The sequence below is a fragment of the Imperialibacter sp. genome (assembly GCF_040222815.1).
Lineage (GTDB): Bacteria > Bacteroidota > Bacteroidia > Cytophagales > Cyclobacteriaceae > Imperialibacter.
The window spans coordinates 171845-388322 of record NZ_JAVKCH010000026.1 but is presented as its reverse complement, the minus strand read 5'-3'; the positions used below and the strand labels follow the sequence as shown (position 1 = coordinate 388322).

Sequence of the window (216478 nt, the reverse complement as noted above, 5' to 3'; positions counted from 1 at the left end):
AACTCTTCTCACAGGATAAACCTCTCTGGAGAATCATTAAGAAAAGGAATGCTGAAGTAATATTTTTTACCCAAATTACAGCGCTCTCAAAGTGGCATAGATAAACCGAAATGGGTGGCATGGTCTGACCGAAATAGCCAAAGGGTAGGAACCCTGGGGAATCTGACGAGTTAAGCAATAGAAAGGCATTGTCTTTCACAGTATCGAGATATGAAGAGGACAAATTCGAAAGGTACCTTAATCTCAAAGGCTTAATAGAATTTAAGCCAACTGAGGAGGATGCTCACAAAGAAGAAATTAGAATTTTGATCACTAGAGAAAAAAGTAATGAATACATAACTATTGGCTCAGTGCGAATAGAAGGCACGAATATCCAAGGGGTAACTCTTGAGCTTGGAAGAGGGACTGACATTGAATCGAATTCTCCCTGTGAACCTGACAATAGAATGAGGTATGAGTGCAAGAGGATTCCTTCAGGGGAGTATGAGTTTGAATTGAACACAAGTCTAGAAAGCGATCAGGGGCAGCATGTCTTTCGTTCTATCCGGTTGAAAGCCAAGGAAGGTGTAAATCGGGATGGCATTCTAATCCATAGAGGAAATTCTTACACATTCAGTTGGGGTTGTATTTTAAGTATGTATAGTTCTCAACTCACAGAGATTCTTGCAAGACCTTCTGAATTTTTAAACCAGACCAGAATGGGTTATAACTCAAAAGCTGGAAATGTAGCTGCTAGCGAAGTATTTGTCATGGCTTTATACGAATATATTAAAGAACAAGATCCTGATGGAGATTTGACTAAAGTCGTTGTCATCCAGGATAATGAAGAAGAGACAGACCTGTTACTCCCTACGGCAGATTTTGACTTAAGAAAAAAGGCTGCTAATTACTACTACGACCTAAATGTTTCAAATGAAGCGGATAATTTGGTGGCGAACACTCCTTATAAGCTTATTAAAGGTGTTCTTAACTCAAATGGGGTGCTTTCCTCCATCGTAGCGAAGCGAGAAGAATTTCGAAGAAGGATATCTTTGGGGGAAAATATGAATGAACAACAAATTAGAGCTGAGCTTAGGGCGCTATGGGATCAACAGATAGCTCAAATATCTGATCAACTGACTACTGAAAACCTTGCAGAAACTTATGATGAGGAAACTCATTTTATATCTCCGTTAAGTGCTTGGATAAGAACGCAAATACCTACCGAACCTCAGTTGAATCTTGTTATCCCTACAATGTTCGAAAAGAGATCCGACCCCAACACCCCAATTCAATACTATTATTTAAAGGAAGTTAATAAAGAGAGTATTGCATTGTCAGGAGTTAAGCTTTTGCTTAACAGCAGTCTCACTGACACTATTGCCCAAATTATGGAAGAAACAATTCAATAAATTATTCTATTAGTCGATGGAACTTAAAAAATTTATATAAGTATTGGGTCGCCTTAATAATGTGCCCAGTTGATTCGTCGCTTGCATCAACTTCTTGAGACATAAATTTATCCATTACTGAATTCTTACCATCTCTACAGGAATGCAGAAATGCGTTTTCAAAAAGCACTTTCTTCTCTATTTCATAAAGAGGTCTTTGATTTATTGTTGAAATCAAGCTAAAGACACTATCTACCTCAACATATGGGTCTTTTAACGTAACAAAAAAATGACTCTTCTGGTTAGATGGTGGCAGGGGTGCAGTCGCAATCTTCAAAAGCCCGTCTTCCATGTCGTAGCTTTTAAAAAGAGACTTTCTAAAAACATCGTCCAAATTCACCTGCGTGTTGTATCCTGCGGCCCCGTTACTATTGAATAAATATATTTCCAGCCCATTTTCTGTAATTGAATAGGAAGGGATCAAAATTAGATCGAAGTCACCCTCGACCACCTCTCCATAGAATCGAAAACTGCTATTAAATGATCTTAATACGATCGAGTCTCTCTTATCGAGAGTCACAAATTTTCTAATCATCGTTCCAGGAATGGAATCCAAATACTCGTAGATGTACGTAGTAAGTTTCGAGCCCCCTCCTGAGTTCAATACCAGAGTGTCTTTTGCAGGCCCTAACCTTCGTATCTTCTGTTCATCTTTGTCAAGATCCACCTCATCTTCACTTGAATAACCGATAGTTTCTCTGGCGCTTTCTTCAGTATTGTCAGGATTTTTTTGTGAGCATCGGGCGAAAATGATTAAAAAAAGTACCGAAAAGAGAATCATTCCGTTGCATTTATTTTTAGTACGCATTAGAGGCTGATTTTGCTATTGTGTTAAATAGACCTGATACGATAGGAAAGATAAAATATCTTCAGCTAAAACTAACTTAGTTGTCTTCAAATTTTCCCGATGGGTAGTTAGTTCTCTTTTCCGCAAGTCTAACGATAGTGTATCCCAGGCTGGCTGGTGGATTCCTTTCTTCAAGCTTGTGGGCTTCTTGGAAATTTGACTCCACGTAACTTCGCCCAAAGCGGCGATACAATCGCCGTCTCAAACGCCCCCCGTTTCCGCTATCGCTCAATCGAGAGCGATCCTTTGATCCGCTACTCGAATTTAACACTTGCCATTATTCTGTATGCCGTACCTACAGCATTCGTTCTAATTTACTCGTCTTTTTTGGTATTACAGCCATATCGTCCCTAACTGGACTACTGATGCACCAACGCTTGGCAACTTTTAAGCCCTGAAGGGGTGTCATATCCATGCGACGGGTGACAGCCCCTCGCACCAAAGCAGCGAGTGTCATCGCAATCCTCCCCAAGCCGTCCTTCATATCCAGCCACGCTCCGGCGTGGTTTCTTATATACCGTACCTACGGCACTTGCTCTACTTTGCTCCTCGTTTTTGGCGTTACCGCCATATCGTCCCTAGCGGGACTTGTGGTGCTGAAGCGGCGGATCAGTATTGGGCCGTGAAAGAGACACTAGATGGTAAATAGCGGATTGAAGATGCTTTATAACAGAAGCATAGCAGCCGAAGCCATAACTTCCAGTCATTCGTTGCCAATCCAACTCCCCAACTTTACTAACTTGCCACATCTAATTGACCACCCGAACTCATGAAGCACTTTTTCGCCTCTTTGTCCTTGTTTTTACTCTCTTTCGCTTTGGCTGCCCAAACGCTGGAGACGGTTATTCAACAGGGGCATGAGCTGGCAGTGCTGAGCGTGGCGCAAAGCCCCGACAGCAGCCTGGTGGCTACGGGCAGCCGTGACAAAACCGCCAAGCTCTGGGAGGTATCCACTGGCAGGGAAGTGCGCAGCTTTCTGGGGCATACGGGCAGTGTCAATTGCATCGATTTTTCTGCTGACGGCAAGTACATGATCACCAGCAGCGGCGACAAAACAGCCCGCATTTGGGAGGTGGCTACAGGCAAAACTATTTTCACCACGCCGGTGGCAACGAAGTTCCTCACGGCGGTCGCCTTTAGTGCTGATGCCAAGTTTTTCTTCACAGGGGGCTATCCCAACGAAGCACACCTGTGGGATTTTGAGACGAAAAAGATAATCCAGTCCTTCAAAGTCAATGCCGACCAGGGCCTCGGCTATGGCATCAATGCAGCTTTTTCAAAAGACGGCAAGTGGCTGGCGATAGGAGAGGATAACCGAACGGCCAATGTTTACAGCACGGCTACCTGGGAGAAGGTATATACGTTCGACCAGGCAGAGGGCTGGTGTGGTGGCTGCGCTACCTGGGTAACTTTTAGTGCCGATAGCAAAACCCTGCTGGTAGCCTCCAACAAGACGGCCGTAAGAAAATACAAGCTTTCTAACGGTGACCTGCTTCAAACCTATAGTGAGGAGGTGGAAGAGCTCTCCGGCGTTGGTTTCAGCAAAAATGGCGACGAGGTGTGGGTGGTGACCAAAGCAAAGACCATCATTTGGGAGAATCAGTCAGGCAAGCTCGTGAAGGAAATAACGCCGGAAACAGAGACGGAAATCAATGAAGCCACACTGGCAGCTAATGGCAGTCTGCTTTTGGCGTGCGATAACAACACAGCCTATCAACTGAATACTGCCACCGAGCAAGTCGAAACTACCCTCACGGGGTTACTCAACGAGCGAGACAAAGGGGGCATCAACTACGACCCCAACTCTTACTGGGACTCTTACATTGCCAAATACATCAGGTTCAAAAATGAGCTGATGCTTTCGAAAGACGGCAAGGAGCTGATCAAAGGCAAGTTTGGCACCAAGGTGAAAAGGTGGAACATCGCCTCAGGCAAAACGGTGATGGAATACAAAGGCCATGAGAAGGCAGCCCTCTGCTACGACCTGACGGACGACGGCCAAACCATGGCTACCGGTGGGGGCGACGGCCGAATCATCCTTTGGAACGTGGCCTCCGGAGATACCCTCCGCAGCATCAAAGCCCACAGGGAGCCCATCTTCGATGTGAAATTCAGCAACGACGAAAAGCACCTCATCTCCGCCAGCTGGGACGCCACCATCAAAATATACGATGTGGCCACTGGCGAGCGGGTGAACTACTACGACTTCCAGTCCCAGTCAGTCTACAACCTGCTGTTTCATCCCACCGACTTGTATGTGTTTGTGGCCAGGCTCGACAATTCGCTGACAATGATTGAACTCGACACGCACCTGCCTGTCCGAACGTTCGTTGGACACACAGACATTGTTTCCTCGCTGACGCTGAGCCCCAACCAGAAAGAGGTGCTTACCACCAGTTGGGATGGCTCCGTCCGCATTTGGGACATTGCCACCGGCCTGATGACGAAGAAGCTGATGGGCCATGTGGGCCCGGTGCACAAAGCCATATTTAGCCCTGACGGAAACCAAATTTACACGGCTGGTGCCGACAGAATCATCAGGGTGTGGGATTACAACACCGCTGCGCAGGTCAAGACTTTTGAAGGCCACACGGCGGAAGTCACTTCGCTGCTGCTGGGACAGAACAACAAAATGCTGATCAGCCATGCCCTGGACGGCACTACTAAATTTTGGGATTTGGCTACCGGTAAAGAGTTTTTCGAGCACATCCATTTTGGCAAAGACGAGTGGATGGTGAAAAACCCCGAAGGCTATTTCAACGGCACCGATGAGGCCAGGAAGTATATCCACTTTGTTGAGAAAACCACCACTTATTCAGTCGATCAATTCTTCGACGAATTCTACCGGCCTGATCTGCTACCGCAAATATTTTCGAACAGGGGAGGGTCGGCCAACTTAAAGGACATCCAGACGAAGCTGCTGAAATCCCCGCCTCCGACGGTGAAGATTGCTACGCTGCCAGCAGACGACGCCACCAAGGCCGAAGTGTACGTCAAAATGATTGACAATGGCGGTGGAGTAAGCGAGCTTAGCCTCTTTCACAATGGCAAACGCATGTCGTTGAACACGCAGGGCCTTAGCTACCCTTCCGGCAAAGGCAAGACCACCACCTACCACCACACGGTAGACCTGATAGGGGGTGCCAACGCATTCGAAGCCAGGGCGATAAATAATGATAATATTGAATCGGCGGTCAGCAACGTGGAGGTAGTGGCGGATCATTCTTCCAAAAGCGCTACCTGCCATATCCTGGCTGTAGGCATCAATAAGTACCAAAACCCCAAGATGACACTGAATTATGCCCGACCCGACGCTGAGTCCTTCAGTAGTATGATTGACGAAAACGGCACATCACTTTTCAAGGAAATTAAGCTGCACACCTTGTACGATGACCAGGCATCAAAGGAGAATATCATCAAAAAGCTGGATGAGCTCAGCGCCGAAGTACACCCCGAGGACGTGTTCATTTTCTATTATGCCGGCCACGGCAGCATGGTCGACAATAGCTTTTACTTTATCCCCACAGAAAGTTTGCGGCTCTACGATGCAGCTGCCTTGAAAAAGAATGCCATCGAGGCCAGTGAGTTGCAGGAACACCTGAAAAGCATTCATGCTCTGAAGCAGCTCATTGTGATGGATGCCTGCCAGTCCGGTGCGTCTATAGAGCTGCTGGCCGCTCGTGGGGCAGCAGAAGAAAAAGCCATTGCGCAGCTTTCCCGCAGTGCGGGTATTCATGTGATGGCATCGGCTGGCAGTGAACAGTTTGCTACGGAGTTTGCCGAGCTGGGGCATGGACTGTTTACCTACCTGCTAATCACCGGCTTGCAGGGAGCAGCCGACGGCGCACCCAAAGATGGCAAAGTGACCATTTATGAATTGAAATCGTTTCTCGACGACCAGGTGCCCGAGCTCACCCAGAAGCTAAAGGGGACACCGCAGTATCCCTATACCTTTTCCCGAGGACAGGATTTTCCGCTGGTGATTCGGAAGGAGTAGATGGTCTTTTGATGCTTAATCACGACCTGAGCCGTCAACTCAAAGCCGAGCCGACGCCGGAACCCGATGCCGGAACCCAACACTGGAACGAAGCCTCCCGATTCCGCAGTGTGGTGCCTTCTAGCTGCTGATTCAGGTGATGAGACCTCTCAGTCGTCCCTCCTTCGAGGTGACGAATTTAAAGTAGGATGGTAGTCAAACCCTCCAGGGGTTTAAAGCCCCTCGGAGAGTTGATAAACCAGTTGCTAAGGCCGCACTGGCGTTCCGTCATGCATCCGAAGCTGTGTCCAGCCGTTGAGCTGTTTCTCAGGAATCGGGTACTTGGCAGCCAGCTTTTCGTTGATGTCCACACCCAAACCCGGTGCTTCGTTCACGTACATATAACCGTCTTTCATGAAGGGGCTACCTGGGAAGATTTCTCGCAGTGTATCGGAGAAGTTGACGCTTTCCTGGATGCCGAAGTTCCATACCGCAAAGTCGATGTGGGCGTTGGCAGCATGGCCTACCGGCGACACATCTCCAGGCCCATGCCAGGCAGTTTTCACATTGAAGGCTTCGCCCAGCCTGGCTACTTTCATGGCTGGAGTGATTCCGCCTATTTGTGAGATGTGTATCCTTATAAAGTCAAACAGCCTTTCGCTCATGGGGCCCACCCATTCGTGAGGATTGTTGTAGAGTTCGCCCATGGCCAGCGGCACGCTGCTTTGCTGCCGAAGCTGCCTGAAATAGCCAATATTCTCAGGAGAGAAGGGGTCTTCGATAAAGAAAGGCCTGAACTCTTCCAGCTTGCGGATCATATTGATGGCGTCGTTGGGTTGCAGACGCTCGTGGATATCGTGCAGCAGCTCCACTCTTTCACCGCACACCTCCCGGGTTTTGGCGAAAATCTCCGGCACGCTTTTCATGTAGAAATAGGGATCCATGTAGTTGTCGTCGGGCATGCCAAAGCCTTTGGCTTTGAAATCGGGCACAGCAGCTACGCCAGCGGCGCCATAGCCTCCCATTTGAATGCGGACGTACTTATAGCCTTCGTCCATGATGCGTTTGGCATCGTCGGCCACGGCTTCCGGTGAGTTGCCCGACGCATGAGAGTAGCAGGGGATGGCAAAGCGACACTTGCCACCCAGCAGCTGGTAAACTGGCATATTGGCCCGCTTGCCTTTGATGTCCCACAGGGCCTGGTCGAGGCCGCTAAGTGCATTGTTGAGCACGGGGCCGTTGCGCCAGTAGGAGCTCACGTAGGCGGTCTGCCACATGTCTTCTATGTTGTCGACGCTTTTGCCTTTGCAGAAGTCGTTGAGGTAGTCGTTGATGGCAGAGATAACAGGCCGGGCCCGCTGGCGGAAGGTGGCACAGCCGAGCCCGTAAAGTCCCGGCTCGCTGGTTTCCACTTTCACAACAATCAGCTCTATGCCGTGCGGGCAGGTGGGAATAGCTTTGACATTGGTGATGGTAAGAGGAGGGAGGGCTTTTGTGGCAGCTTCGTATACGCCAGCCACGGCTGGATTGGCGGCTCCCAGAAAGGTGCCAGTGGCTCCAAGGCCGAGCCCTTTAATGACTTCCCGCCGCCCAATATTGGTTTTATTGTTCTCGTTTTCCATGGTACTTATTGTAGTTAAGGTATGTTTTGAATGAATATAGGAATTTGATGAGAACGATGCTTAGGCTTTTTGATGAGGAGCGATGAGGCTATTGAAGCGGTTTCAACCTTTGAAGGGGAAGAAAGGTGGGGAGTGGTTTGTATTAGCCCAGGTTGTTGTAGGAAGCTTTTTTGGTTGGCACGTGGGTGCGCCATGTGCCGTACCTGACGGCACTGGAAGTACTTGTTTTACGTGTTGATGGAGTTTACCTATGTGTCGTCCCTACGGGACTACTGTGAGGAGTTTGCGTTTACCGAAAGCCGGGCGGTATTTCACCCTGGCGCTGTGTTCCCTGTTTTCTCAGCGGTTGAATCTTTTTCAGAGGCTTACCTCGTCTTGATATTCTCCAAGAACTCCTCTGAGATGAATTTCGAAGACAAAAAAGTGTTGTTGAACTTGGCCATCAGCTCATCGCTGAGCTTGAGGAAGTCGATGGCCGACTTGTTTTCAGGGTTGACCCTGTTCATGGATTTGCCAATATCTATGGCCTCGCTTACCTTGATGGAGTTTGAAACAGTGCTCTCCAGCATCAAGTCTTCAAATTCCGTCATTGCCTCAGCATACTTTTCCCGGTGGTGGATAAGCGACTGCTTGTACATGTTGAAATAGATGCCCAATATGTTCAGCGGCCTTTTTCTTTCAACGGTGTAAAGAAAAGTCAGTAACTTCTTAATGCCATCGATGGAGAACGAATCAGCAAGGGCCGGAATCAGGATACTGTCGACATCGGTAAGCATCGACTTTACAAGTCCGCCAAAGTGGGTAGGCATGTCCATGATCACGATGTCGTAGTCCTTACGCAGCACGTAGCCTAACTTCTGCACGATATTGGGGCCAAACGAAATAAACCTGCTGTTGGATTCCATTTCGGTCATCAGGTAGTCGCCTGGCAGCAGGTGCATATATGGCGTCACTTCTTGCGCTTCAATGTTCTCAGGGAGGTTGTCGTGCAGCAGGTCTTTGATATATCGGTAAATGGACTTGGTAGTATTGTCGGCACCCAGGGAGTTGCTCAGGTTGCACTGGGGGTCGCAATCGATCAAAAGCACTTTAAACTGTCGGGACCAGGCGTAGCCAAGATTGAGGGCGGTTGTGGTTTTACCCACCCCTCCTTTAAAATTGTAAATGGCAACGGTATTTCCCATAGCTAGGCTGATCACTTAAATATATACAAAAAAGCACGGCTCTGGAAATAATTTAATTATTTCAAGAAAAAATTATATAAAAGACGGTGAGTTTTTTATAAGGTCGGCAAAGTCAAAGGTCGACTGCTATAGCTTGGTAGAAAGTTAAACATTTTTTGCAAAGCAAGCCAAGCTGATGTGTCGAGTGGCTATGGACAATAATTTGTGCATACATGATGATGCTAGTGACGACAACTAGACTGAAGCCCAAAGGCGGGTGAAAACCGCCCTGAGGATGTCGGTAGTAAATGGTTTGGTGATAAAATCAACCATTCCGGCCTCTCGGCACTTGCTCTCATCTTCTGTAGTGGCATTGGCCGTAACGGCAACGATGAAAGGAGGGCTTTGCTTTCTCTCCAGAAAAACCCTGCGAATTTCCATCGTTGCTTCAATGCCGTCCATTTTGGGCATTAAAACATCCATCAATATAAAGTCGAAGGCCTGAGAAGAAGCAATGGCTACAGCCTGTTCTCCATCTTCAGCCACTTCTATTTTAGTAATGCCAATGTTCTTTAGTATTTTAAGCATCACAAGCCTGTTGATATGTACGTCCTCAGCAACAAGAACGGATAGTTCGCTGAAATTTATTGGTTGGATGTCTTTCTCAGCCAGCGCATGCTCGCTCCGGGTAGCGAGCGGTAGTGGCAGTTCCACATAAAACGAGCTGCCTTTGCCCTCGGTAGAATAAAACCAAATCTTCCCGTGCATCAAGTCGGTAAGGCTTTTGGCAATGGAAAGCCCTAATCCGGTGCCTGCCACCGCCAAATCAGTTTCGTGCTTAAAGAACCTGGAAAACACTTTTGGATGCTGACTCTTGGGAATGCCGATGCCGGTGTCGTCAACTTTGAAAAGCACTGTGGCAATCTTATCTTCTTTTCTCACAACGGTCGTAGATATGGTCACTTTTCCTGCCGGTGTGAATTTGACCGCATTCGTTGTCAGGTTAATAAGGATTTGCCTGATCCTTTTAAGATCGCCCATCAAGTGAATGTCGGATTTGCTGGCGTGTACCAATTCAATGGAAACCTTACCGGTTTTCAACGACTCAAATCCATGAAATAGCTGGCTGATATCCTTCGTTACATCCTTCAGTTCAAAAACATCTTCTTGTAAAGTCACCCGGTTGTTTTCGATCATGGTGATGTCAAGCACGTCAGTAATCAAGCCTGAAAGTATGTGGCTGCTGGTTGCCAGGTTTTTTACAAGCTCGCTCTGTTCTTTGTCAAGATTGGTTTTCTCGATTAGTTCCGCAAGTCCCACGATGCCATTTAATGGCGTCCGCATTTCGTGACTGATAGTAGCCAGAAACTGACTCTTTGCCTTATCGGCCGATTCGGCCCTTTCTTTGGCAGTACCCAACTCGAGGTTCATTCGTTGCAGATGCTCTCTGTCTTGCAAGTACTCTTTTTTGAAAATATAGAAAGCAAAGCCCATCACCACCAGCATGACCACTCCCGCTATCGAAAGATCTCTCCATTCGCTCACATAATCAGTGTAGGGCACTGCCAGGTCTCTGTGGTAGTACTCAATGGTGACGAAAATGATCACCACGCAAATCGTGGATATGATAAAAATGATATAGCGGCGTATAGGTAAAACCAAAAGCCCTGAGATGTAGATGAGCACACACATGTGCATCACAGCGCCACGGATGCCGCCGGAGGGGAGCCAGCCAAAAGAGATGATAAGCAACGCAGAGATGTAATAAACAGAAGTAGTGAGGCGAAAGGATATGCCCCTTTTAACGGCAAAATAGATCGCTGAATAAAAACATAGCGCAAACAGATAAATTCTAAGGACAACTGGGTTGAACTGCGAGAACATACCGACCAGCGACCACAAGAGTAGCGTGAGAATAGTCAGGCAGAGTGTGATCTCAAAAAGCCTTTCTTCTATAGGCGTGGAGGCATCTCTGGCAGGCAGCAGCTTCCGGAGTGCTTTCGTAAGTAAATTCATTATGCTGGTCGAAAAAATGGAAGCCTGTTGGAGCTTAAAATTGTATGAAAGTAAAAAAATAATCTGGAATCTGCTTATCCAAATGCCACCTGATCGATTGTAACGGTTGCTTTTAGTATGTTTTTGTCATATCAGAGGGGATCACGATGATAAAATCCGCAGCGCCAACATTTCCCGCTGCCAGTTCCCCAATGTTTTCCTGCTCCACACAGTGTATAGTGGCTACACTTGCCTTCCTATTGTATTTGCTGAGGTACCAAATGATGCCCTCACCATTTTTGGAATGGTAGGAGCCATTGAAATGAATGACCTTGCTCTTGCTTTCCTTGCTGATGAACCAGCCCATTGTTGCATCTTTGCTCGCTTGAGAGCTGGCCAGGTTTTCGGCACTTCCCGGTGCTCCGTGGCCACCCATCGACTCTATCATTTCCTGATAGCCGGGCAGGTTCAGGTCAATTTCCAGGGGAAGAGGGGCCATGTACTTTTTCGCTTCGTCGGGCAGGTTGTTAAGCGCATCGGGCCCATTTCGGTATACAAGGTTGGCATATCTTCGGGGGATGTTTGATGCCACCACCTTCAGTTGGTGCTCTTTGGCAAATTCCACGATGGGCTTGTAGTCTGTTTTATAGTTGTCCCACATTTTAGCCTCCTTGATGAAATGCCTCTCTTCAATCAGGCCGCTCATGAATTCGTCCAGCACCAGCTGATCGTCAGCCTCGAACATCTCCATGGCGACTACCAGGTCTTTGCCATGTTCAGCGTATAAGCCTTTAGTTACCTGCAGCTCGAGCCAGTGGTTGATGGAATTGTCGTGCAGCTCGCCGAAGAAGACTACATCAGCCCGGGATACGTCCTTTAGCATTTTCTCGTAAGCAACCTGCTTGCCCTTTGAATTGTAGATTTCAAACGCCTGCGGTGATTGGGCGAAGAGACAGTGGGTGACTATAAACAGCGAGGAAAAGAGAAGGGTTTTCATAGGTTAAATGATCCGGTAATGGCATTAAAGAAAGCCAATTTTCTACCAAGGTACTACTTCAGGGCTCTTAAATGCGGATAGTTAGCTGTTGTTTGCTGAAGAATTGATCTCCTTCCAGTCTTTTACAATTTGCCTGTCGAGCAAAAAAGTGCCACCTGGCAGAAGAGAGGCCAGAAACGCTCTGAACGTCATCAAAACGCCCCATTTTAACACTGGAGCGACTAACAATAGAGCTGGGATATAAAGCAGGAAGAGGACACCGTGAACCATACCAACATACCTCACTGCCAGGGGCTGATCCATCCCGTACTTCAATGGCATGGCGATCAATAACAATATGAGGAATGAAATGCCTTCAACAGTGGCAACAAACCGAAAAAAGGAAACTTTACTGTGCATTGTGGGGAAAGCGGTTGTTCGGATATGTTTCGTCGACCAACTCTGGTTAATAATTCAAATCTATTTTTATTTCTCGCTTAAAGCAAAATGAGTCGAAGGCCATCGGCCTACTTCACTTCTTTTATCATTGTCCTCATTAGCTTATTGGCAAAAATGAAATCTTTGAGCTCAGGCACATCGGCCTGCGCAATGGTATCAGTGCTGCCTTCCCATTTTTTTTGGCCCTGATGCATGAACAGGATATAGTCGCCAATCTCCATTACTGAGTTCATATCGTGGGTAACAACTACCGTGGTAATATCGAATTCATAGGTGATCTCCTGAATCAGGTTGTCTATTGTGATCGACGTTTGTGGATCCAGCCCGGAATTGGGCTCGTCACAAAACAGGTATTTGGAGTTGTTGACAATGGCCCTGGCAATACCCACCCGCTTTTTCATTCCTCCGCTGACTTCCGATGGCATCTTTTTGTTTACACCGGCCAGCCCCACTCTTTCCAGGCAAAAGTTGACCCTATCAAGCTTTTCGGCCTGAGGCATCTTTGTAAGCACATTGAGCGGAAACATAACATTGGCCTCCACATTCATGGAATCGAACAGCGCTCCGCCCTGAAACAACATGCCTATTTCACGCCTGATGTCCGTTCTAAGGCTCTTGTCGCCGTGTGTGAAATCCCGCCCGTCGTAGGTCACCGTTCCCTCATCGGGTTTTACCAGGCCCACAATGCACTTGAGGAGCACACTTTTTCCTGTGCCACTGGCACCAATGATCAGGTTGGTTTTGCCCTTTTCGAATCTGCCGGAAATGCCATGCAACACGGCCTTTCCGTCAAACGATTTCTTGATGTTTTCTATCTCAATCATATAAAATCAGATAAGAAGTTGAGCAAGTACATAGTCGGCGACCAGAATGGCAATACAGCTATTGTTCACTGCGCTTGTACTCGATTTGCCAACTTCCAGTGCTCCACCCACTGTGTAATAGCCTTTGTAAGCAGAGATGGCAGCTACTAAAAAACCGAAGGCTACCGCCTTGATCAGCGCAAAAGAGACATTGAACTGGACAAATTCGTAACGAATACCGTAAATGTATTCTGTGCCGGTAAGTACTCCGGTAGCGATTGAAATCAGGTAGCCACCCAGTATAGTCAGAAAGCCTGAAAAAACCACAAGCATGGGGTAGGTGAGGATAGACGCAATGATTTTGGGCAACACCAGGTAGGAGGTGGCGTTAATCCCCATCACCTCAAGGGCGTCAATTTGTTCCGTGATCCTCATGGTGCCTAGTTCGCCGGCGATATTGGAGCCAACCTTACCCGCAAACACTATGGCCATGATGGTAGGCGCAAGTTCGAGCAGGGTCATGTCACGAACTACCATCGATACAATATAAAGAGGAACCAGCGGACTCACCAGGTTGTAGGCGGTTTGCAGCGTGGTAACGGCGCCCATGAACGTGGCAATGATAGCAAAAAGAGGAAGAGAGTTGTAACCAATCAGAATGGCCTCATCCACAACTCTCGTGGCGTAAGTCTTAAACGACTCCATGCGGGTAAACTGCTGCCCGAAAAAGATCATGAACTTGCCTATGCTTTCCATTTGCTCAAATTTGTTCCAAGAAAAAACATCCCCACCGTTAAAGAAAGTTTCGGACAGGAAAAAAGAAGATTAAACTAACTTTCGGGGATATTGGTTACCCCTGGGGTAGCGCAATTCCACAATTTTAAACAGATTCTGGCACTTAGCTGGTTGAAGATCAGATTAAACGATAGTAAAATGAATAAATTAATTGTTGTCACCGGGGGCACGAAAGGCATAGGCAGGGGTATTGTTGAAGCATTTGTTCAGCATGGGTTTGATGTAGTCACCTGTGCAAGGACAGAAGACCAGCTTGCGTCGTTGAAAACGGCGGTAGGCGAGATGGCGCCCAACGCCAAAGTGCACACCTTTAAAGCTGATCTAAGCAAAAGAGCTGATGTTGATGCTTTTCTGAAGTTTGTTAAAAAAACAGGTAGGCCAGTAGACGTGCTCGTCAACAACACGGGTGTATTTATCCCCGGGCAGGTGCATACTGAAGAGGAGGGCGCATTGGAAACAATGATTGACACCAACCTTTACAGTGCTTATCATCTTTCGAGGGGGGTTATTCCTGGGATGAAGGAGGTCGGCAAAGGCCACATCTTCAATATTTGTTCCATTGCCAGCATTGTTGCCTATGCCAATGGAGGCAGCTATGCCATCAGCAAGTTTGCCATGTACGGCATGAGCAAAGTGCTGAGAGAGGAAATGAAGCCATTTGGTATCAGGGTGAGTTCGGTGCTGCCTGGAGCGACTTTCACGGCTAGCTGGGAGAAGGCCGACATACCCGAAGAGCGTTTTATTCCGCTAGAAGATGTAGCCACTATGGTGTGGGCAGCATATAGTTTGTCACCCAGGTCTGTGGTTGAAGATATTGTGATCCGGCCTCAGCTGGGAGATATTTGATGGTTTTTAAGGATGGTGCTTGTAGGTGTCGGCACGCCAACTAGCCACCAGGAAAGAGCCGTCAGACACCGGTTGTTTTTCGGCGCACCTTTTCCTAATCTCCACACGCACACAGGGCGTCTGACGGCTCCACCGCCCAGGCCTGCTTGCCGTACCGACGCCAGCTTTCGTCTCCCATCTTCGGTCTTCCTGCTCTCCTTCAAGCACTCCCCGGCGTCTGACAGCCCCGACGCTACTGGCCGCTAGCTGTACCGACGCCTCTCCCGACTCCGGTCTTCCGTCTTCAAACCTACCGGGCCACTCTTTCCTCCTCCACTTCCAAACACTTAAACACTTTATTAGTTAACTTTGCGGAATCTATTATACCATTAGTTTATGCACACTGCGGACGCAGCCCTTCTGTCAAAAATCAACTTCTGCAACAGTCTCACCTCTTATTCGAGACGAAAAACCATTGAGGTAACCATTGGAGATACTCCTATGGGCGCTCATCACCCGATCAGGGTGCAGTCAATGACTACTATCGATACCATGGACACGATGGGGTCGGTTGAGCAGTCTATCAAAATGATCGAAGCCGGGTGTGAGTATGTGCGCATCACGGCTCCCAGCGTGAAGGAGGCACAGAACCTGGAGGTCATCAAAAAAGAACTGGTCAAAAGAGGGTATAATACGCCTTTGGTAGCAGATATTCATTTTACTCCCAACGCTGCTGAGCTTGCTGCCAGAATTGTGGAAAAGGTGAGGGTGAATCCAGGCAACTACGCCGACAAAAAGAAATTTGAAGTCATCGACTACACTGACGATGCCTATCAACAAGAGTTGGAACGCATCAGGGAGAAGTTTATTCCGCTGGTAAAGATCTGCAAGGAGTACGGCACGGCCATGCGCATTGGTACTAACCACGGGTCGCTTTCCGACAGGATCATGAGCCGCTATGGCGACACACCACTCGGTATGGTGGAGTCGGCCCTGGAGTTTCTGCGGATTGCTGAAGAGCTGAACTACTACAACATTGTGCTGTCCATGAAGTCGAGCAATACCCAGGTGATGGTGCAGGCCTACCGCCTTTTGGTGAAAATGCTGGACGACGAAGGCTTCAAACCCTACCCGCTGCATTTGGGAGTGACCGAAGCGGGCGAGGCCGAGGACGGCAGAATCAAATCGGCTGTAGGCATAGGCACATTGCTGGAGGACGGTTTGGGAGATACAGTCAGGGTTTCTTTAACCGAAGAGCCTGAGCTGGAGCTGCCAGTAGCGAGCGCATTAGTCGAAAGATACAATAACCGGGCCGGGCATAAGACCATTGTTCCGGTTGACAACCCGCCTTACAGTCCTTTTGAATACACAAAACGCCATTCCCTGGAAGTCTCCAATATCGGCGGCACCAATGTGCCAAGGGTAATTACGGACATCAGCAGGCTACAAAATCCAGAGTATCCTGATTTGAAGGTAACGGGTCATTTTTATCTGCCGGAGCCCGACAAATGGAGAATGAATGACTACGGCACTGATTACGTCTATTCGGGAAGCACCCCTGTGCCCTTTATGCTGCCCAATGGCCTGAGGGAGATCATGGACTACGGAGTTTGGGTTAATCATGCTGATCAGAAAAACACTTATCCGCTGATTGATATCAGCGATTTAAGCATTGCCAAATTGCACCCGGAGCTCAATTTTGTTCAACTCTCTGATGAGGATGCTTTTGAGGCCGACTGGAAAACGCTAGCCAAAAGAAAGAACCTTGTGCTTATTATAAAAACAGACAACGCACATGCCTACCCGGCGCTTCGTCGGACGTTCTTTGTGCTGGAAGACGCCGGAGTGAAACTGCCAGTTGTCATCAGGAGAGATTTTGAGCCGATTTCTGACGATAAGCTGATGTTGTTTGCCTCCACTGATGTGGGGGGATTGCTTATCGATGGCTACGGCGACGGCATTATGTTGGGTTGGTCTAATCAAACGTTGGCCGGGAACGACGCTGTCAAGCCGCAGATCAAGCTTTATAATGACACCTCGTTTGGTATTTTGCAGGCGGCCCGCACCAGAATGTCGAAGACTGAATACATTTCATGCCCTTCTTGTGGCAGAACGCTGTTTGACCTGCAGGAAACCACCGCCATGATTCGCAAGCGCACCGATCACCTGAAAGGGGTGAAGATTGGCATCATGGGTTGCATTGTCAACGGCCCGGGCGAAATGGCCGATGCCGACTATGGCTATGTGGGCTCAGGCAAAGGTAAAATCACCTTGTACAAAGGTAAGGAAGTAGTGAAAAGGTCAGTCGCCTCAGCAAAGGCAGTAGACGAATTAATAGAAATCATCAGAGAGGACGGCAGATGGACGGATCCCGAAAAAGTGGAGGCATAACCAGTATGGCAAATTCAGAGAATCAGGAGAAGAAAGAAAATACCAATTACTTCGACTTTAGCGAAGTGTTGAAATACTACTTCCGTAAAAAGGATCCCAATAACAAGCCCAATTTGAACCTTCGAATGATGCATGGGATCAACAAGATTTCTATCCTTTTGTTTTTAATGGCACTTATTGTCTGGATCGTTCGCCGCTTGATGTAATGAACATAGAAGAATACAGAGACTATTGCGTTCGAAAGCCAGGCGTTACCGAAGGGTTTCCTTTTGATAGTAATACACTGGTGTTTAAAGTGATGGGGAAAATGTTTGCTTTAGCCGATGTAGACCTTTTTCGCAGCATCAACCTCAAATGCGATCCAGACAGGGCCATTCAGCTAAGGGAAAAATACGAAGGGGTGAAGCCTGGCTATCACATGAACAAGCAACACTGGAACACTATCGACACAGATGGATCGGTGGGTGACAAGCTTTTGTATGAATTGATCGATCACTCCTATGGGTTGATTGTAGATAGCTTGCCAAAGAAATTGAAGGAGGAGCTTGCCAACTATGAGTAAAGCGAAATACACTTTTCTAACCATTTTCCTACTTTCGTATATGGCACTTTTGGGGTGCAACGATGGAAATAAACAAAATACAGAAAGTATGGATCAGGCGGGCAGTTTGAAGTTTTTGGCGCTTGGTGATTCCTACACCATAGGTGAAAGCGTTGCTGAGAGCGAGAGGTGGCCTGTTCAGCTAGTAACCGCACTTAAAAAAGGTGGGTTCTCCATTGCTGCACCAGAAATTATCGCCACTACAGGCTGGACTACCGATGAGCTGCAAAAAGGTATTGAAAAGGCCTCCCCGAAGCCACCTTATGATCTTGTGTCGCTGCTGATTGGAGTGAATAACCAATACAGAGGTCGCTCGCTCGAAGAATATAAGAAGCAATTTGAAGCGCTTTTGGTACAAGGCATCCTCTTCGCAGGTGGGAAAGCCGAAAAAGTTTTTGTTGTTAGTATTCCTGATTATGGTGTCACTCCTTTTGCTGCTGACCGAAACCCGGAAAAGATAGGGAAGGAGATAGATGCCTTTAACAGCGCAGCTGAGGCTATTTCCAAAAAACTTGGCGTGGCATTTGTGAACATCACTCCGGGGTCGAAAGAAGCAGCCAACGACCCTGAATTGGTGGCGAACGATGGTTTGCATCCTTCTGGAAAGATGTATACTCAGTGGGTATCCAAAATCCTCCCTGTGGTTGAATCAATGATCAAATAGAAAGAACCTTTTTTCGCCTCCAATAATATTTTTATATTTGACGTTTATTGGTAAACTAAACAAAGCCGGCTAGCTTTTTATAATACAATTTTCTGTCTGACAGATAATCAACCCATCGGCATTTAATGAGATATCGCTCTGGCCTGTATTTTTTAATTGTAGTTATAACAATTGCCGGACTGATCTCCTGTAAAAGCAATCAAATTTGCCCTGCTTTTCAAAGCACCTTTATCCTTGACGACTCACTACGGATGTTGGCTTTCTCTCCATTCGGTCCTGATTCTATGCCTAAATATGGGCCGTGGGTGAAGAAGAACAAGAATGGCATTATCACCCGTGATCCCTATCTCGTTAAGAATTATAACCTGAAGACAGTGAAAATGGAGAACCAGTTCGTTCCTATTTCTGCTGATTCGGTTACGTTTGATGAAGATTTGTACCAGGATGAAATGGCGGCCACAGATTCACTGGCACCTGTGTCAACCGACTCTTCTGGCGTAGACAAGCCTGCTACAGCGCCTCCGACAAAACCCGCACCCAAGAAATACATAAGAAACTACGACCCTAAGGATCAGTTTAACGAAGAGCAGATATTCTATAACAAACTGTTTGGCGAGGTATTCGTAGCACCCAAAGAGGTGCCAGCTGCGGAAGACTCTCTTCAGATTGATGGTGCCGCTACGCCTCAATTGGATTCCCTGGGCAATGAATCTCCGGTAGAAAAGAAGGGCCTTTTCCGCAAAAGGAACAAAAAGCCAAAGGACGAGGCATTGGAGCCTGAGCTTCCGCTCGATGTAGCCGACACTACCGGTACAGGATTTTAATTTTCCCAAACTCTTTTTCATTGCCCCGTGTTGTAAAGTTCTGGTGAAGTACTTTACCTTTATTCTATCAATTAAGTAGATTAATAAACATCAATTATGGCAACACTAAGACTTGGCGACATAGCGCCGGATTTCAAAGCAGAAACGACAGAAGGGCCTATCAGCTTTCACGAATGGCTGGGCAACGGCTGGGGCATATTGTTCTCCCACCCCGCAGATTTTACACCAGTGTGTACTACCGAACTGGGAACAACAGCCAAGCTCAAAGGCGAATTTGAAAAGCGGAATGTGAAAGTGGTGGCGCTCAGCGTTGACCCACTGGATAGCCACAATAGCTGGATCAAGGATATCAACGAGACTCAAAATACGAATGTGAACTTTCCCATTATCGCTGACGGCGACAGGAAAGTGGCTGAGTTGTACGACATGATTCACCCCAATGCGAACGAGAAGCTTACAGTAAGGTCTGTGTTTATTATTGGCCCCGATAAGAAGGTGAAGCTGATGATTACTTATCCGGCCTCTACCGGCAGAAACTTCAACGAGCTATTGAGAGTGATCGACAGCCTGCAGTTAACAGCTAACTATTCGGTAGCCACTCCGGCTAACTGGGAAAATGGCCAGGAAGTGGTGATCGCACCGGCTATCAGCGATGAAGATGCAGACAAGAAGTTCCCCAAAGGATACAAGAAGGTAAAGCCGTACCTGAGGCTTACTCCCCAGCCTAATTTGTAGTTAGAGAGGATATTTCACTTCATTAAAAAGACCACGGCGGTATTCACGCTGTGGTCTTTTTTTTATAACCGACCTGAAAGTTCTGCCACTACTCCGGCTATTTCACCACCCGATTAATTTTCCAAACCTTCCTACCTTTGAGGCGTTTAAGTTGCAAGTTAAACCACCTGTCTATGCGTTTGAAAAAGAGGTTCTTTACCCAACCTATTGTTTTATTCTTTGTTGCCACATTACTCTCCGTTTCTTTACAAGCACAAAAACCAGCACGATACAATGGCGCTGAGCTAAAGCAAATGCTTAAGAAGCTCAATGTGCTTGGGTCAGTGATGTATATCGCAGCACATCCTGATGACGAGAATACGCAGATGATCGCCTATATGGCCAATGAGAGGTTGTATCAAACTGCTTACATGGCTTGCACCCGAGGCGATGGAGGACAGAATCTAATAGGTCCTGAGATCAGGGAGTTGCTTGGGTTGATAAGAACTCAGGAGCTGCTTGCGGCGAGAAGGACAGATGGTGGCCAGCAGTTTTTTTCACGAGCCAATGATTTTGGGTACTCAAAAAACCCGGAGGAGACATTTCAAATTTGGGACAGGGAGAAAGTGCTTTCAGACATGATCTGGAACATCAGGAAATTTCGCCCCGACGTTTTGATCACGAGATTTCCACCCGATGGACAGAGCCATGGCCATCATACTGCGTCAGCTATTCTGGCAGTCGAGGCTTTTAAAGCCGCCGCTGACCCAAAGCGATTTCCTGAACAACTAAAATACGTAACTACCTGGCAGCCAAAACGCATCCTATGGAACACTTCCCGATGGTTTTATACCAATCCCGGAGACTACGATTCGAAGGATTGGATTGGGGTGGATGTTGGGGCCTACAGCACCTTGCTGGGGAAGTCGTACACAGAACTATCTGCTGAAAGCAGGAGCATGCACAAGAGCCAGGGATTTGGTGCCACAGGTTCGAGAGGAACAAACGTTGAATACCTTCAGCACCTTGGAGGAGAAGCTGCCAAAGAGGATGTGATGGAGGGTGTGGAAACCACGTGGAGGCGGGTAAAAGGCGGCGATAAAGTGGCGTTCCATACCGAAAATGCATTTATCAACTTTGACCCTGAAAATCCCACACTTATTCTTCCTGACTTGATGCAGGCTTATCAGGCATTGAATAGCATAAGTGATGTGTATTGGAGAGAGGTGAAGCAGGAAGAAATAAAAACGCTAATCAAAGGCATTACAGGGCTTTTCCTGGAGGCAAAAGCAAACGAATACGCAGTTACTCCAGGCGACTCTGTAAAAGTGAATTTTGAGGTAATCAATCGGTCTCCTGCCACGCTCGTGCTCAGGGCGCTTGTTGTCAATGCCTTGAATGACCGTATATCGCTGGATCAGAAATTGGAAAACAACCAGGGGTTTCAACTTGAGAAGAGCTTCGTTATTCCTGCTGGGACGGCCTATTCGCAGCCTTATTGGTTGCAAAAAGAAGGTACTATAGGAATGTATGCTGTGGATGACCAACTATTGAGAGGACTTCCGGAAAACCCGCCTGCTGTAATGGTCAACTATGTGGTGGCTGTTGACGGGCTGGAGCTGGACCTGGAAATGCCTTTGATCTTTAAAAGAAACGATAGAGTTGATGGGGAGGTTTACAGGCCTTTTGTGGTGACACCCCCTGTATTTGCCGACATCAATGAAAAGGTTTATGTGTTTGCCGACAGTGAGCCAAGAACAGTACAAGTCACCGTGAAGTCTGGTAAGGCAAATGTAGATGGGGCTGTGGCCCTAAGTTTACCAAAAGGATGGGAATCAAAACCAGCCAGCCAGCCATTTAGCCTGGCAGTGAAAGGGGCAAGTCAGGTGTTTGAGTTTTCGGTAACACCCCCGAAAAAGCAGGGAAGCGGCACAGTGACGGCTGTTGCCACAGTTGGAGGTAAAACTTACAGCAAGGGCCTGATTGAAATTAACTATGCACATATACCTGTGCAAACGCTCTTCCCCGAATCATCGGCGCAGGTGGTTAGAATTGACCTTGAAAAGAAGGGCCAGCTTGTAGGCTATTTGATGGGCCCCGGCGATGAGATTCCGGCAAGCTTGAGGCAGATAGGGTACACTGTTGATGAGCTTACGGTAGAAGATGTAGCATCAAAGGATTTGCAAAAGTATGACGCCATCATTTTGGGGGTAAGGGCCTTTAACACAATGGATCAGCTCAAGTATGAAAATGAGAAGCTATTCAAATACACAGAGAATGGTGGAACAGTGATAGTCCAATACCTGACTTCCGGTGGAATGGTGACTGATAAAATTGCCCCCTATCCAATCAAGATTGGCCGGGACAGGGTGACGGTGGAGGAAGCCCCGGTTAGATTTTTGGATGAAAAAAGTGAGGTGCTCAGCTACCCCAACAAGATCACAGAAAAAGACTTTGAGGGCTGGGTGCAGGAACGTGGTCTCTACTTCGCGTCGGAGTGGGACGATCATTTCAAGCCAGTTTTGAGCAGCAACGACCCCGGAGAAGACCCCCTTTCCGGTGGGCTGCTTGTGGCACAATATGGCAAAGGCTACTACGTATACACAGGCTATTCATGGTTTAGGGAGCTCCCGGCAGGAGTTCCGGGTGCCTATCGCCTCTTTACCAACTTGATTTCATTAGGAAAAAAATAATCTACAACTACCGTGACTGAAAAAAGAGAACTTCGGGAGGATGAAATGGATGACGCACCCTTTTTGGGCTCATGGAAAGCTATTTACCTTTTTGTAATGGCATTTTTTGTGGTACTGATAGGGCTGTTTTACTGGTTCACTGTTAGCTATCAATCCTGACCCTAATTCCTACGCATGAGCAACATTGACCTGATTGTATTATTAAGTACCCTTGCGTTCATAGTAGGGTACGGCACGCTGAAATATAAGAGCCACACCAATATTGACGGCTATTTACTTGGAGACAAAAGTTTTAAATGGGGAACCATAGGGCTTTCCGTGATGGCCACGCAAGCCTCAGCCATCACCTTTATTTCAACACCCGGCCAGGCTTACGAAAGTGGTATGGGGTTCGTTCAAAACTACTTTGGACTCCCTCTCGCCCTCATCATCGTTTCGGCAGTATTCATTCCCATCTACTATAAGCTTAAGGTATTCACTGCTTATGAATTTTTAGAAAAGAGGTTTGATCTTAAAACGAGACTCCTCGGAGCCTTTCTTTTTCTATTGCAAAGAGGGCTGGCTGCGGGTATTACCATCTATGCGCCGGCTATTATCATCTCCACAGTGCTCCACTGGGATCTTTCCTATACCATTATGCTGGTTGGAGGACTCGTGGTCATATACACTGTGAGTGGTGGAAGTAAGGCAGTAAGCATCACACAAAAACAGCAAATGGCTGTGATCATGATCGGCATGTTTGTCGCCTTTGGCATACTCATCTATCTCATTACTGAGCATGTTAGCTTCAGTGACGCCTTAAGTCTCGCCGGTAGTTTAGGAAAGCTGGAGGTGGTGAACTTCTCTTTTGACAGTGAGGTTAGATATACGTTCTGGACGGGAATCACGGGAGGCTTGTTTTTGCAGATGTCTTATTTTGGCACTGACCAATCGCAGGTATCCCGCTACTTATCGGGCAAAAATGTGGCAGAAAGCCGGATGGGTCTGATGTTCAATGCTATCCTGAAAATTCCCATGCAGTTCTTTATCCTTTTTGTGGGAGTAATGGTGTTTGTGTTTTACCAGTATAATTTGCCTCCGGTTCATTTTAAGGTGTCGAATGTAGAAATGATCGAAGGGTCGGCAAAGGCTGATGAATATCTGGCGCTGGAGGCCAAACACAGGGAGGTATTTGATCAAAAGCTAGAGGCGATCACTGACCTGCAGACCGCAAGGATTGCAAACAATGAAACCGCAATAAAAAGTAATGAAGCTTTAGTTATTCAATATCAGGCAGAGACGGAGAAGACCAGGCAAGAGGTAAAGGACCTGCTTACGTCGGTAGATGCTTCGACGGAAACAAAAGACTCCGATTATATCTTTCTGTCGTTTATTCTCGAATATCTTCCTGTGGGCGTTATTGGGCTGCTACTCGCTGTTATATTTTCTGCGGCGATGTCGTCGACGGCTTCGGAACTCAATGCGCTTGCTTCCACGACCACCGTTGATTTCTATATGAGGTTGGTAAAAAAGGATGGAGCCGAAAAACATTTCGTCCATGCGTCGAAGTTTTTCACCGCCTTCTGGGGACTGGTGGCCATTGGCTTTGCCCTTTTTGCCAACCTGGTGGAGAACCTCATTGAGGCTGTAAATATCCTGGGTTCAATATTTTATGGCAGCATTCTAGGCATATTCCTGGTCGCCTTTTTTATTAAGGTCATTAAAGGCCCTGCGGTTTTCTGGGCAGCCGTTATTTCTCAGCTTGTCGTTATTGTGCTCTTTAAAACCACCGACATTGCTTACCTATGGTACAATGTCATTGGTTGCTTCGGCGTTATCACTCTCGCTTTTGTTATCAACCTTGTTGTCAACAAGGACTGACGAAAAAAAGAAAAAGCCGCAGAATCGATTCTTCGATTCTGCGGCTTTTTCTTAGTGGTTGACTTATTTACTAATCTTTCTTTTTAGCCTCCGATAGCGAGCCTTTTCTTGTCTTCACGTTGTCGAGCACCCAACTACCCACTTGCCTGCCCTGGGTAATGCCCTCTGTGATGGCTGGCATGTAGTGAATGCCTCCGTATAAACGGCTAATGGCGGCTTCTTCACTAGCGCCAAAGAAGGAATCGAAGCTTCTGGGCTCCAGGCCGTATTCCATTTCGGTGGTATCCTGATAGCTAAAATTTTCACCGTAGAGGTCAGTCAGCACTGACGCTGCTGCGTTTGAAATAACGCTGTGGCCACTGGTGTACTCAGGGAAGGGTGGGGTTTGCAGCAAAGGCACCCAATCTTCATCCACAAATTGATTGATAACGGTTTCCGGTCGGATCAGGATGCTCCGCCATTTTTCGTCCCAGCAGGCAATGAATCCATCGAACAAGCCGATGGTCACCATTGTATACGCCTCGCTCGTTTGCATGAAGTTGGAGTCGGCTTGCTTGGTGGCAATCGCCGTAATGCCGACCCAGTGTCCGCCAGGAGTTATTTTCTTAGTGGCAAACATAGCATGGCCCTTGTGGTGAGAAACGTAGGGGTTACAGTCCCAGAACTTGGCAATATCAGTTTGCTCCTCGGTGAGATTAACACCTGTTTCGTAGACCTCCATTAGTTCCTTATAGAACTGACTGGTCTTTGCCATGTCGTAAGGGGTAGGTGGTTTCGGCACAAATTGATTACATGAGTCGAGCACCAGCGTTCTTATTTTCATCCAGTGTGGCTCTATGCCTTCCATGTAGTCTGGCGGCGTTGGTTTCCAGTAGTCTGGGTTGTCCATCACAGTGTATTTAGGAAAGGATCTGGACTGCTTGTAGTTGTCCAGCGCCACCCAATCCATGATGTGCTTGGCCATTGTTTCGCCATACTCAATGGAGTTATCAAAAACATCAGAGGGAATATCGGTTTCCTGTATTTTGTTGTAAAGCTTGTTTCTGAAAACGTCCATCTTATCCTCAGAGAATATCAGCGCTTTGCCAACGGTAAGAAAAGCATGTATAGAAGCCAGGTGCAGATCCATTTCTTTGGCAGGGTCTGGCTTCGGAGCTTCGCCCAGGCCGTTTAGTTGGCCAGCCAGCGACTGATAGTCAGGATATTGGTTGACAAGCACCTCGTAGGCAGCAATATTTGGATACACATAAATTCGGCTGGCAACCGGCGGGGAAAAAATATCGTGAACGATTATGTCAGTAAGTTTTTTGACCGACGCATGGTAGAGTTGGGGATCTTTCAGTACCTCCTTGTATTCGCCCTTTGATGTATTACAGCCATTTAGGGTTAGACCCACAATAGCCACACAGCATGTTCCTAGTAAAAAACGTTTTAACATCACTTTCTCCTTTGTTCTTCTGGGTGCAAAATTAAAAAATATTCTCGACTGTATTGTTTAACATGTAAATGACGGGCTTATCGTTGTTTCTTGCAATGACGAAAAGCAGTTTTCCCGGAAAATGTAGCGTTTTGATGTCTTTTATCTCGCCGGCGACCTTTAAACCACTTTTTCTGGCGCTGACAGGGTTGAACTTTCCTTTTCCATCCCCTAAAAGCACAAGACCCTGGCTGGCATCGTAAGTTCCGAAATAAGGCGAACTGCTGAAGCTGTTTCCACCAAGCAATATGTCAGTGTGTCCGTCACCATTGAGATCCGCTGTTTCGATAGCCGCCACGGGTGCAAATTGAGCCTGTGTCGGTAGTGGGTGAATTTTGAAACCCTGATTGTTGATGTTTTCAACCCAAACTGTTTCAAAAGTGCTGGCCTGTAGGTGGAGGCTGTTGTTCAGTGCCGTTTCGCCAAAAATTTCCTCTACCGTTTTGCCTGCAAAGTCGACATGTTTTACGAAATTCTTTTTCAAAGACGGAATTTGCTTGATCAACTCGTCTTTGGTATTCACGGTGAAAACCCCTTGTGGTGTAGAGTAGCAAAGAACCTGATCCAGAGAGCCATTCTCATCAAAATCGTTGCTATAGAGATGCATGGGGAACTCTAGCGTCGCTTTGTGACGTGTGTTTGTCCCAAGGTTACCCACTATAAAATCAGTGTCACCATCGTTGTCTACGTCAGTTAGTTTCAAAGCGCTCCACCAGCCATTAGAATGGGCCAGTCCTTCGAAATAGAGCCTGGTCAGCTGGCCCTTGTTGTTACCGTAAATGGCTATGGGCATCCACTCTCCAACGACGACGAGCTCGGGATAAGTATCGCCGTTCAGGTCGATCCACTGTGCATCGGTTACCATGCCCACTTCCCCCAACGCAGGAGCGATATCAGCGGTTGCATCGGTAAATTTGCCGGTGCCATCGTTGAGCAGCACATAGCTGAGCGGCAGCGCACCGTACTGCCCGGGTACCACCCGCCCGCCAATAAATAGATCCTGATCTCCATCCTGGTCAATGTCGGCAGCCGTGGCTACAGAACCGTGCTGATATGCATCGGGCAGTCCGTTGCTCTGATCCGTAAACCCGCCAGCTCCGTTGTTTATTAAGAGCCTATCTTTTAGATTATTACTTCGTGGTGAGAATTCATTTCCACCTGAAACGATGTAGAGATCAGGAAGGCCGTCCCCATTGGCATCAAAAAAGAGGCAATTAGTTTCCTCCATTCTCATGTTGTCGACCTGGCGAGGCAGCAGTAAGGTTGAAAAGGTAGAGTCGCTGGCCGAAACGAAGAAGGAGCTCAATGCGCCTGAAGCATTACCAATATAGAAATCATCTTTGCCGTCGGAATTAAAGTCTACCACTGCTACTTTGGGGCCTTCTTTGGAAACCAAATGAGGGATAAGAAACTCTCTATTGAAATCATTGAAATTGTTTTCTTTGTGAGTGAAGTCAATACCCAGGTCATCAGTTACGTCTATCAACAAGGGGCGTTCTTTCCGTTCAGCGGCACGGTAAAATAACTTGGCTTCAGTTTCCTCAAGCTGAATCGACCTGTTGATTTCGACCTTTGTTAGAAGCTGCGTTTTGCCACCAGGCCAAACCACTCTCAGGGAGTCAAGTGTTTTGATCTCCCCAAGGCCAAAATGTACCCACGGACTCACGGAAGATTGAAACCCCCTGCTGACAAAATTTTCCTGATAAAAAACCTTACCATCTGCGTACGCAAACAGTTTGGCGCCTATCCCAAAGGTGTTTTTCCCCTTACCCAGCGGAATTACCTTTAAGTAAGATTGTTTTGTTTTGCTGGCCGACTCAGCCGTAGTGTTTCTGTACAATGCAGCGACTTCATTGATGTTGTTGACTATGAGGTCAAGGTCGCCGTCATTGTCAAGGTCGGCGTAGGCAGCGCCGTTGGAGAGGGACGGAGCCGTCATTCCCCATTGGCTGCTTACATCAGAAAAAGTCAGGTCTTTGTTGTTTCGGAACAGGTAGTTGTGCACGGCTCCATCAGGCATTTCATCCACCAGCTTGCGGTCACTCAAATTTGGATTATTGACGAGCCCGTCTCTCAAGTCTCTATTTGAAAGAAAATTGATGTAGTCCATATCGTTGGGCCTCCTTTTGATGCCGTTCGATATGAATAGGTCTTTGTAACCATCATTGTCGTAGTCGGCGAGCAGAGGAGACCAGCTCCAGTCGGTGGCGTGAATACCAGCCAGCTGCCCGATCTCAGAAAAGCTGGGCAGTCCATCGCCCTGGACACCGTTGTTGAGCTGGAGGGCGTTTCTGGTAAACTGCCGACCGTATCCAAATTTGAGCTTGAGACTGTAGATTTCGTACGAGTCGTCGCCTGCTGATCGCTTGATAATTTCTTCATCCTCGGGGAGCATGTCCAGCGAAATGATGTCGATAAGACCGTCGTTGTTGTAGTCTGCCAAATCATTTCCCATGGAGAATCGGCTGGTATGCCCAATTGTCTGCGCTATCGACTCAGTAAAGCTGACCAGCCCAAGCGTGTCCATCCCATTATTGATATATAGGTAATCGTTTTCATTGAAGTCGTTGGAAACGTAAATATCGGGCCAGCCATCAGCGTTGACGTCGCTTATGCCTACCCCCAGGCCATAGCCGATATTGCTCGAATAGATGCCGACCTGCTTGGTGACACTGGTAAATTTTCCGTTGTCATTTTTGAAAAGCCTGTCTCCGGCGTTTCCATCGTCGTATTTGCGTAGTGTAGCCCTCCCGTAGCTTCGTTCGGTGTGCACGGAATGATTGAGCAGGTAGGCATCGAGATCGCCATCGAGGTCGTAGTCAAAAAAGGCGGCTTGTGTGCTGAAGCCGCTGAAATCCAAACCATACACTGAAGCCTTTTCGGAAAATGTAAGGTCTCCGTTGTTAATAAACAGTTGATTGGAGCCCTCGATACCTTTGTATTTGCCCAGTCTGCATTGATAAATGTCGAGAAAGCCGTCACCATTAATGTCAACCATTGTCACACCAGTCTTCCATGCGCCTGAGGCAGCCACACCGGCCTTGTCAGTAATGTCCTCAAACGTCCAGTCACCTTTATTGATGTAGAGCTTGTTGTCTTCCTGATTGGCAGAGAAATAGATATCCAGCAGCCCGTCGTTATTTACGTCACCTATGGCAACACCGCCCCCATTGTAGAAGTAGAGGTATTCGATGAGGTTGAATTCTTCGTCTTCTGTGAGGGTGTTGGAAAAGCCAATATTGGTTTGGTCAGACGAAGCCGATTCAAACAAATGAGTGGCCTTAGGCTGCCCATCGTCGCAGCCTGAGAATAGTAGGAGGCAAATGAAAGCCAGGCCTGGTAGCAGGCCATATTTTGGATGACGCAGGTACAGCATCATTTGTTAATTTCGATTGTTTTCTGCGGAATAATGACAGACGTTGGGTTGTAAACAAACATTTGCAGAGCCTCATTGTTGTTGGCTACGAGGAGCATTTGTTGGCTTCCTACCTTCATCAAGGCCATTTCCCTTGCCTGCCCCTTTAATGAGAAGCCCGACTGTTGGGCTGAAATGCTTTTGAAGCCACCCTGTCCGTTGCCTTGAAGCATCACGCCATAACTTGCATCATACCGGCCAACCTCAGGTTTAGTATCATAAAGATTTCCCGCAAGAAGAAGATCCGTCACCCCGTCCTGGTTGAAATCGTTGGCTAGAATAGCGTAGATCGGCGAAAACTGGGCTTCCTGAGGCAGTTTCACGATTTCAAAGCGTCCGTTCGATTTATTAATGAGGGCCACTGACTCCAGTATATTTGCAGTAAGCTTGGAGGCATTCGCTAATTCCTCTGAGGTGAAAATGTCTTCCATTTTCTGTCCTTTGAAGTTTTCGTATTTCAGGTATTTCTTTTTAAGACCGGGTAGCTGCATCACCAGGTCATGCTTAAGCGCTACGGGGTAGGAGAATTCGCCATTGTACTGAGTCAGTATTTGCTCCAACGACCCGTTTTGATCAAAATCACTTAGAAAGAGGTTGATGGGCTTTTGAGCAGACGCTTTGAACCTGGAATTCAGCCCATGGTTGCCAACGATAAAATCAGGTAGCTCATCGCCGTTGAGATCGGCCATTTCAATGGCGTTCCACCAACCTTCAGTATTGGCAAAACCCGCTTCGGTAGAGGTATTTGTAAACTTTCCGCCATCATTTCTGAAAAGGTTCATTGCCATCCATTCCCCAACAACCAACAAATCCTGATCACCATCTCCGTCAATGTCCGACCACACTGCGTCTGTGATCATTCCGATATTTTTAAGGCCAGGCGCTATGGTGCTGGTAACTTCCTCAAAATTTCCGTTACCATCGTTTTGCAGGAGATAACCATTGCCGGGCTCTCCATAGAAATAGGGCTTTGTTCTTATACCAACGAACAAGTCCATGTCACCGTCGCCATCATAATCAGCTACGTTCACAGTTGAGCTACTTTCAAACTTATTGGCTGGAAGTACCTGGGCAGTTCTTTCAAAGCTGCCACTGCCTTTGTTGATATAGAGACGATCAGATAGGGAAGGGGAGCTGTTTGTTACTTCACTACCTCCGCTGGCCACATACAGGTCATTCTTGCCGTCGCCATTGGCATCAAATATTGCACAATCCACATCTTCAGCACTTTTATCTTTTTCAAAAGTAAGCTTACTTTCCGACCCAAAGGTGCCATTGGGTCTCTGGATAAATAGTTCGCTGGCCATTTCCCTTGCTCCGCCAATAAACAAATCCTCTCTTCCGTCGCCATTCACGTCGCCTTTGCACATGCATGGTCCTTCTGTCGACAACATATGAAAGATCAGCCTGTCTCTATCGAAATCGACGAACAGATTCTCTTTGTGCTGATAGTCTATACTTGCCTTTACTTGATCTGCGGCAATGGCCTCAAACATCTTTTCTCTGGAATTTGAGCCAGTTTCCATTGGCTTGTTTTGTGAGGGCACTCCATCTTTCTGGCTAAGAGTCAGTGTCTGTCTGGTGGGTACATCCGTCAGTATGGTGACCGATCCACCAGGCCATTCCACAATCACCGAGTCGGCTTTGGCGGCCTTGCCCAATCCAATATTCGGACGAAAGTCGACGGTAGACTGAAACCCTCTGATGGGCATTTGCTCGATATAGTGCCTGTTTCTTCCGGCGACGACGGTGATTTTGGTACCCGTGGCAAATGTGTTGCTTCCAACACCTTCCAATTTGAATTTCAAAAAACCGTTGTCAGGATTGAAATCTTCGTTTTTGTTTTCATAGAGGAAAATGGGCATGTTCACGTTATTGACCACGAGGTCAAGGTCACCGTCGTTGTCCAGGTCGCCATAAGCCGACCCATTGGAAAAACTGGGCTGGCCCAATCCTAACTCTTTGGCTTTGTTGGTGAAAGAGTAATTCTCATTGTTCACGAAGCCGTAGTTAGGCACAGCCTGAGAAGGTATCAATTCCACCAACTGCTTGTAGTCAACTCCTTCAGACGAAATAATACGCTGTATAGTGCTTTCTTCGGTGACAAACTTAAGGAAGTCCTGATTGGTCAGGTCCTGATAAATGCCGTTGGCAACAAAAATATCCTTGTAGCCATTATTGTCGAAGTCGAAAATAAGCGCTCCCCAACTCCAGTCGGTAGCCGACACATTGGCCAGTCGCCCAATCTCACTAAAAGTATCGTCTCCGTTATTTAACTGGAGCATATTTCTGTTGAATTGGTGCCAGTATCCGTTGTCGAGGTTAAGTTGGTATTTGTCCCAGTTTTCGAAGGTGGTAACGGTTTTGATCCGTTCCTCGGCTTCAGGCAGCATATCGGTAACGAAAATGTCGGAGTAGCCATCGTTGTTAATATCGGCCAGGTCAGCACCCATCGACGCAGCACTAATGCTCCTCATTTCTGACTCAAGCACTTCTCTGAAGGTGCCATTTGCGTTGTTCAGGTACAAGTAGTCTCTTTCAAAGAAGTCGTTGGAGACGTAGATATCCAGCCAACCGTCTTTGTTGATATCGCCAATAGTAACCCCCAGGCCAAATCCAATGACGCTGCCGTAAATGCCCGCCTCAATGCTTACGTCGTTATAGCGGCCGTTATCATTTCTAAATAGCTTGTCACCACCAACGTCATCTCTTACGGGTCGTTCGTTTTTGCGAAGGTTGAAACTGCCAATCGCTTGATAAGAGTTGTTGAGTAGGTAGAGATCAAGGTCGCCGTCGTTGTCGTAGTCGAAAAAGGCAGCATGCGTTGAAAACCCCTGATCCGCTATTCCATACTCTTCAGCACTTTCTTTGAAAACAGGAAGTCCTTCCGCATCAGGCCCCTGGTTGATAAACAGCTCATTTTGCTTGTTGTCGCCCTTTATATCGCCTGAGTTACAGACATAGATATCTATAAGGCCATCGCTATTAACATCGGCAAGACTTACGCCAGTGGACCACGCCTTAGTGCCCGCTACGCCCGCTGTTTCCGTTACATCTTTAAAGATAAAGTTTCCCTGATTGAGGTATAGCTTGTTGGGCAGCATATTGGCTGTCAGGTAGATGTCAATCAACCCATCATTGTTCATGTCCCCCAAGCCTACACCGCCTCCGTTGTAGTAGTTTCTGTAGGTATAAATGTTAAATTCTTTCGTGAAAGTAAGGTTGTTTTCAAAGTCAATACCGCTTTCGCTACTTTTCACTGTTCTGAAGAGGGTAGGTGCGGCATTGTCCAACTCCTGCTGACAGGCGATAGTAAACACCAATGCCGTAATTGGAACCACACGGGTAAGGAATAAACTCTTCGCTGTTTGGTACTTGGTCATTTTACCTTCTTTTTAAGGGACTACTAATTCTCTTCCTGTTTTTCTAATTCAGTGACGACTTTCATATCAGAGAACACCGCCTGCACAAACTGATCATCTCGAATAAACAAATTGATTCTTCGTCTTCCGTCTATTTTTGCATAAATCTTGCCTTGATTCGGGTGGTTAACCACCTGAAAACCGTCGCCGTACCAGACCTTAAACTGTTCATACATTTCCTCCAGCAGCACATCCGACCAATACTGCTTATTCCATGGAGCCCAGGCCTCATAGGTGAAGGTGACGGGCATCTCGTAGATCTTTTCGTCATGAAATGAAGGATAGAACCTCATTATCACAGGCGCTTTGAATTCATCTTTGAGTTCGTATTGCACACTTGTAGCACCTGTGCCATGGGCAAAAAGCTTTTTCTGATTCATTTCAGAACAATACTGAAAGAACTCTTTGCGATCCATGCCAAAATGGAAGCCCAGGAAAAGGCTGTCATAGTTTTCTTTCCTGGTTTTGCTGCCAACTGAAGAGTCGCATGAAAAAAACAACGTTGCACTCAAAAATGCACAGGTTACTATTACTCCAATTGATCTAAATTTCATTTTCATCATCTTAATAACTATAAAACTCCGGGACGTCATTGTTTTTCCCCACTACTATCATTTTTTGTTTTCCCACTTTAATTTTTTGCGCTGACCTGATTTCTCCCCTGGTGTGTATGCCGGACTCGGCACCTTTCAATGAGGTAAGGGTTCCTTTTCCATCACCTTTAAGCATCAAGCCATAGCTGGCGTCATAAATCCCCGTCTCAGGCTTTGCCCTGTATTGATTGCCACCCAAAAATACATCCAAATGGCCGTCATTATCAAAATCCTCAACAAGCAGGCTGTACACCGGTGCGAATTGAGCCTCCAGCGGAAGCGGTTGCGAGCTAAACTGCCCATTGCCTTTGTTGAGAAGTAACTGAGAGGAGAGGTCATTGACTTGCAGAATGATGGAATTTGAAATTTGCTCGGAAGTAAATGCTTCATCCATGCCCTGGCCAACGTAGTTTTTGAATCGCAGGTATTTCTTTTTCAGTACGGGTATTTGCATCACCATGTCTGTTCTCATGACTAATGGCAGCTCCTTACCGCCGTCATAGCGGGTAAGTATTTGCTCCTTAGAACCGTTTTTGTCAAAGTCATTGATATACATCGAAATTGGCTCAAACTGACTTGCTTTGAACCTTGAGTTCAAGCCATGGTTGCCCACTACAAAGTCAACCAGACCGTCTTCATTAAAATCACCTGCAGCAACTGCATGATACCAGCCGCTGGAGCCAGCAAGGCCAGACCTATCAGAGGCCTCAATGAATTTTCCATTTCTATTGAGAAATACCCTTATGGGCATCCAATCTCCAACGACTACTAAATCCACGGCTCCGTCGTTGTCCAAGTCGCTCCACAGCGCATCAGTGATCATGCCAATGCTGGTGAGGTCGGGCGCAAATTCAATCGTGACATTCTGGAATATGCCCTGGCCGTCGTTGTTGAGCAGGTACCCATTTTTTTGTTCTCCATAAAACCCGGGAGTCATTCGCACACCTACAAAAAGGTCGTTGTCGCCGTCATTGTCATAGTCCATCGCTCTAACCACCGATGTGCTTTCCAATTTAGCGCTGGTGGGCAGAATTTGCTGGCTCTTTACGAACTGGCCTTTTCCTTTGTTGATGTATAAGCGATCTACCAAAGCAAGGGAGATGTTGGGTACTTCGTTGCTGCCGCTGGTGACATACAAATCGGGTAAATTGTCTCCATTGGCATCGAAAAATGCACAGCCGGTATCCTCAGCTTCTTTGTCGCCATCAAAAACCAGACTCGATGTTTCCTGGAATTCACCGTCTTTGGCTTGTCTGAATAACCTGCCGCTTTGGCCTTTCGCACCTCCGATGTAGAAGTCGTCCTGCCCGTCGCCATTGATGTCGGCCACACAGGTGCAGGGCCCTTCATTGGAAAGCATATTGAATAGCAGCCGTTCCTTGTCGAAATCGACAAACGAACTTTCGACATGCATGAAATCCACTCCTGGAGGTAAAGCTTCCATAGTGAATACAGTTGTATGCAGGCCGCTAGTCGCCAGGTTTGGTTTTTTAACGGCGTCTGCCTGAAAGAATTCAACCGTTTTGTCGGGGGAGAGGTTTCTCGCAATAGATATTGTTTCATTGGGCCATTCCACCACCAGCGAATCGATCATATCGATTGGGCCGAGTCCGAAATGCAAACGATAGTCGACTGACGACATGAACCCCCGCATAGGCGAAAGCTCCTGATAGAACACCTGACCTTGGCTAAAAAGCGTCACTTTTGAGCCTACCGCAAAGTAGTTCTGTTGTTCGCCACGCAGCGAGACGGTCAGGCTGTGGTTTTCCGGGTGCTGTTCTTTGGTGTTGTTTCTATACACAAAGGCAGGCATGTTCACATTATTGAGTACGAGGTCGAGATCTCCATCGTTGTCGAGGTCACCATAGGCAGAGCCATTGGAAAAGGAGGGGAGGGCTAATCCCCACTGGCTGGCAAAGTTTTCGAAATGCAGGTTGCCTGTGTTTTTGAAAGCATAGTTTGACACCTTGTTGGACGGAATAGAGTCAATTAGTTGCTTAATCACATTGCTTTTCTGTTGAAGGATACTCCTTACTACCTCCGGGTCTCCGATGAAGTTGACATAGTCCTGGTCGAGGAGGTCTTTGCCAATGCCATTAGCAACGAAGATGTCTTTTAGGCCATCATTGTCCATGTCAAAAATCAGGGCGCCCCAGCTCCAGTCGGTGGCATGTGTGCCTGTTAGCCTTGAAACTTCGGAGAAGCTCAACTTTCCATCTGGCCCGATTCCGTTGTTAAGCTGAAGAACATTTCGGCTAAATTGGTGGTAGTAGCCCTGTTCGACACCTACCTGATATTTATCCCACTTTTCGAACTGGGTGGTGGTTTTGAGCCTGGCGTCGTCTTCAGGGAGCATTTCAGTCACAAAAACTTCAGGTAGGCCATCGTTGTTTATATCGGCCATATCGGCACCCATTGAGCCCATACTAAGCTCTCTGATGTAGCTTTCCAGGTCTTCGGTAAAGGTGCCATCCTGGTTATTGATATAGAGATAGTCTTTTTCAAAGAAGTCGTTCGATACGTAAATGTCAGGCCAACTGTCTTTGTTGAGGTCGCCTATCGTTACGCCCAACCCAAAGCCGATGGCACTGGTGTAAATACCTGCTTGTTGGCTTACATTGGTGAATTTCCCGCCATCATTTCTGTAGAGTTTGTTTCCGCCATCAAGGTCAGGAATATTTCGCTGCCCTTTTCTAAGGTCGTACCCACCAACGGTGCGGATGCTGTTATTGAGAAGGTATAGATCGAGGTCACCATCTTTGTCGTAATCAAAAAATGCCGCATGCACCGAGAGTCCGACATCCGCTATCCCATAGGCCGCAGCCTGGTTGGTAAAATGCGGACCGTTTACGGTATCGCCGTCGTTGATCAGCAGCTCATTGCTTCGATTGGGACCTCCCGATGGCCCGGACTTGCAAAGGTAAATATCCAGCCAGCCGTCTCCGTTGATATCGACCAGGCTTACACCAGTAGTCCATACTTCCGAGCTTGCGATACCTGCTTTGTCCGAAATATCTTCAAACGTAAAATTTCCTTTGTTCAGGTAGAGCTTATTATCCACCAGATTGCCTGCGAAAAACACGTCGATGAGCCCGTCATTGTTGACATCGCCCAGGCCTACGCCGCCACCGTTAAAGAAATTTCTAAAGGTATAGGGGTTGAGTTCTTCCGTGTACGTCAGTTCATTGTTAAATTCGATGCCTGTGGAACTGGCATCAAGAAGCGAAAATAGGGGAGTAGCCTGATTTGGCGATTCAGCTACCTGGTTGCAGGCATTTAACAATGCCGCAATCAAAATAAGATAAACAAATGTCGACCGAATTGATTTCACTTCCCCTCTGTCTGAAATAAGCTACAAATTAAGCAATTGGGTATTGCCATACATTGATTGGTGAAAGGAATGCTAAAAAACAGGACTCCTGAGCTACTTGCTCAGGAGTCCATATTTTTGGATGATTTCCAATTATGGAAACCGACCCAGTTGAATTAATTATATCCTGGATTCTGAACCAATTTGTCGTTCGAATCGATTTGTGGCTGAGGAATTGGGAAGATGATTTCATGAGTGTCCGCAGGATCAGCTGCTTTTGCCCACCACGCATCATGCCATTTACCGAAGCGGATCTGATCCTGACGACGAGTCATCTCCACATACATTTCTCTTCCTCTTTCGTCAAACAACATGTCGCTGGTTAAAGTAGCAAAAGGATCTACACCAGCTCTTTCACGGATTTGGTTGACCAAAACCAATGCCTCGCCTGTATTTCCCATCCTGAACTTGGCTTCTGCCAAAGAAAGAATAATGTCTCCTAACCTGAAAATAACGAAGTCATTGCTCATGTTGTTGGTGCCACCACGCTCAATCTCATACTTACCAATTCTGGCACCACCTTGTCTCCATCCGTTAGGGAACAACTCATTTAAAGCAGGGGTGAAAGTAAGGTCTGGGCCATTAGGGTCAGCTGCATCCACACCTGGATCTTGTGTTATTGTGCCGTCAGGATTATACTGTGGGCCAACAATAAAGTTAGACAGACGCTCGTCCTGTGTTCCTTCAGAAGGTTCAAGCGCTAAGCCAGCCCAAACGTCACCTTGTGGGCCAGGGTTTTTCACAGGATCGATATAAGAGTTGTAAAACTCCTCTACGGTCTGGTAACCATTCCATGGCTGTTGAGTCAAGCTGAAAGTAGTTTGGCTGGCAAGGTGAAGGGTCATCATTACCCAGTTAAATCCACCCGCAAACACCTTGTCATAAGGATACACATAGATGTTCTCTCCGGAATTCTGATTACTGATGGCGAAGTTATCTGAATAAACTGGCTCCAGTGAATAAAGACCGCTATTGATGATCTGCTCCGCCGCATCAGCTGCTTTGGCCCATTGGGCTGTTCCAGTGTACACTTCTGCATTCAGGTACATCTTTGTTTTAATAGCAAGGGCAGCCCATTTGGTCATCCTTCCATAAGTTGCAGCTGTTTTCTCAGTCGGGAGCAGGCCAATTACTGCATCAAGTTCTGATTCAATGAAGTTGTATACTTCCTGTCTTGTTGCATTTGCTGGGGGCTCGGTGTCAGTAAAGTCTGTCACCAAAGGAATGTTACCAAAGGCATCCATTCCCCAATAATACCAAAGCGCTCTCACAGCTCTCAATTCCGCAATAAATGCGTCGGCTTGAGGTGTTCCCAGTTGCTCAAATGAGTAGATCAAACGGTTGGTAGTGTTAATACCACCATAAATCATACTCCACGCACTGTTGAACAGTCCGTTGTTGGCAGGGAAGTTGTGCTCATGAAGCTGAATGAGTACACCGCCATCGTACCAGTCACCACCTTTTTGGCTGATTGCAATTTCATCAGATGAAATCTCATTGATTGACCAAAGGTTGAAGTGGTTGCCCAGTCCGCCGAAGGCTGCATAAGCCTGTCCAAGTGCTGCTATGAACTCTTCTTCATTTTTGAAGAAGTTGTCGGCAGTAATATCGCTATATAACTCTTCTTCCAGGTCGGTACAAGACTGACTAAAAACTGTCAATCCCAGCCCAACTAAAAGAATACGTCTTAAGAATGATTTTTTCATTTTTTAATTCTTTAAAGTTTAGAATCCAAGATTGATGCCGAAAGTAAATACACGAGTGGTGAAGTATGTTACCCTTCTTTCAACACCGGGAGCCAAAGGATCATCGTTGTTGTCGTTCGAGTCGTCAAACGAGTCAGCAAACCTTACTTCAGGATCAATGCCTGTATAACCCGTCACAACAAATGGGTTTTGTGCTGATAAGTAAACCCTGAAGTTGCTAAAAGCACTTCCAGGGGCCAGGTTAACCCTGTAACCAACCGTAGCGTTGTCCAGCTTGATAAAATCCGCTTTCTCCACATGGCTGCTGTTCACTTTGGCATCTTTGATTTCTGGATCAAAGTACTTGGTGTTCACCACATTGTAGTTGTCTGTTGTAGTACCCTGAGTGTTCTCATAAAAACCTCTGTAGGAATTGTAAAGCTCATGGCCCACAGCACCTCTGAAGAATAAGTTTATATCAAAGTTTTTGTAGGTGAACGAGTTGTTGAATCCGAAAGTGAAATCTGGCAGGCCATTACCAACAACAGTTCTGTCGTCGTCGCAATCACAAAATGTCCCGTCGCCGTCGATGTCTTTGAATTCTGGTGTTCCATTGTCAAGAATACCCACTTGAACAGGGCCCCAAAGTTGACCTAGCTTCTCACCTTCTTTTACTCGAACAAGGTTAGTAGCATTCTGTCCTGGAGAACCCATATTCGCTCTGTAAAGAACGCCACCACTACCAAAGCTCAAGTCTCCGGAAGTCAAACTAACCACCGTAGTGCTGAAGGTAGAAAAGTTGATGCCAGGTGTCCAGCTAAAATCTGAGGTGTTTACCGCCGCATAGTTGAATGCTGCTTCGAAGCCGATGTTCTCCAATTCACCAATGTTTACAAGCGTGCTACCAAACAAATTCGGCGGAACAGGCACTGTTACCTGCAAGATCAGGTCTTTTGTATTTCTCTTGTAGAAGTCCAATGTACCGGTCAATCTGCTATCAAGGGCAGCAAAATCTAAACCGAAGTCGATTTCATTTTTAGTTTCCCAGGCCAGATCAGGGTTGGCGTTGGAAACTGGGCCGTAAGAAGGTACGTATGCACCGTCGATAAAGAAGTTGCCCTGACGCCCGAATCTCTGAAGCGACGCATAGGATGACCCAGGCTGGTTACCTGTGATACCCCAGCTGGCTCTGAATTTCAAGCTGTTAACACCAGGAAGATCGAACAGGTTCGACAATGTAACACCACCGCTCACGGCTGGGAACAAGCCCCACTTGTTGTTAGCACCGAACCTGGTAGAGCCTTCATAACGAGCACTGGCAGAAAGGAAGTAGGTACCCTGATAGTTCATATTGGCCCTGCCAAAAAACGCCACCAGCTTGTTGGAGTTCTTGTAGCTTGAAATGCTACCAAGTCCATTGGCAAAATCAAGCGCCGCTCCCATATTGTTATAGGTAAAAGCATCAGTCAGGAAGTTGCCACCCTGCATGAAGTTACCTTCGTTCTGGAAGTCCTGATAAGAATAACCACCCAATAGGGCAATGTTGGCATCACCAGCAGTGATATCGTAGTTAACTGTTGTTTCAAAAAGTTCGTTGAACCTATCGTTGCGTGAGATATCAGCCAGACCAGATCTACCAAATCCACCACCAAACTTGGCAGTTTTAGGAGAATAATTACCTCTCCAATCACTTTCCCACTGGCGGGAGTAGAACACGGCCGTTCTAAAGTTGCTTGTGAAATTGTATTCACCACGGATGCTTGTCAACAGGCGAGTGTCTTTGCCATCGTGAATATTCTGCTCAGCAATAGACAATGGGTTGTACCAATCGAAAATGTCTCTTTCAGCATACCCGGCAAAGTTACCACCAGCGGTTGGGCTGGTTGTTGTATTGTCGTAGATAGGCATTGTTGGGTTGGTGATAATACCATAACGGAATGAGTTGGCGTCTCCGTAGGTTGCATCCTTGGAAGTGGAGGAAATGTTCACCGTGAAAACTGCCTTGTCATTCAGTGCCTTTTGAGTAAGGTTCAATCTACCGTTGAGTTGCTGGAAACCGGAGTTGATACCAACACCTTCTGCATCACGCACGTTCAACGACGCACGGTAGGTAGTGCTGCTTGTTCCTCCGCCAAGTGACAAGTTGTGCACTTGAGAATAGGCTGTTCTTGTAAGGATATCGAGCCAATCAGTGTCCGAGCCAAGGTCGATGGCGCCAGGAAGTTTCTTGTATTCAGCAGCATCCATTACTGGGATTGTTCTGGCAACGTTTTCCATGGCAATGGATCCGTTGTACTCAACTGACACTTTGCCAGCCTTACCAGTTTTAGTAGTAATAAGAATCACGCCACTGGAACCCCTTGTTCCGTAGATTGCTGCAGCAGACCCGTCTTTCAATACATCGATAGAGGCAATGTCGTTAGGGTCCACTGTGTTCAGCGAACCGCCAATTACACCGTCGATAACAACAAGTGGTTCCGCATTGGCACCCACTGTGGACACACCTCTAAGACGGATTTTAAAGCCTCCGTTGGGGTCACCACCAGGTCTTACCACGTTCAAACCAGCTACTTTACCCTGTAGAAGCTGAGCGGGGCTGTTTACTGTTCCCTTGTTAAAGTCTTCGGCTTTTACACTGGTAACTGAACTGGTGATCTCTTTTTTGTCCTGAGTACCGTAGCCCACCACTACCACTTCACTAAGTGACTGAACGTCAAGTTCAAGGGCAGCATCAATTACTGCTCTGGAACCCACGGCAATAACCTGGGGGGTGTAGCCAACAAAAGAAAAAGAAATAGAAGCATTTGCACCTACACTAATGGTGTAATTTCCATTAATGTCTGTGACTGTACCATTGGAGGTTCCAGCCTCCAAAATGTTAACACCCGGCAAACCCTCTCCGGATTCCGCATCTGTTACCTTTCCACTGACTTGCCTGTCTTGTGCCAGCGCCTGACCAAAAGTCAGCGCTACAAGACAAACTACAGGGAAAACGTACTTCAGTAGTCGTTGTCTCATAAAAATGTAGTTTAATAGTTGTTTGGTAAAACTTGTTTAAAGTGATCTACTCGTCCGTTTCGGGACTGCCGAAATATAGCCGCACATGTAAAAACATGAAGAGCAAATGTTGCGATAGTCCTTTTTAGACGGGTGAAAATCCTTACAATTTTCTTAAAAAAAATCAATTTAGCTAAAATATAAGGCTAAAAAGATTCAAACAAAAACGTTTTTGTTGTCATTATAATAATGTAATCGTTTGCGAAAACGTTTTCGTAAATACGCTGGCAAATCTTGGAAAAGTATAATTGGCAATAGAACTTGTACTTTGTTGAGTAATTCTCAAAGGTGGTTTTGATTCTTTTGGAAAAGCTCAATTTTTCAGCTTTCCAGGCCCTCAATGGAGAGGAATTCGGACAGTGCCAGCGGCAGATATTTGAAAATGAGGGATCAAGCGGAAAACCTGGGGAGCAAGACGCTTAAATCACGCTGTACCATTTGGCGAACCATAAGCATTAAAGAAGCAAAACTGGTTCAATGCGTCTCGCCCGGCCGGGCTTCTCCAGTCGGATAGGCTTGGACCTTTTGCTTCTTTATGTAATGACAAGATACTCTTGCAAAAAAAAAACAATCCCCAGAAATATTGCTTGATCCAAAATGAGGTACGCCATTGATTTGCGTACGATTGTCTGCATATGACGCTGCCGATGGTTATCACAGGTTATGTGCTGGTGATTGGAAGGGTTGGATCGACCTCCTTCATCTACCTGGCGAATAGTTTAGGCGGATAAAGGAGGTGGAGATGTTGGCTGGCCAGTGTTACCCAGTGTGTTCTATTCAACAATTAATACACCTCTCATGCTGGCAGCATGACCTGGGAAGGTACACACGTAGGTGTATCTGCCAGGGGCAGTTGGTGCTTCGAAGTAAATAACATCCTTTTCCCCCGGACCTATCAGTTTGGTGTGATAAAGAACTTCTTCTGCGTCTGGAACATAGGCTTTGTTTTGTCCCTCCAGACCAAGGTCTATGGCCAGCTGAGCAATTTTGTCGGCGGCACCTGGTTTCACAATAACCACGTTGTGGAGCATGTCGTCCGGGTTATTGAATTCCATTTTGATCTTACTTCCGGCCTTTACGGTTATTTCAGATTGATCAAACTTGAGGCCGGGAACAGGCTCCAACACAACGGTCTGGTCTGGCCCGTTAGTCCAGGAAGCAGGCATCTCAACTACCCGTTTGCTGCTTGTCACGTTGGCGGTGCCAGCCGTTGACGCCGTGTGGGCAGAATGATCGGCCGATTCGTCACTTCCCCTTACCCTGCCAGGCACGTTGTTCATGGTGTAGTAGCCGGTATTGTGAAGCAGGGTTTCGCCTTTACTGTTTTTCACACCTGCGGGCTTCACTTCATATATATACCCGTCTCTTATCTGATCAATCACCAGCTTCACTCTTAGCTGGTCGGAGCTAACTTCCACACTGGTTATGTTTCTTTTTTGAAGATCGGTTACAGGGCTGCCATAGTTGTGATGGTACAGATACGTAAAATCCTGAACTGAGTAATTAGACGGGTTGGAAGCTGTGGCGAGATCCACTTTCTCTGTGAATTCAATGCTGAAACCGTCTTCCAATGCCCGAATTGTCTTCATCTCGAACGGAAGTTTTCCGGTGTACTGTAGTTTTTCCAGCCCGAAGTTGTCCTGCCCGGTGGAAGACCATCCCCTGCTCGTCATACCCACATAAATAATATCTCTTTTGGGCGACCACTGCATGCGAAGAATTCCAGACGAAAACCCTTCTCTAAAAGGAAAGCAAACGCCCTGATATTGGCCATTTACTTTCTCCTGATATACCCTCATGATTTTGCTATGCCCCTGGTCGCCAACAAGAAACTGGTTTTTGAAAGGCCCAAAGTTGTCGTTGTCGATCAGCAAGATGTCCGACGTAGAAATGCCCATAAGCGTGTGAGGAAACCAAACGCTCGGAGCTTTCATCTCTGGAACAACTTGGGCATATTCATGCAGGGTGTAGCCAAGTGTATCTACGATGTCCTCCATTTTCAGGCTGACAGGGGAGCCTTTTTCCCCAGACCATTTGAGGCCTTCGGGGTGCCCAACAAAATCGCCGGACTCTATGTGGGTCATTCTGCCAGAACCCACCCAGTCGCCCTGGTTTTCTGCGTAGAAGATATCTCCTTCGGCGTTGACATTGAAGCCGGCCGGTGAACGCATGCCCACCGCAATGGGGGTCATTTTTCCTTCAGGAGTAATTTTCACCATCCATCCATGCCATTTTGAAAGACTGGCACCACGACCAACCCAACCAAGGTTGAGCGTTACTATCATGTCGCCATTTGGCAAGATCAGCGGGCCATAGGAGTATTCATGGTAATTGGCAGCAAGCGGCCAACTGTAAATAGTTTCGTATCTGTCGGCCTTTCCGTCTTTATTAAGGTCAGACAATCTGGTTAACTCGCCTCTTTGAGCTGTGTAGAAAATACCGTCTCTGAAAGCCAGCCCCAAAGGCTCATGCAATCCCGTGGCATATTTTTTAAATATTGGATTGCTGCCGGACGGGTTTTCAATCAGCCATATGTCACCTCTTCTGGTGCTAACACCTAGCTTCCCGTTGCCATCAAAAGCCAGACCACCGACTTCCAACACGATGTCTGCGGGAATGGGAACCTTTGAGATGCTAAAATGTGCAGCCTCCTTTTTTTGGATATCGGTTTGGGCTTGTACGCTAACAGACAATCCAATAAGCAGTACAAGAAGTATATGCGAAGTTGTGTTTTTAAATTTCATAATGTTGGATACAATTCAATTACCATGCAATAGAATAGGTGAGAGTCGATTTGTCTGAAGTCCCGGGCAGTTGAACCAAGAGCTCCTTGTCGAACCTGTTAACTACATTAATGTCAGCTTTTTCACCTACAATAATGTAATAGCTTCCGTCTACGCAGTACCAGCCATTTGACAATTGGTAGATACTTTCTCCAGAAGCAATCTGGAACCAATTGAGTCCGTTGGAGCCAGGATTTTCAAAGGTGATCTCTCTTGTAATACCTTGCAGGTCGTCAGAGGGCCGTGCTGTATCCTCAATTTTGAGCTCGTTCATTTCGTAGCGAATCACTGGGTAGCCGCCTTCGTTGATGTCGTATCCAAGCACTTTAAAACCTTCCTGGGCTTCTAAGGGCCACTTGTCGCCAGGTGCCACTAGTCGGGCTACCGGCACCTGGTCCGAAAAGTCGATGCTAAAGTTGAGCGGTTTCAAAAGCTGGGGTTCACCACGGCCTCGCCACATTTCGCTGGCGTCTGCATAGGCACCTTTCCAACCTTTGACCAGAGAACCGTTGAGCAGGTCATACGAATAATTGATTTTTTCATTGGTGACTACAGATATTGGATGAGTTTTTCGGGTGTTTTTGTACTCAAGAAAACTTCTCACAAGCCTGGGCTCGGTTTCAGACTCAACAACCATTGGCTCCGGCTTTCGTCCCGAACCGCCATAAGGATTAACTCCGAACGATTGCCGGGAAATTTCCGGGCCCTCGTAGTATATCATTAGCATGGAGCTCCACACATCCTGATAATACGAACTTTGAAAGGTGTGTGTCCCTTTTTCCAGCGTGATTAGCCCTTTGCCGGCACCAAAACCGGGCTCTCCGTCGTTGTGTACAACAACTTTCCCGTCAATGATTAAGTCCCCACCATCATCTATCAAAGTTTCAAAAAGGTAGTCGCCAGAGTTTGGCACCGAGAGATTGCCTTTGAAAATCACGCCATAGTGGTCGTTACCGTCAGCCAGACCGACAATAGATAGCTCATCTACTTTGCCGGTTTTAGCCGGGGTCATTGTGGTAAAGTCGGGGAGCTTGTCCCAAATGCCTTGATAAAGTGAGTATTCAAGGTCACTTAATATAAGCTTTTCAAGACCAAAAGACTTGTACTTAATGTCCTTCAGAGCGACCGAGTTGTTTGCCGCAGTGAAGATAAATGAGCCAGAAGTCGATTCTTCGTTGTCAGGCGAGAATATTGCCTCCTTCACCTCTACGCCGGATTGAATGAGAAATCCGTTTAAATACACTTCGGAGAAAACGGCGTTTTTAGTTTTCTGCCCGTCGCTGCCAAACCGAGGTGCTTTGAAGGATATCCTCACGGTTTGCCACAGACCAGGCATTTTCAAGGCATTGACAGCTGTACGCTGAGTACTGTCAATTCGTACTGGAATGCCTCCGCCAGACTTTTCGGTTTGTTGTCCGTTAGCAAACTCCGCCACGATGAGTGGGTATTGCTCCAGTAAAACTATTTTTAAATCTGCCCCATCTGACAGAACAAAGCTAAATTCCAGTTCCAAATCAGTGTGTTTAATTCCGCTGGAGATTTGGCCCGAGTCGTTGCCGCTTTTTACCAGGTTTCCGCTTCCTGCTTTCGCTTCGAAGCCATTTGGAACGGCCAGCACCTCGCCTGCGATAGCCCAGTCTTTGCCTATGTCAGTGAACCCAGACAAGTCCGATAGAGCAACAAGCTTCATTGGAAGGGCGTCGGGAACCTCAACTGATGCACTTTCTTCAGTTGAATGATCGGAGCAGGAGGTTAAGAAGAAGGCAGTTAGAAAGGCTAGCGTAAAGTATCTCGATATTCTCATAAGTAGTAAGTATTAATCTAACTGAGGGTCGATTCAGTCAAATAGTCTTGCAAGTAAACAGAACTGAGCAAAATTTCCCGGGAATTAATGTTTGAATGGCGTTGGCCGTCAACCTTTGGGCGAAAATTGCAGGCATCTCTATCAAGCCAAATGGAAGCACTAAGTGCCTATTGGACCTAATAAAACAATATTGTAGTCAGACTTAATGGCAACCTCTCCATTTTTTACCTCACCTGTTTGGCCACTATAGTAGTCTTTTAATTGGGTTCCGTCGGGAAAAACTCCACCAACCGGGATTAGTTTTTCACCCTGCTGCGCATCAAGTGCAATTACAACCCGGTCTTCTAATACACCGTCTTTGTAAATGCGTGAAAAAACATAAGGCATTTCACTGATTTGCTCATGCCTACCCACGCCAACCGCCACGTGATCTCTCTTGAAAGTGCCGAGTTTCCGCCAATGGTCTAGAATGCTTTGCACACTCTGGTCGCCAATACTCGCATTGTCAGAGATTTGTTCCCAGTTCATAAAAGACCTAAGCACAGCATCGCCTGAGGCCCCCTCGTACTGTAGAAGGCGCCCCGATTCGTCGCCATAATAAATTTGAGCAGCACCAGGGGTGAGTAAGAGTTTGGTTCCCGCTTCTATGGCTCTTTCCCTGGTGGCATCGAATGGCTGGCCGTCGTCGTGTGAGCTTAAATAGTTCAGCGTACCATTGCCAATGAGGCTCGTGTGGAGCAACGTATCGTACTTTTTGAAGATCGATTCGTAGTCTTTTTGGGCATCGTACTTAAATTCGAAATTGATCAGGCCGTGGAACCCCTGGTCGAAATAGTCGACTTTTCTGTCACCGAAATCGTACCAACGACCACCACTGACGCCGTAGTTGTATACTTCGCCCACCATGTAAAACTCATTGTCGTCGAGCACCTCATCAGGGTGGGAGTGCTTCCAGTCACTAAAAGCGATTAGCACTTCTTTGTACAACTCGCTCCAAACAGATTCTTCTACGTGTTTGGCTGTGTCTACCCTGAAGCCGTCGACGCCAAATTCCCGTACGTAGTCGGTCAACCACTTAATGATGTAATATCGAGGTGCCCTGGGATAGCCAGTTCGTTCGAAGAATTCATTGAGCTCGGCTAATTCTTGTTCGTAACGCCCTTCAGCTTTCCATTTCTCTACCAAATGGCCTGGAAGCTCCACTTTCTCATCGCTTCCGCTTAGTAAATCCGGCAGATTTTTCACTAGCGTGCACGACACGGTTGTTTCATAGTCCTGATAAACACATTGTGGTTCGGTTCTTACCCAGTCCACCCAGGCTGGGTCTGCTTCAGTAACCGGGCCGGTGTGGTTCAGCACCACGTCCAGCACCACCCTGATTCCTTTAGCATGGGCAGCCTTGACCAATGCTGCCAAATCTTCTTTCGTGCCGAAATTGGGATCGAGCGTCGTCCAGTCTTTGGCCCAATAGCCATGGAAGCCGTAGTTGTTGCCAAAGCCTTCGTCAACTGATCCGTGTATTTGCTCGACAACAGGTGTAAACCAAAGTGCAGTTACCCCAAGGTCAGTGAAGTAGTTGTCTGATATTTTTGCATTGATACCTTTGATGTCGCCACCCATGAATCCCCGGAGGGGAGCCGTTTCACCGGTTCTGCCAAAATTGACATCGTTGGTTGTGTCGCCATTGTTGAACCTGTCTGTTAACAGAAAATAGACAGTAGCGTTTTCCCAGAGAAAGGGGGCTTTTACAGCCTCAAGTGCCGACGCTTCCTTCTTTGGGGTTTGGCAAGAGAAGATTCCCGCCAGTAGAAAAATAAAAGTTATTCGTCTGGTCATAGGAGTTAATTTTTGCCAGTTAGCCGATAAATTTTAAAGGAATTCGGAGCTATTTCAAAAGACAATGCGTTGGGCGAATCTTTCGATGTTAGGTCATCGGACGGCACAGTCAATGCTTCACCTTTGTTGAGGTAATTCGTAAAGGTGATCGATTTTTTCTGATGCATATTAAAAGCCGTTAACGCATCAGCAGGTATTTTTAAAAGCACTTGCTCGTTTCCTTCCTTGTTGAAGTTAACAGCTATCAGAAAGGCGCTCTTTTCGTCGTGGCGCAAAAACGTGAATACATTATTGCTGTGCCCTGTAAATTCAGCACTCCGGTTGAAATAGTGCAGGTCGTAGAAGCCGCCTGATGCAATGATTGGTTCTTTTGAAGAAAAGGAGAGGATAAACTGATAGAATTCTCGTAGTTCTTTTTCTTCAGCAGACAGGTTTCCGCCATCAAATTTTCCGCCAGTCATCCATGCCTGGTGATTGGGTACGCCCCAGTAATCGAAAATGGTTGTTCGGCCATCTTCTCCCGAAAATCCTTCACTGCCAGTAGCTGGCTCGCCTACTTCCTGACCGAAGTAAACCATGACTGGCCCCGTGTGCATGGTGGCCGTGAGTACCATGGCCGGTATAGCGTATTTTGCGTTGCCAGCAAAAAAAGGAGAGGCGATTCTTTGCTCGTCGTGGTTTTCAAGAAAGCGCAGCATGTGTTGGGCAATACCCTCCTGTCTTTGCCACACAGTGGTAATGTGGTCTGTGTTGGCCTTGCCTTCAATGATATGCCGCAGCGTATCGTAAAGCTCTACCTTGTCGTACAGATAGTCAAAATGCCCCTTTTCGATGTAGTTTCTATATTCGTTGGGGTTGTAAATTTCCGCAATGAAAATGATGTCAGGATTGATGGCCTGCACTTTCGGAATGACCCATTCCCAAAATTCCACCGGCACCATCTCTGCCATGTCGCACCGGAAGCCATCTACCCCTTGTTCAGTCCAGTAGGTCAGAACCTCCAGCATTTTGTTCCAGGTATCTGGAATAGGATCGAAATGTCTTTCTCTGAAATTGACGTAGTCAACCCCATAGTTAAGTTTTATGGTTTCAAACCAGTCGTTGATGGATGGAGTAGGGGAGAAAACGTCATTCCCCGTGGCTTTTGCGGGCGACTCCATGTAGAATTGGTCTTTGGTAGGGTGCTCATGGCCAGGCAAGGGATCGTACCCCGCCGGAATCTGAAATGGCTGGCCTGGAATGTAGTAGAAATTGTTAGATGCTTTAAATGCTACCGACACATCATCGTCAGTACCAAATCCCTTTACACCTTCAGGAGCGGCGTCGGAGGAATATCCTCTGGCTACATGGTTCGGCACAAAGTCGATGAGCACTTTCAGACCCTCTTTGTGCGTTCTGTCGACAAGCGCAACGAACTCCTTCTTTCTGTTTTTTGGGTTTACGGCAAGGTCTGGACTGATGTCGTAGTAGTCTTTGATGGCGTAAGGCGAGCCTGCTCTGCCCTTAACTACATCCACATCGTCAAGCGCAATGCCTATCGAAGTGTAGTCCGACATGGTGGCATGCTCCAGCACACCAGTATACCAAATATGTGTAGCGCCAAATTTCTTTAGTTCTTTGAGCGCTTTGGCATTGATGTCGGCCATCTTGCCAACTCCGTTTTCCTCAATGGTGCCATACCGCTTGTTGGTATTGGCCTTGTTACCAAAAAGCCGTGTCATTATTTGGTAAACGATTATTTTATCTGATTTACCAGCCATAAAAGAGGAGTCTAGGGTGGAAGAAGATTGGTGACTTTCAGGGGTTGAGCATTGGATAAGAAAACACGAGACAACGACAGTTGCCGTCAGTTTAACTACTTCCAATAACCTGAAAGTCACCAAGGCAACTAAGCGTTACGATTGATGCAATTCAAGTCTTCGAACGATTGCTTCAGGCGAGCCACAAAAGTTTTTTCACCTTCTCTGAGCCAGGCTCTTGGGTCGTAGAACTTTTTGTTCGGCTTGTCGGAGCCTTCAGGATTACCAATCTGCGATTGCAGGTAGCCTTCGTTTTTCTTATAGTAGTCTTTCACACCGTCCCAATACGCCCACTGCATGTCGGTATCGATGTTCATTTTGATGGCTCCGTAAGAAATAGCTTCACGAATTTCAGCTCTGCTAGATCCGGATCCACCGTGGAATACGAAATTGACTGGCAATGGCCCGGTTCCATGCTTTTTGATGATAAACTCCTGCGAGTTTTTAAGAATCACAGGCATCAGCTTTACGTTGCCAGGCTTATATACGCCGTGAACGTTGCCGAAGGCAGCAGCTACTGTGAAGTTGTCGGAAATAGCTTTTAGCTGTGTGTAGGCGAAATCCACTTCCTCGGGCTGCGTGTAAAGCTTTGAGCTGTCAACGTCGGAGTTGTCGACACCATCCTCTTCTCCGCCAGTCACACCCAATTCGATTTCAAGTGTCATGCCCATTGCAGCCATTCTCTTGAAGTACTTGGTGCTTATTTCCATGTTCTCTTCAATCGACTCTTCTGATAGGTCGAGCATATGGCTGCTATACAAAGGCTTTTTGTGCGTTTCGTAAAATTTCTCACCAGCGTCGAGCAGTCCGTCAACCCATGGCAAAAGTTTTTTAGCGCAGTGGTCGGTGTGAAGAATTGTTGTAACGCCATATTTTTCTGCCATCAAATGCACATGCTGGGCACCTGAAATGCCACCGGCAATAGCGGCGAACTGGTTGTCGTTGCTTAGGCTCTTTCCGGCGAAGAAAGAAGAGCCTCCGTTGGAGAACTGTATGATAACGGGTGAATTAACAGCCTTTGCAGTTTCAAGTACTGCATTCACCGTGTTTGTGTTGATCACATTGACCGCAGGAAGGGCGAAGTCGTTTTTGTTTGCATAGTCAAACACTTCCTTTACTTCGTCGCCTGATATTACGCCTGGTCTGAATTTCATAGTATTATATTTTATTGAATTTGTTATTTACAGAGGGAAAAATCAAAATTATCCCTAAAAGACAAATAAGCAAAGAGGGAGCCAAGTTTAGAGTAAGCAAACAGCCTAAATCGGTTTTTAGTTGAAAAATTTATAACTTCTTAGCCAAGTTTGTAGAATTTGATGCCTACTTTTAATTTCGCTCTTCGCCTTGCGGATAAACCTTATTATAAATGAAGAACCCACCGGTAACTATTAAAGACATTGCAAGGGAGCTGAACATTTCTCCCTCTACAGTATCCAGGGCGCTAAAAGACCATCCGGACATAAGCAAGGAGACAAAAAAGGCCGTTAGCGAGTTGGCAGCAAAGCTGAATTACCAGCCAAATTTGATAGCCCTTAGCTTACGAAAGAGTAAGACCAACACTATTGGTGTTATCATCCCTGAGATAGTCCACTTCTTTTTTTCTACCATTATTAGTGGTATCGAGGATGTGGCTTACAAGGCCGGCTACAACGTAATTATTTCACAAACCAATGAGTCGTTCCTCCGTGAGGTTTCCGATACCAATGCGTTGGTTAATAGTAGGGTTGATGGCATTCTTGCTTCAGTGAGCAAGGAAACTGTTTCGTACGATCATTTCAGAAATCTTATTGATCGAGGGATTCCCCTCGTTTTTTTTGACCGGGTTTGTGAAGAGTTGAACACCAGTCGTGTGATTGTTGATGATTACGATGGTGCTTTTCAGGCAACCGAGCATTTGATCAGCATAGGCTGCAAAACGATCGTGCACCTTGAAGGACCAAAAAACCTTGATATCACAAAGAACAGGAGAGACGGATATCTGGCAGCCCTGAAAAAGAACAACCTGCCGATAAATGAAGACCTTATTATTCATTGTGAGCAAACAACCTTCGATGAAGGTAGTCGCCAAATAGCCACTCTTTTCGATAAAAAGTTGACGTTTGATGGCATATTTGCTAACAACGACATGGTGGGGATCGGTGCAATGATAGCGTTGCGTGACAAAGGTGTTTCTGTTCCAAAAGACGTGGCTATCGTTGGCTTCAGTGACTGGGAGATTTCGTCTCTCATGCAACCATCGCTCTCAACAGTATCTCAGCCCGGTTTCGAAATGGGCCAGAAAGCCGCTCAGCTTTTTATTGAGCAAAGTGAAGCAGATGAGGATGAGTTTGTGCCTCGCACCGAAGTGTTGAAAACGAAGCTGATCATCAGAAAATCTTCGATGAGGTAGGATTTAAAACAAGCGCATTACTATCCCGTTTGTTTGCCTCGTGCAGCTTAATTCGAGATCAACAACATTGTGACTGAATCCGACATGTTTGCATTTCGGATTTTTTGATTTTACCTACTTGCTTAAACAACATGGAAAAACCCCGTCTTAGTTTTTGGCAGATTTGGAACATGAGTTTTGGGTTCCTGGGCATCCAATTTGGATTCGCTTTGCAAAATGCCAACGTGTCGAGAATCTTTGAAACACTTGGTGCCGAAATTGACAATATTCCCATTCTCTGGATCGCTGCGCCAGTATCGGGTTTGATCATACAGCCCATTATTGGCCACATGAGCGACAACACCTGGACCAGACTAGGTAGAAGACGACCTTATTTTCTGGCTGGCGCTATTATGGCTTCTCTGGCGCTCATAATCATGCCCAACTCACCCACTCTGTGGATGGCAGCTGGCATGCTCTGGATCATGGATGCATCCATCAATGTTTCCATGGAGCCCTTTCGTGCGTTTGTCGGCGACATGCTTCCCCCTGGCCAACGAACCACTGGTTTCGCCACACAAAGCTTCTTTATAGGTACCGGCGCTGTGGTTGCTTCCGCACTTCCCTATGTGCTTACTAACTGGTTTGGAATACCCAACACAGCACCCGAGGGCATTATCCCACCTTCTGTTAAATACTCCTTCTACATCGGCGGAGCCATATTTTTGATGGCTATCATTTGGACTGTGCTGAAGACAAAGGAGTATTCGCCGGAAGAACTTGCTCAATTTGAAAATGATGCAATAGCCAGTTCGGATCAGTCAAAAGAAAACACAGCCAAAGTATCAACTTACCTCAATGTTGGGCTGGTTTTGTTAGCGATGGGAATTGGTTTGACACTGGCCCTGGCGTATGTAAATGCCGAAAAAGAGGTGTACATACTCGCCATTGGACTGATCGTTTTTGGACTTGTAGAACTCATAGTGGGGTGGATGTCAAAATCAGGACTGAGCAATGGTTTGACCTTCATCATTACTGACCTGAACAACATGCCGGTTACCATGAAACAACTGGCTGTTGTGCAGTTCTTTTCCTGGTTTGCTCTTTTCGCTATGTGGATTTACAGTACTGCGGCGATCACTTCGCATGTTTACGGCACAAAGGATGCTGCCTCTCAGCTATATAATGATGGAGCTGACTGGGTAGGAGTGCTGTTTTCGGTCTACAACGGAGCGGCTGCCTTACTCGCTTTTGGACTTATCTGGCTGGCTAGTAAAACCTCCAGAAAAATCACTCACACCATTTCCCTGGTGATAGGGGGAGTAAGTTTTATTGCAATTTCTTTTATAAAATCTCCTGAGTTACTGGTTATTCCTTTTTTGGGTATTGGCTTGGTTTGGGCTAGTATTTTGGCGATGCCTTATGCTATTCTTGCAGGCGCTATACCCGGCAGGAAAATGGGGGTCTACATGGGGATATTCAACTTCTTCATCGTTATCCCGCAAATATGTGCCGCCTCCCTGTTAGGTTTTTTGGTGAAACGGGTATTTGAAGGAGAGGCGATTTATGCACTTATTATCGGGGGAGTCTCGTTTATTATTGCCGCTGTCATGGTGCTGCTTGTGAAAGACGAGAACTGATTTGTTTTGGCAATAGAAAGGGCTTCCGAGCAAACAACCTTGAAATATCCGTGGCTAGATATTTTACAAAGGAAGGTGATACAATGAGGCTTGTCCATTTATATTTGCGGCTCTTGATCTCCATGTTTTAATTGCGTCGGGATAATTTAGATCTACCTAAAGGAAACATGCCAGCAAGGTGCGTCGATTCGTTTCATTTTACTTCGGGAGGCCGTTCCAGATATTTTGATTAGTATGATTAAAGTAAGGTTCAATATTGATTACAGAACGGTTTGGGGCCAGCGCCTTTTCATTTGTGGCTCAGCGAAGAGTCTCGGCTCCTGGGATGAGGCCAGGGCTGTTCCGTTAAAACCGACCGGCGGAGAGCAGTGGTCTGTCGAAGTTGAACTGGATGAAGCCGAGGGTAAATCCTTTGACTATAAATACTACCTGCTTGACGAGAGGGATGGTAGGATCGAATGGGAATTTGGTGACCAGCGAAGGCAGGGTGTGGACGCAAGTCGGTACAAAACTGTTGAGGTGCGGGACTACTGGAGGCCTTCGACTAGTGATCAGAATTTATTGAACACTTCTCCCTTTTTGCAGGCGTTTTTTAAGCAAACGGGGACACCAAAGAAAGAAGCGGTTGGAACTCAAGGCTTGTCTTACCGTCTGCAACTCAGGTTGCCCAGGGTTGGGGAAGACTACCAGGTGGGAGTGATAGGAAGCCACAAAGTGCTGGGCGAGTGGAAGGAAGGGAAGGTGGTGCTTATGAGTAATGCTCAGTTCCCGGTATGGGAATTGGATGTGCACTTTGCTTTGGAAGAGCTTCCCGTTGAGTATAAATATGTCCTTTACAATACGAAAACCAAACGAGTTGAAGAATGGGAGGGGGGTGAAAACCGCCACTTGCCAGTAAGTTCGTCAGTACAAGAAGGCGGGCTTACCATTCAGGCCGATGAGCACTTTCGGTTCCAGTCGGGTGACTGGCGGGGTGCCGGGGTGGCCATTCCCGTTTTTTCATTGCGGTCAGAGTCTGGCACGGGCGTAGGTGAGTTTGAAGACATCAAAAAGTTGGTCGATTGGTCTGTTAAAACGGGCAACAAGCTTATCCAGGTACTTCCTGTTAACGATACCATCGCTTCTCATACGTGGGTAGACTCTTATCCATACGCCGGCATTTCAGTCTTTGCTCTTCACCCCATTTATGCCAATCTCCAGGCAATGGGAGTGCTCAGTGACGGCAAGCGTCAGAAGGAATTTGATAAAAAGAGAATAGCGCTGAACCGACTCGATCATGTCGATCATGAGCAGGTGATGAATACCAAAGCTGAGTATTTTAAGCTTGCCTATGCTGAACACAAAGAGGTTGTTTTGAAAAGTAAGGAATTCAAAACGTTCTTTGCTCAAAATGGACACTGGTTGCTTCCTTATGCGGTATTCTCATGCCTGCGAGACAGGTTTGGCACGCCTGACTTTAGTCAGTGGCCACAATATTCGGTCTATTCTGAAAAGGAAATAGCCAAATTTGCTGACCCTAAGCAAAAGCACTATGATGATGTAGCCATCCACTACTTTATCCAGTTTCATCTCGACAAGCAACTCAAGGAAGCCACCGCCTATGCCAGGCAGAGAGGCGTGGTGCTCAAAGGTGATATACCTATCGGGATATTCCGATATAGTGTGGATGCATGGGTAGCGCCAGGGCTTTACAATATGGACTGCCAGGCAGGTGCGCCGCCGGATGATTTTTCTGTTACAGGGCAAAACTGGGGCTTTCCAACCTACAACTGGGAGGAGATGGCCAAAGATGACTATGCCTGGTGGAAAGAACGCTTGAAAAAGATGGCCGACTACTTTGATGTGTTTCGTATCGACCATATCCTCGGATTTTTCAGAATTTGGGAAATTCCCATGCACGCTGTGGAAGGGCTTTTCGGGCACTTTAACCCGTGTTTGCCATTCAGCTTACAAGAACTCAATAATTGGGGCTTGCGGTTTGACAAAGAGCGTTACTGCGAGCCATACATAAGGGCGTATATGCTCTCAGAGATTTTCGGTGCACATAGCGACAAAGTAAAGGAGACCTTTCTGGAGGAATTTGAGCAGGGCAAGTTTTGTTTCAGGGAGCAATACAATACTCAACGCAAGCTGAGTGCTCATATTGAGGAAAAAATGGTTGACGCCAATGCCGACAATGAACATTTGATATGGTTGCGAGGTCAGCTATTCAGGCTGCATGCCGAAGTGCTTTTTCTAACGACTGATGATGCAGGTATGTTCAACCCGAGGATTGGGTTTCACAGTACCTATAGTTACAGAGATCTCGACGATCAAGGCAAAGAGGTGATGAACAAGCTGTACGTTCACTATTTCTACAAACGGCACAACGTTTTTTGGAGAGACCGGGCGATGGAAAAGCTCCCTGCACTGAAGGCAGCTACTAATATGCTGATATGTGGCGAGGATTTGGGTATGGTTCCTGAAAGTGTTCCGGGCGTTATGGCTGAACTGCAAATCCTCAGTCTTGCTGTGCAGCGAATGCCCAATAATCCGGACTGGGAGTTTTGGCCTCCATCTCAAACCCCATACTTGTCGGTTACCACCACGTCAAGTCACGATACATCTACTTTGAGAGGCTGGTGGGAAGAGGACAGGCAGGAGGTTCAAAGATTTTTCAATTCTATTTTGAAGCAGGCAGGCGAAGCTCCGGTTCACTGCGAGCCATGGATTGCTTCGGAAATTATCCGGCAGCATATGGAAGCACCCGCTATGTGGGCAATTTTCCCGATTCAGGACTTGCTTGCAACGGATGAAAGGCTCCGGAGACCTTCTCCTGGCGAAGAAAGAATTAATGTGCCTGCCAACTCTCAGCATTATTGGAAATACAGACTTCACCTTACACTCGAACAACTCCTCGAGGAAGATGATTTTAATAGCTATTTAAGAACGCTTGCAGATGAATCTGGAAGAATCCGCTCATACTAGCATTTTAAGGCCAATACTCGTACCTTTTGTTCAAACTCTTTTTCTTAGTTTGTCAGAGTGTTCTTTGGCTTTTTTAGCGTCAATGGTGTCTTTCCGGCATTCAAATTATTTCAAACTACCCAATTTGGCAAAAGGCAATAGTTGGGTTGGAATAACTTAAACGGATTTGTTTCAGCAGAAAACACCAAACAGGGTGGGGCGATAAGGCTCCATTAACTTGTTAAAAAAGGGAAATGCTCTGACTACCCTTTTTTAACAAGTAAACTTTCAGCAATATGTATTATTTGCCGCCTCCGACCCAGCCACCCTGTCCACCATCGTCTGTTTTTATTATTCGCAACGATTGCTTTGGTTTTTTGGTAGACGAGGATGAAGTTGTTGAAGGCGAAGCAAAATAGAGGCCTAGAGAAAGAATCAAGAAGAAAACATACTGTGCCATAATCTCATTGGTTAAGTTAAGTGAATTACACGCCTCGAAGATGGTGGAATACCTACTACCCATTTACGACAGTTTGTAACATTTGCTAACTATAAAAAATTTAGTAGTTTACGGTATAAAGTCGGTGAAATTCCTCCTGAAGCTTAAAATTTGAAGTGTTCACTATGAATGAGATCAAAAAAATAGTCAGAATTGTAACAAACAGGGTCAAAAAAAATGTTTCTCTTATCGATGTTGTAAATAATGAAGACAACCCAGGGAAAGAGCAGCAACTGTTTAATAGCATACAAAGTGGTGTTTACACGACAGATGATGACGCTGCTTTTGGGATGTATGGCACAAATGGCACAGACCAACGCTATAGGATGCTTAAATCCAGATTGCGTACCAAGCTGAATAATCTTTTGTATTTTGCTGATTTTAATGACTCGAGGGGTAACATTAGCTTTCCTTTTGAGCAGGAATGCCACAGTCATATTTTCAGGGCCAAAATACTTTACAAGGAAGGAGAATATGAACTCGCTGAAAAAAGTATAAAAAAGGCACTGACCATCTCCAAGGAATCAGAGTTTACTGACCTGACACTGATCGGTCTGAAGATGTTGAGAATAATATATTCCGAGTCATTTCGCCCGAACCACCTAAGGAAGGCCATTGGACAGATAAAAAAATACGAAGTGATCAATAGACGAGAGGAGGAGTCGCTTGATATTTTTTACCTAAAATGGATGCAATTGGGCAAGTCTGTGCATTCGAGGAAAGTACACCTGGAGTCTACCATTAAGGCGGTGGAAGTTCTTAGGAAATTATGGGAGAAAGGAGGCTCGTACGCACTTTTTGAAAACTATTACAGGCTTCGGTTGTGGACAAATGAGCTTTTGGGTGACTATAGCAGTGTTGTTGCAATTACTGAGGAGGCTTATGATTTGGTGAATAAAGGTGCTGTAAATCCATTGAGGTTTGACATGCGCCACCACGTCTATACTCGTACCTATGCTTGTTTGAGAGCCAAGGACTACGACAAGGGCATTAAATATGCTGAGGAAGGGATGAACCACATATCAAGGTCTTCGAGGAACTGGTTCTCTCACATGGAGAACTACTTACTGCTGGCGCTTCACAATAAGAACTATCTTTTGGCCGATGAAGTGATTAATCAGGTAACCAGAAACCCCTATGTGGACAAAATTAGCGCTCAGTCGAAGGAAAGGTGGGAGCTATACAAGGGATATTTATATTTTATAATGCCCGATAGAAATGTGGAAGACGTTCTGAGCTTTAAGGATATCTATGAACGACTTCCTTTCTACAGTCAAGACAAACAGGGATTCATGGTAGCGATACTCATATTAGAGTTTATGGACTTTCTTAAGAAAGACAGGCTTGATCTGGCATTGACCAAGTTGCCCAACTCTGAAAGATATATTTACAGATATCTAAACCAAAACCCAGAAAGTCAGAGAGAGAAACTATTTCTCAAGCTGATCTCCATTATTGTGCAATGCAGCTTTAACCCCGACATGGCAGCCAAAAAGGGGAAGCGGTATTTGGAACGCCTCGCTAGCACTCCTGAGCCGGGGGACGCTTTTGCAGAAGTTGAAATTGTTCCTTACGAGCAGCTTTGGGATATTTTAATGGGATTCATGAAGAATGCACATATTAAACCAGACTATGCAAAGCCATAATTTATTATTTAGTTTGATAGGGATTTAAACTGTCGTGTGAAAAGAGCCTGGCCGCCACAAGGCTTTTGACAACCAAATTGTGTTAGGAGGATCGGCTACTAACCCTCCTCTTCTTCCGTTACTTCATGCACAGCGAATTTCGACACTTTGCTCCCAAGGTTCTTATAAAGCACCATCAAGGCAGAAAGAATAATCAGATTCTTGAAAATGTATTGTCCCACTATTGACAAGCTGAAAGGATCTTGGTTAAAGGCGTACTTTGGAAGAATTATCAACGGGAGAAAGGTGCAACACATGTGCCAGATGGTTATTAAGATCGTTGCTCTGGCTTTAAAATTGATAATCAGTGCCACTCCAATCATGGTTTCCATAATTGCGAGAACAATACATGCGGCATTCCCTGAGAGGACATCGAATGTGATGATACAGATGGTGTCTTCAGCAAGTTGTTCCGCAGGACTATACTGTGGAAAGAATTTTAGCAGGCCAAAAGTAGTATATATAAGCCCAATGCTGATTCTCAAAAAATCAAAAGCGTACTTATCGAGCAATTCTATCCATTTTGCCTCAATTCTCTCTAACTGCCCTAATGCCCGTCTCATATGTTCTCTAAAGCTTGATTATTGAATTTTTTTCGACTGAAATTAGTAAAATATTCAAAGGGGCCCCTTTTTAAGACTTATGACTTTCGTCAGGCTTGGTGATACTCCAAAATTTGCCGCTCACAACTATCAAAAGGCATAGGTATATTTTTAGTAGCTGTGGTAAAGGTGTTGAGATATTTTGTAACCAAAATCGAATATGGGAAGCAATCTTGAAGCGCTTACTTCTAAAAAACGCCTTGTATCACTTGATGCACTGAGAGGCTTTACCATTGTGGCTATGATCATAGTGAATGTGCCTGGCTCTTGGAGCCATGTTTACTCACCATTGTTGCACAGCCCTTGGCACGGTGCTACACCAACGGACCTCGTTTTTCCTTTCTTTTTGTTTATCGTCGGCGTTTCTATTGCGCTGGCTTTTGAACGACAGCTTGATCAGGGGAAGAGTAAAAAAGAGCTGGTGAAAAAAGTGATTGTGCGGGCTTTGAAAATATTCGCTCTGGGCATTTTTCTGTGGATGTTTCCAAAATTTGACTTATCAAACATTCGGATTCCCGGCGTGCTTCAACGTATCAGTATCGTTTTTCTAGCCTGCTCGCTGCTGTACCTTTACGGCGACTGGAGAGCTCAGGTAAAGTGGGCAGTCGGTCTCCTTGTTGGGTATTGGGCAATAATGACTTTTGTGCCCGTTCCTATCGATGAGGTGATTCAGCAAGCGCTCGGCACAGGAGAGACTTTGCGGAGTGGAGGTATGGTGCCAGTGGAAGGAATAAAGCAGATTGGCGAAGGGTTTATTGCAGGCAACTATGAACCAGGGACGAACATGGAGTCCTGGCTTGACCGCAGGCTGGTGCCTGGCAGGCTGTGGGAAAAAACCTGGGATCCTGAGGGCTTTCTAAGTACGTTTCCTGCGATAGGGACTGGCATTGCTGGCATGTTAGCCGGAAGGTTGCTGTTGAGTAAGCTGGATGCAGACAAAAAAGTAATTTGGTTGTTTTTCGCAGGATTTTCCGCCTTTGTGGCCGGTAATGTATTTGATTGGTTTTTCCCCATCAACAAACACATCTGGACCAGCTCCTATGTCTTATATGCCGCTGGTTTGGCAGCCATGTCGCTAGCTTTTTTCGTCTGGCTGGTAGATGTTCAGGGCAAAGTGAGCTGGACAAAGCTCGGTGTCATATTTGGCTCCAACGCTGTGGTGGCCTACGTCCTTCATGGTGTGATCTTGAAATTGCTGGCATTGGCCAATATCCCATTAAGAAGCGGTTTTTTTGAGGGTCTGGTTGCAGTGGGGACTCCGGAAAAACTCTCTTCTCTCATTTGGGCACTGTTCTATTCGCTCATTATTTGCTTTATACCCGTCTATTTTCTCTACAAAAAGAAGATTTTCATTAAGCTTTAACACGCCAGTTCGCAACTGAACATGGTGACTAGTTGCATGCGTTGTACGACCGGCGGAGCGGTAACTGCCAGTCACCTCTATCTAACACTCACACCGACACCCATTGAGAGTGTGTTGTATTTTTGAACTGTGTAGTCGGCATTAATAGTAATGATTGCCAGGTTTAGTTTGACACCCACTGTCGCTCGTGGGCTGAAATTGCTGAACTTAAAATCAATGGGGTCGACCAGTGGCTGTAGTGAGCTTTCGATTTCATAGCTGCCGTCGAGCCTCACTCTTGTAAATGCTCCGTTCAATCCAACTCCACCATACAGTGTGATAATTTTCACGAAGTCTTTGCTGCCGAGCACTTGTAATGTAGCTCCCTTCACGCTTAATCTGGTCACGTTACCAGGAGTGTTAACGTCGGGTGTAGTTTCGACAGAAATCCTGCTGAAACCAGCAAGAAGAGACAGTTCGAAAGGTGCAAATGCGAAAGCAGGCACGTGTTGCTTCATATCATGCAGAATACCGAAACCAAGCATGCCTAGTTTTACTTCCGTGTCACCGTTCGTGTACGTGTAGGTTGGTATCGTTCTGATTTTCAAATCGGTTTCTTTGATCAAGCCTAATCCGGCTTGTATCATTGGGGCCGGAACCGCATTGAACCCGATAACCTCTTCCATTCCCAGACCTGTGGGGCTTGAAAACGTCACTTCACTTTCTTGCTGACCCTCATTGAAAACGATTTCCGGAATATCATCGGCATCAAGATTGGGGCCAAAAATTGTCGGCAGTTGATCTTTGCTTGGATCGGCAAGCGTCACATTTGAGTAGTCGTTTGGATTAAACGTGAAAAAAGTGGCCTTTTCTGGCACATAAGCAACCGATAGCGACAGTGTAACATCAAACCCCAGGGGTTGGTGGGGTTTGGCGGTATTAGCCCAGTTGTTGGTAAGCCCATAGCCGAAACCCAAAAAAGCGGGCTCAAAGTAATTTTTCAACAACTCTTCTGCATCATCTACACCACCCTCGATGAAGACGTCCAAGCTTTGGGATTGGCTCAAGAATGGAGCATACACAAGAGTAAAAAATAGTATTAGCTTTTTCATAACCAAGTGGGTGATTAATACCTTACTCTTAAGGTAATGTTGTAGTAAAGTGTAAAAGTGAAGTTGAGATCGGAGGTGGGTACCTCAGCGAAATCAAATGTGAGCGTGTTGTCTACTTCCTTATAGGTTGTAAGGATTTGTTTAATCGTGCCGGCCTCAGCGTCATTCACGCCAGCAGGTTTTTCTGAGGTGTTTTGAAGTTTGCCTGTGATTGCTAAAACACTACGCTGTTGAGTGACTTCCGAGGCTACACTCAGACTTATTTCATCCAGTTCCACCTCTTCTTCAGCCGAAACATCGGTGATGGCATAAGTAACGGAATTGACAGTTACTGCGTCTGACTCAGCCAGGTCAGATAAAGCATCCTTGAAGGCGCTGACGTCGGATAGCCTAAAAGTCTTATTGAATGCCGGAGGGTCTATTTCGATGCCGGGATCATTTCCAGGGACAGCTACTTCAAAGATAATGGGAACGTTCCGTGTAATATTGAAGCCAATTCCCGCATCGCCGCAGCTTGCAAACATTAGAAGCAAGAACGGGATTGATGACCAACAAAATCTTTTCATTACATTCTGATTAAAAGGACGGTACCTCAAAGTTAAAAAAAGGAAATAGTTAAACGAATATACTAAAATATTCGATTCTGTAACCTTGGGGTGGTTTTGCCCAGATATATATTTTGCTCACTAGCCATCCAGATTAGCCTGATACCAATCTTCTATCGAGTTAGCCGTTTTTTCTGTAACTACCTTCTGATCAAATTTTGACTGGAGGTTGCTGATTGCCCGTGTGACCATGGCATGAGAAATAGATTCTTCCTCCCTTATCCCAAGGCGTGCGACCAGTGTCTTTAGTTTGTCGCCTCCCATCTTCATGAAAATAGGGCTGTCAAGGTGAGATAGTGTCTGAATGATGGTCTTTGAATGTTGCTGAAGGTTGTGGATAAGGGTTGTGTACGGGCCTGATAAAGGATAAAGCTCGGCTACATACGCTTTATCCGATATCATTGTCTTATCAGCATCTTTCCAGTTTATTAGTTTTATCGACTCAGCCCCTGCCGCATTAAGTAGTGCTTCTAACTCCTTGCCTGTTTCTTCGAAGAAATAGAAAATAGCGGATGGAGATTGCATGGCATCAGCTATCAGCCATTTGTATAACTGCACTTTCGAGGTGAATACCACTATCGCTGGTAGTTCTTTGCTTTTCTCCCTTTTGAAAAAAGAAAACATCCTCTATAGGGTTTAAGGGTTGTAGTATTTGTGAATGATGTCTGCCACAAGTCCTGTCCACCCGGTTTGGTGACTGGCACCGAGACCTCTTCCGTTGTCTCCATGAAAATACTCATAAAAGAGAATATAGTCCTTGAAGTGGGGGTCTTTTTGAAACTTCTGGTTATTTCCAAACACAGGCCTGTTGCCATTTTCATCCCTTTGGAATGGCTTCATTAGCCTTTCCGCCAAAATCCCGGCCAGGTCTTTGATAGTGACATATTCCCCGCTTTCTACCGGGTATTCGACTTTAAAGTCGTCGCCGTAGTAGAAATGAAACTTGTAAAGCGATTCAATGATCAGGTAGTTGACAGGAAACCAGATGGGGCCTCTCCAGTTGGAATTACCTCCAAAGAATGAAGAGTCGGACTCTCCGGGAAGGTACTCAACAATGAATTTTTCACCCTCCATTTCAAGTACGTACGGGTTTTCCTTATGGTATTTCGACAACGCCCTGACACCATAGTCGGACAAGAACTCATCTGGATCCAGCATCCTTTCAAGGATCTTCTTCATCCTGAAGCCACGTAGAAGTGAGAGCAACCTTCTTTCTCCCCGCCCAGGATCTTCCCATCGGGCTACCAGTGAAGCCAGCTTTGGGCGTTGTTTCATGAAAAAGTCCAGTCTCTCTCTGAACTCTGGCAACTTTTCGTAGGTCGATAACCTCAGCGTTTCGACAGCAAAAAGCGGAATCAGCCCAACCATTGAACGAACCTTCATTTGCTGAGGATCCTGACCTTTTACGTGCATCACATCATAGTAAAAATTGTCTTCGTCATCCCAGAGGTTCACCGTATCGTCATCAGAGCTGTTCATAGCGCTGGCGATGTAAAGGAAGTGCTCAAAAAACTTGTTGGCCATGTCCTGATAGGCGGGATAGACTTCAGCCAGTTCCAGTGACATACGAAGCATATTGAGGGCAAACATAGCCATCCAGCTTGTGGAATCAGCTTGTTCCAGTGAAGAGCCTTCTGAAAGTGGTCGGTTGCGGTCGAATACACCAATATTATCGAGCCCAAGGAAGCCTCCCTGAAAGATGTTTTTGCCGTCGGCGTCTTTTCTATTGACCCACCAGGTGAAGTTCAGCAGCAGGCGGTTAAAGGCCTTTTGAAGGAAATCAAAATCACCTTTGCCCTGCATTTTCCTGTCCATTTTAAATACTCTCAAAACGGCCCAGGCATGAACAGGAGGGTTTACATCATTGAAGTTCCACTCATAAGCGGGAATTTGCCCGTTTGGATGCATGTACTCATCTTTGAGCAACAGCAGGAGCTGATTTTTGGCAAAATCAGGATCCAGTCGGGCTATGGGTATACAATGAAAAGCAAGATCCCATGCGGCATACCAGGGGTACTCCCAGGTGTCGGGCATTGAAATCACATCCGCACTGTCCATGTGCTGCCAGTCGTGGTTCCTGCCTTGTCGTCGTTCTTGAGGTGGGGGTATTCGCCCTGGGTCACCGCCAAGCCACTCTCGTATATTATAGTAGTAAAACTGTTTGCTCCACATCATGCCTGCATAGGCCTGCCGCTGGATGTTCCGCAGGTCTTTGTCGGCTACTTTATATTGAAGGGAGCGGTAGAATGAATCGCATTCCGCTTTTCTAAGCGACATTACAGTATCAAAATCGCCAAATGGGTTCTCTAGCTTTTTGCGGCTTAGCCTCACCTGCACCCTCTTTGTGCTGTTGGCATCGATGCTGAAAGTGTAAATACCACTCGCTTTAGAGCCTCTTTTTTCTTTGTTAACGGCTTCTTTTTTTCCATCAACTACGTAGTCGTTGATACCGTCTTTGAGAAACTTAGCCGTATTAGAAATGCCATATAGCTTTGATCTATTGGTTTCGTTATCGGTGAAAGCCTGCTCATCAATATTTTCGTCAAAATAGACGTGAAAATCGTCAAGTAGGTGATGTGACAAAAACATGTGTTGCTTGTCAAATTCTTCCAGTGATGGGATGAATTTATCCTTGCCAGACGACCATGTGTTGCGAAACCAAAAAGTGGGCAGCACGGTGATTGGGGCTTTTTTATTGCTTCGGTTAACTATCTCAACCTCAAAAAGGAAGTCCTCAACATCCGCCTTGGCATAGTGGAGGAAAATATCGAAATACTCGTCTTTGTCGAAAATACCAGTATCTATGATCTCGTACTCCGTTTCGAGTTTGCTCTTTTTCTGATTTTTCTCGAGTAGGCTTTTGTAGGGGAACTCTGTTTGAGGATACTTATAGAGCATTTTCATGTAGGAGTGAGTAGGGGTGCTATCCAGGTAATAGTATAGCTCCTTTACATCTTCGCCATGATTTCCCTCGATACCAGACAGCCCAAACAGTCGCTCTTTGAGAATAGGATCCTTGTGATTCCAAAATGACCACGCAAAACAAATTCGTTGATCGTCGTTACTGAAACCACCAAGGCCGTCTTCGCCCCACCGGTAGGCCTTGCTTCTGGCATGGTCGTGCGGTATGCTTTCCCAGGCTGAACCGTATTTGCTGTAGTCTTCACGAACCGTTCCCCATTGCCTCTCAGAAAGATAAGGGCCCCATGCTTTCCAGGGAATCCCATTTCTGCACTCTTCAAGTCTTCTCTTTTCTACAGTCATACACTACACATTCAATTTCCAGGTGAATCCTAATGAAAGGCGGCACCGAATATACAATTTTGACTTTGAAATTGGCAGTGTAAATAGCGTTACGGATAGTTTTATGGAGCGAAGGCCGTTTTCAATCGTTTGAAACCGAAAAAAAATTATCCAGCAAAATTATGTCAAGTCGGCAATGACAAAATGCTGCCCACGGAATTCATATTTGTCGCCTTTTTTCAGGCCGGCAATCGCATCATAGATAGGAGACTGCGTAGAAATGACAAAGATATCCTGCGAGTCGAAGGTGATTTTACCGATGCTTCCGGCAATTAAGAAAATCTGCTTGTCAGTTACAACCAGTGCACCCTGCCCAATTTGACTAAACACCGCATTTGGATTGATTCTTTTGAGACCAGCCAAAAGCTCGCTGCTTTCCGCCAGCTTGTTGTTGTACATGCTTCGCTCTTGCTGCATCTGCTCTCTGAACGAATCCTGGCTGTCCTCGGAGCTGCCACTTTCGCTCAGCGCACTTTCAATGGCAGCCTCAATGGCTTCTTTCAAACTGGCTATTTGCTGTTCCTGGCGCTGAACGCATTGTTCCAGTACCGCCATTTTGAACTTGGCTAAATCTGCTATTTTCGTCATGCTTATTGAAAAAACAATCGCAAATGTAAATGAAAAAAAGTCAATAGTGCGAGAATAATATTCATGTAACCGGCAACCTTATTCCGTTGAATAACGACTATAGGGGAGTAACTGATGAAAATTACGCAAATAACTATTATGAAAACTGTATTGAGACATTGGAGTCTGATGACTTTTTTAGCTTTTGGCATCGCTGGTCAGGGATGTAGTATTGTAGATGGGCCTTGTGAGAAGGGTAAAGGTGATATCGTGCGAAGAGACGTAGACATAGAAGCGTTCACAGGTATCAACATGACCATGGCTGGTAATGTAACCATAGAAAGAGGGGAGGCGCTGAGCGTAGAGGTTGAGGGCCAGCCAAACATTCTTGACCTCATCAGTACCGATGTGGAAGATGGGCAATGGACGATCTATCCCCGAAGCTGTGTGTCTAACCACAAAGATTTTTCGGTGTTTATCACACTACCGGAGCTTGAAAACATTACCCTGACTGGTTCGGGAAGCATCACAACGCTGGACTCGTTCGACGACGACGTTGATATTTTATTGTCGGGCTCAGGCAAGATAACCTATACAGGGCAAGGAGAGGAGGCAAATGTGGCACTAACGGGCTCTGGTAAAATCACTTTTTCAGGAGATTTTGCGGAGATCACCGTTTCTCACTCCGGGTCAGGCAGTGTTCTGCTAAGTGGAGCTGCCGATTTCTTGAAGGCGACTTGTTCGGGGTCGGGTGGTATTGACGCTTATGAATTAGTGGCAGCCAAAGCCCAGGTCGTTAACTCAGGCAGCGGGTCATCCAAGGTGTATGTGACCAGTGAACTTGAAGCGGTGGTTTCTGGCAGCGGATCTATTTTTTATAGAGGTGATGCCGTTGTTGATGAAACCGACAATGGCTCAGGATCGATAATTAACGACAATTAAAAAGAACGGGCGGCCCAGATTACTAGTGCCGCCCTGGTTTTGTTTTAGCTGTTGGGTACAGGCGCTACATTAAAACTGAACACAAGTTTTTCCCAGTGATAATTTACAGTGCCGTCGGATGAAACTTTGAATTCAAGCCTTTCTTTGAAGTCGTCTACCATGGACGGAGTGATGATAACCCGAAGCGCATCTTCAGACTCTTTGTAGTCATAGGCGCCCCATTGCTCGGCCTCTTTGTTGAAAATAAGGGTCCAGTCAGTCTCTGTGGGGATACTGAACAGGCTGTATTGGCCGGCGGGCAGCGGCCCTCCATTTATCAAAACATCTTTGTCAACTGAGAATACAGTTGCTTCATTGGCTCCCGTTCTGTCAACCTTACCGTACGGAACCAACTCTCCCCAAATGGTTCTGCCTTTTACGGCTGGGGCACTGTAGTCGATTGTTACGTTTACTCCACTCACATTGGCAGTTGTTGATGCCGGGGGGCTGGGTCTTTGCGATTTGTCGTCTTCGGCATCATCTTCTGTTTCCACAACGGTTTCTGAATCAGAAAATTCGCTTTTAGAGGAAGACGAACAACTTGCGAACGTTAGTCCGCAAAGTACAAGTAATCCAATAGCGCTCAACTTAGTCAAAAGGTTAGAATCTGGCGTTTTCATAAGATATTATTATAATTATTTCAAGTTCGTAAATAAACAAAATTCTTACTTCATTCTATCATGGGATGGGTTTAACGACTTTATTATCTGATTCGTTGTAACGAGTGACTTTATTTGGGTTCGAAACGGCAACGCTGTCCTTTCATTGATAGTGCTGCCTCAACTAACTCTTTAAAAATGAACACTTTATTGTCCTGAAATCGTTCATTTTCATTTTGAGGTAATCGACCAATTAATTGATAGTCAGTAATTTAGTATAAAGGTATGTTTTTTGATGTACAACTGACGCAAATGAAACATATTATATGGCAGTTATTGGTATAGAGATTCCCCGCACTTTAGAAGAGCAGGAGATCGAAGTTGAAGTAAGAATCAACGGAATCAAAAAACAGTATCACTACAGGGTCGAGATTTTTTATTGGGAAGAATGCGAATTTCCAACGAATGATCGGGTAGAATGTATCAAGCGGCTCATAAGCGGATACAACCCTGAATGGGATTTGGCCCACATCGGCATACCGACGGATGACTTCATTCCGATCACCTTCAAAAAGAAGAGGAGATAAACTATTGATTTTTATTTCTAAGAGCTTCTTCTTTGCTTTCTTTTTGAGGAGAGCAATATGAAAGACATTTGTCGGAAGTTTTTGGTAGCGGTGGTTTTGTTGGGGTTGGTATCGGAGGGCTATGCGCAGTGCACTGAGTGTGAATCGAAATTGGCTTATGTGGCAGATTTCTGTTTCACGGACAGTAAGTTCACAGGCATTTGCGTTCAATTTTCGGAAACGCAACCAAACTTCCTCATTCAAAACGGAAAGAAGGGGAAGTACATCCCATCAGTCAATAAAGCCACAGAGGAGTACCTCATTTCTCTGGCTGCTGATTCTAAGTTAAAGCTATCTGCTTTGGAAATAATTTTTCTTCAGAAGGCACTATTGGCATGGGAAATAGAAAGAAGAAATTTTGGCTACACCTATAGAGATAGCGGCCTCGGGGTGAAGATGCTTGAAGAAGGCACCGGTGATTTGCCTAATGTCGGCGACAGAGTTACCGTCCACTATACAGGATACCTTGAAGATGGGACAAAGTTCGACAGCTCGGTCGATAGGGGCAAGCCTTTTAGCTTTGTGCTTGGCGCTGGTCAGGTAATCAAAGGATGGGATGAAGGGATAGGGCTGCTAAAGAAGGGTTCAAAGGCTTACATCCGGGTGCCAGCCAACCTTGGTTACGGGAGCATGGCCCGTGGCCAGATACCTGCCAATGCCACTTTGGTTTTCGAGGTCGAACTCATCGAATAAGCCAGTTTCATTTCACCGTTTCCCGGGTCTAGGCGAGACCTTCGATATTTTTTTAATACAAAGTTGTAATCTTTTCGATCTACAAGAGTACTAATACAAAGCGTTCGATACTGTGATCAAAAACTGTACACTATTGGTCACTAAGTAGTAGAATGAAAATGTAACTATCTGTAAAATAGGTTTTTATAAAACTGGCATCAACTTTGTATTATAACTAGTCATGCAACAGGCAAGAAACAAAATGAGCACTACATTAATTACCCTCGGGGTGATAGTGGCTCTGCTTGCTGTTTTGTTAACCCCTGGCTTCCTTGATCTTTCATCTCTGGTGATGTTTCAAAATGAGCTTCCTCAAGATCAGCCTTTGGTAAGCCAATCCACCCTTCAGGAAGTGGGCAGCCAGTCGGTTGAAGCTGTTTCTTCCTTCCTCAAAAAGGTAAGCCTTTCTCAGTAAATCCCATCTGCTTTTTTGGGCTGGATACCATAATCTTGTCAGCTTTAAAGATTGAGCCAGTAAGTCGCTTTGAAAATTAGTGAGCGGTTTCGTGAGTAAAATGTTTCTGGTAGATAATTCTCTGTGTAAACAAGGAAAATGTCGGACACAGGTTTGAAGCGCCACTGAAGCCGTGCGTTGACATTGATGTTATCGATTTGGTTGTTGTATTGGAAGTAAGTGGTCAGAAAGAACGACTTACTTAAAGTGACATCGAATTTTGGGCCGATCAGCAACAGGTTGGCATCGTTGTAAGGATAGGGCAGCCGCAGCCGGTTGATATTAGTGACCAGCGAAATAATGCCGTAGGGTTGTATCCTGTATCCAATTTCTGAATCAAGGTTCACCCGTGTTCCGTTAAAATAGCCGCCAGACCTTGTATTGAGGCTATAGAACAGTTTTTTTCTTGCGTCAGAGTCATAGTTTGCAATAACCGAATAGTAACCGTACTCTGATCCTTCCGGCAGCTCAATACCCCCTGTGTTTGTTGGGTCGAAAGAGAAGTACAAGAACACATAGTCATGCCTGAGCCGCATATTGAACATAGAGGTGTTTTTGAACTGTATCCGGTACATCAGGTTGATGTCCCTGTCAGTGGTGCCATACGTACCATTCCATATATTGTCGGTGTCAAAGCCGGGCCCATGCCTGTTGACAATTGTTGAGTTCGGATAAAAGTTGTACCAGATGCTTTGCGAAAAGCGGTTGTAACCATTCCTACGGGCGAAGCCAGTCTCGGGGTCATAGTTAGCTCCAATGGATTGTAGTCTTCCTGAAATTTCCCAGCGGAGTGTATTGTATTCTATTTCTGAAGACAGGGCAAAGGCATCGTTAAGGCTTTCATTGCTAAAGGATCTGTGAGCGAAAAACTTACCATTCCATTGGTTGTTGGCTGATGCGAGATTATAGTCAATTCCCAACACCCGGTTGTAGGTGCGTATGCTATCGCTGCCGTCAGCCGCTTGCAAAGGCCCCGTTGGGTCTTTGTTCACAAATATCATTCCCACGTTGGAGCGGGTAAACAGCTTGCGTTGAAAGCTGGCTACTGAGTAGTTGGTAGAGGGAAGGCTTAGTCTGTCGTCTTTGGCGGCCAGCATATCCAACAGCCCCACCCGCCAGTTGTTGTTGATCTTGCCGCTCAGGCGGGCGCCGGCGTGAATTTTATTCTGCAGGTTCTGCCCGGTGCTCTCGTCTCTGGTTACCCCAATGCGGCGGGAGAAAAACGGGCGTAGGTTCTCCGTGCCGAAGTCGGCGAAGAGGTCGGCGTTTTCAAGAAAAAACTGCCTCTTTTCTGGATAAAATATCTCAAAACGATCGAGGTTGGTTACCTGATCGTCAACCTCCACCTGGGAAAAGTCGGGGTTAAACGTCAGATCAAGGTTGAGCGATGGGCCAATGCCTATTTTCGCATCTCCGCCGAAGTCAGCTGATTTGGCTGGCGACAAGCCTTCTTCCTGGTCGTGCTCATATGCTGCTGCTACAAAAGGAATAAGCGAGATGTTGGCCCCCGGCTTTTTGAGCGGTTTGTCAAAAACCACTTCCCGGTTAAATGCCAGCGTGATGAGGCTGAAGTTTCGTGGTATGCGGGCCCATGACGATCGTTCGCCATTTTCACTATCGATCCGGTAGAAGTTCATGTTCCACTTTTGTGAGTTCTCCTTGAACCGGATGGTTTTGAATGGAATGGCCAACTCTGCAATCCAGTAGCCCTCGTACTGCACCGCCTTCGTGTACCACTTGTTGTCCCACGATAGGCTGAGATTTTGTCCGCCTCCGGAGCCGCCATTGGCAATAAGACCTTCTCGTTGTACCCCAAATGGGTTTACGCCAAACTGAAACGAATTGGTTTTATCCTGAAATGGATCCAAAATAAGCGTGATCCCATCGTTGGCTTCTCCCCGGTAATCTCTTCTTAACGAAGGGGTCACATACTTTCGGTCTTTCGCCTGATTGTACATTTTGGCACCCATGTACAGAAATTCGTCGTCGTAAGTGATCCTGATTTCAGTTTGCGAATTGGCGAGAGAAGTATCGTAAGGGAAGTACTGCATAAAGTCTCCGGCGACTTCTGCATTTTCCCAATCTGCCTCATTCAGAGCACCATCCAAAATTATTTTTCCCTTTGCCTTCTGTATATGTAACGATGGAAGTGTATTTTGTGCCTTCGTTGGTTGAATAGAAATACCATAAGCAAAAATGGTTAGTGTTGTTAGTAGTAAAATTCCTCTCATGTAGTCCTCCAAAGCCCGAATATAGAAGGATGCTTCAAACACTTCGTTTTCGTAATTGATGAATGGTATCAAAGTTTGATGATAGAAAGGAAAGCACAATAAAAACGTAAAGACTCAAAAGTGGATTTTAAAGAATTAGAGATTTCTCCTGAGCTCAAGGATGCTGTACAGGCGATGGGTTTTGAGAAAATGACTCCGGTACAGGAGCAAGCCATTCCTGTGATTTTATCTGGAAGAGACATCATTGCCTGCGCACAAACGGGAACCGGAAAGACCGGCGCCTATTTGATACCTGTGATTAATGACAACCAGAAGAATGCTGACGGCAAGATCAAGACACTGATCCTGGCGCCGACAAGGGAGCTGGCTATTCAGATCGATCAGCAGATAAATGGACTGAGCTACTTTGCCGGGGTGAGTTCCTTCGCAGTTTACGGTGGCTCTGACAGCTCGAGCTGGGACTCACAAAAAAAGGCCTTGCAGGAAGGTGCCGATATTATTGTGGCCACGCCCGGCAGGATTATCACGCACATGAGTTTTGACTATGCCGACTTTAGCAACCTCCGGCACCTGATCCTTGACGAGGCAGATAGGATGCTGGACATGGGTTTTATTGATGACCTGATAAAGATTGTCAACATGCTCCCGGCTAAACGCCAGAACCTGATGTTCTCCGCTACTATGCCGCCAAAGATCAGGACGCTTACCGCTCAAATGCTGAACAACCCGGTGGAGATAAGCATAGCTATCTCGAAGCCGGCTGAGAAGATTTTTCAGGCTGCTTTCTCGGTCTACAATCCTCAGAAGAATTTGCTGCTTAGCCATATTCTGGACGCCAGGCAGCTACCCCGAATACTGATATTTTGCTCACGCAAAACTACAGTGAAAGAGCTCGACAGACAGCTGCGAAAAGACGGCAGGAAAGTGGAGTCGATTCACTCGGATCTTGAGCAAAACGAAAGGGAGTCCGGCCTATTGAAATTCCGTAACAAGGAGATCAATATTCTGATCGCTACAGACGTGCTGAGCAGAGGTATTGACATCGAGAACATCAACCTTGTGATCAACTACGACGTGCCGCAGGATCCGGAAGATTATGTGCACAGAATTGGCCGGACGGCAAGGGCAGAAACTGATGGCATTGCGTTCACTCTAGTGAATGAGGATGACCAGAGAAAGTTCAGCCGAATAGAGAACTTGATCGGCAAGAGCATACGCATGGTGAAGCTTCCGTCATCGATAGGTGAGGGACCAGTGTATGATGCTAAGCACCCTAAAAGCTCTCCGAGAGAAAGAGGCGGAGGAGGCGGGGGTGGCCGAAGGAAGGTAAGACGATAACCTTAAAACGGAAGATCGTCGTCCTCTGATGAGGCACTCAGCCATTCCGGTTCTTCCGCCGGTGGGGGTGCCTCTCCCGAAGGAGAACTACCTGTTGCAGCCTGGGCACCGACCGGCAAAATCCTCCACGCCTGAAGGGAATTAAAGTACTTCACTTCACCCTTAGGGTCGGTCCATTTTCTACCCTTCAAATTAAAGTGTACTTCAATTTCCTGACCCGGCTCAAAGTCATTGATCAGGTCACACTTGTCTTGAATTAACTCGAACTTAACGTACTCTGGATACTGGGGGTTCTCCGCAAATTCCACAACAAATTCACGCTTTTTGAAAGAGGCCGTTACGTTAGCTGTTTCACTTTTTTCGAGAAGCTTTCCCTTGATATCCATAAGTCAGTTGTGTTTAGCCACCAAAGGTAGCCACTATCTTGAATGAGGCCAATTTGAATTGAAAAAAATGATGTTTGTCATTATGTCATACATTAAAGTATTGACTACAAAGAGTTAGCATATTCATTTATTAGTGAGTGATTTAAGTCTTAGTATCTCAAGTGATATTAAGGTGGTATTTTTTTTGATTTTCACTGGGCAGGGCCTCTTTGAGAAAGTGAACATTTTCTGATTGTTTGACTAAAGTCATCCCTTTGCAGGCCCATTGCTGATCTTCATCAAGTTTAATGAAAGGGCCACCCTGTAACTTCGGTGTCTGAATTACATGAACCATGGCAATGATAGAGGGCGGATCCAGCGAGATGATTTTTGTGTACAATAGCAAGCGTGATCTTGACAAGCAGGCGCTTGCCTACATCAGTGTTTTTTCTGACAAAATTGTCAAGTTGGACGTTCAGTCGTCGGTGCTGGAACACTCATTTCTTGTTGACCTTTCATCCAGGCTTGGGGTGGGGTATCAAGACCTCGTAGACCATGAGTGCGAGCAGTTGAAGAGCCAGGAATACTACCTGCACCTGAGCACGCCGAAGCAGTACATCGACCTGATAGTGAAGCACCCCGATTACCTGAAAACCCCGGTGTTGATTTATGGTGACAAGGCCCACTTTATCTCAAAGGAAACTGACCTTCTTCAGCTCTCATTTCTCTGAACCTTTCTGAATCTTTTTGTCAAGTTGACTAACTTTGAACATTCGATGTTGGAATGAAGTTAATCACAGCAAGAGGTAGACATGAGTAAGTCGAAAAAAATATTTTTGATAATAGCCGCCGTGTTTATGGTCATTATGATCATCATCGGTTGGGACATTTCGAGGAGGACGACCTTCCCTGGAGCTAAGTCTCACCTCAGAAATGAAGTGGCTCCGGGAGGTAATAAATAGCACGAAAATGGAAGCCGGAAAGAAGGTAGATATCGACAAGATCGATATGAAAAAGGAGGCGGAGAAAGTTGCTGCCAACCCGGGAATTCTTGCCTATCCGCATCATGCCGGAAGTGCCCTGGTAAAGCCCGAAGACCGGGGCAAAATAAAGGGCAGATCGGTGGCTGCCATGTACGAGCAAACTGACCGGGAGCTCAGTCAGATTTATGAGCAAATGCAGTTGCTCGCCAGGCAGGCGAAAGACATACAATCCAGGGTTGAAGTATCGGAACGAATTTACAAAGCGCACGTTAGTTTTGAACCCATCATCGGGAAGATTTATTATCTGTATTGCCGGGCCGACGGGGAAGATGTGCTGTCGATGATTGCTCCAAAAGAGTGGGGAAGAAGCCAGCCATTTCAGCAATACATTTCAAAAGTGAAGCTCTTGAGTGACCATACCTGGGAGATATTAGAGTCTCGTATTGCCTAGTTTTTTTCGGTTGTTATAGGTAGCTGTTTTATGTTTGTTGTTGTATTGATGTCCACCTGTTAAAGATGGTTTGCTTTAGCTGAAGAGTTAGTGTGTTGGCTTGCTGTTTGTATAACCAGGGTGGCAAAAGCCAATGAACTATGACCACTGCGTTTCGACCTTCTTGCTCTATCTTCCACATGTTTGTGTGCCTGATGATGGCAGGCTGTAGCGGCAAAGATGAAATGCCCGTCAACTGTTCAGTGTCAGGGCCGGCGATCAGTGTGGCGTCCACAACTGCTCCTACCTGTAGTACCACGGGAACGATTACCGTCGCCGCTTCCGGCGGAACTGAGCCCCTCACCTTTAGCATCAATGGACTCGATTTCCAATCAAGCAGTGAATTTGCCGGTCTCGCTCCAGGAACGTATACCTTGACTGTAATGGACGCCAACGAGTGTACAGCTACTACCTCGGTTGGGTTGACTGTGAAGAACGACTTAACGCTAAGTTTTACAGCAAATGTAGCCGGTTGTGAAGGCTCCGAAGGCTCAATTGAGTTTTCGGCTACAGGCGGTAGCGGCACATACTTATACAGCATCGACGGTGAAAATTTTGTGGAGTCCTCAGTTTTTAGTGGCCTGGCTAGCGGAGAGTATTCAGTCGCTGTGAAGGACGGCTTTTGTGAGTTTCGTACCGAAGCTATTGTGCCGTCCGGTTTAAGCTTCGATACGGCGATTTCCGCAATTATAAAAAACAAATGTGCTGTAGATGGTTGCCATGTCACCGGGAGTCAGTTTCCTGACATGACGAGCTTTAAAGGCATACAGGACAACGCAAAGCAAATTGGGCTGAGAGTAGGAAACAGAGGAATGCCTCCGATGCAGGAGGGGATTGCTCAGCTGGAAGAAGATGAGATCGACAAAATCGTTTGTTGGGTGACTGATGGAGCCCCAAATAATTGACAGGTTTTCAATAAGCAGCTGGTTTCGGGGGCTGCAAAAAATTAAGGTGTTATGTCTAATGTCGTAGTAAGAAGAATAGAGATTTTTTTAGAAAGCGAGAAACTCACGTATGAGGCCGGGCTACAACCGGAAAAGCAGCGGCGTTTGTGGAAGAGTGATTTTCGGCAGCAGATAGAGGACACGTACAACAAGCTGGGTGGTCAAGCTCCTGATGGCCTTGCTGAGATAGAAGTGCCAGCTTATCCCATTGTGTATGAAGGCAAGGCAATTGTGGGAAATGACGAGCTGGTCTACAACCGCTATGCCGCCGTTTGCCTCCGAGCGCCATTTTATTCAAACATCGATGGATTGAACGTGGAGGCGTCTCTTCGGTACTGTCGGCAGTTTGAAGTTGGTTGCAAGAAAGTTGGCCTTATTGCCGGTGTTTGGAGCAACCCCGTCAGCAACATGCATTTTGGGGAGGCATCCGATCCCGGGGATTTTTTTGGAAACGGAAGCTCGGGTTGGAAAATGCTTGCCTTCCAGCACCTGCTAAGAGACATGCTGGCCAGGCTGGATGGGTATGAAGTTTTGCACTTCTCCATTTACGATCAAATCATGTCAGGGGGGAAGCTACTGACAGTTGGTGAATTGATGAAGTCACCTTCAGGTGAACACTATGCCTCTTTTGTAAAGTATTTAAGGAGAAGGCTCGGATTACCGGCTGTCGCCGCTGAAAAGCCCGTGTAGTTCCAGGTCTATTTGATTAACGACATAGGAGAAGTCCTCGACTTTGGATACGAAGTCCAGGTTGTTTACATCAATCACCAACAACTTGCCGAGTTTGTAGCTCCCAATCCAATCTTCATAGTGTTGGTTGAGGGTTTTCAGGTAGTCGATGCGTATGGCGTTTTCAAACGACCTGCCTCTTTTCTCTATTTGTGAAACAAGTTTGCCAATGTCTGCCTTCAGGTAAATTAGCAAGTCTGGTGGCTGCACATAAGTGATCATCAGTTCAAAAAGCTTGAGATAGCTCTCATAGTCTCTTTCTGAAAAATGCCCTGAGCTATACAAGCTCTTAGCGAATATGTAAGCATCCTCGTATATGGTGCGGTCTTGCACAATAGATGCCCTGGAGTCTCTTAATTCGTTAACCTGCTTGAAACGGCTGTTCAAAAAATGGATTTGAACATGAAAGGCCCACCTCTTCATGTCGCTGTAAAAATCCTCGAGGTATGGGTTTTCCTCCACGCTTTCAAGCTGCACTTTCCAGTTGTAGTGCTTACCAAGCTTTTCAGCAAGGGTGGTCTTTCCGGCTCCGATATTTCCGGATACAGCAATGTGCATTGGTGTCATATGCGTGCAAAAGTAAAGGGTTGGCAGGCACTCATAAAAACAAAAAGGCCGAAAATACTTCCGGCCCTTTTCTGTATGTGTAAGGATTCTTGTTTAAGGCGTTTCAAACTCTTTCCATACTAGTGCTGCTGCGCCGAGCACGGCCGCATTTTTATCCATAAGGCCAGAAGGAATGAGCTTCAATTTATTTTTAAAAACGGGAAACATATTTTTTTCCATGTGCTCCAGCGTCGGTTTGAAGATGTAGTCTCCAGCTTTTACTAGTCCTCCGAAAAGGAAAATGGCTTCGGGGCTGGTGTGCACCATGGTGTCAGCCAGCTTGATGCCGAGTATTCTGCCTGTGTACTCAAAAGCAGCGATGGCGATCGGATCTTTGCGCATAGCTGCCTGGGTAATGAACTCGGCGGTTAGGTCGTCGAATGCAATAGCACGCAGTTCGCTTTTGTAAGTGTAATCCGCCAGGAGCTTAAAAACTGTGCGTTTGATCCCTGTAGCTGACACATAGGTTTCGAGACAACCTTTTCTGCCACAGCCGCAATAGCGTCCGTTCGGGTTTACTATCACATGACCAAGCTCCCCTGCAAAACCATCGTGGCCGTATACCAGCTGGCCGTTCACAACGATTCCACTTCCCAAACCTGTGCCCAGTGTAATGACGATGAAGTCCTTCATGCCCTTCGCAGACCCATACACCATTTCACCAATAGCAGCTGCGTTGGCGTCGTTGGTCATGACCATTGGGTATTTGAAGTATTTTTTGAAAATTTCCCCGAACGGGACAATTGTTCCCCAACGTATGTTTGGAGCGTGCTCTATCGTTTGCTTATAATAGTTGGCGTTGGGAGCGCCAATGCCTACACCTTTTATGTCTACATCGGGGAAGTTCTTAAGGGCTCCCTGAATACTTTCCTGAAGGTCTTTAAAGAATTCGTTGACATCGCCTTCGGCTCTAGTTGGGATCGATTTTTGAAATAATGTCTCTCCATCTTTGTCCACTAAACCAAACTTGGTGTTCGTACCGCCAATGTCAATACCGATGGCAATTTCTTTCATGAAAAGGGGTTGTTAGAGTTAAATTGCTATGCAAATAGTTTTGAAAAATATGCAATGGAGGGCTCTTATAAAAACCTCTTCATGTATTTTTAAGCCGCAAACGATTTAGATGAGAATATTAGATGCCACTAATTTCCAAAAGTAGTTATAAGCGGCGGCCACCTTATCTTTTTAACCCCCACCTGGAAACAGTTGTCCCCTCCGCTTTTAGAAAAGTTAGAGGTGTAACCTACGACCGGGAAAGAGTGGAACTGGAGGATGGAGATTTTCTGGATGTGGACTGGTTGACCGGAGGTAGCGACAAATTGGTGGTGCTCACTCACGGTCTTGAAGGGAGCAGCGACAGGCCCTACATTGCCGGGATGGCGAAGTACTTCGCAGCCAACGGCTGGGATGCACTGGCATGGAACTGCCGCACCTGTGGTGGAGAGATGAACAGACTACCGAGGCTGTATCACCATGGAGCGACGGAGGATCTTTCGGCGGTTGTTGAGCATGGGTTGAAATCGGGCCGCTACAGAAAGATTGCTCTGGTTGGGTTCAGTATGGGGGGAAGCATGAGTCTGAAGTATCTTGGTGAAAGAGGGAGCCAGGTCAGGGAGGAGATTATTGGCGCTGCTACCTTCTCGGTGCCTTGTAATTTATGGGACAGTGCTGTGCAACTCACCAGAAGGAGCAACAAATTCTACAAAGATCGCTTTCTCAATAAGCTAAAGGAAAAAATGAAGGTGAAGGCATTGAGGCATCCTGATGTGGTAAATGCTACAGACATAGACCTCATCACGACCTTCGATGAGTTTGATGATAGATACACCGCGCCTCTGCATGGTTTTAGCAGCCGGGATGATTTCTACCTGAAGGCTACATCTGACCAGTTTTACCCTGAACTGAAAAGACCTGCTCTTGTTGCAAATGCCCTGAATGACCCAATGCTGGGTGACAAATGCTACCCTTATGAAATGGCCAGAGAGAGTAGCTACTTGTATTTAGAAACGCCAAAGGTGGGAGGTCACGTTGGGTTTACACAGACTGGGGCCGAGATTTACTGGGCTGAAATGAGGGCATTGGAGTTTTTGGAGGGGATCAGCTAGCGAATCGGAGGGGCGGGAAATAGTTAAGAATGGGAGGTTACCTATATCCAAGCCAACGTGGCTCGGCGGACGCTTGAGCTATCGGAATCCAAGTGAGGCGTTTGAACATTCGGTGTTGTGGAACAAACTTTTTACTTGTATATTATCGTTAATAATGGAAGCCTTTCAACATGACAATAGAAGAGATAAATAAAAAAGTGGAGCGACTTCGAGTTGTAACAGACGCTAAACTGAAGTTTCTTCGTGATCATATGACCCTTCTCGATGAGGCCTTTAAAGAACTCTCTGATACACAAGACCAGGAACTTGATCTTGTGTATGCCAAGATCAAGGAAATTGAAGATAGAATGAACCGGCAAGGGCCTAAGTGAGCCCACGTTTTATCGTGGACTTTCCTTCCAACTTCTAAAGAGCAATGATTTTATCCATCAATTCGCTTATCTGTTGCAGCCGTTTTCTGTCGCCGCCATTCACTTCGGCACTCATCCAACCGCCTTTGTAGTCAATGGCCTCCAGTGCCCGCATGACGGCTGACCAGTTGTTGTCTCCTTCAAGCAGCTCTACATCGAAACCTTTCCAGATGCCCTCATCACTCTGTTTCTTACGGCTATACTCCTTAACATCCAGCTTCATAATGCGGCGATTCAGCACTTTGATCCACTGCTCAGGCCAGCCATAACGTACGACGTTGCCAATGTCGAAGTACCAGCCCACCATCGGGTCGTTCAATTCATCCACAAAGCGAGCAGCTTCCATCGGGCTTAGCAGGAAATTGTTCCACACGTTTTCGATGGCAATCTTCACGCCGGTTTCATGCGCCCACGGAATCATTTTTCTGATCTCATCCTGAGAGCGGCGGTAAGCATCATCATAGCTCGTTTCTGCGTTCACAACACCAGCCACCAGAAGTACCGTTGTGCCGCCGTAGTCTTTACAGTCCTGCAAGGCCGTTTTCATTGAGTCCACACAAGCCTGTCTAACTTTCGGGTCGGCGTGGGAGATGGGGCTCTTCCAGTGCACCGAGTTGACCACGCCAGGAATTACCAAGCCAGTCTTGTCCCTGGCAGCAAGTACTTGTTTCTTGTCAAGGTCATTGGGACTGTCCAGCTCCACGCCATCATAGCCGAGGTCTTTCAGCATTTTGAACTTGTCCATGATAGACAGGTCTTCCTTTACCATGCCCCACTTAAGGCTCTTTTTGATGCTGACTTTGGCCAGTGCTTCTTTTTTCGGTGATGCAGACAACGGACTGATGGCTCCTGATCCCAGAATGGCTGCGGAGGCAATCGCTCCGGTAGATTTCTTAATAAATTCTTTTCTGTTCATGGTTTTTGGATCGGTAGGGTGTTGTGGAAAAAGGGAAACCTCCGACGCTTGCCTTGCCTGAAATAGGCGGTAAACTAACTCCGGAGGTTTTTAAGTATTAGTTATGAAAATTGTGTGATGCCGGGCTGTGCCACCGGCGCATCTTCCCATTTGGTATCTTCGTCCACAGTGTCCGGACCGAGCTTCTCCTGAGAGTTCCAGGCCTGCTCATAGGTGATGGTTTGGCCTGTATAGGCTGCCATTCTACCCATTATGCCGAGCATAGTACTCTCCACCATCCTCTTTCCATCGTTCACAGGTTTACCTGCTCTGATCGCAGCAAATAACTCGTCATGCTCCTGCTGATACATATCGTTGTCCTCCCCGTCATACTTCCAGCTTTCTTTGCCGGTGATGGTATGGCGGTTACGGATACAGTTTACCATTGCCGTACCTTCCGTGCCGATTGATTCCACGGCGTAACTATTGCTACAGTTCTTTTGCTGACGGCTGAAGTGGAAGCCTCTGGCTCCATTGTCATATTCGTAAACAAGCGCAAAGTGGTCGTAAACGTTTCCAAACTCGGGTTCAACACGACTTTGACGTCCACCCGTGCCGGTTACGCTAGCCGGTAGCACATCACCCAGTGCCCACGACTGCATATCCACGCTGTGGATAGCCTGCTCGATGAGGTGGTCTCCTGAAATCCAGGTGTGATACAACCAGTTTCTCATATCCTTGCGCAGCTTGGACCAGCCGGGTTGGGTATCACGCAGCCAAAGCGCACCGGTATTGTAGGTATTGTAAACAGTAGTTACCTCACCAATGGCTCCGTCCAATATTTTCTGGAAGGTGGCTCTCTTAGGCGTGTGGTACCTCCAGCAGAAGCCAGACATGATGTTGAGTTTCTTCTGCTCCGCCAGCCTTACTGCTTCCATTACTCTCCTGGCGCCTGGTGCATCTACCGCCATGGGCTTTTCACAGAAAATATGCTTGCCGGCGTTGACAGCTTTTTCAAAATGTTCTGGACGGAAATAGGGAGGCGTGGTAAGTATCACTACGTCTATGTCTGTGGCATTGATTATTTTATCAGCACCATCAAAACCAAGGTATTGTCTTGATTTGTCCACCTTCATTTTATCGGGGTGGATTTTGGTCAGGTTAGCGTGCGACTCCGTTAGCCGGTCATCAAACAGGTCGGCCATGGCTACCAGCACCACGTTGTCATCAGCTGCCAAAGCCTGGTTAGCAGCGCCGGTGCCACGACCACCGCAGCCGATAAGGCCAACTCTCAGTGTTTTAGTATCCAGAGGGTTGCCAAAGGCAGGCACTCTACTGAAAAAGGGCAGGGCAGAAGCGGCTGCCAGGGTTCCGGTATTCCTAAGGAAATCCCTTCTTGTTCTTTTATTGTCCATCTGTTTAATGGGTGTTTATTGATTATACATTCGTTTTACTAATATAGTCATTACTCTTCTGATGTGGCTATGAATAAGCTGGAAAGTGTAACCTACCACCCAATACCATAGTCCTCTCCATAATTACTCGATCCTCCCCAGAAGCTGCCATGCTTCCAGTCGAAGTAGATGGCATTGATAGGGCCGGAGCTTCGGTCGTCGAACCGTAGCTTGTAGCCCATTCTGATGAGCTCCTTTTGAATCCATGGTGATGTGTCGTCTCGCAACAAAAGTGAACCCGGAATGCTTTCGTGGTTGCCGAACGAGCTGCTCACCTGGTAGCTGTTGATGTTGGCGGCTTCCACCGCTTCCTGAATGGTCATGTCGAACTCCACCACGTTGAGGAACATCTGTAGCAGGTTCTGATCCTGCGTGTCGCCACCCTGCACTGCGAAAGAGAGGAATGGTTTTCCGTCTTTCAATGCCATAGAGGGAGTGAGGGTCACCCTTGGCCTTTTCCCTGGCTCCACCACATTGAAAGGCCCTTCTTCTTTGTTCAGCACAAAGCTTTGCATGCGCTGGCTCAGACCAATACCGGTATTCCCAGCAATGCAGGCGGGAATCCAGCCACCACTTGGAGTAACTGACACTACCCATCCGTCTTTGTCGGCAGTTTGCACTGAAGTGGTGCCAGCCAGGAAGCCTCTCATGAAATCTTCATCAGGTGCAGAGAGCGATGCCTGGCTTTTCTGCTTCAGCAGCTCACTGTACGGGTTCACCTTGCCTTCAAAAGGGTAAGGGTCACCAGGGCCAATCTTAGCGTCGTTCATTTCCCAGTTGATCTGTTTGATGCGCTCTTTGGCATACTCTTTCGACAAGATGCCTTTCATGGGCTCTTCCGGCCCAAAGTACGGATCGCCGTAGTAGAAGTCACGATCAGAAAATGCCATGCTCATTACCTGGTACAAGGTGTGGATGTATTTGGACGAGTTGTAGCCCATGGCTTTCAGGTCAAAGTTCTCCAGCATATTGAGCGACTGGAGCAAGGCAGGGCCCTGCGTCCACTGCGAAAGCTTGTACACATCAATGCCTTTGTAGTTGGCCATCATAGGCTCCTCAATCTTCACCTCCCAGTTGGCCAGGTCTTGTTCGGTAATCAACCCGCCTTGCTCCTGTGTGCCACGGGCTATTTCTTTGGCAATGTCTCCTTTGTAGAAACGATCATAGGCGGCATAAATAGCTTCTTTACGACTTTTCTTCTTTTTTAGCGCTGCCTGTTCAGTTTCTACGAGCTTGGTAAGCATCGCCAACAGGTCTTTCTGCACGAAGATTTCTCCTGCCTCAGGCGCTTCTCTTTCTTCGCCCGGGTGGGTGAGAAACACTTTGGTTGAATAGGGCCATTTTTTGATTTCACTTTTGCCCCGTTCAATAGCATTGGCAGTTTGAGCCTCAATAGGGTAGCCTGCGGCCAGTTCCATGGCGGGGGCCAACACCTCTTTCAGGCTCATGGTGCCGTATTCGGCCAGCATTACCATAATGCCTCCCGGAGTGCCTGGAGTAACTGCAGCCAGAGGGCCGTATTCGGGTATGTAGTCTAAATCTTTGCCCTTGAAAAACTCAGGAGTAGCGCCAGTGGGGGCAACGCCCAGCGCATTGATAGCAATAACCTTTTTGGTGTTTGGATTGTAGATCATGGCTTGCGTTTCTCCACCCCAGCTGAGCACGTCCCACATGGTGCTGGTAGCCGCAATCATGGCACAGGCGGCATCGACGGCGTTGCCCCCTTTCTGGAAAGTCATGGCACCTGCCGTGGCGGCCAATGGCTTGCCGGTGATGGCCATCCAGTTTCTCCCATGGAGAGGTGGTTTTTGTGTGGGTGGTGTATAGGCATTAAACACCTGTGCACTAACACTGAAAGTAAATGTGCACGCCAACAAAGCAAATAGAATGGTTTTCATGGCTTTTTCGGTTTCCTTAAAAGTACGAAAAACTGACCCGAAAGCCTTAGCTTTTTACTCAGATGGAAAAATGAGGTTGCGATCTCGCCAAGTCACTGATAGGCAATGCCTACGCTTGCGTAAACTCCTTCAGGATATCCCAACCCTGTTCTAAACAGGAAGTGCCCTTTCGGCTTACTATAGCGGTACCCGGCTTTCACGTCGGCGACAAATTTTGAAGTGAACCCCTGTTCATACAAGTGAACCACCCCGGCTGCCCATTCAAAGTGCTTATTGCCACAACCGAAGACTTGAACCAGGCCTAAAGAAAGTGTTCTTTGGCCAAAGGTGAAGCTTGCTCTGTGGCCCACGCCTGCTTTCACCGAAATGTAATCCTTTGACCGGCGAATAATTGTTCTCTCAAAGTTTGCATTTATAGAGACCGCTGCGGTGCTCCCAACCGTCATATAAATAAAATTAGTAGTTGATACCACGGTAGAGTCCTGGGCTGATGATTCGTATCCGACCAGATAGAGCAGGAGACAGACAATCTTTTTCATTTTGTGTCAGATAAGTTTAAAAAGTGCAGCACCCAGACGTATTGGCAGAGAACTTAGGAAGGCTCCAATTCGGGTTTGCTTATTATGAAAATCAGATAGAGAAGGCTGCCTCCTGCCGTTAGAAGCGCCACGATAGCTTCCCAGCCTGTCAGTTCGGCCATTTCATTGGCATGGAGAACGACTATACATGTTACAGACATATAAAGAAGCCTGATCATCTCCAGATAAATTGACCATGGCCTGGCTTGCATCAGCCCTCCCCAGCTAATGATCATCATAAAGATGCCTATAGACATTACTACCCGATCCACGGCTGTCAGCGGAAACTTTAGGTTGACTACTATCCAAAGGTAGGCCAATGCCGCTCCCACTTGAAAAATCAAATAAGGTTTAAGGTTGGTAAACTGATTGCTGACATACTTTACTTGCTCGGCCCTGGTGTAGCCAATTCTATCTTTCTTCTCCGATTCCAACCCCCTTGGTCTCCACCCAAGTGGCATAAACCAAAGCCTGAACTTGTCCCACCAGAAAGGAGCAGCCACTGCATCGTCCCACAACTGCTTCCAGTACTGAAAGTTGATAAAAATCGGATCCCAGGTTCGGGGAGGGTGCGTTACTCCATAACATACTTCCTCTTTTTCTTTTTCAAAGGAGCCGAACAATTTATCCCAAATGATGAGGAATTCAGAGAAGTTCTTGTCGATGTATTGAGGGTTTACTCCATGATGTACCCGGTGATGTGAGGGGGTGACAAAATACTTTTCGAACCATCCCATTTTTTTGATCAGCGTTGTGTGATGCCAGTAGGCAAGAAGAAGATGAACAGCAGCCATTGCATAAATGGCTTCTGGCGTATAGCCAACAATCACCAGTACCCAATCAAAGAAAAGAAATTGAAAGATTCGTTGAGTGAAGCTTGCTCTGATCCCAACAGATAAATTAAGCTCTTCAGAGGAGTGATGCGGCATGTGGGCGGCCCAGAAAATATTGATCGTGTGCCCCACACGGTGAAACCAATAAAAGAGAAAATCCTGAAGTAATAGCAGCAAAAGCAGGAAATACCAGGTATTTGGAATCTCCCAGGGAATAAACTGCGCCAACCAGCCGTACCATTTGTAAACAAAGAAAGCCACGGCAAGATTGACGCATTGGTTGGCGATGCCGGTGGCAATATTCGTGATGGTATCCTGAAATGGATACTGACCATTTTTGCTCCATACGCAGTAAATAATTTCTGCAATTAGCAGGAGCAAAACAATAGGGATGATAAAGGCATAAACATTCATAGCTGGTAGGGTTTAATAGAATAAAACAAAATCACTAAAAAATCTGTTCATTGATGCTTTGGACAAGCGGAAGAATGAGCAGTTGCAAGGCTCAGGTATAAAGCTCAACTAAGCCACAGGTTTTGCCGGCTGAATCCTAGCGGTCGTAGATTTCTAAGCCAATTTCTTGCGATGCGATAACCGTTTGGCTTCTCCTGTTGCATTCTTCGCCATTGGCATTGAAAGCCGGTAGAACACCATGGTTTGTTTGTGTTTCCCAAGCAAGCTTTATGTCCGGTGTTATGGTTGTGTGCTGCGGGTTCGCTGTAAAAAACGAAACCAACCCCAGCCAAAAAATCAGGAGCTTTTTCATTGTACGAAAGGATAGTTAAAAAAATGAACTGTTCGATTACGAGGATCAATTTCTATGCCAAATCTCTTTATCGGGACAGCTCTGGCGTCAGGTTAAAAAGCCAATCCAAGCCCCAGGTACAGCCCTTCGGGTGCTCCTGATCCTGCTTTGATGACGAGCAGGCCTCCGGGTTTCTGGTACCTGTAACCCAGGTGCCCAACCAGGAAAAATTCTGAAAAGTCGCCCGTATTGTTAGAAAAATAGCCAATTCCCATGTCCGCATCCAGGTGGTGAGAATTTTTACCATGAAGATATCCAGCAGCAAGCATCAGGTTTTTGCCATAGTGGTCGGGTGCACTGCTTTTCCCAACTGCAGCTTTGGCGTTGATCACACCCGATTTCAAAGTAATTAAACTGCGTTCGTAGCCTCCATTGTAATTGAAAATGCCGCCGTGAACATATACTGCACTCTTTTTCACAAGTGGCTTTTTGGCTTCCTGACCAATTAAGGTATTTGCGACCAACAACTGAAGAGCAGCGACAATTATCGTCTTTTTCATAGCTACATCATTGATACGAAGTAATCTCTCTCCACCGTGTTGCTAGTCGTCTACTTGCTGCTCACTTACCCCATAAATACTCCAGCGAATACGGCGACCCCGGGCTTGCCCACGTTTCTCCGTTGATATACCGAAAATTTAAGTCCAGGCCGGCAATGGTTTTTAAGTCATCAGCAGACAGCTCAACAGAAGTTGACTCCAGGTTGTCTTTCAGGCGCTTTGGATTCACAGATTTGGGAATGGCCGAAGTTCCTCTTGTCACAGCCCAGCTAAGGAGTACTTGGGCTGGCGAGCAGTTTTTTGCGACCGCTATTTTCTTGATCGCTTCACTCTCCAAAATCGCCGGGTCGCTTTCCTTGATCAACCTGGCCGGTCTGTCGGAGGAGCCAAGAGGAGAATAGCCTGTGACAACGATCTCATTCTTTTTGCAGTAGTCCAACAACTCATTTTGTTGCAGATAGGGGTGCAATTCCAACTGATTGGCTTCTGGTATGATGGTAGCGCCCTCGCTGATCAGCTTCAGGTTTTTGACATTGAAATTGGAGACCCCAATATGCCTGGTAAGCCCTTTTTTTACCACTTCCTCCATGCCCGACCAGGTAACGGTCAGCGGAAGTTGATCGATAGGAATAAAGTCGGCTGGCGAGGCGGGGAAACCGATTCCCTCTTGCAGCGCCACTGGCCAATGGATGAGATACAAGTCGAGATAGTTGAGCTGTAGATTTTTCAGGGTTATATTCAGTGCTGGCTCTACCTGGTCTTTCCGGTGACTGTTGTTCCAAAGCTTGGAAGTGATCCAAAGGGCTTCTCTCTTCACTTCGCCACTTTTGAAAGCATCGGCAAAGGCAGTTCCAATTTCATCTTCATTGCCGTAAATATGGGCGCAGTCAAAATGCCTGTACCCTATCTTAATAGCCTCCATTACAGCTTTATAAACATCGCCGGGAGCGGCTTTCCAGGTACCCAGTCCAATGGCTGGCATTTGATCTCCATTCCTAAAATTTAAGTACTTCATTTCTTATCGATAAAGGTTTTGAATTTTTCTTCAATAGCATTTTGTGGCCATTCGGCCTTGTGAATAATCAACTTGTATCGCATGGTAACAGTTTCTCCATTAGCGATTTTAAAGAGTTTACGGCCCGGAAAGGCTGCGTTCTGCATACTTTTTTTGTTTCTTAGGATCCAGCCGTGCCATGATGTCATTTGCGTCGTATCCGCCATTATGGCGAACCCCGACTTTGTTTTTTCAAAGGTAGCAATCATATCGACCCAACCACCTACCTGCATGGCGGGATCGGTGGGGGTCAAATCTCCGTTTACAGAACGGAATTTAATATCATCGGGAAGGATGGTTCTGGCAGAAAAGCCGCTATAGCCTTTGTGGTCTTCAGATCCACCAATCCACACATCGTGGCCATTGGCTGTAAGGCTGATGTCAAAGTCCATTTCCCGATAGTCTGATGTTGTCTTATAAACGGTGATCACTGTGTTTTCCTTAACGAACGTAATGCTATCACCTTTCCATATCGTGTTCCAGTCAACTGCCACCTCCAATCTGGCTGCATTTTTTCCAGCGTTGGTATTGGCACTGGTCACTTTCCACTCAATGCCTTTGCATTCCCATCCGTCGCCGATGCGTTCGCCATCAACGATTAGCTGGTGCCAGGCCCAGAAGATGCCTCTTTGGTGCAGGTGGTCAGCCGGGAAGTCTTCCGTTAGCACTTCATCGTTTAATCCATAAAGAGGATGCAAGTAGTTCGCTCGGGGGTATTTTCCGTCAAGCGATTTAGTTTGCTGTTGGTAAAAGTAGATGGGATGAGTGCCTTCAGTGAGGCTGATGCCCTCCGGGGTTTTGGTGAATTTGAAGGGTTGGGCAAATAAGTTGTTCCAATGAACTAGGGTGGAAAATATCAGAAGTAAAAGTGTCGTTGTTTGTTTCTTTATCATTGCGTCAATCGTCAGTCATTTTTGTTTATGGTTCTTTTCCTCAAGCCGGAAGGGCTCCTACTTTTCCCATAGATGAAAAGTAGGCAAAAATCATAGGAAAATTAAACGTACAAGCCAGGCCGCTCATCTGCCGCCAATTTTCCCCCACCCGCCTGCGGGGCAACCCCCCATTCTGGTTTCAGCTGTAGCAACAAACTGTGTATTTGAACGAGGTCGAAGGTATCAAATCTAGTGATTCCTTAATTCTTCAATTTGCTGCTGGTAGTCGAACTGCAGGTCTTCGTGCAGGGTGCTGAGCACTTTTTCTATTTTTTTAAGCTGGCCGGTGTAAAGGTTGTCAAGAGCGGTGCTTCGCTGAAAGGGCAGACCGGTCGCTTTCATTTGCTGGCAGAAATAGATCCTGATCTCGACCTCTGTTTCCTTGATGCCAGAGTATCGTATGTTTTTGTTGGCGAAACGCAGGGCCTTTCTGATCGTTTTTTTGGCCCAGTAGAGGTTGGTGTCGTTCAAAGAGGAAAGGCTTTCATCGATTCCCTCTTTTACTTCTTCGATGAAAATGGCTTCATCGTGCGCCTTAAAAAGGAGGTAGGAGAGCAGCTCTTTGTTTTCCACTTTGTATTTACCCAGGCGAAGGATCACCTGCTGGAGCTGTTCCGGGTCAAGGACTTGAAGTTCTTTTTTGATGTGAGAGATGGAATAGGCAGACATTAGAAACGCAGTAATGGACTATTTGACGCGAATTTATTGCTAACAAACCAGATTGACCAGTTATCCTTTGCTTCTTTAGGCAAATCATCTCTTACTTTGAAAAGAAGGTAAAAAAGTTTCTATTTAAAGAAGATTTCAACCCTCTAAGGGTTGAGAGCCCTCGGAGGGTTAATTGGCATAGCAAATTTACAACACCAAAGACATGAGCGATAAGTTGAGAGTATTAGTAGCAGGGTGCGGCAATATGGGTGCATCACATGCAAGAGCCTATCACAAGCTGGAAGATTTTGAAATTGTGGGGCTAGTAAGCCGTACGGCAGAAAGCCGAGAGAAACTGAATGACGAGCTTGGTGGGGACTACCCATGTTATGCAGACTTTGACGAAGCGCTGGCGCTTGCCAAACCAGACGTTGTGTCGGTCAACACCTATGCTGAAACCCACGTGGACTATACGCTGAAGAGCCTGAAGGCTGGGGCTCATGTGTTTGTGGAAAAGCCTTTGGCCATTACAGTGGAGGAAGCGCAGAGTGTAGTAGACATGGCTAAGTCGGTGAATAAGAAAGTGGTGGTAGGCTATATCTTAAGAGTGCACCCGGCCTGGGCCAAGTTTGTGGAAATAGCGCAAGGGCTCGGTAAGCCGCTGGTGATGCGAATGAACCTGAACCAGCAAAGCAATGGCAAGCACTGGCAGACACATAAGAACTTGATGAATACCATGTCGCCCATCGTGGATTGCGGCGTGCACTATGTAGACGTAATGTGCATGATGACCCGGGAAAAGCCGATCCGTGTAAGTGCGATTGGAGCCAGGCTGACCGACGAAATCAAGCCGACCATGTATAACTACGGCCAGCTCCAGGTGACTTTTGACGACGGTTCAGTAGGCTGGTACGAAGCTGGCTGGGGGCCAATGATGAGCGAGGTAGCTTACTTTGTAAAGGACGTGATTGGGCCAAAAGGCTGTGTGAATATAGTGGATGCTCCTAAGGGTGATGGCTCTCAAGATATTGACGGGCACAGCAAAACGGGCAGTCTGAAAGTGCATTATTCTGCCACCAACGACAAAGGTGAGTACGTAAAACCCGACCAGATTGTAGACACTTCCAGCGAACCAGACCACGACGGACTTTGCGAACTGGAGCAGTTGTATCTGCTCAAAGCCATCAAAGAAGACCTTGACCTCACCGACCACCTGGCAGATGCTGTTAATAGCCTGCGCATTGTGCTGGCAGCTGATGAGAGCTTTAAGACTGGGAAAACGGTGGAGTTGTGAGAATGGAATGCCGATTCCTTAAGTGTACTCCAAGGTCTGTCCCCCGACCGACCTTTTCTTTTCTTTTATGTTGTGTTAGAATTTATTGCGAATGGCCTGTCAGGGGACAGGCCATGGATGCATTAACCTCCTTTACTCAAACACAAAAGTCCCATACCTTTCATAATCATGAAAGTTGGTGCGGATAGGTTGCCATTCCCAACGAGTGGCCTTGCCGCTGTCGTAGTCGAGGCGGTACATGTTGGCTCTCCATTTGGTGCCGCCGGTGGGAGGGACGTTTTGCAGCGGGTTCAATAGCACATAGGGAATAAAAAACTGGGCCGTCCAGGCTTTGATGTCGGCATTGCTTCGTTTTGGGCCACCTTCCACAGTCGTTACGTGCTTGGTTCTTCTTTCGTTGAAGTAGTGCCAGGGCCTCCAGCCGAGGAATTTACCGCCGTAGTTGGGCACCAGGATGGGCAACTCATAATTAAGCGGAGACAGCTCATATTCGAAGTAAATGGGGCTTTTTTCGTCAGTCCAGAGAAAAACCTCTACCACATCTTCTTTGAACAGGTCGTCGAAATCCTGGGTCATAGTGGCGGTGAGCTTGTTGTCTTCGCAGTGAAACAGGAAGTAGATGCCGGTTTCAGAATACAAGACCTTGGCTTTGGTGGCATAGGTCACGCCGTTATCACTTCTCTGAGGTACTTCTACCCAGCTGGCAGCGTCCCAGGTTTTGTCGGGTGTTTCTTTTACATCGAAGTCGGCCACTTTTTTGATGGTCAGGCTTCCGGGAGTTTGGGCGATGGCAGCAAGGGGCATAAGTAGAAGTAGGGTGTAGAGTAGTTTCATAGGTTAAGCGGGTTGGGAAAGTAATATAGGGAGAGATAGACAGCTGTGCAAGCCAAACCCTCCAAGGGTTGAGAAACCCTTGGAGGGTTATTGGAAGCTATTTGGAAGAGGCCAAACTCACTTTTAAGCCCTCTTTTTCCAGTACGACGATATCGTCTGTGTTGCCGAGTACTTCGTCGATAATGCCGAAGGATTTGGCTTCCAGTACATTGAGGTATTTGTCACGGAGGAAAAAGGTCTCAATTTCCTCCCAGCTATGGCCTGTATGTTTGCCCATCAGGTGAAAAAGTTGCGTTTGTAGCCGTTCCTGCTCACGGGTGGCAATTCGTACATCTTCGGTGTAGCCCTGAGCGCCGCCGCCTGTAGGGTGCATGTGAATGGTGGAGTGGGGCAGGGCATAGCGCTTTCCTTTGGCTCCGGCGCACAATAGAGCTGTTCCCATGCTGGCTGTTACGCCTACGGCGACTGTTGACACCGGTGCCTGTATCATCTGCATGGTGTCGTAAATGGCCAGGCCTGCGTACACCACACCACCGGGACTGTTGATGTACAAATTAATGGGCGACTTCTGGTCGATACTGTTGAGGTAGAGCAGCTGGGCTACGACCAGATTGGCCGATACATCGTCCACTTTGGTGCCCAGAAAAACGATGCGCTCTTTGAGCAACAGACTGAATATATCGTAGGCCCGCTCCCCACGGCTGTTGCTGTCAATCACCATGGGAACCAGATTGGCTTGAATGTTCATGTTATTGATCTTTATTGAAAATTTGATCGATCTCTCTTCGGAAATCTGTTTTGTCGGCAGCCTGGAAAAGCTTGCTGTCTATCATTTGTATCTCTTTTCTGAGCTGCTTTCTGCCATATAGCGTTACGACTTCCGAAATGATCTTTTGCAGCTTTACGCTGGCACTGAGCGATGGCTCCAAAAGCATCCTTGCTTCAAAAAGAAGAGTGGCGGCAATGCCCAGCTTCCCTTGCAGGTAGCTTTCTATTTGTGCTATTTCAGTCAGTGAAGTCCTCATATAGCCATCCTTTCGATTTTACTTCGTTTCTTACCCTTTCCATGCATTTGTACTTCTGCACCGTAGCTGAGCGCTCGCTGCCGAACCCGAACCTAGTGGCAACCTGCTGTATGGAAAGGCGGTCGTAGTAGAAGCTCTTGAGCAGATCCAGACATTTTTGCCCAGCATTCTCCAGCAAGGTGAGCAGCTTCCTGGCCGAAAGGTGCTCATTGTTCATGTCAGGCACGTCCATGGATTGCTCCCAGTCTTCGAAGCTGACCTCTCCACTCTTTGCTTTTGCTTTCCTGACCCACAAATGTTTGCATATTCCCAGCAGGTAGGCTTTGTGCGAAGTTTCAATATGCGCATTCCGGGCTGCCAGTTTCTCATAGAAGACAATCAGGGCATCCTGAAAAACGTCACGGGCGTCATCCACATCGCCGCCCATGCGATGCACAAACCTTGCTGCAGCCGGAAAAGCGTCTTCATACAGTGCTTCAAAAAAGGCAGCCCTGTCATCAAACATAGTATCAGCCGGGCGCTTTCTTTCAAGAGTTGCTGTTGCTTCCATGTGTTGGTTTTATTATAAGTGCAGATATGAGGGAGAATATCACCTCATAGAAAGAAAAAAATTCTCAGGTTACTCTTTCACCACCCGAAAAGTGTGACTGATCCCATTTTTTCCAAGCCTTAGCAAGTAAAGCCCCACTGGCAGTTGGCTCACGTCAATTGATCTGCTGACTGGCTGAAACGACAGGTTGCTGATGAAACGCCCCTGCATGTCGAACGCCAGCACCTCGTCGTAATTTCCAGAGCCACTGACGAACAGCTCAGCGGAGCTTGGGTTGGGGAAAACTGTGATACGTTCGCTCAACTCGTTCTCGGCTGAAGTGACCGAATTGAGAACCTCTTCTACCAAAATATCAGAGATGCTTACATCTACTACCGATTCACCCAGGTCAAATACCAATCTCGCCTGGTCGTCGGTGGGTTCGCTCATTGTGAAGGTAAAAATGAATCTCGTTTCTGTAGCCGGTATGCTCACGCCATTGTATCCACTGTATGCCGTCCACGGATCGCCGTTTTTGCCAGCGTAGAAGGTAGCAGCCCGGGCTTCGTCTGCTTTGGCGCTAAAGCCTATCTGGTAGGTTTTTCCTTTAGTCAAGTCAATGTCATTTTTTGTTAGCTGAATATGCCAGCCTTCGGTGCCACCACCAGATATTGCCACCGTAAGCTTATCACCTGCGTTGTCCAATAGTGAGGAAGCACCACCCTGATTCACGACAACCCAGCCGTCCCGACCAGAACTAAAATCACTTTGGTACACAACTTTGGTATTAACTTTGGCGGGCTCGGGCATTGGATTGTGAAGCAAAGCATCGACCAGTGGATCCAAAAAAGATTTCGTCTCAGGGTCGTAAATGCCGAAACCTGCGCTGAACTCCCAGTACGCCCAGCTCATGCCCTGCGACTCAAACCACCGTGCCAGGTAGGTAGTCCATCGAACCCTTGAGTCGATATCGGCCGTGCTAAAGGCACCAAACTCACCAACATTGAATGGCAGATTGCGTTCCTCAGCGAAAGCCTGTGCTACCTTGAATTCGTTGACGACAGTTAGTCGCTCGGCTTCTGTATCTTTCCACTCAGTACCAAGCCATGCCTGGGTTTCGGGCCCTACCCAATCAGCGCCCTGATGGGTAAAATGGAAAGGGTTATAATAGTGGATGCTGAGAATGAGGTGATCGTCGTCTGGTACTTCCAATTGAGGAACGGCAGTAAGGCCACCGTACTCTGCCACACCCAATATCACGCTTCTTGTGGGATTACTTTTTCGGATTTCGGCCAGCGCTTTGGTAAATAGATTGTTCCATAGTGCCGGGGTTATCTCTCCATGTGGCTCGTTCAGTACTTCAAAGAGCACACTATCCGGGTAGTTCTTGAAGTAGTCAGCTATTTGATTCCATTGTGAAAGAAATCTGGGCTCTTCCCGTGTCACGTTCTCAAAAAGCGAATCGTGGTGATGCATATTCACGATGATATGCAGCTTGTATTTCAGTGCAGTGTCGACAACGGACTGAATTCTCTGCAAGAAGTCTGCATTGATCATATAGGGTGGGTCGACCATGCTCCGTTCCGGTGTTTCCCAGCGGACGGGGAGCCTCACATGCTGAAAGCCAAGGTCAGCTATTATTTTGAAGTACTCCGGCTGCCAGGGGTTGCTCCATGCATCTTCGGTAGGTGCCTCAAAGGAATTGCCCATGTTGATGCCACGACCCAGCCTGTCGTTGACATCAAAGGAAGAGGCTGTTTGGGCGAAAACACCTTGTGTGAAAAGGAGCCAAACGGCTGCCGGAAGAAGAAGCCTTTTCATTTTGGATCTTCTTCACCCGTTGGTTTGTCTCTCCACCAATTTGCCAGGATAGATCCCGTAATGTTCATCAATGAACCAAAGACAGAGGGGCCGAGTCCCATAGTAGCCACTTTTCCCATCCCCTGCGCTATTCCCGAAGCGAGTCCGCCATTTTGCATACCTACCTCAAAGGCAATTGTTCTACAGTCTCTTTCTGGTAATTTGATGGCTTTACAAAGCTTATAACCCAGAAAGTAACCAGCCGTGTTGTGCAGCAGGGCTGCGAAAACGAGGACAACGCCATAAGTGAGGAGCGCATCCCTGCCGGAGGCAGTAATGATGCTGATGATGATAGCTATGCCCGCCATTGACAAAAGGGGCATCGCCCTGTCGACCCAGGGGGCCTTTCCATGAAAGAGTTTGTTAAAGATCAAGCCGCCAATGATCGGGATGATCACAATTTTGACAATGCTCCACATCATCCCCCAAAATTCGATGGGAACATATTGCCCGGCTAGTAACTTCATCCATAAGGGCGTCATTAGCGGCGCTAGCATGGTGGCTACGGCTGTCATTGTTACCGACAGGGCCACATTAGCTTTGGCCAGGTAGGCCATCACGTTGCTGGCCAACCCGCTTGGAGCTGAGCCAATCAGTATAATACCGGCGGCTATTTCGGAAGGAAAGTTAAACAGCTTGGCTATCCCAAATCCGAGCAGCGGCATAATGGTAAACTGGCACAGCAAACCAACGCCAACTCCTTTGGGCATTTTGACTACTCCTTCAAAATCTTTTATGCTCATGGAGGTGCCCATGCCGAACATGATGATTTGTAGTAGAGGAACTATCAACGTGCCCAGCTTGAAGTCACCGATTTGCTGAAACGGGGCGGGGTAGTACATGGCTGCAGCAACCGATGAGAAAATAACTACTGAGTAACTATAGCCTTTTGCTTTTTCACTTCCTCTGAATGCAAATGCCAACAACAGGAGGCCGACGATCAACAACGGCCCGCTGATCGGGGAGTCAAGTCCGATACCGGCAATGGCAGCGGCGACTAGTAATGCTAAAGCAATAAATAGGGTGTAGGTATATGTCTTTTTCATAATGTAGCAATGGAATGAATTGATTCAATCCATTTCTAAGATGCTGCGGATTTATCAAAAAGCCAAAGAATTGCTTACAGCATGGTTAAATCATTTTGTAAACGGGATTGAATTCCTTCTTTCCTGAAAAGAAAAACTTGACGCAGTGACAAAACATGAAGAGAAAAGGCAAGGGGCACAAGTATACCGGGCAGCAAAACGAAAGGGAAATCTGCCACAATTTCATTTGCCGGATCGTTCATAAAAACCCGAAAAGGGGTTGGCATTGAGAGCACAGCAGTGATAACAATATTGAAGAGCAGAATCAATCCGGCGATGTTCCAAAAAATGGCGGCAGTTGTTTTGAATCTGTTTCCTCCAAAGCAGAAAAAACCCGCTGGGATAGCTGTAAGCCCGACCATGATGTCCCAGTTGCGCCCTTCGAAAGTCATTTGAACTGGCAGCAGATTTTGGATAAAGAGCATCCAAAGCAGTATTTCGACAGGTATGCGGAAAGTTTGCAGGTACACGATCCAGGAAGGTGAAACTTGTTTTAACACGTTGTCTAGTTTTCCAAAAAGTGTAATGAAAGTGATTGTAAACATAGGCACCAGCGGCGCCATCAGAAGACGGGGAGGAAGCGTAGAGAAATCAGAAAAGAACCCTGAAAGAGCGAGGCTGCTGATGATAGTGATCCAAATAGAGATAGCAAATAAAAACCTCCAATGTCCTCTTTGATTGAGGTGGGTATTGGATTTGACTGTTTTGGCAATGGCCCAGGTGACGAGCCCTATGCAAATGACCGACAATACCACAAAGTAGACGGCTGTGGAGGCAAAAAATGATATATTCATTAGTTGAATAATTTGATTGTGGAGCAAAGGTAGAGCAGCCACCAGACATATGAGATGACCATTATTGCTAAGTTTCAATGGGCAGGATCAGGCAAACAAACTTCTGCGGTATTGTGTGGGATAGGCCCCGAAACGCTGAAAGAATAGTCTACTGAAGCTGGTAGCGTTCTCAAAGCCTAATTGAATGGCTATTTGGTTGACGGGTATGTCTCGTGACTTGAGAAGTGAAAAGGCTCTTTGTAAACGCAGCTGCTGGAGGTACTGATAGGGGGAGCAACCGAAGCTTACCTTAAATAGCCGCAAAAAATGGTATTTTGAAAGAAAAGCTTCATCAGCCAGCTTTTGGAGGTCAATGGTCTCTCCCTGATGGCTGTGAAGGTAATCAAGCGAATAGGAGAGTCGGCGATGAAGCTCAATCCGGGTAGAAGCTTTGGCGGCCGGTAGTTTCTGAACTTCCCTGAGTATTTGGCGGTGTTGGCAAAGCAGGTACACCATCAACTGATAATTATATTCTTCTAACCTCAGGTTGCTCAGACAGCCATTTTTAAAATCCGTGTAAAGATGCTTTGTTATGGAAGCAAGTGCAGCATCCTTTCTGTACAGCCGGTTGGCAAACCCAACGCTTTCGGTCGTCAGCCCGTATGAGTCGTTGAGAATTTGATCGGCTGGTGAAATCAGCCCTGATAAAACTTGGTGTGAGAGATCTTCTCCCAGATGGATATTGAGGGTTTCTGCCGGTTGGCCTGGCTCAATAGTCAATGTATATTCCTGGTTCTTGTTGGTAACGTAGAAAAAGTCGTCATTAATAGTGGCGGTGGGCCCGCCTGTCGAGCAGTAGCTGTTGCCACTTATATTCATGAAAATGGAAATCGGCCCCTGCACATCCGGCCGATAGACAGACGAAGCAGTGGCGTTAATGATACAATTGGGCCACCTGGGTTTGATCAGTTTTCCTGAGGGATCGGTGACTTTGATCTGTCCCGACACCATCGACTTAAGCCATTTAATATCAGGGAAATCGGATCGAATCATCTTTATTCACAGTGATTCAACAAAATACGAATTTTGCGAAATAATAGTTTTGAGTGTCATTCATAAAAATTCTCCCTATCGATTTGAGAGAGATCTAACATTAATTTCCCCAGCTTCTCGGTGACATCTTTGAAAAAGCGGGCACCTTTTTCCGCTGTTGATTTTTTTGGATTGCCTATGCCCGTATCGGCCGATACTTTTGACCACTCTCTTTCTTTCCAGGCCCAGCCTTCTTTGAACCCCTGAATCCGTGGCTTTTTGTCTTTGCCATCTCCGGCCTGGTCGAGCGGCAGTACCAGCTCGGGTCTCAGGTGCATAATGAGGCAGGTTTCCATTTCGTCAGCATGGTCGCCAGCCTCTTCAAAGTACTGCTTCTTATCCATCGACTGAAACCAGTTACAGGTGCTGAGCAGCATTTTTGGGTACCGGACACCCAGCTCTCGCAGCATGGTTTTGAAGTCGTTGCCGCCATGGCTGTTCACGATTAGCAGCTTGTAAATGCCTTGCCGGTTGAGCACCTCAATGATATCGTTGAGAATAGCCAGCTGAGTGCTTGGGTAAAGGTTAATGTCGAGCTTGATGTCTGTTTGGCCAGTGTTTACTCCAAAAGGGATTGTGGGGAGCACTGTTAGTTTTGCCCCAGCTTCCCAGGCGATACGGCCTGCCTCGGCGGCGATGCTATCGGCTTCGTACACGTCGGTGCCATAAGGCATGTGGTAGTTGTGGGCTTCGGTGGCGCCCCAGGGTAAAATGGCCAAATCGATTTTCCGATCCTTAATATCTTTCCAGTTGCACTCGGCTAGCAGGTATTGTTTCATAGGGTTGAAGCTAAGATTTCTAGGAGGATTATCAAATAGAAAAGTTGACTACCCGTTTCGCTGATTTACTAATTCAGGAAAATTTTTTCATACGAAAAAAACCACTGACAGACAGTTGTCAGTGACTGGCTTTAGCTTGGCTTCATCAAAGAAATTTTAAACCTAAAATCACACATCATGAATCAGCTAAACACTCAGATTGAAGCCGGAGTAATTTCACCAGAGCAGTTGCTCAAACACTGGCAGGGACATAGAAGCCTGACCCGCCGGGTAATAGAAGCTTTTCCTGAAAAGGAGTTTTTTGAGCATTCCATTGGTGGCATGCGACCATTTTCGAAACTCGTCAGTGAGATGCTCGCCATTGCGGTGCCAGGTCTGAAGGAAATTGTTACTGGCAAAACAACGCCCTTTAATGAAGAGATGGAGTTTGAAGGAAAGAAAGAAAATGTACTGAAGGCATGGGATGAGTCTACAGAGCAAATTAACTCCTACTGGAAGCAGCTTCCGGCAGAAAGGTTTCAGGAGCAAATCAAGCTTTTTGGGCAGTATGAGGGAACAGTGGTGTCCAACCTTTTCTATTTCATCGACAACGAGATTCACCACAGGGGGCAGGGCTATGTGTATCTTCGGTCGCTCGGTATTCAGCCGCCGTTCTTTTGGGAGAGGTAAAACAACCATAGTGCGGCTGTCTCAACAAACCAATCAAGGCTTTTGAGACAGCCTTTTTTATTTTTTGACGCCTTCTACTAGCAGTCGGATTTTTTTCACTCTTTCCGCACTTACCACCAGCTTCTGGTACTCTCTCGGGTCGTCTCCCATAGACACGGCGGGGTTTCTGAATGCCATGAGACTGTCCACAAAACTCCTCCCTGAAATATGGATTTCTTTCGCTCCAGTGGTTTTCACCAGATCGGCCACATTTTCTTCGCTGATACCAGCGCCAGGCATGATGATGATTCGGTCGCTCGCCTTTTTGATAAGCTTGGCCAGTAGCTGCCTACCATTGTAAACATTGGCTTGCTGCCCGGAGGTGAGTATTCTGTCAAAGCCAGCTTCAATGCAAGCTTCGAGCGCTTCGTAGGGGTCAATGGTCATGTCGAATGCCCGATGGCAGGTGACTTTCAGTGGCCTTGCAAGCTGCACAAGCGCCTTGTTTCTTTCAGTATCTATTTCCCCATTGGCTTTCAGGATGCCAAAAACCACACCGTCTGCACCTAGTTTTTTAGCCCATTCAATGTCTTTTTTCATGACCTCAAATTCCTCATCAGAATAGAGGAAGTCACCACCTCTTGGCCTGATCATGACGAACACTGGTATTCGTGCCTTTTCTTTTGCAGCCAGGATCATTCCAGCCGAAGGCGTTGTGCCTCCATCGCCGGGACTATCACATAACTCTATGCGACTGGCACCACCTTCGATGGCGTTGAGCACTGAAGTGATGTTGTAGCAGACTACTTCTATGGACATATTAAAAATGGTATTTAGGTTAGCAGTGATTTTAATAGGTCATCAGATACTCTGAAATCAGTTTTTTTAATTTTTTTGATGACTTCAGTCATGTTTGAAATAAGCCCTTTTTTTCCGGCCAGTTTTAGCACGCCAACTGACTCTGTAAATTTGATGCCTATTTCTTTCGATACTTGTCTGCCTTTGAGTTCGTCGATAATTAGCAGAGAAGAGGGGCTTTCCATGACAAGTGCAATGGCTGATGCTTCACCTGCGTCAAGGAATGCTTTAAATATTTTTAGCGAATCTTCTTTTGGGTTGACTACTTGCACCCATTTAGGCAAAGGGTGGCCATATTCATCAGCTATAGCTGGAGTGATGGTGATTGCTCCAAACAACTCGTAGAGAAGGGCTAGTTGTTCAATTTTTGTAAGCGGGATAAGACAACTTGTATCAACTACTGTGACCTTCTGCATTTTTCAGGTCATCTTCAAGTTCTTCTGATGGGTAATTGAAAAATGAGACCCCATACTCTCCAAGTAGTTCCATGAAGGTTTCTTTGGAATAGCCCACAATATCGGCGGCTTGGCCGAGAGTCAACTTTCCTTTTTCATACAGCCGTGCCGCAAGATACATTCTGGCATCCTTGTCATCAACGTCAACGGTATCAGGAAGTTCTATTGTCAGAGTTTTCATTATAAACAAAGTATGCTACTTGGTTACCTTAGGCAAGATAACAAGTATTATGACCAATTCATCCATTTCGTTAAAAGCAAAGCGCACTTAGTACGTAGGCAAGGTCGGGTCAATCTCTTCAGCCCAGGCATGAATGCCTCCGATGAGGTTGTAAAGGTTGTCGAACCCGTACCGTGATTGCAGCGCTTGAATAACCGAGGCACTGCGCCCTCCATGGTGGCAATGAACTACCACCTGGCGGTCTTTGTCAATCAAGTCCAGGTATTCCTGCAGCTCGCTCATGGGCATCAGTTCTCCACCCATGTTCACAGTCTCATATTCGTGGGCCTCTCTAACATCGATCAACTGAAAGCTGACGCCGTTTTTCTTCCACGAGTCGAGCTCCTGAACGGTTATTTCTTTCATATCTTCATGGTAGTTCTTAATACCGCAAAATGCCTCATAATCAATAAGCTTGCTCACTTTTGCTCTGGTACCCTTTGGCTTTATCACCATTCGCTGCCGGGTGTTGTCCCATGCCCCAAGCATTACTAAGGCGCTGTCCAGCACTTCGCCAGACTGGGTAATGATTTTAAGTGCTTCTATGGCCTGCATGGTTCCGATAAGCCCTGGAAGCACGCCAAGTACGCCCTCCTCTTCACAAGTGGGTACCGAGCCAGCCGCCGGAGGAGTAGGGTAGAGGTCTCTGTAGTTAGCACTTTCTTTTGTGAGGTTGAACACGGCCACCTGACCTTCAAATCGATGAATGGCACCGTAGATGTATGGCTTGTCTGCCAAAAGGCATACATCGTTCACGAGATAGCGGGTAGGGAAGTTGTCGGTGCAGTCGATCACAAGATCAAACCCGGCGACAATATCCAGTGCATTGGCGGAGGTGATTTTCTCCTGGTAAGCTACAAGGTCGATGGTGGAGTTGAGCGCCATTAGGTGGCTTTTGGCGGCTTCAGCCTTATTTTTGCCCACGTCGCTTTCTCTGAATACTACCTGGCGTTGCAGGTTGCTGATGGAAACGACGTCGTTGTCAACAATGCCTATGCGGCCTACGCCAGCTGCTGAAAGATATTGCAGCACGGGACAGCCCAATCCACCCGCACCAATCACCAGCACCCTGGCTTCAGCAATCTTTTGCTGGCCTGCAGGGCCTATTTCTTTCAGTGATAAATGGCGAGCGTATCTGGACATGGAAGAAAGTTATCGGTTAATAGTGAAAAGTAAAAGGGTATCCTTCAACCCTCGCACTTCTTACCGCTGTGCTCAAAATCTTTTGAGTACGATATTCGATACTGTTTCTCCTATCGAAAGGCTGGAGGTGGCCGCCGGGCTGGGCGCATTGCAAACATTCACGGCTATGTCGTTTTCCAAAATCAGGAAGTCGTCTAACAGGCCACCGTTTCGATCGCAGGCCTGAGCACGCACACCCGCTCCGCCTGGTTCAAGATCCGACTCTTTCAAATCAGGGAGGAGCTTTTGCAGAGCAGTGGTGAACGCAGTTTTGCTGAACGACCGGTACATTTCGCCAAAGCCTGTTTTCCAGTATTTCCAGGCCACTTTCTGAAATCCTGGCCAGGCCAGTGTTTCCGCCAGCTCAAAAAGGTTGATTTTCGACTTGCTGTAGCCTTCTCTTCTGAAGGCCAGCACCGCATTGGGGCCAGCTTCCACTTCGCCACCCACCATTCTGGTAAAGTGTACACCCAGGAATGGGAAATTGGGATCCGGCACCGGGTAAATCAGGTTCTTGACCAGGTACTTTCTTTCTTCTTTTATTTTGTAGTACTCACCTCGGAATGGCACAATCTTGATATTGACTTCCTGGCCAGTCATCCGGGCGATTTTGTCGGAATAGAGACCGGCGCAGTTTACCACCAGTTTCGTTTGGTAGGTGTCCTTATTAGTGACTACCGTACAACCTCCGGCTTCCTTTCTGATTTCCCTTACAGCTTCGCTTATATGAATCTGACCATCATCCTTTCTTATCACTTCAGCTAGCTTGGCCGATACTTCTTTGTAGCTGATAATGCCGGTGTAAGGCACCCAAATCCCTTCAATGCCATTTACATAAGGCTCCTTTTCTTTTAATTGCTCGGCAGTAAGCCGTTCGTTTTTCACCAGACCATTTTGAATGCCTCTTTCAAAAAGGTTATTCAGGAGCGGTAATTCTTCTTTCGACGTGGCTACGACAATTTTACCACAAAGGTCGTACTCAATTCCTTGTTCGTTGCAAAAGTCAAGCAGCATGTTGTAGCCATTGATGCAATTTGTCGCTTTCAGGCTCCCTGGCTTATAATATAAGCCGGAATGGATAACCCCACTATTGTTGCCGGTTTGGTGAGCTGCCAGCCTGGGCTCTTTTTCAATGAGCAAAACCTTAAGTCCGGGTCGTTTCTTTTTTAGTTGGTAAGCGGTGGCCAGTCCCACAATCCCTCCACCAATGATCGTAATATCGTATTGCATGCTTTTCAGTTGATGTTGCGAATATAAGACTCAAAGGTGAATTATAACTGCATGATAATAATCAGTATACTTTGGGAGTGAAATCATCCTGACGTTTTGTAATGGGTAATACTTTTGTGCCAACATAAATCATCTCAATCATGGAAAGGAAAGTTGTGAGTGCCGAGGAAGCGCTGAAGGTTGTAAAGTCTAATGACCGGGTTTTTATTCATAGTGTGGCTGCGGCACCCAAGATACTGATAGACGCCCTGGTGGCGAAAGCGCCCGAGCTAAGAAATGTGGAAATTATGCATCTGCACACCGAGGGGGCGGCTGACTATGCGAAGCCTGAATATGCCAACAGCTTTCACGTTCATTCACTTTTTGTGGGTGCCAATGTGCGCAAAGCCACGCAGGAGCACAGGGCCGACTACATACCGATATTTTTAAGTGAGATCCCAAGACTTTTCAGAGAGAAAATTCTCCCGATTGATGTGGCGCTCGTTTCCGTTACCCCACCTGACAAACACGGCTATTGTTCGCTCGGCGTGTCTGTTGATGCCACCCTGGCGGCTATCGAAACGGCCAAGGTTGTGATTGCGCAGGTGAATCCACTAATGCCACGCACTTTTGGAGATAGCTGCCTGCCCGTGAGCAAATTTCACTATTTGGTAGAGGGAAAAGTGCCAATACATGAAGTGCCTTCGCCTCCTATTAGTGAGGTCGAGAAAAAGATTGGTCAGCACATCGCAGGCATGGTAGAAGATGGTGCAACGCTTCAAATGGGCATTGGCGCCATTCCCAACGCAGTGCTTTCTCAGCTTACCAACCACAAGCACCTGGGCATTCACACCGAAATGTTTTCCGATGGCGTGGTGCCACTGGTAGAATCGGGTGTGATCGACGGTAGTATGAAGGCCATTAACAGAGGCAAGATTGTGTCGACCTTTGTAATGGGCAGCAAGCTTACCTATGATTTTATCGACAACAACCCCTCGGTCAATCTTTACGATGTCGCTTTTGTTAACGATGTTGCTACAATCCGTCGCAACCCCAAGGTAACATCAATCAACTCGGCCATCGAGATTGATATCACTGGTCAGGTTTGCGCCGACTCCATTGGCACCCTACATTACTCCGGGGTAGGTGGGCAAATGGATTTTATCAGGGGAGCATCCTATTCAAAAGGAGGAAAGCCAATAATAGCGTTGCCATCGGTGACCGGGAGAGGTGAAAGTAAGATTGTGCCATTTCTGAAAGAAGGAGCCGGGGTGGTAACGACCAGAGCCCATGTTCATTATATAGTTACCGAATGGGGAGTGGCCTACCTGTACGGAAAAACACTGCATCAAAGGGCTCGTTTACTGATCGATATAGCCCATCCCGATCACAGGGAGGCATTGGAGCGGAAGGCATTTGAAAGGTTTGGGAAGATATAATGTTAGCTTTTTAGCTGAATCTGATGGGGGCTGGTCTTAGGAACTCGTTCAATAATTCCTCTGGCCTCCATATCAAGCTTAACGGTAACGAAATACCACAACACTTTTCCATCGAATGAGTCTGTTAACTCCTTCACTGCCTGATCTGAAAGACTTTCGAACGTCCTGGGTTTTCCGTCTTTCAACTTCTTTGCTATGAAAGCATAAATCACGTCATATTTATGTTTCATAATATTGACACCCTTTTTACCCTGGGGGTGAAGCGTCAGAATTTTCTCTTGGTCATCCATTATTCGAAAGTTTGACAGTGGGTCGATGCCTTTGAGCCTCGTTCAATTTAGTTATTTGCAGAGGTTATATCAACAGTTGTAGTTACCAATTAGCCGGTAGTTCCGCTGGCAGCTTCCACTCTTCTATGAAATTTGGTAGAACTTCCCGATAATTTAGCCAATCGTCCGAAACCCGGAAAATTATCCGTATTTTGAACAACCTTTGCAAGCTTTTTGCGTCCGATAGACAGTGCGCTACAGCCTGCCGGCGTATTGCTTTCATTAATCCACAGCAGAAAACAAAGCCCACTCTGAGCGGGTTTATTTGAGAATAGAGCCTATTGTAAAGATTGAATCCATTGTTTGGCATTAGAAGGCCTTCACATAAGTAAGTAAAATCATTTTGACCTATAAATTTCTATGTCTTTAAGAAGAAAACTCATTGCGTTTCTGGTTGTCGTGTTAATGGTGACTGGCTCCATTGGCCTTTACAGCTTTCTGGCAGCAAAAAAGGAACTACCCCCTGAAAAAGAAGCCCCCGAGGTTGTCAACTATGTGAAAGTGAGAGAAGTGGCTTTCCAGAACGTTGAAACGGAAGTCGAAGCCTATGGCAGGGTAGGTTCTTCACAGCCCATCGATTTGTTGGCCGAAGTTGGCGGAAGGTTGATAATGGGGGACGTGCCACTGAAAGAAGGGCAGAACTTTAAGAAAGGTCAACTGCTTGTGAGGGTAAATGACGTGGAAACAAGGCTGAATCTCCAGGCGAGAAAAAGTAGCTTCCTTAACCTCATCGCCTCTATTTTGCCTGACCTTAAAGTGGACTACGCCAGCAGCTTTCCGGCATGGCAAACCTACTTTGCGAACATAAAAACAGATAGTCCGCTTCCTGAGCTTCCTGAAATAACAGACGTCAAGGAGAAGACTTTTTTGGCCACCAAGAATATTTTGAGTGAATTCTATTCTATTCGGGGACTTGAAGAGAACTTGAGAAAATACCATATGATTGCTCCTTACAACGGCAGTATTTCCGTAGTTAATATAGAGCCCGGCACTTATGTAAACCCAGGATCCAACATCGGTCGAATCCTCCGCACTGACGCCTTCGAAATTAAAGTGCCCATTGAAGCCAAGGACATTCAGTTTGTAGAGCTTGGCAAGCGGGTGAAGGTGATCAAGGGTGAAGATGAGTCGAACTCACTTACAGGAAGAGTGATCAGAATGACAGACTATATCGATCCTACTACACAGACATTCCATGTGTATGTGTCGGTGGAAAACAACCAGAAACAGGCATTGTATGACGGGCTGTATTTGAAGGTTGTGATTCCGGGGAAAATGGTTGATAACGCCATAGAGGTACCAAGAGGGGTGGTGAGAAACAAAGGAGAAGTCTTTGTGTATAACAATGGACAATTGGGTAGCAGAAGTGTTTCAGTGATCAAAAACAATCAAAATACTTATCTGATTACCGGACTGAAGGAAGGAGATTCGCTAGTGACCGAAGCTCCGCTGAATGCATTTGAGAAAATGAAAGTGGAAATCATTAAATAATCCAGAGGATATGAGAGCAATTTTATCATTCTTTATTAGGTATCCAATTTGGGCTAATGTAATACTGTTTGCAGTATTTCTTCTGGGGTTGGCCAGCTTCCTGACCATGAAGAAGTCTTTTTTCCCTGAGAGAACGCCGAACATGATTACTGTGTCGGTCGCCTATCCTGGTGCGGCTCCTGAGGAAATGGAGGAAGGTATTACGATTAAAATAGAGGAGGCCCTCAAGGGAATCGTTGGTATTGTGGAGGTGAGATCCGTGTCGAGCGAGAACTCGGCGTCCATCACCATTGAAACATCAACCAACTATGAACTTGACGAAGTTCTCACCGAAGTAAAAAACGCAGTTGACAGAATCAATTCCTTTCCGGTAGGTGCTGAAAAGCCCACGGTTTTCAAACAGCAGTCCACCAGCATGGCCTCTTTCCTGGGCCTCAAAGGCGATGTGCCATTAAGGGAACTTAAAATAATTGCGGAAAAAATTGAGGACGACCTTCTTAAGTCGGGGCTGATTACACAGGTAAGAGTCTCTGGTTTTCCTGACCTGGAAATATCAATTGAGGTGCCGGAGGAGAACCTTTCTCGCTATGGCATCACGTTTACGCAAGTAGCCAATGCGGTTCGTGTAAACAACCGTGACGTGTCGGGCGGTACCATCAAAACCTCTGAAGAGGAAATAAGGATACGGGCCAATGCCAAAGACTATGACCCGGAAGTGATTGGGAATATCGTTTTGAAGGCTAATGCCGATGGCACCCGGGTGCTGCTCAAAGACATTGGTACTGTTACGCTAGGTTTTGCTGACATCCCTAACAAGTATTACAGCAATAATGTGAGGGCTGTCAATATCTCGGTAAGTAAGTTGCCTGAAGAGGATCTTCTCGCTATTTCTGAGTATCTGGATAAGTACGTGGCAGATTTCAACGCCCAGAATCAGGGTGTAACTTTGTTCACAAACTTTGATTTCTACTCAATACTTGAGCAACGAATAGACCTATTGACGAGCAACTTTGTTCTTGGCCTCGTTTTGGTGATGATCACGCTAGGGTTATTCCTGTCATTGAGACTTTCGTTTTGGGTGGCTGCAGGCATCCCGATTTCTTTTCTGGCCATGTTTGTAGTTGGCAGCATTGCCGGCATCACTATTAACATGCTGTCACTATTTGGAATGCTTCTGGTAGTTGGGATACTCGTGGACGACGGTATTGTTATCTCCGAAAACATATATACCCATTTTGAAAAAGGAAAGACGCCCGAACAGGCGGCGGTAGATGGCACGTTGGAAATGATGCCTTCAGTGTTTACCTCGGTGGCCACGACTATGTTGGCTTTCGTAACGCTGATTTTCCTGGATAATGGTGGGTTCAGTTACGAAATGGCGGTGGTGGTAATTGCCTGCCTTGGCTTTTCGCTGGTAGAAGCTTTCTTAATCCTGCCTTCTCACCTGGCCTCCAAAGCCATTTTGTCAAAGAGAAAGCCGGACACATTGTATGACCGGTTCAGGACAACAATGGAGAAAGGTATTGACTTTGTTCGTTTCAGGCTGTACGGAAATTCCATTAAGTTTTTGGTTCAATGGCGTTGGATTGCAATGATGGGGCCATTGGTGTTTGTGATGATGGTAGTGGGGATGTCACAAGGCGGTTTGATAAGGTTCGAGTTTTTTCCGAGAACTCCCTTTGACGATCTGCAGGTGGATCTTATGCTCAAACCAGGTACCCGAGAAAACATTACCGAAGACTACCTGAGAAGATTTCAGGATCAGGTATGGGAAGTGCATGAAGAAATGAAGCAGGAGGCGGGCTTAACCGAACCGTTTTTCTCGTCAGTGGACATCATAATTGGCAGCGGCGCAAGCAGAACGAGTAGCGGCAGCCATGTGGGATATGTAGGGGTTAATTTTGAAGACCTGGAAGGTAAAAACATTTCAGCGTTTGAGGTTGCTAACCGAATTAGGACAAAAATTGGCCCTATCCCGGAGGCTGAGAACTTTACAGTAGGAGCTGCCCAGCGATGGGGCAAGCCTGTTTCCATAGCGCTGAAAGGCAAGTATATTGACGAAATAGAGGAGGCAAAAACCGAGCTCAAGGAAAGCCTGAGAAGGATTGATCTGCTAAAGGATATTACCGACAATTCTGCGATAGGTCAGCGGGAAATAAAGCTTGAACTAAAGCCATTGGCTTATTTCATGGGCTTGAATCATCAGGATATTACGCAGCAGATACGTCAGGGCTTCTTTGGCGAAGAAGTGCAACGACTGATTATAGGCACCGACGAGGTGAGAGTATGGGTGCGCTACCCGGAAGAGGATCGGGTAAACGTCAGTCAGCTTGAATCGATGAAGATCAGAGCTGCTAATGGTTCTGAGTATCCGCTGTCACAGCTTGCCACCTATGAAGTGGAGAGAGGGGTGTTGAGTATCAACCGCTTCAACGGAAAGCGGGAGGTGAGGGTAGAGGCCGATTTGGCCAATAACAACACCTCGATGCCACCGCTGATAGAAAAGATTACAGCTGATATTATGCCACCCATCATGGCAAGGCATCCCTCACTGGAATACTCTTTCGAAGGTCAACAGCGTCGTGCATCGAGAGAACTTGATTCGGGAGCGGTAATCTTTGGGTTGTGTTTGATAGCCACTCTCTTGTTGCTTATGCTAACTACCCGATCTTATCTGCAACCGTTCATGATTTTCTCGCTCATACCACTCGGCTTTATTTGTGCCATATTTGGTCACTGGATTGAAGACAAAACGGTTTCTATTCTGAGCGCCTATGGCATGCTGGCATTGTCGGGTGTAATTATCAACGATGCTGTGGTGATGGTGGATCAATTCAACCGTAACCTCAAAGAAGGTATGAATATGCACGATGCAGTGATTGATGCTGGTGTTAGTAGATTCAGACCTATCGTTCTTACATCGGCGACAACCGTAGCGGGGCTTTACCCTATCATTCTTGAGACGAGCTTCCAGGCCCAGTTCCTGATTCCAATGGCCATTTCTATTGCTTATGGTGTAGCACTGGGAACGCTGTTTATCCTTTTCTTCTTCCCGGTGTTTCTCATGGTGATGAACGATATCAGGGTGTACTCCAAGTGGTTGCTATTCGGTGGAGAGAAGCCAAACAAGGAAGAGGTAGAGCCGGCGGTGAAAGAAATGAAAAAGGGCTACGCCCTTAACTAATCATTGATCTAACAATTGTAATGAAGAAAATACTCTTAACGTTCGGGATGGCCTTGGTCATCCTGAACTCATATGCCCAGACAGAAGAACCAAAAATAACCGAGCTATCGCTTTCGGAGGCGATTGCCACCGGCCTGGACAATAACTTCTCAATAAAGATTGAAAAGCAGAACATTGATATTGCCACCCGTAACAACTCCTGGGGACAGGCAGGGTTGTACCCCTCGCTAACTTTCAACCTTTCACAGGGATTTAGCAGAACTGAAATCAATAACCCAACCTCCTTTGTGCAGGGAGCCATTCAATCGAGAAACCTACAGCCTTCATTATCACTTAACTGGACACTTTTCAATGGCTTTAATGTTCAAATCACTAAGGAAAGGCTGGAATTTTTACAGCAGCAAAGTGTGGGGAATGCGACCATTGTGATAGAAAACAGTATTCAGGGAATTGTAGAGGCCTATTATACAGTCCGTCTTCAGGAAGAACAATTGAGTATTTTCGAGCGTAGCCTTCAGCTGTCTAAGGACAAATACAACTATAGCAAACTCAAGGGAGAACTGGGAAGCGCCGTTACATTTGATATTCTTCAGGACAAAAGCGCCTATCTGACCGACTCATCCAATTATATCACCCAACTCTATAATGTGCAGAACGCCTTAAGAAACCTGAATCTGCTGCTGGGTATTGACGTCGAAACGAGTTACGATTTGACTGATTCACTGACGGTGCAAATCCAGCCATTTACGCTGGATGAGCTGTATGCAAGAATGGTGGCGAACAACAGCAACCTAAAGAATCAGTACATCAATCAGGAGATTTTCAAAAGAGACATTGGCATTGCCAGGTCTGCGATGTATCCTAGCGTGACCATGAGTTTGGGCGGGTCTGACAATAACCAGGTTCAGAACCTGACTAAGGCCACTTTCCTAAATGGGAATGTCGGCGAGGCTGGAATTAAATCGGGCAACACCAGCTACAACGCAAACTTTACGCTCAGCTTTACCATATTCAATGGAGGAAGAATTCGCAGGCAAATTGAGAATGCCAGGGTCAATGAGCAAATTGCTGCCATCAGGGTCGACGAACTGAAGCAAAGCTTGAAAAACAGTCTGATCAATACACTGGAGTTTTATCGCTTGCGGGCACGGCTGTACCAGATTGCCATTGAAAACAGACAAACTGCTGAGTTTAATTTGACCCTGGGTGAGGATCGTTATCGGAATGGAACGATCAGCTCTTTCGACTTCCGTGACTTACAACTGAACTATTTGCGGTCAGCGCTGAGTGAACTTCAGACCAAGTATAACCTGGTAGAATCGGAAGTAGAACTAATGCGCCTTACCGGTGGTATTTTGGAAGAATACGAGACTGAATAACCACGAAGATTTTGATTTGAGATTTCTGATTTGAGATTATGGTTCAATACATCTCAAATCAGAAATTCCAAATCTTTTCAATACCTGTCCCTTATAAACTCCAGCACCTCCTGCATCTGTTCCCTGATGGGGTTGGTGAACCCTGGGTAATTGTTGTGCATAAAGCTGAAGATGAGCACTTTTCCTGAGTTGGTTTTTATAAACCCGCTGAGTGAGTGCACGCCGCTTAAGGTGCCTGTTTTGGCAAAAACGTAGGGTTCTGTTTCACCGGCATACCATCGACGTATGGTGCCAGCCTGGCCACCAATAGCCAGCGTCCTGAATAAGTCCTTTTGTTCAACTAGCGTAGAAGTTTCCTCCAGTAAGGCCACCAGGCTCCGTGGTGTAAACATATTATATCTCGATAGCCCCGAGCCATCATGCCAGATAGGTGCATCCGGCAAATTGCTGAGGTATTTGTTCTTTACAAACCACAGCGCATTGTTGCCACTGAGCGTATCTCCAAAACCCGAAGAGCACATCACCAGAATCTGTTCCGCAATAAAGTTGTCGCTTGGCCAAAGCATGGCCTGATACACTTTTTGCGAAGGATAGCCTCTCAGCGTTTTCCATGGCAAACTATCCGGCTTGTAACCAAAGATGACCGGCTTCTTTAACGTGTCTTGCAGCAACTCTCTCCCAAGTGAAAAGGAGTATTTGAAAGGCACGTCTCTTTCCACTGTGTCCAGTTTTTCAGGTGTAAAAAACAGGTAAGAGTTATAGCTAAGGTCTCTTTCTACCAGCGTTCTCTGCTTTTCGAAAGGTCTCGCTTCCACAAACTGTTGGAAGAATGGCGGATTTACCTTTGGCATGGTATCTCCCGGAAGCATGCTGAACCGGATGAAATTGCCATACATTGGCAACCCTGCCCTTTCTGGCTGATAATAATACAGGTAGTCGTCCCACGACCAGCCTGGGCCGAAAACAGGGTCCTTGTAGTTTTCTGGTTGCCATATCAAGGCCTTAGTGGTGTCTGCAAGCAGCTCAAAGGCCGGTTGATACTCGAAGTCGGGGTGCAGGAAGGTAGGATCGCCGGTGCCGGTAAAGAAAAGCGTGTCGTTGGCTTCGGCATACTTCAGGGCTGGAATAGAGTCACCAAGCAACCTCAGGCCTGAGTAGTAAGTGAGTAGCTTCGTATTGGAGGCAGGGGTAAAGTATTTGTCGCTGTTCTGCTCAGCCAGGTAGGTTTTCGTTTCGGGGTCGTAGAGAGCGAAGCCGGTAAAATGATCGGCGAAATCTGGCGACTTCTTAACCATTTGTTTCAGCACCATTTTTTTGCTGATCACAAGTTGTGGCGAGCAGGAAAACTGGCTTATCACAAGCATCGCAATTAATGTAAACCACAGGTAGTCAAGGGGCTTCGACTTGTATATAGGCGACTCTGTACTTTTTCTTTTCATATGGTTTTTATAGCAGCTATCCTTACCATGCCCCGAATAAATAATGCTTCAGTGAAAAATTCTAATTTATGAACGAAGAGTGTGGAATTTTAGTAAAATTTACACCGAAGATTGGAAGCTCCAAATAGCAAAAGACAAATGTCAAATAAGCGCCAATTTCCGAAGCAATCAAACCGTATGCGGTTGACCTACCTCGGATGCGCCATTTGAGTTTTTAAGCTTTGATTTTTGGAATTTCTTTGTGTTTTGGAGTTTATTATTTGTCTTTTCACAATCTATGCAATTAAAATCAATCGTATTGTCCAATGGCAGCTTCGATACGAAGTCTGCCAAAACCGCCCATGGGCTTATTAGGGGATCTGTAAGATATGATATCCTCGCTGTCATCGATCCGGTGTTTTTCGGCCAGGATGCGGGTACCGTGCTGGACGGCAGGGAAAGAGGAATTCCTATTTATAAGACCGTTAAAGACTTTTTAGTCGCAGGCGGAAAGGCAGAAAATTGCGTTGTGGGCGTGGCTCCAAAAGGAGGTCAGCTGCCCAAATCAATGGAAGAAGACGTGGTGACAGCAATGGAAAATGGCATGGATGTCGTAAGTGGCTTGCATTCATTTCTCAACGACAACGAAAGGCTGGCTACGCTTGCAAAGGAAAAAGGTGTAACAATACACGATATCAGGCAGCCAAGGGAACGGAAATACCTGAAGTTCTGGACGGGTGACATATACAAAGTAAAGTCGGCAAAAATTGCAGTGATGGGCACGGACTGCGGGCTTGGAAAGCGCACTACTTCCAAATTCATTGTGGAAGCCATCCGTAAGGAGGGGATGATTTCAGAAATGATTTACACAGGACAAACGGGGTGGATGCAAGGCTGGAAGTACGGCTTTATCCTCGACTCCACTTACAACGACTATGTGTCGGGCGAACTGGAAAATGCACTGGTTACCTGTGACAGAGACCTGAATCCAGACCTGATGGTGATTGAAGGCCAGGCCGCTCTCCGCAATATCAGCGGACCGTGTGGTTCGGAGTTTTTGCTTTCGGGCGATGTGGATGGTGTGATTTTGCAACACGCTCCCGCCAGGGTTCACTACGATGGCTTCGAATATCTTGATGCGAAAATCCCCCCGATCACGGAGGACATTGCGCTGATAAAAATGTATGGCAAAGAGGTTATTGGTGTGACCCTCAACACAAGAGGCCTGACTATTGATCAGGCGCTCCGGTACAAAGAGGAGTATGAGCAGAAGCTAGGCATTCCAGTGGCTTTGCCAGTGGAAAGAGGGGTAGACGATATTTTAGGACCAATCAGAGAGTTGATCAAACGAAAGAATGCGAATAAAGGAAATTAATATCCGCAAGGAAAACCTGGAACTGGCCAAGCCCTATTCCATTTCTTATAAAACCGTGGATTCGGTTGAGAATGTGATTGTGGAGCTGGTGGCAGACAACGGTATGGTAGGTCTGGGCGTGGCCAACCCCAGTAAGTATGTGGTGAATGAGGATGTCGGTGAATGTTATAAAACTTTAACCTCCAGTGATCTCTCCTTTCTGAAAGGTTCCGACGTTTCGTGCTTTTACGAACTGCTCAATGGAATACATACCAGTTTTGATTCCAGTGCGGGATCCAGAGTAGCACTCGATGTGGCCCTGCACGATCTTTTCACGCAATCACTTGGTGTGCCTTTGGTACAGTTTCTTGGCGTTCATCATAAGTCTATGGCTACATCAGTCACCATTGGCATTATGAGCATTGAAGAGACCTACAAGGAAGCGGATGATTTTATAAAAAGCGGATTCAAAATACTCAAAGTCAAGCTGGGCAAGACTATTGAGGAGGACATTGAGCGAACGATTGCCCTTCGCAAGTATATTGGGAATAAGGCCCTTATAAGGATCGACGCCAACCAGGGATGGAATTTTGACGAAACGATCTCTTATGTAAGTGCCACAAAGGACCTTGACATTGAACTGATAGAGCAGCCGCTGAAACAGTCGGCCATTGCTGAGTACCGCAAGTTTCCAGATTATGTAAAGAACCTGGTAGCTGCCGATGAATCACTGGTGGGTCCGGCAGATGCTTTCAGCCTGGCCAACAATCCCAAGGCGGCCGGTATCTACAATATCAAGCTGATGAAATGCGGGGGCATTCAACCAGCGAGAGAGATTGCTACCATAGCCAGGCAGGCTGGTATTGACCTGATGTGGGGTTGCAACGACGAAAGCATTATCAGCATTGCTGCCGGGCTGCATGTGGCCTTTTCGTGTCCTCATACCAAATATATCGACCTCGACGGAAGCCTCGATCTGGCCAAAGATGTCGTGTCGGGCGGCTTCACTATCAAAGACGGTATGATGAGTTTGACCGACAAGCCCGGGCTGGGCGTTAAGAAGCTTTAGTTAATGGGTTTTGCCTGTTGGCTATCTTCTGAGTAGAATTGTATTTTTAGTAAACCTGATCGATGATGTTTAAAACCTACCTGCGAGCTACCTTTTTCTTTTCTCTTGTCCTTTGTCATTTCACTTTGGCTTATGCTCAGACTGCCATTCCCCGGCCCTTTGAGCAACTCAACGAGGTAGAGAAAGCCAGGGCATGGGTAGATTCGGTTTATTCCTCCCTGACACTTGATGAGAAAATAGGGCAGCTACTGATGATAGCAGCATACTCGAACAGAGACGAAGCCCATACGCAGGAGTTGATCCGGCTGATTAAAGAGCGGCACATAGGTGGCCTGGTCGTATTTCAGGGTGGGCCGGTCAGGCAAATCAATCTGATCAATAAATTACAGAACGAAGCCAGGCTTCCCTTAACCATCGCCATGGATGCGGAGTGGGGCGTAGGCATGCGGCTGGACAGCACCATATCGTTCCCCTATCAAATGACGCTCGGCGCTATTGAAGACGTTACATTGATAGAACAAATGGGGCAGGCAATTGCCAGGCAGCTAAAGAGGGTAGGGACGCAGGTCAATTTTGCGCCTGTAGTAGATGTGAATAACAATCCTGACAATCCGGTGATCAATTACCGCTCTTTTGGAGAGAATAGGGAGGAAGTAGCCCAAAGAGGATTGGCTTATGTGAAAGGGCTGGAAAGTGAGGGAGTGCTCGCATCGGCGAAGCATTTTCCGGGGCATGGCGACACGGGCACCGATTCTCACTACGACCTGCCTGTTGTTAAGCATGATATGCAGCGGCTTGATAGCGTGGAGCTCTATCCGTTCAGAAAGCTGATTGAGGCCAATGTGTCGGGCATTATGGTGGCCCACATGTCTACTCCAACCTTGGACAATACACCTAATTTGCCGACTACACTATCGAAACCGGTGGTAACGGACTTGCTGAAAAACAAGCTGGGCTACAAAGGGATCATTTACACAGATGCCCTCAATATGAAAGGCGTCACCAAATACCATGCTTCAGGTGAGCTGGAGAAAAAGGCTTTTCTGGCAGGCAACGATGCACTGGAGTTCGCTGAGGATGTGGATGTTGCTTTTGAGTACCTGAAAGCGGCAGTGACGAAGAAAGAGATCACAGAGCAACGTTTGGCAGAGAGTGTGAAAAAGATTTTAATGGGCAAATATGTGACAGGAATGACTCGCTGGAATCCGTTGAGCACTGAGCACGTTTTCGAAGACCTGCACCAGCCCAACGACGAATTGCTCAACAGAAGGCTTTTTGAGGAGTCTGTTACCCTGTTGGAAAACAAGAACGATCTGTTGCCTCTGAAGCGACTCGATACATTGAAGCTGGCAAGCCTTAGCGTAGGAGTGGAGTCCCTTTCTCCTTTCCAGCAACGACTGAATGACTATACCGAAATGCCTCATCTGATATTGCCCAATGAGGCCACCCCGGCACAAATAGAGGCAGTGAGAGATAGCCTGAGCAGCTACAACATGGTGCTCATTGGCTTGCACTCAGGGCTCAGGGCCAATAACAGGGAAGGGATGTCAGCCGACGTACAGGCGTTTGTGAAAGAACTTGTCGAAGGCAAAGTAACCGTGGTGGGGGCCATGAGAAATCCTTATACACTTTCTAAACTCGACTGGATTGCAGAAGCTGATGCGGTGTTTACGACCTATCAGGAGCACGCAATAGCAGAAGACATGGCCGCACAACTCATTTTTGGGGGCATAGGTGCCAAGGGGCACTTGCCGGTAACTGTGAACGATCAGTGGCCTGCCGGTTACGGATTGACAACGGAGGGAGGCGTTCGATTCAAGTTTACCTTGCCGGAAGAGTTAGGCATTAATAGCCGGACCCTGGAGACCCGCATTGATAGTGCTATGACACTGGCAATTAACAAAAAGGCCTTTCCTGGTGGACAGGTAATGTTGGCAAGGGAGGGCAAAGTGTTTTTCCACAAAACCTACGGCTTCCATACTTATGACAGTTTGCTGGAAGTGAGGAAAACAGATATTTACGACCTGGCTTCGGTGACAAAGATTACCGCTGCTCTGGCGGCGATCATGAAGCTTCATGACGAGGATAAGTTTGACCTGAATGCCAGGCTCAAAGACTACTATCCGTACTTCGGGTGGTCAAACAAGGCCAAACTGGAGTTTATAGACATACTTACGCACCAGGCGAGACTAAAATCTTGGATTCCGTTCTATCAGTCGGCTTACAAAAAGGACAGTAGCTACAAACGCCACACGTTGTCACTCACACCCTCCGCTGATTATCCGATCAAGCTCACAGATAATTTGTATGAGTACAAGGACTACAAAAAAACACTATTGAAGAAGATCAAAAAGTCGAAGCTTAATCCTGAGCCTGGCTATGTGTACTCCGATATGAGCTTCTACCTGTATCCGGATATCGTAAAAACGTTGACTGGCACTGACTTTCAGGAATACCTGAATTCGAATTTTTATGACAGAATAGGAGGGACAACGCTCGGTTACAATGCGGGAAGAAAGTATTCCCTGGATCGCATAATTCCTACCGAGAACGATAACTACTTCCGTATGACGCAGTTGCATGGGGTGGTACACGATGAGGGGGCGGCCATGCTTGATGGTGTTTCTGGTCACGCCGGACTCTTCGCTCGTTCCTACGACCTGGCAACCATGTGGCAGATGTACCTGAATGAGGGTACTTATGGCGGCGAGCGTTACATTTCACCCCAGACCATCGAAAAATTCTCAGTTTGCCAGTTTTGCGAAGAGGGCAACCGCCGGGCCATTGGGTTTGACAAGCCACTGATTGAATACAACAAGAAAAGCAGCAGTGTTGCCCGCCAGGCTTCGCCTTCCAGCTTTGGGCATTCAGGCTACACAGGCACGTTCGTTTGGCTTGACCCTGAGTACGATTTCATGTACGTGTTCCTGTCGAACAGGGTATACCCCACCAGAAACAGCACGGCTATCTACGACCTGGCCGTACGACCAACGATTCATACGATAGTGTATGAGGAGATGGGGGTGAGGTAGGGGGCTGGGGCTGGTTAATAGACTACAAAAGTTTGGCTGAGCGGCTAAGCTTTGTTGTTCTGCCAAATGCCGCCTTGAATCAACCGCAGGAGGTCGTTGCGAAACTTTTGTAGTCTTTGGGCGTTTGCCGCACCAGTTCAAGCGTCTCGATTGGACTCTCCAAGCTTGAACTTTCCAAGCGACAGCGTCTCGCTATTCACGCAATTGGTGCTCTTGTTAGAGCATTAGCGGATTTTACTGAAAGCCTGGCAGGCGGACGCCAGGATGAAGATGGCCACAAGGGAGACCCTTGCGACAGGCGGGTTCTATGTCACTAAATTTTGGTAGAGGCCCAAACGGCTCTCTTGCGCTGCAATACAGACATTTTGGCCAAACCCCAATCCATCTGGTTCATTTCTTCTTCCTACATTAATTTTCAGCACCATCCACGCTTTCGGGTAGTGCAGCGCCGAACTTAATGCTCAGCTCATTCATTTGCTCCCACAAACCTGGCTCTATGGGTATGCCATGCGCAAGACGAAGCTTTTCGTTTGCGTAGTGATCATCGCCCGGAGCCAGTACTGGTTGCCCGGGATCTCTTGGCGTCTGCTCACGGGCTTCCCTGGCCATTTCGGCCGCTGACCTTGGAAAGGTTGTGCCACCGAAAAAGCGCTGTGGATCAATGGCTATCACCAAAGAACCGAGGTGTCTTCTTTCGGTAAGGTCTCGGTACATGTTCGATATATTAGGGCCCCATGCCATGCCATTCAGGGGCCCGCAAAGTAAATCAATCATAAATGAAAGCGCATAGCCTTTGTGCATGCCAACCGGCGCCAGGGAGGCCACTGAATGCGGGTCTTCCGTTGGTGCTCCGTCTTTGTCAAAAGCCACTCCTTCAGGAATTTTGCCGTTTTCCCTTCTGGCATTCAATACGACATTGTAGGGAATGATGGTGGTGGCCATGTCGAGGCACAGCGGCGAACCGTCTGCATTGGGCACGCTGATGCAAATGGGGTTAGTACCTAAAAATTTTTGATATCCCCTATGAGGTGCGGCGAGGGAATCGGTATGTGTGAAAACGATACCAATCAACCCCTCATTGGCGATCATTCTTCCGTAAATCCCAATGGCTCCGCAGTGTGATGATTCTCTGATGCCGGCAATGCCAACACCATTTTTTTTGGCCAGTCTTATTGCCTCTTTGGTGGCTCTGCCAGTAACTACAATGCCCAGTCCGTGGTCTCCGTCAATATTGGCGATGCAAGGGCCAGCGTTTTCTATCTTAATGTTTGGCGCAGGTTTGATAGACGCAGCTTGCAAACGGGCCAAATAATGCGGAAGCCGGGCAATGCCATGAGAATCGATGCCCCATAAGCTGGTCTGAATAAGACTTTCGGATAGAAAATGGGCGTCGTCGTCTGGTACGCCTAGCTTTTCAAGACAGGTCTGCCCCCAGGCTTGTAGGCTGTCGTGCCTGATGTATTTGATGTCTTTCACCTGATCTTTCATTGTTTGAGTTTCGGATGATTGATGATTGCCAGTGTAGCCTCTTTTTGGTGCCCAGACAAAGATAAATAAGAATGGCAAAGAATAATTCAGGGTTATTTTCCGAGAGGATGTCTGGTGAGTGGAGGTAGCTATCCCAGGCTTTTTTGTTAATAACTTTGTCTGGCTGGTTTGGGGCATGATTCTCGGCCTTTGGCGCATAGGTGTCCGGCATAAACCTAACTAAGCCGATGGGGTACAGTTGAGCAACCCACGAGGCTTTTCAAGGTGGTCGAGACTTATTGAGGCTAATAATACCTCACCTTCGGCACCTGCTTAGCGAACAGACTTAGGTCATAGCCCAGGGTAATTTCATGAGTGCTGAAGCTTGACGGAGCCAAACTGTTGGTGGCCAGTTCTCCTGAATAGCCCAGCCTGATGCCACCTTCAGCCATAAAGAAAACATTCAGGCCAACTGTATTAAAGCTCCTTGTGTAGAGACCGGCCCACACTGCATCCAGCATCAGTACGCTGGCTCCAAGATCAAAGGAGAGGGGAGTGTCGGCACTATAGCGCACGAGCGTCCATGCTTTTAGCTTTACCGCTTGTATTTTGTCGATGATCAGTCCGCTGGAGACATATAGCTGCCGACGGTATCGCTGGTTGCCACCGCCGTCAAGGTCTTCGGTTACCTTGAGCAACCTTGGGGCAGAAAGTCCCAGATAAAAATTTTTGGACGAAAGAAAGATGCCGGTACCAAAATTGGGCTTGGAGTAGGACTGGCCACTGAAAACAAAATCCTCGTCAGAAGGATCGTCGAGATTTAGCTTGCCGAAATTGTAGTTGAGCGCATTCACACCACCCTGAAGCCCAAAAGAGACACTATAAGTGCTGTCCAGTTTGATTTTGTAGCCAAGCGCCAGGTTAATGTCGGTCTTTTCGATCACGCCGATATTGTCGTGAAATACTGCTACGCCAAGCCCTACCTGGTTGTCGACCAAGGAGGTATTCCCTGAAAAAAGCAATGTTCTCGGGGCTCCTTTTAAGTTGCCCCACTGGCTCCGGTAGTGCAAATCGAAGCTGGTGATATCGTTCACCCCGGCGTACGAAGGATTGATAAATAGCTGATTGAGCTGATAGGTGCTCATGAGTGCATCCTGCTGGGCAATGCAGCAATGAATAATAAATATGGGGCCGAATAAACAGAGGAGGTTCTTCATTTTATCTTCTTAGGTGTAAAAAGCCTGTCAGTTTTTGCCCTGAAGCTTGAATAAGATAGAAATAGGTGCCTTCAACCAGATTGAGGCTGCTCCCTACATTGGAGCGTCCCTCAAACCGGGCATTTGAGTCCTGGTTATCGTAGTTGGATACCTCAAACACCTTCACGCCCCAGCGGTCGTAGATTTCCACGGAATTACCCGGGTGACTTTCGATGTTGGCTATTTTGAGAAATTCGTTTTTGTTGTTGCCATTTGGTGCTACGGCGTTGTAAACAATGATCTCGTCACCGTTTTGTCCTATCACGGGCTCCAATACCGTTAAAATGGCAGCCTCGCTGACCAGACTGCCGCAGTCATTGGTAATAATACATAAATAGCTTCCCTCGCTCTCGAGACCTACCGCAGGCAAAGCAAGTTCAGCACTTGTTTCTCCTTCCAGGTTTCTCAGGTCTTTTTGCCATTGGTAGGTTATGTTATCGCCGGAGGCCGTGACCGAGAAAGAGGCTGGCTCACCCACTTCCACCGACTGGTCGGCAGGCTGGGAGGTGAATGCTGCTTCTTGTAGCAGGGAAATTGCCACTGGTACCCGGGTGCTCTCACAAGTGCCATCGTTAATGGCAACGTAGTAAGTAGCATCGGAAGATAGCGCAGGAGTGACCAACGTACTATTGATTTGATTGGGGATGCCAGCACCGCCAGTGGCCATCTCATACCATCGGTAGCTTCCATCGGTGCCTCCGGTAGCTGTAAGGGTCGCACTTTCGTCAGGGCATGTGCTTACTTCGACTGCGGTTGGTGGCGTGACGTCAGAGCTAATCTCGACTGCAACACGAGTTCGGCTACTTTCGCAAGTTCCGTTGTTGATAGCGACGTAATAGCTAGTGGTCGTTGATAGGATGGGAGTAGCGAAAGTGCTGTTTATCTCGCCGGAAATAGCAGTTCCCGCTGTTTGCACGTCATACCAACGGTACTCACCTTCCGCACCGCCAGAGGCAGTAAGGGTGGCACTCCCCGGCGCACAAATAGAAACATCTGTCGTTGTCGGGGGCGTCACTTCTGGACTAATGCTAGCAGTTACGGCCGTTCTGGCGCTTTCACACAAACCATCATTGATGGAAACATAGTAGGTTGTAGTGGCAGACAGGGTTGGAGTGGTGTAGGCACCATCCACTTCCCCCACAATGGCGGTTCCACCTGTTTCCGTGTCATACCACCGGTATTGCCCATCTGAACCACCCGAGGCAGTTACAGTAGCTGAACCTGGTTCGCAAAGTACCGCATCGGTTGTGGAAGGTGCGGAAGGAGGTGAGTTTACCGTGACCACAACCGGCGTCCTTGCGCTTTCACAGATTCCATCGTTTATAGCAACATAATAAGTAGAAGTGGCTGAAAGAGCAGGAGTGGTGTAGATGCTGTCGGTTTCTCCACTGATGGCAGTGCCGCCACTTTCAACGTCATACCATCGGTATTGTCCGTCGGTGCCTCCTGTGGCAGTCAGTACGGCAACTTCATCAGCGCATACTGTGACGTCAGATGCTGAAGGTGGATTCAGCGTGGCATTGAGTGTGGCGGTTACCGGAACTCTTTCACTTTCACACAAACCGTTGTTGATCGCCACGTAAAACGTGGTTGTTTCTGAAAGCTCAGGCGTGACAAAGGAGCTGTTTACCTCACCATCAATGGCTGTGCCACCAACCTCAACATCATACCACCGATACTGGCCGGCAGTAGCGCCGGAGGCAGTGAGGATCACGCTTTCGGGCGTGCAGGTGCTTGCGTCGGTTGCTGTTGGGGGCGTCAAAGGGCCAATGGTTAGTGTGGCACTTCCCGAGAAGTCGTCGATGATTGTGCTGCCAGATACTTTGCATCGGTAAGTTCCTGCGCCGAAGTCTCCTGTGGTATTAATGGAAAGGCTGGAAGTAGTAGTTCCTGAATACCCACCGGAGTTGGAAATATCTTCGTAGATCGAAGTTGAGGTATTCAATTTCTGCCACTGGAAATTATAGGGATCTGTTCCAAGTACTGTGGTTGCAAACGTAGCGGTAGAGCCTGTGCAGGCAAATTTGTTAACAGGTTCAGTATCAAAACAAACTGTGGGAACTGCCGGACTTACTTTCCTGATGAAGAAGTCGGTGCCGTTTACATTATTCATTTCGAAGACGCATTCACTTGGGTCAAAATCGATATGACGGGCGAAACCACCCACTGAATACACGTCGCCTGCTGAGTTAACTGCCAAACTATAGCCGTTGGTAGAAGTGAACCCCCCATCTATTTTCCTCATGGCAATCACCCACTTAAAGTTGCCGTCGGTGTCAAGCTTAAGCGTGAAGTTGTTGAGGAATAGTCCAGTACTACTTTCTGATGCGATTAGTGGCCCGGGATCAAAATCAGTGGTGCCCTGAAAGTACCCGGTGGAATACACATCTCCCGCAGCATCGATAAAAATCTGGCCCATGAGTACCGAGTTGAGCCAGGTTGTGAAGGATGCACCCCAAACAAAATTGCCACTTGGATCGAGCTTGACCAGATAAGTGGCAGCCGATCCACTTGAAGTTACTTCGAACGTGCCGGCTCCGGGGTCTATGTCAATGGTGTCGTCAAATCCTCCGGTCACATAAATGTTGCCATCATTGTCTACTGCAATGCTGTTCCCAGCACCCCCATGAATGAGGTGATGGCTTTGGTATTCACCGGCGGTGTTTAGCTTTAAAATATAGGCCGCACCATCGGTAAGAGTTTCAATGGCAGTTCCTGCTCCTGGGTCAAAGTCCACCGTGCCTGGCCCATACACTCGTCCGCTGATATAGAGGTAGGTTCCGTCAAAAGCAATGTCGGAACCCGAATCGCTGAATAAGTTGGATGCAGTGCTTGTATTGGAGCCAATATTCCATGCCCATAGAAAGTTTCCGTCTGTGTCCATACTAGCAGCAAGGATGTCCGTGCTGTTGGTGCCCAGGGCTGTCAGGCTAAAGGAGCCCCCTACATTGGTAGTACCTCTAAAGGCTCCGGTGACATAGAGGTTGCCATCCGCATCGGATTCAATGCCACCAGCGTACTCATCGCTGTTGCCCGCAATGGATCTCACCCAAATGAAATTTCCGTCAGCATCATACTTGGCAATGGCGATATCATTTTTGTTGGCTGGCGAACTTGGGATGGCAGTCAGGCTGGTCACGCCGTCACCGGGGTCAAAATCAGCCGTCAAATTAAAAGCGATCAGGAGGTAGTAATTTCCAGCCGCATCCATAGTAGCGTCGGCTACGCCGATGTTTCCATTTCCGCCCATCGCTTTTGCCCAAAGTAATGTTCCGTCAGGATCCATTTTCAGCATATATACTTTTGATCCTACGGTAGACGTGAGAATCGATTCGCCGGGACCCGTGTCGAAATCAATCGTGCCACTAAAGGAGCCAAATACCAGAAGGTCTTCATCACCGGTGAGCAGGATTTTAGCGGCAGCGCTAGTGCCGCCTCCTGAACCTGCGCCCAGTGCCCATACGAATCCGGGTTCTGGCTCACAGGTGCTGATGGCTGCCTGTATATCACTTCTGGCACTTTCACATGTGCCATCATTGATGGCCACATAGTAGTGGGTGGTAGTGGTTATTTCTGGAGTGGTGTAGGTACTGTTTACTTCTCCCGCAATTGGCGACCCACCGGTTGGTACGTTATACCACCTGTATTGTCCATTGGCTGCTCCAGATGCTGTGAGGGTAAAAGAAGTCGCCCCGCAGTTGACAACGTCGGAAACCGAAGGTTGAGCCGGCCCAATATCAAGATATACCTCATCAGAGAATGCGTTGGATGTGAGGTCTCCGGAAACCACACACCGATAGTAGTTTTCTCCAAAATCACCGGCTGTATTAATGGATAGCACCGAGGTATTGGTTCCTGAAAAGCCATCCACATCGGTCAAATCATACCATCCACCTTCGTAGTCTGACTCCTGCCATTGATAAGTAAGGTTGGTTGTGCCGCTCGCAACAACTTCAAAAGTGACTATGTCACCTACGCAACCCGTGTAGTCAACAGGCTGCGTATCAATGGTGATTAAGTCCGTAACGCATGAGATCAAAGCTTCCCATCCAGCTGCATCTTCATCATTGTCGGCATAAAAATAGAAGGTGAGCTCGCCCCCGGGTTCCGACGCAATAACGTCATTCGGCACTTCGCTGCCGGCGTAGTATCCAATGAAAGGAGAAGAAGTGTCTGGGCCATCATAAATGATCAAATAGTCGCAACAGTTTTTGACATTAAATGAGGAAAATGAGACTTTGACCTTTTCTCCTGGATTTACTGGAACAAAGGTTTGAGTCAGGTCCCAATCATATCCATAGTCGCCATCGCCACCGGGATCTGTGAACTGCACGTCGCAATTTTGAATGACCCCATCGGACATAGTAACAGCCGTCGAAGTTATGGTGAAGTCAGATAAGCTCAACAATTCATCACCGAGGACGGTGACTTTAATAGGGCCTGTTGTAGCTCCAACAGGGACGGTGACAGACATTGACGTGGAAGTTTCAGAGTTTATTGTCGCAACGACTCCATTAAATTCTACAATGTTGTCGCCTGGCGAGGTGCCAAACTCGGTTCCTGTGATCAAAACGGTGGTGCCTGTCGATCCGACCATAGGTGATATGTCAGTGATACCTGGAGCGAAAAAAATCGAACGATTTTCCACCTTCACATATTCTCCCCCGGCCTCGCTAAAAGAATGGTGCAGCCCGGCTGCCCTGGCTCCAATTGCCATTGAATTTACAGAAAGGCAGCAATGGGTGAATACAATAAAGAGACAAGTAAGGGGCGCAAAAAATCTCATAGTCAGTCCTCATTAGAGTTCGATAGAAATTAATAGTTCGAAGCAAACGCCGATCAAACTGGTAACGTACTTGATAGATTAGGTCAGATGAATTTGAAATGGCTCAGAGTAAAAGTTTATGTCTTAACAGGCTCTATCCGAGCATTATTACCAGTTCATTTATTTCAAATTTACCAGAAAGCATGCTCGAATGTAACCGCATGATGATGTGAGGGGGTTGTGAAGGTAGTTTGCAGGAAATTGATCAAACAGTCACCAAAAGGAACGGCTGTTGATAATGGTTCTATACCAGCCCCTCATTAATAGCCTTACTTACCGCCTCGGTTTGAGAGTGCACCTGAAGCTTTTCGTAGATTTTCTTGATGTGAGTGCGTACAGTATCAAGGCTGATGTCGAACTCAGCGGCAATCATCTTGTAGCTGTTGCCCTGGCTGAGAGACGTAAGAATCTCTTTTTCCCGTGAAGTAAGCTTGTAATTGTTTTCAGCTGGCTTTTGCCTCATCGAGTCGATCACCATTCGTGCAATGCTGGGCGACATGGGAGCGCCTCCGGCCAGCACCTCTTCCACTGCCTCGAAAAGACGGGTTGAAATATGTTTCTTCAATAGATAGCCAGAGGCACCAGCAAATATGGCATCTAAAACATGGGTGCTGTCGTCAAATACGGTCAGCATGATGATTGGTAAATCAGGATGGGAGCTCCGTATATTTTTCAAGGCTTCGATGCCTGTCATTTCTGGCATGTCGATATCCATAAAAACCAAATCAGGCTGATGCTGTTCGATTTGCTCGACTGCCTGTAATACGTTCCCATACGCACCTACACAGCGAAAATTCTCATTAAGGCTGATCATGCTTTGCAGGCTGCTGCGAAGGAGCTCATCATCTTCATATAGCAGCACAGAAAGGGACATAACAGGGGTCGATTAGTGGTAAATGATAAAAGTCGGCTATTGCCTGAGTTGAAACAATACCCTAATCATGTGATAGGGAATTCAAGGTTGATATGCGTTCCATTTCCAATAGCACTGGTGCGGCTCAGCGCTCCGAGCAAGCTCTTTGCCCGTGCCTCCATGTTCTTCAGCCCGTTTCCAGGCTTCACTTTTTCAGGATCAAATCCGTTGCCATTGTCGCTAATAGAGAAAATTATGTTCCCATTTTGGCCAGCTACATTGATGATGATTTTTGACGCATTGCTATACTTGGCGGCGTTGTTAATGGCCTCTTTGAAAATGAGGAAAACATTCTTTCTCTTTTCAGAAGCCAGTTCTATGTTTTTTACTTCATCAATCCCCTGAAACGAAAAAGCGATCCCTTTTGGCTCGAGTATTTCGGCAGCGAATTCCTTCATCTTCACCAGCACCTGCTCCAGCGAATCGTTGTTGGGGTTGATAGACCAAACAATGTCCGACATGCTCTCCATGATCTTGGACGAATGCTCTTGGATGCTTTGAAAGTATTGTCCGGCGTGCCCGTTATCCTCTTTGAGCGCAAGTTGGCTCATAATATTGATGCTGGATAGCGTTGAACCAATATCATCGTGTAGGTCTCTGGCAATGGCATTGCGCATTCTTTCCATTTCTATTGTTCTTTTGGCCCTGGCCACCACCCGGTACCTGTTGATTAGCAAAAGGGCAGTGAGTACTACTGAGGCTAATACAATGGCAATGATGATGACGTTGGCTCGCTCCCGATCCAGTGCCAGGGCCTGGAGTTCCTGGTCTTTTTTTAAAAGCTCAATTTCCCGCTCCTTTTTTTCGGTTTGGTATTGCCCTTCCAGCTCCCTCAGCTCTAGTAGCACCTCTGTGCCCTCAATCTCATCTTTCAGCTGCTCGTATTTTTTTAGATACTCAAATGCTTTTTCGTATTGTTTGTTCATTGCGTAGTATTCACTTAGGCGACCATATTCTACCAGCTCTCCATCTCTGTTGCCGGCTTCAATCACGGTTTCCAAAGTGGCCATGAGTGTGTTTTCGTCAATTTTTTTGGTTTGCTGAGCTATGTCTATTCCTACCAGTTCCGATTTGGCTTTGGCACTGATAGTACTGTCGCCCATCTGCCTGGCGAGCACAAGGCTGCTTTTGATGCTTTCACGGGCCTGCTCAAATTTCTCCATTCTTTTGTAAAGCAGTCCTATTTGATAAAGTGATCTCAGCTCTTCACCAGGCAGCTTCATTTCTCTGGAGGCGGTAATCGCCTGCAAATAGTATTTCTCCGAAAGAGGGTATTGATTTGACTCTTTATATACATCGCCGGCTCCCATCCAGGTAGTAATCAGCCCTCGTTTGTCGTTGAGTTGCTCCTTGATTCTCATTGCTTGCAGATAGTATTTTTTGGATAGTTCAAACTGGCTGAGGTGGAAAAAATCGTTTCCCAGGCTGTGCAAACAAAACGACTGCCCTCTTAAACTGTTGACTTTCTCAAAGATGACCAGGCCCTCCAAATGATAGTGCATGGCGTTGCGGTAGTCGGAGAGATTGAAATAGGCATTACCAATATTGAGATAAAGGCCAGCTGTACCTTCGATGTTTGGCTTAGCAAATTTGAGATTTTCCAGAAGATAGGGAAGAGCCTTCTTGAAGTCACTCTGATTTTTGTAGTAGAGTCCTGCCGATTGATTATAGTTAGCCTTTAATTTCCAGTCTGAAGGATTCGCTTCTGCCAGCATTTGCAGCTTACCCAGGTAGTGACCAGCACTGTCCTGGTGACCAGAATTCTGATAGAGGGCTACCAGATAGAGGTAGGAGGCACTTAAGCCGCTGAGGTGATGAAGAGAGTCTGCAACAGGAATGGCTTGAAAGGTATATGATTTGGCTTTGGCGAGATCTATTCTTAAAAACTCACTGACGAGCCCAAGTAACGCATTCACTCCTGTCGTGTCTTTAGGATGCAACTTTACCACTTGTTGGAGACTGTCCACTTTAGCGCCTTGCGCAAAACTGCATAAGGCACTGATGTTTAATAGAAAGCAGATGATGATGGCTCTTTTCAAAGCGGGACTTTCTTGTCAATTTAGTGAATAAAACGGTAGATAGCCTGCGAAGGACATAGGGAATTTATAAGTCACATCCGAAATTGGAGTCATCCACTTAAGGCACCGGTACGAGGGAAGCCATTTATCCCTTTCATGGATGTCTTCTGAACACCATTATAGGTAAATTGAAAGTTTCTGGCGTAATTACAGTTGATACAAATGCTTTGATTGAGCAGGAACCTGAGCCCTTTTTATGACCTGAAAAGTGCCTGTGGTGATATACCCGCATGTTTATTTACTATCAATTAATTAAGAAGACTTAAACCCCTAAATCCAATGTTGAAAAACATACTTTCGTTGCTTTTTGCAATTTGTATTGTGTCTGCTTCACAAGCGCAGCAATTCAAAGTGCTTCTTTTCACCAAAACAGCTGGTTTCCACCACGTGTCTATTCACGAAGGAGTAGATGGCGTTCGTGCGCTGGCGGCTCGTCATAACTTTAGTGTCGACTGGCAGGAAAATGCATCGGTTTTTAACGACAAGCAGCTAGCCAACTACGATGTGGTGATCTTCCTCAGCACTACCAGCGACATCTTGAATGATGAGCAGCAGGCGGCCTTCGAAAAGTACATTAAGTCTGGCAAAGGCTGGGTAGGCGTGCATGCCGCTGCCGATACCGAATACGAGTGGGAATGGTACACCAAAATGGTAGGCATGATGTTTCAGGTTCACCCGCAGCAGCAAACTGCCTATTTGGATGTAGTAGATAGTAATTTCCCTGGCATGGAGCGCTTTCCCAAAAGACTACTGTGGACTGACGAATGGTATGAGTACCAAAAGCCGTTTAAGTCTGACGACTTGAAATTTTTACTCACCGTGGACGAAAAAAGCTACGATGCATCAACCAACTGGGGAGGTACTGCCAGAAAGGGCATGGGCGATTTCCATCCAATTGCGTGGTATCATGACTACGACGGTGGAAGGGCTTTCTATACAGGCCTGGGCCATATTGGGGCTATCTATTCTGATCAAACCTTCCTGGATCACTTGTATGGCGGTATTTATTGGGCGGCAACAGGAAAGGGCATCAAAAAATAGACTTTATCAGGTTGAATAGGCAAAGCAGCTTTTGGTAACGGAGGCTGCTTTTTCATTTTAACCGGACTGATTGAGTAGCCCTGAAATCACGAGACACGTCACCTTTTTACTTGCCACTCGTAAACAGGGAGTAATCGTGTCCATGGATCGTCAGCTTAATATTATACCGAAGAAGAAATGGCCTTTGTCAAAAATTGGCTGGATGGTGCTTTTGGTGTTGTACGCATATGGCATTTACCTGATCGAACCATTCAAAATTCACCGGGAGCGCCTCGCTGCATCTGATATAGGGGGTTCAGCCTACAGCTATGGTTTGGCACCCAAGCCCGACCAGTTTGAAGACGCAGTCGTGCAGGTATATGCTGCTCGTACCTGGGGCGCTAAAAAGGTGCTTGCTGTACACACCTGGATAGCTACGAAAGGCAAGGGTGCCGATCACTACCAGGTCAGCCAGATCATAGGGTGGGCGCTAAACAGAAATGGGACCGCACTTTTCTCAGAGGCAGGCATTCCCGACAAAAGCTGGTATGGCAATGAACCCACGCTTCTCCTTGACCTGCGAGGCCAGGATGCTGAGCTTGTTGTCGATAAAGTTGAAGCAGCAATATCAAAATACCCGTACGCCGACACCTACACCGTTTGGCCGGGCCCCAATAGCAATACGTTTATCGCCTGGCTCGGTCTTGAAGTGCCCGAACTTGGTCTCGACCTTCCATCTACAGCCATTGGAAAGGACTGGCGGCCATGGAATGAGACCTTTGGCTGGTCCCCCAGCGGTAGTGGGGTGCAGGCTTCTGTGTATGGTTTACTGGGTCTCACGGCTGGGTTTCACGAAGGGGTGGAGGTGAATGTACTTGGACTAAGCCTGGAACTTGATTTATTTGATTTCGCCCTTGAGCTACCCGCTGTGGGAAGAGTAGGAACAGCTCCGGTGGATGTTGATTTGGTCTTTTCCTCCTCAGAATCAGAGGCTGCCGGACGGTGACAATAAAGTCAACTTGATTGGGAGCAAAAAGGCACCTGCCTTCTTAAGACAGGTGCCTGGATAGTCGGGTACGACTTGTTTTCTAACTATTTGAAAAAACTGATTTTGTCCAGACTCATCAGGTTTGTCTCTTTATCCGGATGGGAAACAACAAAGTACAGATTGGCAATCTGACCAACCTCGTCGATGCTGATGTCAGCATTTGTCCACTGGCGATCTCTCCATGAGCCTTCGAAGGCAGGTACATCCACAGTGCCTATTACCTTGCCTGTGGGGCTGCCTGAAACCACTTTGATCGTTCCGCCTTTCACAGCCATCATGGTTACAGAAATTTTGCTGATTCCCTTCAGGTCAATGCTTTTGTAGCCAATATATGAGCCATCATTGATATTGCTCAGGAAGGCAAAGTCGCCACCATTGGGGCGCTGCTGTTGCACGTCGTTGAAGAAATTGTAGTTCTCAGCTTCAAGCACAGGTGCTTTGATCATAATCATCTTTGACGACTCAATGGCGGGAATGGTGCCATTTCCTTTGTCGGTATACCGGATACCCACCACATAGGCACCCTGGTTCTCTGCACTTTGTTTGTCGAGCGTTATGCTGCCTTTCAAAGGCAAACTTGTAGTCGGGCTTTCTTTCACCAGCGACAGGATATAATCCACCATCACTCTTGTTTCATCGAGCGTAAGTTGAGGGTGGGCTGCCATCAGGCTGTGGCCCCAGTTGCCATTGCCGCCTTCGATGATTTTGCCAGCCAGCATGTCTCTTGACGAAGGGTCATCAGCGTATCTTTTTGCAATTTCGATGTAGGTAGGCCCAATCGATTTCTGATCGACGGAGTGGCACGACAAACAATCACTGTTGGCGATCATGTTTTTGCCTTTTACATTGATGGCTGGGTTTTTGAAGAAGTCTTCGCCCAGGTTGGCCTGGTCATAGCCGCCTTCCAGATAGCTGAAATTAACGCTTACCGCCTCTCCGGTTATGCCGCCATCCTCTGTGCTGCCATCTTCTTTGTCGGTCACTGTTACTTTGTAGGTATTGGTTTCTTTACCAAAGTAGAAGGATTGGTTTCCGCTATAATCAAAAGCAATATTCGAAGGATCGTTGCCCGCTGTCACCTTTGCAAAGGCTGATGCAGTCTCTCCCTTGGAGTCGGTGACTGTAAGCTCCACTTCTTGTTCACCGGGCTGATCAAAAGTAATGCTCACGTCACGGCCCTCATACTTCTTGCCGTCTTTGGTTGTCCAGCTAAATACCAAAGCATCGTCTTTATCATAGTCAAAAGAACCCTGGGCTGAAAAGTTAACTGTGAGGGGGACAGCGCCTCTCGTTTTGTCCGTCGCTATTGCTGGCACAGGCGCTCTGTTGCCTTCTGCATACTCAATTCTTACCAGCCTTGCGTCCACATTGTTGGCAAAATAGTTGGAGCCATACTCCAGCAGGTACATCACGCCGTTTTTGTCAAACTCCATGTCGATAGGCTTCACAAATGTTTCGTCAGGCAGAAAAGATTCAATTTGCGTCGGGTTCCAGTCCTCGTCAAACGAAACAACCTTGATCCAGCTACGTGCCCACTCATAAATGAAGAGCTTGCCATCATAATACTCAGGAAATCCCGCTTTCGAAGCGTTGGCTGGCTTATAGTACATAGGGCCAGACATCGCACTTCTGGAGCCTGTGCCCAGCATGGGCCAAATGTCCGACTGGCCGTAAGGGTACCAGATCATGGCAGGCCTTGCAGGGGGCAATTCTCTTGAGCCGGTGTTGTTGGGAGATTCGTTGATAGGGTGGGCCGGGTCTTGCTTGGGGCCAATTTCATCCGTAGCGAAGTCAACCATAGGGAAGGCAATGTTGTTCGCTTCGAAGTAAGGCCAGCCGTAAAAGCCAGGTGTTTTTGCCTGGTTCCATTCGTCGTAGCTTTGAGGGCCTTTTTCACTGTCTCTGCCCGAGTCCGGGCCCACATCACCCCAATACACGTAACCGGTTTTCATATCCACGGTGAATCGGAATGGATTTCTGCAACCCATGACATAAATCTCTGGTCGGCCCTGCGAACCATCCTTGGGAAATAAATTACCGTCAGGAATCGTATAGGAGCCGTCCGCTGTAGGTTTGATTCTTAGAATTTTGCCACGAAGATCATGCGTATTGGAAGAGCCCTTCTGAGAATCGAAAGGCCCACGACCAGGGCGCTCGTCAAGAGGAGAGTAGCCACTCGATTCCTTCGAGCTGGTGTTGTCGCCAGTGCTCAGGTAAAGATGACCGTTAGGCCCAAACACAATACCACCACCCGAATGGCAGCAGGTTTCCCGTTGCACGCCTACCTCCAGCATAATTTTTTCACTGCCCACTATCAGGCTGTCGGCCAGCAGCGTGAACCTTGATAGGTTTTGTCGGGAGGCACCGCCCAAAGGAGAGTAGTAAATGTAAATCCAATTGTTTTGATCATAGTTTGGATCTACAGCAAGGCCCAACATGCCGTCTTCATAATTGCCTTCTGTATTTACTTTGAAGGTGTGAAGAATCTTTGTTTCGTTAGATTCGGGGTCAAACATTTTCAGGTTGCCTTCCCTCTCAATAAACAGCAGCTTGCCATCAGGAAGTATATCCAACTCCATTGGCTCGTTGACCTCTGCATCGAGAATGATTTTGGTAAACCGACTGACGTCGGGTGCAGCCAGGCTCTTTGCACTTTCTTTATTAATAGCATTTTCTGCTAAGGAGGAGGAGATTGCCTCACCGGTTAAATCGGTTGGGGTAGCAAAAAATGTTACTCTTCCGCCGTCATAAGTTTGTGTTCCGGCTTCCTCAGCAGCAAACAGCCAGGGCCATTGGTATTGGTTGACTGTGTCCCTGGGAGCAAGTAAAGCCCCACCTGTTTGCACGTAGCGCTCAATGTCGGTTTGCCACTGTGGTGTAAGATGATTTGTATTGGCCAGCAAAAGCACGCCTTTGTTATTCCAAAGGTTGTCGCCACGGCGGTCGCTGGTGAGGGAGACTGTGTCGGTTTTTAGTCCTTGCGCCGTGGCATCACTCATTATTTGATTTATCGAAGCTGCTAGCGCATGGTTCTTTTCGTAAACGATCAAAAGCGAGCTGTCACGTGATTCGCTACAGGAAAATCCAATGAGGCTGATAAGGACAAACGGCAGAAGTTTCCACGATGCCTTTTCAAGTAGGTGTTGTTTCATCAATATAATTCAAATTAATTTGAGCAGGCAAAATAGGGAGATACAAGGCAACACTGGTAGACATACGTCTCAAAGGAGGGTGGTAAATATGTTAATCCTGCGACAGATAGCCTTTGCCCGATTGAATCGATTGCAGTCTTTTTTGAAACTATAACTGTTGCTGACTATTGATTCAAATAGCTATAAATCTTTTCCGACACCCTTGCCAGTACTTCCGTACCCTCTTCAATGGTGTTCAGATTCCTAGACAACAGTACCAGCACATATCTCCGTCCATCGGGTAGATAAACAATGCCAGAATCGTGATGCAATTTGGTAATGGAGCCTGTTTTGTGGGCAACGACTACTGAGTCGGGCAGATAGGCGGGTATTATTTCATTAAACCGCTGTTCTTCCAAAATCCTGATCATCGCAGCACAATCTTCGGGGGTGCCAGCCTTGTTGGTAGCAATCATTTCCATCACAATGGCCAGGTCTTTGGCGGTCGTGGTATTGTTCATGCCGAGCTCGTAGGCCTTTTGGTCTTCCACGCCACGCAGTACCTGTATGTCATTGGCTCCGAATGATTTCAAAGTCGCCATGACGTTGGGAGCACCCACCATTTCTATCAGAATATTGGTGGCCAGGTTGCTGCTCACAGTGATCATTTCGTACGTCAGGTCATAAATGGTGAGCTTTTGGCCAATAAAGCTGTAAAGCCCTTCGCCACTATCTTCGCCGATATCCATGGTATAGGCCGATGAGTCGACAATACTTTTAAACTCATTGACAACCAGAATGGAGTCGGAAAGACTGAATTTACCGGCACGGGCTTGCCTAAACAGCTCAATCATCACCGGCGTTTTCATGGTGCTGGCAGCATGAAAAGTCTCCTTTTCGTTGATGAATAGCTGATTGTCGGGGTTACTGAGATCCTTGAAGGCAATGGCATAGTCGCCGGTGTTGGCTTCAAAATCTGCTGCGATGCTTTGCTTCAGCTCATTCAACGTTTGTTTTTTTGATGAGGGTTGGCAAGCGGCCAACGTAAGTGCCAAAGCAAATATCAGGTAGGTAGGTTTTTTCATTGGGTAAAGGCTTTGTTCAAAGTAAAGCACAAACCTTTTAGCCACCAAACCACTCACACCATCAAATAGTGGATGAAAAAAGTTGCGTTTCGGGCTGTTTTCGCCAAAGCCGTTTATCGAACGCCATGCAAATGTTACGGATAAACGCATGTCCTTTTTCAGTGATATGGACATCGTCGCCGCTTAACTCAATTAGCTCATCCTGCAGGGGCTCGGCAAGTCTTTCCAGTATGGAGCGGTACGGCATTTGTGCCTCAAGTAGCGTTGTGGAGAATCTGCACATAAGATCGAGTATGTGCTGCCTGATGATGAGGTCTTCCTGGTTGAGCATATGACCCCTGAAAACTGGTAAAAAGCCATCATTCACTGCTTCCTGATAGGTTTCTACGTCTTTATGATTTTGAGCAAAACCATACCAGGAGTCGCTGATGGAGGACACGCCGAGTCCAATGAGCAGCCTGGTCGATGATGCGGTGTAGCCCATGAAATTACGATGAAGCTGTCCGTTTAGCGATGAAGTATATAATTCATCCTCCCTGGTGGCAAAGTGATCCATGCCAATTTCGACTAAGCCCAGATCCAACAGCATTTCTTTGCCAATTTCGTACAGTGCCCGTTTCTCGTCATCCCTGGGTAGATCGTCCTCCGAGAACTTACGTTGCCCATTTCCTTTGATCCATGGCACATGGGCATAACTGTAAAAAGCAATGCGGTCTGGTTTCAACTCTTTTACTTTCTCAATTGTACCTACGATGGATTTTGATGTTTGGAAAGGCAAGCCGTAAACCAGGTCGTAGTTGATAGATGTATAGCCCAATTGCCTTGACCATTCTGTCACTTCCTTCACTTTTTCAAAAGTTTGGTGGCGGTGTATGGCCTCTTGCACTACCGGGTCGAAGTCCTGGATACCATAGCTTACTCTGTCAAAGCCGAGCTGCCGCAGGGTCTTCAGGTGCTCGTATGTTGTATTGTTGGGATGTCCTTCAAAGCTGAAAGAAGCGGATGGGTGTTTGATTGCTTTCGATAATACTCCATCTATCAAACGCTTCAAGCTTTCAGGAAAGAAGAACGTTGGCGTGCCTCCACCCAGATGTATTTCTTTGATCGATGGTTTTTTTGGTAGCCTGGCGAGGTACAAATCCCATTCCCTCAAAACCGTGTCAATGTATGGCTCCTCTACCTTGTGATTCTTGGTTATCCGTTTGTTACAACCGCAAAACGTGCACAGGCTTTCGCAGTAGGGAAGGTGAATGTATAAGCTAATGCCTTCTTCATCGGTGGTTTCAGCAAATGCCTGTTGGAAACTTCTGACCCAAAGCTTCTCTGTAAAGTCTTCTGCATCCCAGTAGGGCACGGTGGGGTAACTGGTATAACGGGGGCCTGGTATATTGTATTTGGAAAGAAGGGATGACTGCTGCTGCATGTTTTTACTTGATTTACTTACAAAGAAAAGCCATCTATCTCCATTGGGAAATGATAAAAATCAGCAAATAACTTGAAGAGATTCAGTTAAGACAAGCGCTGGAGTAAGTCGCAAGATGAAATACAGCCCGCTCTTTCTCCATTTTCAGTGCTCAGACTGACGATTAAAATTTAAATCCCATCAATCCGAAAGAATGGTAATCGTAATAATTGCTAATTTTATTGATACTGTTAGCGCCAATGAATATCGGCCTGCAACTCAGAACAACTTTACCTCTTTTCAATGGATCATCAAACTAGGATCAGGTATTTGGCTTTTCATGTTATCAGCATCTTTTATCTATGTGGCAGCCTCTTTATTTCATCATGTTCTGATCCTTCGACCTCCCGAGTTGACAGTGAGGTTCCTCGCTCGTCGGTCGAGAATAATATCCGGAGCTACCTGAACAAAGTATCGGCAGATATTACCGACGATTTCCATTCGGATATTCAAACGCTAGGTGATTGGGAGAAAATAAGGCATCAGCGTTACGTGGAATTTATAGAAATGATGGGCATTGATCACCTGCCTTTGAATGGAGAAAAGCCGGCATTGAACGTAAAGGTGACCGGTACCATCCAGAAAGAGGGCTACCGAATTGAAAAGCTGTATTTTGAGTCACTTCCGGGCTTATACGTAAGGGCTAACCTGTACATTCCTGATAGCATCAAAGAGCCCACACCTGCCATCCTTTATGTATGTGGCCACTCTCCAACCCAGAAGGCACACTACCAGGCACACCCCATAAAATTTGCGCAGCTGGGATTTGTTTGCCTGATCACCGAAACGATTCAGTTTGGTGAGGTGCAGGGGCATCATTGGGGGCCCTATTCAAAAGGGTGGTTCAATTGGTACAGCCGGGGATATAATCCTGCCGGAGTCGAACTTTGGAATGCTATTCGGGCTATTGACCTTCTTTCAGAAAGGCCGGAGGTGGATGCAGATAAAATCGGGGTGACTGGCATTTCAGGCGGTGGCTCTCAGTCGTGGTACATTGCTGCTGCCGATCCTCGCATAAAGGCCGTTGCTCCTGTTTGCGGTGGCGCCACACTGAAGGATCATGTATTCAATAGAACCGTTGACGGACACTGCGACTGCATGATGCCCAATAATCTCTATGGCCGTGATTTTGCCGACATAGGTGCTTTGATTGCCCCACGGCCGTTGCTCATCGCCCAGGCCAACCAGGATGAGATGTATAAGATTGAATCAGTGCGTGAGCTTGAATCACAAGTAGATGAAATGTACAATTGGCATGGTGTGCCTGAAAACCTATCACTTGTTGAAACACCAGGTGGCCACTCTTACCATCAAACATCTCGTCAGGAAATTTTCTCTTTTTTCCTTGATAAACTTATGGGAAAGAAAGTTACTCCAGATCAGGTGGGAGATATTGATGAGAACCCTGAAAGCCAGCTTTCTTTTGAAGAGCTGAAAGTGTACGTCGATGGCCCGCCGGAGGGAGACCGGACACGCACGATACAAGATTCTTTTATCCCAATAGCCAGAGCTCCGGAAATCACTACCGAAGAAGAGCTTTTTTCTCATCGTGATTCAGTAAAAGGATTTTTGCGTGAAAAAACATTTGGCCATTTTCCAGCAAAAGAGGCTGCTTTTGATTCGCAACTCGAAATACAAAGTATGTTTAGTGAAAACGCTGGAAACAGGATATTCAGCTTTGTTTCAGAAGAGGGATGGCGCTTAAAAATTGACGTCCGCTGGAGAGGCGATTCAAACATGGTTAAGCCTTTAATGATTGTGCTGCGCAATTATGATGAGGATCGGTGGGATTCTGAAAGCTTCGCTTCTAAACTGTCAAAAGACTGGAACATCGCTTATTTTGAGCCGAGGGGCGTTGGCGAAACGGGGTGGGATCCCGGACTTCAATGGCACATCAGACGTGCATCGGCCTGGACAGGAAGAACGATTGCCTCCATGCAGGTGTATGATGTTTTGCGGAGTCTTCAATTCTGTCGGACACTTCCTGGCATCGACCCAACAAAAATTGGCATTGCCGCCAGAGAGGAGATGACCGTGGTGGCATTATATGCGGCCTTGCTGGATGGGAAATGCGAAACTGTCATTTTGAAAAACCCACCTTCCACACAGGACGTGGTGAGCGACCCCGAAGGAAAAGGGCCAGCGATAGAAATGCTCAATTGCCTTCAGGTAACCGATGTCAATCAGATACCTGCCTTGATCTGGCCTGCAAAAACACAATTTGTTGGTGATGTTCCAGATCCTTATCAATGGTCGGAAAATATACTCAAGCGCTTGGGAAAGGGCGGATTCGCCAGGAATGACAGCAATTAATGTAAAGGTATGATCACTAATCACTTTTTGGAAGAAATTAGAAATACGGAAGCTAACAGAATATGAACGATCTGGAAAAACGATACCAGCACCTATTAAAGCCTTCAGAGGCGCTTATCTCTGAAATCTCAGCACTGACGGGCGACATTCTTATCTTAGGTGCGGGCGGAAAAATGGGGCCGGCGCTTGCACTGTTAGCAAAGCAGGCTGTGGATCAGGCAGGGTTAAAAAAGCGGATTATTGGTGTCTCTCGTTTTTCTGAGCCAGGTCTTCAGGCCAGGCTGTATCAAAATGGTGTTGAGACAATCACAGCCGATTTGCTTGACGAAGACCAGCTACAGGCGCTTCCTGAGGTGCCTAATGTGCTTTACCTGGCTGGAACAAAGTTTGGTACCACAGGGAATGAATCTTTTACCTGGGCCATGAATACCTACCTCCCTGGAAGAGTAGCAGAGAAGTTCAAAAATTCCCGCATTGTCGTTTTCTCTACAGGAAATGTGTATCCGTTCGTTCCTGTAGTAAGTGGCGGGGCTACCGAATCGCTGCCACCAGAACCCATTGGCGAGTACGGCCAGTCATGTCTCGGCCGTGAACGCATTTTTCAATACTTCGCCGCCAAAAACAATACACCCATTTTAATCTACCGGCTTAACTATGCCAACGATGTCTCCTATGGAGTGTTGCTGGAGATAGCCAAATCCGTGAAAGAGAGCAAACCGATTGACCTGGCCATGGGCACTGTAACCGTGATTTGGCAGGGCGATGCCAACGAAATAGCCTTGCGAGCCCTTCACCATTGTACCACACCGGCCAAAATATTGAATGTAACGGGCCCCGAAATTGTTTCAGTCCGATGGTTGGCTGAAGAATTTGGAAAAATACTAGGCACAACACCTCAGTTTATCAACGAAGAGCAATCAACCTCATTATTATCTAATGCAGCCGAGTCCTTTCGTCTTTTTGGCTACCCTAAAGTGAGCTTGAAACAAATGATGGAGACGATCCTTGAATGGTACAATGAGGGGGGTGAAATTTTAAATAAGCCCACTCACTTTTCAGAAAGAAAAGGAAAATTCTAAGCTCATGCCTAAACATATACAACTCGATTCCTCTATGGCTAAGTTATTAAGCGAGGGGACGGTTATTCCGGCCCATCCACTGGCGCTCACAGCAGCACTTCACCTGGATGAAGCCAGGCAGCGGCAGCTCACCCGTTATTACATGGCCAGCGGAGCAGGAGGGGTGGCAGTAGGTGTTCACACCACTCAGTTCGAAATCCGAAAACCGGAAATCAATTTGCTTGAGCCAGTGCTCAAAATGGCTGCTGATGAAATTGAAAGGGCTGAATTGACACGTCCGTTTATTAAAGTAGCGGGTATTTGCGGGCCCACCGATCAGGCCTTGAGAGAAGCTGAGTTAGCACGGAAGTACGGCTACCACCTTGGTTTGCTCAGCAATGGTGGGTTGAACAATTACACCGAAGCCGAACTCATCAAGCGCACAGAAGCGGTCGCAGAAATAATTCCGGTTTTTGGGTTTTATCTTCAGCCAGCCGTAGGTGGTCGCTATTTGAGTTATGATTTTTGGAGGGACTTCGCTGAAATCCCCAACGTGCAAGCCATCAAAGTGGCAGCCTTCAATCGGTACCAGACGCTGGACGTGGTCAGGGCGGTGTGTCACTCCAGCAGAAGAAAGGAGATTGCACTCTACACAGGCAATGACGACAACATCGTTGCCGACTTGCTCACACCTTACCAATTCATGGTGAATGGAGAGAAGGTTGAAAAAGCATTTGTTGGTGGGTTACTGGGGCATTGGGCCGTTTGGACGAAGCAGGCGGTTGAGCTTTTCAAAGAAATAAAAATATGCATCGCAAGTGATTATGCAGGGGTAGAAAAATTGCTGGCAAAAGGGGTGGAGGTAACTGATATGAATGCCGTTATTTTTGATGCCCAAAATGCTTTTAAGGGATGTATTCCTGGTATTCACGAAGTGCTTCGCAGGCAGGGCCTTTTACAGGGAGGGTTTTGTTTAAATGCAGAGGAAGTGCTTTCGGCTGGGCAGGCGAAAGAGATTGATCGGATTTGCGAAAGTTACAGGCATTTGACTGATGATGAATTTGTGCAGGCATTTCTACGGAATCAAACTGTCAAATAACGCCAGATGATCAAGCCAAACTAGTTTAAAGCTTAGGCTTAAAAGGTGCCCTAGCCGAATTCAGGACCGCAGATGCAATAGTAATGCCCGGCAATGCCTGGAAAATGATTTTCGCCCCTGTACATTCTCACAAAGTGCCTTTGTTTGGTGAATCCCAGCGATTTTAACATGGCAATCAAAGCTTGCTTGTCTTGCAACACATCTACCACCACGGGTTTTTGGATCAGCCCCCAGAGCGATTTTGCAATGAGGGCCTGAGCGACCTCAATAGTTGAGGCAGACACCGGCCCCACATGATGATATTTGTTGCCATCTCTTCCCAGCACAAACCCGGTCACCCGATTGTTATGTCTTACCATCCAGGCCTTATCTGGATATTCCTTTACAAGTGAGCTAACGAGGTGCTCTCTTTTTGTGCCAAAAACAGCAGCATCAAAAGCGACAATATCTTCGATGTTCTCTGGCTTCACAGGCTCGGGTTCTATGCCGCTGTTGTAGAATGACGCAAAATTAGCCAACGATACATTCACCATTCTGTCGATAAGGTACTCGTCTTTGAAATCGAATTGTCTATACACTTGTTGCCCGGCTGGAGTAGCATCCAGTTTGATCGATATGTCGCTTGTATTCTTGAAAACATTATCGAGCAAGGCTTTGCTTACCCCCTGGCCACGGTACGCTTTATCGACCAGCACCATACCAATCCATGCCAGCTGATGTGAATACCTGATCGCCGTGGTGGTGCCAATAACTTTTGAACCATGTGCTGCCAGCACACAAGCGCCTTCACTCTCTTTAATAAGCAAGGCCCAATCGTTTTCTGTTTGGTTCCAGCCTTCAGCAGTTGATAAGTTCATTGCTGCACTGATATAGTTCAATTTCAGCGGCCGCAATATGAAATCATTTTTACTCATATCAGGCTTCTTCCACAAAGCTCATGTCTTTCTTAAAGGTTTCTTCCAGATAGTAAAGTGCTACCATGCCTGCTAAATACGTGAGAACTCCGGTAACCAGGGCACTGTTAATGGTTCCGATATAGCCTTTCATTACCAGGAAAATGGACGTGAGTGGAATGATCGTTCCCCTCACAAAGTTAGGGGCGGTGGTCGCCACGGTTGCACGCAGGTTGGAGCCAAACAGTTCGGCTGCCACGGTGATGAAAAGCGTCCAATAACCACTGAAAAAGCCCAGACAACCACATAACAGGTAGAACAGGGTTGTGCTTGAGAAAGGTGCCAATAGAAGGATAACTGTCAGAAAAAATGAGCCCATCATGAATGAAAAAATCACCTGTCTTCTGTTTTGTAAGTATTGACTGAGAAAACCACTTGCCAGATTGCCCGCCACCTGTGCAGCAAACGCAAAAAGCACTGCCCGTCCCGCATCTATGGGTTGGTCAAGGTGCATCGCTCTGCCAATTTCAGGCGAGAAGGTAATCAGGATGCCGACCACAAACCATATAGGCATGCCTACCACAATGCTGGTCATATATTTCAAGAACCTGGCTTTATTATTGAACAGCATACGTACGTCTCCCCGCCGGACGTTTTGCTGTTTTAATTGCAGGAAGATACCAGATTCAAAAACTTTTAGTCTTAAAACCATTAGCAAGAGCCCAAGTCCACCTCCGATAAAATAGGAAGCTCGCCACTCAAAAAACTGGACAATCAAAAAGGCAAGCAATGCACCAAAAACACCCATAGTAGCTACTAATGTCGTTCCATAGCCCCGAATATTTTTAGGGAGGATTTCTACCACCAAAGTAATGCCTACTCCCAATTCGCCGGCAAGACCGAAGCCTGCAATAAACCTTAGTACAGCATACTGCTCAATAGTGGTCACCAGCCCATTCCCAATATTGGCAACCGAATAAATTAGGATGGATCCGAACAGAACGGATAACCTTCCTTTTTTGTCTCCAAGCACGCCCCAAAACAAACCACCAATGAGCATTCCCACCATCTGTAGGTTCAGCAATAGAATTCCATCGCTTAATACCTGTTCATCTGTAAGACCAAGCGACTTTAAACTTGGCACCCTAACGATGCTGAACAAGAATAAGTCGTACATATCGACCAGGTATCCCAGCGCAGCCACCATCACGGGAATACTTAAGAGCTGCTGAACAGTATTTTTAGTAGGTGAATCCTTCATTAGAATAAGTTTAAATAGCTATAGGCGTTGGTAAAAATATGCAATTAAACCCTAACGACATTTAGCGAATATGCTCAAGCCTCAACTGATGTCAAATAAATTTCGTGCCCTGTAGGCATGACAAGGGCGGACCCCAAGGGCGGGGCGAAAACAGTAGTCATAGAAAAAAGGAAAAAGCAGCCTTTTGAGCTGCTTTCTTACTGTAGCGGGGAGCAGGATTCACTGGCCGTCCGCCAGCTGGCGGATCACTTGTCCGACCACTGGCGGAATGAATCCTGCGCTCTAACTATCTGGCTTTGAGTTAACCAGTTTCCAGATGAACTCTCTGCCTTTTGCCGACTTAAGTTGCTTCTCCCTGATCATCGCTTCTTTTTTGGTTTGATAGCATTCTGTATGAACAACAACCCATGGACGATATTTGAAGGTGTAACCTTTGGTTTGATAAACATTGTGTGCAGCTAACCGATTCTCCATATCGGACGAGTAGCCGATATAAATCTTATTGAACTTGGCGCTATGCAGGGCGTAGACTGTAAACACGACGAAAAAGTAAAAGCAGCCTTTTGAGCTGCTTTCTTACTGTAGCGGGGAGCAGGATCGAACTGCCGACCTCAGGGTTATGAATCCTGCGCTCTAACCATCTGAGCTACCCCGCCAAATCAATTACTTCAAATATCTTTTTCGCAGTATCAAACTGCTGTCCGCTAGCTAGCGGATATGAATCCTGCGCTCTATCCCGGCCGGGTAGGTCATCTGAGCTACCCCGCCATCAATCTTTCAAAAATGGGAGTGCAAATGTATGAAGATTGTTTTCTAATTGCCAACCTTAACCTTCAACTTTTATTGGGGAAGAACATATAGACAGGAGTGAAAGACCCTCCCGTTGCCTCGAATCGCAGTACTTAAGCAGCCCATTTGACTATTAAAAAATAAATTATGTTCACATCAATTTTATTTTTAATACATTAAGGCACTTTTGAAGAAGTTCGATATGGGTAACTACAAGTATATAGCAGAGTTTGAATTCCGGGCATCGAAAAAAATGCTTTTTCCATATGTGAGTTCAGCAAGTGGGTTGGCGCAGTGGTTTGCCGACGATGTAAACATCAACGAGGACAAGGACTACATATTCATTTGGGACGGAGAGAAAAACAAAGCTAAGATGACCTCACACCGGGCCAATAGCCTTGTAAAGTTCGTTTTTGAGGGCACGGAAGAGAATGACGACCCCAATTACGTGGAGATGAAGCTCGAAGAAAACGAAATGACGCAGTCGACCTACCTTAAGATCACAGATTATTCTGATATGGATGACCTTGAGGAATTGGAAGATTTATGGGAGTCAATGATCCATACGCTAAAAGAAATAGTCGGTGGTTAAGGAATACTTTTTGCCTACTTTTGCGGTTAGTTAACAGGTGCTGCTTGCACCTTAATCTGCTAAGCTCTTTTCCGCAGGCATGAAGAAACTTGATAAACTCATATTAAAATCATTTTTCGGCCCTTTTTTCCTCACCTTTTTGGTTGTGGTGTTTATCTTGCTTGTGCAATACATGCTCAAGTACTTCGACGATTTCGTGGGAAAGGATCTTGGATTTAGCGTTTTTGCCGAGCTTATCTTTTACTTCAGCATCAATATGTCACAGGTGGCTTTGCCGTTAGCCATTCTGCTGTCGTCCCTCATGACCTTTGGAAACCTGGGAGAGCACTTCGAGCTAACCGCCATCAAGTCAGCAGGTATTTCCCTCGTTCGAACGCTCAGACCGCTTTTTATCGCTGTCTTATTTTTAGTGGTTTTGGCCTTTATGAACAACAACTTTATTGTGCCTGAAGCCAATATCAATGCCTACAGCCTGCTTTATGACATCAGGCAAAAAAAGCCATCGCTGGACATACGGGAAGGCCAGTTTTACAATGGCATTCCCAACTATAGCATCAAAGTCAATCAGAAATTCCCTGATGGTGTGTCGATGAAAGACGTGATTATTTACGATCACACCAGAGAAATGGGCAACAATAGCGTTACTGTGGCCGACTCATGCAGAATGTACACCATTCTCAATGATCGCTACCTCGTTTTTGAACTCTATGATGGTAATTCTTACCAGGAGTCACGCCAAAATGAGTTTAACCGGACAGCCAGCTTTGGAGGAGTGAACGACCTGGCAAGGAACGAGTTCAGTGAAATGAAGATGGTATTAAGCCTGGCGTCTTTTGACCTCAATCGAACAAAGCAGGAACTTTTTGCCGGCAACAGACTCATGAAAGACATGGGCGAGCTTGCCCATGATATTGACTCTATGCAGGGTGTAGTCACCGACGTTAGAGTTAATCTGCTCAACAATGCTGATGGAATGTACGACTACCACCTGAAGGAAAGAAGACAAAGGAAAATTGACTCTATCAGGGCCGCCACCAGCAAGGAAAGAGAAGCTATGGCGGTGTCGCAGGGGGAGGTAAAGATCACTGTAGAAGACAGTATTTTATCTCCAAACACAGGGAATACCTCGGCTGCCCCCCGCATTGCGAGAGAGTCTGCCATTGAAGCGCTGGCGAAGACGCAGGCCCAAACTAAGGAGCAGGCGAAGATGGATAGTATTAGAGCAGCTAAGGAAGTGGCAATTCAAAGAAAAAAGGCAGCAAGAGATACCATCACGTTCGAAAAATATTTCGCCGACAATAGCAGGAGAACCCGGGCAGTCAATGACGCCTTGGTAAAGGCCAGGTATATCAAGACTAATCTCGCTAATCAGGCTACCAGAATTGAAAACCTCAACTCGGAGATATATCGCCACATTATCGAAAAGCACAAAAAGGTTGCCCTGGCCTTCAGCTGCCTGGTCATGTTTTTTATAGGAGCACCATTAGGCTCCATCATCAAAAAAGGAGGTTTTGGTTTGCCAGTGATTTTGTCCATAGGGTTTTTTATTATATTCTACGTAGTGAGCATCATGAGCGAAAAGTACGCCAGGGAGGGCTTGCTCGACGGCGCTGTTGCCGCCTGGATGCCCAATATGATACTGATGCCCTTCGGCGTTTTTTTCCTACGACAGGCCCGCAACGACTCACGGCTTTTTGATGCGGATGTTTACATTATTTTCATTGATCGACTAAAGAAGAAATGGGCCTCTTTCGTGCAGAGGAAAAGCCCGGTTTCAACAATCGAAAAAGCCTTGTCAGATCAATCAGAAGGAGAATAAACCTGTCAGGATATTTTATACAGAGTTTTGTATTTCAATAAGCTTCTCTCTACCTTTGCACATTAATTTCAATTCATACAATTTATTTTAGCTAAGCATGTATTTATCAACAGACAAGAAGCAAGAGCTCTTCGAGAATCATGGTCGGTTAAAATCTAAGACAGATACCGGTTCACCGGAGTCTCAGATTTCGTTATTCACCTTCCGCATCAATCACCTTACAGAACACCTCAAAATCAACAAGAAGGATCACTCTTCTCGTTTGGGGCTGTTGAAGCTGGTAGGTAAAAGAAGAAGATTATTGGATTACCTGGTTAAGGTAGACATTACGAGGTATAGAGCAATTGTAGCTGAACTGAATCTCAGAAAGTAAAAAGTTCAGGGAGGGGATTCATAAAACGGATTCCCTCTTTTTATTTTCCCCTTATCTGAAACAATCGAAATTAAAATTTGATTTACTTTTTATACGTTAACTAATATTTATGTATCCAAGCGTCATTACAAAAACCATAACCCTTGCTGACGGCAGAGAGATTACAATTGAGACTGGAAAATTAGCTAAGCAAGCGGATGGTTCAGTGGTGGTCAAAATGGGCAACACAATGCTACTGGCCACAGTAGTTTCCAACAAAGACGCAAAAGAAGGAGTGGATTTCCTTCCGATGTCTGTAGACTACCAGGAGAAATTTGCAGCTGCAGGTAAAATACCTGGCGGCTTTCTGAAGAGAGAAGGTAGACTATCAGACTACGAAATACTCATTTCACGACTTGTAGACAGAGCCATCCGTCCACTTTTCCCTGACGATTACCACGCAGAAACGCAGATCGCCATTTCATTGATCTCGGCGGGCGACGATGTGATGCCCGATGCTTTGGCCGCTCTTGCCGCCTCATCGGCGCTGGCTGTTTCCGATATACCCTTTGGTGGACCAATCTCTGAAGTGAGAGTTGCCAAAATTGACGGTCAGTATGTGGTTAGTCCCACTGCGGCGCAAGCTAAGACTGCTACACTCGACCTTGTTGTCGCCGCATCTTACGACAATATTCTGATGGTCGAAGGGGAATCGAAAGAAGTATCTGAGGCAGAAATGCTTGAAGCATTAAAAATTGCTCACGACACAATCAAAATACACTGTCAGGTGCAGAAGGAGCTGGAAGCAGCTGCTGGCAAAACTGTGAAGCGCACCTACAGTCACGAGAACAACGATGAGGCTTTAAAAAAGGACATGCACGACAAACTTTATGACAAATGTTATAAAGTTGCTGCCAAGCAGATGCCCTCTAAGTCTGATCGCAAAGAGCAGTTCGCCGCCATCGTGGATGAGTATGTGGAGGCTTTCACCGACGAGCAAAAAGAATCGATTGACAAGGATCTTATCAAAAGATACTACCACGATATTGAGAAGGAAGCTGTTCGTAACTTCGTTCTCGAATCAAGAAAACGTCTTGATGGTCGTAATCTTGATGAAATAAGATATATCTGGAGTGAGGTAAACTACCTTCCCGGAGCCCATGGTTCAGCTATTTTCACAAGAGGCGAAACGCAGGCTCTTGCGTCCGTCACTCTTGGTACAAAGCTGGATGAGCAGATGATTGATTCTGCTTTGATGAAAGGGTTCAATAAGTTTATCCTTCATTACAACTTCCCGGCATTTTCAACTGGTGAAGTAAAGCCTAACAGAGGTCCTGGACGTAGAGAAGTTGGTCACGGTAACCTGGCCATGAGAGCGCTTAAGCAGGTTTTGCCGCCTGAAGAAGAAAACCCTTACACTATTCGTATTGTGTCTGACGTTCTGGAATCAAACGGTTCTTCGTCAATGGCGACCGTTTGTGCAGGCACACTGGCACTGATGGACGCTGGTATTAAAATCAAAGCGCCCGTTACAGGCATCGCTATGGGGATGATCTCTGATAGCAAAACTGGCAAATACGCCATTCTTTCCGATATCCTTGGTGACGAGGATCACCTGGGAGACATGGACTTCAAAGTGACCGGAACCCGCAAAGGGATCACTGCCTGCCAGATGGATATCAAGGTAGACGGACTTTCTTATCAGGTGCTTGAAGAGGCACTTAATCAGGCAAAGGCTGGTCGTTTGCATATAATGGATGAAATTGAGAAAACTTTGTCGACTCCAAATGCAGATTTGAAACCTCATGCGCCAAGATCCGTGAAGATCAATATCGAACGGGAAATGATAGGTGCGGTGATCGGGCCTGGTGGAAAAATTGTTCAGGAAATCCAGAAAGAAACAGGAGCTACCGTTATCATCGAAGAAATTGCTACTGGAGGCGTTGTGAGCATTTTCGCCAATGATCAGGAGTCGATGGACAAGGCTGTGAAGCGTGTAAATGCTATTGTTGCCGTGCCGGTGGTTGGTGAAGTTTACGACGGAAAAGTGAAGTCAATTATGCCATTTGGTGCGTTTGTAGAGTTTATGCCGGGCAAAGATGGCCTTCTACATATCTCTGAAATCAAGTGGGAGAAAATTGAAAAACTAGACGGTATTCTCGAGGTAGGTGAGGAAATAAAAGTAAAATTGACTGAAGTAGATAAGAAAACCGGTAAATATAGACTGTCAAGAAAGGTTTTGATACCTCGGCCTGAGCGAAACCAGGAAACAAGCAACTAACATTTGTCAAAAAAAAAGCGGGAACATTAGAGAAAGGAACTTTACCTTTTTATATTATTGTTTAGTCTATTAGGCTTTAAAAAGTCAGATATTGAATGAGACAGTTAAAGATAAGTAAGCAGATCACCAATCGGGAGAGTCAGTCGCTTGACAAGTATCTCCAGGAAATAGGTAAAGTAGACCTGCTTACCCCCGATGAAGAAGTAACACTAGCTAAACGGATAAGAGAAGGAGACCAAATGGCTTTGGAGAAACTGACCAAAGCCAACCTTCGATTTGTGGTGTCAGTAGCCAAACAATACCAAAACCAGGGACTTTCGCTGGGTGATTTGATTAACGAAGGAAATCTGGGACTTATCAAGGCTGCCCAAAGATTTGACGAAACGAGAGGTTTTAAGTTTATCTCCTATGCGGTTTGGTGGATTCGGCAGTCGATCCTTCAGGCATTGGCCGAGCAATCAAGAATTGTGCGTCTTCCCTTGAACAGGGTTGGGTCGTTAAATAAGATTTCTAAGACCTTTTCTGAGCTTGAGCAAAAATACGAGCGTGAGCCATCTCCGGATGAACTTGCCGAAGTATTGGAGGTATCTACCAGTGAGGTTGTGGACACCATGAAGATTTCCGGTCGTCACGTATCGATGGATGCGCCGTTTGTTCAGGGCGAAGAGAACAGCTTGCTGGATGTGCTGGAAAACGATATGGAGGAGACTCCTGATTCAGGCCTTATCAACGACTCCCTTCGCAAAGAAGTACAGAGAGCGCTTTCTACGCTTACAACCAGAGAGGCAGATGTTATTTCCCTTTACTTTGGGCTCAATGGTGAGCATGCCATGACGCTGGAGGAAATAGGTGAGAAATTCAATCTGACCAGGGAAAGAGTTCGTCAGATCAAGGAGAAAGCCATTAGAAGACTGAGGCATACATCCCGCAGTAAGGCCCTTAAGCCGTACCTCGGGTAGTAAGCTCAGAAAAATTAGCAAAGGTCTCAAAGGAGACCTTTTTTCGTTAACGCCAAATGATCTTTTGCGTTTAAATTGGTGTTACAGTTGATAGCAAATAATATTTCGAGATGACAAAAGAAGAAGTTAAAGTTTTGATTATTGGTTCAGGCCCAGCAGGATACACTGCAGCTATATACGCTGCCCGTGCTGGTCTGAAGCCGGTTTTGTATACTGGCGGCCAGCCAGGCGGTCAGTTAACGATTACAACTGACGTAGAGAACTACCCGGGATATCCTGATGGGATCATGGGCCCCCAGATGATGACAGACTTTCAAAAGCAGGCTGAGCGATTTGGAACTGAGATTCGCTATGGACTCGCTACGTCTGTAGACTTCTCTTCGTATCCACACAAGGTAATTGTAGATGAAACACATGAGATAACCGCCGAAGCAGTGATTGTATCAACTGGTGCGTCAGCCAAGTGGTTGAACCTCCCGTCAGAGCAGAGACTGAACGGTCATGGCGTGTCTGCCTGTGCGGTCTGTGATGGCTTCTTTTTCCGTGGCCAGGACGTAGCAATTGTGGGGGCCGGAGACACAGCTGCTGAAGAGGCCAGCTACCTGTCGAAGATATGTAGCAAGGTGTACATGATTGTGAGAAGAGACGAAATGCGGGCTTCTGTGATCATGCAGCAGAGGGTTAAAAATGCCAAAAACATAGAAATTCTCTGGAATACGGAAACAGAGGAAGTGCTTGGTGATAAGGAAGTAACTGGCGTGAGAGTGGTAAATACTCAAACAGGAGAGAAGACTGAGCTTAAAGTCGGAGGATTTTTTGTGGCTATTGGACATAAACCCAATACGGACATTTTTAAGGAATGGCTTGATATGGACGAAAATGGTTATATAAAGACAGTTCCAGGCTCATCCAGAACGAACATAGAGGGCGTTTTTGTAACCGGAGATGCTCAGGACCATATCTACAGACAGGCCGTGACGGCAGCCGGTAGTGGATGTATGGGCGCATTGGATGCAGAAAGATTTTTGGCGGAGAAAGAATTGGCCGTATCTTAGCAGCCATGATTAAGAAAAGTTTACTACTAGCGGCCTGGGTAGTAATATTATTAGCTTTTGAATCACGAGCGCAGGAAAGCAAATCGTGGGTCAAAAGCTTTTTCTCTTTTAAGAAAAGAGAAGCCCCGGCTCCAATACCTTCTCCACCACTGATTTTGTTTGCTGACAACATCTTTAAGGTGGATTTTGATTTTCTGGACAGCATGATGATAGCGGAGGCGGAAGCAATGGCGCCACCCGCTGAAGGAGGTCCCGCCACCCCTCCATTGGTACTTTCCTATGGACATGAAGTGGCTGTTTCTGACAAGCTATCACTCGACTCGGTATGGCTTTCTGCTGAGGACTACTACAATATTTGGGACTCACAGAGAGTCAACCCTTACAAATTCAACGGCCTGGATTACAAAGACACTACTGAGCTGACATTGTTTTACCCGGAGGTAGGGTTGGTTTGGGAAAATCCCTTGAAGAAGTCGGTGATTACGTCTGACTTCGGCTTGCGCAGGTATCGCTGGCATTATGGAGTGGATTTGAGACTTACTACAGGCGACTCTGTGAAAGTCGCTTTTGATGGCGTAGTGCGAATGGCCAACTACGATAGGCCTGGTTATGGCAACTATGTACTAGTGAGGCACTACAATGGCGTCGAAACCCTCTACGGGCATTTGTCCAAGCGCCTGGTGAATGTCGGAGACGAAATCAAAGCTGGAGATTTGGTAGGCTGGGGCGGAAGTACCGGAAGAAGCAGCGGCCCACACCTTCACTTTGAGGTGAGGTACCAGGGCAATGCCATCGACCCAAAAGAGTTTTTTGATTTTGACACAAATTGTCTGATAGACCAGAAGTATACACTCACGAAAGCATCTTTCGCCTATCTTGAGGAGGCCAACAAGGTGATCGTACACCGGGTGAGGAGTGGTGACACGCTTAGTGGCATAGGCAGCAGGTATGGCGTCTCAGTCACGAAGCTTTGCAGGCTCAATGGCATTTCCCGGAACTCGGTGATACGGGTAGGTCAGCGACTTCGAATTAACTAAATGAAACTCGACATACTTGTCTTTACGGCGCATCCCGACGACGCCGAACTTGCTTGTGCAGGAACGCTGATTTCTCACGTTGAGATGGGGAAAAAAGTCGGCATTGTTGACCTTACCAGAGGGGAGCTTGGCACAAGGGGCACACCCGAACTAAGAGCCGCTGAAGCCGCTGAAGCAAGTAAAGTGATGGGTATTCATATCAGGGAGAACCTGGGGTTTCGTGATGGGTTTTTTACCGTAGACGAGCTCCATAAGCTTGAGGTGGTGAAGATGATACGGAAATACCAACCGGAAGTCATTTTAGCAAACGCCATTCGTGACCGCCATCCTGATCATGGCAGGGCCTCCAGCCTGGTATCTGAAGCAAGCTTTGTATCGGGTCTTAGAATGGTGGAAACCCGTATTGATGGCAACCCTCAGCAACCGTGGAGGGCAAAAAATATATATCACTATATCCAAAGCAACTTCATTATGCCCGATTTTATTGTCGATGTATCGGCTGCTTGGGAAAAGAAAATGCTTGCGATCAGGTGCTTTAAATCGCAATTTTACGACCCTGCCAGCAAAGAGCCGAGCACATTTATTTCGTCTCCGGACTTTATGAAGATGCTTGAAAGCAGGGGGAAAGAGCTCGGGCACTCAATTGGGGCTGCCTATGGGGAAGGCTTTACAGTTGAGCGCCACTTGGGAGTAAAAGACCTGTTTCATTTACAATAGTAAGTCGCTTTTAGCCTCCATCAGGGGGAAAGGCGCTCGGTTCCCCAGGAGCCGTCTGTACCTTTTTTGAAGACTATCCTGTCGTGCAGCCTGCTCGGGCGTCCCTGCCAAAATTCAATCAACGCCGGCACCAGTCCATAACCACCCCAGTAGTCGGGTTTTGGTATTTCTGCCAGTCCACTAAATTTCATTTTGAAATCTTCTGTCTTCCTTTCCAAAAATGCCCGGTCGGGTATCGATTCGCTCTGTAAGCTTACCCAGGCGCCTATTTGGCTACCTAAAGGCCTTGAGTGATAATACCTGGACGACACTGCCTCGGTTAGCTTCGTTACCCTACCCTCAATACGCACCTGTCTCTCAAGGTCGGCCCAAAAAAAAGTCAGAGATGCTCGGTTGTTTTGCGTAAGCTCTCTGCCCTTGTGGCTTTCGTAGTTAGTGAAGAATTGAAAAGCGCCATCTTCCAGCCCTTTCAGAAGCACGATTCTCCCATGTGGCTGTCCATCAGCAGAAACTGTGGACAAGGTCATGGCGTTCGGTTCTTTCACTTTTACGTCAAGTGCTTCCTGAAACCACTTGTTGAATTGCAGCAGCGGGTCTTTCTCTACTGCCTCTTCGTTCAAAACTTGCCTGGAATATTCTTCTCTCAAATCTGCGATATTCATTGCTTCAGTATTTTTCAAATCCGACTCAAATTTATAAATAGCCCTTACAATTTGGCTATTATTATGTTATATATGCAATGTGGTCAAGCAGCTAAGTAAGGCAACAACGAGGATTAGTTGTTCTCAATTTGAACAGTTCTTGGGTGTACAGGTGGCACTTGTTGTCTTTTAAACAAAGGAGTAGTCAAAAGGACTTTGAATAAACCGAATGGAACATTTCGACGCATTTAAAAGGGTGAATCCCAATAAAGGAGACTTACTTATCTCAGAGCCCTACCTCTCAGATCCAAATTTTGAGAGATCGGTGATCTTACTTTGTGAGCACGATGTAAGTGGTTCAATTGGTTTCGTTCTTAACAGGCTTTCGGAGCTGTCATTGGCAGAGGTGATTGAGGGTGCGCCTGACGATGAAATTCCGCTGTTTATTGGGGGGCCAGTTCAGCAGGATACGCTTCATTTTGTCCATTGTTCGCCGCATTTGATGGAAGAGGGACGAGAAATCGCCAGAGGAATTTATTGGGGAGGTGATTTTGAGAAGTTGATGGAATTGATGAGTGCGGGGTTGGTTACTGCTGATGAGGCAAGGTTTTTCATTGGCTATTCAGGGTGGGGAGCAGGGCAGCTTTCGGAAGAGTTGGACACCAATAGCTGGATTGTAAATAAGAAGACAGCGCCGCAGTATATTTTTGAGTATTCACACGAAGAACTCTGGAGGCAGGTGCTCAAAGACATGGGTGGAAAATTCAGAGCATTTTCTAATTTTCCTGCGGATCCGAGGCTTAATTAGACCTGCCAGAGGATTGCAATATGAAGAGCCAAAATTGGCCGGAGGAATAAAATCTCGTTTAAACCATATCTACAACGTAGTTTTGTCCAAATCCAATCGTCAATGCAATAAAATCAAATATTAGACACATGAATTAATATTATTAAATTGCAGAGACTATAGAACCTGATCAAGGAGCGCACGATGAACAATGAGAAAGAAGTGTCTGAAGGTGATGAGAAGTTGAGCAACGCTGCTCCAAAGGAAGTGAGTTCCGATGATAGCGTTACCAACAACGACTCTCAACCATCGGTAGATGTCCGTGATGAAGACGGAAAGAAAGAACCAGAAGCTGAAACCCCTGCCGCCGAAGTACCCGCAGTACCTGATGAAGCTGAGCAACCTCCAGCAGAAGTTGTTGTTGAGGCTACACCAGCATCGGTTAGCGCTGATGAAGCTGTGGTACCTGAAGCGGAAGAAAGCCAGTTGAAATCCGAAGTTGCCTCTGTAGAAGAAATGAAGTCGGAGGAAACCTCAAAGGATGTGAAGGAAGCCGAGGGGCCGACAGCAAAGAGGGTAGAAACCCAAGGCAAAGAGGCAGCGCCGGAACCTGAATCAGAAATTGTTTCTGCCGAAGAAGTCGATTCCGTCAAAGAAGAGAAGAAGCCTAAGGAGCTAGCCGAGGCGGCTGATGCCTCGGGCAACGACGAAGCAGAAGAGGAGGAAGACAACGAGGAGCATGAAGAAGCAGAGGATTACAGCCATTATTCGCCCGAGCAGCTTGTAGACAAGTTTACCGAGGTACTTCACTGGGACGACGTGCGCAAGGCAGATCGGATAGTCAGAGAGCTAAAGTCAGTTCACGATGAAATGGTCGCCCATGATAAGGAAGAAGCGCTGAAAAAATACCTGGCAGATGGGGGAGAAGAAGATTCGTTTGAGTTTAGGTTAAATGATTTTGCCTATCGTTTCGAAGAGAATTACAAATTGTTCCGTGAGAAAAAGCACAAGCTTTTTCAGAATCTGGAGCAGCAAAAAGAAGAAAACTACAAGAAAAAGATAGATGTTCTGGAGAAGCTTCGCCATTTAGTTGATGGCGAGGAAAATACGACCTCCATTACAGCACTGAAGAAGATACAGGATGAGTGGAAGGTGATTGGCCAGGTGCCTGGCAAGTACGCAAAAACCCTTTGGGCCAACTACAATGCCCTCATTGATCGCTTCTACGATAACAGAAGCATTTATTTTGAGCTAAAGGAACTCGACAGGAAGAAAAACCTCGAATCAAAACTTGAGCTCTGCGACAAGGCGGAAGCTTTGACCAAAGAAGAGAACATCAAACATGCTGTAAAAGAGTTGAATGTTCTTCACGAAGAGTTCAAACATCTTGGACCGGTACCAAAGGAATCTCAGGAAGAGATTTGGCAACGTTTTAAGGCCGCTTCTGACCTCATCTATTCCAAGCGCCGTGAAATGGTGGATGAACTGAAGGTTGAGCTGAAGGCCAATATGGAGGTCAAGACAAAGCTATGTGAGGAGGCTGAGACGTTTGTAGCTTTCAACTCTGATAAGATCAATGAGTGGAACAAGAAGACGAAGGAGGTGCTGGAGCTTCAAAAGAGATGGGAAGCTGTTGGCGGTGTGCCTAAGGAAAGCGCCAAGAAGATAAATAAGAGATTCTGGGGGGCATTCAAAACTTTCTTTAGCAACAAGAGCGGGTTCTTCAAGACGCTGGAAGGAAAGCGACATGAAAACCTGAAGCTAAAGGAAGAGCTGGTAGCAAAGGCGGACGCACTAAAAGATAGCGAGGAATGGGATTCAGCTGCGAATCAGCTCAAGCAATTGCAGCAGCAGTGGAGAGAGGTGGGCCCGGTGCCTGAAAAAGTGAAAGAGGAGGTTTTTCGTAAGTTCAAGGCTGCCTGTGACCATTTTTTTGAAAGGAAGCGTTCGCAGAGCAAGGGTGCTGAGAAGGAATACTATGACAACCTGAAAAAGAAAGAAGACATTTGCGAGCAGTTGCTGAAACTGGCAGGTGAGAAAAGTCTCGATCTGGATGTTATCAGTGGCTTTCAGGAGAAGTTCAGCCAGATTGGTTTCGTGCCGAGAAATGCGATGAAGACCATCCAGAAAAAATATCAGGAGGCCATCGACGCCCTCAACAAGGCGGCGGAGTCACTGCCCGAGGATGAACAGCGTAAGTTCAAGACAGCCATGCAGGTGGGTAAGATCAAGGGTGAACCACATGGTGAGCGCAAAATCTACCAGAAGGAGGGACAGGTCAGGCGCCAGATTGCGACGCTGGAGAACGACATAGCCGTTTGGAGAAACAACCTGGAATTCCTGGCATCGTCCAGAAAAGCTGATAAGCTGAAGGCCGACTTTGATGAAAAAATCGTTAAAGCAGAAGAGGAATTGGACGGTTTGAAAGAGCAACTCAAGGTGATTCACGAAACCTCTTAAAAAAATCACAATAAGTGTTTGCAATAATTAATCAGCCGATTAGTTTTGCAGTCCCAAACGGAATAACCAGAAGGGAAATCCCAAAATACTAGCAATAGTAGGCCTCCTTAGCTCAGCTGGTAGAGCAACTGACTTGTAATCAGTAGGTCGCTGGTTCGATCCCGGCAGGGGGCTCAAAACCGAAGCAGAAACGCTTCGGTTTTTTTGTTTTGACCACTTGACCAACCGACTTGTAATCAGGAGGTAGCGGTTCGATGCCGGGCGGGCGGGCAGTCCAGGGGACTCAAAACCGAAGCAGAAGCGCTTAGATTTTTGTTTTTTTTGAGGTCGCTGAAGTGCCAAAAAGTCAATTTCCTGTAAAAATTTGATTCCCGGGTTAACAGAACAGCTAACATCGCAAAGCACATGACAAAAGAGAAAGTATACTAAAGGCTGACACAGTTAATGTAATACTACCCCTAAGGGTGTGACAGACTTCGTGATTTTGCTGACTACCAATAATAAACTACATTTGTTTCTATCAAGCGGTCTGTTGCCATATCGTCCCTTCTTCTGTTAGCATCGTTCAGCCTGATGATGCTTCATCAGGTATTGCCGCACCAGCACCTGGAGAAGCATGACACGAGCCATTCTATTAGCCATAGTCACGACTCAGACGAAAACCATCACCACCATCAGTCGAAAGAGTCATCATCCGAAGAGGAAAATAACCCGCTAGACTTCTTTCTAAACCACCATGCTCATTCTTTCCATTGGAAGGAGTCGTTGCCTTTGGTGGTGAAGGCCAAAAACCTTGTTGGCTATGAAAAGATCGATCTGCGGTTTATTGCCATGGAAACTATCCAGTTTTACCTGGCAGATGCGGCACCGCCTGAAAATCGAGGTTCGTTCAAGGAAAAACATTATCAACAGGCATTTCTGACCTCTCAGTGTCTGAGAGGCCCTCCTTCTATTTGCTAATAGTCTCCGCCGGTATCCCGGCCCATCAGGAATAGCGGCTCCAATTTAATGGTGCCTGCTTTATTCAAATCAAATATTATTCACATGTTTAAAAAAATGGTATTCGCCATCGGCGCATGCCTGATTTCCTGTCTGGGAGTAGCTCAGAGCCAGGAAATTTTAGGTGTTCTCGAGCAGGTTGAGCGAAACAATAAGGATTTACAGGCTTTCCGGTCTTTGACTCAAAGTCGTGAGCTGGAACTTAAGTCAGGCAATAACTTACCTGATCCACAGTTCGGAGTCTACTATTTGCCCTGGAGCGATCATTCCGGAGGTGACTACACTGAGTTTCAGCTTACACAGTCCATTGAGTTTCCCACCGTCTATGGGGCGAGATCAAGCGTCAACTCGATCCAGTTGGAGCAACTTAAGCTTGATTACACGTCCAGAAGAAATGAGATTCTTTTGAAAGCACTCAGTGGCTGCTACGAGCTATTGTTTCTGAACCAGACGATAGATGTGGAAGAGAAAAGACTTGAGCAATCTGAAGAAGTCTATCGTCACACACAGCTATTGTATGACAAACAACAGGTAGGCCGTCTGGACCTCAACAAAGCAAAGGTTTTCAGGGCACAGCAGCTTTTCAGGATAGACCAGCTGCAAAACAAGAAGAAAAACCAGCTGCTTGAGTTGCGAAACCTGAACGGAGGCGAAGAGCTTACGCTGAACCTCGACTCATGGAACCAACACTTGGACGTGCCGTCGCAGGAAACACTATGGCAGGAAAAACTATTGCTTGACCCTGAGTTGCTCGGGCTCAGCAAGCAGGAAGAAGTCGCAGCCGGCCTGGTTCGGTTGGCGCAAAATAAGGGCCTTCCTCACCTCACGGCTGGGTTCAATCGTCAGGGTGTTTCTGGTTCCTACTATTCGGGAATTTATGGCGGCTTATCTATACCACTTTGGAGTAATCGGAACAAAGTCAGGGCTGCCAGGGCGTCGCTCGACTATCATGAGCTTCACTCAGGCGTAAGGTCACTGATGCTGGCTACAGACTTTGGTAAACAATACAATGACTATCAGCTAAAGCTCAGCCAATATCAGGACTATAAAGCTGCACTGGGGGACGTACAAAGCGACACGCTTCTCTTAAAGGCTTATACGCTCGGTGAGCTGTCATTCATAGAATACTATATGGAACTTCAGTTCTTCAGGGAGGCGGAGGATTACCTCCTTGAAATGGAAAAACAGGTGCACATGTTACGTGCACAACTATTGAAGCATCAATTGTAAACACTAAACAAATAAGTCATGAAAATTTCACACATCATTATTGCATCATTCCTTACCTTCTCTGTTTCAGCTTGTTCGTCTGGAAGTTCTTCCGATCACGGGCATGAGCATGCCGAGGGGGAAGAGCATTCACACGCAGAAGGCGAAGATCACGAACACCCACATGCGGAAGGAGAAGAGCATGAGCACACCGATCAGGAAGAATTCACAGTTAAGGGTGATACGCTCAAAACTAAAGCTGATTCTACCCATACACATGATGATGGGACTTCACACCAGAACCATTGATATGATACGAGCAAGTTATTTGATTTTAGCTTTGGGACTAGTGGTCTTCGCCTGCACACCTGCGGCGGAAGACCATGGTCATTCCCATGATGAAGAAGGCGGGCACAGTCATGAGGCCGGAGCATCAATGGATCTGACGCTATGGACTGATAAAACAGAACTGTTTGTGGAGTTTCCTGCTCTCAGCGTTGGCCATACCAGCAGGTTTGCAGCCCATTTTACCGTTTTGAAGCACCATCAGCCAGTAAGAGAAGGCTCTGTTACGGTGAGTCTTGTCAAAGGAGATAAAGGGATCAGGCATACGGTAGATGCTCCATCTTCACCCGGAATTTTTGGTCCGTCACTACAGCCAAAAGAGGCAGGCGTTTACCAGCTGATTTTCGATTTAACCACACCAGCCTACACCGACCGGATTGTGGTTGATAGTGTGACTGTATACGCTTCGGAGCAGGCGGCTACAGAAGCATTAGCTGGTGAAGCCGAGCCTGGTGGGTTAATCAGCTTTCTGAAGGAGCAGGCCTGGAAGATGGAATTCCAAACAGCCCCCGTCTTGAAAAAAGAGATATTTGAAGCGATTCCGACTTCCGGCGTTTGGAAAGTAGCCCCAGCCGACTACAAAACCCTGGTTGCCACCACAGGTGGTATGGTAAGCTTTGCCGTCAACAACTTGACGGAAGGAAGCGCTGTCAAAAAGGGGCAGGCGCTGATGAGTGTCAGTAGTGCCGGGCTTACTTCAGGCAACCTGGCCACGGAGATTCGAAAGGCAAAAGCGGCCCTGGAGCAGTCGCAATCTGAATTTCAACGAAAGAAGGAGCTTTTCGAAGCCGATGTGGTGGCAAAGGCTGATCTGGAAGTGGCGCAGGAAAAATACGAGGTAGCCAAAGCAACTTATGATGGACTGGTTTCGGGCTATGGATCGGCTGGCAAAACGATAGCCTCGCCAATCAACGGCTTTGTTAAATCAATAGCTGTTCAAAATGGTGAGTTTGTCGAGCAGGGAGCATCTGTTTTGACAGTAACAAGTCATCAGTCGAGCTTGCTGCAGGTGTCTGTGGGAGCTGGCTTTGCCGGAAAGCTTCAAAGCATTGAGGATATACGCTATCAGACAGCACCTGGAGTTTGGTCAAGCCTGGCGAATACAGGAGGTCGGGTCGTTTCGGTAGGCAGAGAAGTTGAAGCAGATCAGCCACTACTGTCGGTATTTGCTGAGGTCAATGATCTGGTCGAAATGCCTGAGGGTAGTTTTACCGAAGCCAGCCTGCTGGTAGGCGAAGGCCATACAGCCACCGTGATTCCGGTAGCAGCCCTGCTCGAAGACTACGGTGCCTATACTGTAATTGTGCAGGTTTCGGGTGAAAGCTTTGAACGGAGGTCGGTAGTGACTGGCAGCAGGAATGGCCACGAAGTGGAGATATTGAGCGGATTGATTCCGGGAGAAGTGATTGTCACCAAAGGAGCTTATCATGTTAAGATGGCTTCTATTTCAGGCCAGGCGCCGGCTCATGGGCATGCGCATTAACCATTGGGTTGTTCATTGTATGCAAAACTTATTGACTTATTCTGTACTCCCAGGTTCTGCCTAATTCTCGCTTGCTGGGGGGGAGAGGGTTTTGCCGTAGTATTAACTTGACTGTAACTTACTGTAGGTTTGGCCATTACAATTAAAATCATTGCCCTTGGGCTGACGGTCAAATTTCTGCTTGTATAACTCTAACTACCAAAAAAATGGAAAGAAGAAAATTCATTCAAAACTCAATGATTATTGGCGGTGCATCTGTTATGCCAGCGTCCAGCGTGCTGGCTCAAAGCGTAGAGCAGGGTGGAATCGATAAACTAATGGATGAGGATGGAAATTTTGTCCAGGCACCACTGCCTTACGCTAACAATTTTCTTGAACCGTGCATGGACGAGGAAACCCTCTATCTGCATCATAAATTTCATCACGGAGGGGCTGTCAACGGAGCCAATAAGGATTTGGAAATGATCAATAAGGCCGTCGAGGCAGGAAATTATGACCTGGCGGAACACTGGACGGCCAAGCTCTCTTACCATTTCTCCAGCCACATCCTTCACTCCATTTTCTGGACCAACCTCACCAACAAAAAGAATGACCCAAAAGGGACTTTGCTGAAGTATATCGAGAAGAGCTTTGGCTCGCTCGATAAGCTTAAAGGCCTGCTTGGCAAAGTGTCCAAGTCGGTGGAGTCCAGCGGTTGGGGCATCCTTGCCTACCAGCCATTTACAGATCGCCTAACTGTTTTAGGATGCGCAGACCATCAGAAGCTGACCCAATGGGGTTGTATTCCTCTGCTGGTCATCGACGTTTGGGAGCATGCCTACTACCTTACTTACCGCAACAGGAGAGGCGAATTTGTGGACTGTGTGATGGACATCATCAATTGGGATAATGTCGCTCAGCGTTTGGATATAGCGCTTAAAATCAAATAGGATGCTGGATAAAATATTATCAATTTCGTTACAAAACCGCCTGCTCGTCCTCCTTGCTGCTGCGGCTCTCAGTGTTGCCGGGCTGTACATTGCCAGGAACATGAATGTGGACGTATTTCCCGACCTTACCGCCCCCACTGTAACGGTGCTGACCGAAGCTCATGGCATGGAATCGGAAGAGGTAGAAAAGTTGGTGACCTACCAGCTCGAAACTGCTCTGAATGGTTCGCCCAATGTAAGGAGGATCAGGTCTTCTTCTTCAGCAGGTATTTCCATTGTTTGGGTCGAATTCGAATGGGGCACCGATATCTACAGGGCCCGCCAGATTGTGAGCGAGCGGATACCCATGGTGCAGGAAAACCTGCCCACCGGCGTGGGTACCCCTACCATGGCGCCTATCTCATCCATCATGGGTGAAATCATGCTCCTGGGCGTTACTTCCGACAGCCTTTCACCCATGGAGCTTCGCACCCTCGCCGATTGGACCATCAGACCAAGGATCAAATCTATTGGGGGGATAGCCAATGTGATTGTGATCGGTGGCGACTTCAAACAATACCAGGTGCTGGTCAACCCCGAAAAGTTGAAGTACTATCAGCTCAGCCTGGGCGAGGTGCTCGAAAAAGTAAGGGAGTCGAACCTTAATGTTCCAGGGGGAGTAATAAACGAGTACGGCAACCAGTACCTGGTAAAGGGGAGCGGCAGGGCTTATGCTGTCGAACACCTGGAGGAAGCTGTTGTCAAATATGTAAACGGGCAGTCGGTGAAGCTGAAAGAGGTGGCTACGGTGCAGATTGGTGCTGCTGATAAAATTGGCGACGGCTCCCTTAACGCCTCCCCGGCAGTGATCCTCACCGTTTCTAAGCAGCCTGAAGTAAATACACTGGAGCTCACCCAGCGGCTCGACTCAGCCATCACCGACCTGAGCCAGACCTTGCCAAAAGGGGTCAATATCCAAAGCCACATCTTCCGGCAGTCCGATTTCATCGAAGCCTCAATTTCCAACCTCAATCAGACTTTGCTGGAAGGAGCATTCTTTGTCGTCATTGTTCTGTTCATCTTCCTCATGAACTGGAGAACCACAATCATTTCCCTGCTGGCCATCCCTATCTCCCTACTGGTGTCGATCATCGTACTGAAGCTCCTGGGTTACACTATCAACACGATGAGCCTTGGTGGTATGGCGATTGCCATCGGAGCACTGGTTGACGATGCCATTATCGATGTGGAAAATGTTTTCAAAAGGCTTCGTGAAAATATCAAAAAGTCCCAGACCGAACGGTCGCCTGTCCTGACAGTCATCAGAGATGCCTCCCTGGAGATCAGAAGCTCCATTATCATTGCTACGCTGATCATCATTGTAGCTTTCGTTCCCTTATTCTTCCTTGGTGGCATGGAGGGCAAACTACTGCAGCCTCTTGGTATTGCGTTTATTACTTCCGTCCTCACTTCCCTGGTGGTGGCTATCACCATCACGCCAGTGTTATGTTCTTACTTGTTAAAAAGTGAAAAAGTGCTGACGGCCCAGGCCGAAGGAACCAGGGTCGAAAAATGGCTTCAACGTTATTATGGAGGTCTGCTGAAAGGAGCCCTCGCTTTTCCCCGAACCATCGTAGCCATTGTGACGGTGGCATTTGTTATCACATTGGGCCTTTTTTCTCAGCTGGGAAGAAGCTTTCTTCCTGAGTTCAATGAAGGCTCGCTGGTGATTAGCGCAGTTGGAGTACCTGGGATGTCGCTGGAAGAAAGTAATAAGAATGGTGTGCTCATTGAAAAGTTGCTTCTCGAAATGCCCGAAGTGCAGGTGGTAACCAGAAGAACCGGTCGGGCAGAACTGGACGAGCATGCCCAGGGTGTAAATGCTGCGGAAATAGACGTACCCTTTGTCCTTGATGGTAAGACCAAGGAGCAGTTTTTTGAGGGAGTGCGTACCAAGCTAAGCGTGGTACCTGGTGTCAATATTACACTTGGCCAACCCATCGCACACAGGATCGATCACATGCTTTCCGGTACTAGGGCGAATATCGCTATCAAAGTTTTTGGATCCGATTTGCAGCGCCTGTTTGAGATAGGCAAAAGCATCGAAACAGGTATCAAGGACATTCCCGGGCTGGCCGACGTTGCTGTCGACCAGCAAATTGAAGTGCCTCAGCTAAGGATCACCCCCAAACGACAAATACTGGCTGCTTATGGGATGACTACTGAAGACTTAATGGAACAGGTGGATATCGCCTTCGCTGGAGAGACTGCAGGCGAGATTTACGAGGGGCAAAAGTATTTTGACCTGGTAGTACGATTCCGCCCCGAATCACGGAGTTCCATGAGTGTCCTCAATGCGTCTCTGATCAGCCTGCCTTCAGGTGCTTTCACCACGCTGAATCAGCTGGCCGATGTAGCATCTGTCAGTAGCCCAAACACCATTGCCCGGGAAGAAGTGCAGCGTAAGATTGTAATAGCAGCCAATGTACAGGGTCGGGACTTGCTTGGAGCAGTCAACGAAATTAAAGCGTTTGTGGGTGCTAACGTACCGATGCCACAAGGTTACCGGATAGAATATGGCGGGCAGTTTGAAAGTGAACAAAAGGCCTCGCAGCTGCTTTTAGCCACAGCAATTTTGGCTGTGCTGGTGATCCTTTTGCTGCTCTATTTCGAGTTCCAAAATGTCAGGCTGGCGCTGATTGTTTTGATCAATCTGCCGCTGGCGCTTATTGGAGGGGTGATGATCATTTATTTTACCTCCGGAATTGTCAGCATTGCTGCTACCATTGGCTTGATCAGCTTGTTTGGCATAGCTACCCGAAATGGCATTTTGCTGGTGTCGAGGTACGAAGACCTTCGAAGGGAGGGAGTAGCTGGCCGTGAGTTAATTATTTCTGGTGCTACCGACCGACTTAACCCGATTCTGATGACGGCGCTAACGACCGGTCTGGCGTTGATTCCTTTAGTGCTGAAAGGAGGGGAGCCAGGCAATGAAATACAAAGCCCTATGGCTGTCGTAATTCTCGGTGGATTGCTGTCGGCCACTATTCTTAATCTTATTGTGATACCTTGTGTATATGCGCTTGTAAGTACCAAAACTGAAAACCAAACCTAAACTGTAAACCTATGAGACAATCTTTTTTTATTATTTTGTTGATCGGATTTGCCGTGTGGTCGTGTACCTCACCTACTGAAAAGAAGGAAGAACATGAACATGAGCACGAACATCCGCATCCGCACCCGGCAGAGGGCCCTGCTGTAGTACAGGATACGTTGCCCAAATTGACTGTCAAAGCAACCGAGTTTTCCCCAGAGTTTGTGCAGCTGGCTACCAATGTCGAGGTGATTCCCAATATTGCTGAAGCTGTCAAATCTGTGGGAGTGCTTACCAATGAAGGCGTATTTGGTCCACTGCTTTTTGCTGAGCAAACAAGAGCTTTCTTTATCGAACTAAAGCCGGGAATGTTTTTGGCAGAACATCCTCACCCGACCGAAAGCATCGTTTACACAGTGGGAGGCCGCTGGGTACTTTGCAGCGAAGGGAAGAGACAGGTAATGGAAGCTGGTTCACTCTTCCACTTTGGTTCCAATATGCCAACCGGGTGGGAGGCTCCGTTTGCCGAAGGTGCCTTTTTGCTTGTGGTCAAAACAAAGGAGGAGGGTGAAACCTACGAGCCTTATGTGAAAGGGCTGAGAGAAATGAAAGGGCTGTTGGAAAAAGAACGTACCGACGGCACCGAGTTTTACTTCAATGAGCTGCCTTCGGATCACCCTGCCATTCAATTTGCTAGAAGTGTCAACCCCGACTTTGACCAGGTGTTAAATAATATTCCTTATTAATCATTGGAAACTGGTGAGGGAGAACCTCACCAGTTTCCATCAATGGGCGCAGCCCCGTCAAACCTCACGACATAGTCGCCATACAACGGATCGTAGTAGTGGCCACCTTCTTTATAGTCTGGGTTCCAGGTTTTGTTTCCGTTTTCGTCTGCTTTGTACAAGTACGGTGAAAGTAACAGTCGCTCCAGATGCCAGCGTCCTGCCTCTCCGGAAGGGATATCTTCTCCGTCGCCATAAAGCATCAACCCACCATCGGCATACACTTCATGACCAGGGTGGGTGCTTTTGTATTCATGACTCACATTCATCACCTTATGTCCCAGCTCGTGTGCCACAGTTCTGCGCAGGCGTTCGGGAGTGGAGAGGTTGGTAATAGTGATGACACCTCGCATGTTTGACGGAAGTGTGTTACAATAGGAGTAACCAGGAAAAGATAATCCACCCGTCCTGACGGATTTCATCGTCCAGTTACGGCCTTCGGATACTTCGAGGAAAGGGAAGAAGACGTCCTGTAGCACAACCAAATAAACCGTCCGCTTATTGTCAGGAGCATCCTCGATAATGCTATTAAAAGCATCGAGCGAATGTTGCGTCAGCTCGGCGGGATGCCTGCGGGAATGGACGTACATATTCACATACTCTGTTTCCGGAATGCCCGGCACCTCGTTGGCCTGTATTGAGAAGTGCTTTGGGTCTACCTCGCCGGTTTTTACCCACAGTAAATTGATTTGCACTCCCGTTGGTTGGTAGATTTCTTTGGCAGCCCTCAGGCTTTCCATCAGCCAGGGTAGGGTCACCTTTTTAAAACGGGAGTCGAAATTGGAGGGGAAATATACGCCTACATCAACAGTTGGTTTACCAGGAATCAGATCAGCGTTGAAGCCGGCGACGTCCAGGGTATCCAGAGAGCGCCATTTAACCTTTGTTATGGATGGACTTATGGCGCCAGGATTTTCTGTAGTGTTGGTAGTCGGGGTTGTATTACATGCGCTTAGCCCAAATAGTAATAAAGCTAGAAAGTGTTTCATACTTCCAAAAATAGTGACTCTCACCATTTAGTTGTAAATATCTCCCCTCACATCCAGGCTTTTCGGACAGATACCGTTCGTATTCCCCAAAATCTTACGTGTTATCAATGAACTTAGGCTAGTTTTTTGTCGCCAAGTCCTCAACATGATCGATAAATATGTACTTCATACATCGACCCTTTTCCTACTATATGATCAATCAGCAAATTGCGTCGCTGAAAAAGCGTATGCAATCGTGCCGTGCTAGCTAGCAGAAAGGGTTATCTTTATTGCTTTCATTGATGTTTTTCCCACCACCGATGTTATCTTCTGTAGGTGGGCGCTCCGTCATATTCGTCTCTATCTTGATGCCTGCTGGTTAGCTGACATCTCGTTTGCGTTGGTTTAACGCATTTAAATCATTGTTTGTTAATTAACGCAGGGTGGTATTGATTTGCCGCCAGTCGTGTTTTCAGACATCTTTACTCAGATATCTCTATGAAAGTCAAACTACTTATACTATGCCTCCTTGTTTCGCAGCTTTCATTTGGCCAGGCAGACGTTTCATTTCCCCAGGTCGAATTCGACATGCCCAAAATGACGGAGCCTGTTATTCCGAACTATCGGGTGAGTCTGATGGATTTTGGTGGTGTGCCTGATGGAGCTACACTCAATACCGACGCCTTTGCAAAAGCAATTGAGGCTATTGTGAGCAAGGGAGGGGGACACCTGGTGGTTCCGAGAGGTATTTGGCTGACAGGGCCGATCACGCTTAAAAGCAACCTCAATTTACACGTGGAGGAAGGAGCCCTTATTCTTTTTTCGGACGACAAAACGCTGTACCCCATAGTGGCCACGAGCTTTGAAGGACTTGATACCTACAGATGCATATCGCCGATCAATGCTCTTGAGGTGGAAAACATCTCTATCACTGGAAAAGGTGTTATCGATGGCAACGGGGATGCCTGGCGGCTAGTGAAAAGAAGCAAAGTCTCGAGCCAGCAGTGGAAGGAGATCGTGACCGGCGATGGACTGGTAAGCGACGACGGGAATACCTGGTATCCGTCAGAAAGCTTTAAGAAAGGGGTGGAGGCGACCAGTAATTTCAATGTCCCTGACAACGCATCAATGGATGAACTGAAGGAGTACAAAGACTTTTTGAGACCGGTGATGATCAGCATTCGGAACTCCAGGAATGTAATGCTCGATGGGCCGACTTTTCAAAATTCACCCGCATGGAACATACATCCGCTCATGTGCGAGAACCTGATCGTAAGAAACCTGACTGTGCGTAACCCGTGGTATTCGCAAAACGGAGATGGTATTGACATCGAATCGTGTAAAAACACCTGGGTGTACAACAATTCGTTTGATGTGGGCGATGACGCCATTTGCATCAAATCAGGAAAAGATGTTGATGGCAGAAAGCGGGGAATCCCTACCGAAAACCTGGTGGTGTTCAATAACATCGTTTATCATGGTCATGGTGGGTTTACCGTTGGTAGTGAAATGTCGGGTGGGGTAAAGAATGTACATGTGTCAAAATGCACTTTCATTGGTACTGACTGTGGCTTACGATTCAAAAGCACCAGGGGACGTGGTGGCGTGGTGGAGAACGTCTACATCTCCGACATTGATATGTACGATATTGCCGCCGAGCCTATTCGCTTCAATCTTTTTTATGGTGGGCAGTCACCCATTTTGGAGGACGATCAGGAGGCGCCAGAGATCGACGACACGCCCGTGCCGGTAACAGAGGAAACTCCTTCGTTCAAAGGCATTTATATGAAGAATATCCGATCGGTCAATTCTGGTGTGGCGGGTTTTTTCCAGGGACTGCCTGAAATGAATCTTAAAAATGTGAACCTCGACAATGTTTATCTATCTGGCAAGAAGGGTGTTTCTATCATTGATGCGGATGGGATGAGTTTCAAGGATGTCACAGTGGTGGTAGCAGAAGGAAACCCTTTCACCATCTACAATTCACATAACCTTACCTTCTCGGGATTCAAAGTGGTGTCTGGCGAGGGAAAGCCAGTTTCCATTCAGGGTGCCAAAACTAATAACCTGACTTTTTTAAAAGCAGACTTTTCCAGCCCGACTAAACAAATGCTGATCGGAGAGGGTGTTGATTCGAAAGCCGTTAAAATGAAATAGTAGCTCGTCATGTGAACCATCCCAACCCTTTTTTCATTTGCCTATTGATACAATTGGTCTGGTGTGAATATGAAGAAAGGAAAAGTGCCTTACTCCATCCTGGAGTTAGCGTCGGTGCCTGAAGGATCATCTACAGGCGAGGTTTTTAAAAACAGTTTGTTGTTGGCACAACATGCTGAAAAGTGGGGATACACCCGCTTTTGGATGGCTGAGCACCACAACATGGTCAGTATAGCCAGTTCAGCAACACCAGTGCTTATAGGTCATATTGCTGGTGGAACAAAAAGTATCAGGGTTGGCTCAGGGGGCATCATGCTGCCAAACCATGCGCCGCTTATCGTGGCGGAACAGTTTGGTACGCTGGGGTCATTGTTTCCTCATAGAATTGACCTTGGTCTCGGCCGAGCGCCTGGTACCGATCAGGAAACAGCATACGCCATTCGCAGGGAGCGAATGCACGCTGCTTACCGGTTTCCTGAGGAAGTTGGAGAGATTCAGCAATATTTTACCGACGACAATGCCGACGAAAAGGTGAGGGCCTACGTAGCTGAAGGGGTGGATGTGCCTTTGTACATTCTTGGTTCCAGCACTGATAGTGCCCACCTTGCGGCCAGAAAAGGGCTTCCTTATGCCTTTGCCAGCCATTTTGCACCTACACACCTTTTTGAGGCACTCAATGTCTACTACAACGAATTTCAGCCCTCGGAAGCGCTTCAGGAGCCCTATACAATTGCCTGCGTCAATGTGATTGCCGCCGACACCGATCAGCAAGCAGAGCTGCTGGCGTCATCGCTGGTGAGGATGGTGTTAGGCATACTCACAAACAAACGTGATCAGTTGAGACCACCTGCGCCATTGGAACCCCAAATGAAAGCATTTATGAGCGAGCCTGCTTTCCAGCGGTTTCTACAGTATGCCTTTGTGGGCAGCAAAGAGACGGTGAAAGAAAAGACCATCGATTTTCTGCAAAAGACTGGAGTAAACGAAATTATGGTTGCCAGCCATATGTACAGCCCTCAAGATCGGCTAAGGTCGTATGAGCTTTTTGCAGAATTGATGAGGGAGATGTAGCAAATGGTAATAGACAACATAGTTCCCATATTAGATTTCTGAAGCCACTGCTCCCCGAACAGCCCTTCATCATCTGCTGTAGGCAGCTAACGTTCTACATTGTTGCCTTACAGTAGGTGAGTTGTCGGTTTTGACCTCTTTTTGGCTTCATTAACCTTGAAGGAAAGGGTAGACGAACTAACCGATACCAGCGTTCCTTTGGCGTATTCTGACTCTATATTGATCGTTCCGCCCAACTTGTCGACCATTTTTTTAACCAAAAAGAGCCCAAGACCCGACCCTTTTGAACTTTCATTTGCCCGGAAGAACATGTCATATACCCGGGGCAAGAATTCCGACACTATTCCCTGTCCGTTATCTTGTACTTTTAAGGTAAATACACCATTTTCAATTGTATGCCAAACACGCACGAAAGGTCTTTCCTTACGACCGTCGTGGTATTTTATAGCGTTGATCAGGAGATTGTGGATGACCATTTTCCAGAGTCCGGGATCAGATTCTATTTCCAGGTCACGGTCGACTTCATTCTTGAATGTGAGCTTGTCGGCATGTTCAATAAACTCAATATCTGCCCAGACCTCATTGACCAGGCTATGAAGCCGAATATTTGTCGCTAGTGGTTCACTTTTGCTGTTTTTTACATAGCTATTAATTTCTAGCAGGGTGTTTTCTAATCTTAAGATTCTGTTCTCCATCAAGTCCAGATACTGAGGAAGTTCATCTTTGGATACCTTCAAGAGGTAAAGAAGGCCTCTGATGGATTTTACCGGTGCTATGAGATCGTGCGACGACCGGTAAAGGAAGGTGTCCAATTCCTCGTTTACTGCCATCAGGTCACGGTTGCTGCGGAGTAGTTGTTGCTCGTGCCTGGTCACCTCTTCTGTTTTTTTTGCTACCAGTGTGGCCAGGTTTTTGCGCATGCGCTTTGCCCTGTATATAATACCCACAATGGTTAGTCCGAGAACTACCATAGCTAAAAATGCATACCCCAATGGCCCTTTTACAAAGGCCAGCAGAGGCACGGCCACAATGATGACGAGTTCAGCTGGCTGCAAATCGCTGCTCGCATCCTTTACCTGAAAGACATATTTTCCGTTTGGCAGGTTGTCAAAAACGGCCATTGGCTCGGTTGTTGGATACCAGGCTGTGTCATAGTTGAGCAGTCGGTATTGGTAGGTCTGAGGCGTGTAGTAATCGGCTCCCGGGTTGCTAAAGTTGATCTTTATTATAGTTGCAGGTTTGAAAAGTTTGGCTGTATCATACTTTTGTGTGGTGTAGGCAATTGAGTCATAATCGTATACGAACGACGAAATTTGCGATGGAAACGGATTAATACGTTCGAATGCTGTGTCGGGGAACGCCTTTGTCATATAGATCATCGAGATGCCATACGCCGTGGCTAGCCACAGATTTCCCTGTGGCCCCTTCTTCATTTCGTAAACTTCATTTGACATGAGTCGATCCTCGATTGTGAACTTGCGAATGACCTGTCCTTTTTCGTCAGTAATAAACACACCGTCTGTCCAGGTGGCAATAGCCAGTAAGTTGTTCGAAAGGCTGATGGCGTTGTACAACCAATGCTTATTAATCAAAGAAGTAAGGGACTCTTCGTAGACCGAAATGCTTCCATTCTCTAAGTTTCTTACCAATGGAGAGGATTGTGGGTAAAGGATTAAGTCGTGCTGCTCGTCTAGTGAGAGTACCTGGAAAGCAGGGGTTTTCGAATATGGATTTTGATCCAACGTTTGCACAAGCACGCCATTCTGAAATATGCTCAATGCTCCGTTTGTTTCGGATAAGTAAACTGTTGACCCTACCCGAAAGAAATAAGATTCGGGGAAGTTTAGATAAGTAACAGAGTCGGAAGTGTAAACAAAGCGCCCCTCCGGCGTCATGAAGTAGATGTCATTGTTGAACCTAAAAACTTGCCAGACGTCTTTAAAGGGGTGTTTTTCTGAGATTTCCATCGACAAATCGACGTATGAAAAGCGGGTGGTTCTGTCTCTCTTCAGGTAGCCGAAATACTTGGTGCCACCAATGTAGATTCGGTCAGTTAGGCTGTCATAAGTGATGCTGTGGGTGTTTCCTTTTCCGCCAAGGTCAATTTCCTGCCACGATTCCCCATCATAAACAACCACACCCCTGGAAGTACCAAAATACATTAAACCCTGATTATCGATTTCAATGGCAGTTACTGCACCCCCGGAACGATCTGCTTCTCTACCAAAATTTACCACGGGGCTGCCTTGCTGCCAGCCGACGGCGTCAATGGTCGTCAATAAAAAAGATATAGCGAAAAAAATCCCAACAGTCCTCGACGGCGACATAAGAAAGAAAAGTATCTGGTAGAGTAAAAGCTAAGAATGAGGGATAAGCTTTTCAACGAGCTGGAGGAGAGGCAAATATAAGGGAATAATTCTGGCAACCGACACAAAGTAATTGATACTTATGCATAAGAGTTCAATCGCACGGCTTGAGAGTTTCGGATATGGCAGCACAGTTTGGAGTCATATCGCTTGGGTATCGCTGATTAAATAGGTTGATCAATCAGGTAGACTTGTTCAAATCACACGTTGTTGTCTTAACATTATTCGTTTACGAGATGTTATGATGCCATGTCACAAGTCACCACCATCACATGTTTTCGATTCAATAGTTTTGCCGATAAGTTTTGGGCTCTATCAATGATGCAATTAGCTCACAGCCACCTTGGCAGAATAAAAGGTAATACCTTCTATAAGCTCATGGGCACTGGCAGGGGGAGTAGTTTTAATGCTTTTCCCGATTTTTCCACCTACATTCTTTTGCAGGTTTGGCGAAGTGAAGATGATGCTAAGGCATTCTTTGCCAGGTCGCAGATCGTTGATCGTTATCGGGAGCGTGCCAGCGAGGTGTGGACGACCTACATGGTGAATACCAGTTCTCATGGTCGTTGGAGTGGGGTTAACCCATTTGAACCAACTCCCAGTTCCGGGCCGTCTGGTTCTGTTATTGCTGTCACCCGTGCAACCATCAAATGGCAAAAGCTTCTTGATTTCTGGCGATATGTACCTGTTTCCCAAAAGGATTTGAAGGCTAACAGTGGGCTTGTTTACACAAAAGGAATGGGAGAGCTGCCGATCGTGCAGATGGCTACCTATAGCGTTTGGGCGGATGAGGCATCGCTGCGAAGATTCGCTTATGAAAGCGAACATCATCGTGTAGCTATTACCAAGACAAAGGCTTTAAAATGGTACAAGGAAGAGTTATTTGCCAGGTTTCAGCCCATTCGCTCGGAAGGCACATGGGAGGGACGTCGCCCGCTTGAACGCCTTTTATAAGGAAAAGTCTTTCTTGAAATTAATGGTGTCGCCTGACCGATTTACCTGTCGGCCAACTCCTTCCTATTAAAAACGCATCCCTCCATGGGTTGCTGCCCTCTCACAATGGCCAGTACATTGTTCACAGTATCGACGCACATTTTGGTGTAGGTGCGGCTGGTAAGGCTGCCCACATGAGCGGTAATAAGCGCATTGGGAAGTGTGAGCAAAGGTTCATCTTTAGCTGGAGGTTCTTCTGTTAACACATCAGCAGCAAAGCCAGCGATAGTTCCGTTCTTCAGCGCCTCGTATAGAGCTTGCTGATCAATGATCGGCCCACGGGCGGTGTTGATCAGCAAGGCACTTTTTTTCATCTTACTAAGTGTTGCCGCATTGATGAGCTCCTTTGTTTCAGGCAAAAGAGGCACATGAAGTGTGATGACATCTGCCTCGGTAATTACCTCTTCAAATGATTTGAAGGTGTAGGGCACGTTCGCCGCTTCTGCCTGATCCCAGTAAATCACCTTCATACCAAAGGCGGTGGCCATGGCAGCTACTTTCTTGCCGATATTACCCAACCCCAGTATGCCCAGCGTTTTGCCGTAAATCTCGTCGCCCTCAAACTGATTGCGCCAGCCCCAGTTGCCAGCTTTTACTTCCGCCACTGACCTGAAAAGGTTTCTTTGCATCATCATCATCAGTGACATGGTGTGCTCGGCGATGGTTTGGGCATTGGAGCCTGGTGCATTCACTATTTTGATACCTTTGGAGGTTGCATAGGCGACGTCCAGATTATCGAGGCCCACACCACAACGTCCTGCTACCTTCAGGGCCGGACAAGCATCCATTAACTTTGGGTTGACCTGGCCCTTGCCTCTGGTAACTATGGCATCGACCAGATGATTTGAAATAGCCGACAAGTCAAAGCCCGGCTCATAAGCAGCCAGAATATTGACATCGGCAGCCTTTTGAAGAATCTCCAGGGCATCATCGGCCACGGTTTCCAGTAGAAGGATATTGTGCATACGGTTATTTGTGGTAAAGCGTGGCGTCTTTTGATTTGTATCCTCTGAAGTCATTTCTGCCGGAAACATAAATGCCTGCCTGGAACAGCTCGTCCTCAAAAATCTTCGGGTCGATAGCAAAGCCCGGAGGCGAAGAAAGCTCTACTAGGTTGCCTGATGGGTCACGAACAAACATCTGAATGGGCCCATCTGGGAGTTGGCGCACTTTGCCCCAGGGGGAAGTATCTATTACCCCCAGCTCTTTCATGCGCCAGAAGATCTTGTTGATATCATCCACTTGCATACAAACATGCCCACGGAATGAATGTTCATCTTCCCATTCAGTGAGGTGAAGCTGCTGCGTGGCGTTGATTTTGAAAAAGGCGGTAGGGTAGTCGAACAAGAAAGCCGGAATGACTTCCAGTCCCAGCTCTTCTTCGTAGAATTTGCTGGTTTCCTCCAGATTTTTTACAACCAGCGCTACGTGGTTAATTCCAATTGCTTTTGCCATGATTATCGAACGGTTTGTTTAAACTCTTTTACAAAATCCCAGTTGGGAGTGAGGCCCAGGCCGGGAGCGGTTGGGGCCGCTATTTGGCCATCAACAGCCTCAATGTTTTCTTCTACCAGATCGTACATCATCGGATTTCCTCCGAGTGAAAACTCAATGATCGTCGCTGCAGGTGCTGCAAAGGCAACGTTCACCCCAGCCATGAATGAAAACGCTGATCCCCAGCAGTGAGGAGCCAGCTCAAGTTGATAGGTGTTGGCCAAATGAGCGGTTCTCATGGCTTCTGTGATGCCGCCAATGATGGCAGAGTCGGGCTGCACTACATCCAGGGCTCTGAGGTCGATCAGGTCACGCACGTCAAACACAGTGTATTCGCTTTCTCCGGCGGCTATGGGAATGGCGGTAGAAGCCCTTACCTCAGCTGTTCCCACTTTGTTGTCGGGACTAATGGGCTCCTCGAACCAGTAGAGGTTGCAGTCTTCCACGCCCCGGCAGAACTGCTTTGCTTCTGGCACACTGAAGGTGCCATGGGCATCTGTCATGAGTTTGATGCTATCGCCGAGTGCTTCTCTGGCAGCCTTTACCCGCTTGATGCTTTCGTGTACGGTATTGTCCATGATGCCGACCCGCATTTTTACTCCTTTGAAGCCTTTTGCCGTGTAGCTCAGCAGCTGCTCGCCTATTTTGTCAGCACCTGCCCAGCCACCACTGGCATAGGCTGGCATGCTGTCACGACAGGCTCCGCCAAGCAACTCGACAACCGGTACACCCAGCATTTTGCCCTTAATGTCCCACAAGGCGGTATCAACCCCGCTCATGGCCGAAACAGTCAGGCCACGACGCCCAAGAATGGGGAACTTACGGCCCCTGTCTAGTGCATAGTGGTCACGGGTGCCGTTGTAGATCATTTCCCACAGCCTGGAGATATTGCGGACGTCCTGGCCTACTAAAATAGGCTTCAACTCATTTTCTACACAACTGACGATGGAGGCACAGGAACCTGATGAGCCTACAGCGGCCTTGGCTTCGCCAAAGCCTTGCAAGCCGCTTTCTGTTGTGACAACCACGAGGGTCATGTCGAATTCAGTGAGCAGACCGTAGTCTGAACGGTGCTGCTTGGCTGGTGGTATCGGGCAACGAAGCCAGAAGGCTTCAACGTTTTTTATTTTCATATCAGTGGTCTGAGCGTTTCGATGGATTTTTGGGTAAGCATGGTGTAGAATTCGTCGGTTACGGCTGAGCTGCCATGGTCTTCGAGAAACTTTTTTTGTTCTGGACTCAATCCTTTGGGCGATTCGTCAATAGAATTGGGATAAGGATTGGCCGGTGTTCTGTCGAGCGGGGAGCAAAACTCAACCGACAACACATCGTCGTAACCAATTTCGCCCAGTGTTTTGACGATGCTCGCCCAATCCAGCTTGCCCATGCCAGGGGCCATCCTGTTGTTGTCAGCCACGTGAAAGCCAATTAATTTGCCTTTGGCACGACGAATAGCTGGGAGGATTTCATCTTCCTCAATGTTCATATGGAAGGTGTCGAGGCAAACGCCGCATTTGGGGCCAACTTCTTTGGCAAGTGCGAGTGCCTGGTCGCCACGGTTGATGAAATAGGTCTCAAAACGGTTGATGGGCTCTATTCCAAGCAGAATGCCAACGCTTTCTGCATACTCATACACCTGCTTCATGCTATCAACGGCGTATTTCCAGTCTTCTTCGGGTTTGCCTTCGGGCAAGATCTTCCCCACCGTAGACGGCACTACAGACACCATGTGGCCATCGAGTTCCGCCACCATTCTCACCACGTCTTTCACATATTGGACAGAATCGGCTCTTTGCTTTTTTTCCTTAGCCAGCAGGTTGCGCTGCTCAAGCATCAGTGTAACAGAGCCCCAGCAACTGATGCCTGCATCATCCAGCAGCCGTTTTACCTTTTTTGTGTCGTACAGTTCGGGGCTTCCCTGAATTTCAAGGCTGTCGTAGCCCAGTTTGGCTATCCGGTTGACGGTTTCCTCAATGGTTTCTGCCCGCATCCAGTTGTGTATCGAAATCTTCATTGTTAGTAAGTATTGTGTTTTGTAGTCGACTGGTCAACCGCCAGTGCTTAATTAATAATTCAACGTAGTGAGTTTACTCATTTCACAAATTGGCTCGTTAGGTCATTTACTTGTCATTTTCGTGTGGATGCTCTTTTAGCAATTCCTCCGGAGTATAGAACCCAGATTTATCTTTAGAAGACTCCCGCACCTGCTTGACTGTTTCTGTAGTAACAGCGTCGGCAAGATTTCCGAACGAGCTTCTTACGTAGGTAAGCACGGCGGCTATTTCCTGATCATTCAGCAGTCCGCCGAACGGTGTCATTGGCACCTGGCCGGGGTAGTCTTTTCCGGCCACCGTTATCGGGCCATACAATCCCTTTAAGGTGATTTTGATGAGTCGCTCTTCGCTGCCCTGCACCCACTCGTTACCTGACAAAGGGGGAAAGCCTGACGCTTCCAGCCCTTTTCCGTCAGGCTGATGGCAGGTGCTGCAATAGCCATCTCTCATGTAAATTTCCTTTCCCGCAAGGAATAACTGTTGTTCTTCCTTCGACAACATTGGTGGCACCAGCTCGTTGCCAGCGATTTCGGGCTTGTAAGGCACCATGTGATCCAAAATGGCCTGGTACGGCTTCTCCATCCAATCATCCAGGGGTTTCTGGGCAGCTACTGCCAGAATCTCCTTCGCCGCATCGTCATCCAGCCACGAAGCAGCCACAATGGCTTCCAGGCGAACCCTGCTATTGTCATCGGCGGCAGCCATTTTCAGCAAGCCAGCCTGCTCAGACACCTGGTGCCCAGTGTAACGAAGCACCCGAACGGCGGCTGTTCTTACTTTATAATCATCAGCCTTTAGCAACGTTCTCAATAGCTTGAGGTCGATGGCATTCATTCCCCACGATGCCCATAACCCCTCAAGCAGGAATCGCTCATAATTTGGGTCTGTTTTATCCAACTCATTTGTCCATTTTTCGATGGCGGCCAGTACCTTATCAGTTTCTCTTTCCCTCAACTCTCTTCTGCTTCTGTAGCGGCTGCGGTATTCAGGCAGCTTCAGGTTATCGAGCAATTCTTCTATACTTGCTCCGTCGACCTTGGCGGGAGTTACTAGTGGCCGGGAAGGGTAGGTGATGCGGTAGATTTTGCCATGCACATGGTCACGCAGGGGATCACGGGCGTTGTGCTGCATGTGGCCCACCAGCACGTTATGCCAGTCGGCGAGATAAAGCGAGCCATCCGGAGCAAATTCCATATCCACAGGACGGAAGTTAGGGTCGTCGCTGACGACAAGATCAAGTCTGTGTTTGGTTTTGAAGCCTGTGCCATCGTCCATTACCTGGTGCATTTTGGTGCCCAGGAAGCCAATGGTATTGTTGATCAACATGTCGCCCTGCACTTCATCAGGAAAGTGCCTGCTATGCACAAACTCCAGTCCGGAAGTGGGGCGCACCCTGTGCTTGTCTTCAATCAGGTTTCTCGATCCTGGGTTAGCCAGTCCATATTTCGACTTGATTGAGCCAGGCATCATCCAGTTCACATCAGGGCCTGAAGTGTGAGCGAAGAAGTTTTGCCCCCATTCGTCAAAGGCGATGCCCCAAGGGTTAGGAATGGAAAGCTGAGCCGTTCTTTCGAGTCGTTTTCTTTGCGGATTGTAGCGATAAAAACCTCCATTAGTAGCTCTCACCGTGCCATAGGGCGTTTCCACATTTGTATGCAAAAAGACTCCTTCGCCCATATAAATAGCGCCGGAGGGATCCGCACTGAAGGCGCTGATCACGTGGTGAGTGTCGTGGTCATCGAAGCCACTTAGGATGATCTCGACTTTGTCGGCTTTGTCGTCGCCATCGGTGTCGGTATACAGCTTCAGGTTAGTGCCCTGTGAAATGTAAACGCCTTCCGGGGCAAATTCGAAGCCAGCCGGGATGTGTAATTTATCCGCAAACACAGTTACCTTATCGGCCTTAAAGTCACCATCGGTGTCCTCAAGAATAATGAGCTTATCGTCGGGCCTTGCGTCGCCAGGCTTATAGTGCGGGTAGGTGGGCATTACAGCCACCCATAGGCGACCTTTGTTATCAAAGGAAATCTGAGAGGGGTTGGCCAGCTCAGGAAAGTCTTCTTCGGAGGCAAACAACTCAATTTTGTAACCCGGTGCCATTTTGAAATGACTCATTAGCTCATCTCCGTACAGATACCTCACATTGTCTGTAAGTGTGTAGTTCGTTTCAATCGGCGTCAGCTTTTGCGTTTTTGCATCTGCAACCGCCAGCTCATACTTTTCACCTTTCAAAACTTTCCAAATAGCAGTATCTCTGATAGCAGTCATTTGGCGTACCTTGATGAGCTCTTCCGGATAATTTTCATTGCCAAACGGACGGTACCTTCTGCCAAACACATGGACGCCGTTGGGGATTTTGTAATCGTTGTGCCAAAACCAGTTTTTTTCCAGAACGGCTTCTTTTACGGATGCTCGCAGGTTCTCGTTTTCAACTTCCTTTTTTCCAAAGGCTTCATCTGCCAATAGCTTCGAAAATTTTTGATAGCCTTCATCATTAAGTTGCAATCCATCTATTGTCAATTGCTGTTCAGCAAACCATTGCTGCGTAGGCCCAAAAGCGTCGACAAATAGCACCTGATATTGCAGGGCTATTTCCTTGATGGCGTTTGCATAGAGACTCAGGTTTCTGTTTTCCTGATCTCCGTTGGGGAGATCATATTTGTCGGAAAGATCCTGAAAGGCGATGGGCGACACAAGCACAAGCTGAGGCGGGATCGAGTCGTTATATTTTTGGGAGAATGTGTGCTCTATGAAAGCAGAAAGCTCGGCCTTGAAATTATCTACGCCTTCGGGGCCTGCGTAAGATTCAGAAAAGCCAAAGCAGGCGATGATAATATCCGTTTTATGTCGGGCAAGCCACTCATCAGGAGTTTCGAAATGTCCTTCGCTGCCGGAGTTTTGCGCCAAATCGGTTTGGAATTTCTCAGCGCCGGGAAATGCCCAGGGCGAAACCCGGCCGGAGTGGGGCCGGAACCCGGGGGTATCTCCTCCGTCGCACATGTTTCTGATGTACAGTTGTGAGTCGGGGTATCTGAGCTGCATTTCCGTTTCAAAGTAACCGTAATTCATCATTCGGGAGCAAAGGTTGTTTCCAATAAGGCTGATATGTGCTCCTTGTGAAATCTTGAGATAAGGCTTTTCAGGCTGGCAGCCAAAACTAAATAGCAGGACAAAAGACAGTGGTGCAATGATAGCTTTCATGAATGCTATTGCAGGCTTGTAGGTCATAGTCTATGAGTATAGTATGCAATTAAATCGTCAAATACCCGACGAGAGTATATCCGGCTAAATTAACCGAATTTACTAAAGCGCATTACTTTTTAGCCAACTTATTGGGGGCAATTTACAGGAGGGGCATTTTGGCGTGAAAAGCTGCTGAAGTCCATAAGCCCTGTGGCAGCAGAAATCAAAAGGGGGCATCAGATGAACCGTGGCTAACCTGACGCCCCCTTTTTTTAGATGGTACTCTTTGCTTAGGATTAATTTGAAACCTCGAAAGTGCGTCTCCTATTTGACGTTTTCATGCTCCAGAGTCACAGAGCTGTTGACAAGCCTGCCTTTACCAAGTTTGGCGTTGACTGAATCCATTAGCTCATTGAATTTTCGTTCAATTTTGTGATTGAGTGTTCCTGCCAAATCTTCGCTTTTGTCAACAATGTTTTTCCTTGTCTTTTCGCCTTTTTCCGGAGCAAAAAGCAACCCTAAAGCGGCACCGGCAGCCATGCCGGCTACCACGCCCAATAATGCTTTTCCTGTTGTCATAGCCTTAGTCATTTAGTTACCCAACCAAGGTACTACACAACTACTTCAATGGCACTGACTTCGGTCAGCACGGCGAGGTGAGCTTTGTCGTGCCTGGGGAGACGATTAACCACAAGAATTTTTGCGCACAAAAATTAATTCCGAAAACCAGGTGACAATAATCATCAGTCTCGTTAAATCGTGTCATATTTGAACCGGGAAGCCTCTGATATCTTGGCTTCCGAACGGAGAGATAAAGGCTTCGAAAATGTCCCTTAAAATAGTTATTCTATGAAAACGATCATTGAAACCCCTAATTTTAATGTCAAAGACTCACTGACTGAATTTGTGAAGTTGCATGTGGAAAAGCTCGAAATTATCAGCGATAAGATTGTTGAAAGCCGGGTGTTTCTTAAACTTGACAAGTTTGATAACAAGGAGAATAAGGTTTGCGAAATAAAGGTTTCTTTACCCGGCAACGATCTTTTTGCTTCTAAGCACGCCGATTCATTCGAGGAGGCGGTGGTACTGACAGTTGAAGCCATTAAGCATCAATTGAAGCGATGGAAAGACGTATGAAAAGCTGTTTGGAGCAGTGACATAGTGATAAAAGCAGGGTCCGGAAAATCCTGCTTTTATTTTTATTTTCGGATGTAGCGTCCCCGATATATTTTTGAATATGCCCGAAATGGGGCTATTTTGAAAAAAAATGCAAGCATGAAGCAAACCTCAATCTTATTGGCCCTTGTTTTCTTTTTAGCGTGTTCCAAAAAAGAGACTGAACCAGTTAGCCTTTTCAACGGAAAAGACTTCACGGGCTGGCATATCGACGTGCCCGCAATGGACGGCAACGACACCGTGCCAAGCCCGTTCATTGTTAGAAACGGCATGCTGGTAAACCTTGCAGCGCCGCAGGGGCATATTATCACCGATAAGGTTTACTCCAACTACAGACTGGAAGTACAGTATCGATTTGCTGGCGAGCCGGGCAACTGTGGCGTAATTTTACATGCTTCAACGCCACGCCTGCTCTGCGATATGTTCCCCAAGTCGATCGAAGCGCAGTTGATGCATGAAAATGCCGGCGACTTCTGGTGCATCAGAGAGGATATTAAGGTAGACGATATGGAAGCAAGGAGAGGAGACCCAGCTAAGTGGGGTACTTCGGAAGGCATGCTGCGCCGCATAGTGAATTTGACCGACGGCTCGGAAAATGCGGTGGGTGAATGGAACAAAATGGTGGTTGAATGCCTTGGTAGAGAAATCAAAGTGTGGGTGAATGATGACCTGGTGAACCATGGTTACGACTGCACGGCAAGTGAAGGCCAGATTGCGTTACAGGCCGAAGGCTCAGAGGTAGAGTTCCGAAAAGTAACACTTGAACCCATTGAAAAGCTAAGCGAGTAATCCAAAGTGCAATGAGCTATCCTGCCTCTCCGGCTATAAAAGACATTCTTTCGGAACTGGTTTTCTCGGCGACCACTGGTGGCGGGCCGGGTGGGCAGCATGTGAACAAAGTCAGCACGAAGGTGACCTTGAGGTGGAGCATTCAGGAGTCGGCAATGATCAGCGACGAACAAAAGGCCATTCTTCTTAGCAAGCTGGCTAACAAACTGACGAAAGAAGGGGAGCTGTTGCTTAGCTCGCATGAAAGTCGCTCCCAACTCAAAAACAAAGAGGAGGTAATAAGGAAACTTTCTTCGCTAATACAGCAGGCGTTTGAGCGAAAGAAAGCCCGTAAGCCTACAAAACCCGGCAAGGCGGCAGTGCAGAGGCGCATCGATGCCAAGAAAAAGCTAAGTGAGAAGAAGAAGTGGAGGAGGGAGTAGGGAGTAAGGAGTAGGTTACTTTTTAAAGGGTTGACGGTCTATTTCACCTTCTTTTCAAGCGCAGAAAGGCGCTTTTCATGATCTGCATACTTTTCAGTGGAAAATGCCATGTATTCAGCAATATCTTCATGAAATTCTTTAAAAGAATCATGAAGCCCCCCTCATGCCTTCATGTAAATAGGAAATTTTAGTTTCCACCGCATTAAGGGTTCTGTTGATTTCGCTTTCAAAATCTTCATTTCTGCCCGTCTTTCAATTTACTTTTTGTTTCCAAAATAATTCTATCTCAAAGATAAAAGTTTCCTCTCAAGATGAGCAGACTTAAGTTGTGGTCTTTAAATCACCCCAACCACATTCTCCAGCGTCCCGATGCCGTCAATGCTAATGCTCACCACGTCTTTCGGCTCCAGCGTAAATTCATTGGGAGGGATGATGCCTGTGCCTGTCATCAGGTAAGCCCCCTGATTAAAATGACAAGCCCTGTATAGGTATTCCACCAACTCGTCAAACTTACGTTTCATTCTGTTGAGCTGAATTTCTTCGTGAAAGACCTCGTTGCCACCTCTTTTGATAGAAATCACAATATTGGTATCCAGCGAAATAGGCTCTTTAGGTACGTAAAGACAAGGGCCCAGTGCGCAGGCTTTTTCGTACGACTTGGCTTGAGGTAAATAAAGTGGATTTTCTCCCTCGATGCTGCGGCTGCTCATGTCATTGCCAACGGTGTAGCCCTGAATTTCGCCTTTGGAGTTGATGAAAAGGGTGAGCTCAGGCTCAGGTACATTCCAGGTCGAATCCTTTCTGATGTATACTTCTCCTCCATGCCCAACTACCCGGTGGGCCAGCGATTTAAAGAAGAGCTCCGGCCTGTCTGCTTCATACACTTTCTGATAGAAATCAGAGCCGCCACCGGTTTTACTTTCTTCCATTCTGGCATCTCTGCTTCGGAGGTAAGTAACTCCTGAGGCCCATACTTCCTGGCTGCCAATCGGTGCGCTCAACCCGTCTTTGAGCCAGTCTTTTTTTATGCCTGAGTCAAGAGGTTTGGCAGATTTAACCAATTTCACCAAATGATCATGCAGCTTGCTGTGGTTTACAGCGTGATCCCAGCTCTCTGAGATTTGGTAAGATTGGCCTTCGTATTCAGCAATGATTCGGTTGGAAGTTTTAAAGAGTTTCATAGGGTTGTTTTCTTACTTTTTATGTCGTTTAGGTCAACGCCCAATAGGCGTTTAGATAATTCATTAAGGCTTTCGAATTCTCCTTCGAAGTGGCAGGTCAGTTGCTTGTGTTCCTGTGTTTCGCCGGGCGCCAGTTCTTTGGCTGGTGACGAAGACTCTATTTCGTAAAAAGGCCCCATTTGCGAGCCATCGGCCATTGGGCCATCATTGTAAGAGTTTACGACGTCGCCCTTGTAAGGTTCATCCTGCATTTCCCATTTTGAGTTTACATAGGTGCCGTTTGGCTCGACCGGAAACTTGATGATGGTCAGAGTATTCTTTGCGAAGTCAAAACTGGCGGCCATTGGCTTGGCAATGACAGGCGACAACCCAAGTTTACTCCGGTAAAGACCGTCGCACTGGAAATAGATCACGCTGTCTATCACCGTTAGCCTTTCCGCAGGTATTTCACCAAAATAGTCGTCTGTGATATATTCTTTCGCACCCTCCACTCGCCTGAACGGAATAATTACCGTCGTTTCAGGGGATGGAGTCATCATGCCCAGCAGCCAGATCGACAGCAGACCCGTGTCCTTTGTCCATTGATTGGCCCCTTTGTTGGTAATGCTGTTTGTCGTTTCATAAGCCACCCACTTGAGGCTTTCTCCCCAGGTGACGCCCAGGCTGGTGGCAAGCGCCTCTTTCGATAACAACCGAACACTTCGCTCGATGGCCAGGTCAAACTCGGCACCACTGTAGTTGACTAGCATTGCCGTTGTGCCAAAAACTACCTCAGTGTCGTTCGCAGATACAATAGGGTACGCTACGGTATCAATCACACCAGGCACTTGCCAGTTGCTAATGTCGAACTCTGCTCCCTCATTGAAATAGATGGAGAACTGACCACCTTCCGGCCCCAGCCAAAAACGTTCCTCCCCACCGACGGGATTGAATTGCTTGTTCCACTCGCCAGACTCAATCAGGTCGTAGTTGAGCCAGCCATAGCTGTTGCCAGAAGCGCCAGTGGCAGTACTGGTCATCACCCGCCCCTGATAGTCAGCAGAAAGCAGCACCCGTGCCTGTCTGTCAGACGATTTTAGTTCGTAAACCGAGGACGTGTTGGCTTTCAGGAAAGCTGAATCATAAGCATAGGTACCCTTAGCTGGCATCGCTTTTTCCTTGTTTTCATTAATTGTTTGGCTGCACCCTGCCAGGGCCCAGAGACCAATGAGGCAGGGAAGGAGCTTTTTCATAGCGCTTTATCGGTAAACTGCCCGTTTACTTTTCTTGTGATGGACAATGGATTTGCATCTTGCAGCGCCTCAGGCAGCAATGCATGGTGATAACCCTGATAGCACACTGCTCTTGTAAAACGATAAATAGCGTTGGTGCCTACCGACGTAGACCTGCTGTCGGTGGTAGCCGGGTAGGGGCCACCATGCACCATGGCATAGGTTACCTCCACACCTGTGGGAGGTGCGTTGAAGATTACTCTGCCGGCTTTGCTTTCAAGTGTTCCTATCAGCTCTGAGTGCCCCTTCATGTCTTTTTCAGTGCCCCAAACGCTTGCTGTAAGCTGCCCATGAAGGATATCAGCCACCTGCTGCATTTGTGCTTCGTTGTCGGCCACTACATGTAAAGAACTTGGGCCAAAAACTTCTTCCTGAAGTGCAGGGTTGTTGATAAAAGCACTTGCTTCTACCTGAAACATGTGTGGGATAGCAGCAACACCTTCTTTTGCGGTTAAGTCGCCGACGAGCTGTGTTACGCCTCGCAGCGAAGCCATTTTGCCCAGGTTGCTACAGTAGCCACTAAATACTTTGTCCGTGAGCATATTGTCGGAAGAGGCGGCCTCAAGGGCTGTTTTGAAGGCTTCAGTAAATTGCTCCTGGGCCTTCGACTTTACGGCCACAATCACACCAGGGTTGGTGCAAAACTGCCCGGCACCCATCAGGTTAGAGCCAGCTAGCTTCTGCCCAAGTTCTGCGGCTTGTTTTCCCAATATCTCCGGCAAAAGAAAGACGGGATTTACGCTTCCCATTTCTGCGTAAACAGGAATTGGTTCGTTTCGTTTGGCGGCTGCGTTGAAAAGTGCCCGGCCTCCGCCCAGCGAGCCGGTAAATCCTACTGCTTTTATCGCCTGATGAGAAACCAGGTGAACGCTCGCTTCATATCCCTCGCCTTGTACCAGGGAGAAAACGCCTTCCGGCATGCCGGTGTCGTTACCTGCTTGTATGATGAGTGATGCCACCAACTCGGAAGTAGCCGGATGACCCGGATGTGCTTTGCACACAACTGGGCAGCCTGCAGCAAGGGCTGAGGCAGTGTCGCCACCCGCTGTGGAGAATGCAAACGGAAAATTGCTGGCGCCAAAAACAGCCACCGGGCCAAGTGGCCTTTGCATTTGGCGCACGTCAGGTTTAGGCAGTGGCTGGCGGTCAGGAATGGCCGGGTCGATCATGGCGTTGACCCACGAGCCTTCTCTAAGAAGAGACGCAAACAGCTTCAACTGGCCTGTAGTACGTCCTGTTTCTCCCATGAGTCTTCCCTCAGGCAGTCGTGACTCCGTCATGGCGAGGGCTACTAATTCGCTCTTGTTTTCGTCGATTAGCTGAGCGATGCGCTCAAGGAAAATCGCTCTTTCTACGCCCGATGTGTTTTTGTAGCTGCCAAAAGCCTTATGGGCAATGTTTACAGCCTGATCGACTTCTCCAACCGTTGCTTCGTGGAATGCGATGCCTGAGTGCCCGCCGTGTCCTTTGAAGCTTTGGGGATTGAGACTTGATAGTTTATTTCCGACTAAATTCTTTCCTGTTAATTGCATGAATAATTGATGGTGTCTTTCGTAAGTAAAATTAATTAAAACTAATTAGGCATTCTACCCAACTCTATTTCACAAGATCCTTGTAGCTAATTAGCTGAATGCCCTTTTTCTTAATGAGTGCCTTGATGTCTTCGTCTATCCACAGGTCGGTCACACCCTGGCGGTCTTCGGCCACGTTCTCATAACCAATGTGAGAAATAGCCCTCAGCTCAGGCGTGTCGATGCCCGGATGTTCTACAAACATGTAGGTTTTGCCCTTTTCCAGCTTGTTGAGCATTTTACTGAAGCTTTCTTTCTTTTCTGCAAGTGTAGCATGATCTCCGTCGTACCTGGCACCCTGCACGCCCAATTGCTGCGTGTCAATATCGATATCATATTCAATAGCCAGCTTTTTGGCAATGGCGGCTGCGTCATCGTTTAGGTTTGTGCAGCCCATATGGCCCGAGATGTGACTAAGCCGGGGAATCATTTTTTTTGCAAGTTCTATCTGTGCTCTCCACTCTTTTTCAATGTCATCGAGGCTGAATTCGTTTTCCAGCACTGCTTGCCCCGGATAGTTTTTGTTCGGCCATATCATTGGGAAGAAGTATCCGTCCTTGTCCCGAAGGCTTGGTGCATCGGTCAGTGGCTGCCATTTCACATTGTCCCACTCGCTGGTGAGCACCAGGTGAATGCCAACGTCAATACCAGGGTTTTCTGCCAGCATTTTAACGGCTTCAGGAAACCATGGCGATGGAACAATCACTTCGATTGATGTTTCTATTCCCTCCTTAAACGTCTTTATCAACGCTTCATTGCCACTATGAGAGAATCCCATGTCGTCTCCACGAACAATAAGGCGCTGCGCTGAAAGGTGGATGCTGCCGGTAAAAAGAAGAAAAAGCAACGCTGGTTGAAATAATCTGATCATGCTCAGTTTTGGTAGGTTTAGAAATAAGTAATGCTAAGATAAAGTATTAATGAGGTGTAAAATAATGGAAGTTTATTAATTTAGAGAATGCGCTGATGCACAAAAGTGTGAGTAGCTCATTGATGAATACCCCAGCCATGATAAATAGCATGAAAAGAAGACAGCTTTTGAAGGGTGCGCTAGGCCTTTCAGCTTTATCGGCGACAAATCTATTGAGCACTCCATTGGCTGCTGCTGCGAATGATTTGTCGGTAAAGGGGTCGCAATTGAAAATCAGTCTCAATGCGTTTTCCTTCAATGCTCCTCTTACAGATGGCAGCATGGATGTGCACGATATGCTGGAGTACTGTTCGGAAGTTGGTTTTGCTGCTGTGGATATCACCGCTTATTATTTCAAAGGCTACCCCAGTGTGCCACCAGATGACTATCTGTTTGAGATCAAAAGACACGCCTTTCGGTTGGGGTTGGACATAAGCGGCACCGGTGTTCGCAATGATTTTACCTTGGCCGATCCTGAAAAAAGAAAGGAGGAAGTAAAGCTGGTTAAGAATTGGATAGAAGCTGCCGCCAAACTTGGTGCCCCTGTGGTCAGGATTTTTGCTGGCGCAAAAGTACCCGACGGCTTTTCATGGAATAACGTTGCCGCCTGGATGGTGAAAGATATCCAGGAATGTATCGATCATGGCAAGAAGTTTGGCGTCACAGTGGCCATTCAAAACCACAACGACTTTATCAAAACGGCCGAGCACGTGACCAGGATTATGGATATGATCGACTCAGAGTGGTTCGGGCTTATTTTGGACACAGGCAGTTACCGGGTAGGAGACCCCTACGAGGAAATTGAGAAGACTATTCCTTATGCTGTCAACTGGCAAATCAAAGAGCTCATTTTTGAAAACGGCGAAGAGGTGGAGACAGACCTGAAAAGGCTGGTGGACATTATTAAAGCATCGAGCTACAAAGGTTATTTACCCATCGAAACACTTGGCACCGGTGACCCAAAGCAGAAAGTAAAAGCGCTATACGATAAGCTAAATAAAGTTTTGTCAACCTAAGTCTGGCAAATTCACTTTTCCCTTTCAAATACCATAATCCGCTAACGCCAGCCATCAAAAGAAAAAGGGGCGGGTAATTACCGCCCTCTTTCGATGTATTTATACTCGTTTATGGTTCTTGTTCGTTTACACCCAACACCGCCTTTTCGTAAACTAAGCCGGAGAGGAAGCCCTTTCATATTTAAATGTGGATATATTCTTTTTAGGTAAAAAAGCTTCACGTGGTTTAGGGCTTTTTACCACTTGGGAAAGTTACAAATAGCTTTGCCCGGGCATTGGTGTCAACTTAGCCTTCGCTGACCTGCTTCCTAGAAAATAAAATGTCCAGTTACATTGTTACATCCGGCATCCACTCGTTGACCGAATTGTCTCCACCTTTACCAGAGCAGAGCAAAGGTGTTCTTGACCGCAGAGGACATTTCTTTAGCCACTCCAGATCTGCCTGGCAATAAATTTTAAGAACAACACCATGAAAATTAAGCTACTACTATTAAGCTTTTTGCTTTCACTTGGCATGACAAACGCCCAAAGTCCCGTCGGAATATTTTCTGACCACGTGGATGTTGGCAACCCAAAGAAGAAAGGCGGAGCTACCTACGACGAACAAACCCAAACCTATTTTATCAAAGGTGCAGGGTACAATATTTGGTTTGAAAGGGACGAGTTTCACTTTGCCCACCAAAAACTAAAAGGAGACTTTATCTTGACAGCCAACTTTGGTTTCAATGGCGACGGAGTTGATCCCCATCGTAAAATTGGTTGGATGGTGAGAGAATCGTTGGATGAGAGTGCGGCCCATGTCAGCGCCACTCTTCATGGCGACGGACTAACGGTGCTACAATGGAGGGAGTTACGAGGAGCGTTTATGCGAGATCCTCAGGATGAGATTTTTCCGCCGAAAAGTAATTATACAATCATCCAACTTGAACGCTCTGGTAAGGAATTGATCATGAGGGCCGCCCATTTCGGGGAGCCACTTCAGTTGATTGGCTCACACATGATGCCGGATATGCCTGATGAGGTGTTTGCCGGCATTTTCGTGGGCTCGCATAACCCCGACGTAGTAGAGGAAGGAATAGCATGGAATGTAAGAATAGACAAGCCGCTGCCAGCCACTTACAATCCTTATAGAGAGGGCTGGCTCGGTGCCCGCCTGGAGACAATGACAATAGCTGATGGTAAAAGAACCGTGATTTACGAAAAGGAAAAGGGCTTCGAGGCACCCAATTGGATGCCCGATGGCAGGGAGCTTCTTTTTAACATGGATGGTTCTATTTATACTATTCCGCTCACTGGCGGAGAGCCTCAGCAGCTAAATACTGGCGATCTAAAGCGCAACAACAATGACCACGGCATTTCCTTTGATGGTAAAATGCTGGCGGTAAGCAGCCACAGAGACGGGTTGCCCGGTGGTGGGTCGACCGTGTATGTGCTGCCGTTGACTGGTGGAGTTCCGGATTTGGTTACCGAAAAAACGCCCTCTTACTTTCATGGATGGGCTCCCAATAACAAAGAGGTGGTATATGTGGCACAACGGGGTGAAGCAAAGGGCTACAATATCTACAAAGCCAATATTAAGACAAAGGTGGAAACTCAGCTAACCAATTTCACTTATGGCCATGTCGACGGATGCGAGTACTCCCCAGATGGTAAATACATTTATTACAACGGGTCGCAGTCGGGTACTATGCAGCTTTGGCGCATGAAGGCCGACGGCACGGGACAGGAACAGCTTACGTTCGACGACAACAACGACTGGTTCCCTCACATTTCCCCTGACGGGAAGTGGATACTTTACATTTCGTTTCCTCCAACGATTCCTGTGAATGACCACCCACCGTATAAAAGAGTTGAGCTGAAAATTATGGCGGCAGCCGGCGGGCAGTCAAAGGTACTTGCCTACATGTACGGAGGGCAGGGTACTATCAATACACCATCGTGGTCGCCCGATAGTAAATCTGTGGCTTTCGTGAGTAACTCAGGAAAAAAGTAAGCATCGCAGTTCGGTGAAATTGGAAATTCATCAGCTACAATGTGCTACTAGTAAGTTTGGTAAACATAAAATGTCGTTAACAAAAGTGCCCGGCTAGTTTCCGGGCATTTTTGTTTCTCTACATTGATACATAATATACTCAATACAAAGTAAACTATTGCATTGCCCAAACTTGCCTACACTTCTTTCAAAAGACCACGGTATTTGTAACCTTCTGAAAAAAGCACTTGAAGTGATGCTATTATTGGGGATATTATAAATGTTTTAAAAAAAGGTGCCTTTATGGGTCTGGATTTTTCCTGATCTTTACAGAGTGGCGAATTTTTCAATAACGATAGCAATATTGAAGAGAATGGGGTGGATAAGGTATTTCGTTTTGATTGCTTTGTGTCAGGTTGCGACCAAATGGGCCAACGCCCAAAACAACTCTGCGCTGACAAGCAATATTAAGTTTGAACAGCTCACTGACGGTCTTTCAGAGAAGTCAGTAACGAGCATCATCCAGGACCAGCATGGCTTTTTGTGGTTTGGCACCCGAAACGGACTGAATCAATATGATGGGATTGAGTTTAAGGTATATGAGTATATCCATGGAGACAGCACCTCGCTGAGCAGCAGCTTTGTAAACTGCATGGCAGAGGACAAGGATGGCAATATTTGGGTGGGGACAATGGACGCTGGACTGAATCTCTACAACAGAAACTCCGACAACTTCACCCGTTTCCAAACTAAACCCAATGACCCCGAAAGTCTCTCCGACAATTGGGTGACAGATCTGTTCATCGATAGCCACGACAATGTTTGGATTGGTACCGAGGGTGGGGGGTTGAATGTGGTGTATGCCGACTCAAAAGCTTTCAAGCATTTTAAGAATGACATAAAAGACCCCCTGAGTTTGGCCAACAACCACGTAAGGTCAATTTGCGAAGATAGCAACGGCAATATTTGGGTGGCGACTTACGGTGGCGGACTGGACAGGTTTGACACTGGCGGACAAAGGTTTATTCATCACCGTCATGAGCCTGGCAATGTAAAGAGCCTTTCCAGTAACTACCTGAACTCATTTTTGAAAGACAGTGACGGGCAAATTTGGATTGGTACACGAGAGGGCCTCAGCCGCCTGGTGCCAAAAGATAATGGTGTAGAGTTTCAAAGACTGATGCCCAATATTGTAGATCCAACTGGCCTGGTGCACAACATTGTGCTTAGCATCAGCGAGGACAACTATAACCGGCTTTGGCTTGGAATGGAGAACGGTGGATTGTCGATCTACGACAAGCAAACCGGGCAGTTTTCCAACTTTTGGCCCAATCCACTCGACCCAACAAGTGTAGGTGCTAACTCGATTTGGGCAGTTTACAAAGACAATATTGGCACCATGTGGCTGGCTGCCCGCAACAGGGGTTTGAATAAATGGGATCAGTATCAGACAAAGTTCATTCATCATATTTTGCCGCCATCGGGGGGGCATACCCTGGCTAATAATGATATCATCTGTTTTGTAGAAGACAAGGAGGGCAACTTATGGATAGGAACCGACGGTGGCGGCCTGAACCATTTTAACAGGAAAACCAACGAGGTAAAAAGCTATGTGCACGACATCAATGACCCCAAAAGTATCGGGAGTAATTCTGTCATTTCTTTGGAGATCGATAGCTACGGAGATCTTTGGGCAGGCACCTGGGAGGGCGGACTCAATAGGTTTGATAAAAAAACAGGCACCTTTCAGCGATTTGAAAGTGATCCAGATGATGCTTCAAGCATAGGATCGAACTATGTGTTTTCGATTTTTGAAGACAGTCAGCGTAGACTGTGGGTGGGTGCATTCTATGAAGGACTGGATCTGTTTGATAGGAAGACGGGCACATTTGTGCATTACGAAGTGAATCCTGATGACCCCGAATCTTTGAGTCACAACAGGGTGTTTACGATGTTTGAAGACAGTCGGGATAACATCTGGATTGGAACTGAAGGAGGAGGTCTTTTACAAATGACGTTTGCTGGCGATGGAGAGCCGGTTTTTAAAACCTACACCAACAACCCCAAGGACTCTACCACCCTCAGCAGCAATGTGGTAAACGCTATTTATGAGGACACCAAAGGCACCCTATGGGTCAGCACCTGGGCAGGTCTTAACAAGTTTGACTACGAAAAAGGAACCTTCGAAACTTTTCGCAAAAATGATGGGCTTGCCGATAATGTAGTCAACGGAATTTTGGAAGATGAGCGGGGCAAGTTTTGGATCAGCACCAATCAGGGAATCAGTGAATTCGATCCTGAAAGTAGGAGCTTCAAAAACTATAACACCGCAGACGGGCTACAGGAGCAGGAGTTTGTGAGGGGCGCCTATTTGAAAAGCCAGTCCGGCGAATTCTTTTTTGGTGGGGTAAATGGTTTTAATTCATTCTATCCGGGAGAGGTAAAGGAGAATCCACACATACCACCCGTGTACATCACCAACTTTTGGATATACAATGAAGAAGTGAGGCCGGGAGCAAAAGGCTCAGTTTTGGCACAAAACATTATCGATACAAAAGAAATAACACTGACCTATCACCAAAACGAATTTAGCTTTGAATTTGCGGCGCTTAACTATTCTCAGGCATTTAAAAACAGCTACTCTTATATGCTGGAAGGATATGATGAGCACTGGCACGAGGCTGGCACTCAGCGCACTGCCAGCTACACCAAGGTGCCTCACGGCGACTACGTTTTTAGGGTAAAGGCTTCCAATAATGATGGTCTTTGGAATGAAGAAGGGGCTTCGTTAAGAATAATAGTAACACCCCCGTGGTGGGCTACCTGGTGGGCCTATGCAGTGTATGTATGCATTGGGATTGGACTGCTTCTGTGGTATCGACAAGTGCTTATCTACAGAGAAAGACTCAAAAGCGATTTGAGGCTCGAGCACATGGAGCTGACGAAAATGCAAGAAATGGATGCTATGAAATCCAACTTTTTTGCCAATATATCACACGAATTCAGAACCCCGCTCACTTTGATGCTAAGCCCATTAAAGTCCATGTACTCAGGGGCATTTCGTGGCGACGTAAGAAAGCAGTACGGCGTCATGATCAGAAGCGGAGAGAGGTTGCTAAGATTGATCAATCAACTGCTTGACTTGTCAAAGCTGGGGAGTGGCAGTATGAAGCTGGAGGCCAGCCGAACCGATGTCGTCGAGTTTTTGAAACCAATCGCAGCGTCTTTTTCGTCTTACGCCACTCAAAAAAAGCTCTCCTACTCTTACAACCATCCGAACGCTCCCCTGGAAGCATATATTGATCATGATAAAATTGAAAAGATAGTAACGAACCTGCTGTCGAATGCCTTCAAGTTTACCATTGAGGGAGAAATCTCGCTCAATGTGAGCCGGATTTCGATGGAAATGACTGATAGCGATGTAGGCGGGGAGTTTGTGCAAATCACAGTCAAAGACTGCGGCGTCGGAATCCCCAGGGAACATTTGCAGTCAGTTTTTGACAGGTTTTACCAGGCGGATGTTGACCATCACGGTGACCAGGAGGGCACTGGCATAGGCCTTTCGCTTACCCGGGAGCTGGTGGAGTTGCACAGGGGAAGGATATCAGTAAAAAGTACGCTTGGTGAGGGTTCGTGCTTCAAAGTGCTCATCCCTATGGGCAAAGCGCATTTGCAGGACAGTGAAATTGTGGAGCCAGAAAAGGTCGGAGCCGTGAGCATCGGTCATGTGGTGGAAGAGTTGGAAGAAAGAGACAAGCAGAACACTGGTGAGGCTGCTATTGTGAAGACCGACCCCAAAGAGGGTAAACCGCTGGTGCTGATAGTGGAGGACAATGCAGACTTGCGTACCTACATGAAAGAAAGTCTGGAGCACAGCTATGAAATTATTGATGCTGCAAATGGGAAAATAGGGCTGGAAAAATGCATCGAGCTGGTACCAGACCTTATCATTTCTGACATCATGATGCCATTGATGGATGGAGTGGAAATGTGCCATTTGGTAAAAACGGATAGTCGGATAAGTCATGTGCCAGTGATACTGCTCACAGCCAAGGCTGATTTGGAGGATAAACTCACGGGCCTGGAAACAGGGGCCGACGACTACATCACCAAGCCTTTCGATTCCAGGTTTTTGGAGGTAAGAGTACGCAACCTGATCAAAACGAGGGAGCTGATGAGGGAGCGCTTTATGGGCAACCGGAAGCTGGTGTTGGAACCTAAAGAGATTACCATTACTCCTCTGGATGAAGTTTTCATGAAAAAGGTGTTGAAAACCATTGAAGACAATATTGGTGATTCGGAGTTCAGGGTGGAGGATCTGGGCAGAGAGGTGGCGATGAGCAGAATGCACTTTTACCGAAAGGTGAAGGCGCTAACCGGCCAAACTGCCGTAGAGTTTATTCGAACGATAAGACTCAAAAGGGCCGCTCAAATGCTGAATCAAAATCAGCTGACTGTTTCTGAAATTACGTATGCCGTGGGCTTCAATGACCTGCAATACTTCAGAAACAGGTTCAAAAAGTACTTTGGTGTCAGCCCTTCGGAGTACGCAAGCCAGTTTGCTGGCGACAAGTCTGAGGTTGAAAGCGAGGCTCGTGATTCTTGACCTACTCAGCGACTGGCGAAGTCTTTCGGGGAGCAGAACATGGAATGGGAACATTCTTAGGAAAGGGCTACTACTTTTCGGTAGGGCGGTTTACCTTTAGCCTAGAGTTTTAAACAAAGAAAAGCGTTGTGGCCTCAGGCCATGTTGAAAATGTAAATACACTAGATACATATGGAAATACATGACAAATCAGGATTAACCACTTACTTACCCAGCGATGCCCGTTACAAGAGCATGAAGTACCGCCGCTCGGGCAGAAGTGGCATTCTCCTTCCTGAAATTTCGTTGGGCCTGTGGCACAACTTTGGACACAAGGACAACCTGCTCAATGCTCAGCTTTTGCTTCGCAAGGCGTTCGACATGGGCATCAATCATTTTGACCTTGCTAATAATTATGGCCCTCCATTCGGTTCAGCCGAGACCAATTTTGGCCGTATGTACAACGACGACTTCAAGCCTTACCGCCACGAGCTGTTCATTTCCAGCAAAGCTGGCTACGACATGTGGCCGGGCCCTTATGGTAACTTTGGCTCACGTAAATATCTGGTCAACAGTCTTGATCAGAGCCTTAAGCGAATGAACCTGGATTATGTTGACCTGTTCTATCACCACAGGCCTGATCCACATACGCCGCTGGAAGAGACCATGGGAGCACTTGATTTCATTGTCCGGTCGGGAAGGGCTTTGTACGTGGGTATTTCCAATTACCCTGCGGCGGAAGCCAAAAAAGCCATTGCCATTTTGAAGGAGCTTGGCACGCCATGTTTGATCCACCAGGCCCGCTACTCGATGCTTGACCGTTGGGTAGAAGATGGCTTGCTGGATGTGCTGACCGAAGGTGGCGTTGGCTGTATTGCCTTTAGCCCACTGGAGCAGGGCATGCTGAGCAATAAGTACCTGAACGGTATTCCAGCTGATTCAAGGGCGGGGCAGGGCATGACCTACCTGGAAAAGGAAACGGTCGAGAAAAACCTGCCCAAGATCAAAGAACTGAACAAAGTAGCGCAGGAGAGGGGACAGTCATTGTCGCAAATGGCCATTGCCTGGCTGCTTCACAACAAAGCCGTGACGTCGGTACTTGTTGGCGTAAGCAAAATTGAACAGCTGGTAGACAATGCAAAGACTTTGGAGAACACTTCGTTTTCTGATGTGGAAGTGAAGAAGGTTAAAGCAATTTTGACTGCCTAAAACCTAAGAAGCCACCTCCTGGCAAGTCCTGGGAGGCGGCTTCTATTGTTAGAATGATGATATAACCGGCTTAAATCAGAGTCCCTGGGCGATTGCCTTCACTTTCGCCAGTCCGGTTTTACACACTTCCAGCGCATCCTGCGCCCAATATTCTTTGTTGAAGACTTCTAACGACAGAATCAGCGGCCTTTTTGGCGATTGAAATGCCTGGAGTATTTTCTTGGTGGGTGCCAGCCCTTCTCCGGGATATATCCTGTCTCCATCTTTCACAACATCCCTTGGAATGTCGGTATAGTCATTCACGTGCAGCACCTGAACTGACAGTGGATTGGCTATTTGCAGCGTGTCGTAGCTGGAACCTCCTTTGTACAAGTGGAAGATATCCAGATTGATACACGCAGATGCGTGGCCCGACTCCGCAGCCACAAACAATGCCTGGCTGAGCTTGTGAAGGTTTTTGGAATGCCCCCAAATCTCCAGTTGAGGAACAACGCCCGACTGATCTCCCATTTCCAGAATGGTTCGATACCGCTCGGCTGCTTTGTACAAATCGAGGCCCGCCTCAGCCGTGGCACCCGACGGTGGCGCTGCAATACGCTTGCATCCTAGCTGTGCCAGCATATCCATTTCTTTCTTTAGCTGTTCCAACCCTTTGTTTCGGGTAGCTTCGTCGTCCACTATCCACTGCGCAAAGCCGATGGTATTTTCAACACTGATGCCAAGGTCTTTGATGATTTTGGCCGCTTCTTTGATCGTTCCGCCACCATCGAGGTACTTTTGCAGGGTAGGAATCCATATTTCTACAGCCCGGAAGCCGCCTTTGGACGCTGTTTCGAGTTCCTTGACAAAACCCAGATTATGCCCCATTATTGTGGCCATGTTGAGGCAGGGAATGAAGTCGCCTGCGGCACTCTTCAGTATGCCGGTGGCGCTGTCTTCAATGAGAGATGTAGTGGGGTGGCTAAACCCAAACGATGGTAATGCCATGAGGCCGGCGGTGCCACCAAGGTATATAAGTGCACTGCGGCGGGAGTAGGTAGGTGTTTTCATTTAGCTAATTTAAAATATTTGACGAGATCAGGGTAAGCCGTTTATCTAATTATTCGGGATTTAGTCATGCGCATCGAACTTTGTCTATAACCAGATATGGCTTTATTGCAAAACAAAAAAAGGAGACCTCCCGGCCTCCTTCATTTTCGAAATGCTGTCTTTTCAGATTAGCAGCATCCTGTAGAGCTACCGCCTCCGCAGCAGCCTCCACCACAACAATCGTCTCCCATAATAATACATGTTTTGGTTTACATAGAAGAGACGAGGGCATGGGGAGAAGGACGCTCCTTGCAGCGGCAATTTTTTTGAGGGATCATGTCGAGGATATTCCCATACTTGTCGGCTGGAATAGTGCAGCATTCTAAAAACAAGTCTTTCAGGTGAAGCCTTGCTCGCTGCACCCTCGATTTGGCAGCCGTATAGCTAATGCCCTCTTGTTCAGCAAACTGTTTTTGTGGCATCCCCTCAATGTCTACTTTTTTAATGGCTTCTTTGTGCAGAGAAGAAAGGTTGTGGATAAAAGGTGACATGCATTGGGCAAACGTGGCATTGAATGGATTCTCCTCTTGCTGCAATACGAGGTCATCAGGCAGCTCGGTGAATTGCTTTTTTGTCCTGAAATGATCCAGCACCGTGTTTCGTGTGATTTGCCACACCCAGCTCACCAGTTTTCCCTCATCTTTCAGTGTATGCCGCCTGGTGTGGATTTTTACAAAGACATCCTGCAACACGTCATCACTGGCCATTTCGTCTTTCAGCGAGTGCCGGATGAACGCATGTAGCTCTTTGTGAAAGGATGTCCAGATGAATTCGGTCGTGTGCATGTCGGTTGTGTTCATTTAATATAGACGATGCAATAGAAAAAAAGACGCTATTCTCTGGTAAATTTTTCAAACAATGTGCACTTAAATAAAGTGTTTTTTCAAAAAGGCTTTTGACACAAAGATCAACAACAACAAGAAATAAGTGGAGCCGATAGTGATAACGCCAACAATCGGCAGACCTGCAGTAACATTGGCTATACTTTGGAAGATCCAGTGCGTAGGGAAGATGCCGAAAGCCGCACTAAAATGTTGGGGGAGAAAAAAAGCTACCACAGGCACCAGAACGCCTATGTTAAAAGCTTTGATGTAAATCAGCCCTTCCATTCTGCTTTTCACAAGCGCATTGATGCCCAAAACATACACTGGCACCACACTAGCTGTTAGTAGTGAGATGGCCAGGTTAGCCGCCCAGTGGATCGGATAGAAGGGCTGCACCGCCAGCAGACCGACATTTAGCAAAACGGTGAACAGAAAGGGGATAAGCATTCTTGAAAAAAGGTATTGGATATGAGTGAGCGGCACTACGCCATAAAGCCTGGCGACTTCAGTTTCCTTCTCATCAATCAGCACCATGCTGCTGATGAAGCAAAATGTCTGCGTGTTTTCTATTACCCCAACGACCAGAAATACTGGTAAATAGGGGGCAAGGAAGTCATATTTTTCGACGAGGCCTGGTACAAACCAAACAATGAGCGCATAAAGTAGAATTGGCAGCACCAGAAAACCACGCAAAGAGGGACTCCTGAAAATGAGCTTAAAGTCTGTGACGGCGAGCTTAATAACTGTCTTCATAACTTAGTGGTGGATCAGTTTTTTGTTGAATAAGCGGAAGGCCAACAGGTAAAACAGAGGAGGCCAGATGATTACGGGGAGGTACGACAACACCGTCGGGCGGGCACCGTCCACCAGCGAGTCGGCAATGAGTGAAAGGCTGGCCTGCACAGGAAAGATATTCACAAAAAGGCCAAGGTCGACGGCGCCAAGATAGTGAAGGACAGGCAAGTTGACGAAGACCATGAATACAGGAATAGACAGCATGGCAAAATTGAGAAACTCATCGGCAAAGGTCAGCATAGCAATACCTAATAAAGCGGATAGCACGCAGATGGAAAAAGCCCCGATAGCGTACGAGAGAATGTCGAAAGACAGCCCTTTTACTGAAAAGGCGAGCCCAAGAGAACAGACCAGGCCTACAATCGACAGAGACAGGACTTTTGAAAGAAGGTAGTGGTGCAAATTGATGGGTGAAACGAAGATAGCCGGGAGAATTTGGTGCTTCTTTTCGGTGTAAATGGCCAGTGCGACAAAAAAATAGCCTATAACTGAAGGGTCGTTGAGCACGAGGAACACGAGAAGCTCATTCAGACTTCCCCACGACCTCAAGAAATAGAGAACTATGCCATAAATGAGTGTCACCCCCAGGCTAATGCCAATGATGTTATTTTTTTGCAGCAAAATGAATTGCCACTTGAGTTGCTGGCCGAGTGTTATCATGCTTTCAAAGATTTTCCAGTTACCTTAATAAAAACCTCTTCCAGGCTGGCTTCCATGGTGTGAATCTTGCTTACCTCTCCAAGCCTGATAAAGGCAGCAAAGGCAGTACTTTCACCAAGTTTAGCCAATGGAAACTCCTGCATTTGGCCATCTGCTAGCTGGACTTCCACCGCCTGTTTACCATACTTTGCTTTCAGCCTTTCGGGTGTGTCGGTGATCCGCAGTTCGCCATCCACAATAAACCCCACCCTGTCACAAAGCTCATCTGCGGTGTGCATGCTATGTGTGGTGATGAAGATGGTTTTTCCAGCCTCTTTCAACCTCATAATATGTTTTCTTATAATCTGCGCATTTACCGGATCGAGGCCGGAGGTGGGCTCGTCAAAGTAGAGGATGTCCGGATCGTGTTGGATCGCTCTGATAAAATTCAGGCGCATTTTCATGCCTTTCGAGTAGGTTTCCACAGCCTTGTCCATGTCCTTCTCAAGGCCTACCATTTCAAACAAATGCAGAAGGTCAGCCGGCTTGTTTTTACGGTAGAAGGAAGCAAACAGAGCCAGGTTCTCTTTTCCTGTAAGCTTCAAATAGTGATTGGGCAGCTCAAAACCCACTCCAATATTCTCGAAGTAGGACTGATCCCAGCTGTTCACGTCTTTGCCGTCTATGATCACCTCACCTTTGTAGCCGTTGAGAGTCTTGTAAAGTATTTTCTGCGCAGTGCTTTTGCCAGCCCCTGACGGGCCGAGAAAACCGAAGATCTCACCTCTCTTTATTTCGAAGCTGAGTTGTTTCAATGTTGGGGTATCGTTACCCGGATACGTGAACTCAAGTTTTTTTACCTCTATCATCGTTTCATCTTTTGTCTAAAGCAGCTTTCAAGATTTCTATGTACTGATCTACAGTTCGGAGCAACACCTCTTCCTTTTTATGAAAAACAGGCAGGCCTTTCTCAATACTTTTTTTCGTGTCAATTTCTCCTAGTGCCAGTAATTGGTCGTTAATAGCAAGACTTGCTTTGTAAAGGAAGAAACCCTGAGTTTTGGCAGGGATATCCCTTCTGAACTTCCCTATTGCTATCTCGCTTTCGACCATTTTTTCAAAGACAGTCACGGTTTGATCTAGCATGTTTTTGTATAGGTGTTGGATAGAAGGAGAGTTGATGTTGTCGACCAGCTTGTGGAGAAAATGGCTTTGCAAAGGATTCTCAAGGTCAAACTTTACACCATGTTCATATAACGCCCGAAAATAGAGCCAAAAGTCGGGGAAGTCGGTTCTTTTCAAATGGCCAATATACCTTGCTTTGACGGCTCCGCATTCTCCCACCAAATAGGTAAACAGGTCCAGCTTATCGGCAAAATACTGGTATACGCTGCCCTTGGCGATTCCAAGCTCTGATACCACCGAAGTCAATGAGGCTTCGTCGTAGCTGTGAAGAGCAAATTCACGGAGGAAGGCGTCTGTGAACTGCTTTCTCTTGTCTGGCTTCAGTTTGTTAAAAGTGGCTTTTGGCATTGTATTGACTAATTATGACCATGCAGTCACAATTATAATCAATTATTATGACTAGTCGGTCATTTTTTTATATATTTTTTTCTGTGGTTAGGGTAAGCCGGATTTTTTTGACCTTGCCAGACGAGATCGGAATAGGGGCAACTGCAGATTTTTTTAACCGGGAAGCGTCTTTTCATAAAGTGCCTCGTCTCCAAATAAAAAAAACTACAATATGAACCACATTTATTTCTGGAGAACAGGCAGTGCCGTCTTTTTGATGTTGACTATTTCCGTTGCGACGTTGGTTGCTCAGCCGCTCACTGGAGCTGGGAGTGAATTGTACAAAGAAAAACAACCAGACCCGGTTCGGGGTCACTACAAAAGCATTTCGAAATTCGATGCGCAGCCGTCAGAGAGCGGGGAGGAGATCGACCGGTTGAAATATCCGCTGACGGACAATGACCTACAGCGGGCAAATAGCCGGAAACCTTATTATCTCACTGAGAATGAAAGTTTTGAAATCAAAGCTTACCCCGCCAACAGCTCTGAACAAACAAGAAAAGAGATAGACTATTTGCTGGCGTTGCAGGAGCAGCGTTTCAAGGAAGACATGGACATCTGTCTTTATATGGCCACTGTTTGGTTCAGTCACTCATATAAACCGGGAGATAAGGAGTATCCCAGAATGCGCCGCAATTTATATTTTATTGGTCGCTCTATAGGTACCTGGTTCAATGCCGATTCTCTTCCCGCTACCACCCAGCTTGTTTCAAATGTATGGGCCGATGCCAGCTTTTATATCTGGAAGTATAAGATTGAATTCGCCAGGATACGACCCTACAAACTTGAGCCAAAGTTGAAAAACATCGAGGAAACCAATTGGCCGGCTTATCCGAGTGGTCATGCTGCCAATTCGTATGTGAATGCCTACCTTTTCTCTGAGCTTGCTCCCGAATTCAAAGATGTGTTTATTAAGGATGCCCTGGACATGGCCCATTCAAGAGAAAGGATTGGGGTGCATTACCCAAGTGACTCGGAGGCCTCCAGACTATTGGCGAGACAGCTCGTGAACAAACTGTTTGAATCGGCGGAGTTCAGGGAAGATTTTGCCAAAGCCAAAGAAGAATGGACGAGGGTGAGGGCAAGGAATTTTTAATGCCGCAGTTTGTCTATGCTGATGGCGATGGCGGCAGAGTAGAAAAGCAAGTGGGGGTCGCAGTTCAGAATAAGCACAAGGCCTGATAAGTACCTTTGTAGCTACCAGTCACTTTTTGTCATCACTCGAATGCAAACTATAGACCAGGCCTTTGCTCAGGATAGGTTAAAATTCCTGAAATTTGAGATATAAGATGACGGCGAGTTGCTTGAAAGAAGCACCGCAGGGTCATTTAGCAAGAAACACATTCGCAAAATGAAATTTGATTTTAAAAAAGCAATTGAAATCCTGGAACGCACACCAGGAGTGCTCAATAGCTTGTTGAGCGGCCTCTCGGCTGACTGGACTTCCAGCAATGAAGGAGGGGAGAGCTGGAGTGCCTATGATGTGGTTGGGCACCTGATCCACGGGGAGAAAACGGACTGGATTCCCAGGGCAGACATTATTCTTTCGCCTGAGGCAGACAAGCATTTTCAACCGTTTGACCGCTTCGCCCAAATGGGAGAAAGCGGGAAGAAGACGCTGCAGCAGCTTTTGCAGGAGTTTAGCACGCTACGCAAGAGCAATATGGAGCGACTTCGTGCGATGGGTATCAGCGACGATGACCTTGCTAAAACAGGCATCCATCCGGCTTTTGGTCAGGTAACGCTGGCACAGCTGCTGGCGACCTGGGTCGCTCACGATTTGAATCATATTGGCCAGATTGTGCGAGTAATGGCCAAACAATACAAAGCCGAAGTGGGGCCTTGGGTGGAATACCTGAGGGTCATGCAATCGTAGCATCCGTTTTCGCTACAAGGCTTTGCGCCGGTAGTTCTTGCCGAGGGAATGGTTTTACAGTTAAATGCTTAAATTGACTTTACTTACCAAATAGAAGACAATGAAAGCTCCTTTGTTAGCCGTTCTATGCGTGTTCCTATTTCAGTTTGCCTCTGGGCAGGCTACTGAAAATGACAAGGCAATCACCAGGCTCATTGATCAATACTCCGAGGCGAGGGAAACCAAAGACACTGTGCTGCTGAAGAACATCCTTACCGAGGATATTGATCAGCTGGTGTCTAACGGCGAATGGCGAATTGGCATTCGGGTGGCTATTGATGGCATGATGCGCAGCTCCAGCAGCAATCCTGGTGACCGTACGCTTACCATTGACAAAATCCGATACCTGGGCTCAGAGGGCGCCATCGCCGACTGTCGTTACGAAATAAAGAATCCCGATGGCTCCGAACGGAAGATGTGGAGCACATTTGTAGTGGTAAAGCAAAAAGGCAAATGGCGGATTTCAGCGATTCGGAATATGCTGCCGGCGGGGTAAGCTTATTGGCTGGCTGGTTCTGCCGAAGCCTCCATATCGGCGTCAAGTTGAGGCGACGGAGGAGCTAGCAGACGTGGAACGACATCCCCAAGACGCTTGCAGTGACCGCTGGCACTTCTTCATTCATTCCGACCCGGCGGCTGACGGTTTCCTCCCCACTTCCCATTGCTACCGTGCCGACGCCTGATCTCCAGGCTTCCGACTACGGTCTTCCGTCTTCCCCGAACTTTTGCTGTTTAACCCGGCGGCTGACGATCTCCCTCGCACTTCCCGTCGCTATCGTACCGACGCCTGAACTTCCGTCTTCCGACCCCGGTCTTCCTTCACCCCAACTTCTTCTTAAAAAACTCCACCGTTCTTCCCCAGGCCAGCACAGCGGCCTCCTTGTCATACCTCGGTGTTGAGTCGTTGTGGAAGCCGTGGTTCACATCAGGGTATATGTATACCTGGTAGTCCACTTTGTTGGCTTTCAAGGCTGTTTCGTAAGCAGGCCAGCCTTCATTCACTCGGGTATCTAAACCTGCATATTGTATAAGCATAGACACTTTGATCTGCGCTGTTTCTTCCGCTGTGGGTTGTCCGCCGTAGAAAGGCACAGAAGCTTTTAGTGTCGGAATCTTCACGGCCATCATGTTAGAAATCCAGCCACCGAAGCAAAAGCCCACCACGCCGATTTTGCCATTGCATTCAGGGTGACCTTTCAGGTAATCATAGGCAGCGATAAAGTCTTCGAGCATTTCATCACGGTCACGCTTGCGTTGCATCTCCCGGCCATCATCATCATTGCCAGGGTAGCCGCCAAGGGGAAACAATGCGTCAGGAGACATAGAGATAAAGCCTTCCAGCGCCGCCCTGCGGCCTACATCCGCAATGTGAGGATTGAGCCCCCTGTTTTCGTGTACTACTACAATGCCAGGAAGTTTGCCTTTAGCCTTTACAGGCCTCGAAAGCTGCCCCTGCATTTTACCGGCTCCTTTGAGGGAATTGTAGCCCACGGTTTCTGTCTTCAACCTTGGGTCATCGACAGGCACCTGTAGGGTTTGCTGGTACTTGGGCATCAAAAAGTTGAGCATGGCAGGCACCGTTAGGCCGCCCACTGCATAGAAGGATATTTTCTCGACAAATTCCCTGCGGTCGATCTTGTTGTGCACATAGTAGTCGTACAAGTCAAATACTTCCTGCTTGATGTCTTCCTTTTTTATTTCGTCCATGATTGTAGTTATCGGTGAATGATAGACAATATATGATTTATTGGGTTTTGATCATAGAAGCAAATTTGTGAAGATACGCTCCAGGGCATTGGAACAGGCTGGCGAGTGTAGTTCGGATCTGCCACCACTGCTAGCAAAGAACCCCCAATGATTAGAAAGCCAAGTCGACGTTGTGAAGGATTTGATGTTACTATATCGATTATAGTCTGTGCCTGTCTTTGAAATCGAACGGGAAAAATCAACCCGATACAGGGCGTAGCCTACTCCACACGCATCAGTTCCAAAAGTCAGTTATCCATCATCAAATCCTTGTAATTTATCCAGTTGTTGGATAAATTGTAAGGATGATACAGCGGAATATATCTGAAAAAGTTAAAGAGTCGCTTAAATCCCAGGCGGCTGTAGCACTAATTGGTCCCCGCCAAGTCGGCAAAACTACCCTGGCTATTGACATTGGCAATGAAGTTGATGCGCTCTATCTTGACCTGGAGGATAGCAATGATCGCAATCGACTTGCGAACCCTGCTTTGTTTTTAGAAAAATTTGAAGACCGATTAGTGATTTTGGATGAAATCCACAGGATGCCAGATTTATTCGAGACCCTGCGTGGCGTAATCGACAAAGGCAGACGTAAACATAAAGGAAAGGGGCGATTCCTGATTCTTGGTTCTGTTTCGATTGATCTGTTACGACAGTCAGGAGAAAGCCTGGCTGGTCGGATTTCCTACATAGACATGTTTCCCATCGTAGTATCTGAGATTGAAGATACCAGATTTGCACGGGAAAAGCTTTGGTTGCGTGGGGGCTTTCCCGATAGTTATTTAGCTGAAGATGACAAACAGAGTTTGAATCTGAGAAGAAATTTCATCCGCACTTACCTGGAACGGGATGTCCCTATGTTTGGCCCTCGTATTCCTTCAACTACAATTGAACGCCTCTGGACAATGATCGCTCACCGGCAAGGCACAATATTAAATGCTTCACAACTCGCAAAATCGCTAGAAATCAGTACCCAATCGGTTACCCGGTATATTGATCTGTTATGTGATTTGCTATTGGTTAGTCGCCTTCAACCGTATCATGCCAATATAGGGAAGAGGCTTGTTAAATCTCCCAAAGTCTTTGTGCGGGATAGTGGAATCTTGCATGGGCTTTTAAATATTGAGACTCATGAGGAATTGGCGGGGCATCCCGTTGTGGGTTCAAGTTGGGAGGGATTTGTTATTGAAAACCTGGTTTCTGCTTTACCATGGCGCTCAATTCCATTTTTCTATCGCACAGCTGCAGGCGCTGAAATTGATCTAATCATTGAACACGCAGATCAATCTCTTTGGGCGATAGAAATTAAACGCAGCCTTTCAGCAAAAGTAGGGAAGGGGTTCTATATAGCCTGTGAAGACCTAAAGCCGGAGCGTGCTTTTGTTGTTCACGCCGGCGATGACAGATTTCCGATAACTGAAAAAATAGAAGCTATAAATATAACAGCGCTGGTCGAAGAACTTTCAAAAAAGAAATAATCATTCGACACAATATCGCTATACCGTTGTGGTTGCATTCCTCCGAAAGAAGATAAGAAAAGCGCCTTAAAATTAAAAATTTGAGATGTTTTCGCTGTGCTAGTTCTGGGTGAATGGTAGACAATATAAGGTTTATTGGGCTTTGATCATAGAAGCTGGTGAGTGGAGACACTCACCTGGGCAGCAGTTTTGGTCGTAGGAACTGGCGAGTGAAGATACCCACCAGAACAACGATTTCGTTTTTGTGCACTCCATCTAGAGCTCATAGTCTTCTGCGATTTAAATATGTGCAAACGCAATGACCGAGAAGGGTCAGCCAACCAACTACCGATTACTACTTACCTGCTACTACTGCATCACCCCTCATCAATCACGTATTTCCTCCTGGCCGACTTCGACTGCCTGATGCGGTAGTTCAGGGTCAGGTTCACCTGCCTTCTCCGGAACTGGCTGCTTCCCTCGGTGAAGAAATTGGGGCCCTCGGTAGTGTAGCGGCTTACCCGGCTGTTGAACACGTCCATGATATTGAGGTTCAGCGTGCCGTTACCTTTCAGCACTTCCTTGGCGAACGACAGGTCGATATACGCCAGGGCTTTGCGAGTGCCTTGTGTTGTTTTTTGTGGTGCTTCAAAGTTGCCTCTTAGCTGTATGTCGAGGTTGCCAGGCAAGGTGAAGCGGGAGGTTTGGCGGGCAAACCAGCTGTAGGTCGTTGGCTTGTAGGTGTCGATGATGTTGGTGCCGTCAATTTCAGCGTGAAAGAAGTTGAAGTTGAGATCCAGCTTCCACCAGTCGTACGGGTTGTAGTCGCTGGTAAACTCAATACCGAATGACTTTTGGCCAATAAGGTTTTGAGGTAACGTGCGGGCATTTCCCTGGTCGTCCACCACCCTGATGCGATCTATCGTCTCTTTGGAGTCTCTATAGTAAAACGAAGACGTTAGGGAACCTTTTTCAAAATACTTCAGGTGCCCTATCTCGTAGGCATCGGTGTATTCAGGATCCAGATCGGGGTTGCCGCTAAAGAAGTTCCTGCCATCGGCCAGGGTCACAAAAGGGCTCAGGTCATTATAAAAAGGTCGCCTGATCCTCCGGCTGTAGCTCAGCTGAAACGAGTTTTGATTGGCAACGGCATAAGTAAGGTGAGCGCTCGGGAAGAAATTCAGGTAGTCTCTTGGGTTTTGTTCATTAGTTTCCACCAGCCTTGTTCTCACATCGGTATACTCTACTCTAAGCCCGGCCTGGTAGGTGAACTTATTGCTTTTGTTACCGAGAATGGCGTAGGCTGCCTGGATATTCTCATCGTACAAAAAGATGTTTTTCAGATCAGGATCTACAGTTTCGACACCAGCCTCGTCCACATTTGTCACCACATAATTGTTTTCCATGTTCCGGAGGCTGCTCCTAAGCCCCGTTTCGAACTTACCTTCCTTGCCAATAGGCTTGGTGTAGTCAAGCTGGAGCAAGTATTGCTTTTCAAACTCATCGTTCAGCGCATGTTGTTTCTGGTTTGAGCCATCTATGGCGACGTTATTCCCGTCGTAAGATCGTTGCGTAAAAATTTGATCCGATCTTTCCCAGTAGTCGATGTATTTTAGGGTTGTGAGTAGTTTATGACCTTTCTCTTCGAAAGACTTTTCCCAGGTAAGCGTGGTTTCTGAATTGGGTTCGGCCTCGTTTTCATTTTGCCGGCGAGCCGTGTAGCCAAGGTAGTTGTTGTCGTCGTTTAGATAATCCCTATAGGTAAGGTCAGTGATCCGGTTGCCATCGCTGCGTGTAAACAGATACGACGCCGTAAGGATGCTTTTTTCACTAAAAAAAAAGTCGAGCCCACCCTGAATATTATTATTGAATCCCTTCAGGTGGCCGTTTCTGTCCTGTCTTGAAATGAAGGTAGTGTCGCCTGAATAGACTTCCTGATAGAGAGAGGCCACATTGGGTTGCTTGCGCCAGGCAATGCCGTAGTTAACAAACCAATTGATTTTTTTGTGGCGGTAGTTCAGATTAGCAGCACCTCCAAAGTTGTAAGGATAGCCAGTGATGCCCTGAAAGGAGCCGTTGAAGCCCTGGTTGCGGTCTTTCTTCAACACGATGTTGATAATACCGGCCATACCTTCTGCCTGGTACCTGGCCGAGGGGTTGGTAATGATCTCCACTTTGTCGACCATGCTGGCCTGCATTTGCTGCAACCCGCTGGCCCCTTTGAGGCTCACAAGACCTGAAGGTTTGCCATCGATCAATATCATTACATTGTCGCTGCCCCGTAGTTTCACATTGCCCTCTGGGTCTACAGCGATAGAAGGAATGTTGGTAAGCAGGTCGGAGGCAGTGCCACCGGCATTGGCCAGGTCTTGCCCCACGTTAAAGATCTTTTTATCGAGCGAAAGCTCCATGGTACTTTTCTCAGCCCTTACTTCCACTTCTTCCAGCGTGCTGGACGAAGCACTGAGCTGCACGGTGCCGATGTCGGTATTAGATGATGCCTGGAAACTCCCGGTGCGATGTGCTTCGTAGCCCATGAACTCCACCAAAGCATAGTAGCTGCCTACGGGCACCTCTACAGTAAAATTGCCTTTGTCGTCAGTAACATTTCCTCCTATGAACTGATCGTCCTGTGCAAAAATCCGGATAGACGCAAAACTCATGGCCTCGCCCGACTGGCTGTCGACGACCTTTCCCTTCACATTTACCTTTTTACCTCCCTGGGCAAAGAGCCCGTGCGTGGTTACAACAAAAAAAAGAACAAGAGTGAAGACTGAGCGAAGATGCAATAACGAAAAGTTGTAATTCATGAGTTGGAAACAGTAGTCGGCGGTGTGTAGTAATGATTGTTAGACGGTAATTTTCTACCAAAAGAACGAGTAAAGTCCAGACCAGAGATCAAAGCTCCGGCCCGGCAACGATGATTATATTTTGAATCTTTCTTTTAGGTAACTAATGGCTTTTTCGTAGGCCTGTTTCGACGATTCTTCGTCGTACTTCGGATTGCTTGGGTTGGCAAAACCATGAACGCCCGGGTATATTTTATACATCAGGGTTTTGTTGGCAGCCTTCATATTGGCGGCAAACTCTTCAACCACTTCTTTAGAAATTCTCTCCTCGGTGGCAAATACGCCGAGCACATCTCCGCTGAGCTGCTTCAGCTTTTCCACATCCCTCACAGGCATACCATAGTACATAACGGTGCCAACGGTTTGCTTGCCTCCCAGCAGTCCTGACCGGAGCGACCAGCCGCCACCAAAGCACCAGCCGACATTGGCAATTTTAGCTTTTGGCCCTGCATAGGCCAGGCCACCTTTGATGATGGCTTCCAGGCGAGCTTCCTGAGCGCCTTGCACCAGCTTGCCTGCTTCGGCGGGCACATCGGTCACCTTGCCGTCATAAAGATCAAGTGCAAGCACGTTGACCTCGCCGTTCAGGTCGTTGTAAAAGGTGTCCGATTGTCTGCGGATATAGTCGTTCAAGCCCCACCATTCCTGATAAACGAACAGCCATTTGTCTGATTTCTTTTTGGCTTTCACCATGTACCCGGTTGCATCGGTGCCATCAGCTGCTTTGAAAGTTACTTTCTCGCCCATGGCATCGTATTGAAGGGGGAGCGGAGCCGGATGTAGAGCAACAAACGCAGGGTCGGTGGCAAAGGACGCCATGCTGTCTTCAGATGGGGCAACGTAGCACAACGTGATTTGTGTTTCTTTCTTTGTTTCAACCGGTGCAAACAGGTAGCTGATAAAGCTAACTATTGCTATGCTGGTACCAAGTAAAAGCTTCACCATGGGGCAATTGTTTAAGTAGATTGGAATTTTGCCATTGTCAAACCGCCTTTAGCGGATGCACTAACCAAGGCAATTAACATAAAGATCGGATTTGAAGTGGTTGTTTACGCTAAGTTTTACACGAGCTGTTGTAAAAAGTTGTCACCACTCAAGCGGGCGTGAAAAGTTATTGTGATGTTTTGACACAAAGAATTACTTTCGTCGATACGAAGTCGACGTTAAAATTCGATAGTTTATCCTGATATTCTACCAGATTTTCTATTCTTCTTAGAATTTCAATTCTCTTTTAATGACCTTACAGCTGCAAAGTTCTGTCGGCTGCTGTCAAATGCATAGGAAAGCAAGCGTTTATACAGCCGGTAGCACAGCTTTTGAACAACAATTATACTTCGTTTAGATGGTACTTACTTTAAAAACTACCGGCAGGTCAGTGTTGATCTATGCCGCATCGATTTGCCTGCTTGTGCAATCTTGCAAGCAATCTGAAACTCCAACTTCCAACGAACCTCCTGAAGACAATCGCTTTACTAAAGTGGTGCTCACAGAAGGCATGGACGAACCGATGGAAATGACTTTTCTCCCCAATAGCCGTGTGCTCTTTGTAGAAAGAAAAGGTGGTGTGAAGATACTTGATGAAAATACTGGTGAAGTGACCCTGGTGGCGACTATCCCCGTGAATACCAAGTACACTAACAAGGAAGGTAGAGTGAGGGAGGCCGAAGAGGGTCTGATGGGCGTAATTGCTCACCCTAAATACAAAGAAAATTCGTGGATTTACATGTATTATGCTGATCCTGACACACCTAAACACGTGCTGGCTCGATGGGAGCTGAGAGGCGACTCACTTTATGCATCAACCAAAAAAGTGGTGCTGGAAGTGCCGACGCAGAGAGAAGAATGCTGCCATACAGGAGGTGGGATGGTGTTCGACAAAGAAGGTAATCTCTTTTTAACTGTTGGAAATAATACCGTGAACCCGAGAACAGGGTCTTCTAACCTTGACGAACGCCCTGGCATGGAAAGTTCTGATGACCAGCGTGCGCCTGGTAATACCAATGACCTGAGAGGCAAAATCCTCCGTATCCATCCAGAGGCCGATGGTAGTTACACAATTCCTGAAGGCAACCTTTTTCCCCAAGGCACAGAGAAAACGAGGCCAGAGATTTACACCATGGGCCACAGAAACCCCTGGAGACCAACTTTGGACAGCAAAACGGGCTATCTGTATTGGGGCGAAGTTGGCCCGGATGCATCTGTTGATTCTGTTTGGGGACCAAAAGGCTATGACGAGTTCAACCAGGCTAAAGGCCCGGGCTTTTTTGGCTGGCCGTATTTTATTGCTAACAATAGGGCTTACAATCGCCATGATTTGGCGACCGACACTTACGGAGAGCCTTTTGACGTAAACCATCCTGTCAACGAGTCGGTAAACAATACGGGATTGAAAGAACTGCCTACGCCGGTGGTGCCGGCTTTCATCTACTACCCATACGGCCCGTCGGACACATTCCCTTTGGTGGGAACAGCAGGGCGTAGTGCTACTGGTGGCCCTGTTTTCCGCAAAGCTGACTTTGCCGGTGCACCAAGGCCTTTCCCTTCTTACTTCGAAGGAAAATGGCTGATCGTAGAATTCATGCGTGGCTGGATCATGTCAGTAACAATGGATGAAAATGGCGACTACCAATCCATGGAGCGCTTCCTGCCCAACGAGAGCTTTGTGAGTGCCATTGATATGGACTTTGGCCCGAGCGGCGACCTGTATGTGCTGGAATATGGCAGTGCGTGGTTCAGAGGTAACTCAAATTCCAGAATTGTGAAAATCGAATACAATGCGGGCAACAGAAAGCCAATTGTGGCTGCTTCTATTGATAAGGCTGCCGGAGCTGTACCTTTTACGGCTCAGCTATCATCGGAAGGCACAACAGACTACGACGACTACGATCAGGGAAAATTGAACTATGAGTGGAAGGTAGTGTCAGACGGCGGTATTAACAAAACGCTCACTGAAGCCAACCCATCGTTCAATTTTGAGCAGGCTGGTACTTATCAGGTGAGCCTGACAGTGACAGATACCAAAGGAGAGAAGAACAGGGCTTCTATGGAAGTAGTGGCTGGCAATGAACCACCGACGGTATCCATCGATTTCCAGGTACCCAACCGGAGTTTCTATTTCGGTGAGAAATCGCTCACTTATACTGTGAGTGTGAGTGACAAGGAAGATGGAAGCAGCACCGATGGCACTATCAAGCCCAACGAAGTGGCTGTTACTTTCGACTACGTGCCCTCTGGTTATGACCCCATTGAAATAGCTTCCAAGCAGCGTGGCGCTGAGTCAATGGCTGCTTTGAACATTGGAAAGAACCTGATTGAAACCAGCGATTGTAAGTCGTGCCACCAGTACGAGCAGGCATCGATTGGGCCAGCTTACAATGCAGTAGCTACTAAATATCCTAAGACTGACGCCAACATCAATATGCTGGTGGGCAAAATAATCAATGGCGGAAGTGGCGTTTGGGGTGAACATGCCATGAGCGCTCACCCGCAATTGAGCCAGGCCGATGCCAAAAGAATGGTGATGTTTATTCTCAACATGCTGGAGACCAAGCCAACTGTGGAATCGCTTCCGCTCTCAGGCACAGTTACTCCCCAGGTGCCGGAAGGAGAGGATGGACAGGGTGGATATCTGCTGAGAGCCTCTTATGCCGACAAAGGCGCTGGTACTGTTGGGCCACTATCTGGCGATGATTTCGTGGCGTTGAGAAACCCTTCGCTGGATCCTCAGCAGTCTGAGATCAGAAAAGGTGTGAATTTGCTGACCACGCCAGGCACTACCTTCAACATGGTGGGCAGTGGCTCTTACATAGGCTACAAGGACATAGACCTAACAGGTATTAAGCAGATTGATTTGTTTGTGCAGGCTTCTCCAAGGGTAAGTGCGGCCGGTGGATATGTAGAAGTGCATCTTGACTCTCCGACCGGCACATTGCTGGGAACCACTAATACGGTAGGTCAAAAGAATGTAGGGTTTGGCAGACCAGCGCCAGGGGAAGATATGGTCACCTGGAGAAGAAAGAGAAATTCACAGGCACAAGCCAAAATTCAGGCAACAGAGGGAATACACGACGTGTACTTTGTTTTCAAAAGCGATACAGCCACACCCGACCAGGTTTTGGTGCAAATTGCTGAAATCTTGTTCCTAAATGAAGAGGCAGCACCGTTAGAGGCGGGGATGTAAATCGTTCCGTTAAGATGCTAAATAGAAAACCTCAGGCAGACCGGCCTGAGGTTTTTTGTATGCACTATGTCAATATGTTTTATTGACGCATTGAAATTGACTTCGTTTCTGGTAAATTGATAGCTGAACCTGCTTATCACTATCCAACTACCTATGAAAACTGCTATCCTCTTACTTTGGTCTTTACTGCTTTGTCTTCACCCAACCACAGGACAAAATGCTGTCTCTTTGGTCCAGATCAAGTCAGGGAAGGTGTCGGGAGGCATCACGGCTGATGGAAAGATCACTAGCTTCAAAGGCATCCCTTTTGCCGCACCACCAGTTGGAGAGTTGCGCTGGAAGGCGCCTCAGCCGGTACAGCCCTGGCAGGGGACAAAAGAATGTACAGCATTTGGGCCAAGCCCAATGCAAGGCAAACCTGCACCTTTTAGCATGTGGAGCCAGGAATTCCTTATTCCCGAAGAACCGATCAGTGAAGATTGTTTGTACCTGAATGTATGGACTGGTGCAAAATCCTCCCGAGAGAAACTCCCGGTGTTGGTTTGGATTTATGGCGGTGGGTTCTCGAGCGGAGGAAGCGGCGTGCCTATTTACGATGGAGAAGCCATGGCCCGCAAGGGGATTGTGTTTGTAAGCATCAACTATCGGGTAGGCGTATTTGGCTTCCTTGCCCACCCGGAGCTGACAAAGGAGTCACCAAACAGCGCATCTGGCAACTATGGGCTGATGGATCAGGTAGCTGCTTTGAAGTGGGTGAAAGAAAACATAGCCGCCTTTGGAGGAGACACTGCGAATGTCACTATAGCAGGCCAGTCGGCTGGATCCATGAGTGTCAATTGCATGGTGGCAACTCCTCTGGCAAGGGGACTGTTCAATAAGGCAATTGCCGAAAGTGGCGCTAATTTTGGCAGGAACCAGCAGACCCTGGCGTCGGCCGAAGAGACTGGAGTTGCCTTTGCGAAGTCTGTCGGCGCAGCGGGATTGGCAGACCTAAGGAAATTCTCGCCACAAGAGCTCATGAAGGGCCAGCTCGGGATCAGGGGCCCGATCATAGACGGCTACGTACTTCCTGAGCATATCGCCGACATATTTGCCGTAGGCAAGCAAAACCCGGTTGATTTGCTCACCGGCTGGAACCAGGACGAAGGCCTGCTTTTTGGGCCTGTAAAAAATGCAAGCGACTTCAAAGCACAGATCAGCCAACAGTATAGCGACAATGCCGGGAAAGTGCTGACCTACTACCCGGCGTCTGACGATGCGGAGGCGGCCCAATCACAACTCAATCTTTCCCGAGACATGATCTTTGGTTTGCAAAATTATGTCTGGGCCAATGTGCAGGCAAAGCAGGGGAAGACGAATGTATATGTCTACCGATTCACTCGAAAAGTGCCAGGCACCGGTGAGTATGCCAAATATGGTGCATTTCACACCGGCGAGGTACCCTATGCCTACGACAACCTGGAGTTTGTGGATCGTCCATGGGAGGCCGTAGACCGGGAGCTCGAAGCAATGATGTCTGCCTACTGGGCTAATTTCGTCAAAACCGGAAATCCTAACGCTAAGGGCTTGCCCAAATGGCCCATTTACAAGCCGGATGCCAAACAAGTGATGTTATTGGGAGCTGAAGTCGAAGCAAACCCGATCCCCGACGGCGAAGCGTTAGATACAATGGCGGCCATTTTATCTGCGAACAAGTAACCCATGCTTGCATTCCTCGGCCTTTTGACCATAGTGCTTTTGCTTGTTTTGGTAATGAGTAAAAAGCTCTCTCCGGTAGTGGCACTTATCATTGTGCCTGTTGCCACAGCGCTAATTGGCGGGTTCACAACTGAGATCGTCACCTACATCACCGACGGAGTGAAAACCATTTCTACCACGGCGGTGATGTTCATCTTTGCTATTTTGTTTTTCGGTATCCTGATGGACGCCGGCACTTTTGAACCGGTGATCAAGCGGCTCTTGAAAGCAGCAGGCAACGACCCGGCACGGATTACTGTCGTTACCGCCATTCTTGCCATGATCGTCCACCTTGACGGTTCGGGCGCAGTCACCTTTCTTGTGACAGTGCCTGCCATGTTGCCTCTTTATGATGCCATGGGCATGAAAAGAACGACGCTGGCCACTGTGGTTGCCCTGGCTGCTGGTACCATGAATGTTTTACCCTGGGGAGGGCCGACCATCAGGGCTGCTTCCGCATTGGAGGTACAAGTAACAGAGTTGTTCAATCCCATTTTAATTCCGGTCATTTGCGGGTTGCTGGCAGTATTGGCAATTGCCTGGTACCTGGGAAAAAGAGAAAGGGGCCTGGTGAATGAGCAAGGACAGGCCACTGGTTCGATTATCGCCTTCGAAAAGGACACCAGTCTCCATCGGCCAAAATTAATTTGGCTGAACACGGCGTTGATCGTCATTTCCATTACTGCACTGATCTCCGCCTTTGCACCACCGCATGTCATTTTCATGATCGCCTTTGTCATAGCCATCACGGTGAATTACCCTAACCTAAAAGACCAAAGGGAGAGAATTGATGCCCATGCAAAAGCAGCTTTGTTAATGGCGAGCATTTTATTTGCTGCCGGATGCTTTACCGGCATTTTGAAGGGGTCGGGCATGATAGAAGCAATGGCTGCAACAGCCGTTAATTATATTCCGTCCGCTGTGGGCAATCACCTGGCATTGATCACCGGCGTGGTCAGCATGCCTGCCAGTTTACTGTTCGACCCGGATTCATTCTATTTCGGAGTACTGCCATTGCTGGGAACCACTGCGGAGCATTTCAATGGCGAAGCCATAGAGGTGGCCAGGGCGGCCATTTTGGGGCAAATGACTACCGGGTTTCCTGTAAGCCCGTTAACAGGTGCCACCTTTTTGCTGATAGGTCTCACAGGGGTGGACTTAGGTGATCATCAACGCAAAACCATTCCCTGGGCTTTTTTAGTCACAATAATTATGCTGACAATGTCTGTGCTCATTGGAGCCATAAGTTTTTGATCCATGAAGAAAAAGGTAAGAATCGGTTGTGGGGCGGGGTTTTCTGGCGACAGACTGGAACCAGCGGTGGTGTTGGCAGAAAAAGGCCAGCTCGACTACCTGGTACTGGAATGCCTGGCCGAGAGAACAATAGCACTTGCTCAGAAGCGAAAACAAAGCGATCCGTCCAAAGGATATGACCCACTGCTCGAGCGGAGGATAAGGTTGCTACTTCCAAATTTGGTGAAAAACAAAGTAAGGTTGATCACAAATATGGGTGCAGCCAATCCACTTGCCGCAGCCGACCGAGTGCTGGAAATAGCAAAGGAGCTCCACCTGTCAGTAAAGGTGGCAGCGGTAACTGGCGACGACGTTTTTGCGCAAATAGACCCGGGGCAGCGTGCCATGGAAACTGGGTGGCCTCTCACAGAATCCGGCCCTCTCATCTCAGCCAATGCTTATATGGGCATAGACGCCATCCTTCCCGCCCTGGAATCGGGCGCCGATATCATCATCACCGGTAGAGTCGCCGATCCATCGCTGTTTCTGGCACCGAT

General features: G+C 47.0%; 169 protein-coding genes and 2 tRNA genes (1 of these 171 only partly in view). 79 read left to right on the top strand and 92 right to left on the bottom strand.

Annotated features, from left to right (window positions below; translation table 11 throughout):
• Nucleotides 1-188 precede the first annotated feature (188 nt).
• Nucleotides 189-1391: a DUF5675 family protein gene (locus tag RIF36_RS15365; RefSeq protein ID WP_350127129.1), complete on the top strand. Its 1203-nt coding sequence runs from the start codon at nucleotides 189-191 to the stop codon at nucleotides 1389-1391.
• A gap of 1 nt (nucleotide 1392) precedes the next feature.
• On the opposite strand, the gene RIF36_RS15360 is transcribed toward RIF36_RS15365, so the two are convergent.
• Nucleotides 1393-2238, bottom strand: coding sequence for a hypothetical protein (locus RIF36_RS15360; protein WP_350127132.1), 846 nt, complete (start codon nucleotides 2236-2238; stop codon nucleotides 1393-1395).
• An 808-nt stretch (nucleotides 2239-3046) separates the two neighbouring features.
• Here RIF36_RS15360 and RIF36_RS15355 point away from each other — a divergent pair.
• The gene (locus tag RIF36_RS15355; RefSeq protein WP_350127135.1) at nucleotides 3047-6274 is read left to right on the top strand and encodes a caspase family protein; all 3228 of its coding nucleotides are present in this window, start codon (nucleotides 3047-3049) and stop codon (nucleotides 6272-6274) included.
• Nucleotides 6275-6519: 245 nt separating this feature from the next.
• Here the strand turns inward: RIF36_RS15355 and RIF36_RS15350 are convergent, their stop codons facing one another.
• From RIF36_RS15350 to RIF36_RS15320, 7 genes are all read right to left on the bottom strand, one after another.
• Nucleotides 6520-7875: an enolase C-terminal domain-like protein gene (locus RIF36_RS15350; protein ID WP_350127138.1), complete on the bottom strand. Its 1356-nt coding sequence runs from the start codon at nucleotides 7873-7875 to the stop codon at nucleotides 6520-6522.
• 365 nt (nucleotides 7876-8240) lie between these two features.
• Nucleotides 8241-9059 (bottom strand): ParA family protein, encoded by an 819-nt coding sequence (locus tag RIF36_RS15345; RefSeq protein WP_350127141.1) that lies wholly within the window; start codon nucleotides 9057-9059, stop codon nucleotides 8241-8243.
• Nucleotides 9060-9293: 234 nt separating this feature from the next.
• The gene (locus tag RIF36_RS15340) at nucleotides 9294-11054 is read right to left on the bottom strand and encodes an ATP-binding protein (RefSeq protein WP_350127144.1); all 1761 of its coding nucleotides are present in this window, start codon (nucleotides 11052-11054) and stop codon (nucleotides 9294-9296) included.
• 112 nt (nucleotides 11055-11166) lie between these two features.
• Entirely contained in the window at nucleotides 11167-12030 is an 864-nt protein-coding gene (locus tag RIF36_RS15335; RefSeq protein ID WP_350127147.1) for a ChaN family lipoprotein, read from the bottom strand.
• An 81-nt stretch (nucleotides 12031-12111) separates the two neighbouring features.
• A complete protein-coding gene (locus tag RIF36_RS15330; protein ID WP_350127150.1) occupies nucleotides 12112-12429 on the bottom strand; it encodes a DUF3817 domain-containing protein in 318 nt (105 codons plus the stop codon).
• 107 nt (nucleotides 12430-12536) lie between these two features.
• Complete coding sequence (locus RIF36_RS15325) at nucleotides 12537-13292, bottom strand: ABC transporter ATP-binding protein (RefSeq protein WP_350127153.1); 756 nt, start codon at nucleotides 13290-13292, stop codon at nucleotides 12537-12539.
• A 6-nt stretch (nucleotides 13293-13298) separates the two neighbouring features.
• The gene (locus RIF36_RS15320; protein ID WP_350069244.1) at nucleotides 13299-14027 is read right to left on the bottom strand and encodes an MlaE family ABC transporter permease; all 729 of its coding nucleotides are present in this window, start codon (nucleotides 14025-14027) and stop codon (nucleotides 13299-13301) included.
• Between the two features lie 177 nt (nucleotides 14028-14204).
• On the opposite strand from RIF36_RS15320, the gene RIF36_RS15315 reads away from it, so the two are divergent.
• From RIF36_RS15315 to RIF36_RS15270, 10 genes are all read left to right on the top strand, one after another.
• A complete protein-coding gene (locus RIF36_RS15315) occupies nucleotides 14205-14912 on the top strand; it encodes an SDR family oxidoreductase (protein ID WP_350127156.1) in 708 nt (235 codons plus the stop codon).
• Nucleotides 14913-15287: 375 nt separating this feature from the next.
• A complete protein-coding gene (ispG, locus tag RIF36_RS15310; RefSeq protein ID WP_350127159.1) occupies nucleotides 15288-17282 on the top strand; it encodes a (E)-4-hydroxy-3-methylbut-2-enyl-diphosphate synthase in 1995 nt (664 codons plus the stop codon).
• A gap of 5 nt (nucleotides 17283-17287) precedes the next feature.
• Nucleotides 17288-17488: a DUF6728 family protein gene (locus RIF36_RS15305; protein WP_350087702.1), complete on the top strand. Its 201-nt coding sequence runs from the start codon at nucleotides 17288-17290 to the stop codon at nucleotides 17486-17488.
• A complete protein-coding gene (locus RIF36_RS15300) occupies nucleotides 17488-17844 on the top strand; it encodes an MmcQ/YjbR family DNA-binding protein (RefSeq protein WP_350127162.1) in 357 nt (118 codons plus the stop codon). The genes RIF36_RS15305 and RIF36_RS15300 overlap by 1 nt, the downstream gene beginning before the upstream one ends.
• Nucleotides 17837-18547, top strand: coding sequence for an SGNH/GDSL hydrolase family protein (locus tag RIF36_RS15295; RefSeq protein ID WP_350149367.1), 711 nt, complete (start codon nucleotides 17837-17839; stop codon nucleotides 18545-18547). Before RIF36_RS15300 ends, RIF36_RS15295 begins: the two co-directional genes overlap by 8 nt.
• A gap of 125 nt (nucleotides 18548-18672) precedes the next feature.
• Nucleotides 18673-19371, top strand: coding sequence for a hypothetical protein (locus RIF36_RS15290; protein ID WP_350127168.1), 699 nt, complete (start codon nucleotides 18673-18675; stop codon nucleotides 19369-19371).
• Nucleotides 19372-19467: 96 nt separating this feature from the next.
• A complete protein-coding gene (locus RIF36_RS15285; protein WP_152000119.1) occupies nucleotides 19468-20106 on the top strand; it encodes a peroxiredoxin in 639 nt (212 codons plus the stop codon).
• 173 nt (nucleotides 20107-20279) lie between these two features.
• Nucleotides 20280-22778, top strand: coding sequence for a PIG-L family deacetylase (locus tag RIF36_RS15280; RefSeq protein WP_350127171.1), 2499 nt, complete (start codon nucleotides 20280-20282; stop codon nucleotides 22776-22778).
• Nucleotides 22779-22790: 12 nt separating this feature from the next.
• Nucleotides 22791-22937 (top strand): hypothetical protein, encoded by a 147-nt coding sequence (locus tag RIF36_RS15275; protein ID WP_350127174.1) that lies wholly within the window; start codon nucleotides 22791-22793, stop codon nucleotides 22935-22937.
• 15 nt (nucleotides 22938-22952) lie between these two features.
• Nucleotides 22953-24638, top strand: a complete 1686-nt coding sequence (locus RIF36_RS15270) for a sodium:solute symporter family protein (protein ID WP_350127177.1) — start codon at nucleotides 22953-22955, stop codon at nucleotides 24636-24638.
• Nucleotides 24639-24708: 70 nt separating this feature from the next.
• Here the strand turns inward: RIF36_RS15270 and RIF36_RS15265 are convergent, their stop codons facing one another.
• The 12 genes from RIF36_RS15265 to fbaA form a co-directional block, all read right to left on the bottom strand.
• The gene (locus RIF36_RS15265; RefSeq protein ID WP_350127180.1) at nucleotides 24709-26076 is read right to left on the bottom strand and encodes a vanadium-dependent haloperoxidase; all 1368 of its coding nucleotides are present in this window, start codon (nucleotides 26074-26076) and stop codon (nucleotides 24709-24711) included.
• A 31-nt stretch (nucleotides 26077-26107) separates the two neighbouring features.
• Nucleotides 26108-29494, bottom strand: coding sequence for a VCBS repeat-containing protein (locus tag RIF36_RS15260; protein ID WP_350127183.1), 3387 nt, complete (start codon nucleotides 29492-29494; stop codon nucleotides 26108-26110).
• Nucleotides 29491-32913 carry a VCBS repeat-containing protein gene (locus tag RIF36_RS15255; protein ID WP_350127186.1) on the bottom strand — a complete coding sequence of 1141 codons (3423 nt, stop codon included), beginning with the start codon at nucleotides 32911-32913 and terminating at the stop codon, nucleotides 29491-29493. The genes RIF36_RS15260 and RIF36_RS15255 overlap by 4 nt, the downstream gene beginning before the upstream one ends.
• Before the next feature lie 23 nt (nucleotides 32914-32936).
• On the bottom strand, nucleotides 32937-33506 hold the full coding sequence (locus RIF36_RS15250) for a hypothetical protein (RefSeq protein ID WP_152000124.1): 570 nt from the start codon (nucleotides 33504-33506) through the stop codon (nucleotides 32937-32939).
• Between the two features lie 10 nt (nucleotides 33507-33516).
• A complete protein-coding gene (locus RIF36_RS15245; RefSeq protein ID WP_350127189.1) occupies nucleotides 33517-36876 on the bottom strand; it encodes a VCBS repeat-containing protein in 3360 nt (1119 codons plus the stop codon).
• A 155-nt stretch (nucleotides 36877-37031) separates the two neighbouring features.
• Nucleotides 37032-38621: a RagB/SusD family nutrient uptake outer membrane protein gene (locus tag RIF36_RS15240; protein WP_350069289.1), complete on the bottom strand. Its 1590-nt coding sequence runs from the start codon at nucleotides 38619-38621 to the stop codon at nucleotides 37032-37034.
• A gap of 18 nt (nucleotides 38622-38639) precedes the next feature.
• Nucleotides 38640-41618 (bottom strand): SusC/RagA family TonB-linked outer membrane protein, encoded by a 2979-nt coding sequence (locus RIF36_RS15235; protein WP_350127192.1) that lies wholly within the window; start codon nucleotides 41616-41618, stop codon nucleotides 38640-38642.
• Between the two features lie 812 nt (nucleotides 41619-42430).
• Complete coding sequence (locus RIF36_RS15230) at nucleotides 42431-44401, bottom strand: plastocyanin/azurin family copper-binding protein (protein ID WP_350127195.1); 1971 nt, start codon at nucleotides 44399-44401, stop codon at nucleotides 42431-42433.
• Nucleotides 44402-44420: 19 nt separating this feature from the next.
• Nucleotides 44421-46244 (bottom strand): 3-keto-alpha-glucoside-1,2-lyase-like domain-containing protein, encoded by a 1824-nt coding sequence (locus tag RIF36_RS15225; protein WP_350127198.1) that lies wholly within the window; start codon nucleotides 46242-46244, stop codon nucleotides 44421-44423.
• A gap of 159 nt (nucleotides 46245-46403) precedes the next feature.
• A complete protein-coding gene (locus tag RIF36_RS15220) occupies nucleotides 46404-48080 on the bottom strand; it encodes an alpha-amylase family glycosyl hydrolase (RefSeq protein WP_350127201.1) in 1677 nt (558 codons plus the stop codon).
• Nucleotides 48081-48085: 5 nt separating this feature from the next.
• The gene (locus RIF36_RS15215; protein WP_350127204.1) at nucleotides 48086-49840 is read right to left on the bottom strand and encodes an alpha-amylase family protein; all 1755 of its coding nucleotides are present in this window, start codon (nucleotides 49838-49840) and stop codon (nucleotides 48086-48088) included.
• 128 nt (nucleotides 49841-49968) lie between these two features.
• A complete protein-coding gene (gene fbaA / locus RIF36_RS15210) occupies nucleotides 49969-51033 on the bottom strand; it encodes a class II fructose-bisphosphate aldolase (RefSeq protein WP_152000132.1) in 1065 nt (354 codons plus the stop codon).
• A gap of 212 nt (nucleotides 51034-51245) precedes the next feature.
• Between fbaA and RIF36_RS15205 the strand changes: the two genes are divergently transcribed.
• The 3 genes from RIF36_RS15205 to RIF36_RS15195 all read left to right on the top strand — a co-directional run bounded on the left by RIF36_RS15205 (nucleotide 51246) and on the right by RIF36_RS15195 (nucleotide 56854).
• Nucleotides 51246-52268, top strand: a complete 1023-nt coding sequence (locus RIF36_RS15205) for a LacI family DNA-binding transcriptional regulator (protein WP_152000133.1) — start codon at nucleotides 51246-51248, stop codon at nucleotides 52266-52268.
• Between the two features lie 131 nt (nucleotides 52269-52399).
• A complete protein-coding gene (locus tag RIF36_RS15200) occupies nucleotides 52400-53887 on the top strand; it encodes an MFS transporter (RefSeq protein WP_350127207.1) in 1488 nt (495 codons plus the stop codon).
• A gap of 234 nt (nucleotides 53888-54121) precedes the next feature.
• Nucleotides 54122-56854, top strand: a complete 2733-nt coding sequence (locus tag RIF36_RS15195; RefSeq protein WP_350127210.1) for a 4-alpha-glucanotransferase — start codon at nucleotides 54122-54124, stop codon at nucleotides 56852-56854.
• A 280-nt stretch (nucleotides 56855-57134) separates the two neighbouring features.
• Here the strand turns inward: RIF36_RS15195 and RIF36_RS15190 are convergent, their stop codons facing one another.
• On the bottom strand, nucleotides 57135-57293 hold the full coding sequence (locus tag RIF36_RS15190; RefSeq protein ID WP_317492197.1) for a hypothetical protein: 159 nt from the start codon (nucleotides 57291-57293) through the stop codon (nucleotides 57135-57137).
• A gap of 164 nt (nucleotides 57294-57457) precedes the next feature.
• Between RIF36_RS15190 and RIF36_RS15185 the strand changes: the two genes are divergently transcribed.
• A complete protein-coding gene (locus RIF36_RS15185) occupies nucleotides 57458-58978 on the top strand; it encodes a hypothetical protein (RefSeq protein ID WP_350127213.1) in 1521 nt (506 codons plus the stop codon).
• Nucleotides 58979-59076: 98 nt separating this feature from the next.
• Here the strand turns inward: RIF36_RS15185 and RIF36_RS15180 are convergent, their stop codons facing one another.
• Nucleotides 59077-59580, bottom strand: coding sequence for a DoxX family protein (locus RIF36_RS15180; protein ID WP_350127216.1), 504 nt, complete (start codon nucleotides 59578-59580; stop codon nucleotides 59077-59079).
• Nucleotides 59581-59779: 199 nt separating this feature from the next.
• On the opposite strand from RIF36_RS15180, the gene RIF36_RS15175 reads away from it, so the two are divergent.
• Complete coding sequence (locus RIF36_RS15175; RefSeq protein ID WP_350127219.1) at nucleotides 59780-60982, top strand: acyltransferase family protein; 1203 nt, start codon at nucleotides 59780-59782, stop codon at nucleotides 60980-60982.
• Between the two features lie 77 nt (nucleotides 60983-61059).
• Here RIF36_RS15175 and RIF36_RS15170 read toward each other — a convergent pair whose 3' ends face one another.
• The 5 genes from RIF36_RS15170 to RIF36_RS15150 all read right to left on the bottom strand — a co-directional run bounded on the left by RIF36_RS15170 (nucleotide 61060) and on the right by RIF36_RS15150 (nucleotide 66569).
• Nucleotides 61060-62073, bottom strand: a complete 1014-nt coding sequence (locus tag RIF36_RS15170; RefSeq protein ID WP_350127222.1) for a DUF6588 family protein — start codon at nucleotides 62071-62073, stop codon at nucleotides 61060-61062.
• A 14-nt stretch (nucleotides 62074-62087) separates the two neighbouring features.
• A complete protein-coding gene (locus RIF36_RS15165; protein ID WP_350127224.1) occupies nucleotides 62088-62639 on the bottom strand; it encodes a hypothetical protein in 552 nt (183 codons plus the stop codon).
• A gap of 120 nt (nucleotides 62640-62759) precedes the next feature.
• Nucleotides 62760-63302: a hypothetical protein gene (locus RIF36_RS15160; protein WP_350127227.1), complete on the bottom strand. Its 543-nt coding sequence runs from the start codon at nucleotides 63300-63302 to the stop codon at nucleotides 62760-62762.
• A gap of 12 nt (nucleotides 63303-63314) precedes the next feature.
• Nucleotides 63315-65942: an MGH1-like glycoside hydrolase domain-containing protein gene (locus RIF36_RS15155; protein WP_350127230.1), complete on the bottom strand. Its 2628-nt coding sequence runs from the start codon at nucleotides 65940-65942 to the stop codon at nucleotides 63315-63317.
• A gap of 159 nt (nucleotides 65943-66101) precedes the next feature.
• A complete protein-coding gene (locus tag RIF36_RS15150; protein WP_350127233.1) occupies nucleotides 66102-66569 on the bottom strand; it encodes a hypothetical protein in 468 nt (155 codons plus the stop codon).
• Nucleotides 66570-66707: 138 nt separating this feature from the next.
• Here RIF36_RS15150 and RIF36_RS15145 point away from each other — a divergent pair, with 138 nt between their 5' ends.
• Nucleotides 66708-67490 carry a head GIN domain-containing protein gene (locus RIF36_RS15145; protein ID WP_350127236.1) on the top strand — a complete coding sequence of 261 codons (783 nt, stop codon included), beginning with the start codon at nucleotides 66708-66710 and terminating at the stop codon, nucleotides 67488-67490.
• Nucleotides 67491-67534: 44 nt separating this feature from the next.
• On the opposite strand, the gene RIF36_RS15140 is transcribed toward RIF36_RS15145, so the two are convergent.
• A complete protein-coding gene (locus RIF36_RS15140; protein WP_350127239.1) occupies nucleotides 67535-68149 on the bottom strand; it encodes a DUF2911 domain-containing protein in 615 nt (204 codons plus the stop codon).
• Nucleotides 68150-68454: 305 nt separating this feature from the next.
• Between RIF36_RS15140 and RIF36_RS15135 the strand changes: the two genes are divergently transcribed.
• The 3 genes from RIF36_RS15135 (at nucleotide 68455) to RIF36_RS15125 (ending at nucleotide 69901) form a co-directional block, all read left to right on the top strand.
• Complete coding sequence (locus RIF36_RS15135; RefSeq protein ID WP_152000146.1) at nucleotides 68455-68715, top strand: hypothetical protein; 261 nt, start codon at nucleotides 68455-68457, stop codon at nucleotides 68713-68715.
• Nucleotides 68716-68772: 57 nt separating this feature from the next.
• Nucleotides 68773-69447, top strand: a complete 675-nt coding sequence (locus tag RIF36_RS15130) for an FKBP-type peptidyl-prolyl cis-trans isomerase (RefSeq protein ID WP_350127242.1) — start codon at nucleotides 68773-68775, stop codon at nucleotides 69445-69447.
• A 241-nt stretch (nucleotides 69448-69688) separates the two neighbouring features.
• Nucleotides 69689-69901 (top strand): hypothetical protein, encoded by a 213-nt coding sequence (locus RIF36_RS15125; RefSeq protein ID WP_152000147.1) that lies wholly within the window; start codon nucleotides 69689-69691, stop codon nucleotides 69899-69901.
• A gap of 44 nt (nucleotides 69902-69945) precedes the next feature.
• Here the strand turns inward: RIF36_RS15125 and RIF36_RS15120 are convergent, their stop codons facing one another.
• Nucleotides 69946-72243 carry a DUF5916 domain-containing protein gene (locus RIF36_RS15120; protein ID WP_350127245.1) on the bottom strand — a complete coding sequence of 766 codons (2298 nt, stop codon included), beginning with the start codon at nucleotides 72241-72243 and terminating at the stop codon, nucleotides 69946-69948.
• Between the two features lie 48 nt (nucleotides 72244-72291).
• Between RIF36_RS15120 and RIF36_RS15115 the strand changes: the two genes are divergently transcribed.
• Nucleotides 72292-73509: a DEAD/DEAH box helicase gene (locus tag RIF36_RS15115; RefSeq protein ID WP_201568434.1), complete on the top strand. Its 1218-nt coding sequence runs from the start codon at nucleotides 72292-72294 to the stop codon at nucleotides 73507-73509.
• 2 nt (nucleotides 73510-73511) lie between these two features.
• On the opposite strand, the gene RIF36_RS15110 is transcribed toward RIF36_RS15115, so the two are convergent.
• Nucleotides 73512-73895: a DUF3127 domain-containing protein gene (locus RIF36_RS15110; RefSeq protein WP_350096049.1), complete on the bottom strand. Its 384-nt coding sequence runs from the start codon at nucleotides 73893-73895 to the stop codon at nucleotides 73512-73514.
• Between the two features lie 332 nt (nucleotides 73896-74227).
• Here RIF36_RS15110 and RIF36_RS15105 point away from each other — a divergent pair, with 332 nt between their 5' ends.
• The 5 genes from RIF36_RS15105 (at nucleotide 74228) to RIF36_RS15085 (ending at nucleotide 76981) form a co-directional block, all read left to right on the top strand.
• Entirely contained in the window at nucleotides 74228-74605 is a 378-nt protein-coding gene (locus RIF36_RS15105) for a hypothetical protein (protein ID WP_350096047.1), read from the top strand.
• Nucleotides 74606-74686: 81 nt separating this feature from the next.
• Nucleotides 74687-74836: a hypothetical protein gene (locus tag RIF36_RS15100; RefSeq protein ID WP_193217925.1), complete on the top strand. Its 150-nt coding sequence runs from the start codon at nucleotides 74687-74689 to the stop codon at nucleotides 74834-74836.
• A 7-nt stretch (nucleotides 74837-74843) separates the two neighbouring features.
• The gene (locus RIF36_RS15095) at nucleotides 74844-75308 is read left to right on the top strand and encodes a DUF2452 domain-containing protein (RefSeq protein ID WP_350069360.1); all 465 of its coding nucleotides are present in this window, start codon (nucleotides 74844-74846) and stop codon (nucleotides 75306-75308) included.
• Nucleotides 75309-75448: 140 nt separating this feature from the next.
• On the top strand, nucleotides 75449-76252 hold the full coding sequence (locus tag RIF36_RS15090) for a hypothetical protein (protein WP_350127248.1): 804 nt from the start codon (nucleotides 75449-75451) through the stop codon (nucleotides 76250-76252).
• Nucleotides 76253-76303: 51 nt separating this feature from the next.
• Nucleotides 76304-76981 (top strand): DUF7255 family protein, encoded by a 678-nt coding sequence (locus RIF36_RS15085; protein WP_350127251.1) that lies wholly within the window; start codon nucleotides 76304-76306, stop codon nucleotides 76979-76981.
• Here RIF36_RS15085 and RIF36_RS15080 read toward each other — a convergent pair.
• Nucleotides 76949-77578, bottom strand: a complete 630-nt coding sequence (locus RIF36_RS15080) for a deoxynucleoside kinase (protein WP_350096039.1) — start codon at nucleotides 77576-77578, stop codon at nucleotides 76949-76951. The two genes, RIF36_RS15085 and RIF36_RS15080, sit on opposite strands and share 33 nt — an antisense overlap.
• 102 nt (nucleotides 77579-77680) lie before the next feature.
• Nucleotides 77681-78640: an ROK family protein gene (locus tag RIF36_RS15075; RefSeq protein WP_152000154.1), complete on the bottom strand. Its 960-nt coding sequence runs from the start codon at nucleotides 78638-78640 to the stop codon at nucleotides 77681-77683.
• 122 nt (nucleotides 78641-78762) lie between these two features.
• Between RIF36_RS15075 and RIF36_RS15070 the strand changes: the two genes are divergently transcribed.
• On the top strand, nucleotides 78763-79731 hold the full coding sequence (locus RIF36_RS15070; RefSeq protein ID WP_350127254.1) for a YheT family hydrolase: 969 nt from the start codon (nucleotides 78763-78765) through the stop codon (nucleotides 79729-79731).
• Between the two features lie 197 nt (nucleotides 79732-79928).
• Complete coding sequence (locus RIF36_RS15065; protein ID WP_193217926.1) at nucleotides 79929-80102, top strand: hypothetical protein; 174 nt, start codon at nucleotides 79929-79931, stop codon at nucleotides 80100-80102.
• 34 nt (nucleotides 80103-80136) lie between these two features.
• Here the strand turns inward: RIF36_RS15065 and RIF36_RS15060 are convergent, their stop codons facing one another.
• The 10 genes from RIF36_RS15060 to RIF36_RS15015 form a co-directional block, all read right to left on the bottom strand.
• Nucleotides 80137-81057: a sugar phosphate isomerase/epimerase family protein gene (locus tag RIF36_RS15060; RefSeq protein WP_350127257.1), complete on the bottom strand. Its 921-nt coding sequence runs from the start codon at nucleotides 81055-81057 to the stop codon at nucleotides 80137-80139.
• A gap of 101 nt (nucleotides 81058-81158) precedes the next feature.
• Complete coding sequence (locus tag RIF36_RS15055) at nucleotides 81159-82451, bottom strand: Gfo/Idh/MocA family protein (RefSeq protein ID WP_350127260.1); 1293 nt, start codon at nucleotides 82449-82451, stop codon at nucleotides 81159-81161.
• Nucleotides 82452-82543: 92 nt separating this feature from the next.
• Nucleotides 82544-84388 carry a gamma-glutamyltransferase family protein gene (locus tag RIF36_RS15050; RefSeq protein ID WP_350127263.1) on the bottom strand — a complete coding sequence of 615 codons (1845 nt, stop codon included), beginning with the start codon at nucleotides 84386-84388 and terminating at the stop codon, nucleotides 82544-82546.
• 92 nt (nucleotides 84389-84480) lie between these two features.
• Nucleotides 84481-84927 (bottom strand): hypothetical protein, encoded by a 447-nt coding sequence (locus RIF36_RS15045; protein WP_350127265.1) that lies wholly within the window; start codon nucleotides 84925-84927, stop codon nucleotides 84481-84483.
• Between the two features lie 53 nt (nucleotides 84928-84980).
• Nucleotides 84981-86213 (bottom strand): sterol desaturase family protein, encoded by a 1233-nt coding sequence (locus tag RIF36_RS15040; RefSeq protein ID WP_350127268.1) that lies wholly within the window; start codon nucleotides 86211-86213, stop codon nucleotides 84981-84983.
• Nucleotides 86214-86349: 136 nt separating this feature from the next.
• The gene (locus RIF36_RS15035) at nucleotides 86350-86565 is read right to left on the bottom strand and encodes a hypothetical protein (protein ID WP_350127270.1); all 216 of its coding nucleotides are present in this window, start codon (nucleotides 86563-86565) and stop codon (nucleotides 86350-86352) included.
• Between the two features lie 92 nt (nucleotides 86566-86657).
• Entirely contained in the window at nucleotides 86658-87104 is a 447-nt protein-coding gene (locus RIF36_RS15030; RefSeq protein ID WP_350127273.1) for a hypothetical protein, read from the bottom strand.
• 61 nt (nucleotides 87105-87165) lie between these two features.
• Complete coding sequence (locus tag RIF36_RS15025) at nucleotides 87166-88119, bottom strand: aldo/keto reductase (protein WP_350127276.1); 954 nt, start codon at nucleotides 88117-88119, stop codon at nucleotides 87166-87168.
• Nucleotides 88116-89051, bottom strand: a complete 936-nt coding sequence (locus tag RIF36_RS15020) for a DUF6807 family protein (protein ID WP_350127279.1) — start codon at nucleotides 89049-89051, stop codon at nucleotides 88116-88118. The genes RIF36_RS15025 and RIF36_RS15020 overlap by 4 nt, the downstream gene beginning before the upstream one ends.
• A 228-nt stretch (nucleotides 89052-89279) precedes the next feature.
• Nucleotides 89280-89759 (bottom strand): hypothetical protein, encoded by a 480-nt coding sequence (locus tag RIF36_RS15015; protein WP_350127282.1) that lies wholly within the window; start codon nucleotides 89757-89759, stop codon nucleotides 89280-89282.
• A gap of 202 nt (nucleotides 89760-89961) precedes the next feature.
• On the opposite strand from RIF36_RS15015, the gene RIF36_RS15010 reads away from it, so the two are divergent.
• Nucleotides 89962-91032: a Gfo/Idh/MocA family protein gene (locus RIF36_RS15010; protein ID WP_350127285.1), complete on the top strand. Its 1071-nt coding sequence runs from the start codon at nucleotides 89962-89964 to the stop codon at nucleotides 91030-91032.
• 132 nt (nucleotides 91033-91164) lie between these two features.
• On the opposite strand, the gene RIF36_RS15005 is transcribed toward RIF36_RS15010, so the two are convergent.
• From RIF36_RS15005 to RIF36_RS14965, 9 genes are all read right to left on the bottom strand, one after another.
• Nucleotides 91165-91866, bottom strand: a complete 702-nt coding sequence (locus RIF36_RS15005; RefSeq protein WP_350069405.1) for a carbohydrate-binding family 9-like protein — start codon at nucleotides 91864-91866, stop codon at nucleotides 91165-91167.
• Between the two features lie 97 nt (nucleotides 91867-91963).
• Nucleotides 91964-92614, bottom strand: coding sequence for a ClpP family protease (locus RIF36_RS15000; RefSeq protein WP_350069407.1), 651 nt, complete (start codon nucleotides 92612-92614; stop codon nucleotides 91964-91966).
• Nucleotide 92615: 1 nt separating this feature from the next.
• Entirely contained in the window at nucleotides 92616-92891 is a 276-nt protein-coding gene (locus RIF36_RS14995; protein ID WP_350069410.1) for a hypothetical protein, read from the bottom strand.
• On the bottom strand, nucleotides 92872-93441 hold the full coding sequence (locus RIF36_RS14990) for an RNA polymerase sigma factor (protein ID WP_350069413.1): 570 nt from the start codon (nucleotides 93439-93441) through the stop codon (nucleotides 92872-92874). Before RIF36_RS14990 ends, RIF36_RS14995 begins: the two co-directional genes overlap by 20 nt.
• A gap of 69 nt (nucleotides 93442-93510) precedes the next feature.
• Nucleotides 93511-95241, bottom strand: a complete 1731-nt coding sequence (locus RIF36_RS14985; RefSeq protein ID WP_350127288.1) for a cellulase family glycosylhydrolase — start codon at nucleotides 95239-95241, stop codon at nucleotides 93511-93513.
• Nucleotides 95238-96326 carry a bile acid:sodium symporter family protein gene (locus tag RIF36_RS14980; RefSeq protein ID WP_350127291.1) on the bottom strand — a complete coding sequence of 363 codons (1089 nt, stop codon included), beginning with the start codon at nucleotides 96324-96326 and terminating at the stop codon, nucleotides 95238-95240. The genes RIF36_RS14985 and RIF36_RS14980 overlap by 4 nt, the downstream gene beginning before the upstream one ends.
• A 74-nt stretch (nucleotides 96327-96400) precedes the next feature.
• The gene (locus tag RIF36_RS14975; RefSeq protein ID WP_350127294.1) at nucleotides 96401-97159 is read right to left on the bottom strand and encodes a DUF8737 domain-containing protein; all 759 of its coding nucleotides are present in this window, start codon (nucleotides 97157-97159) and stop codon (nucleotides 96401-96403) included.
• Nucleotides 97160-97246: 87 nt separating this feature from the next.
• On the bottom strand, nucleotides 97247-98191 hold the full coding sequence (locus RIF36_RS14970) for a helix-turn-helix domain-containing protein (RefSeq protein WP_350127297.1): 945 nt from the start codon (nucleotides 98189-98191) through the stop codon (nucleotides 97247-97249).
• A gap of 56 nt (nucleotides 98192-98247) precedes the next feature.
• Nucleotides 98248-99009: a creatininase family protein gene (locus RIF36_RS14965; RefSeq protein WP_350069429.1), complete on the bottom strand. Its 762-nt coding sequence runs from the start codon at nucleotides 99007-99009 to the stop codon at nucleotides 98248-98250.
• A 177-nt stretch (nucleotides 99010-99186) separates the two neighbouring features.
• Between RIF36_RS14965 and RIF36_RS14960 the strand changes: the two genes are divergently transcribed.
• Nucleotides 99187-99678 (top strand): DinB family protein, encoded by a 492-nt coding sequence (locus tag RIF36_RS14960; RefSeq protein WP_350069431.1) that lies wholly within the window; start codon nucleotides 99187-99189, stop codon nucleotides 99676-99678.
• A 57-nt stretch (nucleotides 99679-99735) separates the two neighbouring features.
• On the opposite strand, the gene RIF36_RS14955 is transcribed toward RIF36_RS14960, so the two are convergent.
• The 5 genes from RIF36_RS14955 to lhgD all read right to left on the bottom strand — a co-directional run bounded on the left by RIF36_RS14955 (nucleotide 99736) and on the right by lhgD (nucleotide 103602).
• Nucleotides 99736-100476, bottom strand: a complete 741-nt coding sequence (locus RIF36_RS14955; RefSeq protein ID WP_350069434.1) for a copper homeostasis protein CutC — start codon at nucleotides 100474-100476, stop codon at nucleotides 99736-99738.
• A 14-nt stretch (nucleotides 100477-100490) separates the two neighbouring features.
• On the bottom strand, nucleotides 100491-100931 hold the full coding sequence (locus RIF36_RS14950) for a PIN domain-containing protein (protein ID WP_350069436.1): 441 nt from the start codon (nucleotides 100929-100931) through the stop codon (nucleotides 100491-100493).
• Nucleotides 100909-101151, bottom strand: a complete 243-nt coding sequence (locus tag RIF36_RS14945; RefSeq protein WP_350069439.1) for a UPF0175 family protein — start codon at nucleotides 101149-101151, stop codon at nucleotides 100909-100911. Before RIF36_RS14945 ends, RIF36_RS14950 begins: the two co-directional genes overlap by 23 nt.
• Before the next feature lie 87 nt (nucleotides 101152-101238).
• A complete protein-coding gene (locus RIF36_RS14940) occupies nucleotides 101239-102333 on the bottom strand; it encodes a ThiF family adenylyltransferase (protein WP_350069442.1) in 1095 nt (364 codons plus the stop codon).
• A gap of 72 nt (nucleotides 102334-102405) precedes the next feature.
• Nucleotides 102406-103602, bottom strand: coding sequence for an L-2-hydroxyglutarate dehydrogenase (gene lhgD / locus RIF36_RS14935; RefSeq protein WP_502880857.1), 1197 nt, complete (start codon nucleotides 103600-103602; stop codon nucleotides 102406-102408).
• A gap of 140 nt (nucleotides 103603-103742) precedes the next feature.
• Between lhgD and RIF36_RS14930 the strand changes: the two genes are divergently transcribed.
• On the top strand, nucleotides 103743-105020 hold the full coding sequence (locus RIF36_RS14930) for an acetyl-CoA hydrolase/transferase family protein (RefSeq protein ID WP_350069445.1): 1278 nt from the start codon (nucleotides 103743-103745) through the stop codon (nucleotides 105018-105020).
• 2 nt (nucleotides 105021-105022) lie between these two features.
• On the opposite strand, the gene RIF36_RS14925 is transcribed toward RIF36_RS14930, so the two are convergent.
• Nucleotides 105023-105310 carry a DUF6958 family protein gene (locus RIF36_RS14925; protein WP_350069448.1) on the bottom strand — a complete coding sequence of 96 codons (288 nt, stop codon included), beginning with the start codon at nucleotides 105308-105310 and terminating at the stop codon, nucleotides 105023-105025.
• Between the two features lie 399 nt (nucleotides 105311-105709).
• Here RIF36_RS14925 and RIF36_RS14920 point away from each other — a divergent pair, with 399 nt between their 5' ends.
• From RIF36_RS14920 to RIF36_RS14910, 3 genes are read left to right on the top strand one after another with little or no spacing between them, the layout of a single operon-like run.
• Nucleotides 105710-106840, top strand: coding sequence for an efflux RND transporter periplasmic adaptor subunit (locus RIF36_RS14920; protein WP_151997002.1), 1131 nt, complete (start codon nucleotides 105710-105712; stop codon nucleotides 106838-106840).
• A gap of 10 nt (nucleotides 106841-106850) precedes the next feature.
• Nucleotides 106851-110024, top strand: a complete 3174-nt coding sequence (locus RIF36_RS14915; RefSeq protein ID WP_350127300.1) for an efflux RND transporter permease subunit — start codon at nucleotides 106851-106853, stop codon at nucleotides 110022-110024.
• Between the two features lie 20 nt (nucleotides 110025-110044).
• The gene (locus RIF36_RS14910; RefSeq protein WP_350127303.1) at nucleotides 110045-111403 is read left to right on the top strand and encodes a TolC family protein; all 1359 of its coding nucleotides are present in this window, start codon (nucleotides 110045-110047) and stop codon (nucleotides 111401-111403) included.
• Nucleotides 111404-111480: 77 nt separating this feature from the next.
• Here the strand turns inward: RIF36_RS14910 and RIF36_RS14905 are convergent, their stop codons facing one another.
• Nucleotides 111481-112842 carry a D-alanyl-D-alanine carboxypeptidase gene (locus RIF36_RS14905; RefSeq protein WP_350127306.1) on the bottom strand — a complete coding sequence of 454 codons (1362 nt, stop codon included), beginning with the start codon at nucleotides 112840-112842 and terminating at the stop codon, nucleotides 111481-111483.
• A 277-nt stretch (nucleotides 112843-113119) separates the two neighbouring features.
• Between RIF36_RS14905 and RIF36_RS14900 the strand changes: the two genes are divergently transcribed.
• From RIF36_RS14900 to RIF36_RS14890, 3 genes are all read left to right on the top strand, one after another.
• Nucleotides 113120-114196 carry an N-acetyltransferase DgcN family protein gene (locus RIF36_RS14900; protein ID WP_350127308.1) on the top strand — a complete coding sequence of 359 codons (1077 nt, stop codon included), beginning with the start codon at nucleotides 113120-113122 and terminating at the stop codon, nucleotides 114194-114196.
• Nucleotides 114177-115244, top strand: coding sequence for a mandelate racemase/muconate lactonizing enzyme family protein (locus tag RIF36_RS14895; RefSeq protein WP_350127311.1), 1068 nt, complete (start codon nucleotides 114177-114179; stop codon nucleotides 115242-115244). Before RIF36_RS14900 ends, RIF36_RS14895 begins: the two co-directional genes overlap by 20 nt.
• Nucleotides 115245-115306: 62 nt before the next feature.
• The gene (locus RIF36_RS14890; protein ID WP_350127314.1) at nucleotides 115307-118276 is read left to right on the top strand and encodes a serine hydrolase domain-containing protein; all 2970 of its coding nucleotides are present in this window, start codon (nucleotides 115307-115309) and stop codon (nucleotides 118274-118276) included.
• Between the two features lie 408 nt (nucleotides 118277-118684).
• Here the strand turns inward: RIF36_RS14890 and RIF36_RS14885 are convergent, their stop codons facing one another.
• The 5 genes from RIF36_RS14885 to RIF36_RS14865 all read right to left on the bottom strand — a co-directional run bounded on the left by RIF36_RS14885 (nucleotide 118685) and on the right by RIF36_RS14865 (nucleotide 128776).
• On the bottom strand, nucleotides 118685-119764 hold the full coding sequence (locus RIF36_RS14885; RefSeq protein WP_350127317.1) for an Ldh family oxidoreductase: 1080 nt from the start codon (nucleotides 119762-119764) through the stop codon (nucleotides 118685-118687).
• A gap of 284 nt (nucleotides 119765-120048) precedes the next feature.
• Complete coding sequence (locus RIF36_RS14880; RefSeq protein ID WP_350127320.1) at nucleotides 120049-120960, bottom strand: PorP/SprF family type IX secretion system membrane protein; 912 nt, start codon at nucleotides 120958-120960, stop codon at nucleotides 120049-120051.
• Nucleotide 120961: 1 nt separating this feature from the next.
• The gene (locus tag RIF36_RS14875; RefSeq protein WP_350127323.1) at nucleotides 120962-125716 is read right to left on the bottom strand and encodes an Ig-like domain-containing protein; all 4755 of its coding nucleotides are present in this window, start codon (nucleotides 125714-125716) and stop codon (nucleotides 120962-120964) included.
• Nucleotides 125717-126068: 352 nt separating this feature from the next.
• Complete coding sequence (locus RIF36_RS14870; RefSeq protein ID WP_350149366.1) at nucleotides 126069-126698, bottom strand: response regulator; 630 nt, start codon at nucleotides 126696-126698, stop codon at nucleotides 126069-126071.
• Between the two features lie 65 nt (nucleotides 126699-126763).
• Nucleotides 126764-128776, bottom strand: a complete 2013-nt coding sequence (locus RIF36_RS14865; RefSeq protein WP_350122478.1) for a tetratricopeptide repeat-containing sensor histidine kinase — start codon at nucleotides 128774-128776, stop codon at nucleotides 126764-126766.
• Nucleotides 128777-129094: 318 nt separating this feature from the next.
• Between RIF36_RS14865 and RIF36_RS14860 the strand changes: the two genes are divergently transcribed.
• Together RIF36_RS14860 and RIF36_RS14855 are read left to right on the top strand one after the other, a co-directional pair.
• Nucleotides 129095-129856, top strand: coding sequence for a ThuA domain-containing protein (locus tag RIF36_RS14860; RefSeq protein WP_350069483.1), 762 nt, complete (start codon nucleotides 129095-129097; stop codon nucleotides 129854-129856).
• 70 nt (nucleotides 129857-129926) lie between these two features.
• Nucleotides 129927-130841, top strand: coding sequence for a DUF3750 domain-containing protein (locus RIF36_RS14855; RefSeq protein ID WP_350122476.1), 915 nt, complete (start codon nucleotides 129927-129929; stop codon nucleotides 130839-130841).
• Between the two features lie 86 nt (nucleotides 130842-130927).
• Here the strand turns inward: RIF36_RS14855 and RIF36_RS14850 are convergent, their stop codons facing one another.
• From RIF36_RS14850 to hemN, 3 genes are all read right to left on the bottom strand, one after another.
• Nucleotides 130928-134035 (bottom strand): PQQ-dependent sugar dehydrogenase, encoded by a 3108-nt coding sequence (locus RIF36_RS14850; RefSeq protein ID WP_350122474.1) that lies wholly within the window; start codon nucleotides 134033-134035, stop codon nucleotides 130928-130930.
• 164 nt (nucleotides 134036-134199) lie between these two features.
• Nucleotides 134200-135099 (bottom strand): serine hydrolase, encoded by a 900-nt coding sequence (locus tag RIF36_RS14845; protein WP_350122472.1) that lies wholly within the window; start codon nucleotides 135097-135099, stop codon nucleotides 134200-134202.
• Between the two features lie 61 nt (nucleotides 135100-135160).
• Nucleotides 135161-136522, bottom strand: a complete 1362-nt coding sequence (gene hemN, locus RIF36_RS14840) for an oxygen-independent coproporphyrinogen III oxidase (protein WP_350122470.1) — start codon at nucleotides 136520-136522, stop codon at nucleotides 135161-135163.
• A gap of 282 nt (nucleotides 136523-136804) precedes the next feature.
• On the opposite strand from hemN, the gene RIF36_RS14835 reads away from it, so the two are divergent.
• From RIF36_RS14835 to RIF36_RS14825, 3 genes are all read left to right on the top strand, one after another.
• Nucleotides 136805-138874: an alpha/beta hydrolase gene (locus tag RIF36_RS14835; protein WP_350122468.1), complete on the top strand. Its 2070-nt coding sequence runs from the start codon at nucleotides 136805-136807 to the stop codon at nucleotides 138872-138874.
• Between the two features lie 62 nt (nucleotides 138875-138936).
• Nucleotides 138937-139953 carry an NAD-dependent epimerase/dehydratase family protein gene (locus RIF36_RS14830; RefSeq protein ID WP_350122466.1) on the top strand — a complete coding sequence of 339 codons (1017 nt, stop codon included), beginning with the start codon at nucleotides 138937-138939 and terminating at the stop codon, nucleotides 139951-139953.
• A gap of 34 nt (nucleotides 139954-139987) precedes the next feature.
• Complete coding sequence (locus tag RIF36_RS14825) at nucleotides 139988-141031, top strand: dihydrodipicolinate synthase family protein (protein WP_350122464.1); 1044 nt, start codon at nucleotides 139988-139990, stop codon at nucleotides 141029-141031.
• A 50-nt stretch (nucleotides 141032-141081) separates the two neighbouring features.
• On the opposite strand, the gene RIF36_RS14820 is transcribed toward RIF36_RS14825, so the two are convergent.
• From RIF36_RS14820 to RIF36_RS14805, 4 genes are all read right to left on the bottom strand, one after another.
• Nucleotides 141082-141888, bottom strand: coding sequence for a GNAT family N-acetyltransferase (locus RIF36_RS14820; RefSeq protein WP_350122462.1), 807 nt, complete (start codon nucleotides 141886-141888; stop codon nucleotides 141082-141084).
• Between the two features lie 58 nt (nucleotides 141889-141946).
• Nucleotides 141947-143185 carry an MFS transporter gene (locus RIF36_RS14815; protein WP_350122460.1) on the bottom strand — a complete coding sequence of 413 codons (1239 nt, stop codon included), beginning with the start codon at nucleotides 143183-143185 and terminating at the stop codon, nucleotides 141947-141949.
• A 282-nt stretch (nucleotides 143186-143467) separates the two neighbouring features.
• Complete coding sequence (locus tag RIF36_RS14810; RefSeq protein ID WP_350122458.1) at nucleotides 143468-143725, bottom strand: GIY-YIG nuclease family protein; 258 nt, start codon at nucleotides 143723-143725, stop codon at nucleotides 143468-143470.
• Nucleotides 143726-143767: 42 nt separating this feature from the next.
• Nucleotides 143768-143841: transfer RNA gene (locus RIF36_RS14805), tRNA-Met, on the bottom strand.
• Between the two features lie 320 nt (nucleotides 143842-144161).
• Between RIF36_RS14805 and RIF36_RS14800 the strand changes: the two genes are divergently transcribed.
• The 8 genes from RIF36_RS14800 (at nucleotide 144162) to bshB1 (ending at nucleotide 152786) form a co-directional block, all read left to right on the top strand.
• Nucleotides 144162-144566, top strand: coding sequence for an START-like domain-containing protein (locus RIF36_RS14800; protein WP_350069516.1), 405 nt, complete (start codon nucleotides 144162-144164; stop codon nucleotides 144564-144566).
• A gap of 79 nt (nucleotides 144567-144645) precedes the next feature.
• Nucleotides 144646-146385, top strand: coding sequence for an LptF/LptG family permease (locus RIF36_RS14795; RefSeq protein ID WP_350122456.1), 1740 nt, complete (start codon nucleotides 144646-144648; stop codon nucleotides 146383-146385).
• Between the two features lie 97 nt (nucleotides 146386-146482).
• Nucleotides 146483-146758 (top strand): 30S ribosomal protein S15, encoded by a 276-nt coding sequence (gene rpsO / locus RIF36_RS14790; RefSeq protein ID WP_151996977.1) that lies wholly within the window; start codon nucleotides 146483-146485, stop codon nucleotides 146756-146758.
• Between the two features lie 109 nt (nucleotides 146759-146867).
• On the top strand, nucleotides 146868-149018 hold the full coding sequence (pnp, locus tag RIF36_RS14785) for a polyribonucleotide nucleotidyltransferase (protein WP_350122454.1): 2151 nt from the start codon (nucleotides 146868-146870) through the stop codon (nucleotides 149016-149018).
• Between the two features lie 95 nt (nucleotides 149019-149113).
• Complete coding sequence (locus tag RIF36_RS14780; protein ID WP_151996975.1) at nucleotides 149114-149977, top strand: sigma-70 family RNA polymerase sigma factor; 864 nt, start codon at nucleotides 149114-149116, stop codon at nucleotides 149975-149977.
• Nucleotides 149978-150087: 110 nt separating this feature from the next.
• Nucleotides 150088-151032 carry a thioredoxin-disulfide reductase gene (trxB, locus tag RIF36_RS14775; RefSeq protein ID WP_151996974.1) on the top strand — a complete coding sequence of 315 codons (945 nt, stop codon included), beginning with the start codon at nucleotides 150088-150090 and terminating at the stop codon, nucleotides 151030-151032.
• A 5-nt stretch (nucleotides 151033-151037) separates the two neighbouring features.
• Nucleotides 151038-152069: a peptidoglycan DD-metalloendopeptidase family protein gene (locus tag RIF36_RS14770; protein WP_151996973.1), complete on the top strand. Its 1032-nt coding sequence runs from the start codon at nucleotides 151038-151040 to the stop codon at nucleotides 152067-152069.
• Entirely contained in the window at nucleotides 152070-152786 is a 717-nt protein-coding gene (gene bshB1, locus RIF36_RS14765) for a bacillithiol biosynthesis deacetylase BshB1 (RefSeq protein ID WP_350122452.1), read from the top strand. It begins immediately after the preceding gene.
• Nucleotides 152787-152806: 20 nt separating this feature from the next.
• Here the strand turns inward: bshB1 and pdxH are convergent, their stop codons facing one another.
• Nucleotides 152807-153448, bottom strand: coding sequence for a pyridoxamine 5'-phosphate oxidase (pdxH, locus tag RIF36_RS14760; RefSeq protein ID WP_350122450.1), 642 nt, complete (start codon nucleotides 153446-153448; stop codon nucleotides 152807-152809).
• A gap of 208 nt (nucleotides 153449-153656) precedes the next feature.
• Here pdxH and RIF36_RS14755 point away from each other — a divergent pair, with 208 nt between their 5' ends.
• From RIF36_RS14755 to RIF36_RS14710, 10 genes are all read left to right on the top strand, one after another.
• The gene (locus RIF36_RS14755) at nucleotides 153657-154235 is read left to right on the top strand and encodes a YqgE/AlgH family protein (protein WP_350122448.1); all 579 of its coding nucleotides are present in this window, start codon (nucleotides 153657-153659) and stop codon (nucleotides 154233-154235) included.
• 183 nt (nucleotides 154236-154418) lie between these two features.
• On the top strand, nucleotides 154419-156674 hold the full coding sequence (locus tag RIF36_RS14750; protein ID WP_350122446.1) for a DUF349 domain-containing protein: 2256 nt from the start codon (nucleotides 154419-154421) through the stop codon (nucleotides 156672-156674).
• Nucleotides 156675-156775: 101 nt separating this feature from the next.
• Nucleotides 156776-156848 (top strand) — tRNA-Thr (locus RIF36_RS14745).
• Nucleotides 156849-157247: 399 nt separating this feature from the next.
• Complete coding sequence (locus tag RIF36_RS14740; protein WP_350069537.1) at nucleotides 157248-157634, top strand: hypothetical protein; 387 nt, start codon at nucleotides 157248-157250, stop codon at nucleotides 157632-157634.
• A gap of 84 nt (nucleotides 157635-157718) precedes the next feature.
• A complete protein-coding gene (locus RIF36_RS14735) occupies nucleotides 157719-158903 on the top strand; it encodes a TolC family protein (protein ID WP_350069540.1) in 1185 nt (394 codons plus the stop codon).
• Between the two features lie 18 nt (nucleotides 158904-158921).
• Nucleotides 158922-159191, top strand: a complete 270-nt coding sequence (locus RIF36_RS14730) for a hypothetical protein (protein ID WP_151996966.1) — start codon at nucleotides 158922-158924, stop codon at nucleotides 159189-159191.
• 1 nt (nucleotide 159192) lies between these two features.
• Nucleotides 159193-160710 (top strand): efflux RND transporter periplasmic adaptor subunit, encoded by a 1518-nt coding sequence (locus RIF36_RS14725; RefSeq protein WP_350122444.1) that lies wholly within the window; start codon nucleotides 159193-159195, stop codon nucleotides 160708-160710.
• 206 nt (nucleotides 160711-160916) lie between these two features.
• The gene (locus tag RIF36_RS14720) at nucleotides 160917-161639 is read left to right on the top strand and encodes a superoxide dismutase (RefSeq protein WP_350122443.1); all 723 of its coding nucleotides are present in this window, start codon (nucleotides 160917-160919) and stop codon (nucleotides 161637-161639) included.
• A gap of 1 nt (nucleotide 161640) precedes the next feature.
• Entirely contained in the window at nucleotides 161641-164733 is a 3093-nt protein-coding gene (locus RIF36_RS14715) for an efflux RND transporter permease subunit (protein WP_350122441.1), read from the top strand.
• Nucleotides 164734-164744: 11 nt separating this feature from the next.
• Complete coding sequence (locus RIF36_RS14710; RefSeq protein WP_350122439.1) at nucleotides 164745-165458, top strand: cupin domain-containing protein; 714 nt, start codon at nucleotides 164745-164747, stop codon at nucleotides 165456-165458.
• A gap of 26 nt (nucleotides 165459-165484) precedes the next feature.
• Here the strand turns inward: RIF36_RS14710 and RIF36_RS14705 are convergent, their stop codons facing one another.
• Nucleotides 165485-166486, bottom strand: coding sequence for an ImmA/IrrE family metallo-endopeptidase (locus RIF36_RS14705; RefSeq protein ID WP_350122437.1), 1002 nt, complete (start codon nucleotides 166484-166486; stop codon nucleotides 165485-165487).
• A gap of 477 nt (nucleotides 166487-166963) precedes the next feature.
• Here RIF36_RS14705 and RIF36_RS14700 point away from each other — a divergent pair, with 477 nt between their 5' ends.
• Entirely contained in the window at nucleotides 166964-168622 is a 1659-nt protein-coding gene (locus RIF36_RS14700) for a glycoside hydrolase family 28 protein (protein ID WP_350122435.1), read from the top strand.
• A gap of 69 nt (nucleotides 168623-168691) precedes the next feature.
• Nucleotides 168692-169693, top strand: coding sequence for an LLM class flavin-dependent oxidoreductase (locus RIF36_RS14695; RefSeq protein ID WP_350122433.1), 1002 nt, complete (start codon nucleotides 168692-168694; stop codon nucleotides 169691-169693).
• Nucleotides 169694-169800: 107 nt separating this feature from the next.
• On the opposite strand, the gene RIF36_RS14690 is transcribed toward RIF36_RS14695, so the two are convergent.
• Nucleotides 169801-171972, bottom strand: a complete 2172-nt coding sequence (locus RIF36_RS14690) for a sensor histidine kinase (protein WP_350122431.1) — start codon at nucleotides 171970-171972, stop codon at nucleotides 169801-169803.
• Between the two features lie 405 nt (nucleotides 171973-172377).
• On the opposite strand from RIF36_RS14690, the gene RIF36_RS14685 reads away from it, so the two are divergent.
• Nucleotides 172378-173013: a spheroidene monooxygenase gene (locus RIF36_RS14685; protein ID WP_350122429.1), complete on the top strand. Its 636-nt coding sequence runs from the start codon at nucleotides 172378-172380 to the stop codon at nucleotides 173011-173013.
• A gap of 41 nt (nucleotides 173014-173054) precedes the next feature.
• Here RIF36_RS14685 and RIF36_RS14680 read toward each other — a convergent pair whose 3' ends face one another.
• The 6 genes from RIF36_RS14680 to RIF36_RS14655 all read right to left on the bottom strand — a co-directional run bounded on the left by RIF36_RS14680 (nucleotide 173055) and on the right by RIF36_RS14655 (nucleotide 180362).
• Nucleotides 173055-174017, bottom strand: a complete 963-nt coding sequence (locus RIF36_RS14680; RefSeq protein WP_350122427.1) for a hydroxyacid dehydrogenase — start codon at nucleotides 174015-174017, stop codon at nucleotides 173055-173057.
• A 4-nt stretch (nucleotides 174018-174021) separates the two neighbouring features.
• Complete coding sequence (locus RIF36_RS14675; RefSeq protein WP_350074125.1) at nucleotides 174022-174507, bottom strand: VOC family protein; 486 nt, start codon at nucleotides 174505-174507, stop codon at nucleotides 174022-174024.
• Nucleotides 174508-174509: 2 nt separating this feature from the next.
• On the bottom strand, nucleotides 174510-175679 hold the full coding sequence (locus RIF36_RS14670) for a mandelate racemase/muconate lactonizing enzyme family protein (RefSeq protein ID WP_350095864.1): 1170 nt from the start codon (nucleotides 175677-175679) through the stop codon (nucleotides 174510-174512).
• The gene (locus RIF36_RS14665; protein WP_350122425.1) at nucleotides 175676-176560 is read right to left on the bottom strand and encodes a sugar phosphate isomerase/epimerase family protein; all 885 of its coding nucleotides are present in this window, start codon (nucleotides 176558-176560) and stop codon (nucleotides 175676-175678) included. The genes RIF36_RS14670 and RIF36_RS14665 overlap by 4 nt, the downstream gene beginning before the upstream one ends.
• A 106-nt stretch (nucleotides 176561-176666) precedes the next feature.
• Entirely contained in the window at nucleotides 176667-179801 is a 3135-nt protein-coding gene (locus tag RIF36_RS14660) for a PVC-type heme-binding CxxCH protein (RefSeq protein WP_350122423.1), read from the bottom strand.
• A gap of 306 nt (nucleotides 179802-180107) precedes the next feature.
• Nucleotides 180108-180362 (bottom strand): YtxH domain-containing protein, encoded by a 255-nt coding sequence (locus tag RIF36_RS14655; protein ID WP_350122421.1) that lies wholly within the window; start codon nucleotides 180360-180362, stop codon nucleotides 180108-180110.
• A gap of 270 nt (nucleotides 180363-180632) precedes the next feature.
• Between RIF36_RS14655 and RIF36_RS14650 the strand changes: the two genes are divergently transcribed.
• From RIF36_RS14650 to arfB, 3 genes are all read left to right on the top strand, one after another.
• The gene (locus tag RIF36_RS14650; protein ID WP_350095858.1) at nucleotides 180633-180920 is read left to right on the top strand and encodes an HPF/RaiA family ribosome-associated protein; all 288 of its coding nucleotides are present in this window, start codon (nucleotides 180633-180635) and stop codon (nucleotides 180918-180920) included.
• Between the two features lie 138 nt (nucleotides 180921-181058).
• Nucleotides 181059-181748, top strand: coding sequence for a 3-keto-disaccharide hydrolase (locus RIF36_RS14645; RefSeq protein WP_350122419.1), 690 nt, complete (start codon nucleotides 181059-181061; stop codon nucleotides 181746-181748).
• Between the two features lie 11 nt (nucleotides 181749-181759).
• Complete coding sequence (arfB, locus tag RIF36_RS14640; protein ID WP_350122417.1) at nucleotides 181760-182170, top strand: alternative ribosome rescue aminoacyl-tRNA hydrolase ArfB; 411 nt, start codon at nucleotides 181760-181762, stop codon at nucleotides 182168-182170.
• A gap of 335 nt (nucleotides 182171-182505) precedes the next feature.
• Here arfB and RIF36_RS14635 read toward each other — a convergent pair whose 3' ends face one another.
• The 4 genes from RIF36_RS14635 to RIF36_RS14620 form a co-directional block, all read right to left on the bottom strand.
• Nucleotides 182506-183351, bottom strand: coding sequence for a fumarylacetoacetate hydrolase family protein (locus tag RIF36_RS14635; RefSeq protein ID WP_350122415.1), 846 nt, complete (start codon nucleotides 183349-183351; stop codon nucleotides 182506-182508).
• Nucleotides 183348-184583, bottom strand: coding sequence for a DUF6786 family protein (locus RIF36_RS14630; RefSeq protein ID WP_350122413.1), 1236 nt, complete (start codon nucleotides 184581-184583; stop codon nucleotides 183348-183350). Before RIF36_RS14630 ends, RIF36_RS14635 begins: the two co-directional genes overlap by 4 nt.
• Nucleotides 184580-186154 carry an aldehyde dehydrogenase (NADP(+)) gene (locus tag RIF36_RS14625; protein ID WP_350122411.1) on the bottom strand — a complete coding sequence of 525 codons (1575 nt, stop codon included), beginning with the start codon at nucleotides 186152-186154 and terminating at the stop codon, nucleotides 184580-184582. Before RIF36_RS14625 ends, RIF36_RS14630 begins: the two co-directional genes overlap by 4 nt.
• Nucleotides 186155-186218: 64 nt before the next feature.
• Nucleotides 186219-187064, bottom strand: coding sequence for a polysaccharide deacetylase family protein (locus tag RIF36_RS14620; RefSeq protein WP_350122409.1), 846 nt, complete (start codon nucleotides 187062-187064; stop codon nucleotides 186219-186221).
• 149 nt (nucleotides 187065-187213) lie between these two features.
• Here RIF36_RS14620 and RIF36_RS14615 point away from each other — a divergent pair, with 149 nt between their 5' ends.
• The 4 genes from RIF36_RS14615 (at nucleotide 187214) to RIF36_RS14600 (ending at nucleotide 195885) form a co-directional block, all read left to right on the top strand.
• Nucleotides 187214-188119 carry a sugar phosphate isomerase/epimerase family protein gene (locus RIF36_RS14615; protein ID WP_350122407.1) on the top strand — a complete coding sequence of 302 codons (906 nt, stop codon included), beginning with the start codon at nucleotides 187214-187216 and terminating at the stop codon, nucleotides 188117-188119.
• Nucleotides 188120-188588: 469 nt separating this feature from the next.
• Nucleotides 188589-190112, top strand: coding sequence for a TolB family protein (locus RIF36_RS14610; RefSeq protein WP_350122405.1), 1524 nt, complete (start codon nucleotides 188589-188591; stop codon nucleotides 190110-190112).
• Nucleotides 190113-190464: 352 nt separating this feature from the next.
• Nucleotides 190465-194697, top strand: coding sequence for a hybrid sensor histidine kinase/response regulator transcription factor (locus tag RIF36_RS14605; RefSeq protein ID WP_350122403.1), 4233 nt, complete (start codon nucleotides 190465-190467; stop codon nucleotides 194695-194697).
• A gap of 171 nt (nucleotides 194698-194868) precedes the next feature.
• Nucleotides 194869-195885 carry an aldo/keto reductase gene (locus RIF36_RS14600; RefSeq protein ID WP_350122401.1) on the top strand — a complete coding sequence of 339 codons (1017 nt, stop codon included), beginning with the start codon at nucleotides 194869-194871 and terminating at the stop codon, nucleotides 195883-195885.
• 75 nt (nucleotides 195886-195960) lie between these two features.
• Here RIF36_RS14600 and RIF36_RS14595 read toward each other — a convergent pair whose 3' ends face one another.
• The 6 genes from RIF36_RS14595 to RIF36_RS14570 all read right to left on the bottom strand — a co-directional run bounded on the left by RIF36_RS14595 (nucleotide 195961) and on the right by RIF36_RS14570 (nucleotide 200765).
• The gene (locus RIF36_RS14595; protein ID WP_350122399.1) at nucleotides 195961-196935 is read right to left on the bottom strand and encodes a sugar phosphate isomerase/epimerase family protein; all 975 of its coding nucleotides are present in this window, start codon (nucleotides 196933-196935) and stop codon (nucleotides 195961-195963) included.
• 248 nt (nucleotides 196936-197183) lie between these two features.
• Nucleotides 197184-197759 carry an RNA polymerase sigma factor SigZ gene (gene sigZ / locus RIF36_RS14590; RefSeq protein WP_350122397.1) on the bottom strand — a complete coding sequence of 192 codons (576 nt, stop codon included), beginning with the start codon at nucleotides 197757-197759 and terminating at the stop codon, nucleotides 197184-197186.
• A gap of 81 nt (nucleotides 197760-197840) precedes the next feature.
• On the bottom strand, nucleotides 197841-198551 hold the full coding sequence (locus RIF36_RS14585) for an Rv2686c family ABC transporter permease subunit (protein ID WP_350122395.1): 711 nt from the start codon (nucleotides 198549-198551) through the stop codon (nucleotides 197841-197843).
• A gap of 3 nt (nucleotides 198552-198554) precedes the next feature.
• On the bottom strand, nucleotides 198555-199253 hold the full coding sequence (locus tag RIF36_RS14580; RefSeq protein ID WP_350122393.1) for a fluoroquinolone export ABC transporter permease subunit: 699 nt from the start codon (nucleotides 199251-199253) through the stop codon (nucleotides 198555-198557).
• Nucleotides 199250-200101, bottom strand: a complete 852-nt coding sequence (locus RIF36_RS14575; protein ID WP_350122391.1) for an ABC transporter ATP-binding protein — start codon at nucleotides 200099-200101, stop codon at nucleotides 199250-199252. The genes RIF36_RS14580 and RIF36_RS14575 overlap by 4 nt, the downstream gene beginning before the upstream one ends.
• A gap of 4 nt (nucleotides 200102-200105) precedes the next feature.
• The gene (locus RIF36_RS14570) at nucleotides 200106-200765 is read right to left on the bottom strand and encodes a TetR/AcrR family transcriptional regulator (protein WP_350122389.1); all 660 of its coding nucleotides are present in this window, start codon (nucleotides 200763-200765) and stop codon (nucleotides 200106-200108) included.
• Nucleotides 200766-200976: 211 nt separating this feature from the next.
• Here RIF36_RS14570 and RIF36_RS14565 point away from each other — a divergent pair, with 211 nt between their 5' ends.
• The 3 genes from RIF36_RS14565 to RIF36_RS14555 all read left to right on the top strand — a co-directional run bounded on the left by RIF36_RS14565 (nucleotide 200977) and on the right by RIF36_RS14555 (nucleotide 203215).
• Nucleotides 200977-201900: a phosphatase PAP2 family protein gene (locus RIF36_RS14565; RefSeq protein WP_350122387.1), complete on the top strand. Its 924-nt coding sequence runs from the start codon at nucleotides 200977-200979 to the stop codon at nucleotides 201898-201900.
• A gap of 255 nt (nucleotides 201901-202155) precedes the next feature.
• A complete protein-coding gene (locus tag RIF36_RS14560) occupies nucleotides 202156-202680 on the top strand; it encodes a DinB family protein (RefSeq protein WP_350122385.1) in 525 nt (174 codons plus the stop codon).
• A 100-nt stretch (nucleotides 202681-202780) separates the two neighbouring features.
• A complete protein-coding gene (locus RIF36_RS14555; protein WP_350074090.1) occupies nucleotides 202781-203215 on the top strand; it encodes a YybH family protein in 435 nt (144 codons plus the stop codon).
• Between the two features lie 323 nt (nucleotides 203216-203538).
• Here the strand turns inward: RIF36_RS14555 and RIF36_RS14550 are convergent, their stop codons facing one another.
• Complete coding sequence (locus RIF36_RS14550) at nucleotides 203539-204426, bottom strand: dienelactone hydrolase family protein (RefSeq protein ID WP_350122383.1); 888 nt, start codon at nucleotides 204424-204426, stop codon at nucleotides 203539-203541.
• Nucleotides 204427-204770: 344 nt separating this feature from the next.
• Here RIF36_RS14550 and RIF36_RS14545 point away from each other — a divergent pair, with 344 nt between their 5' ends.
• Nucleotides 204771-205943: an ATP-binding protein gene (locus RIF36_RS14545; protein ID WP_350074086.1), complete on the top strand. Its 1173-nt coding sequence runs from the start codon at nucleotides 204771-204773 to the stop codon at nucleotides 205941-205943.
• A 356-nt stretch (nucleotides 205944-206299) separates the two neighbouring features.
• On the opposite strand, the gene RIF36_RS14540 is transcribed toward RIF36_RS14545, so the two are convergent.
• Both RIF36_RS14540 and RIF36_RS14535 read right to left on the bottom strand, forming a co-directional pair.
• Nucleotides 206300-208732: a TonB-dependent receptor domain-containing protein gene (locus RIF36_RS14540; protein WP_350122381.1), complete on the bottom strand. Its 2433-nt coding sequence runs from the start codon at nucleotides 208730-208732 to the stop codon at nucleotides 206300-206302.
• Between the two features lie 114 nt (nucleotides 208733-208846).
• Nucleotides 208847-209716 (bottom strand): dienelactone hydrolase family protein, encoded by an 870-nt coding sequence (locus tag RIF36_RS14535; RefSeq protein ID WP_350122379.1) that lies wholly within the window; start codon nucleotides 209714-209716, stop codon nucleotides 208847-208849.
• Between the two features lie 397 nt (nucleotides 209717-210113).
• Between RIF36_RS14535 and RIF36_RS14530 the strand changes: the two genes are divergently transcribed.
• The 4 genes from RIF36_RS14530 to RIF36_RS14515 form a co-directional block, all read left to right on the top strand.
• Entirely contained in the window at nucleotides 210114-212951 is a 2838-nt protein-coding gene (locus RIF36_RS14530; RefSeq protein ID WP_350122377.1) for a PQQ-dependent sugar dehydrogenase, read from the top strand.
• Between the two features lie 153 nt (nucleotides 212952-213104).
• Nucleotides 213105-214649: a carboxylesterase/lipase family protein gene (locus tag RIF36_RS14525; protein ID WP_350122375.1), complete on the top strand. Its 1545-nt coding sequence runs from the start codon at nucleotides 213105-213107 to the stop codon at nucleotides 214647-214649.
• A 3-nt stretch (nucleotides 214650-214652) separates the two neighbouring features.
• Entirely contained in the window at nucleotides 214653-215942 is a 1290-nt protein-coding gene (locus RIF36_RS14520; RefSeq protein ID WP_350122373.1) for a CitMHS family transporter, read from the top strand.
• Nucleotides 215943-215945: 3 nt separating this feature from the next.
• On the top strand, nucleotides 215946-216478 hold the 5' end (the start) of the coding sequence (locus RIF36_RS14515; RefSeq protein WP_350122371.1) for an acyclic terpene utilization AtuA family protein. 790 nt of this gene lie beyond the right edge of the window; 533 of the gene's 1323 nt are visible here — the first part of the coding sequence; the start codon lies at nucleotides 215946-215948; its stop codon lies off the right edge, out of view.

Excerpts from the sequence above, each read along its gene's own strand:
- RIF36_RS15000 (WP_350069407.1), bottom strand. The coding sequence starts at position 92,614 with ATGAACATTCAAGCCAATCTGGTTCCCATGGTGATTGACAGCAACAGC.
- RIF36_RS15230 (WP_350127195.1), bottom strand. The coding sequence starts at position 44,401 with ATGAAATTTAAAAACACAACTTCGCATATACTTCTTGTACTGCTTATT.
- RIF36_RS14980 (WP_350127291.1), bottom strand. The coding sequence starts at position 96,326 with ATGAAAAAGACATATACCTACACCCTATTTATTGCTTTAGCATTACTA.
- sigZ (WP_350122397.1), bottom strand. The coding sequence starts at position 197,759 with ATGCACACGACCGAATTCATCTGGACATCCTTTCACAAAGAGCTACAT.
- RIF36_RS15145 (WP_350127236.1), top strand. The coding sequence starts at position 66,708 with ATGAAAACTGTATTGAGACATTGGAGTCTGATGACTTTTTTAGCTTTT.
- RIF36_RS15125 (WP_152000147.1), top strand. The coding sequence starts at position 69,689 with ATGAGCACTACATTAATTACCCTCGGGGTGATAGTGGCTCTGCTTGCT.
- RIF36_RS14565 (WP_350122387.1), top strand. The coding sequence starts at position 200,977 with ATGAACCACATTTATTTCTGGAGAACAGGCAGTGCCGTCTTTTTGATG.
- RIF36_RS14630 (WP_350122413.1), bottom strand. The coding sequence starts at position 184,583 with ATGAAAAAGCTCCTTCCCTGCCTCATTGGTCTCTGGGCCCTGGCAGGG.
- RIF36_RS14545 (WP_350074086.1), top strand. The coding sequence starts at position 204,771 with ATGATACAGCGGAATATATCTGAAAAAGTTAAAGAGTCGCTTAAATCC.
- RIF36_RS14685 (WP_350122429.1), top strand. The coding sequence starts at position 172,378 with ATGATGCAATTAGCTCACAGCCACCTTGGCAGAATAAAAGGTAATACC.
- RIF36_RS14845 (WP_350122472.1), bottom strand. The coding sequence starts at position 135,099 with ATGAAAAAACCTACCTACCTGATATTTGCTTTGGCACTTACGTTGGCC.
- RIF36_RS14700 (WP_350122435.1), top strand. The coding sequence starts at position 166,964 with ATGAAAGTCAAACTACTTATACTATGCCTCCTTGTTTCGCAGCTTTCA.
- pdxH (WP_350122450.1), bottom strand. The coding sequence starts at position 153,448 with ATGAATATCGCAGATTTGAGAGAAGAATATTCCAGGCAAGTTTTGAAC.
- trxB (WP_151996974.1), top strand. The coding sequence starts at position 150,088 with ATGACAAAAGAAGAAGTTAAAGTTTTGATTATTGGTTCAGGCCCAGCA.
- RIF36_RS15050 (WP_350127263.1), bottom strand. The coding sequence starts at position 84,388 with ATGAAAACCATTCTATTTGCTTTGTTGGCGTGCACATTTACTTTCAGT.
- RIF36_RS14900 (WP_350127308.1), top strand. The coding sequence starts at position 113,120 with ATGCAATTAAAATCAATCGTATTGTCCAATGGCAGCTTCGATACGAAG.
- RIF36_RS14970 (WP_350127297.1), bottom strand. The coding sequence starts at position 98,191 with ATGATTCGATCCGATTTCCCTGATATTAAATGGCTTAAGTCGATGGTG.
- RIF36_RS15220 (WP_350127201.1), bottom strand. The coding sequence starts at position 48,080 with ATGACCAGACGAATAACTTTTATTTTTCTACTGGCGGGAATCTTCTCT.
- RIF36_RS14815 (WP_350122460.1), bottom strand. The coding sequence starts at position 143,185 with ATGAAGGATTCACCTACTAAAAATACTGTTCAGCAGCTCTTAAGTATT.
- RIF36_RS15185 (WP_350127213.1), top strand. The coding sequence starts at position 57,458 with ATGAATGAGATCAAAAAAATAGTCAGAATTGTAACAAACAGGGTCAAA.
- RIF36_RS14735 (WP_350069540.1), top strand. The coding sequence starts at position 157,719 with ATGTTTAAAAAAATGGTATTCGCCATCGGCGCATGCCTGATTTCCTGT.
- RIF36_RS15080 (WP_350096039.1), bottom strand. The coding sequence starts at position 77,578 with ATGCACATTGCTGTATCCGGAAATATCGGAGCCGGAAAGACCACCCTT.
- RIF36_RS14995 (WP_350069410.1), bottom strand. The coding sequence starts at position 92,891 with ATGAGGACTTCACTGACTGAAATAGCACAAATAGAAAGCTACCTGCAA.
- RIF36_RS15260 (WP_350127183.1), bottom strand. The coding sequence starts at position 29,494 with ATGATGCTGTACCTGCGTCATCCAAAATATGGCCTGCTACCAGGCCTG.
- RIF36_RS14780 (WP_151996975.1), top strand. The coding sequence starts at position 149,114 with ATGAGACAGTTAAAGATAAGTAAGCAGATCACCAATCGGGAGAGTCAG.
- RIF36_RS14620 (WP_350122409.1), bottom strand. The coding sequence starts at position 187,064 with ATGATCAGATTATTTCAACCAGCGTTGCTTTTTCTTCTTTTTACCGGC.
- rpsO (WP_151996977.1), top strand. The coding sequence starts at position 146,483 with ATGTATTTATCAACAGACAAGAAGCAAGAGCTCTTCGAGAATCATGGT.
- RIF36_RS15305 (WP_350087702.1), top strand. The coding sequence starts at position 17,288 with ATGGCAAATTCAGAGAATCAGGAGAAGAAAGAAAATACCAATTACTTC.
- RIF36_RS15335 (WP_350127147.1), bottom strand. The coding sequence starts at position 12,030 with ATGAAAACCCTTCTCTTTTCCTCGCTGTTTATAGTCACCCACTGTCTC.
- RIF36_RS14965 (WP_350069429.1), bottom strand. The coding sequence starts at position 99,009 with ATGAAACAATACCTGCTAGCCGAGTGCAACTGGAAAGATATTAAGGAT.
- RIF36_RS14910 (WP_350127303.1), top strand. The coding sequence starts at position 110,045 with ATGAAGAAAATACTCTTAACGTTCGGGATGGCCTTGGTCATCCTGAAC.
- RIF36_RS14585 (WP_350122395.1), bottom strand. The coding sequence starts at position 198,551 with ATGAAGACAGTTATTAAGCTCGCCGTCACAGACTTTAAGCTCATTTTC.
- pnp (WP_350122454.1), top strand. The coding sequence starts at position 146,868 with ATGTATCCAAGCGTCATTACAAAAACCATAACCCTTGCTGACGGCAGA.
- RIF36_RS14890 (WP_350127314.1), top strand. The coding sequence starts at position 115,307 with ATGATGTTTAAAACCTACCTGCGAGCTACCTTTTTCTTTTCTCTTGTC.
- RIF36_RS15300 (WP_350127162.1), top strand. The coding sequence starts at position 17,488 with ATGAACATAGAAGAATACAGAGACTATTGCGTTCGAAAGCCAGGCGTT.
- RIF36_RS15255 (WP_350127186.1), bottom strand. The coding sequence starts at position 32,913 with ATGACCAAGTACCAAACAGCGAAGAGTTTATTCCTTACCCGTGTGGTT.
- RIF36_RS14940 (WP_350069442.1), bottom strand. The coding sequence starts at position 102,333 with ATGTCCAGATACGCTCGCCATTTATCACTGAAAGAAATAGGCCCTGCA.
- RIF36_RS14715 (WP_350122441.1), top strand. The coding sequence starts at position 161,641 with ATGCTGGATAAAATATTATCAATTTCGTTACAAAACCGCCTGCTCGTC.
- RIF36_RS14605 (WP_350122403.1), top strand. The coding sequence starts at position 190,465 with ATGGGGTGGATAAGGTATTTCGTTTTGATTGCTTTGTGTCAGGTTGCG.
- lhgD (WP_502880857.1), bottom strand. The coding sequence starts at position 103,602 with ATGCAATACGATATTACGATCATTGGTGGAGGGATTGTGGGACTGGCC.
- RIF36_RS14870 (WP_350149366.1), bottom strand. The coding sequence starts at position 126,698 with ATGTCCCTTTCTGTGCTGCTATATGAAGATGATGAGCTCCTTCGCAGC.
- RIF36_RS14920 (WP_151997002.1), top strand. The coding sequence starts at position 105,710 with ATGTCTTTAAGAAGAAAACTCATTGCGTTTCTGGTTGTCGTGTTAATG.
- RIF36_RS14665 (WP_350122425.1), bottom strand. The coding sequence starts at position 176,560 with ATGAAGATTTCGATACACAACTGGATGCGGGCAGAAACCATTGAGGAA.
- RIF36_RS15225 (WP_350127198.1), bottom strand. The coding sequence starts at position 46,244 with ATGAGAATATCGAGATACTTTACGCTAGCCTTTCTAACTGCCTTCTTC.
- RIF36_RS14960 (WP_350069431.1), top strand. The coding sequence starts at position 99,187 with ATGAATCAGCTAAACACTCAGATTGAAGCCGGAGTAATTTCACCAGAG.
- RIF36_RS14670 (WP_350095864.1), bottom strand. The coding sequence starts at position 175,679 with ATGAAAATAAAAAACGTTGAAGCCTTCTGGCTTCGTTGCCCGATACCA.
- RIF36_RS15270 (WP_350127177.1), top strand. The coding sequence starts at position 22,953 with ATGAGCAACATTGACCTGATTGTATTATTAAGTACCCTTGCGTTCATA.
- RIF36_RS14985 (WP_350127288.1), bottom strand. The coding sequence starts at position 95,241 with ATGAAAAGGCTTCTTCTTCCGGCAGCCGTTTGGCTCCTTTTCACACAA.
- RIF36_RS14895 (WP_350127311.1), top strand. The coding sequence starts at position 114,177 with ATGCGAATAAAGGAAATTAATATCCGCAAGGAAAACCTGGAACTGGCC.
- RIF36_RS14660 (WP_350122423.1), bottom strand. The coding sequence starts at position 179,801 with ATGAAAGCTATCATTGCACCACTGTCTTTTGTCCTGCTATTTAGTTTT.
- RIF36_RS14945 (WP_350069439.1), bottom strand. The coding sequence starts at position 101,151 with ATGAAAACTCTGACAATAGAACTTCCTGATACCGTTGACGTTGATGAC.
- RIF36_RS14680 (WP_350122427.1), bottom strand. The coding sequence starts at position 174,017 with ATGCACAATATCCTTCTACTGGAAACCGTGGCCGATGATGCCCTGGAG.
- RIF36_RS15355 (WP_350127135.1), top strand. The coding sequence starts at position 3,047 with ATGAAGCACTTTTTCGCCTCTTTGTCCTTGTTTTTACTCTCTTTCGCT.
- RIF36_RS15160 (WP_350127227.1), bottom strand. The coding sequence starts at position 63,302 with ATGTTTTCTTTTTTCAAAAGGGAGAAAAGCAAAGAACTACCAGCGATA.
- RIF36_RS14535 (WP_350122379.1), bottom strand. The coding sequence starts at position 209,716 with ATGGTGAAGCTTTTACTTGGTACCAGCATAGCAATAGTTAGCTTTATC.
- RIF36_RS14695 (WP_350122433.1), top strand. The coding sequence starts at position 168,692 with ATGAAGAAAGGAAAAGTGCCTTACTCCATCCTGGAGTTAGCGTCGGTG.
- RIF36_RS15055 (WP_350127260.1), bottom strand. The coding sequence starts at position 82,451 with ATGGACAATAAAAGAACAAGAAGGGATTTCCTTAGGAATACCGGAACC.
- RIF36_RS14930 (WP_350069445.1), top strand. The coding sequence starts at position 103,743 with ATGGAAAGGAAAGTTGTGAGTGCCGAGGAAGCGCTGAAGGTTGTAAAG.
- RIF36_RS15320 (WP_350069244.1), bottom strand. The coding sequence starts at position 14,027 with ATGGAAAGCATAGGCAAGTTCATGATCTTTTTCGGGCAGCAGTTTACC.
- RIF36_RS14530 (WP_350122377.1), top strand. The coding sequence starts at position 210,114 with ATGGTACTTACTTTAAAAACTACCGGCAGGTCAGTGTTGATCTATGCC.
- RIF36_RS14830 (WP_350122466.1), top strand. The coding sequence starts at position 138,937 with ATGAACGATCTGGAAAAACGATACCAGCACCTATTAAAGCCTTCAGAG.
- RIF36_RS15205 (WP_152000133.1), top strand. The coding sequence starts at position 51,246 with ATGAAGAACCCACCGGTAACTATTAAAGACATTGCAAGGGAGCTGAAC.
- RIF36_RS15360 (WP_350127132.1), bottom strand. The coding sequence starts at position 2,238 with ATGCGTACTAAAAATAAATGCAACGGAATGATTCTCTTTTCGGTACTT.
- RIF36_RS15105 (WP_350096047.1), top strand. The coding sequence starts at position 74,228 with ATGGCAATGATAGAGGGCGGATCCAGCGAGATGATTTTTGTGTACAAT.
- RIF36_RS15005 (WP_350069405.1), bottom strand. The coding sequence starts at position 91,866 with ATGAAACTACTCTACACCCTACTTCTACTTATGCCCCTTGCTGCCATC.
- RIF36_RS15280 (WP_350127171.1), top strand. The coding sequence starts at position 20,280 with ATGCGTTTGAAAAAGAGGTTCTTTACCCAACCTATTGTTTTATTCTTT.
- RIF36_RS15290 (WP_350127168.1), top strand. The coding sequence starts at position 18,673 with ATGAGATATCGCTCTGGCCTGTATTTTTTAATTGTAGTTATAACAATT.
- RIF36_RS14915 (WP_350127300.1), top strand. The coding sequence starts at position 106,851 with ATGAGAGCAATTTTATCATTCTTTATTAGGTATCCAATTTGGGCTAAT.
- RIF36_RS15250 (WP_152000124.1), bottom strand. The coding sequence starts at position 33,506 with ATGAAATTTAGATCAATTGGAGTAATAGTAACCTGTGCATTTTTGAGT.
- RIF36_RS15015 (WP_350127282.1), bottom strand. The coding sequence starts at position 89,759 with ATGTCTGCCTATTCCATCTCTCACATCAAAAAAGAACTTCAAGTCCTT.
- RIF36_RS14525 (WP_350122375.1), top strand. The coding sequence starts at position 213,105 with ATGAAAACTGCTATCCTCTTACTTTGGTCTTTACTGCTTTGTCTTCAC.
- RIF36_RS14635 (WP_350122415.1), bottom strand. The coding sequence starts at position 183,351 with ATGAAACTCTTTAAAACTTCCAACCGAATCATTGCTGAATACGAAGGC.
- RIF36_RS15025 (WP_350127276.1), bottom strand. The coding sequence starts at position 88,119 with ATGAAGTACTTAAATTTTAGGAATGGAGATCAAATGCCAGCCATTGGA.
- RIF36_RS15045 (WP_350127265.1), bottom strand. The coding sequence starts at position 84,927 with ATGAAAAAGATTGTCTGTCTCCTGCTCTATCTGGTCGGATACGAATCA.
- fbaA (WP_152000132.1), bottom strand. The coding sequence starts at position 51,033 with ATGAAATTCAGACCAGGCGTAATATCAGGCGACGAAGTAAAGGAAGTG.
- RIF36_RS14835 (WP_350122468.1), top strand. The coding sequence starts at position 136,805 with ATGGATCATCAAACTAGGATCAGGTATTTGGCTTTTCATGTTATCAGC.
- RIF36_RS14570 (WP_350122389.1), bottom strand. The coding sequence starts at position 200,765 with ATGCCAAAAGCCACTTTTAACAAACTGAAGCCAGACAAGAGAAAGCAG.
- RIF36_RS14720 (WP_350122443.1), top strand. The coding sequence starts at position 160,917 with ATGGAAAGAAGAAAATTCATTCAAAACTCAATGATTATTGGCGGTGCA.
- RIF36_RS15030 (WP_350127273.1), bottom strand. The coding sequence starts at position 87,104 with ATGAAAAAGACGATAATTGTCGCTGCTCTTCAGTTGTTGGTCGCAAAT.
- RIF36_RS14950 (WP_350069436.1), bottom strand. The coding sequence starts at position 100,931 with ATGCAGAAGGTCACAGTAGTTGATACAAGTTGTCTTATCCCGCTTACA.
- RIF36_RS14560 (WP_350122385.1), top strand. The coding sequence starts at position 202,156 with ATGAAATTTGATTTTAAAAAAGCAATTGAAATCCTGGAACGCACACCA.
- RIF36_RS14550 (WP_350122383.1), bottom strand. The coding sequence starts at position 204,426 with ATGGACGAAATAAAAAAGGAAGACATCAAGCAGGAAGTATTTGACTTG.
- RIF36_RS15265 (WP_350127180.1), bottom strand. The coding sequence starts at position 26,076 with ATGTTAAAACGTTTTTTACTAGGAACATGCTGTGTGGCTATTGTGGGT.
- RIF36_RS14580 (WP_350122393.1), bottom strand. The coding sequence starts at position 199,253 with ATGATAACACTCGGCCAGCAACTCAAGTGGCAATTCATTTTGCTGCAA.
- RIF36_RS14850 (WP_350122474.1), bottom strand. The coding sequence starts at position 134,035 with ATGAAACAACACCTACTTGAAAAGGCATCGTGGAAACTTCTGCCGTTT.
- RIF36_RS15095 (WP_350069360.1), top strand. The coding sequence starts at position 74,844 with ATGGAAGCCGGAAAGAAGGTAGATATCGACAAGATCGATATGAAAAAG.
- RIF36_RS14730 (WP_151996966.1), top strand. The coding sequence starts at position 158,922 with ATGAAAATTTCACACATCATTATTGCATCATTCCTTACCTTCTCTGTT.
- RIF36_RS14725 (WP_350122444.1), top strand. The coding sequence starts at position 159,193 with ATGATACGAGCAAGTTATTTGATTTTAGCTTTGGGACTAGTGGTCTTC.
- RIF36_RS14905 (WP_350127306.1), bottom strand. The coding sequence starts at position 112,842 with ATGAAAAGAAAAAGTACAGAGTCGCCTATATACAAGTCGAAGCCCCTT.
- RIF36_RS14600 (WP_350122401.1), top strand. The coding sequence starts at position 194,869 with ATGGAAATACATGACAAATCAGGATTAACCACTTACTTACCCAGCGAT.
- bshB1 (WP_350122452.1), top strand. The coding sequence starts at position 152,070 with ATGAAACTCGACATACTTGTCTTTACGGCGCATCCCGACGACGCCGAA.
- RIF36_RS15350 (WP_350127138.1), bottom strand. The coding sequence starts at position 7,875 with ATGGAAAACGAGAACAATAAAACCAATATTGGGCGGCGGGAAGTCATT.
- RIF36_RS15345 (WP_350127141.1), bottom strand. The coding sequence starts at position 9,059 with ATGGGAAATACCGTTGCCATTTACAATTTTAAAGGAGGGGTGGGTAAA.
- RIF36_RS15190 (WP_317492197.1), bottom strand. The coding sequence starts at position 57,293 with ATGGCACAGTATGTTTTCTTCTTGATTCTTTCTCTAGGCCTCTATTTT.
- RIF36_RS15135 (WP_152000146.1), top strand. The coding sequence starts at position 68,455 with ATGGCAGTTATTGGTATAGAGATTCCCCGCACTTTAGAAGAGCAGGAG.
- ispG (WP_350127159.1), top strand. The coding sequence starts at position 15,288 with ATGCACACTGCGGACGCAGCCCTTCTGTCAAAAATCAACTTCTGCAAC.
- RIF36_RS15090 (WP_350127248.1), top strand. The coding sequence starts at position 75,449 with ATGACCACTGCGTTTCGACCTTCTTGCTCTATCTTCCACATGTTTGTG.
- RIF36_RS15285 (WP_152000119.1), top strand. The coding sequence starts at position 19,468 with ATGGCAACACTAAGACTTGGCGACATAGCGCCGGATTTCAAAGCAGAA.
- RIF36_RS15085 (WP_350127251.1), top strand. The coding sequence starts at position 76,304 with ATGTCTAATGTCGTAGTAAGAAGAATAGAGATTTTTTTAGAAAGCGAG.
- RIF36_RS15325 (WP_350127153.1), bottom strand. The coding sequence starts at position 13,292 with ATGATTGAGATAGAAAACATCAAGAAATCGTTTGACGGAAAGGCCGTG.
- RIF36_RS14645 (WP_350122419.1), top strand. The coding sequence starts at position 181,059 with ATGAAGCAAACCTCAATCTTATTGGCCCTTGTTTTCTTTTTAGCGTGT.
- RIF36_RS14925 (WP_350069448.1), bottom strand. The coding sequence starts at position 105,310 with ATGGATGACCAAGAGAAAATTCTGACGCTTCACCCCCAGGGTAAAAAG.
- RIF36_RS14615 (WP_350122407.1), top strand. The coding sequence starts at position 187,214 with ATGAAAAGAAGACAGCTTTTGAAGGGTGCGCTAGGCCTTTCAGCTTTA.
- RIF36_RS14955 (WP_350069434.1), bottom strand. The coding sequence starts at position 100,476 with ATGTCCATAGAAGTAGTCTGCTACAACATCACTTCAGTGCTCAACGCC.
- RIF36_RS14710 (WP_350122439.1), top strand. The coding sequence starts at position 164,745 with ATGAGACAATCTTTTTTTATTATTTTGTTGATCGGATTTGCCGTGTGG.
- RIF36_RS15235 (WP_350127192.1), bottom strand. The coding sequence starts at position 41,618 with ATGAGACAACGACTACTGAAGTACGTTTTCCCTGTAGTTTGTCTTGTA.
- RIF36_RS14875 (WP_350127323.1), bottom strand. The coding sequence starts at position 125,716 with ATGGCAATTGGAGCCAGGGCAGCCGGGCTGCACCATTCTTTTAGCGAG.
- RIF36_RS15150 (WP_350127233.1), bottom strand. The coding sequence starts at position 66,569 with ATGACGAAAATAGCAGATTTAGCCAAGTTCAAAATGGCGGTACTGGAA.
- RIF36_RS15195 (WP_350127210.1), top strand. The coding sequence starts at position 54,122 with ATGATTAAAGTAAGGTTCAATATTGATTACAGAACGGTTTGGGGCCAG.
- RIF36_RS14655 (WP_350122421.1), bottom strand. The coding sequence starts at position 180,362 with ATGACAACAGGAAAAGCATTATTGGGCGTGGTAGCCGGCATGGCTGCC.
- RIF36_RS14650 (WP_350095858.1), top strand. The coding sequence starts at position 180,633 with ATGAAAACGATCATTGAAACCCCTAATTTTAATGTCAAAGACTCACTG.
- RIF36_RS15295 (WP_350149367.1), top strand. The coding sequence starts at position 17,837 with ATGAGTAAAGCGAAATACACTTTTCTAACCATTTTCCTACTTTCGTAT.
- RIF36_RS15100 (WP_193217925.1), top strand. The coding sequence starts at position 74,687 with ATGAGTAAGTCGAAAAAAATATTTTTGATAATAGCCGCCGTGTTTATG.
- RIF36_RS14990 (WP_350069413.1), bottom strand. The coding sequence starts at position 93,441 with ATGGAAGCAACAGCAACTCTTGAAAGAAAGCGCCCGGCTGATACTATG.
- RIF36_RS15110 (WP_350096049.1), bottom strand. The coding sequence starts at position 73,895 with ATGGATATCAAGGGAAAGCTTCTCGAAAAAAGTGAAACAGCTAACGTA.
- RIF36_RS14705 (WP_350122437.1), bottom strand. The coding sequence starts at position 166,486 with ATGAAACACTTTCTAGCTTTATTACTATTTGGGCTAAGCGCATGTAAT.
- RIF36_RS14820 (WP_350122462.1), bottom strand. The coding sequence starts at position 141,888 with ATGAACTTATCAACTGCTGAAGGCTGGAACCAAACAGAAAACGATTGG.
- RIF36_RS15035 (WP_350127270.1), bottom strand. The coding sequence starts at position 86,565 with ATGAAAAAGCTCCTGATTTTTTGGCTGGGGTTGGTTTCGTTTTTTACA.
- RIF36_RS14520 (WP_350122373.1), top strand. The coding sequence starts at position 214,653 with ATGCTTGCATTCCTCGGCCTTTTGACCATAGTGCTTTTGCTTGTTTTG.
- RIF36_RS15330 (WP_350127150.1), bottom strand. The coding sequence starts at position 12,429 with ATGCACAGTAAAGTTTCCTTTTTTCGGTTTGTTGCCACTGTTGAAGGC.
- RIF36_RS15175 (WP_350127219.1), top strand. The coding sequence starts at position 59,780 with ATGGGAAGCAATCTTGAAGCGCTTACTTCTAAAAAACGCCTTGTATCA.
- RIF36_RS15215 (WP_350127204.1), bottom strand. The coding sequence starts at position 49,840 with ATGGCTGGTAAATCAGATAAAATAATCGTTTACCAAATAATGACACGG.
- RIF36_RS15315 (WP_350127156.1), top strand. The coding sequence starts at position 14,205 with ATGAATAAATTAATTGTTGTCACCGGGGGCACGAAAGGCATAGGCAGG.
- RIF36_RS15340 (WP_350127144.1), bottom strand. The coding sequence starts at position 11,054 with ATGAATTTACTTACGAAAGCACTCCGGAAGCTGCTGCCTGCCAGAGAT.
- RIF36_RS14625 (WP_350122411.1), bottom strand. The coding sequence starts at position 186,154 with ATGCAATTAACAGGAAAGAATTTAGTCGGAAATAAACTATCAAGTCTC.
- RIF36_RS15240 (WP_350069289.1), bottom strand. The coding sequence starts at position 38,621 with ATGAAAAAATCATTCTTAAGACGTATTCTTTTAGTTGGGCTGGGATTG.
- RIF36_RS15070 (WP_350127254.1), top strand. The coding sequence starts at position 78,763 with ATGCCACTAATTTCCAAAAGTAGTTATAAGCGGCGGCCACCTTATCTT.
- RIF36_RS15200 (WP_350127207.1), top strand. The coding sequence starts at position 52,400 with ATGGAAAAACCCCGTCTTAGTTTTTGGCAGATTTGGAACATGAGTTTT.
- RIF36_RS15040 (WP_350127268.1), bottom strand. The coding sequence starts at position 86,213 with ATGAATGTTTATGCCTTTATCATCCCTATTGTTTTGCTCCTGCTAATT.
- hemN (WP_350122470.1), bottom strand. The coding sequence starts at position 136,522 with ATGCAGCAGCAGTCATCCCTTCTTTCCAAATACAATATACCAGGCCCC.
- RIF36_RS14770 (WP_151996973.1), top strand. The coding sequence starts at position 151,038 with ATGATTAAGAAAAGTTTACTACTAGCGGCCTGGGTAGTAATATTATTA.
- RIF36_RS14750 (WP_350122446.1), top strand. The coding sequence starts at position 154,419 with ATGAACAATGAGAAAGAAGTGTCTGAAGGTGATGAGAAGTTGAGCAAC.
- RIF36_RS14740 (WP_350069537.1), top strand. The coding sequence starts at position 157,248 with ATGATGCTTCATCAGGTATTGCCGCACCAGCACCTGGAGAAGCATGAC.
- RIF36_RS14825 (WP_350122464.1), top strand. The coding sequence starts at position 139,988 with ATGGCTAAGTTATTAAGCGAGGGGACGGTTATTCCGGCCCATCCACTG.
- RIF36_RS14755 (WP_350122448.1), top strand. The coding sequence starts at position 153,657 with ATGGAACATTTCGACGCATTTAAAAGGGTGAATCCCAATAAAGGAGAC.
- RIF36_RS14575 (WP_350122391.1), bottom strand. The coding sequence starts at position 200,101 with ATGATAGAGGTAAAAAAACTTGAGTTCACGTATCCGGGTAACGATACC.
- RIF36_RS14540 (WP_350122381.1), bottom strand. The coding sequence starts at position 208,732 with ATGAATTACAACTTTTCGTTATTGCATCTTCGCTCAGTCTTCACTCTT.
- RIF36_RS15180 (WP_350127216.1), bottom strand. The coding sequence starts at position 59,580 with ATGAGACGGGCATTAGGGCAGTTAGAGAGAATTGAGGCAAAATGGATA.
- RIF36_RS14610 (WP_350122405.1), top strand. The coding sequence starts at position 188,589 with ATGAAAATTAAGCTACTACTATTAAGCTTTTTGCTTTCACTTGGCATG.
- RIF36_RS14880 (WP_350127320.1), bottom strand. The coding sequence starts at position 120,960 with ATGAAGAACCTCCTCTGTTTATTCGGCCCCATATTTATTATTCATTGC.
- RIF36_RS14975 (WP_350127294.1), bottom strand. The coding sequence starts at position 97,159 with ATGAATATATCATTTTTTGCCTCCACAGCCGTCTACTTTGTGGTATTG.
- RIF36_RS14860 (WP_350069483.1), top strand. The coding sequence starts at position 129,095 with ATGTTGAAAAACATACTTTCGTTGCTTTTTGCAATTTGTATTGTGTCT.
- RIF36_RS15155 (WP_350127230.1), bottom strand. The coding sequence starts at position 65,942 with ATGACTGTAGAAAAGAGAAGACTTGAAGAGTGCAGAAATGGGATTCCC.
- RIF36_RS14675 (WP_350074125.1), bottom strand. The coding sequence starts at position 174,507 with ATGGCAAAAGCAATTGGAATTAACCACGTAGCGCTGGTTGTAAAAAAT.
- RIF36_RS14595 (WP_350122399.1), bottom strand. The coding sequence starts at position 196,935 with ATGAAAACACCTACCTACTCCCGCCGCAGTGCACTTATATACCTTGGT.
- arfB (WP_350122417.1), top strand. The coding sequence starts at position 181,760 with ATGAGCTATCCTGCCTCTCCGGCTATAAAAGACATTCTTTCGGAACTG.
- RIF36_RS14555 (WP_350074090.1), top strand. The coding sequence starts at position 202,781 with ATGAAAGCTCCTTTGTTAGCCGTTCTATGCGTGTTCCTATTTCAGTTT.
- RIF36_RS15165 (WP_350127224.1), bottom strand. The coding sequence starts at position 62,639 with ATGAAAAGATTTTGTTGGTCATCAATCCCGTTCTTGCTTCTAATGTTT.
- RIF36_RS15130 (WP_350127242.1), top strand. The coding sequence starts at position 68,773 with ATGAAAGACATTTGTCGGAAGTTTTTGGTAGCGGTGGTTTTGTTGGGG.
- RIF36_RS15010 (WP_350127285.1), top strand. The coding sequence starts at position 89,962 with ATGAGCGATAAGTTGAGAGTATTAGTAGCAGGGTGCGGCAATATGGGT.
- RIF36_RS15170 (WP_350127222.1), bottom strand. The coding sequence starts at position 62,073 with ATGAAAAAGCTAATACTATTTTTTACTCTTGTGTATGCTCCATTCTTG.
- RIF36_RS14885 (WP_350127317.1), bottom strand. The coding sequence starts at position 119,764 with ATGAAAGATCAGGTGAAAGACATCAAATACATCAGGCACGACAGCCTA.
- RIF36_RS15140 (WP_350127239.1), bottom strand. The coding sequence starts at position 68,149 with ATGAAAACGCCAGATTCTAACCTTTTGACTAAGTTGAGCGCTATTGGA.
- RIF36_RS15020 (WP_350127279.1), bottom strand. The coding sequence starts at position 89,051 with ATGATAAAGAAACAAACAACGACACTTTTACTTCTGATATTTTCCACC.
- RIF36_RS15060 (WP_350127257.1), bottom strand. The coding sequence starts at position 81,057 with ATGAACAGAAAAGAATTTATTAAGAAATCTACCGGAGCGATTGCCTCC.
- RIF36_RS14795 (WP_350122456.1), top strand. The coding sequence starts at position 144,646 with ATGAAGAAACTTGATAAACTCATATTAAAATCATTTTTCGGCCCTTTT.
- RIF36_RS15075 (WP_152000154.1), bottom strand. The coding sequence starts at position 78,640 with ATGAAAGAAATTGCCATCGGTATTGACATTGGCGGTACGAACACCAAG.